The following is a 230,686-nucleotide window of genomic DNA, read 5'->3' as shown; positions in this document are numbered from 1 at the left end:
CATTTCACTTATATCTATACCAGAATAAAGGCTTCCTATATTCATAAATTGAAGTTAACTTAAGTACAAACATGAATACACGCTTATCGGCACTATCATCAAGTATAACATCACCCAATCAACATAAACTTTTTGCCGGGTTTGGCCTTCACCATTCCTTTAAACTCCAGCCCTAAAAGCACCGAGGCTAAAAGGCTTACAGGTACCTGGGCCTTCCAGCTCAGGTTATCCATCTGCTCCTCACCGGATTGTTGTAACACCTGCAGTACCTTCCATTCCTCCTCTGTATAATCGGCAGCATTCAGCTGTGATTTTGCCTTTTGCTTAGCGGCAGCGGCATCTTCCAAATCCCAGTTCAGCAGCTCCACCAGATCCTGGGCACAGGTATAAACAGCCGCCTTGTTGGACTTGATAAGGTAATTGGTGCCTTCCGACACAGGCGAGGTGAGGTTGCCCGGCACCGCCATCACTTCCTTGTCGTAGCTGTGGGCAATGTCGGCGGTGATGAGGGTGCCGCTTTTCAGGGCAGCCTCTACCACCAGTGTGCAGTCCGACATGCCGGCAATAATGCGGTTGCGGGCCGGGAAACGAGGCGCATCGGGTTTGGTGCCAAAGGGGCTTTCCGTCAGCAGGCCGCCCTGCGTCAGCATCCTTTCCGCATACTTGCGGTGCATGGCCGGGTAGATAATGTCGTGGCCGCTGGCCATCACGCCAATGGTTTGCAGGCCGGCCTGCAGTGCTGCCCGGTGTGCCACAATATCCACACCGTAAGCAAGGCCGCTTACAATCATCACCTTATAGGGCTTCAGGTCTTCTACAATGCGCTCCGTTATCGTCTGGCCATAACTGGTTATCTGCCGTGTGCCCACCATGCTGATAATGCGGTGCTGGTTCAGGTTGCCGTTTCCGCGGAAGTATAGGAGCGTGGGCGCATCGGCAAACTGTTTCAGCCGGTCAGGATACTTCTCCGAGGTATAAAACAGCAAAGAAACATCCTGTTCCTGCGCCTGCTTTACAATCTGTTCTGCCTGCAGCAAAGCGCTTTTGGCACCTGCAGTTATACTTTTGATGGTAATGCCGCCTACACCCGGAATCTTCAGCAGTTTGCCTGGTGCTGCCGTAAAAACAGCCTGGGGCGAGCCGCAATAGCTTACCAGCAGGCGCGTGAGCTGCGGCCCCACGCCCGGCAATTTGGTTAAGGCAACTTCGTACAGGTTCTGATCTTCAATCATCCTTGCAGTTTTCAGGCTTTGGTGTTCAGCTGATCTTTGATGCCTACCAGGAAAGCCCTTACTTTCTCCAGCGACTGGATGATTTCGATTTTGTCTTTTGTCTGCACCGACTTGTTTTTGAGCATCTCCCTGGCGCCTTGTATGGTATAGCCGCGCTCCTTCACCAGGTGGTAAACGGTACGCAGCGTTTCAATGTCTTTGGGCGTGTACTGGCGGTTGCCTTTTTTGCTCTTGCGGGGTTTCAGCTGCTCAAACTCCGTCTCCCAAAAGCGGATAAGCGAAGGCGCTACCTCAAACATGGCCGCAACCTCGCCAATGGAGTAATACTGTTTCTCTATTTCTTTTTCTTTATAAGGCATATTCAGCATATCTATGGTCTGGCAGAACACTACTTATTTTCGGATAGGATGCTACGGTTTACGGTTAAAATATGCTACTTTTGCCTCCAATGAGCTTTTCAGAACTCCCGAAAAGAGTATTTTCTGTCAGGCAAAAATTATATATTTTTTGTTCTTAAACAACAAGTATAGACCAAAGTATCTAAATGCTTCATACTCATACATGAATTCAGCTGAGATAAGACAACAGTTTCTGGACTTCTTCGCTTCCAGGCAACACCAGGTTGTGCCGTCGGCGCCGCTGGTGGTGAAAGATGACCCTACCTTGATGTTTATCAACTCGGGTATGGCCCCCTTTAAGGATTACTTCCTGGGGAACAAACCGGCGCCGTACAAGCGCGTGGCCGATACCCAGAAATGCCTGCGCGTAAGCGGCAAGCACAACGACCTGGAAGAAGTAGGCTACGACACCTACCATCATACCATGTTCGAAATGCTGGGCAACTGGTCGTTTGGTAATTACTTTAAGAAGGAAGCGCTGGCCTGGGCCTGGGAACTGCTGACCGAAGTATACCAACTGCCGAAAGACAGGTTGTATGTATCCGTTTTTCAGGGGGATGCTTCTGAAAATTTAGAGAAAGATCAGGATGCTTACGATATCTGGAAAACCATGATTCCGGAAGAGCGGATTCTGATGGGTTCAAAGAAAGATAATTTCTGGGAAATGGGCGATACCGGCCCCTGCGGCCCCTGTTCCGAGATTCATATTGACCTGCGCTCTGAAGAAGAACGTGCCAAAGTGCCGGGTAAAGACCTCGTGAACAACGATCATCCGCAGGTAGTGGAGATCTGGAACAACGTGTTCATGGAGTTCAACCGACTAGCTGATGGATCGCTGGTAAAACTGCCTGCACAGCACGTAGATACAGGCATGGGCTTCGAGCGTTTGTGCATGGCCATACAGGGCAAGCAATCGAACTACGACACGGATGTTTTTCAGCCGCTGATTCAGTTTGTGGCGCAGGAAGCCGGCGTAACCTATGGCGAAAACGAGAAGACGGACATTGCCATCCGCGTCATGTCGGACCACATCCGTGCCATCGCTTTTGCCATTGCCGACGGGCAGCTGCCATCTAACAACAAGGCCGGCTATGTGATTCGCCGCATACTTCGGCGCGCGGTGCGCTATGGCTTCACTTTCCTGGATTTCAAAAAACCTTTCCTGTACAAACTGGCTGCCGTACTGGCCGACCAGATGGAAAACGTGTTCCCGGAACTGAAGCAGCAACTGAGCTTTGTGCAGCGCGTGATTGAGGAAGAGGAAAATGCTTTTCTGCGTACGCTGGATAATGGCTTGAAACGGCTGGATGCTTTAGAAGATAAATTCAGAGAAAACAACAACACCATCGACGGCAGAACGGCCTTTGAATTGTATGATACTTTCGGTTTTCCGCTGGATTTAACGGCCCTGATTGCGCGTGAAAAAGGGTTGCAGGTAGATGAGGCCGGTTTTACAGTGGAGATGGAACAGCAGAAAAACCGCTCCCGCAACGCCTCCGCCACGGAGCAATCCGACTGGGTGATACTGCAGCCGGACGTAGCAAATGAATTTATTGGTTACGACAGCGACACCGCCGTTTCGCACATTGTCCGTTACCGGCAGGTGAAATCCAAGAGCAAAAACGAATACCACCTGGTGCTCGACAAAACGCCTTTTTATGCCGAAAGTGGCGGACAGGTTGGTGATACGGGCTACCTGATTTCTGATACAGAGCAGGTGGAGGTGCTGGATACGAAAAAAGAGAATGATCTGATACTTCATATTACGGCCAAACTGCCGCAGAACGTGGAGGCAGCTTTCCGGAGTAATGTGGATGCGGAGCGACGCAACTTTATTCGTAAGAACCACTCTGCCACGCACTTACTGCATGCTGCTTTACGCAAAGTTTTAGGGGAGCACGTGCAGCAGCGCGGCTCGCTGGTAAATGAAAAGCTGCTGCGCTTCGACTTTTCGCATTTTGCCAAAGTAGAGGAGGCCCAGCTGCGCGAGGTAGAGCATATCGTGAATCAGCGCATCCGCGAAGCTATTCCGCTGGAAGAGCAGCGCAATGTGCCGATTGCGGCGGCGAAAGAAATGGGCGCCATGGCTTTGTTTGGCGAGAAGTATGGCGAGTTTGTGCGCGTAATAGCTTTCGACCGAAATCACTCGGTAGAGCTTTGCGGCGGCATCCATGTGCTGAATACGGGCAATATCGGCTATTTTAAAATTGTGTCAGAAAGCTCGGTTGCGGCCGGTGTGCGCCGCATCGAAGCTGTTACAGCCAAAGTAGCCGAAGATTATGTGCAGCAGCAGCTCAACGAATTGCATGCGGTCCGGGAAGTGCTGGCTACGCAAAGCAATGTATCGGGTGCCGTACAGAAACTGCAGGAAGATAACAAAGCACTGCAAAAGCAACTCGAGCAGCACGAACTAAAGCAACTCACGGGCTTGAAAGACAGCCTGGTGCAGAAAGCCCGGCAACTCGATAGCGGCGTGCATTTCGTGGCGCAGCAAGTGGAGGTGAGTAACGCCGATTATCTCAAAAAGCTGGCTTTCGACATGCGCCAGTCGCTCGATAACCTGGTACTTATACTTGCCGCCGAAATAGACGACAAGCCACAGATTGCCGTGATGCTGTCGGATAATCTGGTGTCGGATAAGCATCTGAATGCCAGCCAAATGGTGCGTGAACTGGCAAAAGAGATTAAAGGTGGCGGGGGTGGACAACCGTTTTATGCTACAGCAGGAGGCAAGGATGTGGCCGGTCTGCAGGCAGTGCCTGCCAAAGCGCTGGAACTTGTTACTTCGTTGCTGAATAAGAATGAATGATTGTATCGCATTAAGTATGAAAATTACCTAATCATACCAAATGCTGCTGTTCTGATTTAACAGGCGATCATCGTACAATTTATACATTATGGATACATCAATCAGAGATAAATACCAGGCCATCATCGGTCTGGAAGTACACGCGCAGCTGCTGACTGAGAGCAAAGCCTACTCCTCGGATTCCACAGAATACGGCATGCTGCCCAACAGCAACCTGAGCGTGATTACACTGGCGCATCCCGGCACCTTGCCGCGTGTAAACAAAAGCGTGGTGGAAATGGCCCTGAAAATGGGACTCGCCACCAACTGCGACATCACGCGCTACAACCTGTATGCCCGCAAAAACTATTTTTACCCTGACCTTCCGAAAGGCTACCAGATTACGCAGGATAAAACGCCTATCTGCACCTTAGGTTACATCAATATCAAAGATGCTGAAGGTAATGACAAGCGCATCGGCATCACCCGCATCCACATGGAGGAAGATGCCGGTAAATCGATGCACCTGCCCGGCGAAACCGAAACGCTGGTGGATTATAACCGTGCCGGGGTGCCACTCATCGAAATTGTATCGGAACCCGACATCCGCGACTCGGTGGAAGCCTACAATTACCTCATGGAAATAAAGCGCCTGGTAAAATACCTGGACATCTGCGACGGCAACATGGAAGAAGGCTCGCTGCGTTGTGACGCCAACATTTCGGTGATGCTGAAAGATGCGCCGCTCTGGGGCACCAAGGTAGAGGTAAAGAACATGAACTCGTTCCGCAACGTGCAGCGCGCCATCGAGCATGAAATAGAGCGCCAGATCATGGTGGTCGAAAATGGCGGCAAAGTAGAAGGCGAAACGCGAAACTTTGATGCGAACACGGGCAGCACCACGGCCATGCGCTCCAAAGAAACACTAAACGATTACCGCTACTTTCCGGAGCCGGATCTGCCGCCGCTCATTATCCACCAGGAGTGGCTGGATGGTATAAAAGCAGCGATGCCAAGCCTGCCGCAGGAGCTGTACAAGCGCTTTGTGGAAGTATACGGATTGCCGGAATACGATGCGGCCGTGCTGACGGATGCCAAAGAAATAGCTTTATACTTTGAGGAGCTCTGCAAACATACCACCAACTACAAAGCTGCCTCTAACTGGATGATGGGCCAGGTGAAATCGTATCTGAACGAACTGCAACTGCACATCAGGGACTTTCCGCTGCAACCGGAACAAATTGCCGGTATAATTGCTTTAGTAGATGAGAACAAAGTAAGCCACTCTGTTGCAGCTAAACAGGTTTTTCCATACTTGCTGGAGCACCCGGAACTGAATGCGCAGCAGGTAGCGGAGCAGCAGAACCTGCTGCAACAATCCGACTCGGGCGAGCTGACACAAATTGTGCAGGCGGTGCTGCAGGAGAATCCGGCCAAAGTGGAGGAATATAAAGCCGGTAAGCAGTCGTTGGTTGGTATGTTTATGGGTGAGATCATGAAGAAAACAAAAGGAAAAGCCGATCCGAAAGTAGCCAACCAGCTGCTTCGCGAAGGTTTAAACGCATAAAAACAAGGTATGAACTATTCAAAGTATGTTATCATGGCTGCTGCAGCGGCACTTCTTGCCGGCTGCCAGACCAACAAATCCACCTCAAACGAGGACGGCTATACCATAGAAGGAAAGCTGCAGAATGCCGAAGCCGGTAGCAAAGTATACCTGCTGGAGCTGGGCGATCAGCAGTTTATTGCCCGCGATACGGCTGAAGTAAGCGCCGACGGTACCTTTACGTTTGAAGGAAGGGTAGAAGAGCCTACCATGTACCGCATCACCCTGGATCAGCGCAACGGCCTGATGCTGGTGCTCGACAACGATAATGTAAAAGTGCAGGCTGATGCCGAAGATATCAACGGTACAGCCAAAGTGGAAGGATCTGAAGATTCGGAGCTGTTCCAGCAACTAAATAAACTGGTAAACGAATCACGCCTGAAGCAGGTGGCGCTGGAAGAGCGTTATCAGCAGGCAATGGAGGCAGGCAATACTGATTCTGTGGCTGTCATTCAGGAAGAGTATGGCGCTTTGCAACAGCAGGTAAAAGACTTTATCGCGCAGCATCCTAAGTCTGTTGTGGCCGCTTTTGGTACAGCTACGTTGGTTGATCCGAACAGTGACTTTGCCTTTGCGGATAGTATGGCAACACTGCTGAACAAAAATATTCCCGACTCCAAGTATACGCTGATGCTGAACGAGCACCTGAAGCCGTTCCGCAACACCGCTATTGGCCAGGTGGCGCCGGATATCACGCTTCCGACACCGGATGGCAGCACCAAGTCATTGTCATCGCTGCGCGGCAAGTATGTGCTGATTGATTTCTGGGCAAGCTGGTGCGGGCCCTGCCGCAAAGAAAACCCGAACGTGGTGAAAATGTATGACAAGTACAAAGACAAGGGTTTCGAAATCTTCGGCGTATCGCTGGATCAATCGAAAGAAAAATGGGAGAAAGCCATTGCCGACGACAACCTGCCCTGGCCGCATGTATCGGATTTACAGGGCTGGCAAAGCAGCGCTGCCCAGCTTTACAACGTAAACGCCATTCCGCAAACTGTTTTAATCGACCCGGAAGGCAAGATTATAGCAAAAGGCCTGCGTGGAGAAGATTTGGAGCAGAAGCTGGCTACATTGCTGCAATAAGCACAGAGCAAAGTATAAAAACAGCAAAGCCTTTCCGGTTCCGGAAAGGCTTTGCTGTTTGGGGTATAAACCACAGCACAGGTAATTAGTTTCAATCGCAGGATCAGGACAAAAACACCTGTTGTAGCGCGTTCCACAGATTCTTTTTATGATTCACGTCCTGCTCCAGCACCGATAATGCCTGCGCAAATACCACCGGAATCCGGCCCAAGTGCACCGGATTATAGAGCGTAAATTTATCGTGCGGCAAATCCGTATCGAGGCGGCTGGCGAAGCTGATGATATAATTTACTTCCAGCTTTTGCTGCAGTTCCTCCAGCCGCGCCACTTTGCCCGAAACATTGTTGACATAGGCCACGTCTGCCTTTTGTAAACCAATGGCATGCAGTATCTTTTGCAGAAACTCCAGTTCCGGCAGCTTCCTGAATTCCTGCTCCGGCAACGTTACCAGCACCACCACGCCCTTTTGGTTTTCCCCTGAGATATCAAATATAGGAGCCGCAGCGGCTTCAGTTTTGGGCAATTTCGGAATGGCCGGGGGAGGCGTAGTCTGCTGGGCGGCGACAGGCGGGGCAGCAGGTTGGGCTGGCTTAGCCGGGGCCATCTCAGTTTCAGAAGCTTCCGGAACAGGCGCAGTCTGATTCACCGGAACAAGGTATAAAGTTTCGGTGATGAAATTTTTTAGGAATTCCATGCTAAGTTCGTCTGCTTCCAGTCCTGCCATAAGGGTAGTGTTTATTCCTGCGGGGTATCAGCTTTGATGTCGAAAATTGATTTCAGTTCATTGGCCTCGCTGGGCTTCATACGGCCGGCCAGCACCAGGCGCAGCTGCCTGCGTCGGAGGGCGCCTTCGTAGAGTTCTATTTCTTCGGGGGTTTCGGGTATGGCGCCCGGCACGTCAATGGGGTTGCCGAGCTGGTCTACGGCCACAAATGTGAAGAAGGCCTGGTTCGACTTTACTTTTTTGCCACTCGGAACATCTTCGGCATACACCACAATGTGTACTTCCATTGATGAGTTGAAAGCCCGCGTTACTTTGGCCTCCAGGGTTACAACGTTGCCCAGTTTTATTCCTTCGGTAAAAGAAACATTGTCAACCGAGGCGGTTACCACAATACGGTTTGAGTGGCGCTGCGCCGCAATAGCCGACACAATGTCCATCCAGTGCATCATGCGGCCCCCCATCAGGTTGTGCAGTGTATTGGTGTCGTTGGGCAACACCAGTTCCGTCATGATAACGTAAGAATCCTGTACTCTTTTTTGTTTAGGCATTAGTTTATGCTGATTAATCTACACAAAGATACGCCCCGGCACGCAAACCGTGAAATATACTTCCAGGTCTTCACTAAAGTATAGCGGCAAAAGAAAGTAGGGCGAAGCACAAGAGAATTGAAGTATAAAATCTCCTGAAATGAAACTTATACTTGCTTCATTATACCTGCTTACATACCTGTATCCCAACCCGACTTGCCGAGCAGGGGTACAAACTTAAAGCTGCTGAATTCCTCTTTGGTAAACTCGTTTTCTTCTACGCGGGTGATGCGCACCATTTTCTGACTTTTTTCGTCGCCGACCGGAATTACCAGGGCACCGCCCACGTGCAGCTGGCGCATGAGGCTTTTGGGTACGCCCGGCGCTCCGGCCGTTACTATTATTTTATGGTAAGGGGCATGCTGCGGCAGCCCTTCGGAACCATCGCCATGGAAAGTATGCGGATGTAGGCCATACTTCTTAAAGAACAGGCGGGCCTTGTCGTACAGCGCGCGATTATACTCTATGGTGTAAACGTAGGGCGTCAGTTGCAGCAGCACCGCACACTGGTAACCGGAACCGGTGCCAATTTCCAATACTTTGTCGGTTGGTTTAACGTCCAGCAGCTCCGTCTGGAAAGCGACCGTATAAGGCTGCGAAATGGTTTGTCCTTCGCCAATCGGGAAAGCCTTGTCTTGGTAAGCTTGCTCCACAAAAGCCTTTTCGAAGAAGAAATGCCGGGGCACCGCATCAATGGCCGCCAGTACGCGTTCGTCGCGGATGTTTTTGTCGCGCAGCAGTTTTACGAGTGCGCGGCGCATGCCTTTGTGTCTGTACGTATCGGTTTGCATGTATACTTAATTTGATGAAAGCTACACCTGCCTGCGGGCTTCTTATAGCTGCTTTAAAGTGTAAATCAGGCCGGTTTAGTTTATGTTCTGCGAAAGTAAGCATAGCAGCGCAAAAATGACAGAATTAGGGAAATACATCCCTGATTCAGGCTGCCTTGTAACTTAAATTTAGGTATAAGCAACAGAAAGCTGTTAAATTAGATCATTCAAACAGGTAACAAACATGTTTACAGGAATTATAGAGGCCGTAGGCCAGGTAACAGCCATCCGCAGCGAAAACACCAACAAGCATTTTACAGTGCTGTCGCCTTTTACGCATGAGCTGCAGATAGACCAGAGCGTGGCGCACAACGGCGTATGCCTGACTGTAGTGGCGTTGGAAGGCGAGGCGTTTACGGTAACAGCCATTGCGGAAACATTGCAAAAAACAAATCTGAACGATTTAAAAGCCGGTGATCTCGTGAACCTGGAGCGCTGCATGCAGGCCAACGGACGCTTCGATGGGCATGTAGTGCAGGGTCATGTAGACCAGACAGGCGTCTGCGAATCAGTGGAAGATGAAAACGGAAGCTGGCTGTTTACTTTCAGCTATGACGCCGGCACGGGCAATGTAACGGTCGAGAAGGGTTCCATCTGCGTCAACGGCATCAGCTTGACAGTAGTCAACTCCAGGGAGAACAGCTTTTCGGTAGCTATTATCCCTTATACATACGAGCACACCAACCTGCAGCACGTAAAGCCGGGCACCCGCGTCAACCTCGAGTTCGACATCATCGGCAAGTATGTGGAAAGGCTGCTGGGGAAGAGGGACTAATTTTGAATAACTGGATTTTGAATGATTGAATTACAGACACAAGTATCCGGATTTTGAATGTTCAGACTTCTTGATGTTGATCTGCCCTTGTTTGATTATTATACTTATAAAAGCTGCGTGTTCTTTATGTTAATTGTTGCGCATATATAATCCTGCATCAGAACAGAATTTATCGAATATACGGAATTCAACAATGCTGTCATCCTGAAAGGATCTTGTGCGTGATACGATGGAAATAAACAAGATCCTTTCAGGATGACAGCATGTGAAATTTTCTTTATTTCATTTGCTCATAGCATCTTGCACGGCCTGCTTATACGCTGCGAAAGCAGCGGCGTTGGCTTCTGAGTCTGTGAAAATCTCCAGGATACCGGCACCGGCCGCCGGTGCAAAAAATGCAGGGAGTGCCTGCTCCAACTCTTCCAGGCTATGTACCGCATGATATGCCATGTCAAAATCACGGGCGGTATTCCCGGCGTTCAGCGCTTGCTTGGTTTCGAAGTATGGCGCTAATTCCGGTTGCTGTTTTGGGCCATCCAGCAGCCGGAAAATGCCGCCGGCGTGGTTGTTGAGCAGGACGATGCGCAGGTTTGGCGGCAGGTAATTATGCCAGAGGCCGTTGCGATCGTAAAAAAAGGCCAAATCGCCGGTGAGCAGTGTGGTGATGCCGGGGCTCGTAAGCGCGCAGCCTACAGCAGTGCTGGTGCTGCCATCTATGCCGCTGGTACCGCGGTTTGCATACACGTGCACCGCCTGGGTGGGCTGCAAAGCCACGATGTTGGCATAGCGCACCGACATACTGTTGGCCAGGTGCAAATTACTTTGCTGCGGCAATTGTGCCAGCACACGCGCCACAACATGCAGTTCGCTGTATGTGGTCTCCGACGTATAGGCTGTCAGAAAGTCTTTTGCTCTGGCGTTCATACTTGTCCAGGCGCCGGCAAAGGCTGCTTCTGTTTTGGTGCTTCCTGGAATATTGACAAAGAAACTCTGAGGTGTGCAGCGGATTATCTTCGTGAGCGCCTGAAAGGTGTCGGCTACGGCGCCGGCGGGCTGCACATGCCAGTGGGCCAGCGGTTTATACTTGCGCAGGTATAATTTCAGACTTTTGGAGATGATGGATTTTCCGAAGGTAAGCAACAGATCCGGCTGCAGCTGTGCCAGCATATCATCGTCAGGGGAGGAGAGGAAGGCATCCTGGTAGCGGACAGCTTCCGGCAATGCGTGCACATTACTGATGATATCACCCACCAGCACAGCGCCCGTAGCTTCTATAAACTGCTGTAAACTCTGAAGCAGCTGCGCATTATACTTATCTTGTCCGGCAACTACCAATATGCGCTTATACTTTTGGATTTGCTGCTGCAATTTCAGCACCTGTGTTTGTGCCAGATCAAAATGCTGTTCCTCTTCCGCAATCACTTTCACCTCCTTGTCGAAAACAATATTTTCGCCTGGGGCAGGATAAAAGGGTTCGCGCAGTGGCACGTTAATATGCACCGGCCCGGCCGGAAAAGCCACGGCCTCATTCAACGCTTCTGACACAATGCGTGCGCTGAACCATGCCGCGTCAGGGTGTGCGAAGTCTGCCGGGAAAGTATAGCTCTGCTTGATGTGGCGGCCATAGATGTTTTGCTGGCGGATGGTCTGGCCGTCGAGTTGATCGATCCATTCGGGCGGGCGATCGGCAGTGAGCACCAGCAGGGGCACCTGCTGAAAGTAAGCTTCGGCGACGGCCGGGGCATAGTTCAGGGCCGCCGTGCCCGAGGTACAGACCAGCACGGTTGGCTTCCCGGTTGTAAGCGCCATGCCCAGCGCAATAAAGGCAGCTGCACGCTCATCACTCACCGTACGCACCGTCAGATCCGGATGGCGGGCAAAGGCGATGGTGAGCGGGGCGCAGCGCGAACCGGGCGAGAGCACCACGTTTTGCACGCCCTTTCTGGCGCAAATCTCTGCTATATTGACAACAGGTTGTATGATCATTCTTAATGTGCTAATGCGTTAATGTGCTGATATGTTAAATGGATTACTGGCTAAGTTGCTGGAGGCTTGTAATTGACACAGACACTCGCGGGAGCTGTGCACACCGCGGAGATTTAAAGATTGAAGGGGGGCTGATAGCTTCATTTTCAAATCTGCACATCTTCGGCTCCGCATTAGCACCTTAAACAATCAGCACATCAATACACGCCAGATAGTCTGCATTTTGTGCTGTGTTTCCTGCCATTCTTTCTGAGGATCGGATTCGGCGGTGATGCCGGCGCCCGCGTAAAGTATGGCCTGGTTTGTTAACAGCTGCATGCAGCGAAGGTTTACGTATAAATGGGTACCTGCTGCGCTGCTTACAGGCCCTAAAAAACCACTGTAATAGCTGCGGTCATACCCTTCATGGGCAAGTATAAAAGCAAGGGCAGGCTCTTTCGGGAGGCCGCAGACAGCGGAGGTAGGGTGCAGCAAGGCCAGCATGTCGGAGCCCAGCGTCGGGAAGTCTGTTTCTCTCAAATCTACCTTAAAATCCGTGCGCAGGTGCATCAGGTTGCCGGCTATGATGGTGCGCGGGCCTACTTCGCTATAATCGCGAAGGCGCAGCCGCTTGAAACAACTCAGGATGTAACGTTCCACCATGGCCTGCTCCTCAATCTCCTTCTGACGCCAGATGGCTGTGGCCGCCAAGGCGTTGGCATCAGCTGGCTGCGTACCGGCCAGCGCTGTTGTTCTGAAGACTTTTTCCTGATCGACGCTCACCAGTATCTCCGGCGAAGCACACAGCCAGGTGCCCACCTCCGGCACCGAAACCAGCGCCACGAACGCGTCCGGGTAAGCTTTCTGCAACTGGGCAAAAGTATCTACAGCGCTGAAGCCATCCGGCAACGGCGCCAGCGTATTCCGCGACAGCACCACCTTTTCCATTTGCCCGGCCTGCATTGCTGCCACAGCTGTTGCCACAGCGCTGGTATAGCCGGCATTCGTTTGCTGCAGCGCCGGTGCCTTGTCAGCGGCGGGTACATGCCAGGCTGCGCTTGTGGGTTGCGCCAGCAAGCTGTAAAACTGTTCCAGCGCCGTAACGGGAGCATCCGGGGCTACCGTCAGCTTGCCTGTTGCGGCCTCAAAGTATACATCTGCTTTGATAAAGATATTCTGATGGACCGTGGTCTGGAAAGGGCAGAAAAGAAAACCAAACGGACTTTCCTCCAGATCCGGCTGCCCCACTGTTAGCTGTTCCTGCAGCGAGAGGCAAAGGTGCACCGCCTCAGTGTGGGGCAGGCGCCAGGCTGCCACCGCCAGGTGGCCGGCTATGGCAGCGTTAAAAATATCTGCTAAAGTATAGCTGCGGGTTGCTTCACCCATGTTATGCTTTTCTCCTGTTACTGCTGTGCCTGTGTATGGCATTGTATTATTTTTTATCGATCACCGCCACCGTCATGCGGCTGATACAAACCAGGCTGCCATCTTCGGATGTAATTCTGGTTTCCCATACCTGCGTGCTGCGGCCAATATGAATAGCTTGTGCCCGTGCAAAAACCCAGCCGGAGCGTACGCTGCGGATATGATTGGCATTTATTTCTAAACCGACACAAGCCTTTTTGTTTAAATCAACCTGCATGGCGGCACCTATACTCGCCAGCGTCTCGGCCAGCGCTACAGAGGCGCCGCCATGCAAAAGGCCCATGGGCTGGTGGGTGCGGTGGTCTACCGGCATTTTTCCGCATAAATAGTCCCCGCCGATTTCTGTGAACTCAATGCCCAGGTGTTGCACCATGGTACCTTTGCGCCACTCATTCAGCGTCTCGAACGTAAAAGAATTTTCAGGCATAGCGGCGGTGTAGATTTCGCGGTGTAATTTAGCGCAAGAAAGCAAAAGTAGAAGAATTTTGAGTATTAAGAAAGTATACCTCATCCGCCACGGGCAAACGGATTTTAACCTGCAGGGCATTGTGCAGGGCAGCGGGATAGATGCTGATTTAAATGCCGAAGGGCGGCGCCAGGCTGCCTTGTTTTTTGAGCAATACAAAGATGTTCCGTTCGATAAAGTTTATACTTCTTCATTGAAGCGCAGCATACAATCTGTGCAGGGCTTTATTGATCTGGGTATTCCGCATGAGCGGCACGCAGAGTTGAACGAGATAAGCTGGGGCACGCGCGAGGGCACGCGCATTACGCCCGAAGAAGATGCCTATTATTTTGACCTGCTGCAGCGGTGGCGCGATGGCGAAACCGGCATACCTATTGAAGGCGGGGAGAGCCCCGAACTGGTAACAGCCCGGCAGCAGCCTTTTATCGACCTGATGCTGCGCCGCACCGAGGAGACTACAATTTTAATTTGTATGCATGGCCGCGCCATGCGTATATTGCTAACGCAGTTACTGCACTACCCGCTGCGCTGCATGGATACGTTCCAACACGAAAACCTGTGCCTTTACCAGCTCGATTTTACGGGCAGCATGTTTGCCGTAAAAAAGTACTGCGACGTGGCTCACCTGCAGGCGGCCGAACTTAAAAATGTGGTAAATTAAGTTGCGGCAACAAATAAGCGCGGTATAGTTTGAATAAAATATTTTTAAATCTAATTTTGGGCAGAATACTCAAGGCCTTCTGAGGCACTATAAAACGACACGATACTTATGGCTGAAGTGATACGAATGCCCAAGATGAGCGACACGATGACAGAGGGGGTGATAGCATCTTGGCTCAAAAAAGTTGGCGACAAGGTTAGCTCCGGTGATGTACTTGCTGAAGTAGAGACCGATAAAGCTACCATGGAACTGGAGTCTTACAACGATGGGACACTTTTGTACATTGGCCCCAAAAAGGGCGACAGTGTACCGGTAGATGCTGTAATTGCCATTATCGGCAAGGAAGGCGACGACATCACCGGGCTGCTGGATGAAGCAAAGCAAGGCAAAACGCCGGCTGCCAAACCACAGGAAGAGCAACCTGAACCAAAAAAAGAAGCTCCTAAGCCTGCAGCCTCCAAGGCTGAAGCACCGGCTGCTAAAACTTCTGTAGATACCTCCAACATCAAAGCTTCCATTATCCGGATGCCAAAGATGAGCGATACCATGACGGAAGGCGTGCTGGTTTCGTGGCTGAAAAAAGTAGGTGATAAAGTTAAATCCGGGGATGTGCTGGCTGAAGTGGAAACCGACAAGGCTACCATGGAACTGGAAGCATACGAAGACGGCACCTTGCTTTATACCGGCGTAAAAGCCGGTGACTCAGTACCGGTAGATGCCGTTATTGCTATTATCGGAGAGGCCGGAGCCGATTACCAGGCGCTGCTTGACAACGCCGCACCCAGCTTACAGGAAAAAACTAAAGAAGGTATAGAAGCCGGCGTAGATGAAGTTACTTCCGAAAAGGTCGAAGACGAGAAAGTACCCGGCCCGGAAGCAACCACCCAAACTGCAGAAAGCAACGGATCAGAAAACGGCCGCATCAAAGCATCACCGCTGGCCAAAAAAGTAGCCAAAGAAAAAGGCTTTAACCTGAGCCAGATAAAAGGTTCCGGCGAAGGTGGCCGCATCGTGCTGCGCGATGTGGAAACCTTTACTCCGTCTGCTGCGCCGCAGCAGGCAGCCAAAACAGCTGCGCCGCAGGCGGCCCCTGCTGTGGCAACAGGCGCACCTGCCGATGCTTACGAAGAGGTTGCCGTATCGCAGATGCGCAAAGTAATTGCACGACGGCTGGCAGAGAGCAAATTCACGGCGCCCCACTTTTACCTGACCATGGAAATAGACATGGACAAGGCCATGGAGGCGCGTGTAAGTATAAATGAAGTGTCGCCGGTAAAGGTGTCGTTTAACGACCTGGTGATCAAGGCCGCGGCCGCAGCCCTGCGTCAGCACCCGGCAGTTAACTCGTCGTGGCTGGGTGATAAGATCCGTTACAATAAGCAGATAAACATTGGTGTGGCCGTGGCAGTAGAAGATGGCCTGCTGGTGCCGGTGGTGCGCAATGCCGATTACAAATCGCTTTCGGCTATAGCGGCCGAGGTAAAAGACCTGGGCGGCAAAGCCAAGAGCAAAAAACTGCAGCCATCCGACTGGGAAGGCAACACGTTTACTATCTCTAACCTGGGCATGTTCGGCATCGAAGAATTTACCGCTATCATTAACCCGCCTGATGCCTGCATCATGGCCGTGGGCGGCATCAAGCAAACGCCGGTGGTACGTAATGGTGAAATCCGCATCGGCAACGTGATGAAAGTGACCTTGTCCTGCGACCACCGCGTGGTTGATGGCGCTGTGGGTTCCGCTTTCCTGCAAACCTTTAAAAATATGCTGGAGAACCCGGTACGGATTCTGGTGTAGTTCGGGCGAGTATAACAAGTATAAAGTAAAAAGCCTCTTCCTAAACGGAGAGGCTTTTTTATTGCTATTTGATTCCTGATTTTGCGGCGCCGGCATTAGTTTTACCCAAGTATGAAGGTTTGCTTAATCAAGCGTATTTGGGTCAATTCCTGCTTGTTTCAGGATACCATGCAATGTTCCTTTCTTTAAATCTTTGGCATGCATGGGCACAACAGTACGCTTCCCTCGCAGGCGATTGACATAGATGTGATGGCTGCCTTTAGTACGCACAAATTCAAAGCCGTGTGCCAGTAAGACCGAAATGATATCTTTGGGCGTATATGACTTCATTCTATCAGGAAGCTACCGTCAGAGAGTATTCCAGGCTCCTGCTGTCGTCCGGAACAGGTTCTCCATCTGCCTCCAGGCTTTCGATGTATAGACTGATAGCTTCTTTTGCCATTTCAATAGCTTCTTCAATCGTTTCACCCTGTGTGAAGCAGCCAGGCAGAGCGGGAACGCTTACGCTGAAGCCGCCTTCATCTTCAGGCGTAAGTAATATGCGGTAAGTGCGCTGTATCATAGATATAAATTTACCCTTTAAAGTATAAACTGCTTTTTATTCCTTTTGTTAATGGTAAAACACAGCAAGGTCATGTTTATCAAGCTAAGTTGCTTATACCTCTTGCAGTTTATATTACAAGTATTATTTCGGACATAAACTGAACAGGCAGTGTACATTTACGGTCTATTAGGGGGTAAGCTGCCTCTGTTTACTGCAGAATAAGCAAAACAGTAGCTGCAGATGTATACCTATACTTTGGCAGCATGCATTCCTGCTTTAGGGGAAATAACAACATTTAGCTTTACTTTCCGGCTGAATATTTCCGGATAAAGGCCCGGCTTTTGATGCCGGATGCTTTCAGGTCTTTGTCTTTCCAGGGGCCGGTAGCGCTGGCAGCCGGCAACAGCACCGAGCAGGTTTCATCTTTATCGGACACAGACCAGGTTATCCAGCTTACTTTATTCTTTTCAGCCCATTCCAGCCATTTTGTCCATTCGTCCATGTTGATCGGGCCATCGCCGGTGGCCTCCATACCCGCTGACTCTGAAATAAAAATCGGAATACCCTTATCCAGGGCATAGTTGCAGCGGTCGCGGAGCGCCTGCTTGTGCGTGGCCGCATAAAAATGGACGGTATACATCAGGTTATCGAAGCCCGTAAGCGGTGCATCGGCCACCAGATGGATGTCCTGATCCCAATGTGGATTTCCGACAAGTATTACATTATCCGGGTCAACCGCTCTAATGGCCTTTATTACTTCTCTGGAATAAGCCTTTACCTCATCCCACGATTCCTGGTCCGGCTCGTTAAAAATCTCATAGATTACGTTGGGTTTGTCGCCATACGTTTGAGCCATTTCCGTGAAAAATGCCTTCGCTTCCTTTAGGTTGATGTTGTGGCTGTGCCAGTCGATGATGACGTACACGTCGTTTTTGATGGCGCCATCCACCACCGCCTTTATCTTTTCTTTAGACCATTCGGGTTTCTCCAGGTAGCCGTTCTTAGGTTCTACACCCATCGCAGCACGCACTACCGAAACACGCCAGTCGTCGCGGAGCCATTTTACAGATTCGGGGTTATAAAAGCGGGGCCAGAAGTTATGCCAGCCATAGCTCATGCCGCGTAAAACAACGGCGTTCCCTTTTTCATCCGTCAGTTGCGTACCCGTAACCGACAACTTGCCGTGCTTTTTAACAGCCTGCGCCAGCGTTGCTGTGGTGCTGCCCAGCAGGAGAAGGGCGGCCAGTATAATTTTTCCTTTCATGAAGTATAATCCTAGTTATGCAAGCCTAAATGTATAGATTCTTGCGATTAGAAATGTAATACTATGAAGCAGAATAGTGATACATAAAAGACACAGAGCAACTATAGTTTTTCTTATCTAGAAAGGCACTTTGAAATCAGAGTATGAGTGCTTCTTCTTATAATGTCTATCTTTTCTTCCCAATACATTTCATGACTATTATATGTGCCAAGTAACAGGTGTTTGCAATGTGGCAGCAATAAAATTACTATCACCCTGCTTAAAGATATGAAGCTTAATTGAAAAGCTACTGACCAATTGCATTCCGTCAGCCACCTTATTGCAAACACACTGTTACCGATTCGTGCTAAATTTATGAAACTACATTGAGTACTTATAATTAATTCTCCGAGATATTTATTTTTTGTTACTTAGGAGGAAAGCCAAATAGAAGACGATATCCAAAAAGTGTCTCATGATACCCATTACTTTTCAAACCAGGTAATGCCATTTTATATGTTCTTGTGAAATGGGTGTCTTGATAAGGCCGAACATTTATTGCATTAAAATCACTACCATGCTTTCTGTGCCCTGTAAGCGATAGTAGGGAACCTAAATCATTTGCTGTTGCTACTCTTGGACCTAAATCAATAAATTGATGCAAATCAGGGTGAATAAACCTCCTCATTATTGTGGCAAGAATAGAGGTATGATCATATATTTCATGAGATACCGTTTTAGCCGGAATATATGGAGAAACAGCTAAAGCAGGCACTCTTGGACCATATCTGGTCAAACCTTCTGCAAGTGGATCCGCATTATTAGGTGGCATTACATGGTCATAGAATCCACCGTGTTCATCATAGGTGACTACTAATAAGGTCTTTTCCCACTGAGGACTTTGTTGCAAGGCTTTAACTACCTTACCTATAAAGGCTTGCCCTTTTCTAATATCAGCAGGAGGATGATCGTCATTACCCGGAGGCACATCTATGTAGTCAGGCTCTATAAAAGTTACAGAAGGCAATTCCCCTTTAGCTGCTAATGCAAAGAAACCATTAGTGGGATTATTGACATTTACTACATTGGCAGTGTCATAGGTGTAATTTGTAAATAGCCTTAAAAAGCTATAGCCATGTTCAAAAACTTTCCAGGATATTTGGCATCGTGTAAGATAATCAAAGATGGTATAGGTCTCACTAGGAGTAAAATTTTCGAATACTATATTGTCCAGTTCGGTATTGCCCTGATCATCCTTATTTAATTTCCCAGTGTAGGTAATAAAGCGATTGGGTAAGGTCTGTCCAGGATGTGCACAAAACCATTTATCGCAGAGTGCAAAATTGTTGGCAATGTAATCGAATGTAGGTAACTCTTCTTTCCCATAATAGCTCATCACATTTTTCCATATATTTCGATTATTCGGATTATCACTTACTGGATATCTTAGGCAAAAATCCTTTACAAAGCCATCCATACTGGTTCCAATCTGATTCATTACACATTCATGAGCGTGGCAAGGATCTTGGTTTATTTGTGTCGTCTCAAGATTGTGAAAAACCTTGTGAACATTCCGTTCAGTATCTACATTCGATTCATTACCTGTTAATCCGTCAACATCCTGCCTACCTTCTTCAACCTTTAAATAACCAAGCATGTGATCAAACGATCTATTTTCCTGCATTAGCACTACAATATGGTCAAACTTAGCAAGGTTATTTATTGGTATAAATTTCTTGGGTATTACTTTTTTAATAGATTCATCCTCAGGTTTAGGCACATAAGTAATGAACATGGCATCTTCCACTTGATAAATATCAATTATTGAATAAACGCCGCCAAGAAGTGCAGCAATTACTCCATTAATATTTTTATTTAGAAGATTAACTATATTATCTCTTACTGCCTGATTAGCTAAATTTCCAATTAATTCATTGATTGGTAAATAAAAATCATCTTTCGAAAAATAGTTGATTCCTAAAGCTTCATCAATTCTATTAGCAACCCAATCATGATTAAGTGTATCTGCTACATGTGTAGGAAGTTTAATATTCTCGCTAAATGCAATCTTAATATCTGGTTTACAATCCAAAAAAACTGTTTTATAAATGTTCTCGACATTATCCTCTTTGTTCCAAACTGTCAACAAAATCTTCGGTTCAACGCTGATAGCTACAATGTCAAACCATTTGTTATAATCAACATTGGGAACATGAATTGATATTTCTTCAGGTGGCCTATTGGTTTCATCCACCTGATTCGTTTCAATGTCAACTGTAATTGAAAAGCCAGGCACATGACTATCTTTTATAGTTGAAAAGAATATTCTTGTGGTATTAATATCATGAGCCCTTATGAATGCAGAATCGGTTAGTTTTATTTTATATTCTTTTACTCCTTCATACTGACTGTTATGGTTGTAAAGCGACGCGATCTCATCTTTCAGAAACAATGTAAGTTTGTTGGAATATTTATGTGGAAGTGTATCTTCATTAACAACCTTAGTTAATATTTCAAATAACACTTGTGTTTGTTGAGAATCTCTATATAGTGTAGACAGTGCTCTGTCTGTACTGTTTTCAAATGCTATTTTTTGAATTGTACTTTTAAAATCTATTCGTGATTTATTTGATATTTCGTCAAGTCGAAGTATTTCAATGTGATTAAATTCATTTGCATACTTAGCCAGCACCCGCGCTTCATGGCTCTCGTATAAAGCAGCAGGTAAATTATAAGATTCAATGTATTGCATTCGTATAGCTAGGCTGCTTCCATCTGCAACATCAGGTATGTTTTTTATTATAGCAAGTATTGCACCTATTGAATATTGATCGACAGTTTTATCATGGTCATAATTTATTCTTAAGCGCTCTATAGGTTTATAACTGTTCCAAAATTCATCAAAAGCTCGTTGCCAGAACGACATCGGAATTCGCTTAGTTTTGATTGGTTGTGTACTCGGATAGGTAATTAAAATTTCATATCGTTGTCCACCCTCAAATTCCTCAAACTCGCTTTCTCTTTCTGGAGTGGTAATATTTTTTATTGTTACAGACCATGAGCTACCTCGGTTTGTTACTACTGCACTTGTTATTTTTTCCCCACTTGATTGGTTGATACTTGTATTTACAGGTTCAGGACCTTCTGCATTTTTAATAGTAATAGTTGAACTGTTAATCAAAGCAAGAGATTTACCCGCTCTATTTCTTTTAGGCCTATATACTAGAACGTCGATTGTTCCGGGTGTTACTTCAGGTAATGGGAAAGTTTTCTCTTGACCAGCTTTTAATGTTATTTCTTCTTTATAGATTTTGAATCTAGCGTACTGTGATTTTCTACGAGCGAGAATAGGTAAAAGCATAATAGTAAGTTTAAAATTTTATAAAAAGGTTGTATTCTAAAAGTTTGATCTACCGAGGCTTTTCACATCATGTCCGCTAACTAGCTGCTTAACATGAACATACGCTTATCTTTACTATATACGATGGTGTTTCTCTTTATGTCAAAGAAAACAAAACCGGATTTTATATTTTGGAATTTTTTAATAAAATATAGTAAAAATACATTTATAATATATATATATAAAGCACTTAAATTATCCTCATTGTCATAGATCTCATATTAGCACCAAAACAGGACCAACAGGCAGATAAGCAGTAAAACGAAATTATATCTCCGATTGCTTCTGATAAATTTCTAATTGGGGCTTGCACCTGTAATTATCCGGATAACATACTTTTTGTGCAGAACAAGGACAATATGGCACATGCGCTGGTTTTGGCTTTTTGTTTGAGGATGCTGTAGCTTTACAGGGCAGCAGGTATAAAGTATAGCTGCCTTCATCAGCATTAAGTATAAAAAATGACAAAGATAAGATCAACCACCGTGTGTGGCATTTACCACAATGGCGAAGTGGCGCTCGGCGCCGACGGACAGGCGACCATGGACAAGCACATCGCCAAGAGCAACGTGAAGAAAATACGCAAGCTGCTGGACGGCAAAATCGTAACAGGCTTTGCCGGTTCTACCGCCGATGCCTTCACGCTGCTGGAGCGTTTCGAGGAGAAGCTGAATGCCTACCAGAGCAACATGAAGCGTGCTGCCATTGAGCTGGCTAAAGACTGGCGCAAAGACCAGTACCTGCGCAAGCTGGAGGCCATGATGGTAGTAGCCAACAAAGAGGAATTGCTCATCATATCGGGCACGGGCGACGTGCTGGAGCCGGACAACCAGATTGCCGCCATTGGCTCGGGCAGCATGTATGCCCATGCCGCAGCGCTGGCGCTGAAAAAGCACGCGCCCCATTTGTCGGCGGAGGAAATGGTGCGCGAGGCCCTGAACATTGCCGCCGACATCTGCATTTATACCAACCACAACCTGATTATCGAGAAACCAACTTCTTAATGGGTACGCGTTGTAAGTTCCGCTATTTATGCTGACAAGTGTGCAGGCAGAGTTGTAAACTCACATAACATTCTGGACGCAGATAACGAATAACTAACAACGAAAAACGAATTTATTTAACTTGCCGAACCAAACTACCCGAACGGGTAGTAACCGGAACAAAACAAATAACTATGCAGGTAACAGATTTTCTAAAGAAACACTACAAGCACTTCAACGCAGCTGCCCTAATAGACGCGGCAGAAGCATATAAAACACACCTGAACGAAGGTGGCAAAATGATGATTACACTGGCGGGCGCCATGTCTACGGCGGAGCTGGGGATTATTCTGGCCGAGATGATCCGCCAGGACAAAGTGCAGGCCATAACGTGCACAGGCGCCAACCTGGAAGAAGATGTCTTTAACCTTGTGGCCCACGACTTTTATGAGCGCGTGCCGCATTACCGGGAGTTATCTGCCGCAGATGAGGAGGCCCTGCTGAACCGCCACATGAACCGCGTAACAGACACCTGCATTCCGGAAGAGGAGGCCATGCGCCGCATTGAGCACACCGTGCTTAAGTTCTGGGAAAAAGCGGATCAGGAAGGCAAAGCCTACTTCCCGCACGAGTTCTTCTACCAGATTTTACTTTCCGGCGATCTGGAGCAGTATTATCAGATAGATCCGAAAAACAGCTGGATGCTGGAAGCGGCTAAAAAGAATTTGCCGATTTTTGTACCAGGCTGGGAAGATTCAACTCTTGGTAACATCTACTCAGGCCATGTGATAACCGGCGATATCAAGAATGTGCATACCATGAAAACCGGTATCCAATACATGATGGAGCTGGCTGATTTTTATACCAATACGGCAACAGAAGAATCTAAGATTGGTTTCTTCCAGATTGGCGGCGGTATTGCCGGCGACTTCCCGATTTGCGTGGTACCCATGCTGCACCAGGACTTGCAGCGCACCAGCGTGCCGCTGTGGGGTTATTTCTGCCAGATTTCGGATTCTACCACCAGCTACGGCTCTTACTCCGGCGCGGTGCCGAACGAGAAGATTACGTGGGGAAAACTGGGCAAAGAAACGCCAAAGTTTGTAGTTGAGTCTGATGCCACCATCGTAGCGCCCCTTATCTTTGCCATTGTGCTGGATATGTAATCTTGTTATTCCATACTAAATAAAAGGGCCTGCAACTAATGCAGGCCCTTTTATTTAGTATGGAATGTTAATCCGCAGACCTCGCGGCGTGCGCAGCTCCCGCGAGTGTATGGAGTGTATTTGCGTTGGCTTCGGAAAACCCGCTGGAGCAGCGCACCGCGCGGTTTGGGCTATACCTGCATACAGGGTCAGATAATAAGCTCCCGGCGCCCAAACCTGAACTCTTCTTCCTTAAGGAAAAAGTCGCCACTCTTTTGCAGGATCGTCAGGTTATGGATTTCGATTTCCCAGTTAAAATTAAACTGGCACAGAAAAGATAAAACCGGCCCCAGCATTTCGGGCGTGGTGTCGCCGAGGGCCAGCGAAATGTGCGGCAGCCACAGGTTGGGATTATAGAATACCCCCATTTCAGAGCTCATTTCTGAAATGTCGCGGTGAAGCTTGGCGTGCAGCTTGTTAACAGGCGGCGTGCGCAGCACGGGGATGTATACCACCGGGCTTTTCCCCGGAAACACGCCCAGGCCTGTGGTGCGCACTTTAAAACTGAGTGTTTCCAGGCATACCTGGTCCAGGTACTGCTTCAGTTCATCCATATCCGGAATCTCGGCGGTCAAAAGCGTCAGGTGCGGATATGGCGTCATTTTAACTCCCGTCAGCCCAAATTTCTCCTCCAGCAGTTCGGTCAGATCAGACACGCGCGCTGAGTGGATTTCGTCTAAAAGCGAAGTAATCGCAATCATATATATTGCTGTGAAGGTACTGTCAGGTAAGATTTAATGCTCAAGTATGCACGCTACTCCAGGTATAAACGGGCGATAGCAGCTTATGTTTAGCACTATGCCGGTGCTTAAAATGATAAAAACCTACTATACCTCAAGCCCCGGCTTTACGGCGTAGTATGGCAAAGGTCGGAACAGGATATAGCCGCACACTGCAAGGTAAATTTAAAATGCCTAATTCCCGAAAGTATAAGCTAAATGTTTCTGTGTGCCGGGTTATGGCATTGCGGCCTAGTCTTTTATCGCTATGGTAAAATTAAGTACCTTTGTGCTTCGTATTTCAAACAGCCTGACATGATTTCCATAAATAACCTTAGTTTCCACTTCGGCAGCCGCCCCATGTATGACGAGGCCAACCTGCACATCAAACCAAAAGATAAGATTGGCCTGATAGGGCTGAACGGAACCGGGAAATCCACGCTGCTGCGCATTATTGTGGGCGAGTATAAACCTGATGGCGGTAGCATACAGATGAGTAAGGAAACGACCATCGGATTTCTGAACCAGGATCTGCTCAGCTACGAAACGCATGAGAGCATCCTGTCGGTAGCCATGCAGGCCTTTGCTGAGGCCATGAGCCTGCAGGGCGAAATTGACAAGGTGCTGCTGGAGTTCGAAAATAATTTCCATGATGACCTGGTAGACAGGCTGGCGAACCTGCAGGAGCGCTTCGAGGCTTTGGGGGGCTATACCATGCAGGCCAATGCCGAAGCCATACTGGAAGGCCTTGGCTTCAGCACCGAAGAACTGCAGCAGCCGCTGGCTTCTTTTTCGGGCGGATGGCGCATGCGCGTAATGCTGGCCAAAATCCTGTTGCAGCAACCTTCGCTGCTCCTGCTCGATGAACCTACCAACCACCTGGACTTGCCTTCTATCAAATGGCTGGAGTCTTACCTGGAGCGCTTTGAGGGAGCAGTGGTCATTGTATCGCACGACCGGGAGTTTCTGGACAGAACAACCAACATGATTGTGGAGGTAGCCAACAGCAAACTGAATGTATACGCGGGCAACTATAGCTTTTATGTAGAGGAAAAGGCGCTGCGCAACGAAATACAAAAAGGCGCTTACGATAACCAGCAGTCGCAGATAAAGCAGGCAGAGCGTTTTATTGAACGTTTCAAGGCCAAAGCATCCAAAGCGAAGCAGGCCCAGAGCCGCCAGAAGCTGCTCGACAAAATGGACAGGGTAGAGGAGGTGGCCCCGGAATCAGCTAAAGTAAATTTCAGCTTTAAATTCAGTACGCAGCCTGGCCGCCACATTTTCCGGCTGGAGCATATGAGCAAGCGCTACGGCGACAAGCTGATTTTCAGAGATACCAACGTGCACATCGAGCGCGGCGACAAAATTGCGCTGGTTGGAGCCAATGGAAAGGGCAAGTCTACGCTGTTGCGCATTATTGCCGGCACCGAGCCCATTCAGGGAAACCGCGAGTTGGGACACAACGTAATTATGTCGTTTTATGCGCAGCACCAGCTCGAATCGCTGAACGTGGAAAATGAGGTTCTGCAGGAACTGCAGCAGGCGGGTTCCAACAAAACGGAGATGGAACTGCGTACAGTTCTGGGTTCTTTTCTTTTTACAGGCGAGGATGCTTTTAAAAAAATAAAAGTACTGTCGGGTGGTGAAAAAAGCCGCGTGGCCCTGGCCAAAACGCTTATCTCGCAGGCCAACTTCCTGATGCTGGACGAACCGACCAACCACCTCGACATGCAGTCGGTCAACATCCTGATTCAGGCGCTGGAGCAGTATGAAGGTACGTTTGTGGTTATCTCGCACGACCGGTTTTTTGTAGAAAATGTAGCTACTAAAATCTGGTACATCGAGGATTATCAGCTAAAAGAATACCCCGGTACTTACCACGAGTATGAGCTGTTTCAGGAGCAGCGCGAGAAGGAGGCCAAAAAAGCCGCCGCTATCCCCGCAGCCAAACAGGAAGAGAAGCAAAAACAGCCCCGCGAAAAAAGCGATTACGCGCAGCTGAGTAACCAGCTAAAGCAGGTGAATAAGCTGGTGCGGGACGTAGAGAAGCAGGTATCGGACCTGGAGCAGGAACAGGCCAGATACGAAACCAAACTTGCAGATCCGAAGGTATATGCCAATGTGAGCCTGTTGGAGGAAACTTCGCTAAAGTTAAAAGCTGTGCAGAAGGAACTGGCTGTGCAGCAACAGAAGTGGGAAGAACTGATGCTGGAGGCGGAGCAATTGGAAGCAAAAATGTAGTGACAAAGCAAAATAACCTGTGTTAAAAAAGAAGCGGTAACTGTATAATATGCAGTTACCGCTTTTTGCTTAAAGGCACAATTCCCTGCATCAGATTAAATCTATTTAAAATTTAAATATTTATGAAATTAGATTAAGCTTAAACAGAATGCTTTTATAATTGTGCCTGTCTTTAGTCATCTCCAATCAAAGTTTCAGAAATAAACTTATTTTAAATTTAATGATTTTAATTTAAAAAAATTGTAATTGTTACTAAACAATATATATTTGCACTACGTAATATAGCAACAACCTAATTGAAAAGCGTGGTTGTAGGTAAGCTTTTATTCGGTGCAGGAAATTGGCGGGTTGCCGGTAGAATAAGGGTAAGTCCGGATACTTAATGGAGAACAATACTTTTACATACGCGAACCCAACATCTGAACCCAATGAAAATACTTTTACTCAAGGCATTTCTTTTCGTTTTCACGCTTGTATTATTTGCCTCCTGTCAGCAACATACCTGTCCGGCATACAGCAATGTAAGTTTCAAACAGGTTAAAAAGGCTACTTTTCTGGCAGACAGATCGCACCGATAAAAGTATATTAAACGGTTGTATCCGTTTAATTAGAAACCCTGACAAGGCATGGGGGTGCCTTGCTCAGGGTTTTGTTTTTGCTATCACTGCGGCTAGTCGTCGTCCCGTTGATTTTTTGAAAATATAGTTCCTGCAATAATTCCCCCGAGGATTGCAGCTCCAGCCAGAATTTTATTGCGGTTCATGCTCAGCCATAGTTCCGGGCTGAAATCTGCGGCATGTTCACCAAAGTTACCATGTGCGCCATGATCGCCGGGGATAGGTTCCCATAAGTTGTTCGGCTTGTTCGGGTCGGCCGGTACATCCGTTTGCTGACCATCAAAACCAGTTTTAGCCAGTACGTAATCAGCAAACCAAGGCGCTATTTTATTACCCACGATAGCTTCCACGGTCGGATAACCAACAAATACTTCACGGCGGCCATCTTCTGCAGCAAACAGGATAGCCCTGGCCGCTACTTCGGGCTGGTAAATTTTCCCCATCGGCCTAGGCTTGTTGGGCAGGCGCGATTTTACAAATCCAAACTGTGTGGTATTCATGGCCGGCAGCTGCACCATACTTAGTTTTATTTTGCTCTTGTCGTGCAGCAGCTCTGTTTTCAGCGAATCAAAGAAACCCTGAACGGCATGTTTGGAGCCGCAATAAGCCGATTGCAGGGGAATGCCTCTATAAGCCAGGGCCGAGCCCACCAGCACAATAGAACCTCTGTTGCGGGGCAGCATTCTTTTAAGCGCAGCCAGGGTGCCGTATACCTGGCCCAGGTAAGTTACCTCGGTTACGCGTTTATATTCTTCGGGCTTCATTTCCTTTACCGGGCTAAAAACGCTGTTCATGGCATTGTTTACCCATACATCAATTTCGCCCAGTTCGAGTTCGGTTGCGGCGGCAGCAGCTTCCACAGCTTCGGCGTCGGCTACATCTACTACAAAATAAACTGCTTTGCGCCCTACAGCTTCCACTTCTCTTTTTGCGCCTTCCAGCCCTTCCAATCCTCTTGCCAGCATTGCCACATCATAGCCGTTTTTAGCGAACTCGCGTACTGTTGCTCGTCCCAACCCGGCTGAAGCGCCTGTTACTACGGCTACGCCGCGTCTTTGTGTTCTTTGTTCAGTGTCCATTATTAATAGTTTTCATAATTTAGTAAAGAATAATCCTTTGTTAATCGTACGCCTTATATTCCTTCCGAGTTTAATAAGCGGCTGCAGGGCACATAAGCTTACCTTCATAAATCCGGCAATTAACTATAGCCGGCACACTGGCGTACATACAAAAACTATAAGCAATCTACTATGGAAAATGAACGCACCCTTATCGACAAAATAAGGACAGAATCGGGTATACCTGCGCATGCCCGCCGGCAGATAGCGGCGCTGGCTGCTCTGGGCCTGGTTGATTTCAGCCTGATTTCGTTGTTTCAGATGGGATACATTAAAGATTTGCCGGACTTGCCGGGCAAATTGTTCGACACCAAAAAAGTAAATACCTCGGAAGATGCAGTTTTGCTCGGTTTGCCAGACGGCGTGATAAGCCTGGGTGGCTATACCGCTACCATTCTGCTGGCCATGGCTGCTACCAGGTATAAAAAGCAGTCGCGCCTGCTGGATATGGCACTGGCAGGAATACTACTCGGCCAGGCCGCGGGCGCAGCGCAGTACCTGGCGAATATGACTTTTGTGCAAAAGAAAATATGCATTTACTGCGTGGCGGGCGCCGCTATAAACTTTGCCGCCCTTAGCCCCTTGCGAAAATTATTAAAATTCAGAGATTAAAGCCGCTGCCAGGCAGTAAAGTATAGAATGGATTTCCCGAAACGGAAATCCATCTTATCCTTTGTTATTTCAATATAGCAGATGCTATCCTTTCAGGAGGCATCCCCGTTATCCTGCAGGTGCACCAGGTAGGAGGTCAGCTTGTCCCACTGAATTTTTTGAACCTGCGCCCAGCCGCCTTCTGCTACCAGCGTGTTCAGCATTGGCCTGTCACCGGCATCCTCTCCCTTGTTATTGATTCCTTCATTTTTTCCGATCTCAGAGCCAATGAGGGTATTGCCCTGCAGCTCTACCCGGAAAGTACTGCTTGCTTCTTTGACAAAGAAATGCTTTACCGCCGCTTTATCTTCTCCGGCCTCTGCCTGTCTATCAGGTTTTTTGCTGGGATGCACCACAAACTCCGCGATGTTTTCCTCCTCTCTGATATCTGTAACCTCTACCCAGTTATCGATGGTGGTGGCGGGCAGCACAATCCCGATAAAATAACCTGTCTCCGGCTTTTTTTTATCTGATTTGTTGCCCTGCCGGTCATATAGCGTAAAAGTTGATGTCAGGCCTTTTAAATTATTCCAGCCATTTACATCGAAAAGCTTTTGCCTGGCCAGTTCGAAATGGTGACGGGCCGTATCCGCATCAGGGTATTCGTTTTTATTGGTATAGGTTTTGTCCTTGGTTTCATCGCCTTTCAGCACTTTCACCTCTTCCTTTACCTTATCTACTATTTTTTTAAGATCCATAGCTTGCTCCTGTTATCAGCGTTGAAGTTCTGCTTACGTTCCGGATACAGGCGATGTTAAGCCATGGATGCTTTATACAAAGCTTTTACAGGATTTGCCCTTAAAGTTATATAATTCACACTTGTTTTGTCCTGTTTCTGGCTGATTCGTATACTTGAGAAGCGCCCCGTTATCTTTTATAGCAATAATACAGAAGATGAGTTAAGCCAGGCATTATGGATCAGAAGAAGCAACAACAGCACCAGGACGGACAGCAAAACAAACATACCGGCATGGGCATGCGGGGCGTAACCAGGCCAATGGCTGAAAAGCAGGTACAGCAGCAGATGCAGGGAAATGGCAATATGCACAACATGACACCAGAGATGCGCCAAAAAATGCTGCATATGCACCACATGCAAACCCTGTGGGTGTACTGGATGATAATACTGTTGGGAGCCTGGATGGTGCTTTCGCCGCTCACCTTTGATAATGGCATCGGTACGGGGCAGCCTTCCGGCGGTCGTGAAGTATGGCTTTCACTGGACAACCGCATCCTGGCTATGAAGTGGAGTGATATCATCAGCGGGGCGTTGCTGCTCTTTTTCGGGTGGCGCGGATTGACGCCTAATCGCCCGATCAGCCTGTGGATCTGCTGCTTTGTGGGTATCTGGCTCACGATGGCACCGCTGCTGTTCTGGTCACCTACGGCAGTTGCCTATCTCAATGATACCTTGGTAGGTGCCCTTATCATTGCCCTGACTATACTTATACCGGGGATGCCGAACATGATCATGTACATGAAGATGGGCCCTGAAACACCCCCGGGCTGGAGCTACAATCCCTCCAGCTGGCCGCAGCGCTGGATCATGATGGTGTTGGGATTCCTCGGCTGGGTGGTGTCACGCTATCTGGCAGCTTACCAGCTGGGTTATATCGATACTGTCTGGGACCCTTTTTTCGGGGGCCAGACGGAGCAGGTGCTGAACTCAGCCATGTCGCATTCGCTGCCGGTATCTGATGCAGGGCTTGGGGCCATTGCTTATACTTTCGAGTTTCTGATGGGCTGGATGGGCGGGCCTTCCCGCTGGCGCACGATGCCCTGGATGGTCGCCATTTTCGGCATCCTGGTGATTCCGTTGGGCTGTGTGCACATCTTCCTGGTGATCAGCCAGCCGGTGATGGTAGGCGCCTGGTGCACGTTCTGCCTGCTGGCCGCAGCCATTATGATACCGATGATACCGCTGGAGGTGGATGAAGTGATTGCCATGGGGCAGTTCATGAAAAAGAAAGTAACCCAGGGCGAGAGCTCCTGGAAGGTGTTCTGGAAAGGCGGCACTATCGGGAGCGATGCCAAAGATGAGGCGCCTGATCTGATGATGTTTCCGCAGCAGCCCGGGGCCGTATATGCCTCTTCTATTTGGGGTATCAGCTTCCCCTGGACACTGGTTGTATCGATGCTGCTGGGTATAGCTTTGGTGGTTGCTCCCGGTCTTTTCGGAGTAGGCATACAGGAAACCGTAGCAGATATTTTCCATCTCAGCGGCTCCCTGATGGTGGTGGTGTCTGTCTTTAGTATGGGTGAGCCGCTGCGCATCGGCCGCTATCTCAATATCCTGTTAGGACTTGTAGTGGCCGCTGTGCCTTGGTTCTTAGAAGACGTGCCTACGGCACTAAGTATAACAGGGCTGGGGCTGGGCTTAGCTGTAGCAGCCCTGGCATTGCCACTGGGTGCTAAAACGCAACGCTATGCCGGTTGGGATGACTACATCAGATAAGCTGCTGCGCCATGTTTTATCTATAAGACCTTGCATTGCACGGTACCGTCCTCTTCCCAGAGGCACAAGGTTTTGCCATTAGCCAGGGTATAAACTTTTGGCCAACTGCCTTTGCCCAACGCCGAGGTAGTGTTCGTGCTTAAGTTCCACAGCTTGATTTGCCCTTTGTCCTGCCATGCCGCACTGGTATGAGCGCCATCCTGCGCCAGCGTGCAACTTCTGCCGGTGCCTATTTTCTGCTCCGGCTGGTTTGCCTGGCAATAGAAGATATCGCCCTTACGCTGCCACACGGAACTTACCTGGCCTTTTTTACCAATTGCTATACCGCCGCCATCCATGGGACAGCCCTCCAGTTTCCAGGTTCCCTCACCAAACTTTTGAGGAGTCGTAAAGGTTTTTCCCTTGTCTGTGGAAGAAGTATAATAGATGTCCCTGGAGCCGTTCAGCCAGTTGCGGAAGGAGATAGTAATTTTATTATCCCTGGTGGCGATATTGGGCTTACAGCATTCGCATACATGCTGGTCAGGAGAGACGTAGACCAGTTTGTTTGCTGCCCAGGAGGTTTTGGCCGGATTGAAGGAAGAAAAGTATACTTTGTTTTTCTTATTTCCCCTGATGTCCAGCCACACGGCATAAAAGGTATCGTTATTGTCAGCTGTCAGCGCCATCAGCCCTTCCGGTGCCGAGCCTTGCAAATCATTGACATTGGCCGCTGCAGTCCATTTGTTGCTGCCGTGGTTTAATTTGTAAGTATGGATATTGCCCGCTTTGTCCATGGCCGTGATGAGGCTGTAGTTTTTGGAGGAGGCAATCTGCGGCCCTCTTGACATGCCCAGGTGCATATCGGGCAGGGTGGCTACTTTATCCGGCTCCGAAAAGCTTCGCCCGTTATCCGTAGAGAACATCGTATATATAACATCATCCTTCCCGAACACGACACGGATGGTGCCTTTGGTATCAATGGCTGCGTTTGGCTGTTCGCCGTCCACTACGCCGTTGCCGGCCAATGCTGTTGCAGCGCTAAACAGGACGGCCCAGCAAAGGAGCAGGCATGTTTTCAGGAGTAGCTTCATGTTGTTTATATCAGGTTAGGTGATGATTCTATAAGTATGGGTATTTGAAAAGGTTAAGTATAGGGACAAAAGAAAGCAGGACAAAGGACAAAAGACCTGAAGTATAAAGTTGACTATACCTTCATCATTTGTACTTGCCTGAGCTCTTTTATACTTATACCTCCTTCTGTACGGTTACTGAAATATCTCAAAGGTATAAAATTTAATAGTTTGGGAAAAGCCGCTTGGGCGGCTCGGTAGAGGTGTAGCCAGGATATCTGGCAAACCGGTGGAATTATTTCACCATACTCTGCAGGAATTCCTGGACGTCTTTGGTGTCGTACTCGGCCATACCTTCCTGCTTCGCTACAATTTTTCCTTCCGGCGAGATGATGAAAGTAGTAGGTATGGCGTTGCTGTAGAACTCCTGCGGGAGCGGCCCGGCCGGCATGTATACCGGAAAAGTAAAGCCTTTCCTGCTGATGAATTTCTGCACCTTGTCCATACCTCCTTCATCTACCGACAGCATCACAAAAGCAATTTTGTCGGAACCCACTTTCTCATACAGCGCCTGAATGTTGGGCATTTCGGCAATACAGGGCGGGCACCAGGTCGCCCACATATTCATGAAAACCACTTTGCCTTTCAGGCTCTCAAATGGCACCGTTTTACCATCAAGGCGCATCATCTGAAAACTGGCACCTGCCACGGGCAATGTTTTTGCTTTTGCAGCGCCTGCCGGTTCAGGCACATCGGCATTCCTGATGCCGGTAGCCAGCAAAATGCGCTGTACCTGCCCGATAACCTCTGTGTGCAGCCCGGTGAAGTATAAAACGCCAAAAACTGCCAGCAGAATGGCCCATCCGGGAATTTGTTTTAAAATATCTTTAATATTCTTCATCTTTCATCTGTTTGATATAGCAACCATGGATAAGCACCGGAAGGCAGCACTACTCCGCATTAAATTATAGAATAATTCCCTTATCTGCCACCAGTTCGATTCATCAGCAAAAGTACAACCGGGCGAATCCTTATTCGGCAGGAGACTTAACCTAATGCGGAAGCCTGTCGCGGATCAGGCCATAGAAGTAAGTTCCTGCGAGGGCACCTGCTATGGCTAACAGGAAGGACAAGTAACCGTATCCTAAATTCACGAACAAGGGACCGGGACAAGCGCCGGTGAGCGCCCAGCCAAGCCCGAAGATGATACCACCAATCAGGTAGCGCGGCACAGACTTTTCTTTTGGAGTGAATACGATTGGATTGCCTTCGTAATCGCGCAGCTTATACTTTTTGATTATAAAAGTAGCTATGGCGCCCAGCACCACGGCCGTACCAATGATGCCGTACATGTGGAACGATTGGAAACGAAACATCTCCTGAATCCTATACCAGGAAATTGCCTCCGACTTCGTCATCACGATGCCGAACAGAACGCCGGTAAGCAGGAATTTTATACCTTTCATACTACAAATAATTGATTGTTAAAATAGCAATGGCAACAGCACAAAAGTTGTAAACAGGCCGCCGATAAAGAAGCCGATGACAGCTATCAGCGAAGGCAGTTGCAGGTTTGATAAACCGCTGATGGCATGCCCCGATGTGCAGCCCCCGGCATAGCGCGTACCAAAGCCAATCATAAAGCCACCTAATAATAGTATAAGAAAGCTCCTGACGCTGAAGAGCGCCTCCAGGCTAAAAATTTCTTCCGGCTGTAAGCCATCCGGGGCCGAGATACCCAGTTGTTGCAGATCCTGAACAGTTGCCTGCGAAATTTGCACCGCCTCACCGGTGGAAAGGAATTCGGAAGAGATGAAACCACCCAGTATGGCTCCCACCAGAAAAAGCAAGTTCCAGGTTTGGGATCGCCAGTCGAAGTCGAAGAAGGGAATGTTTTTGCCGGCCCCGCAGGCCGCACACATAATGCGCAGGTTTGACGAGAAGCCAAACGACTTTCCGAAAAATAGCAGCAGGATCATCACCAGCGCAATAACAGCGCCCGATGTGTACCATGCCCAGGGTTGTCTTATTAACTCTAACATATCTGTTTCATTTATACTTTAATGTTATCTTTTGTTTAATGCCTGCAGGAACCTCAGCGCAAATGTCAAACAGCTCCCGCTTTAATAAGAACTATACTTTATCAGGAGAGAAATATTTCTTTTATAAGGATGTAAATGCCCATCAGGAGCACGAACCAGCCAAAGCCATACTTTAATTTATAGGCGGCAATGCGGTGGGAGAGGGCAGTACCTGCAAAAATACCCGCTACCGAAAGCATAGAAAACAGTATCAGAAATTTCCAGTCGATGCTGTAGTTGAGTATGTCGCCTGCAAACCCGAACAGCGAATTAGCTGAAATGATGAGTAAGGATGTTCCTACAGCCATTTTCATGTCCAGCTTGCTGAACAGCACCAGCGCCGGAATAATTAAAAAACCGCCACCGGCCCCAACTAAACCAGAAATCAGCCCTACCAAAACACCCTGCACCAGTAAAGCCGCCGTGTTGGGCGTATGATTATCCGCTTTTTCATCAGCAGGTTCAGGTTGCCTGCCCTTCCGAATCATGCTGAATGCAGCAAAAATCATCAGTACTGCAAACAGAAGCATCAGCAGCAAATCTTTGGTAATCACCAGCGAGTTGAAAGTGGCAATGTGTTGCGGTATAGCCGGTATCACAAAGCGGCGGGTCAGGAATACGGTTACCAGGGAGGGTATGCCGAAAATAAGCGCTGTGCGGAAACTGACTAAATCTTTTTGATAAAAACGATAGCTGCCCACTAAGCTGGTAGTGCCCACCACAAAAAGCGAATATGCCATAGAAATAACAGGGTTGAGGCGCAGCAGGTACACGAGAATGGGCACCGTGAGAATGGAGCCGCCGCTGCCCGTCAGGCCCAGTGAAAGACCAATCAGTAAAGCTGCTGTATATCCGAGTACTTCCATCTGGTATGATATGTATAGGTTATCCGTTGCAAAAGTACCGGGTAAGTACAGGCGGCACAGTGACTCTTGTCACACACGTATATTTATCGGCAATATTAAAGAATAGCAGGAGCAGGAAAGCGGTTGCCAGGTGCTTTACCCATTATTTTATACTTTGCTGAGATCATGAAGCTGTATGTAGCTGCGGTGCAAAGTAAGCGCTCCTTTTTGTTCCAGTTTTTTCAGCAGCCTGGAGATTACTTCACGCGAGCTATTCAGTTCTTCTGCTATTTGCTGGTGCGACAGCCGTACTTCAGGGCCGATTGCCTGCAGGTGACGTTTCAGGTAAAAAAGCAGGCGCTCGTCCAGGGCTTTAAAGGCAATGCTGTCTAATGTCTGCAACAGTTCCTCGAAGCGCTGCCGGTAAGATGAAATTACAAAACTATGCCAACTTTTATACTTAGCCAACCACAGCTCAGAAAGATGAGAGGGGATAAGTATAAGTTCGGAAGGCAGCACTGCTTTGGCCATTATCTGGCTTTTCTCATTGCGTGCCGTACACATCATCGAAAGAGCGCAGCCGCTGCCAGGTTCCAGGTAATACATCAGAAACTCGTTGCCTTCATCGTCCTCGCGGTAAATTTTAAGCAGGCCGCTGAGCAGCAGCATTGTCGATCGTATAAACTGGCCCGTATGCAGGGCTTCTTCGTCTTCCTGCAGCCGTTTAAGCGTACTTTGCGTCATGATTTCATTCAGCAGCGGCTGCTCCATCTGCGGGAACATTTTTTGGAGCAGGTACTGGTGTGTGGCGTTCATAGGCAAATAGAGTAGTTGCTGTGCAAGTATACGCAGTTTAAGAGCATAAACCAGTGCAGGCATCAGGCGCCTGCGCTGGTTTATGCTCCCGGCTTGTCTTCTGAACCCTATTTAAATGTATTGATAGCTTCGCCCAGGTCGAGCACTTTGGTGTGAGGGAGCGCGGCTTCCACAATGCTGCTGCCTGCTGCCGAACGGTAGCCGCCGGCACAATGTACCAGCACCGGCTTGTCTGCAGGAACCTCTTTTGCCCTTTCACGCAGCTCCGGCAGCGGAATGTTAATAGCGTCTTTAAAGAAGCTTTTTTCCTTTACCTCCGTCCTGTTGCGTACATCCACGATGGTATATTTGCCCTGATTGGCTTTGAAGTCGCTTACATCCAGCGGAGGTGTGCTTTCCGGCGCTTCGCCGCCAAGTATAAATGCTCCTTTGATGTTTGATTCGTAACCTATTTTGGCAGCTTTGGCAATCAGTTCGTCCAGTTCCCGGTTGCTGGCGGCTGCCAGATAGAATTCTTCGCCGGGTCCAACAATACTGCCGAGCCAGGTTTCGAACTTACCGCCGTTCTGTATGTTGATGGCGCCTTTGTAATGGCTTTGCTTGAATATTTTTTCGCTACGGGCATCTACAAGGAGCGCTCCAGGCTTAGGTTTATAGTTCTTTTCCAGTTTTAGAACGGCAGCTATACCTGATTTATAGGCAGCGGCTCCTTTTTTATTCAGATCTACATCGTACCCAAAGTATTTAGGTATAAAAGGCTGATCGGCTGTCAGTATCTCCATAAATGCATCTTCGCTCATATGCTGCAGGGCATAGTTGCTCCTCTTTTCTGCGCCAAGGGTGCTGCTGTTGGCATCACTTAGCGATTTGCCGCAAAGCGTGCCTGCGCCGTGTGCCGGGTACACTATTACCTCATCTTCCAGTTTCATCAGCTTGTCGCGGGTGCTGCGGTACATCTGCCGCGCCAGTTCCTCCCTTTTTGCAGTAATGTTGCCGGCATTTTCCCGTAAATCCGGGCGTCCTACATCCCCGATAAAAAGCGTATCGCCGGTGAAAACAGCTTTGTCCTTACCCTCATGCTCCAGCACAATGCAGATGCTGTCGGGCGAGTGGCCGGGCGTGTGCAGCGATTTCAGCTTTATTTTTCCGAACTGTAATTCAGCCCCTTCATCAAATGCCTCATGCGGATAATCGGCTCCTACCAGGCTATGAGCATAGATTTTTGCCCCCGTTGTCTGGTGTATCTCCAGGTGTGAACTGACAAAGTCGGCATGCTGATGCGTTTCAATAACAGCTACAATTTCAGCGTTATTAGCCGCTGCATAATCATAGTATGGCTGCGGGTTTCGGGCCGGGTCGATAAGCACGATTTTGCCTGCGCATGTGCTTAAGATGGCATAGGAATAGTGGGCCAGGCCCTTGTCTTCAAATTGTTGGATCTTCATGCTATAATAACTTGGATTAGCAGGATGTGTTATACTTAGCCGGACACGTCTGTAGCCGGGAGAAGCCAACATACCTCTGCGGTTTATGCATACAAAGGTAAGGTAGAAATATACTTTCTACAGTGACATTAGTCACACAGAAAAGTGACAGGTTTACGGCAATTTCTGCTACACTGCAAAGTGCTGCAAATATACCAGGATAGGCGGGAAGGCGGTGGAGAGAAGCGACGGAAATAATTTAGCATTATATTAAAATATTAAACTTTTTTATATAATTATTTGTAAATTACTCATCCTTTTCTGGCTTCTATACTCTGCAACGTATTGCTTTGACAGGCTTGCTTTATCCTCAGGAGGCCCAGGAAAGATGTAAATGAAAAAACGATACTTGGTATAACAATCCGGAACAAATCATTCACTTCTAATAACTACTGCATGAGAATTTTTACGCTTAAACTTACCCTCCTGCTGTCTTTCCTGCTGATGGCCACCCTGGGTATGGCGCAGGATATCTTTCCGACTGTAGGCATCATCGGAACAGCCACTACCAAAGGCTGGGACGCTTCTACCCCCATGAAGCTGGCCAATGCCGGCGACCTGCACCAATGGACCCTTACGTTGCAACTGACTCAGGGCGAAGCCAAGTTCCGCGCCAACGATAGCTGGGATGTGAACTGGGGCGGCTCCGAATTTCCGTCAGGAACTGCCAGTCGCAATGGCGCTAACCTTCAGGTGCCCGCGACAAGCTACTACACTGTAACGTTTAATGACGTAACCGGAGCTTACCGCTTCGAGGCCTTTAATCCGGCTGTTTATGCAACGGTAGGTTTAATCGGGGATGCACTGCCAAGCGGCTGGGGTGCTTCTGTGGCAATGGTAAAAGATGCCGCAGATCCGCATCGCTGGACATTGGAAAACGTTTCTCTCAGCCAGGGTGAAGTAAAATTCAGGGCAAATGATAACTGGGCTGTAAGCTGGGGAGGCAGTAGTTTCCCGGCAGGTGCCGCCATCCAGAACGGGCCTAACATTGCTGTAAAAGCCGGTAGCTATACGGTAACCTTTAACGATGTTACAGGCGAATACCTCTTTCAGGATCTGAACCCGGTAGTATATCAAACGATAGGCATCATCGGCACTGCTACGTCCAGGGGGTGGGATGCTTCCACGCCTATGACACTTGTAGCGGCCGGAGATCCGAATAACTGGGTGCTAACAACCTTCCTCCAGGCCGGGGAACTGAAGTTCCGCGCCAACGATAGCTGGGAAGTGAGCTGGGGTGGTTCCGGCTTTCCGGGCGGCACCGGCACATCCAGCGGGTCAAACATCCAGGTAACCGAAAGCGGCTACTATACCATCCGCTTTAATGACCTCACCGCCGCTTATTATTTCGCAAAACTGAATCCCGTCGCTTACGAATCTGTCGGCATTGTGGGGGCTGCTACCGCAGGTGGCTGGGATGCCTCTACGCCTATGGTAAAAGGAGCAGACGGCCATACCTGGACCCTGGCAAACGCCAGCCTGACGAGTGGCGGCGCCAAGTTCAGGGTTAATAACAGCTGGGACGTGAACTGGGGCGGCACTACTTTCCCTGCCGGGGTAGCTGTCCAAAATGGCCCCGACATTCCCGTCGCCGGAGGCACCTACACGATTACCTTCAATGATGTTACGCGCGAATACGGGTTCGACGTGCTAAGTGGTACGACGGATGGCATTGTGGTGCTGAGCCCGGCGCTGCCAACAGCCGACGAGCCTGTAACTATCATTTATGATGCCGGCAAAGGTGTTTCCGGGCTGCAGGGCGCCGGCAAAGTATACCTGCATTCGGGCGTGGTGCTCTCAGGATTTGATGGCACTACCTGGAGCAACGTAGTGGGCAACTGGGGCCAGGATGATGGTGTGGGCGAAATGAGCCCGGTAGCAGGGGAGCCCAACAAGTGGCAGATTACGCTACCCAGTATAAGTGCCTACTATCACGTGCCAGATGGTGCGCCCGTGTTCCGGCTGGGCATGGTATTCCGCAATGCCGACGGCACACAAATCGGTAAATCCGCAACCAATGGCGATATTTTCATTAATGTTGATCCGGGAGATTTTGTGCGCTTTACGGCGCCTGCAACTGCCGAAGTTTTTGGCGTAACTGGCCAGCAGCTTGCACTGCGTGCGGAGGCCTCTTCTGTTGCCGATGCGCTCAGCTTGGAGATAAACGAGGGGAGCGGCTACCAAACCGTGGCACAGGCTTCCAACAGCCAAACCCTTAGCTATAGTTATACTTACGGTACTGCCACCAGCCTGCAAATGCGGGTAACTGCCCGGATTGGGGATAAAACCATTATATCAGAAAAGAGCATTTCCATCCACGTGCGCAAGCCTAACACCATCGCCGCCCTGCCTGCCGGTATGCGCAGCGGCATCAATTACAACCCCGGCGATCCGGGCAAAGCAACACTCGTGCTGCTGGCCCCGCACAAGGAGTTTGTATATGTGGCGGGCGATTTTAACAACTGGCAGATCAGCGATGCTTACCAGATGAACCAGACCCCCGACGGTGAGTACTTCTGGCTGGAGCTAAACAACCTGCAGGCACAAAAAGAATATGTATACCAGTATTGGGTAGAGGGTACGGTTAAAATAGGAGATCCTTATGCCGACAAAGTAGCAGATCCTTTTAATGATGGTAACATACCGGCATCTGTGTATCCAAACCCTGTGGCTTACAGCAGAACCCAGGATGGAATTGCCACGGTGCTGCAAACAGGCCAGCAGGCTTATCAATGGAAGTTTCCGAAGGTAACAGGCGGCCGTCCGGCAAAAGAAGACCTCGTGATCTACGAACTGCTGGTACGCGACTTCCTTGCTTCGCACAGCTACCAGGACCTGGCAGATACCCTGACGTACCTGAAGCGCCTGGGCGTAAATGCCATCGAATTGATGCCCGTGATGGAGTATGAGGGCAACGAAAGCTGGGGCTATAACCCGAGCTACCTGTTTGCACCCGACAAATACTACGGCACTAAAAACGACCTGAAGGCTTTTATTGACAAGGCGCATGAAGAAGGCTTTGTGGTGCTGCTGGACATGGTGCTCAACCACCAGTTTGGCCAAAGCCCGATGGTGCGCATGTATTTCGACGAGGCCAATGCACGTCCTTCGGCCGAAAGCCCCTGGTTTAACCAGGAGCCGACTCACCCTTACAATGTGGGCTATGACTTTAACCACGAAAGCCCCTACACGCAACGCTACGTAGACGATGTGAACCGCTACTGGATAGAGGAGTATAAGTTTGATGGCTATCGCTTTGACCTCACCAAAGGTTTCACGCAAAAGAACAACCCCAATGATGTGGGGGCGTGGAGCGCCTATGACCAGTCCCGTATCAACATCCTGGAGCGCATGGCCGACAAAATATGGGAAACTGACGATAGTGCCTATATAACGATGGAACACCTGGCTGCCAACGACGAAGAAAAGGTGCTGGCCAACTATGGCATTATGCTGTGGGGTAACATGAACCATCCTTATACGGACGTCATCAACGGCAACACGGGCACCGACCTTAACTGGGCGCTTTCCAGCACCCGCGGCTGGGGCCAGAAGAACCTGGTTGCCTACATGGAAAGCCACGACGAAGAGCGCGTGATGGTAGGGGCGCTGAACAATGGTGGCAGCAGCGGCGATTACAATATCAGGCAGCTCGATACTGCCTTGGAGCGCATCAAGCTGGCCTCTGCCTTTTACTTCCCGCTTCCGGGGCCTAAGATGATCTGGGAGTTCGGCGAGCTGGGTTATGATGTTCCGATTGAATACAATGGCAGAACCGGTAATAAGCCCGTGGCCTGGGGCGGCGGGGATGGCCTGAACTACCAGGCGGATGAAGCGCGGGAGAAGCTCTATAAAGCGGAAGCTGCCATCATCAAACTCGTAAACGCGTATAGTAATGTGTTTGAGAAAGGCAATTTCTCCTGGACACCCAGCGGGCAGTTCCGCAGGATCAGTGTGAGCCATCCCGAAATGAATGTAACCATTATCGGTAACTTCGGCCTGTCGGAAGGAACCATGTCGCCCGGTTTTCAACATACGGGTACCTGGTACGACTTTTTCTCCGGGAAGGCCATGGAAGTAGCTTCTACAGCAAGCACCACCACCCTGGCACCCGGCGAATTCCATATTTTTGTAGACAAGCCTGTTGCCTTCCCGGAACCTGGCCTGATCCACATCTATACCCCTATTGTAATCGTGGAGCCCGGCAACCTGACTGCCCAACTGGAAGAACCTTTTTCTATAAAACTTAAGTGGGTAGACAAGGCTACAGGCGAGCAAGGCTACGTGGTGGAGCGGAAAAGCGAAGAGCAGCAGGCCTTCGAGCCTTTGGCTACTTTGAAGGAAAACGCCAGCGAATACGTGGATGCCCTGCTTGTGGATGGGGTAAGCTACCAATATCGTGTGAAAGCCATCAGTACCGTTAAGTCTGATTCAGAATGGAGCGATACGGCCAGCATTGATCTGCCGCTATTGGCCCCGGCAGGTATGGCAGCCGTGGCGGACCTGCATGCTATAGCTTTGCACTGGGAAGACCGCTCGGCGCATGAAACAGCTTACGTGATCGAGAAAGCCACGCAGTACGGTAACAGCCTGACGCCTTTTAGTATGATTGCCGAATTGCCAGCCGATGTAACTGCGTTTACCGATACACTGATCCGGCCGGGTATGCTTTACCACTACCGGGTGGTGGCAAAAGATGCAGATGAAACATCGGTTTATAGCAACGAGGCGAGTGTTCGTCCGGCAGATGATCCGCACAACAGTTTGCAGGATCAATTGGCTCGCAGTATCACCATCTATCCTAACCCAGCTTCCGGGGTGCTGACCATCAGTACAGACAGGCCCTTTTCGGATCCTATAAAATTCCAGCTTGTAAGTATGCAGGGAACAGTGCTCAGAACCTCTGAGCTTACCCCCGGCATGCTGGCAGATGTGCAGATAGATGTCAGCAAGTGGCAACAGGGCGTATATGTTTTGCAGGTTACTTACCGGGATATATCCATACGCCAACTGCTGATGGTGAAACACTAGCAATTTACTTACATGCAAAAGGGGCTGTTCCGGTATTCGGAACAGCCCCTTTTGCTTTTTGATACCGCTGCGCCATAAAAGTATTCAAAAAAATAGCAGCCGTCTTGGCATTATCGCTCTGAAGCCCAAAGAAAAAAAACGTAAGCTACCGCCTATGGCGCAACAGGGTGATAATGATGTTGACAGTTAAGCTGTATCCTTGTGCGCCAGGCTGCACGTGTGGGGCAAGGCCCTGTTTCGTTATCATATCGCATCTATGTCCGTTGATAAGTAAGCCGGAATCTTCCACCGATACGTCCGGCTTTTTGCGTATAGCAAAGTATAAAAGTATGAAGGAACGATTAACAAACATATTTATGGAAGACAAAGTAGAACTCACCTCCATGGTTACCATCCTTAACCAGCTCTACAAAGACGGTTATAAGCATAATTTTAAAGTTTCGGACGATGGGCGGCTTTGCACCCTGGATGGGCAAGAGCAGTTTACGCCGGAGCAGGTACGCATCGTGAATTTTTACCGCTTCGAGGGCGAAACAAATCCGGGCGATGAAGCTATCCTGTATGTGCTGGAGACAAACTCAGGAATAAAAGGTACTGTTTCTAACGCCTATGGCCCGTATGCCGATGAGAAAGTAGAAGCTTTTATGAAGCAGTTAGAGGACTTAGGAAAAGAGCTTGACAAATAACAGCCGGGCAGGGCTGAATAAGAGAAGTATAACAGCGGGCAATCTCATTTTTACCTGCCTCGTTTTGCCATATTTGAAGATTAATTAACCTGCTATCAGAATGTTACGTTGCAAATAGTAGACACACTCGTTTAATTTAAAAGATAACAACATGGAGGATTTATTTGCAGGATTTGGCATTTTCGCGCTTATACTAGGCCTGCTGGTATTGGTTGTTTATTTCTGGAGCATTGTTTGGTCTTACAAAGACGCGGAGCGCAGAGGGAAGCCCGGATGGCTGGTTGCTTTACTGGTGGCATTGCTGTCCTGGCCAATCAGTTTGCTGGTATGGCTGCTGTTCCGGCCAGATACAAAACAGGAGCAGCTATATTAAAGACATCAATAGCGCTTTGCTTTTGAAGCTTGTGATAAACGTATCAATTCTTTCCGGCAAACCCGCCGGAAAGAATTGATACGTTCAGTTTAGCAGCAACCGGAGCCAGGGGTGCAGCAGGCAGATGCCAGGGGTTTGTCGCCATACACCGTTATGCTGAAGATACCGGTATTGCTTTCGCGGAACCGGCGGATGCCTGCTGCATCCAGGTAATCTTTCAGTATTTCGTCCGGCACAAGTATGGCTTTCTCTTTCTGAAGAGTTATGTTTTCAAACCCGGTCTCATGTATAATCTGCAGGTATTCCGCTTTCTGAATGGCGCCGGCTACGCAACCCGCATACATTTCGCCGGCTTTTACGATGTCCTCCGGCAACTCGCCCACCAGCACCACATCCGAAATGCTGAAATGGCCGCCCGGCTTTAGCACTCGGAACATCTCTGAAAATGCTTTCTGCTTATCCGGCACCAGGTTAAGTACACAATTGCTGACAACCACATCGGCATGATTGTCCGGAAGGGGCAGGGCTTCAATCTCACCCAACCGAAATTCAACGTTATTAAAGCCCAGTTTATCAGCATTCCCGCGGGCTTTGGCCAGCATGGCTTCCGTCATGTCCACGCCTATCACTTTGCCGGTTTCTCCTGTTAAGGCGCGTGCCACAAAGCAATCGTTGCCTGCGCCGGAGCCCAGATCCACTACCGTGTCGCCTTTCCTGATCTGCGCAAATTCTGTCGGTAAGCCACAGCCTAAACCCAGGTCAGCGTCGGCATTGTACCCGTCCAGGGAAGTATAGCTATCAGCAAAAATGGCGTAATCTACGGTGCCGCAGCCGGTGGCGCCACAACAAGATGTTTCGTTTTGCTCCCTGGGCTGCAAAGCAATTTCGCTGTACTTGTCTCTAACGATTTTCTTTAATTCTTCTGCATTTTTCATAGGTTTTACACTTTAATTTATCGTAAAATTGCGATGGATAATAATAAAATTTTTAGCAGCAGGAAGTATGGCGTGGCAAATAGCCGGCAAAAAGTCCGCCCAGCACCTGCTGCGCCTGTTGCCATACCTGTGCATCAATGCAGTAGCATACCTTTTTGCCTTCCACATCGCCTTTAATCAATCCCGACTCTTTTAGCTCTTTCAGGTGCTGCGATACAGTAGACTGCGACAGCGGCAGTTCTTCAACAATATCGCCGCAAATGCAGGCCCTGCGCTCCACCAGAATCCGCAGTATGGCAATGCGGGCCGGATGCGCCAGTGCTTTGGCATACTTTGCTGCCGCTATGTCTGCCTGTGTAAAAGCCGCAGTTTTAGTTGTGCCCATCGTTTTTTGTTATCATCGCAAAATTACGATTAAAATTTAAGAAGCTAAGAAAGTAGCTGGTTTTTTTAATGGAAGAACTGCCAGTTAGTCGGAAACGTGATAAGCTGAAAGGCAAAACTCCTGCATGGGCCTCTGTCCGTTTAGGAAGTATAGCTAACGGAAACTATTCCCCGAAAGATGGGTAAAGCGTCATGCCGCCGTCTACGTAAATAGTGGCTCCGGTTACGTAATCGGCCTCATCGGTGGCCAGCCACACGGCTACGTTAGCGATATCTTCCGGATTGCCGATGCGGCCATACGGAATCTGCGACAGCATTTTTTTGCGGCCTTCTTCCAGCTCCCAATCCTGTTGATTTATGTGCGTTTTAATGGCGCCCGGTGAGATGCCGTTTACCCGTATTTTGTATTTGGCCAGTTCCTGCGCCAGGGTTTTCATCAGCATCTGCACACCCCCTTTGGCTGCGGTATAGTTGGCATGGCCTGCCCACGGAATTACATCGTGTACTGAACTGATAAAAATGATGTTTCCGGCTGCTTTGGAGCGTTCCGGCTGCACGCCTTGCTTTACGAACTCCCGTGCGGCAGCCCGTGCACACAAAAAAGGCCCTGTCAGGTTGGTATCTATAACCTTTTGCCACTGTTCCAGCGTCATCTCCAGAAAGGCAGCATCACGTTGTATGCCTGCATTGTTTATCAGAATGTCCAGCCGGCCGAAATGCCCGATGGCAGTATCGATCAACAGCTGCGCGTCTGCTTCCTGTCCGACGTCTGCGCGCAAGGTAACAGCCTGCCCACCTGCTGCTTCTATCAATTGCTTTACTTCTTCAGCAGACTCCTGATGTCCATGATAATTAATAACAACACCGGCGCCTTCGCGGCCCATAGCCAGTGCAATGCCCCGGCCAATTCCGGAGCTTGCCCCCGTAACAACGGCCACTTTGTCCTGCAAACGTTTTTGTTCTTTTTTCATGATAAATCTACAACCGGATGCTTGGTATGTCCTAAATCTTTGCTGAGTTGCTCGGCGGCACTGATAAGTGCCAGGTGCGTAAATGCCTGCGGGAAATTGCCCAGCAATTCGCCCTGGAGGCCGATTTGCTCCGAGAACAGGCCCAGATGGTTGGCATAACCCATCATTTTTTCGAACTGCAGCCTGGCTTTTTCTACCTTACCGGCCTTTGACAGGTTCTCGATATACCAGAAAGAGCAGATGCTGAAGGTGCCTTCCTGGCCCGCCAATCCGTCTACCGCCCCGGCGCCAATATTATAGCGGTACACCAGCGAGTCGGTTACAAGGCTTTTCTCGATAGCTTCCATGGTTGCTTTAAAACGCGGTTCATCCGGGCTGAACATCCGCACCAATGTCATTATCAGTACCGAAGAGTCCAGCACATCGGCGCCTTTGTATTGTACAAAAGACTGTTTTTCCTCGTTCCAGTAGTTTTCGTATACTTCCTTATAGATGTCGTTGCGCGTGTTCATCCATTCTTCCATCGGGGCCGGAAAAGACCTGTCGCGGGCGATGTTGATGGCCCGATCAATAGCCACCCAGGCCATAATTTTAGAGTATAGGAAGTCTTTTTTGCCGGCCCGTACTTCCCAGATGCCATGGTCGTCGTCCTGCCAGTGACGCACCACATAGTTCACAAACAGGGTTACATACTTCCAGAACTCGTACGTAATAGGTCCGCCATGTTTGTTGAAAAGATAAATGGTATCAATCAGTTCTCCGTAAATGTCCAGCTGAAACTGTTTGGAAGCGGCATTGCCAATGCGCACAGGCCTCGAGCATTTATAGCCTTCCAGGTGCCCGAGTATTTCCTCCTGCAGCTGTGTCTGGCCATCTACGGTATACATCAGTTGCAGTTCGTCTGCTTCGTGCAATTCGCGGCAGCGTTCCATAATCCATGCCAGGAAGTGCTGCGCCTCACCTCTAAAGCCGAGGCGCAGGAAAGCATACATGGTAAAGGCGGCATCGCGTATCCAGGTAAAACGATAATCCCAGTTGCGGCCCCCACCAATATGCTCGGGTAGGCCAAAAGTGGCTGCCGCAATTGTAGAGCCATACTCGCGTGAGGTCATCAGCTTAAGGGTAATAGCCGAGCGGATAACGGTTTCGTGCCAGCGCCCCTGGTACGTGCTTTGCTCAACCCAGCTGCGCCAGAAGATAACAGTCTTGTCGAAGGACTTCTCAACAAAATCCAACAGATCCTCACCCATAAAGGAGCCTTCCTGCTGCGGTACTGTTTCTATCACAAAATAAGCTTTATCGCCCTGTTGCAGTTCCCACTCCGCGTTTACATCACCGTCCTGTATATTCACTTCCTGGTTGGTAATTAAGCGGAACTGAACTTTGTGAGGGCCTTTGCCGGTAAAAAGCAGGGCATCGCCTTCGCGTGTCAGTTCATGGGCATCGCGGGCATAGTTAAAGCGCGGCTTTAACGTCATGTTAAATTTAATCTGTCCTTTTATCACCCGGATCATGCGCACCACAGTGCAGTTGCATTCATGTTCTTTCAGGGGCATAAAGTCAGTGAGTTCTGCCATACCGTCGGGTGTAAAGAAACGTGTGAGCAGCACACCGGTATCGGGGAGGTACAGCTGCTTCTGGCGGGTTTCTTTATGCGCCGGGCAGAGTTGCCAGTAGCCTCCTTTGTCTTTGTCGAGCAGCGCTGCAAAAATGGTTGGGGAGTCGAACCGTGTAAAGGGTAGATAATCAATGGAACCGGTCATGGAGACCAGCGCTGTGGTATGTAAGTTACCAATCAGGCCATAGTCAGCAATAGGAAGATATTCTTTCATGCCTTAAGGGTTGTTTATACTCTGCTAACGGGGCAGCTAAAAGACGGTTACGGCCTTACACCTGATAATGCCTGTTTAGTTGCGCTGCGCCGCCCTGTCTTATACTTTATCACACCAACATCCCCATTTGTAAACAAGTTGGAGGCGAAATAGCAGCGCAGGCAGGTAAACAGGCCGGCATTATAGGTTAGGCCATACCCCAGGATCTTTGCCGAATACAGGTATTTACCATGCCAACTCCCCGAAACCCATACAGCAGCCCTCTTTTTCGGTGCCTAAACTGATCTACTAAAAACCGCACACGTATACCAAGTATGACTAGTAAAAGTGGATGAGACAGGTTTCTGCAGTCTTTCATTCTGGTCTTTTTCTGATGATTACTATTTCACCTTCCTTATAATATTTTAACCATACTCAAATCAAAACGACCTGCTATGAAGAAAAACATTTTACTACTCCTGATGTGTCTGCTTTCCGTTTGTCCTCTCTTCGCACAGGACATGATCACTATCAGTGGACAAGTAACGGATTCCACCAGCGGCCAGCCCCTGATAGGAGCGGGTGTTGCTGTGCTGGGTACAAGCAGCGGAACCCAAACTGATGTTAATGGTAATTATACTATTTCTGCGCCGGCAGACGGCACTTTGGTTGTCGATTATTTAGGCTACGAACGCCGGCAGGTACCCATCAACGGGCAAACTACTGTTAATGTGGCGCTGACTATCTCGGCGCAACAACTGGAACAGGTTGTGGTGGTCGGCTATGGCACGCAGGAGAAACGCGATGTAACCGGCTCTATCAGTTCTGTAAAAGGAGAGGAGATAGCCCGCCAGTCTTCCCAGAACGCAGTGAGTGCGCTGCAGGGTAAAGTGGCCGGTGTTTCTATCACCAATTCCGGCGCTCCCGGCGCAGCCCCGCAGATCAGGATACGCGGGGCCGGCTCGGCTCTGGGCAGTTCGGACCCGTTGTATGTAGTGGATGGTACTTTTGTAGACAACCTGAGCTTTCTGAACCCCGCTGATATTGCTTCCATAGAGATTCTGAAGGATGCTTCCAGTGCTGCGATTTACGGTGTACGAGCTGCCAATGGTGTGGTACTGGTAACAACAAAACGCGGGCAGGCAGGAGAGCAACGTATCAACTACAATGGGTATGTGGGCGTGCAGCGTGTTACCAATAAGCTGGAAATGGCCAATGCGCAGCAATATGCCACGCTGATTAATGAAAAAAATGGTTCCGAGCTGATTCGCAGCGACTTTCCTACTACTGACTGGTTCGATCAAATCCTGCAGACAGCCATGATTCACAACCACCAGGTTACAGCGTCCGGCGGCTCGGAAAAAGTAACGTACAGCGCCAGCGCCGGCTACCTGAACCAGGAAGGCATCGTGAAAGGGAATGACTACAAGCGGATTACAGCCAGGCTCCAAACTGACTTTAATATTACGGATAACATCAAGGTGGGCTACAACGGCATTTTCAACAACTACAATTCCACTGATATTCCGGGCGATATTTTTTACCAGGCTTTTGTGGCGCCGCCCATCATTCCTGTGAGGAAAGCGAATGGCAACTATGGCGATTCCTTCGACTTTAATGTAGGCAACTTTGCCAATCCCCAGGCTTCACTCGACTGGTATAACCAGGAATCAAACGGGCAGCAGCTGACAGGCAATGCTTTCGGGGAAGTGAAGTTCCTGAAAGATTTCACCTTCCGGACCAGTTTAGGTATCAACTATGGCATCAACGAATACCGCAACTTCCGTTCGCAGGATTCTCTTACAAGTGTACAATATGCATCCAGAAGTCTTTTAACCCAATCCAGAAGTAAGTTTTCCAGCTGGTTGTGGGAGAATACTCTGACCTATGATAAAACCTTTGGCGATCATGATATAACATTATTGCTGGGTACTTCCTCACAGGAAAATAAATCAGAAGGACTTACCGGTTCCGTAAATGATGTGGAATACCGTTCCGCAGCAAACTTATACTTGGACTTAGGCGATCCAAGCACTTTTAATATCAGTAACGATGCTGACAGGTATACATTCCTCTCATACTTTGGCCGTGTAAACTATTCCTACCAGGACAAATATCTGCTCACGGCTACGCTCCGGTATGATGCCTCTTCTAAGTTCCCGAGCAGCGACAGGTGGGAATACTTTCCTTCCATCGGCCTGGGATGGCGTGTAACAGAAGAAGACTTTATGCAGAACCAATCCATTTTCGATAACCTCAAGGTAAGGGCGAGTTGGGGTAAACTGGGTAACAACAATATACCTTCCAGCATCTTTGTGCTGCCGGTAAGTACAAGTTCCCGCTATGGCGCTATTTTTAACGGCGTATTTTATCCGGGGCGGAACATTACTGAAACGGTGACATCCAGCTTATTCTGGGAAGTGATAAAGGAGACAGATTTAGGTTTAGAGATGGGCTTCCTCAACAACAGGTTAACTGTAGAAGCCGACTGGTACAACAAAAAAACAGAGAATGCCATTTTTGGCCTCACAAACCTGGGTTCGCTGGGGTTAACCGGTGAAATAAGAGGAAACTACGCCACCTTCCAGAACCGCGGGCTTGAGTTGTCTGCCGGTTGGACCAATGATATCTCGGCTGATATAGGTTACAATATCGGATTCAACATGTCCTTCAATAACAATGAGGTAAAAGACATCGAAACGGGTAATAACGCATTCTATAGCGGTAACCTGCCCGTGGGCGGTTATCAGGTTAGCATTACGCGTATAGGTGACCCAATCGGTTCTTTTTATGGTTATGAAGTAGCCGGTATTTTCCAGGACGAACAGGAAGTTGCCGGCTCGGCCCAACCTGCTGCCGCTCCCGGAGATTTCAGGTACAGAGATCTGAATGATGACGGGGTAATTGATCAGCGGGATAAAACCATCATCGGTAATCCTAATCCAGGCTTCGTGTATGGCATTAACACCGGGTTCCGCTACAGAAATTTTGACTTGCAGTTAGACATTCAGGGCGTAGGCGACGTTGATATTTATAATGGCAACAGAAACGTGCGCTACGGTAACGAGAACTTCTCGGTAGATTTCTTTAACAACCGCTGGCATGGCGCCAACACATCCAACGCTTATCCTTCGGCAGATCTGACCGGCAGCAACCTTGATCCGAATGATTTTTATGTGGAGAGCGGCGATTATATACGGATACGTAACCTGCAAATAGGCTATAACCTGCCGACTTCGCTGGTAAACAGCTGGAAGATGCAGAACTTTAGAATATACCTGAATGCCCAGAACCCGGTAACCTGGTTTGATTACAACGGTTTTTCACCTGAAGTAGGAGGTTCGCCGATAAGCCAGGGCATAGACAGGAACGTCTACCCGCTTTCTGCTACCTATAACCTGGGTGTAAATGTTACTTTCTAACCTTACTCAAACGGCTTTATGAAAAAGATACTAACTAATACAAAGCGCAACGCCCTGCTACTTTTCAGTATACTGGCCCTGGCAGGTATAGCTTCCTGTTCTGAGGATTTTCTGAATGTTGACCCGGAGGACGTAGCAGTGGGCGAAGATTTTTATGTAACCGAAGATCAGGCGATACTGGCTGTCAATTCGATGTATGGTAATTTGCGGGAGTTTAATACCATTGCTTTTGGCTGGCTTGCCCTCACTACCATCACCTCAGATAATGCATCGAAAGGCAGTGTGCCCGGTGATGCGGGTTTTCTGGATAACTTTGATAATCTCACCTTTACTGCTACCGAAGGAACCATCAATGCCTATTGGATAGCGCAATACCAGGGCATTAACCTGGCCAACCAGGTACTCACCAATGTGCCACTGATTGATATGGACGAAACGCTGCAAAACCGCCTGCTTGCTGAAGCTAAGTTTTTCAGAGCCTTCCATTACTTCAACCTGGTTAGGGCGTTTGGCGGCGTACCACTGAGAACACAGGTGCCGGTGCCGGGAGAACAGGAAAGTCCCGAAAACCTTAATCCACCCAGGGCTTCCAAAGAAGAAGTATATGAACAGATTGTAGCAGACCTGACCGATGCAGCCCAGGTACTGCCGGTAAGCTATAGTGCTACCGATTTGGGCCGTATTACCAAAGGCGCTGCTCTAACCATGCTGGCAAAAGTACAGTTGTACCAGGAAAACTGGCAGGAGGTACTGGATCTGACGGCGCAGGTAATGGGCATAGGCTATTCCCTTACCCCAAACTACCACGACATCTTTACGATAGCGGGCGAGAACAACAGCGAATCAATTTTTGAGATACAGGCGCAGACCATACCCGGTGACTGTGAAGCATCCAACAGCCAGTGGGCAGAAGTACAGGGTGTACGCGGGCAGTTTGGCTGGGGCTTTGTGGAGCCTACAGAAGATCTGGTAAATGCCTTTGAAGAAGGTGATGAGCGGCTGGATGCCACTATTCTGTTCAGAGGTGAGGTTACACCAGAGGGAGACAAGATTATTGAAACTGCCTCCAATCCGCGTTATAACCAGAAGGCTTATGTGCCGAGCTCTGTAACCAACGAGTGCGGATACGGTAAAGATCAGAACATCAGAATACTGCGCTATGCTGAGGTGTTGCTGATGCATGCCGAGGCAGCCAACGAGCTGGGAATGACACAGGAGGCACTGGATGCGCTAAACCTGGTGCGCAACAGGGCCGATTTACCCGATGTGGAAACAACAGATCAGGCTGAATTGCGAGACATCATCTGGCATGAACGCCGTGTAGAGCTGGCCCTGGAAAATGGAGACCGGTTCTTTGATCTGGTGCGTCAGGGCCGGGCCGGGGAAGTGCTGCGTGCGCAGGGCAAGAATTTCGTAGATGGAAAAAATGAAGTCTTCCCCATTCCGTTGCAGCAGATTACGCTCAGTGGCGGAACCCTGACCCAAAATCCCGGATATTAAAATGACTAACTTCAGGTTGTGGCGCGCAAATAAAAGTGTGGCGCCACAACTTTTTTATACTTGTTTATCCTGTTGATGATGGAGCGGAAACGCTAAACCTATCAAATATAAACTGATGAAAAAACGCTTATACTTACTCCTCGCTATGCCGCTGTGGTTGTATAGTTGTAACAACAAACCGGCTGACACATCTGCTGCCACACCAAAAGCAACTCCGCCGGCTGCAGATACCACCAGATTAAGCGACGAGGAACTACTCACAAAAGTGCAGCAAAATACTTTTCAGTATTTCTGGGATGGGGCAGAGCCTAACTCTGGCGCAGCGGCTGAGCGCATTCACCTTGACAATGATTATCCGCAGAACGATCAGCATGTGGTGACCACGGGTGCTACGGGTTTCGGGGTGATGGCTATTCTGGTCGGCATCGAGCGCGGCTTTATCACCAGAGAACAGGGCTTTGAACGCCTGCAGCAGATAACGAATTTCCTGGAAAAGGCAGACCGCTTTCATGGTGCGTGGCCGCACTGGATGGAAGGGGAGACCGGCAAAGTGAAACCCTTCAGCCAGAACGACAATGGCGGCGATTTGGTGGAAACTGCTTTTCTGGTGCAGGGACTGCTGTGTGTACGCCAGTATTTTGCTGATGGCAACGAAGAGGAAAAAGCCCTGGCCGCGCAAATCGATAAACTATGGCGCGGGGTGGAGTGGGACTGGTACCGCCACGGCCAGAATGTGCTGTACTGGCACTGGTCGCCGGATAAGGCCTGGGCGATGAACTTCCCGGTGCAGGGCTATAACGAGTGCCTGATTATGTATGTGCTGGCAGCGGCATCGCCCACGCATACCATACCGCCTGAAGTATACCACGAAGGCTGGGCACGGAGCGGCGACATCAGAGCAGATGCCACGCCTTACGGCTATAAAATTGCGCTCGAGCATAACGGGCACCATGGCAGTGTCGGTCCGCTTTTCTGGGCGCATTACTCCTACCTCGGACTGGATCCGCGCGGCCTCACAGACCGCTATGCCGATTACTGGACGCATAACCAGAACCATACTTTGGTGAATGTGGCTTACGCCATAGACAACCCGAAAAATTACGAAGGGTATGGTGAAGACTGCTGGGGCCTCACCGCCAGTTACTCCGTAGACGGCTACGCCGGCCACAGTCCCACCCACGATTTAGGTGTGATTTCGCCCACGGCAGCGCTGTCGTCTTACCCATACACGCCCCAGGAATCGATGAAAGTAATACGGCATTTGTATGAGGATCTGGGCGATAAAGTATGGGGAAAGTATGGTTTTTACGATGCCTTCAGCGAAGAAAAAAACTGGTTTCCGCAACGTTACCTTGGCATTGATCAGGGGCCGGAAGTGGTGATGATCGAAAATGGGCGCAGCGGCTTGCTCTGGGATTTGTTTATGAGTTGCCCCGAAGTGCAGGCTGGTTTAAAGAAACTAGATTTCAAAAGTCCAAAACTTAAGTAAAGTATAAATCCTATGAAGAAAATGCGCTACTTGTTCTCTTTCCTGCTGATAACCACGCTCTGCTGCTTTTCCATAGCCCGGGCGCAATCGCCGCAAATGCGCACCTATTGCAATCCCCTGAATATCGATTATACTTACGCCATCTATAATTCCAACGAAGATATTTCGTATCGCTCAGGCGCTGATCCGGCTGTGGTGGAATTCCGCGACGAATACTACATGTTTGTTACCCGCTCTATGGGCTACTGGCATTCCACCGATCTGCTGCACTGGAACTTTATTTCACCGGAGAAATGGTACTTTCAGGGTTCTAATGCCCCGGCAGCACACAATTACAAAGATTCCGTTTTATACATGGCCGGCGATCCTTCCGGCTCCATGAGCATCCTGTACACCGACAATCCGAAGAAAGGCGACTGGAAAGGAGTGCCTTCCATTCTGAATGACTTGCAGGATCCGGACCTGTTTATAGATGATGACGGGCAGGCCTACATGTTCTGGGGCTCCTCCAATGTGTATCCGATACGGGCAAAGAAGCTGAACAGAAACCACCGGTTCAGTCCCTCCGAAAAAACATATGAACTCTTTAACCTGGAGGCTGACAAGCATGGCTGGGAGCGCTTTGGCGAGAACCACAGCGATACAGCCAGAGGCTACATTGAAGGCCCCTGGATGACAAAGCACAACAACAAATATTACCTGCAATATGCCGCGCCGGGCACAGAGTTTAATGTATATGGCGACGGGGTGTATGTGAGCGATTCCCCACTGGGGCCCTATACTTACGCGTCAAACAATCCTATATCTTACAAGCCGGGCGGATTTGCAAACGGAGCAGGTCATGGCAGTACGGTGGTTGGCCCGAACGGGCAATACTGGCATTTTGCATCAATGGCTATTTCCGTGAATGTCAACTGGGAGCGCCGCATCAGCATGTATCCTGCTTACTTTGATGAGGACGAGCTGATGTATGTGAACACCTACTTTGGGGATTACCCGCATTTTGCGCAAACTGTGGCAGGTAAAATGGGCGAATTTGCCGGCTGGATGGTGCTGTCCTACAACAAGCCCGTGAAAGTCTCCTCCACGCTCGAGAACTTCAAGCCCGAAAACCTGGTGGACGAAAACATCAAAACATTCTGGGTTGCAGCAAAAAACGATGAGAAGCAGTGGGTAGAAATAGATTTGCAAAAGCCCGGCAAAGTATATGCCATTCAGTTGAACTACCACGATTACAAATCGGATCTCTACGGCCGGGTGCCGGGGCTCTATCATCAGTATGTGATAGAAGGCTCTACAGATGGTAAAAGCTGGACAACGCTGGTAGACCGCAAAAATAACCTAAAAGATGTACCCAACGATTATGTGGAACTCAGCAATCCGCAAACGGTGCGCTACATCCGTTACAGCAACATACACATTCCGACAACCAACCTGGCCATCTCCGGTTTGCGTGTGTTCGGGTTAGGACAAGGCAAAGCACCAGGCAGGGTAAAAGATTTTACTGTAAAACGGGAGCAGGACCGCCGCAACGCCCGCATCTCCTGGGACAAACAGCCTAAAAGCCAGGGATATAATGTGCTCTGGGGCATTGCGCCGGATAAACTGTATAGTTCCTGGATGGTGTATGGTGAAAATGAGCTGTATCTGAGGAGCCTGGGTGTGGATCAGACCTATTATTTTGCAGTAGAATCCTTTAATGAAAATGGTGTATCTGCAAGATCAAAAGTAGTAAAGGTGGAATAGGAAGATGCAACTTTAGCGAAATACAATCTTAAACCCGCAGGTTGCAATTAATTTATCCGGCAAAGTATGAAATATGGTATACACCTTCTTTTAGTATTACTCATCCATGTTAAAGCGCTGGGGCAGGAAATACCCTATACCCGTGTTTTTTTTGACAACAGCCCGATGCCGAAGAACTATTTCTACAGTTCGGCCGGCTATACTTCGCCAAGCTGGGTGAAGAACAGTACTGGTAAATTACCAGTAACAGGGGAGGTGTCTTTTACGCCCGGAAATGCACTGGAACTGCAATATGTATCGGCACCGGGAGGCAGGTGGCAGGCAGAAGTGCTGTACCACCCGCTGCGGGGTATGGACTTTTTCCAGCCTCAGCAAAAACTGGTGTTCCGGTTGTTTGCCAAGTCGAATACAGCGCCGGCTGCCTTGCCGGCCATCGCCATTGGCATGCGCGAAGCAGAGAAGACATCAGCGTTTCTGCCGCTGCAAAACTATATCAGGAACTATAAACCAGGTGAGTGGGTAACAGTGGAGGTGCCGCTCAGCAGTTTTAAAGATCTGGCATTTCAGAAGCCAGAGCAAGTGGACGTCATCGCTTTCCGGCAGCAGACCGATGATGGTAAGCTGCATGAATTATACCTCGATCAGCTGGAACTGGTGCCCTCAGCGAAAGCAGCAAGTATAAATGTTTTGCCACAATTACTTCAGGCCAATGGCTATGAAAAACATGTGGACATAGTATGGCAAAAAATAACAGACCCGGCAGTGCGCTATATTAAAGTATACCGGTCTTCTGACAATAAGACCTTCAGGCCGGTAGCCATACAGCCGCCGCTCTACAGCCGCTACGCCGATTACGTGGACACGGTCGGGCAGACCTTCTACTACAAAATCAGCCTGCTGGACAACGCCTATAACGAGACATCCACATCAGCTGTTGTGAGCGCTTCCACAAGGCCTATGACGGATGAAGAGCTGCTGACAATGGTGCAGGAAGCCAGCTTCCGTTATTATTGGGAAGGAGCAGAGCCCAACAGCGGGCTGGCGCTGGAGAACATTCCGGGCCGCACCACGATGGTGGCTTCCGGCGCTTCGGGCTTCGGCATCATGGCTATACTTACCGGCATAGAGCGCGGGTGGATTACGCGGGGGCAGGGCGTGGAGCGATTCCGGCAAATAGTGCGTTTTCTGGATAAAGCAGAGAAGTTTCACGGAGCTTTCCCGCATTTTATCAGTGGCAAAACTGGCAAAGTAGAACCTTTCTTCGGACTAAAAGATAATGGCGCTGACTTAGTTGAAACTGCTTTCCTGATGCAGGGCCTGCTGGCTGCCAAAGCTTACTTCACACAAGACAATGAGCAGGAAAAAGAAATACGCAATACCATCACCAAATTATGGCGCGGTGTGGAATGGGACTGGTTCCGGAAAGCCCCGGAAACAGACTTTCTGACCTGGCACTGGTCGCCGGATCAAGCCTGGGTGCTGAGCCACCAACTTATCGGCTGGAACGAAACGATGGTTGTATACCTGCTTGGCATTGCCTCACCCACACATAGTATACCAGCCAGCATGTATTACAGCGGCTGGGCCAGCCAGAGCAGCAAGGCGCAGCAGTACAGAACCGCTTGGGGCCAGACGAGCGAAGGGGCTGCCTATACCAACGGTAACACTTATTTTGGCATTCAGCTGCCTGTGGGTGTCTCAGATGGCGGACCGCTCTTTTTCATACATTATTCGTTTATGGGGCCTGATCCGCATAAAATTGAGGACAAGTATACCAACTATTTCCGGAACAACCGTGCCATTGCCCTTATCAACTACAGGTATTGTGTCGAAAATCCGGAGCATCATGATGGTTATGGTGAACGCAGCTGGGGCCTGACCGCCAGCGACGGTCCCTGGGGCTATTCTGCTGATGAGCCTGTGCCGCATGCAGATCATGGAAAGATAACGCCTACAGGCGCGCTGGCTTCATTCCCGTATACGCCAGAGCAGTCCATGCAGGCACTGAAGAATTATTACCGCAATTATGGCAGCTTTTTGTGGGGCACCTATGGTTTCCGGGACGCCTTCAACCTGGATGAAAACTGGGTGTCACCACTCTACATGGGCTTAAACCAGGCACCTGTTACGGTAATGATCGAGAACTACCGTAGTGGCCTGATTTGGAAGTTATTTATGAGCAACCCGGAAATTCAACAGGCAATCAGAAAAATAAATAAAGAGAAATAAGCAATGAGAAAACCACTTTTACACCTTCTGACGGGGCTGCTTTTAGCCTGCTTTATACTTCCTGCAGCAAAGGCGCAGCAGCAAAATCTACCTTTCTGGAACGAAATACAGCAATTTAAGCAGCAGGACAGCCTCCAAATGCCGCCAAAAAATGCTATCCTGTTTGTAGGCAGCTCTTCCATCAGGATGTGGGACAACCTGCAGCAGGCATTCCCAAAGTATACCGTCATCAACCGTGGCTTCGGCGGCTCCACGCTGCTGGATCTGAAGCGCTATCTCAACGATATTGTTTTTCCATACCAGCCAAAGCAAATTGTAATCTACTCCGGCGAAAACGACATTGCCACCGATACGGTACAGGCGCCGGAAGTATTGGAAAGGTTTAAGGACGTATACCAGTCTATCCGGAAGGAGCTGCCGCGGGTGCCGCTGGTGTTTATTTCCATCAAGCCAAGTCCGTCGCGGAAGCAGTACAATGCTATTGTGCAGGAAGCAAATAACTTAATCCGCGCTTATATCCGGCAGCAGCCCAACATCAAATTTGCCGATGTGTATCCGCGGATGCTGGGCAGCAACAACAAGCCGAAGCCGGAAATCTTCCTGCAGGATAGCCTGCACATGAACAACAACGGGTACCGCATCTGGACGAAAGTAATCACGCCCTACCTCATCAAATAATGTATAAACCTATGAAGCGGTCTATATTTACAGCGCTGGTAATTGCTGCCTGTCTGTCGGGTTGCCAGGCACAGAAACAAACACAGCCGCCGCAGGCTACATCCGTAAACCAGCAGGAGATGAACCAGTTTATAGATCAGCTGATGGCTAAAATGACGCTGGAAGAAAAGGTTGGGCAGCTAAACCTGGTGTCGGTCGGCTTTGACGTGACAGGGCCGGTTGTAAGCGAAAACGTGGATGAGAATATCCGCAAGGGCAATGTGGGCGGCGTGCTAAATACCTTTACGCCCATAGCCGTTCGCAAATTACAGGAGTTGGCTGTGAATAACTCCAGGTTAAAAATTCCGCTGCTCTTTGGCTACGATGTGGTGCACGGGCACCGCACTATTTTCCCGATTCCGTTGGGAGTTGCTTCGAGTTGGGACATGGGCGCTGTGGAGCGGAGTGCACGGATTGCAGCAGATGAAGCCAGCGCCGACGGGCTGAACTGGGTATACTCGCCGATGGTGGACATTGCCCGTGATCCGCGCTGGGGCCGCATTGCCGAAGGTGCGGGTGAAGATACTTACCTGGGCTCACAGGTGGCCAGGGCCATGGTGAACGGCTACCAGGGGAATGACTTGTCAGCCAATAACACGGTGATGGCCTGCGTGAAGCACTTTGCGCTGTACGGCGCTGCCGAAGCCGGTCGCGACTACAACACCGTAGACATGAGCCTGAACCGCATGTTTAATGAATACCTGCCGCCTTATAAAGCCGCTGTAGATGCCGGTGTGGGCAGTGTGATGTCATCGTTTAACGACATAAACGGTGTGCCGGCCACAGCCAACAAATGGCTCATGACGAAAGTGCTGCGGGATATGTGGGGCTTTGACGGGTTTGTAGTAACAGATTATACCGCCATCAACGAGCTGATTCCGCATGGATTGGGCGATGAGGCTCATGTCGGGGCACTGGCGCTGAAAGCCGGAATTGATATGGACATGGTAGGCGAGGTGTTTCTGAAGCATTTGCCGCAACTGGTTAAAGAAGGCATAGTATCGGAGGAAGACGTAAACAAAGCCTGCCGCCGCATCCTGGAGGCTAAGTATAAACTGGGCCTCTTTGAAGATCCCTATCGCTATGTTGATGCAAATCGTTCGCAAAGCACTTTAATGAAGCCGGCCTACCTGGAGGCTGCCCGCGAAATTGCCCGCGAAAGTATGGTGCTGCTCAAAAACGAGCAGCAAACACTACCCCTGAAAAAAACCGGAACCATCGCCCTTATCGGGCCACTCGCCAAAAATCAGCGCGACATGATTGGCAGCTGGAGCGGCGCCGGTGACTGGAAACAGGCAGTATCGCTGGAGCAGGGTATCCGGAATGTAGCCGGAAATAATGTGAAAATAGTGTATGCCAAAGGCGCCAACTTTACCGACGATCAGCAGATGATTGACCGGCTGAATGCCCACGGCGGCGAACTGGAAATCGATAATCGATCATCCGAAGCTATGATTGCCGAGGCGGTGCAGGCAGCGCAGAGTGCGGATGTGATTATAGCGGCAGTAGGAGAGTCGCAGGGCATGACGGGTGAGGCTGCCAGCCGCGCCGACATTGGCCTGCCGGGCAAACAACTGGAACTGCTCAAAGCGCTGAAGAAAACGGGCAAGCCCCTGGTAATCGTGCTGATGAACGGCCGTCCGCTGACGCTGACCTGGGAAGATGCAAATGCCGATGCCATGCTCGAAACCTGGTTCGCCGGTACGCAGGCAGGGAATGCCATTGCCGACGTGCTGTTCGGCAACTATAATCCGTCCGGTAAATTAACGGCCACCTTTCCGCAGGTGGTAGGACAGATTCCGATTTATTACAACCATAAAAATACCGGCCGGCCATACGCCGGCGTGCTGCTGGACAAGTATAAATCCCGTTACCTGGACGTAACCAACGATCCGCTGTATCCCTTCGGCTATGGACTGAGTTATACTACTTTCAGCTATTCGCAGCCGCAACTCAGTAAAACTACCATCAGCCCAACCGAAACGCTGGACGTGAAAGTAGATGTGAAAAATACCGGCAACTACCATGGCGAAGAAGTGGTGCAGCTTTATATTCAGGATGTGGTGGGCTCCATCACCAGACCGGTAAAAGAGCTGAAAGGCTTTCAAAAGATCTTGCTGAAGAAAGGCGAAAGCAAAACCATTGCTTTCCGGATTACGCCCGAAGACCTGAAATTTTACAACAATGATTTAGAATATGTGCTGGAACCCGGCAATTTTAAAGTATATGTCGGCACCAGTTCGCAGGATGTGAAAGCTGCAGACTTTACAGTGGTGCCATAAGTATAAACTCCCGGATGGCAAGTATAAAACCGATGTGATTTTATACTTCCATATGGTTCAGGAATTATGAATGAAACGCTGATACTCAAAATAAAGCCATCCTGATGCAAAGTTGTTTTGTAATTGGCACTATAGTTGAACTTACTGCAGCAGCCTGGGTTTAAAGTATATCCGGTTCAAAAATCTTCATTTACAAAACCAGAACAACACTACATGAAAAAACAACATCTCTTTTTAAGCTATCTGACTTTAGTATTTCTCTTTGCTTTTGGCAGCACCTTTGCAGCAACACCAGGTGAGGATACCGTCAGTTGGCAACATAATTATGATGAAGCAGTGAAACAAGCTAAGGCGGAGCACAAGCCTATCATGATGGTTTTTGGCGGTTCTGATTGGTGCAAACCCTGCATTATGTTACACAAGGAAGTATGGGAATCGGAGGAATTCGCACAATATGCCAAAGACAACCTGGTACTGCTGGAACTGGACTTTCCGAGACTAAAGAAAAACCACTTACCTGCCGAACAGATGAAACACAACGAGGCCTTGGCTGCCAAGTATGACAAAGAAGGTCTGTTTCCACTGGTGGTACTAACGGATGCTGATGGAAATGTGCTGGCTAAAACCGGCTACCTGCCCGGCGGACCCGAAAAGTATGTGGCGCACCTGAAATCGCTTTTGAAATAATTTGCCATATAATGTTCAAACACGAAGCCCACGCTGTAACCATTGCAGCGTGGGCTTCGTGTTGGTATAAACACTAACGCACATGGCCCGCTTTTTTCTGCTCCTACTTTGTTTTATGCTGTTTTCGCCTGTAAGTTGGGCACAACGCCTGCCTGACAAAGAGCCGCATCAGTATAAAAAAGTGCTGTTGCTGATGGGCACCCGCTTTGAGTTTGCGGCTGTTACCAAAGACGAACAGAAAGCATGGGAAGCAATTGAGACGGGCATCAGGGAAACACAACGCATTGAAGCTCTGATTTCGGAGTGGCAACCCACCTCCCAGACCAGTGAAATAAACCGTGCAGCAGGCATCAGGCCAGTGGTCGTTGATGAGGAACTATACGATCTCATCAGCCGTTGCCTCCGCCTGTCACGCCTGACGAACGGCGCTTTTGATATTTCCTTTGCCGCTATTGACAAAGTATGGCATTTTGATGGCACCATGCAAAGCCTGCCAGATTCGCAGGAAGTGGCCGCTTCTGTTTCTAAAATCGGCTACGAAAAGATTATACTTGATCTGGCCAGCCATAGCGTATTTTTAAGTGAGCCGGGCATGAAGATTGGCTTTGGGGCGATAGGCAAAGGCTATGCCGCTAACCGGGCCCGCGACCTGATGCGCAGCATGGGCATACCTGGCGGCGTGGTAAATGCCGCCGGCGATTTGACGACCTGGGGCAAACAGGCAAATGGCGAATCCTGGTATGTGGGCATTGCCGACCCAGCTGAAAAAGACGAGGTTTTCTCGTGGCTCACCGCCGACGAAATAGCCGTGGTGACGTCCGGCAACTATGAGAAGTACGTGGAAATTGGCGGCAAAAGGTACTCCCACATCATAGACCCGCGCACCGGCTACCCCGTATCAGGATTGAAGAGCGTAACCATTGTTTGCCCCAATGCCGAGCTGGCTGATGCGCTGGCTACCGCTGTATCGGTGATGGGAGCGGAGGAAGGATTGGGCCTGATTAACCAGTTAAAAGGCGTGGAATGCCTGCTGATAACGGATAAGGATGAACTGCTGACATCAGATAACCTGCACCTACATTATTATAAGAATCAACCCTTAATGCGAAGAACAGGTAAGAAGGAGGCCAAAGAGAAAGCACAATGAAAGCAAAAATCAATAAAAGACTGCTGCTGGTTGCCTCAGGGCTGTTACTGCTGATGAGCAGCTGCGAAGCCGTAAAGCCTTATCAGAAAGCCTACCTGAACGAGGAAGAAATGCAGTTGAGCATGCGCAAGCCCGAAACCTTTGAAGTAAACTTTGAGTCATACCGCGAAGGAGGTTCCGGCGCCAATGGCGGAAAAGTAGGAGGAGGTTGCGGATGCAACTAAAGTATGTATGGCTACTGGCAGCCTGTAGTATGGCCACGGCAGCAATGGCACAGGGCACCGCCAAAGATCCCAAATTTTTTCAGCAGGTATCTCCGGCAGACGTAAACATATTGGCCAGCTATTATACACAGGACGGCGATCACTCTCCTGTTACCGGCGGCATCGGCACCGAGCAACTGACTGACGTGACGCCCACCATCATTGTAAACGTGCCGCTCGATACCGTAACCAGCCTGCACGTAAACTTTGGGATGGACTTTTATTCTTCCGCTTCAACCGACAACATTGACCCTTTTGAGGTATCTTCAGCCTCCAGCTCCGATACCCGCACACACATCAACATTGGCCTGAGCCGCAACAACAACCTGCATCATGTTATCAGAAGTATAAACATCGGCGCGTCCAAAGAGTATGATTATACTTCCTTTTCGGTAGGAGCCGGCTGGACCAAAGGGTCGCGGGACGGGAACCGGGAGCTGAGCCTGGCCGGGGAGATTTTCATGGATGCCATCAAGGTTATTTACCCGATTGAGCTGCGCGGGCAGGGCGATTTGGTTTCTGCTAACAAGCGCCAGTCTTATAATTTCTCCGCAACGCTGTCGCAGGTTATCAACCAGCGGTTACAGCTGTCTTTTTCTTCAGATTTGGTGTACCAGACAGGGCTGCTTTCCACTACATTTCACCGGGTTTACTTCCAGGATCAGGAGAAACCGCAGGTGGAGCAACTGCCTGCTAATCGCTTTAAATTCCCGTTTGGGCTGCGCCTGAATTATTATGCCGGAGATTACTTAACCGCCCGCCTGTTCTACCGTTTTTATAACGACAGTTGGGGCATATCGTCTCATACGCTGGAGCTGGAAACTCCCATTAAAATAGGACCTTTCTTTTCCATATATCCTTTCTACAGATTCTATACCCAAACGGGCGCAAATTATTTTGCTCCGTATGGCAGGCACCTGCTTTCTGAGGAATTTTATACTTCCGATTACGACTTATCGGATTTAAACAGCCATAAAGCAGGGCTTGGGGTGCGTTATTCCCCGCTTTTCGGCATTTCAAAATTTAATATGCCTATATCAGGCAATAGCACCCTGTTTAAAAGTATAGAACTGCGTGCCGCCCAATACTGGCGCAACGATGGCCTGCATGCCTTCATCATCAGCACCGACTTAGGTTTCTCGATACCTTCCGGGCAGTAAAAAGCCGCTGCGTTAGGCAGCGGCTCCTTTAAAATAAGCTGGTAAGTATAAAGCTACACTTTTTCCGGGATCTGCTTCAGCGTTTCTATCAGGAAGTTCCAGTATTTCTGCACCGAACTGATCTGCACTTTTTCATCCGGAGAATGCGCGCCGCGTATGTTCGGGCCAAAAGAAATCATCTCCATATCCGGATAGTTAGCGCCCAGTATGCCGCATTCCAGGCCGGCATGGCAGGCATTTACGTCCGGCGCTGCACCAAACATATCCTGGTATAAATCACGCATGATACGCACAATGTCAGCATCAGGGCGGGGTGTCCAGCCGGGATAAGAGCCGGTGAGGGTTACCTCGGCACCCATCAGCTCCAAAGCACTGCGGATGGCGGCGGCCAGATCCATTTTCTCAGAATCTACGGAGCTGCGGGTAAGGCACAGGATGGTATACAAGCCCTCCTGCACCTGCGCGCGCGCTACGTTGTTGCTGGTTTGCACCAGGTTTTCTATATCAGGGCTAAGGCGGTAAATGCCATTCGGGCAGGTATAAAGCACACGGAGCAGCTTGTACTGGAAATCAGCAGGCAACACTTCTATGGGTATCTCTGCTGGCTCAAGCAGCACCTGCAGCCCCGGATCTGTCGTAGCGTACTCAGTTTTTAGTATCGCCTCCTGTTCCGAAATGAGCTGCAGGAAAGCCGCTTCCTCTGCGGCCGGAACGGTTACGATGGAAAACGACTCGCGCGGAATGGCGTTGCGCAAGCCACCACCATCTATAGAACTGATGCGTAGATTGATGTTTGCGGCGGCATGGAATAACAGGCGGTTTATGAGTTTATTGGCATTGCCGCGGCCTAGGTGAATGTCCATGCCGGAGTGGCCGCCGGTCAGGCCTTTAATCGTTAGTTTATAGGCTTTGGCCTCCCTGTCCGCCGCTTCTGCGGCATAAGTACCTATAGCGGTTACATCAATGCCGCCAGCGCAGCCGATGGTCAGTTCCCGGTCATCCTCGGTATCCAGGTTCAGCATAATGCCCGCGTCCAGCAGGCCGCCTTTCAGGTTCATCGCGCCTGTCATACCGGTTTCCTCATCTATGGTAAACAAGGCTTCCAGAGCGGGGTGCGCCAAATCCGTAGAAGCAAGCAGCGCCATAATGCTGGCTACGCCAATACCATTGTCTGCGCCCAATGTGGTGCCTTCTGCTTTCACCCAATCACCGTCTACATACATGCGGATACCCTCAGTATTGAAGTCGAAGTTCGTGTCGGCGTTTTTCTGATGTACCATGTCCAGGTGGCTTTGCAGCGCTACAGTTTCACGGTCTTCCATGCCGGGCGTAGCCGGTTTTTTGATGATGACGTTTCCGATTTCATCTACCATCGTCGGCAGGTTTAGTTGCTCGCCAAAATTTTTGATGAATTGAATGACACGTTCTTCTTTTTTGGATGGTCTCGGCACGGCATTCAGGTCAGCAAAATAGTTCCATAGGGCCTTTGGCTCAAGACTTCTTACATTTTCGTTCATAGGTTATGGTGCTTAGAGAAGTATAAATTTATACCTGCGTATACAGAAAAGTTTATTTTGAGCTTATCACCCGGAAACCAATAAAGTGCAAAGGTAACAGATTCTGAGCACAGGCAAGAGCAAGTTTTATCCTGGTCAGGTATCACACACCATTAACGCAGCGGCAGCAGTTGCTTATACTTTGTTTGGGTTATCTTTAAGAAGGCGCTGTGCGTAAGGAAAAGGTAAAAAGCCGATGCACCACATTTATCGTTGGATAGAAGAAGTAACCGGCCTGACGGTTATATTTCAGGAGCACGTATTGCTCACAGTAATTGTGTTGCTCACCCTGCTGTTGTTCAACAGGTTCCTGCTTCGCCTGGTTGTAAAACGCCAGCCCGATATCCGGAAGCAGTACCAATGGCGTAAAACTACCAATTACTTTACCACAGGACTGGGCCTGCTGCTTTTGGTCAACATCTGGTTCGAAGGTCTGCAGTCTATTGCTACCTTCCTGGGCTTGCTTTCTGCCGGCCTGGTGGTGGCACTAAGAGAGCCTTTGCTGAATATGGCCGGCTGGCTGTTTATAGTATGGAAGCGCCCTTTCCGGATTGGTGATCGCATACAGTTCGGTGATCATGTGGGAGACGTAATTGATATCCGGCTGTTTCAGTTTACGCTGAACGAAGTACGGGAATGGGTGCAGGGCGATCAGCCGACAGGCCGGGTGGTGCACATCCCGAATGGCAGGCTGTTTACAACGCCGCAGGCCAACTACAACTATGGCTTCCCTTTTATCTGGCACGAAGTACCCGTGCATATTACTTTTGAAAGCAACTGGCAGAAAGCGCGTGTTATTTTGCTGGAAGTAACCGGCCGGCACTGTGAAAAGCTTTCTGAGGCTACCCTGCAACAAGTTAAGAAGCGTTCGCAGCGGCACCTTATCTTTTTCGATAATTTAGAACCGAAGCTATATGTTAAAGTAGTGGATAACGGCATCCAGCTCACGGTGCGGTATCTGAGCAAAATAGCAGGCAGAAGGAACAGTGAAAACCTGATTTGGGTAGAAGTGCTGACACAGTTTCTGGCAGCACCTGATATTCAGTTTGCTTATCCTACCACCAGGTTTTACCAGACACCGCCCGGAACGCAGTCGCCGCTGCCGCCTGATGGGCTGCTTTAAAAGATGCAGGCGAAGTATAGCACAGCAAGTATAACGTTATACTTGCTGTGCTATACTTCGCCTGAAGTGTGAATGATGCTGCTTTAAGATTCAAAAACAGCCGCATAATCCGGTTGTCTCTTAAAAAGGATAGCCAATGCCGATGTTCAGCACCATGCTGTTTTCGCCGCTAAAGGTTGGGTTAAAGTCACCCAGTACAAAACGCTCGCCTTTGGGCAGGTAAGGCACCTGCACCGGTATACCCAAATCGAGGCGGATAACGAAGAAGCCTACATCAATGCGCAAACCCACACCCGTGCCGATAGCTAGTTCACTCATAAAATCTTTTGCTTCAAATTTGCCGCCTTTACGGTCAGGTTCACCATTAGCATCTACAGATTCGTTGATGAGCCAGATATTACCGGCATCCACAAAAACAGCTCCTTTAAAAAATCCTACAATCGGGAAGCGATACTCTAAATTAGCTTCCAGCTTGATATCTCCCAGCTGGTCGAAGTAGGAGGTAGCCAGAGAATCAGGAATGTTATATGTGCCGGGTCCTACGCTGCGCGCCCGGAATGCCCTGATGCTGTTTGGACCGCCGATAGAAAATTGTTTTACATAAGGCAGGGTCGTCGAGTTACCGTAAGGATATCCCACGCCTACAGCAAGCCTCGTTACCAGCTGGGATTCTTCGGTCAGGTTCAGGTAGTACCGGAAATCATTCTGCACAAGGGTATACTGCGAATACGCCTGCCCAAAGATGGTGCGCGGCAAATCTTCTGTTGGCGCATCCGTGCCTCCAAGCGATTGTGCCGCATTCAGCAGGTTGCCCGATACATCTACAGTCAGGTTGTCGAAGAACTGGTGTGTCCGATTCTCAAACATCTGCGTGCTGTACGTGAGCTGGTAAATGGAACCAATGATAAACTGGTTCTGGAAACTGCGCTCCAGGTATGGCCGCTCCGCTAAAATCGTATTAAACGCCTCCGTTCTGTTCGATAATTGTACATACTGTAAGTTGATGGGCGTAACATCGTGGGTGATGGTTTTCCTGGGACGCCAGTTATAGGCATAAGAGGCGTTGAAAGAGTTCATCTGAAAATACTGCACCCTGTTCAGGAAATCGAAGCCAAGCGCCATCCTGGTTTTAGGAACAAATTCGGTGCGCAGGTTGTGTAATTTGAATGGCGAAACAATCCGTGGAAAAGTTAAGGTAGTCTGTACGCCCACTTCATAAGAGTTCAGGCCGCTCTTGGTGCTTGCATCTTCTCCCTCGGCTGTAGCGCTGGTAACCCGTCCGCCTACCTGGCTTTCAAAATTACCGGTAAATTCTACATTAAGCAGTTCAGAACCTTTAAAGGCATTCCGGTTCCGGAACGATATGGTGAGGCCCGGCCCGGCAAAATTATTCGACTTGCTCACCATCTTTGCTTCTGCCCGCAACGATTTTTTAAAGGCCGGCGTGAGGTAAATAAAAGTATCGAGTTTGTTGTTCTGCGTAGTGTCCTGTTCGTAATTTATATTCACAAACTTATAAGCTGGCAGGCCCATCAGGCGGCTGGTGGTAAGCAGGTGATCCTGGCGGGCATAGAGGCTGTCTTTTTTCAGGAACACGCTTTTCAGCAGATACTTTGCTTTTACATAATTCTCATCCGGGATATAATGATAGCCCCTTACATCTATGGTATCATTGGCGCCCAGGCTGTCGCCGAGGGTGTAGTTGGCAAATATATACACATCATCTATCGTGTATGGCTGCAGGGACTGGGCAGGCGCACTGTTTTTTAAGCGCAGGAGCACATCGGCCTGCCGGTTGCCTATAGTTGTATCAACACTAAAGATTAGCAAATCTGGGCTGAAATAGAAGTAACCTTCTTCCTTCAGTTGCTGATCGATGCGGGTGCGCTCATCCATCATGGTCTGCAAATCATAAGGGTCGCCGGGTAGGAGTAAAGATCCGGGCCGTGTCTGGTTAATGTCGTGTTGTACCGGCAGCGAGTCGTTCAGGGTATACTCGATCTTGCGGATGCGGTAAGGCTCACTCACAAAAGCTGTCCAGTCGATAGTAGCCATTTTGTTCTCTACGGTTGTCTGGCTTGCTACTGTGTTGTTAAAGTACCCTTTGTTTTCCAGGAAAGTGCCCATGGTCGCATTAATACTGCTGGTATCAACGGCCGAGAGCAACACGGGCGGTTCGCCAAATTTTGTTTGTATCCAGTGCTTAATTCCCTTTTCTTTTTCGGTATAAAAGGTGTTGTAAATCCAGAGCTTCGGGCGCAGGCCAAGTATAGAGGCATTGGGCTTGGGGTGAACAATCTCAGTTAAACTGGTTTCCAGTTCTCCCTCTCTGTTGCTGCTGTCTTTCTCTCCTTTTACCTTCACTTTGTAGCCTGCAAACAAGGCATCGCCTTCGGGTACTGTTTTGGTGATATTGCAGCCGGAAAACAGCACCAGCAGCAACACGGGTAACATGGTGTAGCGGGGTAGCAGCAGTTTACGGGGTATGGTGGTCGTCATAAATATAAATGTCTATTCCTGAGATCTAAGTTCTGCTGCTTCTATGCGTTTTTGTTTCTCTTTTGCCATCCTTGCCTCCAGGCTTCGGAAAAGGTCGGAGAAGTTATTGTAGTCACGCACATAGATAAGGGAAACTCCCGTAGTGCGCACATCGGTGGCTTCCAGGATGCCGGCATATTCGTTGCGCTGAAAGCCCTGCACGCGTAGCCTGCCATCTTTCGTAATGGAGTATTCGATTGAAATGTCGCCCCCGAAGCCACCTGCTGCTTTGTTTGCTTCGCCTTGTCCTTCCAGTCCTATGTCGCTGCCTATGCGCACAGTAAGACGGTCATCGAGGAACTGCTGGCGCAGAGCCACATTGAGATCAGTGCGGCCTTGTGCCGAGCCGGAAGAATAATCTTCATAGGAGTTTACGCCCAGTTCGAGGCCTAATCCACCGGCATACTTGTTGGTGAGCTGGTTGAGCTGGTCGGTCATTATCTGGCTTAAACTGTTGCGGGCTGAGGCAGCAAATCCGCCTCCGGAACTTGCCAGCGGATCAGGCGCCATGAAGCGGCCCAGTACCAGCAACGAAAAGACTTGCTTGTTCATTTCCGATTCATCCTGCCTTAAATTTCCCAGACTGGTAGTAACCACAGCCGGCACCTGGCCTCTTTTTTCTTCCGGAATCTCAATATTGAAGCTGATCTCAGGTTTCATAATTTCGCCTTCCACGATCACGAACACCTGGAAAGGAACCTGGTTGCGTAAAGCCGGATCCTGCGTCTCTATTTGGGTAGCAACCAGTTCTAGCGGGGCAGTTTCTACGGTGTAAACGGCCGTTATCTGCAGGTCCGCCTGCAAAGGGTCACCAGTCCAGGCTATGTAGCTGCCCTCCTTAATATCCAGCTCACGGGAAGCCAGATTATAAAAGTCCATACTATACTTGCCGTCTGTAATAACGTAGCGGCCGGTCATGTTTATCTGTCCGCTGGGGGTTATGCCTACAAACAGCGGGTCTGCTGTGCCACGTACCACCAGGTTGTCGCCGGTAGTTGGGTCAATGACAATGGTAATAGGCGTGGCATCCGTAACCGTTACTTCCACTTCTATATCAGCTCCTACAAAACCAGTCTGGGCCGTATCCGCTTCCTGCTGTCCATCGATAATGGCGGTGAGCGATGGATTAAGATTTACAAATTCTACGACGCCTTCCCGTTCCGCAGCGCCGACTTCATCGGCAGGAACCACAGCTGTAAAAGCAGAGCCATCCAGCACCCGTACATTTATTTTCAGCTCCGGACGGGCCAGATCTCCCGTAATGGATGCATCAGCAGCCATAAGTACAGTTCCATAGTATAAATCATTGTCCGCTGCCGTAGAGTTCATGGCCAGGAATTTGTCGGTACTGGCGGTCAGATCAAAACGATAATCTACATAATCCTTCGTCAGGATATTTCCATTCACCACCAGATCGTTGCCCAGCGAATCAGTGAGCGTGAAATCCGGGAAGTTGATGCCCTGCTCGTTAAACACAAGCCGCTCATCCTCCAGCCGGTAAAGTGCGTCGAGCATCGCTACATTAAACTGTGCCTGGTTAAAATTGAGCTGGCCAAGTATGGCAGGGTCATCCAGGGTGCCGGTAATATGCAACCTGCCACTGGCGCTGCCACCCATATCTTTCACCATACCTGCTGTAAAGCCCTGGAAAGAAGCCATGTTCAGGTTTGCCACATTTACATCAAAGTTCAGGAGGCTGGCATTTGGCTGCGATTCATAAAAGCCGTCAACAAGCAACTGGTTGCCATTGCTGGTAAGCGAAGCATCCACGTTGTAGCGGTTAAGACCCTGGCTGCTGGCTTGCAGCGCTATATCACCCACGGGTACGCCCTGGAAGGCAAACTTCGTTACAGATAAATCCGAGGTAAAGCTCATGGTGCCGGCCATCAGGTTATTAATAGTGGCGGTGCCATTAATAGTGCCTGCTGCCAGGCTGTCTTCCCGCTGGAATGTTTCCAGCAGGTAACCAATCTTGAAGTTGCTGAACTGTACATTTAAAGGTGCATTTGGTCCCAGTGGTCCCGTACTATTCAGAGCAATATAGCTGTTGTCATGTTGCAACTGAATGTTGTTGGCATATAGCAGGTTGGTATCATATTGCAGGTAGTTTTCTGCAGGCACTGTCCATCTGTCGCCGTTAATTACAAGCTGGTCGGGGTTAAAGGAAAAGCGGTAGCCGGGCCCTAAGCTGTTGAGCAGGCCGCCAATTACGAACTGCTCGTGTTCGCCGTTACCAGCCACCGCCAGTTTGATTGTCATATCATTATCGCGCGCAGCGCCTGTGAAAGAAACATTATCTACTTTCAGGGATGGTGATATCAATTGTTCGAGGTTGATGCTATAGTTCAGTGCATTCTCGTCGCCACGCACTTGTAACGCAAGGTCTTTTAAAGTATAACCGGTATAAGTAATGGTATTGATGGTGCCATCCAACTGCAGTGCCTGCGTTTCGCCATTATAAGTAGCCGTGATGGGGTTTGCTGCTGCAAGTTTCTCCAGCCCGGGCACAAAAGCGGTAAGTAACTTTGTATCCTTCAGTTGCAGTTGCACTTTAAAATCTTCCAGGTTGGTTTCTGCAGGATATGGTGGGTCAGGCTGCAGGTCGAAGTAATCAGAAAAATGCTTTTGCAGTGCAATGGGCAGCGTAGCCAGTGTATTTTGGAACTGCATATCCGCATTCAGCAACTCCGACTGCAGCAGAATGGCGGCTCCTTCTCCGTTTTGCTGCAGCGTCAATGCCAAAGAGTCAAGGGGATATACATTTTCATTCAGTGTTATTACCAGATCTTCTGCCTCCAGGGTGCCGCTTATGGTGCTGGGCTCCATGCCCGTAAAGCTGCCGGTCATGTTTCCTGTTACGCTCAACTGCTCCGGATAAAAGTTTAGTGCCATCAGGTTGGCTTCGTCCAGATCGAGGTCAAAGGTATATGATGGTTGATCGCTATTGCGCAGGTTAAAATCGCCTTTCAGATCAAAGTCTAGGTTCTTATCTTCTGCAGTGGCCGCAACAGTATACAGGTTGCGGTTGATGTTGGCATTTACATCGATGTTGTTGTAAGTATAATTATTATACTCCAGCGTCTTGATATCGGCTTTCACCTGTGCCCGCATGGTTTCGGGTGTAAGCCCTGTTCCTTTTGCAGTGGCATTGAGCGCAATAATTCCTACGCCCAGGCTGTCGGTAAACAGCTGGCCCAGGTTAAAACGGTTGGTGCTTATGCTGGCTGTAAATGGCTCTGAACCTGCAGGGCCCGGGTCCATGTTTACCACGGCTTTCATGTTGCCGTAACTGCTGCGCAGATCTGCATTGGCATCAAATGCTGTCAGGCTGCCTTTGTAAGTGCCCGTCATGCTGAGCTGTGCCGGTATGCGGATGTTGGTAGGGAGCGTACCCGGAGGCGTCAGCGCCCTGATATCCGTTCGGGTAGTTGCCAACTGGTTAATGCGCAAATCCATGTATAGCTTATTTGGATCAGTTGCGTTCCGGATGTCTCCGGTTACGGCGATCTCGGTGCCCTGCAGGCCGGACATGTTCAGTTGCCGCACATGCAGATTCTCAAGGCTTCCTTCCACCTGCCCGTCCACTTGCAGGTTTGCTTTGGCTATACTTTTAAAGGAAGGGTTCTCAGCCAGGTAAGGGGCAAAGTATAAAGCATCCTGCATCCCAATAACGCTGTTCTGAATATCCAGATCCAGGGTAAGTTGCTCCGGGTTTTCTGCAACAGCATCCAGCGACGGATAGCCAACAGCCAGGTGGCGCTGCAGGTGGCTGTTGCCGGTTACGAGATCAAGATTTGCCAGTTCGGTATGGGTGGAGTCGAATGTTATCGCAGCCTGGAAGTTCTTCACCTGAAAGCCGCTTTTCTCCTGTAGCTTCAACTGGTTCAGATCAACCGTGGTACGGTTAAGGCTATAATAAATATCATTGGCATCTACTGCAATGTTCCGGAACAGCAGGTGATCGTAATCCATGCCCTGCGGTTGTGCGGGGGCATTAAAGTTGTCGAACTTCACATCTAGATCCGATACATCCAGTGCGTCCAGCGTTACAATCCAGTTAGCCGGTTCGCCGCTGGCCTGTTCTACCGCCGAATCAAGTTCCTGCACAGTTTTCTGCGGGTTCACCGCCAGCGAGTCTGTCGGTTTATACTTGTCCTGCTTATAAATTACATCTGTGTTGTGCAACGCAAACTTATCCAGATCTATGCGTGCATTTATCAGGTCAATCTTTTGGGCCTCCAGTTCCGATTGACCTATATTCAAGGCAATGCTTTGCTCAGCAGGCTGGCTGTTATAATTTAGCTTCACATTATCTAAAGCAACACGGTTGATCCCGAATTCCATTTCCAGTGGCTCGGATTCTGTTGTATCAGGCGGCGGCAGCTTGGTTTGTGTATAGCTGAAAGCTGTGTTTTCCAGCTCCACTTCATCCACCAGGTAGCGCTGTGCATCCAAATCCAGTTCCTCCATGGTGGTGAGCAAATGGCCCACATGTCCTTTTATCCAGTTCCCGCCTGGTTCATCCCGGAAGTTTACATGTACGTCTTCCAGGTTTATCACATCCAGGTTAATGGCTAAGGCAGAGGAAGTGGTGTCAACAGGTTGAGCTACCGTGGTATCCGTGGCAAATGCCTCCATAATAAATCCGAAGTTAGAGGAGCTGTCAGGGCGGATGTGTAAGTTGGCGGTGGCGTGCTCCAGGCTGATACGGCCGATGTTTACTTCGCCCTGCAGCAGCGACCACAACATTATGTCAATACCCAGGCGCTGGCTGTACCATAAGGTGTCCTGCTGCTGATCTTCCACATATACATCTTTCAGTACAATAGCATTGCGCCAGTCGGTGGTAAAACCGCCAATCCTGACTTCAGTATCGAGTGTGTCGGAGAGGTAGGAGGCACCTTTGTGTGCCACATAGTTCTGTACCTGCGGAAACTGCAAAGCCACCACTATGAGTACAATCAATCCTATAATAAACAGAAGTATCCAGAGCAGTACCTCCAGTACAACTTTTCCTATATGTTTGGCAGATGCGATGGCTTTTAAATTTAGAGTGCTGTATTGCCATACGTATTTACAGGCAGAAGGATAGAAGGAGGCAGCAGAATATTGCCGGAAACTGGTAGAAAAGGCTTTTTTACCTATGAAAGGATTGGAGATGCCCGGATTTTATACCAGCCGCTGAATTGACTGCTCTGGCGGATTATACTTTGGTGATTGCCAGATACATATACTACAAGGAAATAAATTTCCGGTAAGTTTTTCCCCTTTATACCTATGGAAAGAACAAGATTAACTAACTGGCTTATAAATTTTTTCTGCGTCTGTCAGATTTCCGGAAAGCTGTAGTTGAGTTTTGTAGCTAATGTTACTTTTTTCCTGTCGCGAGTTGCGCCTGCTCCAGCGAAATTAAATCTGCAAGCAACGAAAGGGAAACTGGCCCTGGTTTCCCGTCACCGATTATCATGTCATCTACCTGCACCACAGGAAGTATTCTTTTCGTGGTGCTGGTGAGAAAAGCTTCTTTGGCTGCAAAAACATCGTCCAGGGTAATGGTTCCTTCTTCCGTTTTATACTTGCTGCCGGCCAGCTCCAGCACGTGCTTCCTGGTGATACCCGGCAACACATCCTGTCCGGGCGTGGCCACCGTCTTGTCCTGCTTTATGATAAAAAAATTGCAGCGCGGCAACTCTGTTACAATACCTTCGTGGTGATAAAGGACATCATCTGCTCCTCTTGCCTTTATTTCGTTGATGAGCCGGATACCCATCGTATAGTTGATTGTTTTGGCCTGAGCTAATTCGCGCACGTACGCATGTGTAATTATTTTGATGCCTTTATGAACCAGCGCCTGGTCTGGTAACGAAAGGGGCTGCTGCAGGATAATCAGGTTAGGGGCAGCCGGATTATAGCCATTCGCGGAGTAACCTCCTGTCAGAATCATTTTTATACCTGAAAGGGGCAGGTTATTCTTGAGAATAAGTTCATGTATGGCTGCTTTCAGCGTATGATCGGGTACCGGAACAGACAATCCCATCAGCCTGGCCGATTCGTAAAAGCGGGCCAGGTACTCATTCATAAACAAGGGGTGCCCGTCCTGCACTTTCAGGAAATCAAAAACACCGTAACCTCTCTGAATGGAAAGGTCGCTTACGTGCAGGAAGGCCTCATCTAAGGGTAAGATTTCGCCACGCAGAAAGGCATATAGTTTAGGGATTGATGGCATTGTGCTTTCTTAATATTTGAATAACTTTATCAAGCGGCAGGGATTGTGCTTTGTGCTGTTCTTTTCCTTCCATGGTCTCTGCCATAAACAGCGAGTTGATAATCGCCTCTTCCGTGGCTTCGATGGTGGCCATAAACAACGGCGACATTTCATCATTACGAAGCAAAGTCACGGTTTGTGTTTTGGAGGCGGAAGTATGCGGCACACGTACACCAGGGTGAGAGGAGAAAGCTATAACATAATCGCCGCTGCCGTTCGAGGCAATACCGCCGGTTTTAGCCAGCCCCATGATGGCGCGTTTGGCGATGCGCTCCAGGTTACGGGCATCCACGGGAGCATCTGTGGCCACTACTATCATGCATGAGCCGTCCGCATGGTCTTGCAGGTGCTGGCTCAGGTAAAACTGTTGTAACTCCTCGCCAACCGGCACCCCGCCGATCTGCAACACGCCGCCGAAGTTAGTTTGTACGAGCACCCCGACGCTATAGCCGCCTAGGCTTTCGGGTAGCTGTCGCGAAGACGTTCCGATACCGCCTTTAAAGCCAAAGCACATCGTGCCTGTCCCGGCGCCTACGTTACCTTCGGCCACGGCGCCCCCTTTGGCCTGCGTTATGGCGGCGGTTACGTGCTTTTCGGTTACCTGTCTGTCGCGTATGTCGTTCAGGTAGCCATCGTTTGTTTCTCCTACAACCGCATTTACTGACTGCACGTCTTCGTTGCCAGCCTGCTGCAATATCCAGTCCACCACAGCATTCATGGCCGTTCCGACACTTAGCGTATTGGTAAGGATAACAGGCGTTTCCAGATTGCCTAGTTCCTGCACCTGCGTGCTGCCAGCCAATTTCCCGAAGCCATTGCCAACATATACAGCAGCCGGCACTTTCTGCTGAAAAATATTCCCCTCATGGGGCAGAATCGCTGTAACGCCAGTCCGTGTATGATTTCCATGGATGATGGTAGTATGGCCTACTTTTACGCCACTTACATCGGTAATAGCGTTGTTGTCTCCCGTAGGCAGCACGCCAATATGGATACCATAGTCCCGTGCCCGCCTGTGTTCCTGGCTCCACGTCTGCGATGTTGAAGCAATCATCAAGAGAAATATAAAAACTGATCTCATTTATTTTAATATCTGCCAGAAGTAAATGTATCAGAAAAGTTTCGGTTCATCTTTATGATTCTTGTTTATACCTGGGCTTTAATGACAATGTTCAGGCATGCAAAGTGGGGAGTTGCAAAGAAGACAGTATACTATTTAACTGTTAAGGTATAATTTTGGTACTAAATAATATAGCTATCAGGTTAAAAAGCCAAATAAGTATTTATCATGGCAGCATCATCTTCCATTTGGTAATCCGGCAAAATTTGTATTCTTCTGGAGGAGGAGTATTGTTTGATAAATAAAAAACAATATTTTTCTGATAAATTGTTGTTATCCGAATATTTATGCATAACTTACATAAATGAACAGAAAATATTTAGTTGATAACACAACACGCGAATACCTGTGTGTCGCTTTGCAAAAAGGGCAGGAGTGGGAGCCAAATAACCAGGATTCATTAGCCAGTTTCATGGACTCACGCTCCAACAAGAACACAGATGGCTTTGAACTACTTTCAGGTGAGTATAACGATAACTCTTTCTTCGAGAAATGGATACGGAACGGCACTAATTTCCTCTTCCGCTACTAAAAAGCCAAACATTTACTGCATTACTCTTGAAAAACTTTATCTCTTGAGAGAATGCAGCTAAGCACATTGTAAGGCAGATATTCCTCACCCTTATTTTTTAGCGATGCAGGAGGGGAATCCCTATTTCGGAATATCTCTATAATTCAAAAGCCACTTATCACCCGATAAGTGGCTTTTGAATTATAAGAACTTGCCGGTTCCTCCCGGATAAGCAGCAGCTTATTTGCTCTTATCTGACAAAGACGAAACGTGCGGTTCAGTTATAAAATTTTAGTAGCCTCTGCGTTTGGCCTGTGCCTCAGCTGCTTTTAGCTCATGTTCAGCAGCTTTAAGGCGACTCTTGGCTGCTTTTTCTCGCTGTTCTGCCTCTTCTGTATATCGCTCGGCTTCTTTCACATCTGCTTTGAGTGCTTCTATCCTTTGCTGCTGTGCAGCCACGGCCGGCGAATCGGACAAGTCATTTCCGGAAAATACGGAGCAACCGGACATGATAGGGAAAAGCAGCATAAAGCCTGCTGAAGCGATTTTGCTATATGTGGATGTAGATGTTTTCATTGCTTGTGTCTGTTAATTGCTTGTGTATATTATTTATGCTGTTCTTACGCTTAGGCAGCCAAACTTGTTCCGGATTGGATAAATCCATGCCACCTGACAGGTACCGCTACGCGTAAGTTGTCCTTATTACCTACACAACTTTTAGGGTTGTGCTCCTATAAATGATAATAGCCGCTTATTTTATTAAGCGGCTATTATCTTTATCTGTCTTGGAGCAATATGCCCACAAATTACATTCGGTGCTCTTCATGAGCGGTAGCATTACTCTCAGGGTAAGTATAAAGCAAGCAGTTTTACTTGCTGAACAGAAAACTTACCAAAAGCAGGACTGCATCCCTCATTTTGCTATTACTTCACGCAAAGCATAGTGATACTTATTGCGTAACCAGTAGCTTGGCATACTCTTTTCCCGATTTTGTAACAACGTTTATCAGATATAAACCTGGCTTTAAGGCTTGTTTCAGAGGCAATTGGAAAGAAGTGCCGCCGGAGCTATCGGCCCGGAAGCTGTACCTAAACAATTTACGGCCTGTTACCGGCTCAAAAAGTGTTATTGCGACCTGCTCCTCTTTTGTCAAATTGCCGAGTTCAACCCATATCTGGTTTCCCGTATTTGGATTAGGAAATACGCGTAGACTCGGGTTCTGAGAGGATTTCTCTGTCGCAACCGCTGCTGTAATTTGTGTGGCAGTGAGCGTCTGATTAGCGGGTACAGCAATGACGAGGTAATTCGTCTGAGCACCTCTTGCCGGACTGGCCAGATTACCACCCAGCGTTACCTCTCCTGCTTCAAAGCTCTTGCTGTAGAGGTCCATGCTGCTTATCTGCGAATCATCCACACCTAATCTGTCGCTGAGCTTCTGCCAGCCGCTCAGCCAGCCTGGTAGCGTGGTGCCTCTCGGGTCGTAAGCCACATAGACAACCGCCTGCTCCGACAGCTCAAAAGAGAGCAGCGAAGTGCTCGTGCTTTTTTTATCGTCATTGGCCGGCTGAATCAGCGCTGCATTCTGCAAAAAAGATGGCACAGATGTAATCTGATAAGTACGGTCAGTATACATGAGCTCGCCAGCCTGTGCTTCTGCCAGGCTGTAGCTGCGGCCGCTCGCAGCAGCGACGTTGCTCACCAGCGCAGAAGAGGTGGCCGGAGTGACAGCAGCCAGCGCCAGCACCAGGTAGTTGTTCTCTGCGCCTGCAGCAGGGCTTGCCTTGTTGCCGCCCAGCGTTACTTCTCCTGCTTCAAAGCTCTTGCTGTACAAATCCATGCTGCTGATTTTAGAATCATCTACCCCTAATCTATCCGATAGCTTCTGCCAGCCGCTCAGCCAGGCAGGAAGCGTGGTGCCTCTCGGGTCGTAAGCGATGTAGACAGTCGCTTTCTGTGCCAGGCGGAAACTCAGCAGCGAAGTACTGGTATTCCATTTATCATTGTTGGCCGTCTGAATCAGCGATGCACCAGCAAGAGAAGCAGGCACAGACGTGATTTTGTAAGTACGGTCGGTATACATGAGTTTGCCTGCTGCCACATCTGTGACCGTGTAAGCATTGCCTGTGGTGGCAGACACGTTGCTTATCAGCGGCTGGTTCTCTTCCGGGGCCTGGTCCACCACTGTGAAGCTCACCGTCAGGGTAGTGCCTGCCGTGCCTGCGCCTTTGGCGGCAGTGTAAGGTGTGGCTGTTAAAGTATAGCTTCCCACAGCAGGCGTCCAGGCGTAGTAGTCGCCATGCACGTCATCGCCGAACAGGGCGTAAGGCTTGCCGCTTTCCGTAGCCGTTTTGCTCTGTGTGCCGCTTAAGGTAAACTTTACGCTGCCCACAGTAGCAGGATTGGTGTTGGCCCGGATGTTGAAGCTCCTGGTGGGCAGCGTTGCCAGGTTCAAAGTGCTCCCGTTCACCAGCGCCTGCAGGTCTGCTTCGTTGTCTGCATTCACCAACGTCAGGCTCGACACCTGCTGGCTTACTTCTATAGCTTTCGTAAATCTAAGCACGGTAATAGATGCAGGTTCTACTTGCAAGGAATACTGTGAGGTGCCGGAAGATAGCGATGCCACTGGATCTGATGGTGCGAAAACAGGAGCCGTATCTGAGGTTGATGTGCCCTGATACGTAAACCTTTCGGCCGTGCCTGAGGTGACAAAATCATTTATATTAAGATCGACAGTATGGGCTTGCGTGTCTTTGTTTAACAGAAAGACGTTTAGCCCGGTCGCACTTTTAGATGCATAAGAAACAATACTGGCTGTACTGTTTACTGTAACTAAATCATTCAGCAGGTATTTTCCCCATACTGATAGTGCTAACCCATTCGCCTGCATCTTTCCGGTGCTGCTCAGGGCATCGAATACATTAAATGGTATTTCACGGTTGTCTACATACCTGGTATTCCAGAAGAAAGCCAAATCCAGTTTAGGTACCTGTAAAAGCTTACCGAGCATATCAAAGGCTACCAGGGCATGCCCCACATCGTTGCGATTAAGCCATCCACCTTCTGCCCAGTCAATCGTATTATATTCGGTAGCGATAACTTTAATACGCTGTCTGTCCGTGGTATTGGTTACGTACTTTGTAATAGCATTAGAGGCCACGTTTATACTACTGGTAAAGTTAGGAGAGGTAGTGCGGTAATGATCATAACCCGTAGACCAGTTATAAATTGGATATACACTTACGCCGAGGTAATCTATCAAACCTGCGGCAGTAGAGTTGCTTAGAATAGTTTCCCACCAGCTGTCTGACAAGCCATTTACTACGATCTTAATACTGGGATCTTCAGCTTTCATGGCCTGCGCAAAGTCGATGAGATCGTTCAGGTAATCATTGGCTGAAACAGCGCCGTCATAAGCCGCGCTGTGATAGGATTCGTTGCCTATCATCCAATATTTGATGTTATATTTCTTCACAACGTTAGCATATTTTACCCACTGCCTAGCTGCCATTAGCAGACTGTCGCGGGAGGGTACGCCGCCGCAGGTGCCGCCATTGTTGTGAAATCCGTCGCCATTTACCACAATCAAGGGTTCAGTTCCTGTCTCTTTCACCATGACCATAAACTCATCAAAGTCAAGGGTAGTTGGCTTCAGGTTCTTGTGATCGTCCAGCACAAACCTGGGGTCTTCGTTTGGCCAGTGGCAGGCTCCTGATAATGCAAGGGTAGGGTTAGCCGAGGTATATGGATATTGTCCCCAGATATAGTTATCAGATTTTTCGCCGCCCGGAAACCGCAAAAATTTGACGCCCATTTCCTGCAGGGCACTTGTAGTACTCGTTTCTGGCTGAAGATAAGTATCGTCATCCATCAGGTAATCCACATTAATACCTACCGGATGATGCGACACATCTTTGATAACAGTGTTTGCCTGAACAGTAATACTTTCCTGAGCGAATGCAAGCCTAGAAAAGATGAACAAGAATAGCACTAAGTAATACTTTTTCATAAAGTGTGTTTAGGTTGAAAGTGTATAAATAAGTAAATCAAAAATGTAAAACGTTAATATACTATATTTGTTTATATATTTATACATATTACAATGTTTATTATGAAATTACATGTATTTTAAAACAGGATAAGTATGTTAAAGCAGCCTTTATAAAATTTTAAATGTGAGGTAAAGTACCCTGAGAGACAGTAGGATGGCTCTGCAGAAAAGTTTTTCAGGGCTTTATGAGAAAGGTAAAATTTATGTTTCTTTCTGAAAGTATTTTATCCTGACTTGCAGATTTGCAGTAAGTGTTTAGAGTAAAAGAGTTGCCTGTTTATAAAATTATAAAACGCCTGACAGTCGATCCTCTTTATACATGCTTACGCACAACTTATCCGTTGGAAGCCGCGCAGTATACAGCCTTGGAAAGGTCAGGTATATACGGCATTATTCTCTGCACAGCCGGGGAAGCGAGGCTGGCTGCACGTCGTGACCTTTGGCACACGTCAGAAAGGAAAATATTTAAAGTAAATGAAGCTGCTTTTAATCTAATCTGAGGTTTATTAATTTAAAAGACATCCTTATTTCCAGCAACTGGCAGCGCCCAGCAATGCAGCCTCTTCGGAAAGTATAGCCTTACATAGTGGCACATGTATGCCCCGCATTGCCAACACGCTTTTTGTCTCAGGCAGGAACAGGTTAAGCGCCTTTGCAATATTTCCGCCTATAACTACTGCCTCAGGATTATCCATTTGAATAAAGTTAGCCAGGAAAGTGCCCAGGTTACGGCCGTATTCGCCGAATAGCTTTTGTACTTCGCTGTCGATGTCAGCCTGTTCTGCTAATTCGCGCGCGCCACTCACTGTTTTACCGGTAAGCTCTTTGTAGCGCTTCACAAACCAGCGTGTTACCAGGTAATCTTCAGCTATACTATCCAGAAAAGGCATGCTCCACAGGGCCGCATCTTCTGCGGTGCCGGCATGATAACGTGCAGAGCCGAGTCCTGTACCAAGCGTAAGGCCGATTACGCGGGAGTACCCCTGCGCTGCGCCGCCAAAAACCTCTCCCTGCAGAAAACAGGCCGCATCGTTCAGCAGCCTGATGTTGCAGGCCTCAATGCCCAGCCGCTGTGCCAGCAGGGTTTTAATATTCAGATTGTAAAGCGCGTCATACTTATCCTGGTGCTGTATCTTGCTCACACCGTTTTCATAATCAAAGGGGCCGGGCATGGCTATACCTATGCAGGGGCTGCTTATCTTGAGGCAATCCACTGACTTCTTGATTGCACCCGACCACACCGCCAGAATATCGTTGGCAGTGCCGTGGGCGTTAACAGGAACCCGTACAAGGGTGTCAGGCAAAATGCTGCGTGTTATCAGATCTATAAAGGCTGCTGTGATGTGAGAACCACCAATATCTGCCCCAAGCACAAGTCTTTTCTCCATTTTGCTTTAAAATATTCAGACCCTAAAATTACAAGGTTATGGGATAATCCAAAAGTTTACCTTTATTTAGGGCCTCCGGGTATAGATATTCAGGAGCTCGGGTATAGATATTTTACTTTTTTATAAACACTAAACGAGATATTTACGTTGGCAGGACTTGTGCTAAAAAGAGTAAATCATTTTTAATAAATATATTGGGCGCTGTATAACAACGGCAGCCTTCAGCCGCAAATAAGAGAATAGTATGATGACACAGTATAACAGGTGGTCGCACCCACACGACATTGATGAACGGTACAGCAAGCGCGTAGCTTACTTCAGCATGGAGTTTGCCATTCACCAGGCTTTAAAAATTTATTCGGGGGGGTTGGGTTTTCTGGCAGGCTCACACATGCGCAGCGCTTTTGATTTGCGACAAAACATGATAGGCATTGGTATGCTGTGGGAGTATGGCTACTACGATCAGGGCCGGAACGAGGATCAGACAATGCGGGTGCAGTTTTTGCAAAAGTTTTATACTTACCTCGAAGACAGCGGCATTACGGTGACAGTGCAGGTTGACGAGCACCCGGTGCTGGTAAAAGCGATGGTACTTAAGCCCGAAACGTTTGGCACAGTGCCCATGTATTTCCTGACCACGGACGTGCCGGGCAACGATCACCTGGCGCGTACCATCACGCACATGCTCTACGATCCCGAAGCATCTACACGCATTGCACAGGGCATAGTGCTCGGTATAGGCGGTGCTAAAGTGGTGGAGGCACTGGGCGGCGCCGAAATATATCACATGAACGAAGGACATGCGCTGCCGCTCACATTTCATTTGTACGACAAGTTTCAGGACTTAAGCGAGTTGCGCAAGCATGTCGTGTTTACCACCCACACCCCCGAAAAAGCAGGAAATGAGGAGCATGATATTCACTTTCTGGATCGCATGGGCTTCTTTAATAATATGCAACTGGATGAAGTGCGCGAAATTACGGGAATGCACGGGCAAATGTTTAACCATACTTTAGCGGCCCTGCGCCTCTCGAAAGTGGCCAATGGTGTGTCGCAACTGCATGGCGAGGTTGCCCGCGACATGTGGTATGATAACGAGGGTGTTTGCGAGATAAAAGCGATTACGAATGCCCAGAATGTCCCTTTCTGGATGGATACAGAATTGAATCAGGCTTTGCAGGAAGATGATAATGCCGCTTTGGTGCGCCGGAAGGCAGAAATGAAACAGCATCTCTTTGAAGTGGTGGCTGACCAGACAGGCAAACTCTTTCAGCCGGATGTGCTCACCATTGTGTGGGCCCGCCGATTTGCCGCTTATAAACGTGCCGATCTGTTGCTGCGCGACCTGGATCGCTTTTTCGCGCTGATCAGCCGCGAAGAACAACCTGTGCAGGTAATATGGGCCGGCAAGCCTTACCCTTACGACAGCGGCGCAATAAATACTTTCGACAAGCTCGTGAAGTTATCCTACAAGCGCAAAAACTTTGCCGTGCTCACGGGCTATGAACTGGACCTGTCGCGTAAACTGAAACACGGCGCCGATATCTGGCTGAATACGCCCCGCCGCCCCCGTGAAGCTTCCGGCACCAGCGGTATGACAGCGGCCATGAATGGTGCAATCAATTTTTCGATCCAGGATGGATGGATTCCGGAGTTTGCCCGCCATGGCGAAAACAGCTTCATTATTCCCGTTGCTGATACCACACTGCCGGCAGAGATGCAGGACGAGGCTGATTATAAAAGTATGATGCACATTCTGGAGAATGAAATTGTGCCTGCCTACTACCTGAAGCGCGACAAATGGATGAACATCATGAAGCAAAGCATGCGCGATATTACGCCGGAATTTACCGCCGCACGCATGGCCGCCGATTACTACAATATCATGTATAATTATTAGTGTTCAGGTTCCGGGTTTGGAATAGCTGCGATTAGGATACATTTTATATCTGCTTCAAGTTTCCAACTTAGAGCTTGTCATGAGGCCAGCTTTCAATTGGCGGAGCTATAATACAATAGCTTCCGTCAGTTGAAAACTGGCCTTATTTATACTTCAGGTTTTCAAATGAAAGTAGGGAAACATTTAAAAGATGCTTTTTATACTTATGTCCTAACCGCAGCTTTTTCCAAACGCGTAATTCTTACTTCGTATTTAAATAGAGTGCACCATCCTTCATTACAAGCCGCACCTGCCTGATCTGGCTGATATTGGCAGCCGGATCTCCTTCTACTGCTACCAGGTCGGCCAATAGGCCGGGTTTAATGCTGCCTACTTTGTCGCTGATGCCGAAGACAGTGGCATTTACGGCTGTTGCTGCACGCAGCACATCCAGCGGCTTCATGCCATAGGCTGCCATCATTTCCATCTCCCGGGCATTGTCGCCATGCGGAAAAACACCCACATCGCCGCCCATGCAAATAGTTACGCCCGCTTTCATGGCTTCTGCAAAGCTCCGGCGTTTTTCCTGCAGGCGCACCGGCTCCGGCTGTGTACCTTTCTGCCACCCGCCATACTGCGCAATGGCATCGCCCGCGGCCAGGGTAGGGCAGAAGGCAACATTCTTTTTCTTCATCAGCCTGAAAATTTCCGGTGTCGCAGCATCGCCATGTTCTATGGTGGATACCCCTGCCATAATGGCCCGCCGCATACCTTCTGCCGTTGAAGCGTGTGCCACCACAGGGCGGCCGCTGCTGTTGGCAACCGCCACAATGGTTTTAAATTCCTCCTCTGTAAAAGTCGGGCGCGCCTCGCCATTTGATCCCCAGCGGTAATCGGCGTATACTTTGATGATATCGGCGCCTTTGCCGATTTGCGTGCGTACTTCCTTAATAAGAGCATCATAACCATCTGCCTCTGCTGCACCTAAAACCGGTGCATCCAGATCTGCGCTAAATACTTTGGGGCCATAGCTTCCTGTAGCTACTATGGCTTTGGTGGCAACCAGCATTCTGGGCCCGGGTACAACACCTTTGTTAATAGCCTGCTTCAGACCTGCATCGTCGTAAGCGGCGCCTTCAGTACCCAAATCCCGCACCGTGGTAAAGCCTGCCAGCAGCGTTTTCTCGGCATGTACAACAGCGCGTGCCGTGCGCTCCGCCCTAGATTCTTTGAGTACCTGATCGTTCCAACTTGTTTCGTTGTAAGGGTGCAGAAACAAATGACTGTGGCCTTCAATCAGCCCGGGCAGCAGCGTCATACCTGTCAGGTCGATGGCTGTTGCCGTAGCCGGTGCCTGTATGTTGGGGCCCGCCGCCTCAATTTTATTGCCATGTACCAGCACCTGCCACCCCTCGTGCATTTGCGCTCCGTCAAAAACACGGTCAGGCTTCAGCAGATAATATACTTCAGGCGCATTGGCCCGGGCCGGCAGGTGCTGCAGGGGCAACAAGGCCAGCAAAAGAAGGTATAGGTGCTTCATTATTTTATTTTATTATTTTTGAGGAAAATTATAATCAGGCAAATCTGTACTGATAATGCAGTTAAATATAACCTTATCAAATAAAAAACCCTCTGCAAGTTTATACTTACAAAGGGTTTGTTAATAAGTGTAGCGGGGAGCAGAATCGAACTGCCGACCTCAGGGTTATGAATCCTGCGCTCTAACCATCTGAGCTACCCCGCCGAATCGGGTGCAAATATAACGCAATGTTAAGCCAATAAACAAGTATAGACGCGAAAAAAAATATTTTATTTTTAAGATATTTATACAACCAAAAATAAATACTATACTTACTCAGACACTTACCATACCTATTATGACGAAAGTTACCAAAGTAAAGTTTGTCCGGGAGTTTCCTATCAATGCTTCCGCTAAACTGCTTTACCCATACCTGAGCACAGCCAGCGGGCTGTCGCAGTGGTTTTGCGACAACGTGGTGATAAACGAAGACAAGATCTTTAACTTTATCTGGGACGGGCGCAGCCATTATGCCGAAATGACCGGTCATCGTACCAACCGCTCCGTTCGCTTTATTTTCCTGGACGAAGATAAAAAGCAAACGGTTGATGCACCTTTTATCGATTTTTCCATCGAATCAAGCGAACTGACGGAAGAGCAGTTTCTGAAAGTGATGGACTACTCGGATGAAGATGACCTGGAGGAGTTGGAGGAATTATGGGAGCACCTGATGCAAAAGCTGCGTGAAATAGTAGGAGGGTAGTTTACAATCTGCCTGGTCTGCTTATCTTTGCACGATTTTTGGTTACTGCTTGTTATTCAAAACAAGATAACAAGAACCCTACGTTGCCGCACAGGCCCACATGAAGAAATTAGACAAGCTTATTTTCCGGTCATTTATCGGCCCCTTTATACTTACGTTTGCTGTTGTTGAGTTCATCCTGCTCACGCAGTACATTCTCAAATACCTCGACGAACTGGTTGGCAAGGATCTGGGAGCGGCTGTTTTCGGGGAGCTGATCTTTTACTTCAGCATGAACATGGCGCCTGTGGCAATGCCCCTGGCCGTGTTGCTGTCTGCGCTCATGACGTTTGGCACCATGGGAGAACACCATGAGCTGACAGCCATTAAATCAGCAGGTATTGCCCTGCCCCGTATTCTGCGTCCTGTTTTTATTTTTGTGTTCATCCTTTCTATAGGCGCTTTTTTCTTCAACAACCTGGTGGTGCCCAAGGCAAACCTCAAAGCCTATAGCCTGCTCTGGGACATACGCCAGAAAAAACCGACCATGAACTTCAAGGAAGGCGCTTTTTACAATGGGCTGCCCGGTTACAGCATCAAAATAAACAAGAAACTGGCCGACGGCAAATCGCTGCGCGATGTGATGATTTATGATCACACAGATGGAGGCTCCAATACCAAAGTTATTCTGGCTGACTCCGGCCGCATGTATACTGAGCACAACGACAGCTACCTGGTGCTGGAGCTTTTTGATGGTAACATGTACATCGACAGGGGTGGCCCCGTGAGTTACCGGAACAACAACGACCAGTTTACCCGCCAGAAATTTGACGAGAGCAAGATTGTAATGAGCCTGGCTTCCTTTGACCTGGACCGCACCAAGGAGGAATATTTTTCAGACAACAAGATGATGAAGAATATCGACCAGCTCAAGCAGGTAACAGACTCGCTCAGGCTCAGCAATGTAAAAGACCAGAATAAGTATGCTCCAAACATTGATCCCTATTACATGTATTTTAAAGCAGATACCGGACAGGTTAAAAATGGGCTGAAGCTTGTCGGGCATAAGGTAAAGCGTAAGCTGGATGCCCCCCAGATAGTTATGCTGGAAACGGCAACAAACAAAGCCCGCAACATCAAAACCTTTACAGCCGATTACCTGGAGCGCATCACGGCCACCAAACGCGAAGCCAATAACTATGAAATTGAAATATGGCGTAAGTATACCCAGTCTGCGGCCATACTTGTCATGTTCCTGATCGGCGCGCCGCTGGGTGCCATCATCAAAAAAGGGGGACTGGGCGTACCGGTGCTTATCTCCATCATGTTTTTTATACTATTATATGTGATGACCATACTTGGAGAGAAGTGGGGCCGCGAAGGGCTGATACCCGTTGGACTGGGTATGTGGGGGGCCAATGCCATTCTGCTGCCCATAGGTCTTTTCTTTTTGTACCAGGCCCGCAACGACTCCAGCCTGCTGGAGATAGATTTCTGGCGTAAGTTTTTGGCACGCCTGCGCCGCAATAAAATTTAGATTATAGTATAAAAAGATATTAGGCGGTAATTTTTAAGTTTAATTAAAATCCTTATCTTTGCGGCTTATACAGCATATTTTGCCAGGAAAAACAGATTGATATTTATACGCAATGAAATTAACTACTGAAGCGAAACAAGAAATTTTTGAAAAGCACGGCTTTACTAAATCTACCACAGATACAGGTTCTGCCGAGTCTCAAATCGCCCTTTTCACCACCCGCATTGCTGACCTCACGGAGCATCTGAAAATCCATAAGAAGGATTTCAGCACCCGTTTAGGTCTCCTGAAACTGGTTGGTAAGCGAAGAAGATTGCTGAACTACCTGCAGAAGAACGATATCGAACGATACAGAGCTATCATCAGTGAGCTTGGTATCCGAAAATAAGCTATTGGGTTTAGGGAATTCTTACAAGGGATTCCCTAAACTTTTTTAGGCCTTCCCCTTTCATTTTGCCAGTACCCCGACAGTGGATGCAATGGGTGCCCTGTCTTTTTGATGTTTAAACAATTGAAGATGTCTCAGAACGCAATAACTAAAACTATACTTCTTCCGGATGGCCGGGAGATAACCATTGAAACCGGGAAACTAGCCAAGCAGGCTGACGGCTCTGTCGTTGTAAAACTGGGTAATGCCATGTTGCTGGCAGCGGTGGTTTCCAACAAAGAGGCCCGTGAGGGCGTGGATTTTTTGCCTTTATCTGTTGATTACCAGGAGAAATTTGCTTCTGCCGGTAAAATTCCCGGTGGTTTCCTGCGCAGAGAAGCCCGCTTGTCTGACTATGAAATACTTGTTTCGCGCCTGGTAGACCGTGTGCTGCGCCCGCTGTTCCCGTCTGATTACCATGCTGAAACCCAGATGACCATCAACCTGATCTCTGCCGATCCGGAAGTTGCGCCTGATGCTCTGGCCGCCCTGGCTGCTTCTGCTGCCCTGGCTGTATCGGATATCCCTTTCAACGGCCCTATCTCTGAAGTGCGCGTAGCCCGCATTGATGGCAAACTGATAATCAACCCGAACATCTCTGATCTGCAGCGCGCAGACATCGACCTGATGGTGGGTGCTTCTATCGACAGCGTGGTGATGGTAGAGGGTGAAATGAGCGAAGTATCTGAGGAGGAAATGCTGGAAGCTATTCAGTACGCCCACGAAGCTGTTAAAGTACAGTGTCAGGCACAATTGGATTTGGCTGAAATGGTTGGGTCCCAGCAAAAACGTACTTTCTCTCACGAGACACACGATGAAGAGCTGCGCCAGAAAGTATACGACGCCACTTACGCGGGTGCTTACGAAGTAGCTAAAAAAGGCGATACCAGTAAGACCGGCCGCAAAGAAGGCTTTGCTGCGGTGCTGAACGAATTTGTGGCCAGCCTGCCCGAAGATCACGGCTACGACATGGGCCTAATAAAAACATACTTCCACGATGTAGAGAAAGAAGCCGTTCGCAACATGGTGCTCAACGATCGCATACGTCTGGATGGCCGCCAACTGAATCAAATCCGCCCTATCTGGTCGGAGGTGAACTACCTGCCGGCTACGCATGGCTCTGCAATCTTTACCCGCGGCGAAACACAATCGCTGACAACCGTAACCCTGGGTACCAAACTGGACGAGCAGATGATCGACAGTGCCATGGTGTCTGGTACAAATAAATTCTTGCTGCACTATAACTTCCCTGCTTTCTCTACCGGCGAGGTAAAACCTAACCGCGGTCCTGGCCGTCGCGAAGTTGGGCATGGCAACCTGGCGCTGCGTGCCCTCAAAAAAGTGCTTCCGCCGGAAGATGCTAATCCCTATACTATCCGTATCGTTTCCGATATTTTAGAATCGAATGGTTCATCATCTATGGCAACCGTTTGTGCGGGCAGCCTGGCGCTGATGGATGCCGGTGTGCCGATAAAGAATGCTGTTTCGGGTATTGCTATGGGCCTTATTACAGATGAGCAAACAGGCAAATTTGCTGTCCTTTCTGATATTCTGGGCGATGAAGATCACCTGGGAGATATGGATTTTAAAGTGACAGGCACCAAAAATGGTATCACGGCCTGCCAGATGGACATCAAGGTGAAAGGTTTGTCTTATGACGTGCTAAGCCAAGCATTAGCCCAGGCAAAAGAAGGCCGTGCGCACATCCTCGGCGAGATGAACAAAACCATTGCTGCGCCAAATCCGGATTACAAGCCGCATACGCCGCGTTCGTTCAACATCGTAATTGATAAAGAATTTATCGGAGCCGTTATCGGGCCGGGCGGGAAAGTTATACAGCAAATCCAAAAGGATACTGGTGCTACAATTATCATCGAAGAGAAAAATGAGCGTGGACATGTAAACATTTTTGCCAGCAACCAGGAAGCCATGGACAGTGCGGTTTCCAAAATTAAGGGCATTGTGGCGCAGCCGGAGATTGGCGACGAGTACATTGGCAAGGTGAAATCCATCCAGCCTTACGGCGCTTTTGTGGAGTTTATGCCCGGTAAAGACGGCTTGTTGCACATCTCAGAGATTAAACACGAACGCCTTGAAAACATGGATGGCGTGCTGGAGATCGGAGAAGATGTGAAAGTGAAGCTTATCGATATTGATAAAAAAACAGGAAAATTCAAACTTTCGCGTAAGGCAATTCTGCCAAAGCCAGAGGCAAATCAGAAGTAACAACTTATTATATAAGCTCCTGGCGCTCATTAAGTATGCGCCGGGAGCTTTATATATAGCCATTGTACTTCTGGAATCACATGTTTAATTAAAGAACAGCAGAACTTTTGCCCTGCTTTCTGGTGTTACCAATCCGAGCATAGATAAAGATTTTTACTTTTTTGATAATATTGTATTCTAATGAGACAACTCAAGATAAGCAAACAGATTACTAACCGCGAAAGCCAGTCGCTCGATAAGTATTTACAGGAGATTGGCAAGGTAGATTTGCTTACGCCCGATGAGGAGGTTACGTTAGCTCAAAGAATAAGGGAAGGAGATCAGTTTGCGCTTGAGAAATTAACAAAAGCCAACCTGCGTTTCGTCGTATCAGTTGCCAAGCAGTACCAGAATCAGGGATTGTCGTTGGGCGATTTGATCAACGAGGGCAACTTAGGTCTGATTAAGGCAGCCAAACGCTTCGACGAAACAAGAGGTTTTAAGTTCATCTCTTACGCCGTATGGTGGATTCGCCAATCGATCCTGCAGGCGCTGGCTGAGCAGTCGCGCATTGTGCGCCTGCCACTCAACCGTGTGGGTTCCCTTAACAAAATTTCCAAGTCCTTTTCTGAACTGGAACAAAAATTTGAGCGGGAGCCTTCTCCTGAAGAAATTGCTGAGGTTTTAGAGCTGACTACCGCCGAAGTGGTGGATACGCTTAAAATATCCGGCCGCCACGTATCTGTGGATGCCCCTTTTGTGCAGGGTGAAGAAAACCGCCTGCTCGACGTACTGGAGAACGAGGACGAAGAATCGCCTGATACCGGCCTGATGAATGACTCGCTGCGCAAAGAAGTACAGCGTGCTCTTTCTACTTTAACCAAGCGTGAAGCTGATGTAATTACTTTATACTTTGGCCTCAACGGTGAGCATTCACTGACGCTGGAAGAAATAGGTGAAAAATTTAACCTGACCCGCGAGCGTGTACGCCAGATCAAAGAGAAAGCTATTCGCAGGCTCCGCCATACTTCCCGCAGCAAAGCCCTGAAGCCATACTTGGGTTAAGCAGGTATAAACAAGAAAACAACCCCGGCCGCAAAGCCGGGGTTTTGTTTTTATGAAAAGCATACATCCGAATTGATGCTTTCAATGAATCCTGTTAAACTGAATGATAAAAGTTCCACTCAGACTTTGCGGTGTCTTCCGGACCTGCGAGCGTCTTGCCTGCTACAACGCAAAACCAGACACTCACAAGAGCTTTGCACGCTGTGAGGACTTTAGAGTGATCCTGCGGCAAATGCTCAGAAAGTTTGTATATTTGCATCCTGATTTATGCACCCAGTTTATATGGAAATAGAGAGAGTGAAATGTCTCATTATCGGTTCCGGGCCTGCCGGCTATACGGCAGCTGTCTATGCCTCCCGCGCCGGTCTTGAACCAGTTCTATACCAAGGCCTGCAACCCGGCGGCCAATTGACAATCACAAACGACGTAGAAAATTATCCTGGTTATCCTCAGGGGGTTAATGGCCCACAGATGATGGAGGACTTTAAGCAGCAGGCAGAGCGCTTCGGCACTGATGTGCGCTATGGCATTGCAACTTCCGTTGACTTTTCGTCACAGCCGCACAAGGTAGTTATAGATGATCAGAAGGTAATTGAAGCCCATACCGTAATTATTTCAACCGGCGCTTCGGCCAAATGGCTGGGCCTGGAGTCGGAAGCAAAATTCAATGGCATCGGTGTATCGGCCTGCGCAGTGTGCGATGGTTTTTTTTACAGGGGTCAGGATGTCGCCATTGTGGGGGCAGGGGATACGGCCGCTGAAGAAGCAACCTATCTGGCTAACTTGTGCAGCAAAGTATACATGATTGTGCGCCGTGAAGAAATGCGCGCCTCGCTCATAATGCAGGAACGTGTAAAAAAGACCAGGAACATAGAGATCCTCTGGAACACCATGACGGATGAGATACTGGGCACTGATGGTGTGGAAGCCGTACGCGTGAAAAACACCATAACAGGCGAACTGCGCGAGATTCCGGTAAAAGGATTCTTTGTTGCTATCGGCCACAAGCCCAACTCTGATATTTTTGCCGGTTACCTGAACCTGGATGAGAATGGTTACATCAAAACCATTCCTGGTACATCCAAAACCAATATTGACGGTGTTTTTGCCTGCGGCGATGTGCAGGACTTTACTTACCGCCAGGCTGTAACTGCTGCAGGATCAGGTTGTATGGCTGCCCTGGACGCCGAACGTTACCTGGCTGCACGCGATTTGCATTAATAAAAGTTGTATTCCGTTACATACCTGTTGGTATTTTGCATAGCCGCATCTGGCTGGATACAATAAAAGAGCTTTTTCAGAGTTATTCAAGGCGTAAATTACATGCCCGATAGCTTTAGAAAGCTAAAATAAATGTTAAATGTTAATAAAAAAAGCACCGGTATCTGTTGTACTTTTTTTACTGAGTCTGTTTGTCTGCACGTCTGAGGCAGATGCCCAGACCAAAGTGAAAGACCTCTTTAAGGTGAAAACGCCTAAGATTCAGTACGTACGGCCGGATACAACCATTCTGATTAAGTATGAGGAGTTCCCGGATGAAAATTCAGACGCGGATAAGTCGCTGTATTTCAATCCTAAAAAAGAACTTTCCATTGTAAGTGAAGATACGTCTGAGCTAGATTTAGGCGAGCAGCATATTGTAGAAGTATCAGAGGAGGTTTTGATAGACTCGACCTGGATTAAGATTGCCGGCTATTATTCTATCTGGGACACGCACAACATCAATCCCTATCGCATGGATGGACGGGAGCTGAAAGATACCATAGATATTAAACTCTACGAGCCGGCCCTGAACCGCAACTATAAAATGCCTCTTGCCGAAACGCCGGTTACCAGCCATTTTGCTTACCGGGGTTATCGCTGGCACTATGGCACAGACCTGGATTTGGATACCGGGGACACCATCCGCGCAGCATTCGACGGCGTGGTCCGCATCAATAAATGGGACGGCGGCGGCTATGGCAACTACATTGTAGTGCGCCATTACAACGGCCTGGAAACACTTTACGGCCATATGAGCAAGCCCATTGCCAAAGTAGGCGAGTTTCTGAAGGCGGGTGATGTAATCGGCCTCGGTGGCAGCACAGGCCGCAGTTCCGGACCACACCTGCATTATGAAGTGCGCTACGAAGGCAACCCGATTGATCCGGAGAACCTGTACGATTTCCCCGATTACCTGTTGAAGGGCAAGAATTTTCAGATTACCTCAGCTTTGTTTGATTACTACAACAAAGCGAAAGCCAAGAAAAGCACAGCCCGCAGGTCTTCGTACCATACTATTCGCAGCGGTGATACCTTATCGGGTATTGCTAAGAAGTATGGCGTAAAGGTAAGCCAGCTAACCAGGCTGAACGGCATCAGTACCCGTACTACGCTGCGCGTTGGTAAAAAGCTGCGTATCAGATAATTATAGCAGAACACACATGAAACTTGATATTCTTGCTTTTGCCTCGCATCCAGATGATGTAGAGCTTGGCTGCGCCGGCACCCTGATTGCGCACATTGCAGCCGGGAAAAAAGTGGGCATTGTTGATTTAACATTGGGGGAGTTGGGCACACGCGGCACTGCCGAAACAAGGGCTGCCGAGGCGGAGGCTTCCGCCAAAGTGATGGGACTGCAGGTGCGGGATAATCTGGGCTTTGCCGATGGCTTCTTCATAAACGACAAGGCGCATCAACTTAAAATAATTGAGAAGCTGCGCCAGTACCAACCGGAAATCGTGCTGATGAACGCCATACATGACCGGCATCCGGATCATGGGCGCGGTTCAGAACTTGTATCGGAAGCCTGTTTTAAATCCGGCCTCAGAATGATTGAAACAACGGATGCACAAGGACAGCAACAGGAGGTATGGCGGCCCAAAGTAGTATATCATTATATTCAGGATCGGCTGATAACTCCTGATGTGGTGGTGGATATTACACCTTACTGGGAACAGAAGATGGAAACCATCCGCGCTTTTAAATCCCAGTTTTACAACCCCGACGACAGCTCACCCAACACCTATATCTCTTCGCCGGAGTTTTTGCTGTTTATCGAAGCGCGCGCGCTCGAACTGGGCCATGCCATTGGCGCTAAGTATGGCGAGGGCTTCACAAAGGAGCGCCTGATAGGTGTGCGCAGCCTGTTTGATTTGGTGTAAGTATAGCATTGACTTCGCAGGAGCTGCGCACGCTGCGAGGGCTTTCAGCACTTGGTAATTACAAATCCGAAAGAGCAGGTGCATAAAGTATAAATATAGAAGAGCCACTAAGTATAAAGGCGCTGCAGTAAACTACAGCGCCTTTATACTTAGTGGCTCTTGTAAACGGGGCCTATTTTAAGCGGTTTTTGCGCCAGCCGGAAACAGCAGGAACTGAAGACGCGATAGTTGCCGTAGCACTATCTGGCTTGCGCGCATTCAGGAGTACGGCAGCCAATACAGCTGCAACCTCATCTGCGGCCTCATCTTCTTTGGCCCTTAAGGCCTCCGGCGTAAAATACCGCTCAATAAACTTGGTATCAAAATGACCGCTTACGAATGCCGGATGCTGCAGCACATACCTGCCGAAGGAGAGCGTCGTTTCTATACCCGTTATCTGGTATTCATCAATGGCGCGCAGCATTTTGTCTATGGCTTCCTGGCGGTCTTTGCCGAAGGTTACCAGTTTGGCAATCATAGGATCATAGTAAATCGGGATATCCATACCTTGTTCAAAGCCATCATCCACGCGCACGCCAGGGCCTTGCGGGCGCTTGTACGTCTCAAGTCGGCCAATGTCCGGGAGGAAGTTGTTAGCCGGATCTTCGGCATACACGCGTAGCTCCAGGGCATGGCCGTTGATGTGTAAATCTTCCTGCGCGAAACCCAGCGGCTGGCCTTCTGCAATCAGGATCTGCTCTTTCACCAGGTCCAGGCCTGTGATCTGCTCTGTTACCGGATGCTCTACCTGCAGGCGGGTGTTCATCTCCAGGAAGTAAAAGTTCATGTTTTCATCCAGCAGAAACTCCACCGTGCCGGCACCCACATAATCACAGGCTTTGGCTACGTTCACGGCGCAGCGGCCCATTTCCTCCCGAAGCGCGGGTGTCAGTATAGCAGAAGGCGCTTCTTCAATTACTTTCTGGTGGCGGCGCTGTATGGAGCATTCGCGCTCAAACAAGCTTACGGTATGACCGTGTGTATCGCCCAGCACCTGTATTTCGATGTGGCGCGGCGAACCGATATACTTCTCGATAAACACCGAGCCGTCGCCGAAAGCTGAAGTTGCCTCGCTTACGGCCAGCTGCATTTGCTCCTCAAAATCAGCAACGCGCTCCACCACGCGCATGCCTTTGCCGCCGCCGCCCGCGCTTGCCTTGATAAGTATAGGAAAGCCTACCTGCTGCGCAATCAGTTTGGCTGCCTCTACATCCGTAATTGCCTCTTCGGTGCCGGGCACCATCGGAATATTATATTTGGCTACGGCAGCTTTTGCGGCCAGCTTACTGCCCATCAATTCGATAGCTTCGGGAGAAGGGCCAATAAAGATGATGCCGGCTGCCGCAGCCATTTTCGCAAAACCGGCATTCTCTGACAAAAAGCCGTAGCCCGGATGAATGGCATCAACTTGCAGCTGCCGGCACACTTCAATGATCTTATCGCCGCGCAGGTATGATTCACTGGATTTGGGGCCTCCCACACATACGGCTTCATCGGCAAAGCGCACGTGCAGGGCATTGCGGTCGGCTTCGCTGAAGATGGCTACCGTTTTTATGCCCATTTCACGGGCTGTGCGCATCACCCGCAGGGCAATTTCACCGCGGTTGGCTACCAGTATTTTATTTATTTTTCTCATGAAGCATTTTTTAATCACCATCAAAGAAAAGAGATTGAGGCCATACTTAAAAGCGGGCCTACGAAAAAGGTGTTCCCGCGGCCGGATATCAATTGTTTATGAAGCATATAAAACATAAATTTGTGGCGCTGCGATGGCTGAATTCGTTTGAAATCGCAGCGCGAATGCTAAAATTCAAAATATCCCGATAACTTAATCATTACACAAGTGGATTTATTCGAAAAGTTGTTGACCAACAGAGGTCCTTTAGGCAGCCACTCACATTATGCGCATGGCTATTTCACGTTTCCGAAACTGGAGGGAGACATTGCTCCGCGTATGAAGTTCAGGGGGAAAGAGGTGCTGACGTGGAGCCTTAACAACTATCTGGGATTGGCCAACCACCCCGAAGTGCGTAAAGCTGATGCTGAAGCTGCTGCCGAATGGGGAATGGCTACGCCAATGGGTGCCCGTATTATGTCGGGTAACTCTAACGTGCACGAGCAGTTAGAGTCTGAACTGGCGGATTTTGTAAAGAAGCCGGATGCCATGTTGCTCAATTTCGGATACCAGGGGGTTGTGTCTATTATAGATGCGCTGGTTGATCGCCACGATGTGATTGTGTATGATGCTGAATCGCATGCCTGTATCATCGACGGCGTGCGCCTGCACCAGGGCAAGCGTTTTGTGTACTCACACAATGATATGGAAAGCCTGGAAAAACAGCTGGAGCGCGCCACGCGCTGGGCTGAGAACACGGGCGGCGCTATTCTGGTAATTACGGAAGGCGTATTTGGAATGTCCGGCAACCTGGGCAGCCTGGATAAAATAGTTGCGCTGAAAGAGAAATTCAGCTTCCGCCTGTTTGTAGACGATGCACACGGCTTCGGCACGATGGGCGCGACAGGCGCCGGCACGGGAGAGTACCTGAACGCCCAGGATGGCATTGATGTATATTTCTCTACGTTTGCCAAATCAATGGCCAGCATCGGGGCTTTTGTAGCCTCCAACGAGCAGGTGATAGAGTACCTGCGCTACAACATGCGTTCGCAGATTTTCGCCAAGTCGTTGCCGATGCCGGTTACGGCAGGAGCCCTGAAGCGCCTGGAACTGTTGCGTGCCAATCCTGAACTGAAGGATAAACTTTGGGAAGTGGTAAATGCGCTGCAAAGCGGCCTGCGTGAAAAAGGCTTCAACATTGGCACCACAGAGTCACCTGTAACGCCTGTATTCCTGAACGGCCAGATTTCGGATGCTACCCAGCTGACGCTTGACCTGCGCGAAAACTATAATATCTTCTGTTCTATTGTGGTGTACCCGGTAGTGCCTAAAGACGTGATTATGCTGCGCCTTATCCCGACTGCCATTCATACCCTGCAGGATGTGGAAGAAACAATTGCAGCTTTCGAAAAAATATCACAAAAACTGGATAAGGGTTTGTATTCAAGTCCGGCAGTAACGGCCTAGTTTGATTCAAGGGCCTATATTATAAATCCTTAATTTTTGCTTGTTATCATTTATTGTGTATATTAGAGCAGTTAAACCTATTATTTCACCTTAATCAATAACACAGATGAGCAACAACTTCAACAAACTCAAGGATCTTGTAATGTCTTTAGAATCTGATTTCGAAAAGTTCTACGAGAAAAACAACGCAGCTGCCGGTACACGTGTACGTAAAGGTATGCAGGACCTGAAAAACATGGCCCAGGATATCCGCAAGGAAGTGCAGGATGCAAAAAACTCCAGCACAGAAAAGAAATAAGTTTAAGCCCGCAGGCTTAACACAAAAAAGGCGTCCAATTTGGGCGCCTTTTTTGTGTTAAATGGTTTATAATAAGCTACTTTACTGTAATAAGGTAGTAGTTCTTCTTTCCTTTCTGCACCACCAGGTACTTTTGCTGCAACAGATCAAAGGCCACGGCATCGTCGGGGTTAAGCACTTTTTCGCGGTTGATGCTCACGCCGCCATTCTTGATCATGCGCTTGGCCTCGCCCTTAGATTCGAAAACCTGTCCGCCGGTTACATCCGACAGCAAATCGCTGACGGTGCCTGTTTGCTCATAAGCCGTTGCTGCCACCTCTATCTGCGGCACACCTTCGAACACCGACAGCAAAACATCCTCTTTCAGGCCCTTTAACGTAGCCAAATCACCTTTTCCGAATAAAATTTCTGATGCTTCCACAGCCGCCATGTATGCTTCTTCGGAGTGCACGCGAATTGTAACATCCTTAGCCAGGGCTTTCTGTAGCGCACGCAGATGCGGAGCCGATTTGTGCTCTTCGTATATGCTTTCTATCTCCTGTTCTGAGAGCAGTGTATACACCTTTATCAGTTTCTGTGCTTCCTCATCGGAGAGGTTCAGCCAGAACTGGTAAAACTTGTAAGGCGAAGTCAGTTCGGGATCAAGCCATACGTTGCCGCCTTCCGATTTACCGAACTTGGTGCCGTCTGCTTTGGTAACGAGCTTGCCCACCAGCGCAAAGGCTTTGCCACCGTCGATGCGGCGTATCAGTTCGGTACCGGTGGTGATGTTGCCCCACTGGTCAGAAGCACCCATCTGCAGGCGCACGTTTTTATACTTGTAGAGGTGGTAAAAGTCATAGCCCTGTATCAGCTGGTACGAGAACTCGGTAAACGACAGGCCCTCGGCACGGTCGCCTTCCTCATCGGCGCTGATGCGTTTCTTCACCGAATCTTTCGCCATCATGTAATTTACCGTCAGGTGCTTGCCCACTTCGCGCAAAAAGCCCAAAAAGCTGAACTCTTTAAACCAGTCGTAGTTGTTCACGATTTCGGCAGAATTGGCGCCGCTGTTAAAATCCAGGAACTTCTCGAGCTGCGCTTTTATACCTTGCTGGTTGGCTTGCAGCGTTGCTTCGTCCAGCAGGTTGCGTTCCGCCGATTTGCCGGAAGGGTCACCGATCATACCTGTAGCGCCGCCTACCAGCGCAATGGGTTTGTGGCCCGCGCGCTGCAGGTGCACCAGCAGCATAATGGTAGCCAGGTTGCCGATGTGCAGGGATGTAGCGGTTGGGTCGAAGCCGATGTAACCGGACGTCATGCCGCTGGCCAGTTGCTCTTCGGTACCTGGCATGAAATCATGGAGCATGCCTCTCCAACGCAATTCTTCTATCAAATTCATGTATGCCTGTTTCGTCTGTTCGGGGCAAAGATAAAAAAGAGTTGTGAGATTGGGATTGCACCGGTAGAATATAGCTATACTTTATACTTATTTTGCTATATTGGATGATGATAATGGAGATGAGGAAGTTACCAACTCTATACATAATGCAGATAGCAGGAGTAGTTCCTGTTATCAAATAGTTGGGAAAAAGCACTAAGCTATGAAATTATCAAAGTTTCAGTTTCTGAATAAACTTATAGCCATCATTGATAGCTGCCAGGCAGACTGTACTATTACACTAAATTCTACTTGGACTGAAGAAGAATATAACCCTGAAAAAAGTCTAAGAGCAAAAAAGCTTCTTCCTTTTGTAAATTCTGAATGGCAGATTACTTTAACTGAAAAGAATAAGGCTGAAATAATAGATGTTCTTGCTGATTACTTTAGCGACGCAGATTTTTACCATGCCTTCTTTAGAGTCGGAGGTAAATTAATTGGCGAGTCTTATGACCACAGCGATTATGTGATTCTAAACCCTGATTACTTCAAACTAACAGAGGAACACTTTAAAGTTTTGGTTGATAGTGAGGTGAAGTTAACAGACGATATAAAAGAGTAGTGAAAGAAAGCCTTTTCCCAACACGGCACAGGCTCCATCCTCGGCTACGCCTCGTTCGCAGCCTGTACTAAACGTTACTTGCAACTAGAATATGAATTCAATTAAATACATAATTATAATAGTAGGGGTTTTATTTTTATACTCATGCAGCAAGGGCATTATAACTAATATGAGTAGCGGCAGCAAAGCTGAAACGAATAAGTATGAAAAAATAATCGAAGAGTATCTGGAGCAGAAGCGAATTGAGCCAACTGTTACTGTAAACAACATCAGTCAGGAGCGAATTAGCTTCCTTGATGTAGAACTAATATGGGAGCATACCCCAGAAGGGGGACTTGAATTTATTATTAATGGAAATAAAGTAAACACTAGCAAAGCTGTAACCCTCAACGACGTCTGGGATACAGACAAAGACAGTGTGAATTTTGTCAACTATCTTCAACAGGTCAAGTACTACAACTTTGGGGAGTACGAGCTGTTGGGGCTACTACTGACTTCCTCTCCATGTACTGGACTAGGGTGTGGTGTCAACTATCAGCTCATTTATGATATTACAAACAAGAAGACAAACTACTTCGGCAGATTTGGGACAGGGTATGATTTAGACCTATACCGCTTTTCTAACTCAGATGAAGTAGACTATCTAAGCAAGACTTTCCATGGGAGAAATGAAATGCTGGTTGATACCACAGAATTTGTAATCTACAGAAGGCAAGACAACGGACAATTTAAGTTGGTAAGGAACAGCAGGGGCAATAAGTACTATTTCAGACACATTTATTCGTGGGAGACTGATACTATACCAGATAGGTTTGAAGAAGACTGGATTGAGAAAATAAATAACAGCAGGTAACAAAGTTCAGCCTTTATGCTCGGCTACGCCTCGCCCACCGGCTGCACCAGCACGTTATACGCAAACCTAAAAGTCAATTGATGTGTCAGTTTCATTTATTTGAACATATAATATGTAACCCTTGATCCTTAGTCACAGAATGGATAACCGGTATTTAGCGGGACTTGGATTCCGCTTGGACTCTGTTCTGGCATTTAGAAAAGGTATGTCTATTAATGCGTCTCTAGAGGATTTTCAAAATTTTTCTAATGAACAGGCCATCAGCGCGATTGATTGCTCATAAGATTTTAACCTCAGGAAGCACCGATAAAATTTATGAAGCTGTTGCTTCACGAAAATTTGCCAAAGAAGTCAAAATTAGATTTTCCTAAGTATGAAGTTTAAACTGTATTGGATAAGAGATCGAATAGCAAAAAGAACATAGAATTGTTAATGCTGATGCTGTAGGAGGCTTTTGATGCATTATATACATTTTACAAGAATTTACAATTCCAGCAGAATTTCAAATATATCCCATTGCAGTAATTATATTAAATGCCGAGGCTAACTCCCATCCGACTCTACATGAGCTTGTTCCTCAAGTCAGAAAGATAATAAATAAATCACTACCAGCCGGACCGATGGAAATAAAGGGCAACGTATAATAAACCATTAGGCAACATGCCATAAAAAGAAAAAGTATAAAGGACACGAACTTAAAATATTAAACTTGATACAAAGAATTTGTCATGAATATTCAAGCAGAAAAATTAAAGCTTATAGAATGGCTTGCCGGACTGACAGACCAAACGCTGATCGAAAGAGTAAAACTTTTAAAAGAAACGCAGTCGACCCAAACTGATTGGTGGGAAGAAATATCTCCGGCAGAAAGGGATGCCATTGATCAGGGTTTGGAAGATGCACGGAATGGCAAAGTTACGGCGCATGAAGAGGTAAGAAAGAGATATGAAAAATGGCTATAAAATAGTCTGGACAAATCTAGCTTTATCAAACCTTGATAACATCATTGAATACCTGACCAATAACTGGACAGAGACTGAGATATCAAAATTCTTCAGAAAGATTGACCGCAGAATCAGTCTTATTTCCCAACGTCCCCTTCTTTATCCCCTGACCAGCAACAGGGAAAATGTCAGGCGCTCGGTTCTGTCCTCTCAAATCACTATCTACTATAGAATAAACAAGCAGTCTGTTGAAATTCTAACCCTTTTCGACAATAGGCAGAATCCTTCCAAATTAGCTGTATGAAAATCGAATTACCAGCGGAACCCGCCTGTTGTAAAGGGTTCTGCTGGTAAGGCCTTCTATAAACAGAGCTATGAGAGCAGCGGCAATTGCCAGCAAATTCCCGCTGCTCTCATAGCTCTGTTTATCACCTATTATACTTTTTATTTTCAAACATTCCCTTCATCTTGCTCTAGGAAGGTTTAAATTTGTAGGAGAGGAGCCGCGGCAGGTATAAACTGCTCCCTTATACTTACACCCACAACAATGCCCTGCCTGCAATTTATACTTTAACTTTAGCAGCTATACCTTAAATTTGCAGGAGCGGTGCGCAACTGCCGCTTTATACTTACATCCCCTACAACCACTATGGCGCATACACCCGAAAGCATTCTGGAGCAGCTGAAAAACCGGGCTTTTGCGCCGGTATACTTTCTGCAGGGCGAAGAACCGTACTACATTGATCTGATTTCAGATTACATTGAGGCGCACGCCTTACAGGAACATGAGAAAGGCTTTAACCAGGTAGTGCTGTATGGCAAAGACGTAGACGTGCCCACCGTGCTGCTGCAGGCCAAACGCTTCCCGATGATGTCGGATCGCTCGGTGGTGATTGTAAAGGAGGCGCAAAGTATGGCCGACCTGGAGAAGGAGGAAGGCATGAAGCAACTGGAGGCCTATCTGAAAAATCCGCTGCCTTCTACCATCCTTGTTTTCTGCCACAAGTATAAGTCGCTGGATGGGCGCAAGGCATTGGGCAAAGCTATCGGCAAGCACGCGGTGCTGCTTACCACCAAAAAGCTGTACGACAACCAGGTGCCTGCCTGGGTAAACCATTACCTGAAAAGCAAAGGCATAAAAGGCACACAACAAGCGGTTTTGATGCTGAGCGAGTATATCGGTGCAGACCTGTTGCGACTGGCCAACGAGATAGACAAACTGCTGCTGAACCTGAAACCCGGTGCGACGCTGGACGAGCAGGCCGTGCAGGAAAACGTGGGCATCAGCAAAGAGTATAACATTTTTGAACTGCAGTCGGCGCTGATTGCGCGCGATGCGCTGAAGGCAAACCGCATCATCCATTACTTTGAGGCCAATCCAAAAAATAACCCGCTGATTCCCAATTTGTCATTGCTGTTTTCTTTTTTTACCAGAATCCTGACACTGCACCTGCAGCCGGATAAATCGGAGGCCGGGCTTAAGAAAAGCCTTGGCAACCAGGCCTGGAAAGTAAAGGATTATGTGCAGGCCATGCGTGTGTTTCCGCCGCAGCGCTGCATCGATATCATCCACTACCTGCGCGTGGCCGATTTGCAGGTAAAAGGTATTACGGGTGGCAATATGGGCGAGGCTGATATCCTGCGGGAGCTTGTTTTCAAGATGCTGCACCCCATACCGCGGGTGCTTGCCGGCTAAGCTGGCATCAAGTTTTCCACAGCAGACAATATTCTGCAGGTTTGTTCCATTGTATAAGTATCATACCGGCGGCGCCGGAAGAATATAGTCGCAAAAGGAGGCTGCCGCTTTCTAAATTTTACTAACTTTGAACACAACTTGCCCTGGCGGAACAGATGCCGGGGCAGTTGAAACAGGATTTTATACTTCCTCTCATTACAGTACAATTTTGCCTTTGCGGGCAGGTGAAGAAACATATGAAGATAGCTTACAAAGTAGCGCTTGCGTCGGTACTGGCGGGCGGCTCGCACATAGCGGCGGCGCAGCATACGCAGGTTTTTGCCTCCAATGAGAAGTATTTCCACGAAGGGGTGGAGCTGTTTGACCGGGCCAAGTATGGCGCGGCGCAGGAAGCATTCAAAAAGTACATCGAGCTAATTGGCGACGATGCCAAAACAGCGGATGCGCAGTATTACTATGCCCTCAGCGGTTTATACCTGTTGCACCCCGATGCCGAGCAGCTCATCCTCAACTTCGTGCACAAATACCCGACGCATCCTAAAACAGCGCTGGCAAACTATGAACTCGGCCTATACTACTTCGAGCAGAAGGATTATAAAAAGGCTATTGAGCTTTTAAAAGATGCGCCGCTACACCTGCTCAGTATCAAACAAACCAAGGAACTGGAGTTCAAACTGGGCTACTCTTATTTCGCCACCAAAGATTTCGATAACGCTAAAATCTGGTTCGATAAAAATAAAACCACCGGCTTCCGCGAGGACGAGCACCGCTTTGCTTATGCCTCTAACTACTATGCCGGCTATATTGCCTACCGTAATGGCGACTATGCCGCCGCCAGGGCCGATTTACAGATAGCGGAAAAGAACGAGGCGTACGCCAACATCGTGCCTTACATGATTTCCGAAATCCTGTACAAGCAAAACAATATGGCGGAGCTGATTCGCTATGGCGAAGCGGCTCTGGCCAGGACACCGCCGGTGCAGCAGGCCGATGAAATTGCGTTGCTGGTGGGTGATGCCTATTATCAGAAAGCCGATTATAAAACAGCTGAAAAGTATTTCAGTCAGTTTGCAGAGGGCAAGCGCAAACTGGAGCCAGTGGTGCAGTATAAAATTGCGCTGACAGATTACAAGAACAACAACTATAAAAACGCCATCGCCAACTTTAAGGAAGTGGCGCTGCAGAAAGATTCATTAGGCCAGAATGCGGCTTATTACCTGGGGCTGAGTTATCTGAAAGATGATAACAAGCAGTTTGCCCTCACCGCATTTGACCAGGCCCGGAAAAATGACAAGGACAAGGAAGTAACAGAGGCGGCCACCATCAAGTATGCGCAGGTGAATTATGAGCTGGGCAACTTCCGGGAGGTGATTAATGCGCTGGCAAATTTCAACGAAAACTATCCTGACTCCGAGCAGGCTGAGGAAGCTGACAGGCTGCTAAGCGAATCCTACTTCGGGTCTAACGACTATGCGGCGGCCATGCGCCACATCGAGAGCCTGCCAAAGAAAAGCTGGCGTATTTTGCAGACGTATCAGCGTGTAGCTTACTATTATGGGGTGGATTTGTTTAATAACGCCAAGTTCCCGCAGGCAGTGCAAACGCTTGACAAGTCGCTGCAGTATCCGTACGACAAAGAAGTAACCGCTGCCAGCCATTTCTTAAAAGGCGAGGCATACTCCATCGGGCAACGCTACAACGATGCCATCAACAGCTATGCAGCGGTGTTCCGCACAGCACCCAATCCCAAAGAAGACTATTATATCAAGTCGCGCTACGGCATTGGCTACGCCTATTTCAACACCAAGCAGTACGACAAGGCCATGACGCATTTCAAGGCTTACCTGGATGCGATAAAGCCAAGCAACCCGAACTATAACGACGCTACCGTACGCCTGGCCGATACCTACTACGTCAACAAAAACTACAACGAAGCCCTGAACCTGTACGAGCGCGTGATTTCGACCAGCTCGCCGGACAGGGATTATGCCCTGTTTCAGAAAGGCGTTATACTGAGTATTATCGATAAAAACGACAGAGCCAAAAATGCTTTACAGGAGCTGATAAACAAGTATCCGAAGTCGCGTTACCTGGATGATGCGCAATACCAGCTGGCCGTGATTGATTATGAGTCCGGCAACTATGAAGCGGCAGTATCGTCCTTCACCAAGCTCATCCAGAACATGCCCGACAGCAAACTGGTACCGAATGCCCTGCAGAAACGCGGCACGGCCTATGCCAACCTGCACCAGTACGACAAGTCCATCGCTGACCAGAAGCGGGTGCTCGACGAATACCCGGCCTCTAAGGTAGCCAGCGGGGCTTTGTATAGCCTGCAGGAAGTGCTGGGCTCCGAAAACCGCAGCAACGAATTAGATGAATATCTGAACAAGTATAAAACGGCCAACCCGGAAAGCACGGCGCTGGAAACCATTGAATTTGAAGCTGCTAAGACATTATACTTCAACGAGAAGTATGACCAGGCAGCGCCTAAGTTCGAAGCTTATATTAAGTCTTACCCGAAGAGCTCATTTGTGCCGGATGCCCGATATTATATGGCAGATTCGTACCTGCGCCAGAACAACATAGCAAAGGGAAAAGAGCTCCTGAAAGAAGTAATCGCCGAAAACCGTTCGGGCTATGTGAACCGTGCCGTGCAGAAAGTGGCGGATTTGGAGTTTGAAGCACAGAATTATCCGGAAGCGATTAAATACTACAGCCGCCTGCGCGATCTGGCTACCAACCGCAAAGAGCAGCAGACAGCCCTGACCGGCCTGATGCAAAGCTATTTCCGCACGAACGATTATGAATCGACCAAACGGGTAGCCAACGAGTTAATCAGCCAGGGCAATGCCTCCCTGAATGCTTACAATTTAGGGCTATTGTTCCGTGGCAAGGCAAGCTACGCACAGGGCAACCTGGATCAGGCACTCACGGAATTCCAGGAAGCTGCAAAATCAGCTTCGGACATAAATGGTGCAGAAGCACAATACCTGATAGCAGAAATTTTATACAAACAGAAGAAGTATAAAGAGTCGCTGGAAGCTGCTTATGCCTTTAACAACAAGTTTTCGAACTATGAGAAATGGCTGGGCAAGTCGTTCCTGATCATCGCAGACAACTATGCAGCCCAGAAAGAGCTTTTCCAGGCCCGTGCCACGCTCAACTCCATCATCGAAAACTCGCCCGACAAAGCTATAGTAGCAGAAGCGAAGCAGAAGCTGGCGAAGCTGGATGGCAAGCAGCCGCAGGATGTGCAGCAGTTGCAGGATGTGCAGCAGTTGCAGGATGTGCAGCAGTTGCAGCCGGCGCTGGATTCGGTGCCTGCCGCAGCTGCAGACTCGATCCAACTGGAGATGGTGCCCACGCCTGATTCTACACAGCAACGGCAACCACAATCCCAGGAAGAGCAGAAGTAGTCAGTCAGAATTAGCAGAACAGAATCATTACCATGAAAAATAAAGTCAGAATTGCCTCGCTTGCCATTGTCCTGAGTGTTGGCTACAGCTACCTGAACAGCGCGCACGCGCAGACCAACACCGGCTGGAATGAAGGGGCCAAACTGGAGGATGCCGAGGTGGTGGTGGAGAAGAACCGCGTGATAGAGCTGCCGCAGGCCGCCCGTAACTACGAGAAATTCCGCATTGAACCGCCTGCCGTCACTGACCGCAACGTGCTGTACCGTTTCAGCGATTACCGCCTGCCGTCGCAGGACATTGAGCTGCAGATGAAGGTGCTCACCATTAAACAGGATGAACTGAGTAAGCTGTACGGCAATTACCTGAAAGCGGGCATCGGCAACTATGCCACGCTTTATCTGAAAGGATACTTTCACAACAAGCGCAGCAAAGACGCCGATTATGGCGCGGAAGTGAGCCACGTGGCCTCAGGCCGCGGCCCCGTTGATCAGGGCAATTCTGCTGTGTCCAACAGCGCCATCAGCGTGCATGGCGAGCGTTACCTGCAGGGACTGACTGTAGGCGGCAGGCTGCACTATGGGCGCGACAAGTATAATTTTTATGGCTACGATCCTGATTTGGAAAGCGAGGTAGACAAGGATACGATAAAACAGGTGTTCAACCGTTTTGCAGCCGAGGCTTTCCTGCACAACAAATCTTCTGATGTCCCTTTTCTGTTCAAAACAGATATCAGGTTCAATTACCTGAACAACCGCTACGACATGAGCGAGAGCAACCTGGCACTACGGCTGCGCAGCGAGTATGCCATCGATGACATGTCGGCCTTTAAAGTAGACGGGGATATCTCTTTTATATCTTATCAGGATTCTGCCACTGTAACCCGTACTTTATTTAAACTTAACCCTACGTATGAGCGCCAGCTGAATGCTTTCCGCCTGGCCATTGGTGCCAATGTAGCCTATACCAGCGATGAAGTAAATGATGCACGCAAGCTGAATGTCTACCCGACAGTACGTATTTCGGCTGAGCCTATAAAAGATAACCTGCTGATATATGCAGGCTTGGGAGGCGATGTGCAAAGAGTTACTTTATTCGAGCTGACGCAGGAAAACCCATGGCTGGCGCCCGGCGTGCAGGTAGCTGATATTAACAAAGGACTGGAAATTTACGGCGGTTTTGATGCCAATATCTACAACTACGTGCACCTGGTAGGGCGTGTGGCATACCAGAACTTCCGGAATCTATACTTTTACAACAACTCCCGCGCAGATTCTACAAAATTTGACCTCGTGTATGACGATGGCGTAACCAATGTTTTAAACTTTTTTGCGGATGCATCTTTCAATTATTCTGATGAAGTCCGACTGGGTTTAAAGCTTGATTATAACAAGTATAACACCGCCAGCTTAGAGAAAGCGTTTCACCGCCCCGAGATGATGGCAAGCGTTTACGGCACCTATAACTTCTACGACAAGATTCTCTTTAATTCAGAACTTTATTATATTGGGAGCTCGTATGGCAGGATTTACCGGCCAGACGGAACCTCGGTGTTGCGCGAGACAGATACCATTGTGGATCTGAACCTTAAAGCGGACTACAGATTCACGAATAACTTTACGATTTTCGTGATGGCCAACAACCTGCTTGGCAACAAGTATGAAAGGTTCGTGAATTACCCGGTTAAAAGTTTAAACCTGATAGGAGGCATAACCTACTCATTTTAAAGCCTATGGTTGAAAAGCACATCAGAACTTTGCTCTATGACCATGATTGTGTCATTATCCCGGATTTTGGAGGATTAATCGCCCGGTATGCTTCAGCCCGTATTAATCCGGCGAAGCATACGTTTTCGCCGCCCTCCAAAAAGATTGCCTTTAACGAAAAGCTCACGCTGAACGATGGCCTGCTCATCAGCACCATTGCACACCACAAAGACATCTCAAAGGAGGAGGCACAGCAACTGGTTACAGATTTTGTACACCAGGCCAGGTATAAACTGGATGCGGAGCAGCGTTTCGAACTGCAGCATATCGGCATTTTCCGCTACAATGCAGAGCGCCACCTGGAGTTTGAATATGTGGAAGGCGATAACCTGCTAGAGGAAAGCTTTGGCCTGCCCGAGGTGATGGCGCGGCCCATCCGCACGGAAGAACCCGCTGTGCTGCGCACACTCATCAAAGAACGCGAGCCGGTACAGGAAAACGTTAAACAGCCATTCCGTAAAAAAATCTGGCGCCTGTCCCGTGTGGCGGCCGGGCTTGCTGTTGGCGGTATTGCAGTTTCAGCCTTATACTTCCTGTCGCAGCAGCCGGATTATAACCTGAGCAGCCTTAATCCTATCAGTTCATTTACAGGCCATTATACGCCCGGCAACACGAACTTTGCTGTGCGCTATACTTCTGATTATGTGCCTGTTTCTGCTGACGAACGGCAGGCTGCTTATGCGGCTATACTTAATGTAGCAGCACCAACAACATCTGACAACACGCCTGAGGCCTGGACATCAGTACGCGAGATGGCTACAACGCCAACAATTGCTTTAGCTGATACAGTTGAAACAGCTATAAATGAGCAGATTAGCGCAGCCCCGCCAGTTGTTGAAGAAGTGGTTGAGGAAAAGCAGCCGGAGCTGACGGTCAGCGAGAGAACTGGCCGCTACTATGTAATAGTTGGCGGCTATTCCCGCTTTGAGAATGCCAGAACAGGCCGCGACGCCATCAGCAAAAGAGAGGAGCAGGCCAAGGTTTTACTGCCGGAGCAGGGCAGCAAGTGGTACCGCGTATCGGTAGCAGATTATGATAACCCGGCAGAAGCACAGGCAGCGCTGATGAATTACAGAAAGAAATACGGAGAAACACTTTGGGTACTTAATTACTAACATGACATCACTCTTATTACAAATTACGACTACGGCCACGGCCGATACCGCAGCACTGGCCGACGGAGCACAAACTACTGCCAACAACACTGTTTCCCTGATTGATCTGGCCTTAGCGGGCGGCTGGGCCATGATTCCGTTGTTACTCTTATCGCTGGCCGCTGTTTACATTTTTGTGGAGCGCTACCTGACCTTAATGAAAGCCTCTAAAAATCCGGACGGTTTTAATGAGCGCATCAAGAGCCTGGTGCTGGCAGGAGACATCAACGGCGCCAAAATGCTTTGCGCCCAAACTAACACACCAATTTCCAGAATGATTGGAAAGGGCCTGACACGCATCGGTAACCCGCTAAAAAATATTGAGACTTCTATTGAAAACCAGGGCAAAATTGAGATAAGCCGCCTGGAGCGTTACCTGCCTGGCCTTGCTACCATTGCCGGAGCCGCCCCGATGCTGGGTTTCCTGGGCACCGTAACAGGTATGATTGAGGCCTTTATTGCTATTGCGCAGGCGGAGGGCAATGTAAGCCCCAAGCTACTTTCCAGCGGTATCTACCAGGCCATGGTTACCACGGCAGCCGGCCTTATTATTGGTCTTCCGGCGTACGTAGCGTATAACTACCTGGTATCTAAAATCGATAACATCGTGCACTCTATGGAATATTCCTCTATCGAGTTCCTTGATTTGTTACAAGAACCACAACTGTAAGTATGGATTTACGATCTAAGAACAGGATCAATGCCGAGTTCAGCATGTCGTCGATGACGGATATTATCTTCCTGTTGCTCATCTTCTTTATGCTTACCTCCAACTTCGTTACACCCTCCGGTCTGCCCGTCAGCCTGCCGAGCAGCAAGAGCTCCGACATTGTCATGCAGAAAATAAGCGTGACCATCACTTCGGATTTACAGTACTTCGTGAACGATAAGCCTGTTTCTTCGGAGGAGATTGAACCGCAACTGACTGCCCTGTTGCAGGGAACAGAAGACGGAGCGGTGGTGTTACATGTAGACAAGAGCGTGCCGGTGGAATACCTGGTAAAGGTAGCCGGTATCGCTAAAAGCATGAATGCAAGTGTTACGCTGGCCACTGTGCCAACTGAATAAGATTTAACTATGGCAAACATTGCCCTGACACAACAGGAAGAAAAACATAAGCGGATCGCAGCCGGCGTGAGCGTGGCCGTGCATGCCCTTATCCTGCTTCTCCTGTTTTACCTGCTGGCCTGGCGTGCGCCTGATCCGCCTGCCGAAGTGGATGGCATTGAACTGAACTTTGGTATGGATGCAGTCGGCAGCGGCGACTTGCAGACCACTGCTGCAGCCAATATATCTGAAAATGTGGAAGACAGCAAACCGGCGCCAACACAGCCGGACCCGCTGCCGGAACCGGAACCTGTGGTAACGCCCTCACCGCCCAAGCCCGTAGAAACGCCTAAAGTGGTGACCACAACCGCTGAAGCGCCTGTTTCGGTGAAAGAGGAGGTGAAACCACAACCAAAACCACAGCCCAAAGAGGTGGTGGTAAAAAAAGAACCTGAAAAGCCGAAGTCGTTATACCCGGGAAAGCCCACAACCAGTACTGGCAATGGCAAGAGCGGCACTTCAGATGCAGCCACCGGCAACAACAACGGCGATGATGAAGGCAAGGTAGGTGACAAAGGGAGTCCCGAAGGGAAGCTGGATGCCAAAGCACTTTACGGCAAATCCGGCGGCGGGGCCGGTGGCTCGCTGGATATGCCCGGCTGGCGCTACGACATCGAACCGAAAAGAGACCCCTACAACAACGAAACCGGTATTATCAGATTCCGCATTAAAATAGACGGAGATGGTAACTTTATGGGTGCGGAGGTTTTAGAAAGCAACGTTTCGCCCCAGGTGGTGGCCTGGTACCGCACGCAGTTGCAGAAAACAACATTTAGCCGCACAGGTGGAGGCGGAGAATCGTCGGGTGCCACCGGAATAGTAACCATCAGAATTACCTCCCGCTAAATTTATACTTCCGTAAATGACCTATCAGGAGTGCCTTGATTATTTATACCAGCAATTGCCGATGTTTCACCGCATCGGCAATGCTGCTTTTAAGAAGAGCCTCGACAACATTATCGCGCTTTGCGATGCATTGGGGCAACCGCAGCAGCAGTTTAAAACAGTGCATGTGGCCGGCACCAATGGCAAAGGCAGCAGTTCGCACATGCTGGCGGCGGTGTTGCAGCAGGCAGGCTACAAAACAGGGCTTTATACTTCGCCGCACCTCAAATCTTTTACCGAGCGTGTGCGGGTAAACGGACAGGAGCTGCCGCAGGATTACCTGGTTGATTTTGTGACGCAGCACAAGCCGCTGTTTGAAAGTATAAAGCCTTCTTTTTTTGAAATGACGGTGGCGCTGGCCTTCCGGTATTTTGCTGATGAGCGCGTAGATGTAGCCGTAATAGAAGTAGGGCTGGGCGGCCGCCTCGATTCTACCAACATCATCACGCCCGAGGTTTCCCTCATTACCAATATCAGTTTAGATCACCAGACATTGTTAGGCGATACCATTCCGGCTATAGCCAGGGAGAAAGCAGGCATCATCAAACCCGGCATACCGGCCGTAATCAGCACCGGGCAGGAGGAGACAGCGGAAGTTTTCAGAGCAAAAGCGGCTGAAGTAGGCGCACCTGTATACTTTGCTGGTGATGAGTTCAGGATAGAACCTACTGTTGCAGATCTGGCGCGGCAGGTATTCCGGGTATACCGCAATGGATCAGTATACCTTGATGAGGTAGAACTTGACCTGACTGGCTTCTACCAAAGGTATAACCTGCCGGGCGTGCTACAGACACTGGCTATACTTCAGGAGCAGCGGGGTTTCAGCATCTCAGAACAAGCCCTGCGCAGCGGACTGGCACAAACCAAAACACTCACAGGCCTCAAGGGCCGATGGCAGGTACTGCAACAGCAGCCGCTGATGATTTGCGATACCGGCCATAACGAAGATGGCATGCGCCAGGTGATAGCACAACTGGCGGCCCTGCAGCCAAAGCGTATACATTTTGTATTTGGGGCTGTTAACGACAAGGATGTCTCGAGCATCCTGCAGCTGCTGCCGAAAGACTATACCTATTATTTTTGTCAGGCTGCCATACCGCGCGCGCTGCCCATAGCAGAACTTCAGGCAAAAGCAGAGGCCGCAGGCCTGAAAGGTACAGCGTATGCAACTGTGCCGGCAGCCATTGCAGCGGCAAGAACAAAAGCTGCGCCGGATGAGGTTATTTTTATCGGAGGCAGTACTTTTGTGGTTGCAGAAATAGAAGAGCTATAAGTATGACACGATCCAAGCTGGCAAAATTTGCCGCTGTAGCAGAACGCGATAATGTAATTCAGGATGGCGATGCCCTTTATGGCAGAATGGCCGGCCAATGGCGCCAAATCCGGTTTGAAAATGATAATCCACTTGTATTAGAGATAGGCTGCGGCCGCGGCGAGTATACCGTAGGTATGGCGCAGCTGTTTCCGGATAAAAATTTTATTGGCATCGACATCAAAGGCGAACGCCTGTGGAAAGGGAGTACCAGGGCACTGGAACTGGATCTGAATAATGTAGCTTTCCTGCGGGTGTTTGTGGAGCAACTGGCAGATCATTTTGCGCCAGGCGAGGCAGATGAAATATGGATTACTTTTCCGGACCCGAGGCCCAAAGATCGCGATATTAAACGGCGGCTTACTTCACCGCGCTTCCTTAATATATACAGGCAAATTTTAAAGCCCGGTGGCCTCATACACCTGAAAACAGATAACCAGGATCTCTATGCCTATACCCTGGAAGTGCTGCAGGAGCGCCATGCAAAGCAACTGCTTTACACAGAAGATTTATACAAGTCAGGCCTGCGTGAGCATACCCATGGCATTTATACAACGTACGAGCAGCGCTACATGGCCGAGGGCATCCCGATTAAATATATCCAGTTTCAGGTATAAAGTCGCAGATTTGCTTCTGTTTACCAGAACAAATAAATGTAGCATACAATCAAGCAAAAAGCCCGGGTGTATGATGATACACCCGGGCTTTTGCTTTGATTCAGATCTCAAATAAATCTTTTGCTATTTGCCTAAAAAGTCATTGCTGCGAAGCCAGTTCAGGCAGCTTTCAAACCAATCGTCGGCGGTGGTGCTGTTGTGCATCCCGAAACCATGGCCTCCATTCTGGTAAATGTGCATTTCAGCCGGAATCTTATTCTTTACAAGGGCCTGGTAAAATACGATGCTGTTCTCTACCGGCACAACATTGTCGTCGGAGGCATGTATCAGAAAGGTGGGAGGCGTTTGTGGTGTTACCTGCAATTCGTTAGAGAACAACCGAAGCTGTTCGGCCGAAGGATTTTCTCCGAGCAAGCGCTGAAAAGAGCCCAAGTGCGCTATGTTTTTGTCGCTGCTGATAACCGGATAAATCAACAGCATAAAATCCGGGCGCAGATTGGCTTCGGGCTTTCCACCATTAACGTAGGACTTCTGGAAATGCGTTCCGGCTGTAGCAGCCAGGTGGCCGCCGGCTGAAAAGCCCATAATGCCGACTTTATCCGGATTTATATGCCATTTGTCCGCATTTTCCCGGATCAGCTTAAGGCCCTGCTGGGCATCCTGCAGCGGAGCAATAGCCGGTTGCGAAGAAACTTTGGCGTCAGGCAGCCTATACTTTAAAACAAAGGCAGCAATGCCTTGCTTAGCAAAACGCTCGGCTACTTCGTATCCTTCGTGGCCTGCTGCTTCCATGGCGTAACCGCCTCCGGGACAAATAAGCACAGCTGTGCCATTCGCTTTATCTTTAGCGGGCAAAAAAACAGTAAGTGTGGGTTTACGCACATTCGTAATATGCGCCTTTTCAAAATTATACCGGCTGTCGATGCTTTTATCCACCTTTTCTTCGTCCGGGCCGGGAACCTCATTGGGTATCTTACCCTTATAAAGCGGAATTACCTGCCTGCTCTGCTGACCGCATACTTCCGATAAACTCATACACAACAGGAGTAACGGAAGCAGAAAATATTTAAACTTCGGATGAATTGCCATAAGCCCTGCATTTAAGTTAAGGTTGTTTTTGCGTTGCCATATCCGGCAACAGTATAAATTAAGCAAAAATAAAGTCTTTGTCTAATATTTAGTGTCCTGATACTTGGATCCTTTTACTTACAACTCTTCTATCTCTTCAAAAATATCCTGCAGTTCATCAAAGTCCTTTAAGCCGGGCTTTATTTCATGCCCGCCCTGCAGGCCTATGCCAACAGGCTTAATGCGCTTCAGCGCCTGGCTGATGTTGTTTTTATGCAGCCCGAAGCCAAGATATATCGGAAACCTGGACGCCAGCTCCCGCAAAAACTTGGTGTTGGTATCATCCACAGCTTCGAAATCAGAAGAGTAAATCATAAAAGCGTGTACAAAAGGGCTGTAGAGTTCCATCATTTCCAGCAGTTCGCTTTCAACGGTATCCTTATTGATGAATACTTTCTGTATCACCGGCCGGTTGATTTCCTCTATTTCATCTATCAAATAGGGGATGTCCAGTTGGATCAGGTGCAGGCCGTAAGTGTCTGCCATCTCGTTGATGATCTCCGGCTTTGCCCGTTCAAATTCACCGGCCAGTTGCACGCCGGCAACCCACCCGGCAATTTCTTTTACGATATCAGGCTGCATGCGATCCGGATTATCCAGTTTCAGGTTAAACCCGATGACATCTACGCCCATTCCTGCGCAGTAGCGCGCATCACTTAAGTTGTTTATGCCATTTACTATCACAGAGGTACGTAAAGCCATTGTAATTTATACTTTAATATTTAAGGTGTAATTTTATTTCTGATAACCAAAGTAAAGGCCTTCCGCTATAGTATGCCACTATTTTGCACTTTTTTTTATCTGCCCGAAACCTGACTGTCCTTGTGCGGTTGTAATATTTGCTGTACTGAATCTTTATAACTGCACCGATGTTGCTATCTTTGTAGCAGAATTAAATTGATTTGTACTTTCATTTTTAAGGATAGATGAGTAAGTCAGGAAGGGTTTTAGTAGCCATGAGCGGCGGCATAGACAGTTCGGTAGCTGCCGTGATGCTGCACGAACAAGGATATGAGGTTGTCGGCATGACCATGAAAACATGGGATTACGCCTCCAGTGGCGGCAACAAGAAAGAGACGGGCTGCTGTAGCCTCGACTCTATCAACGATGCCCGCAACATTGCCGTGCAGCTTGGTTTCCCGCATTATATTATTGACATCCGCGAGGAGTTTGGAGATTTTGTGATCAACCATTTTACGGATGAATACCTGGCCGGCCGCACGCCAAACCCCTGCGTGCTTTGTAACACGCATATCAAATGGGATGCTTTGCTGCGCCGCGCCGACCAGTTGGGCTGTGACTTTATTGCCACCGGCCATTATGCCAACATACGCGAGGAGAATGGCCGCTACGTGATTTCGAAAGGACTGGATGAGCACAAAGACCAGTCTTATGCTTTGTGGGGTATTTCGCAGGAAAGCCTGGCGCGTACTATTTTTCCGCTGGGCAAACTCCGTAAATCAGAAATACGCCAGATGGCCACAGATCGGGGTTTCACGGAACTGGTAAACAAGCCGGAGTCGTATGAAATCTGCTTTATTCCGGACAACGACTACCGCAGCTTTCTGAAGCGGCGCGTGGATGGCCTGGAAGAGCAAGTGGCCGGCGGCGAATTTGTGCTGGAAGACGGCACCGTGGTAGGCAGGCACGAAGGCTACCCGTTTTATACCATCGGCCAGCGCAAAGGGCTGGGCATCGCGCTTGGATTTCCGGCTTACGTAACGCGTATCGAAAAGGAGCAAAACCGGGTAATACTGGGCAACTACGAAGAACTGTCTAAAAACGCTATGACGGTAGGCAAGCTCAACATGGGCAAGTATAGCAACCTGCTCGATCAGGCTATACCTACAGTTACAAAAGTGCGGTATAACGATGCTGGTACTGAAGCCATTATAGAACAGGTAGGCGATAAGATGAAAGTGCATTTCCTGCGCAGCGTGCACGCCATTGCCCCCGGCCAGGCAGCGGTATTTTACGAAGGCGACGATGTTGTAGGCGGCGGCTGGATAGAATCGAACTATAACCTGGATTATACGCTGGACGTGCTTCAATAATGAGCGGGAAAAAGTTGCTGCTGCCGGTTTTGCTGTCTGCCTGTATAGCGGGCTGCACGACTACGTATGTAGAGCCGGACCCGCATGCTTTCGGGTATAATTACTATCCTGTGGCTGTTGGGGATTACCGCATTTACAACGTAACAGACATCAACTTTAAAAACAATGTGGGGGATACCACGCGCTACCAGATGCGCGAAGTAATGGATACCTCTTTTGTAGACCAGACCAACACCCTGAACTATAAAATTGTACGGGCGACACGCCAGGATGAAAATGCTGCCTGGGCAGAGGATTCGGTGATGGTGGTGGCAAAATCTACTACGAGCGTTATACTTACCAGGGATAATACCAGGTATGTGAAACTGGTATTTCCGGTTCAGGAAGGGAAAGTATGGCTCGGCGATGCTTTTAACAACCATGTGATCAATAAGCTGGCTGAAGACCCTTATGATCGCAAGGAACCTTATACGTACAGTCAGGTAGGGGAGCCCTTCCGCTTTGATGAAGGTGCCCTGGCAGAATCTGCTGATGGCTTGATACAATTTGCGCCGACAATAACGGTTATACAAGGTACTCATACTCCCAATATGGTGCAACTGGATGATCGGAAGGAAGTATATGCTGAAGGGATTGGCCGTGTTTACCGGCTGTTTAACAGGGTGGTGATTGCGCCCTGCAGCCCTGATCAGTGTGAGTTCGGAGAAAATTATAAGGTGAATGGTCATGAGCGCCACGAAGTATTAATCGCTTACGGCCACCAGTAAAAGTATGAAACAACTGCTCCTATACCTGCTCCTCCTGCTGTATGCCCCGGCTCTTGTGGCACAGCAAACGCCGGGAGCAGATACAGCGGAGCAGAAGCACCTGGTATACTTCACTGATAAAAAAGAGACACCTTTCAGCATAGATCAACCGCAGGCATTTCTGTCGGCTAAAGCCATTGCTCGGCGGCAGCGGCAGCATATACCGGTTATGACTAGAGATCTTCCAGTTGATCCGGCTTATGTTGATGCCATGAAGCAGCAGGGTATAGAAGTATGGTATACGTCGCGCTGGTTTAATGCTGCCGTGGTACAATGCAGCGACGAGCAGCTTGCGCAGTTGCAGGCTTTGCCTTTCGTGAAGAGCACCTATACCCTGAACAAAATCGCACAGCCACATCAGGCACAGGTGCAGCGGCAGGCGGCAGAAAGATTGCCTCTGGCCGTGCAGGTACCCGCGCCGGCCAGCGTTAAAGCGTACGGCCCAGCTTATCATCAGGCAAATATGCTGGGAGCATTAGACTTACATATGGCTGGTTTCCGCGGCCAGGGCATGACCATTGCCGTGCTGGATGCCGGTTTTCCGGGTGTAAACACAATTGCTGCTTTTTCGCATCTTTTCGGGAATGAGCAGTTAAAGGGTACTTTTGATTTTGTGCTGAAAGAAGAAAATGTATTTGGCGCCAATGCCCACGGCACTTCCGTACTGAGCACCATGGCAGCTTATGCGCCCGGAACAATGCTGGGCACCGCTTACGAAGCCAATTACCTGCTGTTGCGCACCGAGGATGCCGCCACCGAGCACCCCATAGAAGAAATTAACTGGCTGCTGGCCGCGGAATATGCCGACAGTGCCGGTACAGATGTCATCAACTCTTCCCTCGGGTATACTACATTTGATGCGCCTTCCGAAAGTTATACTTATGCAGACATGGATGGCAATACCACCCTCATCAGCAGGGCTGCAGATATAGCAGCCGCTACCGGCATACTGGTGGTGGTAAGTGCCGGCAACGATGGAGATAAAGACTGGCATTATATTTCGGCTCCGGCTGATGCAGATTCGGTGCTGGCTGTTGGCGCTGTGGATTCTTTGGGCCTAAGAGCGCCATTCAGTTCTTTTGGCCCAACACCCGACGGGCGGATAAAACCCGATGTAGTGGCGCTGGGGCAAAATGCCTATGTGCTCAGTTCTGCCGGCCATCTGGGCCAAAGCAGCGGCACCTCTTTTGCCGGACCCATTATGGCAGGCTTTGCTGCCTGTCTCTGGCAAGCCACGCCCGGCAAGACCAGCTATGAGATGATACAACTGCTGCACCGGTTAGGCAGCAACGCCAGCTCACCGGATGATTCTACCGGTTACGGCATTCCCAACTATACCCGCCTGGTAACAGCCTTGCCTGAATTATCAATAGAGACAGCAGCATTTATCACCAACCCGGTTCTGCAGGAAGAAGTAGCGCTGAGCTTTGGAGAAGTATGGGCGCCCGGGCCTGTTTCGGTGAGCATATATGATATGACCGGCAAAAGAGTATACCACGAAACACTTAAAGCCATCAAAACCCGGCATGTGCTGGGGCTGCAAGGGCATCAGCTAAAGCAAGGCCTCTACATTTGCCGCCTGCGCGCTGGTAGCCGCAGCGCAGCGCTGCGCTTTGTGAAGCTGTAAAATGAGCTCAATGTGGCAGAAGCAAATGACTTTGCACCCAAATAAGCATCGTTTCTGATTCCTCAATTAAAAAACTACCTTTGCTGGTATGAAACCACTTATTGCGCCTTCTATACTTGCCGCTGATTTTGCCAACCTGCAGGCAGAGGTAGAGCTGCTGAACCGCAGCGAAGCCGACTGGATCCATGTGGATATCATGGATGGGCGCTTTGTCCCGAATATCTCCTTTGGCTTTCCGGTGATGGAGGCCATAAACCGCTACGCGCAGAAGCCACTGGATGTGCACCTGATGATTGTAGAACCGGAGCAGTATATTGAGCGCTTCAGGGCAGCCGGGGCAGATAGCATTACCGTACATGCGGAAGCAACCAATCACCTGCACCGCGCCATCCAGCAGATTAAGGCCAGCGGCGCCAAAGCAAGTGTAGCCATCAACCCGCATACTCCTGTGCTGTTGCTGGAGGATATTATTGCGGATGTAGACATGGTGCTGGTGATGTCAGTGAATCCGGGATTTGGCGGCCAGAAATTTATCGAAAATACCTATCGCAAGATAGAGACGCTGAAAAGCCTGATTCATGCCCGCAATTCCAGGGCTTTGATAGAAGTGGATGGCGGCGTAAATGAGCAAAACGCCCCGCTGCTGCTGGCCAGCGGCGCTGACGTGCTGGTGGCGGGCAGTTTCGTTTTCTCTTCCGATGATCCGCTGCAGACCATTGCCGAACTCAAAAAAGCTTCTTCAAAATAAATCCTGTACGTGCTGATGCTGAAATACCTGCCGGTGTGGTTGCTGATACTGCTGCCCTTGTGTGTTTCAGCACAGCAGGCGACAATAGCCGGCAAGGTACTGAACCCTGATCGCCAGCCGCTGGAACTTGCAACTGTCGGCATAAAAGGCACTACCACAGGTACTCATACAAATGCCGGAGGCGCATTTCAGCTTACCGTTCCTGCTAACCGGGAACTCGTGCTGCAGGTTCGGTATATCGGGTATAAAGTGCAGGAGAAGACGGTTGAATTAAGCCCCGGCCAGCGCCTGATCCTTGATTTCATACTTGAAGCAGACCCGCAGCAGCTCCACATGCTGGATGTGCGGGGCAAAGATGAAAACGAGACGCGGGAGCAGGCAAGTATGACAAAGCTCGATCCGCGGCTTACAAAAAATCTTCCTTCCGCTTTCGGCGATTTCAGCAAAATACTCGTTACGCTGCCCGGCGTTTCCAGCAACAACGAGCTTTCTTCAACTTACTCCGTCCGGGGCGGCAACTACGACGAGAACCTGGTATATGTAAATGGCATCGAAATTTACCGGCCCTTTCTGGTAACAGCGGCGCAGCAGGAAGGCCTCAGTTTTGTGAATCCCGACCTGGTAGGCAGCATCGCTTTTTCTTCCGGAGGGTGGCAGGCTAAGTATGGCGACAAGCTCTCATCCGTGCTGGACATCAGGTATAAGGAGCCTGAAAAGTTTGCCGCTTCCGTAACCGCAAGCCTGACTGGCGGCGCATTGCACGTAGAAGCAGCCTCTAAAAACAAACGTGTGTCTTACCTCTTTGGTACCCGATATAAAAACAGCCGGTATATCCTGCAGGGTTTGCAGGTAGATGGCGAATATCAGCCCAGTTTTTCTGATGCGCAGGGGTATGTACACATTGACTTGTCGAAAGATACCACGCAACCCGGACGTACCACGCTTGGTTTGCTGGGGAGCTATGCACAGAACGAATACCTGGTCATTCCGGAAAGCAGGGCAACGACCTTTGGCACCCAGGCGGCGCCGCTACGCCTGTATGTAGGATTCGACGGACGCGAAACAATGACGTATCGCTCGTATCAGCTGGGGCTTAACCTGGCGCATCATTTTACGGATAACTTCACTTCAGAATTTATACTTTCGGGGGTGCAGTCGCGGGAACGGGAGTTCCGGGATTTGGAAGCCGGCTACCGCCTGAGTGATGTAAGTATAAATGCCAATAAGCTGGGCGAGGATGAAAAAAACCGCGGAGTCGGGAGCCAGTTTGATCATGCCCGCAATTCGCTTCTGGCTAATATCCTGACAGCGGAAAACCGCAACAGCTGGCGCCTCAGCGCGCGCAGCCAGGTTCAGTTCGGCGCTAAAATCGGCTTGGAAAGGATCAGTGACCAGCTTTCGGAGTATGGCTTTACGGATTCGGCTGATTACGTGACACCTGCTTATACTTTGCAGGCCGACCTGGCCCTGAACAGCCTGCGCTACAATGGCTATGTGCAGCATACGTACGAACTCGATTCGCTTAAAACGATTACTTACGGACTACGGGCCAGCTACTGGGACTATAACCACGAGCTGACCCTTACGCCCCGCCTGCAGTACGCTTTTATCACACGGCATAACCCAAACCTTTCCTTTAAAGCTTCTGTCGGATTATACTACCAGCCACCCTTTTACCGCGAACTGCGCAATTTTGAAGGCGAACTCAATCCGGACCTCAAAGCCCAACGTTCCTTGCATGCCATCATCGGTTCCGATTACCTGTTTAAGTCCTGGGGGCGCGATTTTAAGCTGACGGCAGAAGCATACTACAAGCACATGACCCGGGTGGTGCCCTATGATGCAGACAACGTGCGCCTGCGCTATTATGCACAAAACAATGCCAAAGCCTATGCAGCAGGATTTGATGTGCGCGTAAACGGAGAGTTTATTCAGGGAGCCGAGTCGTGGCTGAGCCTGGGGCTCCTGACGACAAAGGAAAATGTGAAGGGAGACTCCGTGACATTTTACCGGGATGGCAAAGCTGCCGGGCGGCAGGAGCAGGGTTATATCCGCAGGCCGACGGATCAGTTAGTAAACATCGGCGTCTTTTTCCAGGATCATTTGCCGGACAACCCCACGGTGCGCGTCTACCTGAACATGGTGTATGGCAGCGGACTGCCTTTTGGACCACCACGCCAATCCGATTACCGCAACGCCTTCAGCGGCAAATCCTATAAGCGCGTAGATATTGGTTTTTCGAAAGTGTTGGTGCTGGAAAGTGATCTGGTAGAGCGTAAAAAAATTGCTCTGCAAAGCCTCTGGATTGGCCTCGAAGTGCTCAACCTCATAGATGCCCGGAACAGTATATCTTATACGTATGTAACTGATGTAAATAACCTGACTTACGCTATACCCAATTACCTGACGGGCCGCCGCCTGAACCTGCGCCTGGTAGCACGGTTTTAAGTATATAGTAGCGAACAAACAATTTCCATTTGCTGCTATTTTGTAAGGAGCCTGATGTTAAAATTCGGGTAACTCACAAGATCCTTCCAGCATGACAGCATCAGAGGATGGCAAATGCAGCTCACATGTACGTCAGGAAAAAGTAATCAGAGCTTACGCTTTTTCCATGCGTTGTAGGCCCCTTCTATTTCTTTAGCGTATGTTTTATAGCTGTCCGGCTCTGCATTGCCCAGTTGCATTGCTTTGGCTGTAAGTGAGGCAGCTACTTCAAATTCCTTGTTCTGCGCATAAAGCCTGGCTTTAACCCAGTTGTTGTAAAAATTATCTTTAATGGCGATGGATTTGTTTATCCATTCCAGCGCTTTCTGGTGCTGCTCTTTGTGTGGCAGCATGTACTCGGCACATTGTGCCCATACATACCAGTCGTCAGGTGCGGCTTTCGCCAGGGCAGCGTTAATGTTGGCGAGGGCTTTTTTCTCAACTTCTGTTTCTATCGGCACCGAGATGCTGGTGTTTTCCCATGCCAGGTTCAGTTGTGCATTGTTTGTGCCAATATTGGAGAATGAGAACTGCATCGTTTCGGTAAAAGTATGCTCCTTCGGGGTGATGGTAAAGTATGCCACATCGTTCAGCTCGTTATAGCCTTCCAGCCCCCACAGCGTGGTGTCTTTGTTCAGGACAATATTCCAGGACTTCTCATTTTCAGGAATGATAAAGAAAGAATAGGTACCGGCCGGCACCCGCTCATGGTTAAAGAAAAGGTCATCCTGGAAAGTAATAAGTGTAGCCTCGTTTGCGCCCGCCCGCCAGATTTGTCCGTAAGGCACCAGCGAACCGAATACTTTACGCCCTCTTACACTGGGGGCATGGTAGCGGATAATTACATCAGTCAGGCCAATCGTTTGCTTAATTACTGCCTTGGGACTGGGTTGAGGTAAAATAACCTGCGCTGAAGCCAGGTGTCCCGAAAAGCAGAAGCTCAGAAGCATACACAAACCTGCCAAATAAGTTTTCATAGTGCGATAAAATCTATAGTTGTTAAAGCCAGTCAACTGAAAAAATTGTGCCAGAGAACCGCAGGCGCTCTTAGCAGCTGCAAATTAGCTGATTCTGCACAAAAAAAAGAAAAATATACATTGTTGTAAGTAGGATAATACGGCTTCTGATCATCCGGTACCTAAACACTGCCGGTTTGCTGCAACAAGCTGCCTCTGAGGGACTGAAAACAGGTACAGTTATAGCCAATAAAGTTGCAACAAAGCTGGTTATTCTGATAAAAATCAAAAATATGCGGCAGGATGTAGCTTAAGTATAAAACTTAAACTACATTTGCAAAGCAGCATGAGCACGAAAACGGCATATAGCATCCTTTCTTTTCCGGCAACATCCGTTGCCACGCCTGTGCATTTCCATCACTTCCATCATTCCTCGTAAGAGGAATAACAGAAACATACCGCCCCATTCTGGGTTATGATACCCGATGTATACTTTGCCCTGAGACAAAGCGGTTATACTTTGTTATCTTTCCATCAAGACCTTAATTATACTTTATGCTTCGTTTAGCAATTCAGAAATCCGGCAGGCTCAGTGAAGATTCGCTTGAGCTTATCCGCGAGTGTGGCATTTCTTTTATCAGCAGTTCCCTGAAACTCAAAACCGAATCAACCAATTTCCCGCTGGAAATCCTTTTTCTGCGCGATGACGACATTCCGGGCTACGTGGCCGACGGCGTGGCCGACATTGGCATCGTAGGTGAAAATGTGCTGGTAGAGGAAGGCAAAGCGCACTTGGCCGTTGAAAAGCTTGGTTTCTCTAAATGCCGTTTGTCGCTGGCTGTACCCAAAGGAGCTGTTTATACTTCTGTTCAGGATTTGAATGGCAAAAACATCGCAACCTCTTACCCGAACTTATTGCAGGCTTATTTGCAGGAGCGTGGCGTGGAGGCGCAAATACATACCATCAGCGGCTCTGTAGAGATTGCCCCAAGTATAGGTTTGGCCGAAGCCATTTGCGATATTGTGAGTTCCGGCAGCACCCTGATAAGCAACGGACTACGCGAGGTGGAGCGTGTTTTTAAATCGGAGGCGGTGCTGATTGCGCATGACAGCCTGAGTGCAGAAAAGCAGCAGATACTTGAGAAGCTGCTGTTCCGGATTCATGCGGTGCAGCGCGCAAGCAAGGCAAAGTATATATTACTGAATGCTCCAAACGAAAGTATAGCAACGATCAGCGCTTTATTGCCCGGCACCAAGTCTCCTTCTATTTTGCCGTTGGCCGAAGAAGGCTGGAGTTCGCTGCACTCCGTGGTGAACGAAGATGATTTCTGGGAGGTAATCGAGAAAATAAAAGATGCCGGCGCTCAGGGGATTTTAGTTGTACCCATCGAAAAGATGATCATCTAGTTATGCAAAGAATACTTAACCCAGCTAAAGATAAATGGCCGGAGTTGGTGAAGCGGCCTGTTAAGAACCAGGAAGAACTGGAGCCAGGCATTCTCGCAACCTTTAAGCTGGTGCAGGAGCAGGGTGATGCTGCCCTGCTAACACTGGCTGAAAAGTATGACGGCGTAAAGCTGCAAAGCCTGCTTGTTACCTCTGCCGAGATTGCTGCTGCTGAACATAACGTTTCTGTTGATTTAAAGGCGGCTATACTTCAGGCCCGCAATAATATACAGCTATTTCACACCCAGCAGGCAGAGCCGGTAAAGGTGGTGGAAACCATGAATGGCGTAAGCTGCTGGCGCAAAAATGTGGCGGTAGAAAAAGTGGGTTTATACATACCAGGCGGCACCGCGCCACTCTTTTCTACGTTGCTGATGCTGGGTGTACCGGCGCGGATTGCCGGATGTAAGGAGATTGTACTTTGCACGCCGCCGGCAAAAGATGGCAGCGTGCACCCTGCTATACTTTACACGGCTTCGCTGCTCGGCATTACGCGCATCTTAAAAGCAGGTGGCGCACAGGCTATTGCGGCCATGGCTTTTGGTACGGAAAGCGTACCTGCTGTGTATAAGATTTTCGGGCCGGGTAACCAGTACGTTACAGTGGCCAAGCAATTGGTGAGCAAGGCAGGAATAGCCATTGATTTGCCCGCAGGCCCCTCAGAAGTGCTGGTGATGGCCGATGAAAGTGCCCACCCCGCCTTTGTGGCTGCCGATCTGCTCTCGCAGGCGGAACACGGGCCCGATTCGCAGGTAGTGCTGCTTACTACTTCTGAAGACTTTTTAGGCAACGTTGAAAAAGAGCTACAGGCGCAGTTGCAGGCATTGCCCCGCGCCGCCTTTGCAGCCCGCGCCCTGGAAAACAGTTTAGGCATTGTGCTGTCCGGTGTGGAAGAGATGCTGGCTTTTTCGAATCTGTATGCGCCCGAGCACCTCATTCTGTCTATTTCAGATTTTGCCAGCGTGCTGGATGAAATTACCAATGCCGGTTCCGTATTCCTGGGCAATTACAGCCCTGAGTCGGCGGGAGATTATGCTTCCGGCACCAACCATACGTTGCCCACCAATGGCTACGCACGGTCTTATAGTGGCGTTTCGCTGGACAGCTTTGTAAAGAAAATCACTTTCCAGCACATCAGCCCTGCGGGTTTGCAAAGTATAGGCAAAACCATCGAAACCATGGCAGAAGCTGAGGGCCTGCAGGCGCACAGGCATGCTGTAAGTATCAGGCTTAAAGAACTAAGCAGTGAGCAAATTAAACCTATACTATAAAAATATCATACTTCGATAATCTGCACATTTACTATAACCGTGTTTAGCTTAGAAAAGATCATCCGACCCAACGTGCTGAAGATGAAGGCATATTCTTCGGCGCGTGACGAGTTTAAAGGCGCTGCCAGCGTGTTTCTGGATGCCAACGAAAACAGTCTTGGCAGCCTGGCCGGCGACAATTACAACCGCTACCCGGACCCGCACCAGAAGCAGCTGAAAAAAAGAATAGCTGAACTGAAAGGCGTTCGCCCGGAACAGATTTTCCTGGGCAACGGCAGCGACGAAGCCATTGATTTGCTTTTCAGGATGGTTTGCCGCCCCGGCCAGGACACGATGCTGCATTTGCCGCCTACGTATGGCATGTACGAAGTGTCGGCCAACCTCAACGACGTGGCGCTGGAAGCTGTGCAGCTTACCCCTGATTTCCAGATTCCGGTAGAGGAGGTGCTGCTCAGTATAAGGCCAACTACCAAGCTCATTTTTATCTGTTCGCCCAACAACCCGACCGGAAACCTGATAGAAGCAGGAAGTATAGAAACCATACTCCGCAGCTTTGATGGGCTGGCTGTGATTGACGAAGCATATGCTGATTTTGCCGATAACCCCAGCTGGACAACGCGCCTGCACGAGTTTCCGAATCTGGTAGTGCTGCAGACTTTCTCCAAAGCCTGGGGAATGGCCGGTTTGCGTCTGGGGCTTGCTTTCGCCGCAGCAGAAATAATCGCTGTAATGGACAAAATAAAGCCGCCATACAACATCAACCAGGCTACGCAAGACTTAGCCCTGCAGGCGCTGGCACATACCGAGGCGCTGCAGGACATGCTGGAAGAAATCAGGCAGGAGCGCGATTTACTGCTGCACGCATTGCCGCAACTGGATACTGTTGTAAAAGTATATCCTTCACAAGCCAACTTTATACTTGTTAAAGTGAAAGATGCAAATGGCCTGTATAATTACCTGCTGGATAAAGGGATAGTAGTGCGCAACCGTTCTTCCCTTGCAGGATGCGAAGGCTGCCTGCGCATCACTATCGGTACGCTGGAAGAAAACCAGAAGCTGCTGCAGGCGATAGGAGAATTTTAAAATACGTAGCACGACACACGTATCAAGTAGCACGAATATACTTTTAAATTGTGCTACTTGATACGTGATACGAATATCGAAAAAAATGAAAAAAGCATTATTTATAGATCGGGACGGCACCATCCTCGTAGAGCCGAAAACAGATTTCCAGGTAGATTCTTTTGAGAAGTTTGCCTTTGTGCCAAAGGTTATTTTTAACCTGGTAAAAATATACCAAGAGTTGGACTACGAATTTGTGCTCGTAACCAACCAGGACGGCCTCGGAACTGATTCCTACCCGGAACATACTTTCTGGCCTTACCAGAACAAGATGCTGGAGATTCTGGAAAGCGAGGGCATTGTATTTGACGATATCCTCATCGACCGCAGCTTTGAGCACGAAGGCCTGGAAACACGCAAACCCGGCACCGGCATGATGAAGAAGTACCTGGCCGGGGAGTATGATCTGGCAGCAAGCTACGTAATCGGTGACCGGCTAACGGATATAAAACTGGCGCAGAACCTCGGCGCCAAAGCTATCTTTATAGGAGAACAAGCCGCTGAAGGAGCTGCTTTGAGTACCGATAACTGGAACGAAATTTATACTTTCCTGAAGCTGCCGCAACGCACTGCCAGCATCCGCCGCCAGACTTCCGAAACAGATATCCGCATAGATCTGAACCTGGATGGAACCGGCAAAATGGATATTCATACCGGCCTCGGGTTTTTTGACCATATGCTGGAGCAACTCGCCAAGCATGGTAAAGTGGATTTAAGCATTCAGGTAAAAGGCGATTTGCACATCGATGAACATCATACCATAGAAGATACAGGCCTTGCGCTGGGCGAAGCATTTCTGCAGGCTTTGGGCGACAAAAAAGGAATCAGTCGCTATGGTTTTCTGCTGCCGATGGATGATGTGCTGGCGCAGGCAGCCATAGATTTCGGCGGCAGGCCCTGGATAGTATGGGAGGCCGAATTTAAGCGCGAAAAAGTAGGAGATATGCCCACAGAGATGTTTTTCCACTTCTTTAAATCGTTCAGTGATGCGTCTAAGTCAAACCTGAACATTAAGGCGGAAGGGCAAAACGATCATCATAAAATTGAAGCGATTTTCAAGGCTTTTGCCCGCGCCATCCGGATGGCGGTGCAGCGGAACCCGCAGGATACCAGTATTCCAAGCACCAAGGGCACACTTTAACCTGCGCGGCAGGCAGGAAAAATTAAATCACACAATGCATACCCTGAAAATGAGGTATGAAATGCCCGTGAAATCCTGATAGGTATGTTCTGAAAGTATGTTTTTTATATCTGCTGCAGGGGCGCATGCTTGCTGCGCTTTCTGCAGCTACTTTACGTTTATATTTTGAAGGTGTGGAGCCAGTCCGCTGCTAAATCTATATCATCAAAAGTTTTAATATAGTCAGCTTTTGCAATGTGTTTCAGGGTTTTATCTGTAGATAAGCGGCTGAGCATGCTGGGTGAATAGACCCAGGCAAAGTGTTGCAATCCTGCTTCCCGAAGCGCCGGAAACCATACTTCCCCAACCCATTTAGATGCGCCGGACCACATCCCTTCCACATGGGTGTTATCGTTCAGAATATCCAGAATTTGCCGTTCTTTAACGCAGTGCAGCATTTCTCCGCAGCCTGCCACCACATCGTGGTGCGTCACAATGCCACGCCAGTTCACAAACATCCAGTCATTCTCATGATCGAATTCAACAGCAATAAAATTATTTCTATATAGAATTTCGTTCCGGTTTGTTTTCATTGATGTTTTGTTTAAAAGAACAGTGGGCAAAAGTAAACAGCATTTCGTCCGAAAAAAATATTATAGAATAAAACATTGGCTCGCATATAATTTTATTAGGATTAAAGCTTTCGTACCCTTTATGCTGCAATCGACGAAATCAAAGGCTAATACGTTAGCTGCTATGTTATAACTGAATACAGGTAAAAGCAACATGCCCCTACAACCCACCCGATTATCATATGGCTACCTTCGCCCTGATTAGATACGTGGGGGCATACCTGTAAGGATTGATGGGAATCTAATAAAGTATGAGGCACGGCAAAAAAATAAAAATAATTTTGGAGTTGTCGTTTTAGCGCTTACATTTGTGACGTAGAGGATAAATTTATACTTCTTCTGAAGCAATACAAAGACATTATGATTCAGCATCTTCAAATGGCATGGTGGTGGCACGTAACAGAAAGTTCCGTGAACAGCACTGCTATGTACTAAATGAAATGAAGATATAGCAAATAACCAAAGGCCTTAAAGCCCGCTGTTCCAGTTGAACAGCGGGCTTTTGTTTTACCATCCATCACCCAAACCGATGAACAAGTATAAAATCAACACCACTTATAAACGCCTGCTGGCGGACATCCTGACGCCCGTAAGCGTGTACCTGAAGCTGCGCGACCGCTACCCGAACAGTATTCTGCTGGAAAGCTCCGACTACCACGGCGCCGAGAACAGCTTCTCCTACATTTGCTGCAGCCCCCTGGCAAGTATAAAAGCAGAGAATGAGGTGCTGACGGAGACTTTTCCGGATGGGACAGTACAAAACACGCCGATTACGAAAGAGGTAAACGTGCCGTCGCAACTGGCCGCTTTTGCACAGCATTTCGGAATGGTGGAGCAGCAGAAATTCAACTTCATCCATAGTGGACTGTTTGGCTATATGAGCTATGATGCGGTGCGCTATTATGAGGATCTGGATCTGAACCTGCGCCCCGACCGCCTGCAGATCCCGGATTTATACTATGCTGTATATCGTTTCATTATCGCCATCAATCATTTTACCAACGAAGCTTATATTTTCTCGCACAACTATAACCAGCAGGACGACGGCATTGCACAGCTGGAGGCGCTGCTGAACAGCCGCAACATCCCAAGCTATACTTTTAAAACGACCGGCGAAGAAGAGCACAACATCAGCAGCGAAGGCTTTTTGAAGAACATTGAGAAGGCAAAGCAGCATTGTTTCCGGGGCGATGTCTTTCAGCTGGTGCTTTCCAGAAGGTTTGCACAGGCGTTTCAGGGAGATGAGTTTAACGTGTACCGCGCACTGCGGTCCATCAACCCGTCGCCCTACTTGTTTTACTTCGACTACGGCAGCTTTAAAATCTTCGGATCTTCGCCGGAAGCGCAGCTGGTTATTAAAAACCAGAAGGCCAGCATTTTTCCGATTGCGGGTACTTTCCGGAGAACGGGCGATGATGCCGCCGATGCTGCCCTGGCCGAAAAACTGCTGGCTGATCCCAAAGAAAATGCTGAACACGTGATGCTGGTAGATCTGGCCAGAAACGATTTAAGCCGCAACGGCTCGGAAGTGAAAGTTGAAACTTTCCGCGAAATTCAGTATTACTCGCACGTCATTCACCTCGTTTCAAAAGTGTCCGGCAAGCTGCACAGCCAGGAAGATTCGCTGCAAATGGTGGCGAGCACTTTTCCGGCGGGCACCCTTTCGGGCGCGCCCAAACACATGGCTATGCAGCTGATAGATAAGTATGAAACCACCAACCGTGCCTTTTACGGCGGCTGCATCGGCTGCATCGACTTTAACGGCAACTTCAATAGCGCCATCATGATCCGCTCTTTTCTGAGCAAAGATTATAAACTATACTACCAGGCTGGCGCCGGTCTGGTGGCGGCCTCCAATCCTGAAAGTGAATTACAGGAAGTGGACAATAAACTGATGGCGCTCCGAAAAGCCTTACAATTAGCTCAAGAAATAAACTGATATGGATGTTCTGGTTATAGACAATTACGATTCTTTTACCTACAACCTGGTACACCTGATGCAGGAACTGGGAGCTACGGTAACGGTGCGCCGCAACGACAAAACCACGCTGGAAGAAGTGAGCGGCTTTCAGAAAATCATGCTTTCGCCGGGCCCCGGCATTCCGGATGAGGCTGGCATGCTGAAAGAAATCATTCGCACCTTTGGGCCGGAAAAAAGCCTGCTGGGCGTTTGCCTCGGCCATCAGGCGATTGGCGAAGTATACGGCGGCAAACTGTTTAACAGCAACGAAGTATGGCACGGTGTGGCCATGCCGGTGCAGATAACGTGCGGGCAGGAGCCTCTTTTCAGAAACGTGCCGCAGCAGTTTAACACAGGCCGCTATCATTCCTGGTTAGTAGAAAAAGAGTTGCCGGAATGCCTGGAAGCCACTGCCGTAGATGAAGCCGGCAACATTATGGCGATCCGCCACCGCACACACGATGTGCGCGGCGTGCAGTTCCACCCGGAATCTGTGCTGACGGAGCACGGCCGGGAAATCATCAAGAACTGGCTGGAAAATTAGGAAATTGGACAATGGACTTATTGACAAAGGATAAAAGATGCCTTTGTAATGCTGTAAGAGTCCTATATCTTTTGTCAAAAAATCATTTGTCAAACAAAAATGAAAGAGATACTCAACCACTTATTTGAACATAAAACACTGACCAAGGCGGAGGCCCGAGAGGTGCTGGCAAATATTACGGCCGGCAGGTACAACCAGCACCAGATAGCCAGTTTCCTGACTGTGTTCATGATGCGCAGCATTACTGTAGACGAACTGGAAGGCTTCCGAAATGCTTTGCTCGACCTGTGCCACCGTGTAGATTTAGATGCTTATGATCCCATCGATCTTTGCGGCACCGGCGGCGATGGAAAAGACACCTTTAATATTTCCACGCTGTCGTCTTTTGTGGTAGCGGCAACCGGTACGCATGTGGCCAAGCACGGTAATTACGGCGTTTCGTCGTCATGCGGTTCCTCTAACGTGCTGGAGGCGCTGGGCATTAAATTTACCACCGATACCAATGCGCTGGAGCGTAGTATCGACAAGTATCACATCTGCTTTCTGCATGCGCCCTTATTCCATCCGGCCATGAAAAGTGTCGGCCCGATCCGGAAAGATCTGGGCGTGAAAACTTTCTTTAACATGCTGGGCCCGATGGTGAACCCGGCTTTCCCGAAGCGCCAGATGGTGGGTGTATTCAGCCTGGAACTGGCCCGCATGTATGGCTATCTGTACCAGCAAACGGACACCCGCTACAGCATCATTCATACCCTGGATGGCTATGATGAGATTTCCCTGACTAGCCCTTTTAAAGTTATTTCTGATAACAAAGAAGCGCTTTATGATGCACAAACGCTGGGCCTGCCCACATTGCAGCACGAGCAGATACAAGGCGGCGGAAGTATAGATAAGGCTGCCAGAATATTTGTAGATGTGCTGAAAGGCTCCGGAACTGCAGCCCAAACCGCCGTAGTAGCTGCAAACGCCGGAATGGCCCTGCAATGCGCCAGACCGGAACTCAGCCCGATGGACGCCGTGGCGCTGGCGAAAGAAACACTGGAATCCGGCAGGGCTTATACTTTGTTTAACAGGCTGGTACAGGATGATAAAATGGTGGCCGCTGTATAGATATACATGTACCAGCCATAGCCTAGGGCACAAATGGTGTAAGTTTTCAAGTTACAAAAGGTAAACGCATCAGCACATTATAAAATCAGCACATTAACACCATGAACATACTCGACGAAATTATCGCCCATAAATACAAGGAAGTAGCCAGCCGCAAGGAACTGTACCCGGTGAAGTTGCTGGAGAAAAGCTTATACTTCGAAACACCCTGTCTGTCGCTGGAGCATTACCTGCTGCGCCCGGACAAGAGCGGCATTATTGCCGAAATCAAGCGCAAATCTCCTTCCCGCGGCGACATCAACCCTTATGTGTCCATTGAGCGCACGTCTATCGGGTACATGCAGGCAGGCGCTTCGGCTTTGTCCATCCTCACAGACACCAACTATTTCGGCGGGAAAAATGAGGATTTGATGACTGCCCGCAAGTATAATTACTGCCCTATTCTGCGCAAGGATTTTATGGTGGATGAATACCAGGTTGTAGAAGCAAAATCTATTGGCGCCGACGCCATCTTACTGATTGCTGCTGCTCTGGAACCCGGCCGCCTGAAAGAACTGGCAGCTTTTGCCCGTTCGCTGGGCCTGGAAGTGCTGCTGGAAGTACACAACAAAGAAGAACTGGATGCTGCCCTGAACGAATACGTGACGGTAGTTGGCGTAAACAACCGCAACCTGAAGGATTTTAAAACAGAAATCGGCACTTCGTTCGAATTGGCTAATTACATTCCGAAAGGCACAACCAAAATTTCGGAGAGCGGCATTACGAATGCGCGGGTGATGGTGGAGTTGAAAGAGGCCGGCTTTAACGGCTTCCTGATTGGCGAACGCTTCATGTATAACGCTCGTCCGGAACGTGCGGCGATGGAGTTTATCAAAGAATTCAGAGCCTTGCAGGCACAGACACAAAAGGTAGCATAATGAAAGTAAAAGTATGCGGCATGCGGGAGCCGGCTAACATCCGGCAGGTAGCAGCGCTGCAGCCGGACTTTATGGGTTTTATCTTTTACGACAAATCCAGCCGCTTTGCCGACAGCAGCATTACGCCCGAACTGCTGGCGGAGCTTCCGGCAGGTATCAAAAAGATTGGTGTTTTTGTGAATGAAAGCACGGACGCTATACTTGCCACCGTGCAGAAGTATAACCTGGATCTGGTACAATTGCATGGCCACGAAACACCCAGGCAGTGTCAGGAACTGAAGGAAGCAGGCCTCAGCATAATCAAAGCTTTTTCAGTAGATGACAGCTTTGCTTTTGAAAGTATGCTGCTGTACGAGCGCCACTGCGACTATTTTCTGTTCGATACGCGGGGCAGGCACTATGGTGGTAACGGCGTAACCTTCGATTGGGAGCTGCTAAAGGGCTATTTATCCGACAAACCATACTTCCTGAGTGGTGGCCTGACGCTGGGCAACCTGCAAACAGAAGCCTTTGAAAAGCTCAGACCCAAGCCCTTTGCTGTGGATGTGAATAGCGGTTTTGAGCAGGAGCCAGGCCTGAAAAAGGTGGAAGATTTGAAAAGGCTTATCAGCCAGTTAAGAATTAAGAGTTAAAAGTTATACCTCACCCTGATACTCTTCTAAAAACAGGAGAGGGGGATTACATTTACAGAAATTCCCCTACAGGGAGTTGGGATTTTTTTCCTGTTAAGATAAGGGGTAGGTCTTGTGTCTAATATCTAACGTCTTGTGTCCAAAAAATAAGAATATGAAATACGCTGTTGACGAGAATGGCTTCTACGGTAAATTCGGCGGGGCTTATATCCCTGAAATGCTTTACCCCAATGTGGAGGAATTGCGCCAGAATTACCTGAAAATCATGCAGGAACCTGATTTTCAGGCGGAGCTGCAGATGCTTTTAAAGGACTATGTAGGCCGGCCTACGCCCTTATACTTTGCCAAACGTCTTTCTGAAAAGTATAACACCAACATCTACCTCAAGCGGGAAGATCTGAACCATACCGGCGCGCACAAGATCAACAACACGGTAGGACAGGTGCTGATGGCGAAGCGGCTGGGCAAAAAACGCATCATCGCCGAAACAGGGGCAGGCCAGCATGGTGTAGCCACTGCTACCGTTTGTGCGCTAATGGATCTGGAATGCATCGTATACATGGGCGAAGTGGATATTGAGCGGCAGGCGCCGAATGTGGCCCGTATGAAAATGCTTGGGGCCACTGTAGTACCAGCCACCAGCGGCAGCAAAACGCTCAAAGACGCCACCAACGAAGCCATCCGCGACTGGATTAACAACCCGGAGGATACGTATTACATCATCGGCTCTGTGGTGGGCCCGCATCCATATCCCGATATGGTGGCTCGTTTTCAGTCGGTGATTTCAGAGGAAATGATGGCGCAGTTGTCAGAGAAAACCGGTCGCGATTACCCGGATTATGTGGTGGCTTGTGTGGGTGGTGGCAGCAACGCCGCCGGCGCTTTTTACCATTACCTCGACAGGCCCGAAGTGAAACTGGTGGCCGTAGAAGCAGCCGGATTGGGAATAGATTCAGGTGAGTCGGCGGCTACGTCGGTACTGGGCAAAGAAGGCATCATCCACGGTAGCCGTACCTTGCTCATGCAAACCGAAGACGGGCAGGTAACTGAACCATACTCAATCTCAGCAGGTCTGGATTACCCGGGTGTAGGGCCGATGCATGCACACCTTTTTGAATCAAAACGCGCCATTTTCAAAAACATAACCGACGAGGAGGCGCTGCAGGCGGTGCTGGAACTTACCAGGCTCGAGGGCATTATTCCGGCACTGGAAAGCGCCCATGCACTGGCAGCTTTAGGCAGAATCGGCGCTGGTCCCGACGAGGTCGTGGTGGTGAACCTTTCCGGCCGCGGCGACAAAGATTTAGCAACTTACCTGGACAGATTTCAACTCAATGGAAAATAGAATCAATACCCTCTTCTCCGAAAAGCAGCAGGGACTGCTGTCGGTATACTTTACGGCCGGTTACCCGAACCTGAATGACACGGTGGACATCATCCTGGAACTGGAAAAAAACGGCGTAGATCTGATTGAGGTTGGTATGCCTTTTTCTGACCCACTGGCTGATGGCCCTACCATTCAGCAGAGCAGCGACATCGCCATCCGCAACGGCATGACCATACCAAAACTGTTTGAACAGCTAAAAGATATCCGTCAGAAAACGCAGATACCATTGATATTGATGGGCTACCTGAACCCGGTAATGCAGTATGGTGTGGAGCGCTTCTGCCGAAAATGCAGCGAAGTTGGGATCGACGGCATCATTCTGCCCGACCTGCCGCTGGCGGATTATGTGCGGGAGTACAAGCAGCTTTTCGAGGAGAACAACCTGAGCAAGGTTTTCCTGGTAACGCCGCAAACACCCGAGCAGCGCATCCGCGAAATCGACAGCCATACCAACGGCTTTGTATACATGGTGTCGTCGGCTTCAACGACAGGCAGTACCAATGGCAAAGCAGTCGTTAATACGGATTATTTTGGGCGGGTGGCAGGTATGAAATTGCGCAATCCCGGCATGATTGGCTTTGGCATCCACGACAATCATACCTTTACGCAGGCCTGCAATCATGCCAGAGGCGCCATCATCGGCAGCGCTTTTATCAAGGCGCTGGCGCAGGAGGGAAGCCTGCAGCAAAATATTGCATCTTTTATTCAACGTATAAGAAATTAAGCCATGATCATACAATTACAGCAGGGTATACCTGCTGACGTAAAGCAAAACATCCTGGATCAGGTGCATAAAATCGGCTACCAGGCCAACGAAGTAAAAACGCAGGAAGGACATTACCTGATAGCCATTGGCAAGAAAGACTTTGACATCCGCACCATCGGGCAGCTGCCCGGCGTGGCCGACCTGCACCGGGTATCGGATGAATATAAACTTATTTCACGTAAGTGGAGAGTAGAACCTACCCGCATTGACCTGGGAGATGGTGTAGTTATCGGCGAAGGTAGTTTCAGCATCATGGCCGGCCCTTGTTCTATCGAGGACGAGCGCCAGATTGAACTGGTGGTGGAGCACCTGAAGGAAAACAACGTAAAGATTATGCGTGGTGGCGTGTTTAAGCCGCGCAGTTCGCCCTATGCTTTCCGGGGTTTGGGCCTGGAAGGCTTGCAGATGTTCCACCGCATCTGCCGCGAAAATGGCATCAAAATCATTACCGAAGTGATGCAGGTATCGCAGATTGAGGACATGATTGATTTTGTAGACGTGTTCCAGGTAGGCGCGCGCAACAGCCAGAACTTTAATTTGCTGGATGCCCTGGGCGAGGCGCAGAAGCCGGTGCTGCTGAAGCGCGGTATTTCTGGAACCATAGAAGAACTGCTGCAGGCGGCAGAGTATATTTTCTCCAACGGAAACGAAAAAATCATGCTGTGCGAGCGCGGCATCCGCGGTTACGAAAAAGCGTACCGTAACATACTTGACCTGAATGCGGTGCCGGTTCTGAAAGAGAAAACGCACCTGCCCGTCATTGTTGACCCGTCGCATGGCATTGGGCTACGCGATTATGTGGCTGACATGGCCCTGGCTGCTGTGATGGCCGGCGCTGACGGCGTGATTTACGAGACGCACCAAAAGCCGGAGAAGGCTTTCTCGGACGGGCAGCAAACCCTGGATTTCAAAGAATCAGAGCGCCTGATTCGCCGTATGCGGCAAACGTATGAGCTGCGCGAAAGCTTTTAGCAAAGTATAACTTAGCTGCTGAAATTTGAAGTATAAATTGTAATTTGCGTCCGTGAAAAAAGGACCGGCATTTTGGCATATACCCTCGGGTAGTAAACCGGACAACATCCGGGGCCAAGTGCTTTTGTGATTATAGTATAAATCAGAAACAAAAGAGCCTGACTCCGACTTTGGGGCAGGCTCTTTTGTGTATCGCAGGAAAACGCTGATGCCTGAAATATAACCGTTGCACGTGCTGCACTATCTTTACAAGCTGTTTATCTTACAAACAAGTCATGACGCCACTGATAGCAGATCTGAATTTTAGCGACCTGAAGGCGCAGCACCCCAGCGATATAGCGGAAGTGCTGGGAGATCTGAACGAGAAAGAACGCCTGCTCGCTTTCCTGCTTTTACCGGGAGAACTGAAGTCGGAAGTGTTTACTTATTTCAGTTATTCCACGCAGGAGGAGGTGCTGAAAAAGCTCGGCTCTACAGACACCGCCGAAATGCTGGAGAACATGGCCCCGGACGACCGTACCGAGATCTTCGAGAATTTCCCGGACCTGCTCATCAAGGAATCTATCAACCTGCTGTCGCCGGAGGAAAAGCGCATTGCCCTGAACCTGCTGGGCTACCCCGAAAAGAGCATCGCCCGCCTGATGACGCCATACTACATTCAGGCCAAAAAAGGATGGACGGTAAAACAAACACTCGCCAACATCAGGCGCTACGGAAAAAAAGCGGAGACCCTGAACCATATTTATGTGGTGGACAAAGACAACAAGCTGATTGATGACATCCGCACCGGTAAGTTGCTGATGGTGGAAGAAGATCAAACGATAGAATCACTGATGGATTACCAGTTCGTGAGCCTCACCACCACCATGAACCGCGACGAGGCCATTGAGCAGTTTAACAAGTATGACAGGGCGGTGATGCCGGTGGTATCGGAAAAAGGAGTGCTGGTGGGCATTGTGACCTTCGATGACATTTTTGATGAAATTGAGCGCCGCGACACAGAAGACATTCAGAAGTTTGGGGGTCTGGAAGCCCTGGACCTGTCTTATACCGAAACGCCGTTGCTCACGCTGGTGCGCAAGCGGGCGAGCGTGCTGCTTATCCTGTTCCTGGGCGAAATGCTTACCGCCTCAGCCATGGGCTTTTTTGAGGACGAATTGAACAGCGCCGTCGTGCTGGCCTTGTTTATTCCGCTCATTATCAGCAGCGGTGGCAACTCCGGCTCGCAGGCCGCTACGCTTATTGTGCGTGCCATGGCCATCAGCGAACTTAAAATATCAGACTGGTGGTACGTCATGCGGAAAGAGGTGCTGTCGGGCCTGTTGCTCGGGCTGATACTGGGTGCTATTGGCTTGCTGCGCATCGTCACGTGGCAGTATGTCGGGATATACAACTATGGCGAACACTTTATGCTGGTGGGCCTAACGGTAGGTTTTTCGCTGATAGGCATTGTGTTATGGGGAACGCTATCGGGTTCTATGATTCCTTTTCTGCTTCAGAAACTCAACCTCGATCCTGCCACTTCCTCGGCGCCTTTTGTGGCTACGCTGGTAGATGTAACCGGGCTGGTGATATACTTTTCCATAGCTGCCTCGCTGCTGAGCGGAACGCTGTTGTAGCCGCTGCTTAAAGTTTTTCAGATTTAACTATACTTTAAACCGCCGATAGCTTATATTTGCTCATATGAAAGGCACATTGGCTCATAAGCACCATCATCCTGCACGAAGCAACAGTTTCGGAGCCGATTGCCTATGGATTTGCTAAAAGCATAAACTTATATATCCAAAAGCCTGACTCCGAACAGAGTCAGGCTTTTTTGTTATTTGTCTGAATCAGGATTTACAGGATGATAGGATACATAGGATTAGATTGTCGCTTCAATGTTGCTTCTTTGAAGTTTGCGAAATAATGTAGCAGACTTCTCCGGGTAAACATGGGCCATGTCGATAAACTTGTTCTGATAGTATTCTGTCTAGTATCTAGAATCTAACGTCTAAAAAATGAACCTCGTTATAGTTGATTACAAGGCGGGCAATGTGCAGTCGGTGCGGTTTGCGCTGGAGCGGCTGGGCGTTCAAGCCACGTTAAGCAGCGACTTTGAAACCATAAAAGCGGCGGATAAAGTTATTTTTCCGGGTGTGGGTGAGGCTTCGTCTGCGATGGCGCAGCTTAAAGCCCGTAACCTCGACAAACTGCTGCCCACGCTGGAGCAACCTTTTTTCGGCGTTTGCCTGGGCATGCAGTTGCTTTGCCGCCACTCCGAAGAAGGCGATACTGATTTGTTGGGCATCATTCCGCTGGAAGTAGAGCGTTTCCGGACAGAACTGAAAGTACCCCATATGGGCTGGAACCAGCTGGAAAACATGGCTTCGCCGCTCTTCCAAAGTATACAGGAGCAGGAATACGTATATTATGTGCACAGCTATTATGTGCCGCTATCGGAGTATACTATTGCCCGGACAGCCTATGCAGAGCCATTCTCAGCTGCTTTGCAGTATAAAAATTTCTATGCCGCGCAGTTTCACCCCGAAAAAAGTAGTGCGGCCGGGGCGCAAATCCTTAAAAACTTTTTAGCCTTATGATGGAGATTATCCCGGCCATAGACATTATCGGCGGTCAGTGTGTGCGCCTGACAGAAGGTGACTTTGCACAGCAAACCACTTACGACAGCAACCCGCTGGAAGTAGCCAAACGCTTTGAAGACCATGGCATCAAACGCCTGCACCTGGTCGATTTAGATGGTGCCAGAGCCAAAAAGCCTGTAAACCTGGCAGTGCTCGAAAGTATAGCTACCAATACACGTTTAAGTATAGATTTTGGCGGCGGCCTGCAGTCGGAGGAGGCGCTCACACAGGCATTTGATGCAGGAGCCAGCCAGATTACAGCAGGAAGTATAGCCTTGCGGGAGCCTGAAACCGTAAAAAGCTGGCTGCAGAAATATGGGGCAGATAAGATTATCATCGGAGCCGATTATAAAGGTGCTAATATCGCCATCAGCGCCTGGACGGAAGAGAGCTCATATCCGGTGCAGGATTTTATTTCGGATTACGTGGAAACTGGTGCAAAACTGTTTATCTGCACTGACGTGAGCAAAGATGGCAAACTGCAGGGACCGTCACTGGACACGTACCGCCACCTGAAACTGACCTTGCCCGATGCTGAAATCATTGCCAGCGGCGGCGTAACCACAATAAATGACTTGGAAGTGCTGCAGGAAATCGGCATGAAAGGAGCCATTATCGGCAAAGCCATTTATGAAGGCACTATTCAACTTAAAGACTTAGCGCGATTCGTATGCTGACCAAACGTATTATTCCCTGCCTCGATATCAAAAACGGACGCTGCGTAAAGGGTGTGCAGTTCGAAAGTATCCGCGATGCCGGCGACCCGGTGGAACTGGCCAAATGGTATGCCCGGCAGGGGGCCGATGAACTGGTTTTTCTGGATATTACGGCCACCAACGAAGAACGTAAAACTTTTGCCGCCCTCGTGCGCGACATTGCCCGCCACATTGATATTCCGTTTACGGTAGGGGGCGGCATTGGCGCTGTAGCTGATGTGGAGGTGCTGCTGCAAAACGGCGCCGATAAAGTCTCCATCAATTCCGCCGCTATCCGCAACCCAGGGCTGGTAGAAGAGCTGGCGAAACATTTCGGCAGCCAGTGCGTGACCGTGGCCATCGACACCAGGTATACAGCAGCAACAGGCTGGAAAGTATACGCCCGGGCCGGCACCGTAGAAACAGCACATGCCACGGTGGACTGGGCCCGGCAGGTAGCAGACCTTGGTGCCGGCGAAATTCTGCTGACAAGTATGAACAACGACGGCACCAAAGCAGGCTTTGCGCTGGACATTACCGGAGGAATTGCCCGTGCCGTTAGTATACCCGTAATTGCTTCCGGTGGCGCAGGCACCATGCAACATTTTACCGATGCATTTCAGCAGGCAAATGCCGATGCTGCTTTAGCAGCTAGTCTTTTTCACTTCAGGGAACTGGAAATTCCGGATTTGAAAATTTATTTAAAAGAACAGGGTATCGCCGTACGTATTTGATTAAAGCGTGTTCACGCATGATCACAAGGCTGCACCTCATTCATAATTCCTAATTATTAATTCATAATTAAAAAAGGTGAACTTAGATTTCGATAAAACAGACGGCTTAATTCCCGCCATTATACAGGATAATACAACAGGCCAGGTGCTGATGCTGGGCTACATGAACCGGGAAGCACTGAACAAAACGCAGCAGGAAAAGCTGGTTACATTCTTTTCCCGTTCTAAAAACCGCCTCTGGACAAAAGGCGAAACCTCCGGCAACACCCTGAAAGTGGTAAGTATAACCGAAGACTGCGATAACGATGCACTGCTGATAAAAGTGAATCCGAACGGCCCGACCTGCCACACCGGCAGCACGAGCTGCTTTGGAGAAGAAACGGCAGCTAACCGCATCAAAGCAATCCGGTTTTTAGCGCAGCTGGAAAATGTGATTCAGGAGCGGAAGACTCATCCTGCCGAAGGCTCCTATACTAATTTCATGTTTGAGAAAGGTGTAAACAAAATTGCCCAGAAAGTAGGAGAAGAGGCAGTAGAAACAGTGATAGACGCCGTAGCCGGTAAGCTGGATACCATGAAAGGCGAAGCCGCCGACCTGCTTTACCACCTGCTGGTGCTGCTGGCTGCGACAGGCCTGGAGCTGAAAGATGTAGTAGCTGTTTTGCAGGAGCGGCACAAGAAATAACAGGTTGAATATTTATGTAAAGTATAGCGAGCTTTAGCTTTATTCGTATAGACGCAATATTATGCGTCTATACTGTCCAAGTGTCTTATTCCTGAATAAAATCCTTTATTGCCGCTGTTACTTCGCTGCCCCGCTCTTCCTGCAGAAAATGCCCGGCTTTGAACCTAACGACGCGTGCCTCAGGGAATGCCTGTTGCCATGTATCTAAGAAATGCAACGGCAGGAGTTTGTCTTTTTCTCCCCAAAGTAAAAGTATAGGGATGCGATGCAGTTTGTCGCGCTGCGCCCACAGTTGTGCAAAGTATAGGTTCGCCTCATGCAAAGCCACAGCAAAGCGCCAGGTGCCCAGCCGGCTGGCTGAGGAGGATAAAGGCTTGTGATAATGGCGCTGGATATCTTTGGTCAGGTGCTTGTGCTGGTAATAACCTTGCGGCAGCAGTATGCGGGGCGAAAAGGCCATTTGCAGGTATAAAAACCGGCCAATACTGCTGCGCATAAAACGGCTTACCTGCCTGATCCTTTTCTCTTCTTCCAGGCTCCACATCCAGGTATTCAGTAGCACGATTCGTTTCACATTATCCGGGTGGCGTAAGGCATAATGCAGGCCAATCGGGCCGCCGAAATCGTGTACCACCAGTATGATGTTTTTGAGCTGCAGGCGCGTTATTAATTGCTCCAGGTTGCTGGCATGTGCTTCCGGGGTATAGCTGAAATCCTTTGGTTTATCCGATAAGCCGAAACCGAGGTGATCAGGCGCAATACAGCGGAACTCCCGGCAAAGCGATTTTATCTGCTGCCGCCATAAAAAGGACCAGGTAGGTGTGCCGTGCACAAAAACAACGGGTTCTCCCTTACCTTCATCTACATAATGCATTTGCCCACTATCCAATTGCAGCGTATGATGCGCGAAAGGGTAGAGGATGCGGTCGAGCCATTTGGGAGAGTTCATTATTTCGTATTTCGATTGCCGTTTTCATAACTGGTTTTACGAGATCCAGGCTATAGCGTCCTCATTCAGCCATTCAGAAAGTAGCTTCCCTGTCAATTGGATTATTGTCGTAAAGCAGGAAGTGGTGCGTCATGCTGCAGCAGAGAGGCAGAAATATATTTCTGATCCAGCTATATATTCGTTGTCTTAATCAGCAGCTTTCTATACTTGGTGAAGATACTCGATTTGGAAACAAAGCCCAGGTATACTTCTCCTTCCAGTACAGGCAGGTTCCAGGCGCCGGTTTCATCAAATTTCTTCATTACAACGGCCATGCTGTCATCATGCTGCACCACGTCGGGCGGGCGCACCATCAGTTCTTTTGCTTTAACGGTGTCGTACCGTTCGGTTTTAAACATAATCTCGCGAATATCCTCCAGCAGTATAATGCCCTCCAACTTGCCCTTTGCGCTGACCACCGGGAAAATGTTTCTTTTGGAATGCGCTATCACCTCTACCAGTTCACGGAGCGAGGCATCGGGCGATACCAGCTGAAACTCTGACTCGATGAGGGGACGGATTTTCATGATCTGCAGCACGGTGTTGTCTTTGTTGCTGGTGAGCAGCTGCCCTTTCTGCGCCAGCTTTTTGGCTTCTAGCGAGTAAGGCTCAAAATATTTCACTACCGCATAAGATGTCGCCGACACCACCATCAGCGGAATCATCAAAGTATAGCCGCCCGTAATTTCAGCTATCAGGAAGATACCCATCAGCGGGGCATGCATCACGCCACTCAGGATACCGGCCATGCCCACCATGGTAAAACTGCTTACCGGCACATGGCTAACCTGGAGCAGGTTGGTGAGTTTGGCAAAGAAAAATCCGGCATAGGCGCCCACAAACATTGACGGCCCGAAATTGCCGCCTTTGCCGCCTGCTTCTATGGTTAAGGTGGATGCAACAACTTTTACCAGTGCCAGCGCTCCCGTAAAGCATAGTACCACCCACTCGTTCGTACCGAAAAACGATAGCCAGCTGCCTTTCAGCAGCAACTCCGCCTTGTCCTGCTGAAGCAGTTTTACCGTTTCGTAGCCCTGACCAAAAAGTGGCGGGAACAGCATGATGAGCAAACCCAGGCACAAACCGCCAACCAGGGCGCGCTTGTATACTTTGTTGGCAAGCGGCTCAAAAGCTTCCTCAATCCGATGCACGGTGCGGGTATAATAAACGGATATAAGGCCGGTGAGTGCGCCCAGCAACATATAAAACGGAATATTGGCAGCTTTGAAGGGTACAATCATACCTACAAAAAACAGCAGGTCTTCTTCTAAAATAAGCTTGGAGCATAAGGTGCCGACTACTGCCGAAACTATCAATGGGATAAAGGCAGAGATGCTGATGTCGGTGAGCAGTACTTCAATGGCAAACAGCACGCCGGCTACAGGTGCATTAAAAACGGCCGCTATGCCCGCTGCCGCACCACAGGCCAGTAACAGGGTACGTTCGCGGTAATTGAGGTGGTAGGAGCGGCCATAGTTAGAGCCGATAGCAGAGCCTGTTACCACAATTGGCGACTCCAGGCCCGCAGAGCCGCCAAACCCGATGGTAATCCCGCTTGTGATAACATACGAGTACATTTTGCTGCGGCGTATAATACTGGATTTCTGAGAGATGCTGAAAAGAATACCGGCGGTGCCTCCTTCCACTTTGCCCCTGAAAAACGTCTGAACCACCAGCACCGTGAGCAGGATACCGATAATAGGTAAAGCAACGAGCCAGCCGGGCCTGTCGAGCAGGTGCCCGCTGTAGGCCAGCAATAGGTAAATGTAATGGACAATTGTTTTAAGTATAACAGCTGCCATGCCTGCCGTAAACCCGACCAAAACACTGGACAGAAGTATAAATTCACGGCTGGAAGTATGACGGCGCAGCCAGAGAAGCGGAATTTTATATCTTTTATAGTAGGACATGCTCATGTACAACCTCGGACGGGTTTGGTCGCAGCCTGTAAAATTAGTGATACAGTGCCCCCTATTCAACCTTTATCTGGTATACTTTTGGATAACAGCTATAAAAAACCAAGCTAAGCCTAACCAGGCGTTGCATTTACCTGTTATAGCAAAAGACGCTTTTTATAACGCGCAGGTTCTAAGAGTATACCCATGATAAGTGAAACCGAAAAACAGTGGCATTATCACGACGTGAAGCAGGAGCAAGGCCCCTTTCACCTGATCGGGGATGTACACGGCTGCCTGGACGAGTTGCTTGCTTTGCTGCGCAAGTTAGGTTATGAGGTGTATTTCGAGCACGCACAACAGCGCTATGCAGTAATTCCCCCGGAAGGGTATAAAGCCATTTTTCTGGGTGATTTGACAGATCGCGGCCCGAACTCCCCGGAAGTGCTGCGCCTGGTGATGGACATGGTGGCGCAGGGACTCGCTTATTGTGTTACCGGCAACCACGATGATAAATTATACCGCTTGCTGCTGGGCCACCAGGTGCAGGTGCGCCACGGACTGGAACTGACAGTAGCCCAATTATCTGCTTACGATACAGCTTTCCGTGAACGGGTGAAAGCCTTTTTTGGCAGCCTGCCCCACCACCTGATACTGGACGAAGGACGCCTGGTAGTAGCCCATGCAGGCCTGGAGGAGCGCCTGCACGGGCGCAACTCAAAAGGCGTGCGGGCGCTGTGCCTGTATGGGCCTGTGAATGGTGACAAAGACGAAAAGGGCCTGCCGGTGCGTCTCGACTGGGCAGCAGACTATTGCGGCAAGGCCATTGTGGTATACGGGCATACGCCTGTGCTGTCACCCCGCTGGCGCAACAATACCATTAACCTGGATACCGGCTGCGTTTTTGGCGGCCGTCTCACAGCACTTTCTTATCCTTATCAGGAACTAACTTCTGTGGATGCCCTGGCCACGTATGCTGAACCTGCCAGGCCGTTTATACAACATCCGCACCCCAGTCATACCTCATAGCAGTGCATTTACCGCGTTGTGCATGCTTCTCTGTAATACACGATTAGTTATTCGCTGAAGCATTTTTTCAGCTTCAGCAAAAATCATGTAGGATAGAATACAGGAAACGGGCGAAATTGCAAAGGTAAAGGGACAATTACCGTATTATGCTTAGAGCTGTTTTTTGCTTCTGACATAAACAAATTGCCTGAACCGAAACCTATACGATGAATACACTGAACCGACTGATGGTAGGCCTCGACCTGACCGAAATGGATGACACCCTGATACCGTATGCCGCTTTTATCTGCCGGCAGTTGGGCGTCTCGAAAGTATACTTTATACATGTAGAAAAAAGCCTGGAACTGCCCGAAGAACTGCTGCAGGGGCTGGAGCCGGTGGCGCCTGCAGACGAAATAATGAAGCGGCGGATAAACGAAAAAGTGCAGCATGCTTTCCAGGGAAGTACAGGTACCGAAGTTGAGATTCTGGTAAAAGAGGGCAAGCCCCTGAAGGAACTTTTACACTGGTCGCAGATAAAGCAGATAGATCTGATGCTCGTTGGCCGCAAACTGCGCCTGCACGGCAGCGGGGTACTTGCCCATAAACTGCTCCGAAGCGGCCGTATATCCATACTCTTCGTACCTGAAATGTTTGCCCCCGGCCTGCGCCGCATTGTCATCAGCACAGATTTTTCTGACTATAGCAACCTGGCGCTGGAAAGGCTGCTGGAATCGGTGGTGAAGCCTTCCGGCGCAGAACTGGTATGCCTGCATGTATATGAGGTGCCCACCGGCTACCGCACGCTGGGCATGAGTTATGAGGCATTCGATGAGCGGATGCGCGGCTTTGCAGAAGAGAAGTATGAAAAGCTGGTACTGCAGTTTCCGGAGTTGCGGGAGATAGCCACGCTCAGGCTGGTGCGGCAGGAGCATGATGCTGGTATTGGTGAACTGATTGTGCTGGAGGCCAAGCGGGTAGGAGCGGATATGCTGGTAATAGGCGCCAAAGGCATGACGGCAGCCGCATTTTTTGTACTCGGCAGCGTAACCGAAAAGGTGCTGCGCCACGACATGGACATTCCATTGACTGTGTTCAGGCAGAAGGATGAAGAAATCGGTTTCCTGGATGCCCTGCTCGCGCCATAATTTCAACAGAGGAGCGGGGCTGCATTGCCGTCAATGTTTAGAACAGGCGAGTGCAGCATAAATCATAAATTTGCCGGAGATAAATAAGATAATGGAACAATACAATTTGCTGGATGTGCCGCACCTGATTTATGTAATGGACCCTATGTGTTCATGGTGCTATGGTTTTGCACCGCAATTACAAAAATTAAAACAGGCGCAAGAGGATAAGCTAAAATTCAAGCTGGTGATGGGCGGTCTGCGCCCCGGCACTACCAAACCGATGGATACAGGCATGCGCGACAGCATCCGGCATCACTGGCAGGAAGTTGAAAAGGCGACAGAGCAGCCCTTCAATTATACCCTGCTGGAGCGCAACGACTTTGTGTATGATACGGAACCTGCCTGCCGTGCAGTAATAACCATGCGCTACCTGAAACCAGAAGCCGAACTGGAGATGGCCGAGGCAATCCAAAACGCTTTTTACGCCCAGGGCAGCGATGTAACGCAACCCGCTATTCTGGCTGCCATTGCTACGCAGTTTGATGTAACAGAGGAAGAATTTCTGGAAATGTTTAACTCCGAACTGATGCTGGAAAAAACGCAGCAGGATTTCCTGATTGCCCGCCACTTGCAGGCGAACGCTTTCCCGAGCTTATACTTACTTAATGGCCACCAGGTGAGCCTGCTGAGCCGCGGCTACCGCCTCTTTGAGGCCCTGAACAGCCGCCTGCAGGAGGCGCTGCGGAATTATACATCCTGAAGCAAGGTCTCCCTGCTTATACTTCACGCATGGGTTCCGGCAAGTATAAGGCCAGCGGATCGGCACCAGCCCAGGTTCCGGCGCTGCCGACAAGTTTAAAGCGGGCAAAAAGTTCTTCACTGTACCAGTTTTCGGAGCGGGTGCGCCGCATTACTTCCTGATGCATTGTGTTGCGGTAGGCGTACTGCTTCATGGCCTCCTCCGATTCCCATATGCTAAACGTCGCCTGCCTGAAGAAAGGAAGCTCGCCCAAACCGATAGAGCAAATCAGCCCTGAGGCTGCATCAAGCGCTTTGCTGGCGCGTGGCACAAAGCGCCAGAAGCCCGGAAGCGAGCGCCAGTTTATACTTGCCCGCGTCAGCACGGCAACCGGGCCGCTGCTGTACTTTTCCGCCAGCACTGGTGCGAACGGCTCCTGCCCGTCCCATTGCCCATGTGCCTGGTAAGGCAGCAGCTTCACTGTCCAGATTTCGTCGGTATGGCGGCGGTACGTTTGCATCAGCTCAGACGAACTCAGAAATACATCCGCAGCATTTTCATTGTCCCAGGTGCAGAGCAGGCCATAGCGCCGGAAATTTGGTTTGATGCTGAAACCTTTGCCCTGTCCGCTTCCGAGTAATTTAAAGAAAAGGAGACCCGGCACCTGGCGCAGGTGCGGCACCGAAGTACCCATCTGTGCCAGGCCCCAGCGGATATGTCCGCTCCGGATTCCGAAAAGGGTAAGCGTAGTAAGCCGGGCAGGTACTAAAGTATGTGGCAAAGTATAAGAATTTTTCTGATGATGAAGATAGGCAGCAAATCACACAAAAACACCTGCCGGGGCAAATTGTTCAGCAGGTATTTTATACTTCAGCAATAATTGTAATCCTGCCGATAGGCAGCGACAGAACATATCTGAAAATGAAGTATAAATAACCCATTCCTGTCCCTCCTTGAAAAAAGGAGTGGCATTTGATTTGTATTCTTTGCCGGAGCGTTCCCGACAAGTTGTGCCGTCATCTGCATTATGATGCCGAAGCAGTGTTATAACCGAAACGCGCTCTGATGAAAACAGCGCCTGCCCTACATTCTTGCAGAGCAGGCGCCGTTTTGTTTGCCCTCATACCTGGCTGAATTTCAAACAATTATAAATTAATTTTCTTGTTTTCGCCCGCGTCCGGCCGCTCACCTGTCAGGGCGGCCTTGGCCATACCATACAATTGCACCATGGTGCTGCTCGGTGCATCCCAGTACTCTGCTTTGTTGATGGTAACTTTAATCAGGCCGATATTCGGATCATCTTTGCCCTTGGGAAACCACGCTTTCATAGCCGGAGTCCAGAGTTCTTCAATTTTAGCTTTGTCTTTAGACAGGGTTGCCCTGCCGGATACCGACACGTACAGGTTGTCGTCAGGGCTGGCATAGCTGAGGTTTACATGGGCATCATTCTCCAGTTCGTGTGTCTTATCTGAGGCATAGCCTGTAAAAAACCATATCAGGCCATCTGCTTTCGTCTGCTGCGTTTGCATGGGCCTGCTGCGGATGCTGCCATCCGCGTCGATGGTGCTCATCATAGCAATGTCAATATCTTTAATAAAGCCTATTAGCTTCTCCAGGTTTTCCTGCGTACTTTGGTCGTTATTCATAGTTTTATTTCTTGTGTATAGTTTTGATTACGGCGGCGGCAAACGCAGGGTTCATACTGCGGCAAGAGCAGCCGGAGCCTCATTTTTATGTCAAAACATATCGCGGAACTTGTTTGTTTACACTTCTAATCTTCCTTTAACAAGTGAGATAAATTAAAACGACATACTTCCATTTAGCAAAGCCCGGCACACCGGTGCTTCATTTTCAAATTTATACATCGTCAATTTTCAAATCTACTTATCTTGAATTTCCTGGCTCATGCGTTTTTATCCGGCGAAGCCGAAGACCTGCTGTTCGGCAATTTTATAGCCGATGCAGTGAAAGGAAAGCAGTTAGAACTTTACTCCGCAGGCATCGCCAAAGGCATCCGGCTGCACCGCCTCATCGACACTTATACCGACACGCATGCGGTTGTGGCGCAAACCAATGCAAGGCTGCGGCCAAAGTATAAAAAGTATGCGCCCGTTGTTTCTGATATCTTTTTCGACCATTTCCTGGCCAGCCGGTTCGAGCAGTATGCGCCGGAATCCCTGGAAGCCTATACACGACGTATTTATGGCCTTATCAACCGCCGCTTCGATTTGCTGCCGCCGCGGGTGCAGGCCTTTTTCCCGCACATGGTGCAGTACAACTGGCTGCTTTCTTATGCGGCCATCGAAGGCATAGAAAAGGCTTTGGTCGGGTTGAGCCGGCGTACAACATTTGTCTCGGGTATGGAGACAGGAGCGGAAGAGCTCCGTGAAAACTATGACTTGTATGCTGCCGACTTTGCTGCTTTTTTCCCGGAACTGCAGCTTTATGTGGAGCAGGCAAAGCTGACACTCTGACTGGCGCTGAAGCTGTAAGTCTTACAATTTACTTCTTATACTTACTGGTGGGGTTCTGCCGGCTGCCGCTTTACCCGTGTGATTACCTGCTGCGCTATTTTGGCAAGTATGAGCGGCAGCAGAATGGCCGCCAGTCCGATGGCTATTACCCGGCGCAGGCCCAACCGCAGAATCAGGCTGGCAACAACCTGGCCACGCAACTCCGTCAGCAAAAATCTGCCGGCTTTAGTCATGGGTTTACCTTTCAGCACCTGCTCAATGGCAGCCCAGTCGCCGCGCGCTGCCTGCCGTTTTATAAAATCTGTTACAGCATCTCTGGTAACAAGTATAGCCTCGCGCAACTGGTCCTGCCGTAGCCGGCTCCAGCCTTGCAGCGCCTGTAGTTTAAGGTGCGGTTCTTGTGGAAGAAAAGTACGTATCTGCATCATGGAAAATCGGTTAAGTATATGGGATTTAAATTGCGGCAGCCAGCACCAGCGTTTTAAAATAATGATGCTAACTTTACGCTGCCTGCTTTTTGAACAAAGCCGCTTATACTTTAGTTAATTAAACAATAGCTTCTGCTGACGTTTTATGAATAAAATTTATTGCCCCAGCCTTACCGAATATATACGCAGGAAAACGCGCGTGGTAAATATTGGCGGTGTGCCCGTAGGCGGCGATTATCCGATCCGGGTGCAGTCCATGACCACCGTGGACACCATGGATACCATGGGTTCGGTGGCGCAATGTATCCGCATGATTGAAGCTGGCTGTGAGTATATCCGGATTACGGCACCAAGTATAAAAGAGGCTGAAAACCTGAAAAATATAAAAGAAGAGCTGGCGCGCCGCGGCTATAAAGTTCCCCTCATTGCCGATATCCATTTTACGCCGAATGCAGCCGAAGTAGCCGCACGCATTGTAGAGAAAGTACGCGTTAACCCGGGCAATTACGCCGATAAAAAGAAGTTTCAGGTTATTGAATATGATGATGCTTCGTACCAGGCGGAGTTGGATCGTATACGGGAGCGCTTTGTGCCGCTGGTGCGCATCTGTAAGGAGTATGGCACTGCTATGCGTATCGGTACCAATCACGGCTCTTTGTCAGACCGCATCCTGAGCCGCTACGGCGACACGCCGCTGGGTATGGTAGAAAGTGCGCTGGAGTTCCTGCGTATTTGCGAGGAAGAGCAGTATTATGATATTGTGATTTCGATGAAAGCCTCTAACACACAGGTGATGGTGCAGGCATACCGGTTGCTGGTGCAGCAACTCGACGAAGAAGGCCTGCAGCCTTATCCGCTGCACCTGGGTGTAACAGAGGCGGGCGAGGCTGAAGACGGACGCATCAAATCGGCTGTAGGCATCGGCACCTTGCTCGAAGATGGGCTGGGCGATACTGTGCGCGTATCGCTGACCGAAGCGCCGGAAGCAGAGGCGCCTGTAGCGCAGGCACTGATCGACCGCTATACACACCGGGCTGAAAAGGCAATGCCAATCGAACCTGTCTGCCATATTCCCATCAATCCCTTTCAGTACCATCGCCGCGAAACGACAGAGACAGAGAACCTGGGCGGACAGAATGTGCCACGTGTAATAGCCGATTTAAGCCGCCTGACAGTCGTGAAGTATGCCGATTTGAAATGTGTGGGCCACCTGTACTCCATGCTGCTTGATAAATTCAGTATGAATGATCTGGGCGCCGATTACATCTATACCGGCGCCAACCCGATAAGTTTTATGCTGCCCAACGGCCTGAAAGAAATCGTGGACTACAAAGCGTGGCAAGGCGCCGCAGACCGCAATAACCGTCTTCCGCTTTTGAATGCAGCGCAATATATGGCCACCACAGAACTGCATCCGACGCTGAATTTTGTAGTGCTTGGTATACATGATATGGATGCTGCTTTGATGGAGCGCCTGAAGCAGGACACCACAGCGGTATTGCTGCTGCAGACCCAAAACGAGCATGCGATGCCGGAACTGCGCAAATGCTTTTTCCGGCTGATGAACAATGGCGTGCAGAATCCCTGCGTTATTACGCGCGCATACGGCCAGCTTACACCCGATGAAATGCAATTGTATGCAGCCACCGATGTAGGCGGCTTGCTGATAGACGGCCTCGGAGACGGGATTATGTTAAGCACCGGACTGCTGCCGGATCAGGAAAAAGCAGAATGGCTGCAAACCATCGGTAAATTCAATGACCTGAGTTTCGGCATCTTGCAGGCAGCCCGCACCCGCATGAGCAAAACGGAGTACATCAGCTGCCCCAGCTGTGGCCGCACCTTGTTTGATCTGCAGGAGACTACCGCCATGATCCGCAAGCGGACCGACCACCTGAAAGGCGTGAAGATTGGTATCATGGGTTGCATCGTAAACGGTCCGGGCGAAATGGCAGATGCTGATTATGGCTATGTGGGAGTAGGCAAAGACAAAATAGCCCTTTACCGCGGCCAGAATGTAGTAAAGAAAGCCGTGCCTGCCGATCGTGCTGTAGACGAACTTATCAACCTGATACGTGAGGATGCTAGGTGGATTGAACCGCTGCAGCCTGCAGAGTAGCTTGAGGAAGTATGGCCTGCTTTATTTTCTGAAGGTTATTGTATAACTTGAGCTTATGACGCATGACATCCGCTGGCAGCAGCGATTTAAGAACTTCAGTAAAGCTTTTGCCCAGCTCGAAAAAGCTGTTAAGCTGGGATCATATTCAGATTTGGAAAGAGAAGGGCTTATCCAACGTTTTGAATATACCTATGAACTTGCCTGGAAGACCTTGCAGGATTTTTTAGAATACATTGGGTATGTAGATGTTAAAGGGCCGCGCCCGGTAATTGAACAGGCTTTTAAAAATGGCATCATTGAAGATGGGAATGGCTGGATGGCTATGAAAAAAAGCCGCGAGCTTACTTCCCATACCTATGATGAAGATACAGCCAGAGACATTGCAGCAGCTATACTTAGCCGTTATTATCCGCTATTAAAATCGCTTACTATTAAATTAGAAGCAAAAACCGGTAATGGGCCAGGGGCGATCTCCTGATATTTTGATATTCGCATGTTATTCGGACTTGAACAAGAGCAGGTTAAAGGTATACAGCAAGTGCTTGCTTCTTTTCCGGAAGTAGAAGAAGCCATTATATTCGGCTCCCGTGCCAAAGGCAATTTTAAAACAGGTTCTGATATCGATCTTGCTTTAAAAGGCACTCCGTTGGAGCTTGATGAACTTTTAAGTTTATACAATAAGCTGGAGCTGCTGGAATTACCTTATACTTTTGATCTTGTAAACTATGCATCCATTAAAGTGCCGGATTTAACCATGCATATTAATCGGGTTGGTAAAGTTTTTTACAGCAAGATCAGTGACAAACAAAGTACTGTATAAGTAAATCTTTTCCGGATTCCGGATGTTTAAAGTATAAGCAGCGCCTAAACTTCCTTTCTTAAAGTATAAGCGCTCCTGTTAGATAAAAACGATATAGAACATGAAGGGACTATTTGATTTCTCAGAGGTTGCTACTTACTTTTTCCGTAAGAACGACCCGAACCGCAAAACAAATTTCAACCTGCGCACCATGCATAAAATCAACAAAATATCTATGTTGATGTTTCTGGCAGGTGTTGTTTACTTTATTATCACACATCTTTAAATTCAGGCAGGTAAGGTGTTCCAGACCTGCTTATTTTTCCTGTTTGCTACCCGCCTGAGAAAGGCCAGGCAATGTATGGCGGATTACTGAAGCCAGGCTTGTTCAGCATAACCGATGCTGCTGCTTTTTTGCTGCCATGCTGCAAAAGCAGCGGCATTTTTATCTTTGTTCTATACTATAGGCCTGTACTAAAAGGGTTTGAAGTATAAACTGATGCTGTCATTTTGGATAAACCTAGTTGGCAGGTATAAAGCTTGCTGACAAGATTCCCCGCAACAAGTGCGGGATTTACATTTGCAGGATCACAAGTAAGGGAAGTTAGTTCTGCCCGGATAATTCTGCCTCGCTTTTAAGCAACATTTCAGCCTTCTTAAGACATTCGTGCGCCTGATAAACAATGGCATCAGCTTTTGCAGCAAAAATGAAAAGTATTGCGACATTGGGTTATCAAAAAAAAATGACTATTATTGACTAAACTCACCTCGGACATAGTATGGAGCTAGAGCATGAAATAGGACTGTCTTCTTTCCGCAACGATTGGCAGAAAGCCAGTATCAGCATCCTGTATACCTATGGTTTTATAAGCAATGGGCATGAGCAATTCTTTAAGAAGCATGGCCTTACCTCGCAGCAATACAATGTACTGCGTATTTTGCATGACCAGTATCCTACGCCGGTTTCCACATCGTTTTTACGCGAAAAAATGCTCGATAAAATGTCGGATGCTTCGCGGCTGGTGAACAGATTAAATGCAAAGGGACTGGTGAAGGTAGCGCAGAATGCATCAGATAAACGGCTGGTTAACATTACCATCTCCCAGGAAGGAAAGAAATTGTTTGACAGCATTGATGGCGATTTGCCAAACCTTGATGCCCTGATGCAGGGATTAACGCAGTCGGAAGCACAGCAACTAACGACTTTGCTTGAAAAAGTCCGGGATTCAATAAAGAGCGCTGATGAGAGAATAGCGCCGGCAGGTGAGTGATTTTTAAGTAATCCCATAGATAAAAGAATTAAAAGCGCTGAGGCCCGGAACATGATATTCCGGGCCTCAGCGCTTTTAATTTGAGTAAGAATAATTACACTATCACGATTACACCACCACGTTGATGATTTTATTAGGCACGATAATAATTTTCTTCGGTGGTTTCCCTTCGAAGAATTTCGTTACCTGTTCATCCTGTACCACGGCTTTCTCCATGGCATCGCGCGGCGCATCCAGGGCAAAAGTTATTTTTGCACGCATCTTGCCGTTCACCGAAACTGGATATTCAAATGTATCTTCGGTCAGGTATTCTTCTTTCCATTCCGGGAAGGTAGCATTGCTTATACTTTCCTGATGCCCGAGTTGCTGCCATATTTCTTCCGTAATATGCGGCGCATATGGTGCAAGTATAATCGTGAGCGGCTCCAGAACCGCGCGCTTGTTTGTCTTGAGCTGTGTGAGTTCGTTCACGCAAATCATGAAGGTTGACACGGAAGTATTAAAAGAGAAACGCTCGATATCTTCCTCTACTTTTTTGATGGTTTTGTGCAGCGATTTGAGTTCTGCGGCTGTGGGCGCTTCGTCTGAAACAGCAAAGTTGCCGTTTTCGTCGTGGAAAAGCCGCCAGAATTTTTTCAGGAACTTGTTCACGCCGTCCATGCCGTTGGTATTCCATGGTTTAAACTGCTCCAGTGGCCCCAAAAACATCTCATACATGCGCAGCGTGTCGGCGCCCATGCGCTCCACCAGATCATCCGGGTTCACCACATTATACTTCGATTTCGACATTTTCTCGATCTCGACGCCGCAGATATACTTGCCGTCTTCAAGTATAAACTCCGCATCCGCATTCTCCGGTCGCCAGCTTTTAAAAGCTTCAATATCCAGTATATCATTCTCAACGATATTCACATCTACATGCAACGCTGTGGTTTCATACTTGTCTTTCAGGCCAGATGACACATATGTATTACTATCTTTAACCCGATACACAAAGTTCGATCGGCCCTGAATCATCCCCTGGTTGATGAGCTTTTTGAATGGCTCCTGCTCTGGCACCAGGCCTAAATCATACATAAACTTATTCCAGAAGCGCGAGTAAAGCAGGTGGCCGGTTGCGTGTTCGGAGCCGCCAATGTATAAATCCACGTTGCGCCAGTAGTTTACGATGTCCTGATCTGCAAAAGCCTCGTCGTTCTTTGGGTCCATGTAGCGGTACCAGTACCAGCTGGAGCCGGCCCAGCCCGGCATCGTGCTCAGTTCATACTCATACTGCCCTTTATACTTCCAGTCCACGGCGCGGCCCAGCGGCGGCTCGCCGGTTTCAGTGGGCAGGTAAGCATCAATCTTCGGCAGTTCCAGTGGCAATTCACTTTCCTCTATCAGATGCGGAATGCCATCCTTAAAGTATACCGGCACCGGCTCACCCCAGTAGCGCTGGCGGCTGAACACGGCATCGCGCATGCGGTAGTTTACTTTGCCTTTACCAACACCCAGTTCTTCGGCTTTGGCGATACCTGCTTTGATGGCTTCTTTTACTTCCAAGCCGTTCAGGAAGCCGGAATTGATGATTTTACCTTCTTTGGCAGCATGCGCTTCTTCGGCTACGTTGCCGCCTTCCACTACCTGCGGAATCGGCAAATTAAAATGTCTGGCGAAAGCGTAGTCGCGGGTATCGTGGGCCGGAACAGCCATAACGGCGCCGGTGCCATAGCCTGCCAGCACATAATCCGCAATCCAGACAGGCGCGCGCTCACCGGAAATAGGGTTAATGGCATAAGCGCCCGTAAACACGCCGCTTACCGTTTTTACGTCCGTCATGCGCTCTCGCTCTGAACGGTTTTTGGCTACGCCCACATATTCCTCCACAGCCGCACGCTGATCTGCTGTTGTAATCTGTTCTACGAGTTCATGCTCCGGCGCCAGCACCACGAAGGAAGCACCAAAGATGGTATCAATGCGGGTGGTGAAAACCTCGATCTTTTTATCAGAATCAGCTACGGCAAATACGAGCTCAGCACCAATGGATTTGCCAATCCAGTTGCGCTGCATTTCCTTAATTGGCTCCAGCCAGTCAATGTCTTCTAATCCTTGCAACAGCCGCTCGGCATAGGCCGTGATGCGCATCATCCACTGCCGCATCCGCTTGCGCTCTACCGGATAGCCGCCGCGCTCCGACAAACCATCTTTTACCTCATCGTTTGCCAGCACCGTTCCCAGTGCCGGGCACCAGTTCACGACAGCCTCGGCCACGTAAGTCAGCCTGTATCGGAGCAGCATTTCGGTCTGCTCTTTTTCGTTCATCTGTTTCCATTCCTGCGCCGAAAAAGCAGGCGTATCTTCGTCGCAGGCGGCATTTACGTTGGTGTTGCCATTCTGTTCAAATTCCTTTACCAGCGCCTCAACAGGTTCAGCCTTATCCGTGTTGTAGTTGTAGTAACTGTTGAACAGCTGCATGAAAATCCACTGCGTCCATTTATAATAGCCGGGATCGGAAGTACGCACTTCGCGTTCCCAGTCGAAGGAAAAGCCCAGATTTTTCAGTTGTTCGATGTAACGCTGGATGTTCTGTTCGGTGGTGATGGCCGGGTGTTGGCCGGTCTGGATGGCATACTGTTCTGCCGGTAATCCAAAGGCATCGAAGCCCATGGGGTGCAGCACATTAAAACCCTTGGAGCGCTTGTAACGGCTCACTATATCAGAGGCAATGTAGCCGAGCGGATGCCCTACGTGCAGCCCGGCCCCGGACGGGTACGGGAACATATCGAGGGCGTAGTATTTGGGTTTGGTGTCGTTTGCTTTGGCTTTAAACGTCTGGTGTTGTTCCCAGTACTGCTGCCATTTTTTCTCTATCTGATTAAAATCGTATATTGACATTTGTTTATACTTCTAGGCGCTTCTTCTTGGTCAAGCTGCTAAGATAATTGTTAATTGTCGGATTGTTGAAAGGCAGCCAGCTTAAATTGCTGATGATGTTATTGGCTGAACCTTTAGTTTGATCTGTTTGAGAGATTTTTCAAACTTTATACTGATATGGCTTTATGTATGATTCCTGTTTCTGGAGTCTTGCATGGCGCAAGTGTCCGCTTGTGCCAAAGGTGCTGCTTTCTGAAAATAGCCCTGAAATGGAAGCCCAAAAGGCACAAGCGGACGCTTGCGCCAGAGAAGAAAAGAAAGCTCTAAACAGCTACGAAGTTAAGGCTGTCTGGCTGCATCCATTAAAAGCCTGGATAAATCACCCGAACCATCAGAATCAATGGTCCAGACTACGGCATCAGCCCGAGTTCGCGCCATTCCTGCAGCGGCAGGGGCAAGTCCTTGATACGGCCGCTGGTGAGTTCCAGCACCCAGCCATGCACCGACGGAAAAACGCCCGACTGGTAGGCCCTGTTCATGGCCGATGTTTTACAGATGTTCTCCACCTGCGCAATCACGTTATACTCCGACAGCCGGTTCAGGCGTTCCTGTTCTGTAGGCAGGGCATCCAGTTCGTGGCGGTTTTTTAAGTATAACTCGCGGATGGGGTTTACCCAGTTGCCCACAGCGCCACGGGCATTGCCCTTGTAAGCTGCCTCTACGCCGCCGCAGCCGTGATGGCCGCAAATGACGATGTGCTGTACCTGCAGGACTTCTACGGCGTACTCCAGCACAGCCAGCAGGTTCATATCGGTTAGCGATACCTGGTTGGCTACGTTGCGGTGAATAAACAGCTCCCCGGGCCCGGTTTTGGTAAAGCTGTTGAGCGGCATACGGCTGTCGGAGCAGCCGATGAACAGAAAAGGCGGTTTCTGGCCCCGGGCGAGTTTCTCGAAATAAGCTTTATCTTCCGCCAGCTTTTCCTGGATCCAGATAAGGTTGTTTTCAATGAGATCTTGGTAGTCGTGGTAGTGCATGTCCGGGGTTGCTGGGCGTATCCCCAAATATATAAAAAATCAGTCAAAAACAGCTTTCCTGATGGCAGCAGTAGCACTGACCGATGGAGGAGCTTTTACACCGTGACTACTTCTTTTCTGATGTAACGGGAATTCATGATGCTGAGTGCGCCCATATAGCGGAGGTTGAAATGCAGCACATCGCCTACTTTATACTTGCTGGTGTTTTCACCTAGCTCCACCACCAGCATATCGGAACTGGCGCCTATTACGATCAGGCTTTCATCCTGCGGCAGTAAAAATTTTGGATTGATGTCGAGCAGGCCTATGTCCAGGATGGCGCGGTGCGATGTTTTGCCGTAAAGGCTTTCATCTATTTCAAAGCTTTCGCCGCTCGGGTTTACGGCCAGCACACCGCTGGGCATCATCGGCTTTTCCGTCAGTTCGATAATCTCTGTTTCCAGTTCAAAAACATCATCGTACATGCCTTCGAGGGTTTCGCCGGTAAACAGGTTCAGTCCAAAAAACAAAGCTTCGCCGATACGGAAATGGTTAACGCCTTTGGGCAACTGGTGTGTGAACAGGAGCGGAAGCGTAACGGAGGTGCCACCCGATACCCACGGAATTTTTTTCTGAAATTTGGCTTCTATGATCTGGGTATAAAGGCTTAGCTGGATGAGCTTATCCTGTGAAGGCATCACACCGTGCAGGCAATTGAAGTTGGCGCCAAGGCCGATTACCGAGATATTTGGCAGTTCAAACACCTGCTCATAAAAGCTAACCAGATCATCGCCCATTACGCCTTCGCGCAAATCGCCCATCTCTATCATAATAATGATCTTGTGCTGCTTTTTCTGCCGGACTGCCTCCTCCGACATCAGCCGGATAATATCAAGCTCTGTCTGGAAGCTCACATCGGCACAGCTTACAATATCCGGAATGCTTTGCTTGGGAGCGGGCTTGATGTAAACCGTTTGCACCCCGGGTGCCATACTTTTAATGGCCTTCAGGTTAGTTACCCTTGAATCATGAATCTCTTTAACGCCCAGCGCCAGCACTTCTTTCAGAAACAACTCGTTGCCACACAGAAGCTTTGTAACAACTCCCCATTCTATGCCATGCGCTGCTAAAGCATTGTCGAGGTAGTTGTAGTTGTGTTGTAACTTATCTTTACACAGTTTCAGAACTGCCATTTTATCTTATTAATCGGTATTCTAAATATTTGTTCGTGAAGCCCATCTTCTCGTATAGATGCCGTGCCGGGTTTTGCGGCTCCACATGCAGGGCTATACTGCCGGTGGTATTGTCGGCGGCCAGTTGCACCAGCCTTTTGCCTACGCCCTTGCCGCGCTGGCTGTTGTGAACGGCTACATAAACAAGTATATTTTCAGGTATAAATCCGCTCATACCAGTGTTGTTCAGTATCAATGCGCCTACTATAGCACCGTTTTCACGGGCTACCAGCACCGAACCACCTTTACCTTCTGCTTCAGACAGGGCGTAGTCCATGCACTTGGCTATATCCGTACGCTGGTCACCATACTCATCCAGGTGCTCGAACAGGAAATCTATCACCTCGTCGCGGTTAAGTCCCTGTTGGTTGGTTGGAGTGTAGATGTCGTAATGGACGCTGTTGTTTTCTGCCATGTCTTGTTCTTTATTTTGATATGGTATCTTTAACGTAGTATACGGAAGAAAGGAAGCCGCCTAGTCCGGCAAACAGGCTGGTATTAACAGGACAGTTGCTGCAACTTGCGAAGCTATTGCAGCAGTGCGAACCAGACAGCAATGACACCCTTCTGCTGAAAGTATAATCCGGCGATGAAACAACCTGGAAGTGACTTGATAATATTAGGAAAGTATAAATCTTCCAAATCGCTTAATACAGGGCCATACCCGAAGGTAGCTGAAATTTTCTTTACCTGAAGTCTTCTGCAGCCATATGCGGCCCTGAAGCCGTATTTATGACATAAAGCGGGGGATGATCCTGCTATACCTGGCAGTCTGCAACCGGTACATCTTTATGGGTTTCAGGCAGCGCCTGGTATGGTTTATCAGCAGAATGCTATTTGGCCTGCCGGATGGCCCTAACTGGCTGCACGCGAAGAAACAGGTATAGCCGCTCCCGTTTCTGCTTAAGCTGATGCTGGTCTTAAACAACAGCACATCCGGAAAATTTTATTGTATCTTACAGGCGTTTAAATGAGATATTATGTGGTGGATATATGCTTTGCTTTCAGCTTTTTTTGCGGCCCTAACCGCCATCTTCGCCAAGATTGGTGTGTCGAATGTGAACTCTGATCTGGCGACTGCTATCCGCACGGTAGTGATTCTGGTGGTGGCCTGGGGGATAGCGCTGGCGAGGGGAGAAGTAAAGGGCATTCATACCATATCAAAGTATAGCCTGTGGTTTCTGATTCTATCGGGTTTGGCAACGGGTCTCTCGTGGATATTTTACTACAAAGCACTAAAGCTTGGAAAAGTATCGCAGGTGGCGCCGGTCGATAAACTGAGCGTGGCGCTGACGATTTTGCTGTCTGTCGTTATCCTGAAAGAAACCCTCACGATCAAAACGTTTGCCGGCGCGCTGCTGATTATTGCAGGCACCCTGGTGCTGATTTTCTGAAATCGGGTGCAGAAAAAGCACCCAGCAAATTTTTTTATTTTTTATAGGTTAACCAATCTGCAAAACAACTATATTCGCCTTCCGGAAATGGTGTCTTCCATTTTACAAACCGCTGCAAAGCTAATGACACCTACAATTTAACATGCGCAGGAGAGGGCCTTCTGTGGTATAACTGAATTGTAGGTGGACGCAACAATCTCTTCTTTTTCTTTATTTTCCACTGCTGATAAGCAGGGCCTTTGCCAGCGCACCTTTGCTTTCTGTTCAGAAGAAAAGGACTATAATCACTTCTTATGCTTTCTTTTATACCGCAGCAAACAGCAATTGCTGTGCTGCATGTCTAAATCAGATGTTTCTTTATACTTCTATTTTGTAAGATGCCAACGAAAAGAATCCCTTTAGAGCATTATTCCATCATAAAGCACCTGTTTCGCTGGATGCTGCTGGTTATACCTGTTGCCGTGGTAATCGGTAGTATGGTGGCGCTGTTTCTGTGGCTGTTGCACAGTGCCATACATTACCGCTTCCGGCATCCCTGGCTGCTCTACCTGCTGCCAGTCGCCGGCTTGCTGATTCATTTCATCTATCAATCGATTGGCAAGTCCTCCGAAAAAGGCAACAACCTCATTATGGATGAGATTCATGCGCCAGGCGGCGGCATACCCAAACAAATGGCTCCAATTATTCTTATCACCACCGTTATCACGCATCTTTTTGGCGGCTCGGCAGGCCGGGAGGGCACAGCTGTGCAGATAGGCGGGAGCATTGCCAATATGTTTGGCAGCTGGTTCAAACTCCGGGGCGTGGACATGCGCATGATGCTGACAGCCGGCGTAGCTGCCGGCTTTGGGGCCGTGTTCGGCACGCCGCTCACCGGTGCCATTTTTGCCATGGAAGTGCTCACCATAGGGCGCATCCAGTATGATGCGCTGTTGCCGGCGCTCATAGCCAGCATTATCGGCGATGTAGCTGTGTCTGCCTGGGGCGTCCAGCATACAGCCTATCATATCGATATGCTGCCGCAACTGCCTTACTTTCTGTCAGAATACCTGCCGATGGATTTGCTGCTGCTCGTGAAAGTAATTGTGGCCGCTGCCGCTTTTGGCCTGGCCAGCTACCTGTTTGCGGGTATGGTGCACGAAATCAAAACATTCCTGCTAAAGCTATTTAAGTATAAATGGATGATCCCGGTGCTGGGCGGATTGGTGATTGTCGGATTAACATTTATACTCGGCAGGCCGGATTACCTGAGCCTGGGTGTAGATCCGGAATACCCGGGAGCTGTCACGGTATCATCGGCTTTTGAGGCTGGGGGAGCGGATACATGGAGCTGGCTCTGGAAAACAATTTATACAAGTATAACCCTTGCCACCGGCTTTAAAGGAGGCGAGGTAACGCCTTTGTTTTACATCGGCGCCACGTTGGGCAACACGCTCTCGTTGCTGTTGGATGCGCCAGTGAGCCTTTTTGCGGCGCTGGGCTTTATTGCCGTGTTCGCCGGGGCTACCAACACACCGCTGGCCTGCACTGTAATGGGCGTGGAGCTTTTTGGGGGTGAGCATGTGCTGTTGTTTGCAGTTGCCTGCTTCACAGCCTATTTTTTCAGCGGCCATTCCGGCATTTACAGCTCCCAGCGTATTGCCGTTCCCAAGATTTTTGATGCTTATTTTTCCGGTGAAGCCTCATTATCCGAAGCCAGCAGAAGGCGTGGCTATATGCATCAGAAACTAGCTAAGTATAAGCTCCCTTTTAAATACCGAAGACAAAAGGATGAATAATACACTTGAGATTATAAAGTATGCATGGGGCAAGCTTTGTAATCTCATGGGCGGTGCGGCCTCACAAAACTGCTGATGGGAAGTATAAACGGAGACGTGATCCGGCACGCTCCTGTTCCTGCACTGGTCATGCCGTTGCAGAAGAGCAGGGGGGAAGCGGCAGGGCCAAAAACAGGAAGCCGCTCGCGATTTTTTTAATCATGATAGCATCCGTAACACAACTCAAATCAGCCAATAAAGGCCCTGTTTCTGTTTATTCCGGGCGCCAGCAAGTTTATCCGGTGAGTATACGCGGGGCTTAATCCTTATCAGCTGAATTTCAGGGCCTACAGATTTTTTTTGTGAAGATTTCTACGTATATTAGGTAGCGTTATGCCGGTATTATACTCCCCTGATTTATGCTGCTACCTGGTTTTCTATCGTTGCTTTGCTTTTGGCTCCTTTTGTTGCCGTCCGCCAGCGCGCAGCAGCCCGCAGCCCGGCACGACACCGTTTATTTTACTTCCGGCCGGAGAAGCATACGCCTGCCTTTCAAGCTGGTGCACAACCTTATTGTTATTCCGGTTAAAATCAATAATTCCAATTCCCTCAACTTTATACTGGATACAGGCGTGCGCAGCACACTCATCACGCGCCTCTATTATTCTGATTCGCTGGAATTAAATCAGACAAACCGCACCCAAATCCGTGGCTTAGGCTCCGGCTATACCATAGAAGCTATTATTTCCAAGGGAAACAGCCTCAGATTACCTCATATTAAAGGCGAAAACCAGGAAATCTATGTGCTGATGGAAGATGTCTTTAATCTGTCTACCCGCATGGGCATGCCCATACATGGTATTATCGGGTATGACATCTTCAAGAATTTTATTGTGAAAGTAAATTACAGCAGCAAAACGCTTACACTATACCGCCCGGATGTGCGGCTCAAAAAGAAACGCAAGGCCGAAGAATACCCTTTGCACATCGAAAACGACAAAGCTTACATTTATGCCAATGTCAGGCAGCATAACGGCGATACACTGCAGGTAAAGCTGGTGGTAGATACAGGCGCCAGCCATACCTTGTCGCTTTACCTGCCCACAGACGAGCGGCTGGAACTGCCGCCCAAAACGATGGAGGCTTTCCTGGGCCGCGGGCTGAGCGGCGACATCAACGGTAAAATCGGCCGCCTTGCCGGTTTTAGCATGGGCCGTTACGAGTTGCAAAACCTGCCTGCCTCTTATCCGGATGAGGAGTCAATTAGAGCCGCGCTGAATATCGCCAACCGCAACGGCAACCTGGGCTCCGACATCCTGAAGCGTTTTACCGTGGTGTTCGATTATCCGCACAAGCGCCTGCTGCTGCTGCCCAACAACAAGTATAAAGAGCCGTTTCACTTCAACATGTCGGGCTTTGAGGTAAGCACGCCCTTGCCAGGTGTTAATTTTTATGAGGTAACGAATGTGGTGCCCAACTCGCCGGCTACAGCGGCGGGCGTGCAGAATGGCGATGAACTGATCTCCATCAACGGTAAAAGTTGTTTCGACCTGAACCTGAACGATGTATTGGATACACTGGAGAGCAAGCCCGGCCGCAAGTTGCGCCTGAGATTGCGCCGCAATGGCGAAGAAATTGACGTAAACCTGGTGCTGGAAAGCCGGATTTAATTCTACTTCGCGGCGCCTGTTCCAACAAAATCTATATAAGCCTGCAGAAACAGAAGCAGCACGGCCAGGACAATCAGAAATATAGCTGCATAAATACGCGCCCTGGGGATGGGTTTGGTGTATACGTTTCCGTGTTCGTCCACACCATTAAACCGCAGATCTGAAAGTATAAGCCCATTGCCAAAGCTCAGCCATGTTGCCGAAATAAGTGCCTGCTGCGACAGAAACAGGGAAACAAGCCCGATAGCGGAGAAAAGTATGCCAATATATACGCGGACAGATATGTTTTTCATGTGTTTTGATACGTTGGCGGCTGCGGAGCGCCTTAACCTGATGCCGCAAGTTAAGCTTTTGCTGCAAAACCGGAAAGCAAAGTATAAAGGCTAAAAAACATTAAAATTGTAAATTTATAAAACACAAATATAAATTTTAACAGGAATTACAACAATAGCTTGTATGTTTCGGAATTTAAATGAAACATTTGTGTTATAAACAGGTACAAAAACCTGTATTATTAATTACTGCAATGCAAAAAAAACCATTTTTATCATCCGCTGTGATAAAACATCCTTCTGCAAAGGGTGCGCGTTTTTCTATCCTTTTAGGCAGGATAGTTTATAGGCAGGCCCTGCCTTCTCCGCAACTCAGGCCCTAGGCCGGTTCGACACGGCTGCCTTTCGTAGCCATTCTTTTACACATTCTTCCTGATTCACGGAACACGAAATACAGCTTTTATGGCTGTGTTTGTTTCCTGCTGTTTCATTTTTCTATTATTATTTTTTAAGCGGTGCCGCGCAGGCATATTATTATTTTTTATGAGCAACCAACCTGCATTTAACGTCATGGTTGCCAGTGGGCAACATGTTATCTATGCCTTGCAAATCTGCAACGAGATGGAAGCCTCTGCCAAAGCCAGAGGCACCGGCATCGCCAGACGATCTCCGGATTATGTGGCGCAGAAAATGCTGGAGGGCAAGGCCGTTATCGCTTTGCACGCTGATGGAAGCTGGGCCGGCTTCTGTTATATCGAAACCTGGGGGCACGGCAAGTATGTAGCCAATTCAGGCTTGATTGTATCGCCAGAACTGCGCAAAAGCGGGCTGGCCCGGCTCATCAAGCAGCAGGCTTTTAAGCTCTCTCGCACCAAGTACCCGGATGCGAAGATCTTCGGCCTGACGACTGCATTGGCCGTCATGAAAATCAACTCCGATCTGGGTTACCGGCCGGTTACGTATTCCGAGCTGACAGATGATGAGTCTTTCTGGGCGGGTTGCAAAAGCTGCGTGAACTACGACATACTGATGGCCAAAGGGCGCAGCAACTGCCTTTGTACGGCCATGCTTTACGATCCGGCACAGGAGAAAAAACAGGAAAACCACATCATTACCTCACTCGATTACCTTACGCCGCCGAATACAAGCGAATCCGGATATGAAAACAAAGTAAGGAAGTAGCTTCCGGAGTCTAGCAGCATAACAGTAACTTCAGGTTTAAACGGGTGCGGCATGGCACCTGCCATACTTTAACTGATATCCTGATTTTTTAGCGCTTTTGTACTTGATTTAGCATAATATAGCATTAACAGATGAAGAACAACAAAGTAGTTTTAGCTTTTAGCGGCGGCCTTGATACCTCTTATTGTGTAAAGTACCTCCAGCAGGAAATGGGGCTCGAGGTTTACGCTGCCCTGGTAAACACCGGCGGCTTTACAGAGGAGGAATTGCAGGAGACAGAAAGCCGCGCCTACAGCCTGGGTGTGAAGGAATACCAGATGCTGGACGAAACAGACTATTACTACCAACGCAGTATCAAATACCTGATTTTTGGCAATGTGCTGAAGAACAGTACCTATCCACTGTCGGTAAGTGCCGAACGGGTAACGCAGGCTTTGGCCATTGCCAGGTATGCCAAAGCTGTTGGAGCGGCTTATGTAGCGCATGGCAGCACAGGCGCCGGCAACGACCAGGTGCGCTTCGACATGATTTTCCAGAGTATGATTCCGGATGTTCAGATTCTGACACCCATCCGTGATAACAAGCTGTCGCGCGAGCAGGAAATAGCTTACTTACAGCAGCACGGCGTATCGGTGGATTATCAGAAAGCACAATATTCGATTAACAAAGGTATCTGGGGCACATCGGTGGGCGGCAAAGAAACGCTTACGTCGCACCTGCCGCTGCCGGAAGAGGCTTACCCGACTGCTGTTACCAAACAGGAACCGGAACGCGTAACACTTATCTTTGAGAAGGGCGAGCTAAAGGGAATAGATGATGTGCCATACGAAAACCCGGTGCAGGCCATCCAGGCCTTGCAGGCGCAGGCGGCCCCCTTCGGCATCGGCCGCGATATCCATGTTGGCGATACCATCATCGGCATCAAAGGCCGCGTAGGGTTTGAGGCAGCCGCCCCAATGGTAATTATTAAAGCGCATCATACTTTAGAAAAACATGTGCTCACCAAATGGCAACTGTACTGGAAAGATCAGCTGGCTACTTTTTATGGTAACTGGTTGCACGAAGGCCAGCTGATGGACCCGGTGATGCGCAACATTGAGGCGTTTCTGGAGGATACCCAGCAAAACGTAACCGGCAAAGTACACGTGCTGCTTGCGCCATACAGGTTGCAGATAGAAGGAATAGAGTCGGATCATGACCTGATGTCTTCTAAGTTTGGCAGCTACGGCGAGATGAACAATGCCTGGAGCGGCGATGATGTAAAAGGCTTTGCCAGAATTTTCGGAAACCAGACGATGATGTATCACAAAATAAACGGAACGGAGTTTTAAGATGGCAGCAAGTATAAAAGCAGGTGTTATAGGCGCGGCGGGCTATGCCGGTGGCGAATTGCTGCGCCTGCTGTTGCAGCACCCGCAGGCAGAACTTGCATTTGCGCAAAGCGGCAGTCAGGCCGGCAAGCCCCTGGCAAGCGTGCATACCGATTTGCTCGGCGAAACAGAACTGGCTTTTGTAGCTGATAGCAATGATGAAGTGGATGTGCTGTTTCTTTGCGCCGGGCATGGCAAAGCTGCTGAATACCTGAAAAACAACAGCATACCTGCCGCAACCAGCATTATAGATTTAAGTCAGGATTTCCGCTGGAACGGAGCAAAAACCGGCACAATCGTAAGCGCGGGAGGACGTGAGTTTGTGTATGGCCTGCCGGAGCTTCAGCGGGAAGTCATCCAAAATGCCTCGAATATAGCCAACCCCGGGTGCTTTGCCACTGCTATCCAATTGGCCTTGTTACCGCTGGCGCAGCAGCATTTACTTCCGGTAGCGGTGCACGTAAGCGGCATAACGGGCAGCACCGGGGCAGGCCAGGGACTAAGCCCTACATCGCACTTTAGCTGGCGTACCGAAAATGTTTCAACCTATAAAGTGATGGAGCACCAGCACCTGCGCGAGGTTGGCAAAACGCTGCAGCAGCTGCAACCCGAAACACAGCCGGACATCCATTTTATACCTTACCGCGGACCTTTTGCGCGAGGCATTTTCATAACTGCTTACCTGGAAACAGACCTGACATTGGAGCAGGCGCAGGACATTTACCGGCAATATTACAGCAGCCATCCTTTTGTAGTGATGAGCGCACAAACACCGGATTTGAAGCAGGTAGTGAATACCAGTAAATGCGTGCTGCACCTGCAGAAACACGGGCAGCAACTGGTTATCACAAGTATAATCGACAACTTACTGAAAGGAGCTGCCGGACAGGCCGTACAGAACATGAACCTGCTCTTTGGCTTCGACGAAACTGCTGGTCTGAAACTGAAGGCAGGCGGGTTCTGAACCGGGATAAGTATGATTTACTTCCGTGATATTACAGCCCCGGAAGCGGATTGCATTTGAAATAAACCATTTAACAATAAACAATTAAGTTTATGTATGTCAAGTACTTCATTTATTGTTTAACTTCTTACATCTAGTATCTGAAACTATGAACCTGTTTGATGTATACCCGCTCTTCGACATTACCCCGGTACGCGCCCAGGGCATGTACGTATGGGACGACAAAGGCACCCGCTACCTCGACCTCTATGGGGGACATGCCGTAATTTCCATTGGACACAGTCATCCGCATTATGTAAAACGGCTGGCGCGGCAACTCTACGATATTGGCTTTTACTCCAACTCCGTGCAAATGCCGCTGCAGCAGGAGCTGGCGCAAAAGCTCGGCGAAATAAGCGGTTATCCTGATTACAATCTTTTTTTGTGCAACTCCGGGGCCGAAGCAAACGAGAATGCCCTGAAGCTGGCCTCTTTCCACACCGGGCGCAAAAAAGTAATCACGTTCAAAGCAGGGTTTCATGGCCGTACCTCGGCAGCAGTAGCCGTTACAGACAACCCCAGTATCATTGCGCCAATCAATGAAACAGAGAATGTCATTTTCCTGCCCCTGAATGACTTACAGGCTTTTGCTGATGCGCTGCAGGAGCATGGCCCGCAACTGGCGGCCGTTATCGTAGAAGGTATACAAGGTGTGGGTGGCGTGCATCTGCCGGAACCCTCTTTTCTGAAGGCGCTTGCCGCAGGCTGTGAAAACGTCGGCGCTTTGCTGATCCTGGATGAGGTACAGTCAGGATATGGCCGTTCAGGTAAATTCTTTGCGCACCAGTATGCCGGCATACAACCCCATCTGATTACAGTGGCCAAGGGCATGGGCAATGGTTTCCCGATAGGCGGTGTACTGATCCATCCTGACATAGAAGCAAAGCACGGCCTGCTGGGTACTACTTTTGGCGGCAACTACCTGGCCTGTGCAGCGGGGTTGGCGGTGCTGGAAGTAATGGATCAGGAAAAACTGATACAAAACGCACAGGATTCAGGCGGCTGGCTCATAGAAGAATTACGAAAAATGCCGGGGGTGCGTGCGGTACGTGGCAAAGGACTGATGATTGGCGTTGAACTGGAAGAGCCTTGTGCGCCGGTGCGTCAGCAGCTCCTCAAAACATACAAAATCTTTACAGGTACCTCCTCCGACAAAAACACTTTGCGCCTGTTGCCCCCGCTGTGTATCGGAACCGAAGAAGCAAAGAAATTTATCTCCGCCTTCGAGGCAGTTATGTGCAAAACCCAACTACAGGAAATATGACAAATTATACTTCCGTGCATGATGTCACGGATTTGGATGCCCTGGTAAAGGAGGCATTGCACCTGAAGCAAAATCCTTACAAGTATAAGCACTTAGGTGAAAACAGAACGCTTGGCCTGATTTTCCTGAACCCCAGCCTGCGCACGCGCATGAGCACCCAGAAAGCTGCTGTGAACCTGGGCATGAACGTGATGGTGATGAACATCGACAAGGAAGGCTGGGCGCTGGAAACGCAGGAGGGCGCTGTGATGAACGGCACCACTGTTGAACACATCAAAGACGCAGCCGCTGTGATGGGGCAATATTGCGACATCCTCGGCCTCCGCTCGTTTCCAAAACTGCAAAACCGCGAAGAGGATTACAGCGAAAATCTGCTGCAGAGCTTTATCAGGTACAGCAAAGTGCCTGTCATCAGCCTCGAGTCGGCGACGCGGCACCCGCTGCAGAGCCTGGCGGATCTCATTACCATCACAGAAAATACACCTGCCGGCAAGCGCCCCAAAGTAGTGCTTACCTGGGCGCCTCACATAAAAGCGCTGCCGCAGTGCGTGGCCAATTCTTTTGCCGAATGGATGGGCCGGGCAGCGGTAGATCTGGTGATTACGCAGCCACAGGGATTTGAACTGGCGGAAACGTTTACCCGCGGCGCTGCCATCACGCACAACCAGCAGGAAGCCCTGCAGGATGCCGATTTTGTATATGTCAAGAACTGGTCGGCTTACGAGGACTACGGCAAAGTATTGCCCGATGCACAGGATTGGATGCTGACGAATGAAAAGCTGCAGGTGAGTAACAATGCCAAGGTAATGCACTGCCTGCCCGTACGTCGTAACGTAGAGCTGAGCGACCAAATTCTGGATGGCCCCAATTCGCTGGTGCTGGAGCAGGCCAACAACCGTACTTATGCTGCGCAGGCAGTATTAAAAACACTGCTCAATAATTACGAAGTATAGGTAGTATAAGTATAGGTCATTATACCTAAAGGATTAACCATCACTATATTGTTCCGATGCTTATCAGAAGTATAAGAAAACATAGATGAAGCATATACAGCATGACATGCAGGAACTGCACATCATCAAAACGGGAGGGAACATACTGGACGATGCCCACCGGCTTGACCGCTTTCTGGCTGACTTCGCGGCTTTGCAAGGGTTAAAAATACTGGTGCATGGCGGTGGAAAAATTGCATCCGCCATCGGGCAGCGGCTGGGTATTACGCCACACATGGTAGACGGCCGCAGGATTACGGATGCTGCCACCCTCGATCTGGTAACGATGGTGTATGGCGGCCTGATAAACAAGCAGGTGGTTGCACAACTACAGGCACAGGGCTGCAATGCTATAGGCCTGACGGGCGCCGACGGCAACCTGATACTGGCCCAAAAGCGCCCGGCAGGCAAAATCGATTATGGCTTTGCCGGCGATGTGGCCGGGCCAGAAAGTATAAATGCAACAGCGCTGTCGGCCCTGCTGGCGCAGGGATTTGTACCTGTTTTTGCACCTTTAACGCATAACGGGAAAGGCAGCCTTTTAAATACCAATGCTGATACCATCGCTTCTGTGCTGGCAACAGCGCTCGCACCCATGTACCGGGTAAAGCTGATTTATTGCTTCGAAAAGAAAGGCGTGTTGCAGGATGCCGCAGACGATACCTCCGTCATCAATGAAATAAATGAAGCCAGGTATAAAGAACTGAAAGATGCCGGCATTATTACCCAGGGAATGATACCAAAGCTGGATAATGCCTTTGCTGCCCTAGCGCAGGGTGTAAGCGCCGTGCAGATTGGAGATGCTGACGATATAATCCATATGGTTAACGGCGCCAGAGCGGGTACACTGCTCATACTATAGATAGAATAATTTAAATTATCAAATTATACCTTCGCTAAGGAAAAGTAAGTGAAAAAAGGGTGCTTAACAGCAATCGTGATATTGGTTGGACTTATAGGTCTTTTTATTTACAGTCTATCAACAGCTTTTGACACAGAGTACGACAAAGCAGAAATAAAACAAAAAGTTGGTGGGACACTAATTTGTAATTCCGTTTACAATGCAGACCATCATTCTTGGCAGTACGATATTTCTTATAAGTATAAACCCAATAATGACAGCATTATTGACATTGGTAGCGGAACATACTATGGGAGAGAATGGAACAAGGACGAGCAGCTATTACGATATAAGAACTGGTTGATTTTAAAAACAGGAGGCTGGATTGGCACAGACAAAATTATTGTTGGGAATTTGAAAAATGGAAAATGGAATGAGTTTGAGTTTACACCCGAGAGCATCGAAAAAGAAGGTCTTTGGCAGCAAGCAAATATTCAGTCGCTTACCAGCTTCTGCTGTTCGGAGGCATTCATTGAAAATATTAACAACGGACAAATTGTACTAAACTATAAATATAGAACAAGTGAGATGCCAGTTAATAACTATGGGCAAAGTAAAGTCTATTATATCATTAATGACTCAACTGGAATACCAGAAATGATAAAGGTAAAGTAAAAAACGTCTGCGAACATTGTGTAAGCATCAACGGCCGCCGCTTACACGAAGCCAATATAATCAATCAGGTATAAACCACAGGTAGAGCATAATATAATTGTAGCATACTTTCCGTCCGTCATTTCCTTTGTCATCCTGTAAAGGATCCTGGTTGAAGGGAGGTTAAGCCGAAGCCAAGGGCCCTACAAACAACCTACAGTAGAATAACGATACCTATGCCGCTCTACCCTTTAAAGGATAGAAAAGCTTTAGAAAAACTAACATGAGCTCAGAAAAGAAAAAAGTAGCCATCCTGGGAGGTGGCAACATGGGAATAGCTTTAGCCAAAGGTATGGTGGCGGCAGGTAAGTATAGAGCGGAGGATATTACCCTCACCCGCCGGAATGTGAAGTTGCTGGAAGGCATGAGCAGCCAGGGCTTCCAGGTTACAAGCGACAATGCGGGTGCTGTAGCCGGTGCAGATCTTATCATCCTGAGCATCCTGCCGCAGCAACTTGATGCTGTGCTCGACACTGTTGCCGGAAATACTGATCCGCAGCGCCACCTTTTTGTTTCCATTGTAACAGGCGTAACGGTAGCAGATATTGTGCAGCGCATTGGCAAGCAGGTGGAGGTGATACGCGCCATGCCTAACACGGCTATCGCCCTCCGTGAATCGATGACGTGCATTGCCGGCAAAGAAGCTTCCACAGAGAACATGGCCCTGGTGAAAGAGATTTTTGAGGCAGTAGGAGAAACCATCGAGATAGAAGAAGAACTGATGACTTCGGCCACCGCCCTCTGCGCCTGCGGCATTGCCTTTTTCCTGCGTTCCATCCGTGCGGCAACCCAGGGAGGCACCGAAATCGGATTTCACGCGGCAGATGCGCTGCGTATGGCCGCGCAAACAGCAAAAGGAGCCGCCTCTTTGCTGCTGCACTTCAACAGCCATCCCGAAAATGAGATTGACAAGGTAACTTCACCGAAAGGATGCACGATTGCGGGTCTGAACGAAATGGAGCACAATGGCTTCAGCTCGGCCATGATCAAAGGAATCAGAACCTCCTCAGTAAAAGCCGAAGAGCTCTATCGGAAAGAAAAATAAACAGCGCGCAGCTTTTCGGGTTAACCCACGAATACGCATTTCCCAGCATATTATCGCATGAAGTATAAAACTTTGACCAACAGGTATAAAGATGACCGCTCTCCTAAAGCTGGTGTGCCGGTAACTGCACCTTTAAATCTGCAACCATGATGCAACAGCAATTATACCATAAAGCTGTAGAACTGCTGAAACAACTTATTCAGATTCCGTCTTTCAGCAGGGAAGAAGCCGGTACAGCTGATGTGATTTATACTTTCCTGCAGCAACATGGCATGCAGGCTCATCGGAAGCAAAACAATGTATGGGCCTTTAACAGGCATTTTAACCCCGATTTACCCACGCTGCTCCTCAACTCGCACCACGACACAGTGAAACCAAACCCAGGCTGGACGTTGGACCCGTTTAAGCCAGCTGTAGAAGAGGGCAAATTGTACGGCTTGGGCAGCAACGACGCCGGCGGCTGCCTGGTAGCGCTTATAGCTACTTTTTTGTATTTCTATGAGCAGGAAGATCTGAAGTATAACCTTGTGCTGGCTGCCACTGCCGAGGAAGAGATATCCGGTAGAAATGGACTGGAATTGATTCTACCGGAACTTGGCCAGCTGGAAGCTGCCATTGTGGGGGAGCCAACGGAAATGCAGCTCGCTGTAGCCGAAAAAGGGCTGCTGGTGCTGGATTGCACAGCAAAGGGTAAAGCAGGGCATGCCGCCCGCGAGGAGGGCATCAATGCCATTTATGAAGCGCTGCCGGACATCAAATGGTTTCAGGAGTATAAATTTGCGAAAGAATCTGAGCACCTGGGGCCTGTAAAAATGAGCATAACCATGGTGCAGGCAGGCTCGCAGCATAACGTTGTGCCCGATACCTGTCACTTTACCGTAGATGTGCGCCTGACGGATGCCTATACTATGGAAGAAGTGCTGGACGTGATCAGGCAACACGTAAAAGCGACAGTAACACCCCGATCTATGCGGCTGAAGCCTTCGTCCATTCCGATGGCGCATCCGCTGGTGCAGGCCGGCATAGCGCTGGGCCGCGCCACCTACGGCTCGCCTACCACTTCCGACCAGGCGCTGCTGCCTATCCCTTCGCTTAAGATGGGGCCCGGCTTTTCGGGACGTTCGCACATGGCAGACGAGTTCATATACCTGCACGAACTCGAAGAGGGCATTGGGCTATATATTCAGCTGCTGAAGCGGGTGGTAGGTTAGGCACAACAATTCAGGTATACATTTTAAATCAACACACCAGCACATTAAAAAATTAGCACCATACTCTATGAAACTCTGGCAGAAAGACACCCATACAGCAAAAGAAATCGAACGGTTTACGGTAGGCAAAGATCCGGAACTCGACATGGAACTGGCAGCATTTGATGTGCTGGGCTCGCTGGCGCACACGCGTATGTTGCAAAGTATAGGGCTGTTGTCTGCAGAAGAACTGGAACTTTTGCAGGCCGAGTTAAGGGATATCTACGGGCAAATTGAAGCAGGTGCTTTTGCTATAGAGCCAGGCATGGAAGATATTCATTCGCAGGTAGAGCTGGAACTGACACGGCGGATAGGGGAGGCTGGCAAGAAAATCCATAGCGGCCGCTCCCGCAACGATCAGGTGCTGCTGGATTTAAAGTTATACTTCAGGAGCCAGTTGCAAAACATTGTTGAGCAAGTTAATGCGCTATTCAAAGAGCTTCAGCAACTGAGTGAGCGGCACAAGGATGTGCTGCTGCCGGGTTATACGCACCTGCAGGTAGCCATGCCCTCTTCTTTTGGCCTGTGGTTCGGAGCCTATGCTGAAAGTCTGACGGATGACATGCAACTGTTACTGGCGGCTTACAAAATCGCGGACAAAAATCCGCTGGGTTCCGCTGCCGGCTATGGCTCCTCGTTTCCGCTCAACCGCCAACTTACCACGGATCTGCTGGGTTTTGCAACGATGAACTACAACGTGGTATACGCCCAGATGGGCCGTGGCAAAACCGAGAAAATAGTGAGTATCGGCCTAGGCTCTGTGGCGGCAACGCTGGCTAAAATGGCCATGGACCTGTGCCTGTACATGAGTCAGAACTTTGGTTTTGTGAGTCTGCCTGACACCCTGACCACCGGCTCCAGCATTATGCCGCACAAAAAGAACCCCGATGTGCTGGAACTGGTGCGTGGCAAGTGCAACCGGCTGCAGGCACTGCCCACTGAAATAGCGATGCTGCTCGTGAACCTGCCTTCCGGTTATCACCGCGATCTGCAGGTGCTCAAAGAATCGCTTTTCCCTGCTTTCCGGGAGCTGCAGGATTGTCTTGGCATCCTGACCTATGTGCTGCCGCAGCTGCAAATAAGGCAAGACATTTTAAAAGAAGAGAAGTATAAATACCTGTTCAGCGTGGACGCGGTAAACGCGCTTGTTTTGGATGGCGCAGCCTTTCGGGATGCCTACAAAGCAGTTGGCCAAAGTATAGAAGCAGGTACTTTTGCGGTGCCCGCTTCTGTAACGCACACGCACGAGGGGAGCATCGGCAACCTGTGCAACGGGCAGGTTGCCGCACAAATGGACAAGCTGCTGCAGGAATTTAACTTTGAACGCGTGGAAGAAGCCTATCGCCTGTTGCTGAATCGGTAAGTATAAACTAATTTCACGCCATTCTGAATCGTCAGCGGAAATCATACCTGCGCAGAAAGATACTACATATAACGGGCGTATAATCTCAATCACGATTCAGCAAATGGAGCATAGGTTCAGGCAAAAGGCATCCGGGTGCTTTTCCCGCTGGTCTGCGAAAGGCCTGTGTGCACTTAGCTGCATTTTACTTTCCGGCAAAGTATAAAACTTATACTTCCGGCCACGTATAACAGGCACATTGGTTCTTTTACGAAGATAAAGCTGCCAGCCCGTGATTCCGATAAAGATACATACCCAGCCCGACGATTCTACCTGCGGCCCCACCAGTCTGCACGCCGTATACCGGTATTTCAAAGATCCTATTTCGCTCGGGGAGGTCATCAAAGAAGTGCCTTACCTGGACGAAGGCGGCACGCTGGAAGTGCTGCTGGCCTGCCATGCGCTGCGGCGCGGTTACAGGGCCACCATTTATACTTACAATTTACATGTTTTCGACCCCACCTGGATTGGGTTGAGCAACGAAGAGGTAATCCACAGACTGGAACAGCAGGCGGAGGTAAAAAAAGGGAGGAAACTGCTACGCGCCACACAGGCTTACATTGATTTCCTGCGGCTGGGCGGCGAAATAAAGTGCCGCGACCTGACCAAAGCGCTGCTGCGCGAGTACCTGGAGCGCGGCATTCCGCTGCTTACGGGGCTTAGCGCTACTTATTTATATCTAAGCGCCCGCGAAACAACGGATGAGAACGGCAACTCGGTTTATGACGATGTAAGCGGTTTGCCGGTGGGGCATTTCGTGGTGCTGTGCGGCTTCGGAGAAGATCAGAAAAAGATAATTGTTGCTGATCCGTACCGTGAAAATCCTTACTCCAAAGACAATTATTATGAAGTAAGCGCTTCGCACCTGATAAATGCCATCATGCTGGGCCTGGCCACCTTCGATGCGAACCTGCTGGCCATACAACCGCTTACAAAAGAACCTCAGCAAGTATAAACATGCGCAAAATTGTTGTAGTGGACAACCTCCGCGACTGGGAGGTGCCACTGGAAGAGGTAGAGGTGGTGGCGGCACAAAAATACCTGACAGATACCGCTTATACTGACATCAAAAACGCCCGGATATTTAACCTTTGCCGCTCTTACCGTTACCAAAGCGCCGGCTATTATGTATCGCTGCTGGCAGAAGCGCGGGGCCACAAAGCCATCCCCAGCGTAACCACCATGCAGGATCTGAAAAGTCCTACCATCGTGCGGGCGATTACAGTAGAGATAGATGAACTGATCCAGAAAAGCCTGGGCAGCCTGCGTTCCGGAACTTTCACCTTAAGTATATACTTCGGGCAGAACCTGGCTAAAAAGTATGAGAAGCTCAGCAAACAGCTGCACGATTTATTTCAGGCTCCCTTGCTGCGCGCGCAGTTTGTGTACAAAGATGCCTGGGTGCTGCAGAGCATTTCGCCTATACCGGTAAACGAAGTGCCGGAAGATCACCGCAGCTACATGATCGATTTTGCCAGGTCATACTTTGCGCGCCACCGTTTTGCCGGGGTCAGGCTTACGCGCAAAATCTATGATCTGGCCATCCTGGTAGATCCGATGGAAAAAGCGCCGCCTTCCAACGAGAGAGCTATTCAGCATTTTGTAGAGGCTGCCGAGAGTATGGGCTTTTATACCGAGCTTATCACCAAAGACGATTACCGCCGCCTGGCTGAGTTCGATGCACTGTTTATTCGCGAAACGACGGCCGTAAACCATCATACCTATCGCTTTTCGCGCAAAGCCTTTGCCGAGGGGCTGGTGGTGATAGACGATCCGGTTTCTATATTGCGCTGCACCAACAAAGTATACTTGGCCGAGCTGCTGGCCAAAGCGAAAGTGCCCGTCCCCAAAACCATGATCATCCACAAAGATAACCGGAATCAGGTGGAGGCAGAACTGGGATTACCCTGCGTACTGAAGAAGCCGGACAGCTCCTTTTCGATGGGCGTTGTGAAAGCCAAAGACAACGCGAGCCTGCACCAGGAACTGGACAGGATGCTCGAAGATTCCGAACTCATCATCGGGCAGGAGTACACACCCACCGATTATGACTGGCGCATCGGCATACTGGACAGGCAACCGCTTTATGCCTGCAAGTATTTTATGGCAAAAGGCCACTGGCAGATCTATAACTGGAATGGTAAAAAGAAGCAGGACGAGGAAGGGGCAGGCGAAACAGTAGCCTTTGAACAAGTGCCGTTTCATGTGCTGCATACGGCCCTGAAAGCCGCTAACCTGATTGGAGATGGCTTATATGGCGTGGATTTGAAAGACATCAATGGCAAAGCTTACGTCATCGAGATAAACGACAATCCAAGTATAGATGCCGGGTGCGAAGACAAAATTCTGAAAAAAGATCTGTATACGGCCATTATCAAGTCCATCAAGCGCCGCATCGACAACCATAAACAAGCCCGACCCGAATGAATAATCCATCAAAGCCCCTGCACCTCTTCGAAGGATATGGCGTGGAGCTGGAATACATGATCGTACACGCGGATACGCTGCAGGTAGCGCCCCTTGCCGATAAGCTGATTTATGACGAAGCAGGTGCGTACGTATCAGACGTGGAATTTGGCGACATTGCCTGGAGCAATGAGTTGGTGCTGCACGTGGTGGAACTTAAAACGCAGGGGCCGGTAAAATCGCTGGCAGGACTGTACCTCCGGTTTCAGGAGCATGTGCGCAAAATAAACCGGATGCTAGCAAAGTATAACGCTTGTCTGCTGCCCTCGGGCGCGCACCCGCTCATGAATCCCTTTACTGAAACCAGGCTGTGGCCACATGAGCACAACGCCGTATATGAAGCGTACAATCGCGTATTCGATTGCCGGGGGCATGGCTGGGCTAATCTGCAGAGCACGCACCTGAACCTGCCTTTCAGCGGAGATGAGGAGTTTGAAAAGCTGCACGCTGCCATCCGGCTCGTCTTGCCCCTTATTCCGGCCCTTAGTGCCTCGTCGCCAATCCTGGACGGCAATATCAGCGGTTACCAGGATACTCGGCTGGAAGTATACCGCCATAATCAGGATAAAATACCGCGTGTGGCCGGCAAAATCATTCCGGAGGCGGTTTTCAGCAGGCAGGCTTACGAACAGCAGATTCTGCAGCCCATCTACAACGACATGGCGCCTTATGATCCGGAGGGTATTCTGCAGGACGAATTCCTCAACTCGCGCGGCGCGATTGCCCGTTTCAGCCGCAATGCCATTGAAATACGCCTGTTGGATATTCAGGAATGTCCGCTGGCGGATATAGCGGTATTGCAACTGGTCGTGGCCGTAATACAAGCCCTGGCAGCGGAGCGATGGGTTAGTATAGATGAACTAAAGCAATGGGACGAGAACAGGCTGGCCACGGTGTTGCTCGGTGTGATAAAGGATGGCCAGGAAACGGTGCTCACAGACAAAGAATTTGTAAGATGCTTTGGCTTCAGCGATAATGCACATACTACGGCGGGTACGCTATGGAATCATTTAGCGGCGCAGCTGCCGGATTTGAACGGGCAACCGGAGGTGGCGCAGGCGCTGGATACTATACTTACCAGGGGCAACCTCTCGAAGCGCATTTTAGAGGCAGTGGGCACAAACCCTTCGGAAGCAGCTATCAGGCAAGTATACAGACAGCTTGCCGTCTGCCTCAGCGAAGGTAAAATGTTTATACCTGAAAAAGTATGCTGAACCTCCTGCTGACATGTGAGCATGGCGGCAACCACGTGCCGGCTGCTTTCCGTGTTTTATTTGAGGGACAGGAGCAGGTGCTGGCCTCGCATCTGGGCTACGACATCGGCGCTTTAACGCTTTTTCATGATCTGCAGGATATGGCAAAAGCCAGCTTTTTCTCTGAAACGTCGCGCCTTCTGGTAGATTTGAACCGGTCGCTGCATCACAGGAATATTTTTTCTGCGTTTACAAAAGCGCTGCCTCAGGCGGAGAAGGAATTTATACTTCAGCAATACTACTATCCTTATCGGAACAGCGTGCTGCAAACGGTGGAGCAACTCGTGCAGGCAGGCGGGCAGGTGCTGCATCTTGCCGTACATACCTTTACGCCGGTACTGAACGGAGAACAGCGCCACGCTGATATCGGTTTGCTGTTTGACCCAAAGCGAAAAGACGAAAAAAACTTCTGTAAAAACTGGAAAGCGCAACTGCTGAAACAGGATACCGGCTTGCAGGTACGTTTCAATTATCCTTACCTGGGCGTAGCGGATGGATTGCCGGCGTACCTGCGCCGGAAGTTTACGGATGATCAATACCTGGGGATTGAGCTGGAAGTAAACCAGTGTTTTCCTGAATGCGATCAATCCCGCTGGGAAAGCATCAGGCTTCAGCTAAAAACAGCTTTGCAACCGGGACTAGTGCAAACCGGCGCTGCACCCGGTACTAACAAATGAAATCCATATATAACGTTTTAAAAGTAAAATTCACAACAAAATCAGACTTTAAAGAGTATTCAATCAAGAATGACTATGCTTGGCATTGTACAGATTCACCTTAAATTATTTATTAACTTAATCCTTAAAACTATGAAACTGAAAAGTTTACTGAACCTGGCTATGGTCCTGATTATGGGGCAATTGCTGTTTGCATGTAACTCAGCTAAATATTATGAATATGCACCCAGCAAGACGGAAGCTTATAACCAGGTGAAGCAAAAGCCTGCTCCGGCAGAAGTTGCAGCGCCTACCTTAGCTGAAGTAGCCCTGGCTGCCGCCCAGGAAAAGGATGCTGCCACAGCAGAAGAGCCTGTGTTGCAGGCCAGTACCGCGGCCGCTCCGGTAGCAGTACCACAAAAAACCATTGCACCAGCCAAAGCTCCGGTTGCAGCCGCAACGGTAGCACCTAAAGCAGAGGTAAAAACAGTTACAGAAGCGGAGGCATTGGCTATGGCCAAAGAAAAGCTGGCTTCTATGACGAAGGCTGAAAAAAGAGAGCTGAAAAAAGAAGTGAAAGAAGCTATGTACCAGGGCGCGAACAGTACCTCTATTATAGAAATTATCCTGGCCATTCTGCTGCCGCCGCTGGCTGTGTTCCTGCACGACGGCATCGATACTTCCTTCTGGATCAGCATCATCCTGTGGCTGCTGTTCATAATACCGGGCATTATTTATGCCTTATTGGTGGTAACCGATACCATATAAATTTAGCTGCACAATAAGTAACAAAAAAGCACCGGAGAGCCCGGTGCTTTTTTGTTTTAGGATGAGGATGTAAACCTCTAAATTTCAACATCCGTTAAATATCAGAAGGAAGTCATTTATACTTACGCAAAATAAAATCTAACAATAGCATGGACTATAAAGACTATTACAAAGTTTTGGGCGTAGAGAAATCTGCCTCTCAAGCTGATATCAAGAAAGCATACCGTGCATTGGCAAAAAAATATCACCCTGATAAAAACAAAAACGATAAAGGCGCAGAAGAAAAGTTTAAAGACATTAGTGAGGCCTACGAGGTGCTGGGCGACGAAGAAAAACGCAAACAGTACGATCAGCTCGGCTCCAACTGGCGTCAGTTTCAGAATGCAGGCGGAGGCCAGTACCAGCGGCAGCCGGGCGGCTATGCGCAGGGGGATTATGGTGATATGTTTGGGGGCGCAGGCGGCGGTTTCTCCGACTTTTTTGAACAGTTTTTTGGCGGCGGGGGACGTGCTGCAGGGTTCGGAGGCCACCACACCGGCAGAGCCGCGCAGGGGCAGGACTATCAGGCAGAGATGGACATATCGCTGCAGGAAGCCTATGAAGGTACAGCCCGCTTACTGAACGTAAATGGCCAGCAGCTACGCATTAAAACCAAACCCGGCGTAACCGACGGGCAGACGTTGCGCATCAATGGAAAGGGCGGCCCGTCTGCGGGCGGAGGCGCCAGCGGCGATTTATACATCAACATCCGGGTGCATCCGGACCCGCGCTTTGAGCGCAAAGGAGATGATTTGTACACCTCGCTTACTGTAGACATGTTTACGGCTATACTTGGTGGCAATGCGCAGGTAAATACGCTGAGTGGCCAGCTGAAGCTCAAAATTCCGGCCGGTACCCAAAATGGCAAAACCCTCCGGCTGCGCGGAAAAGGAATGCCGCATTATGGCAAAACCGACAAGCACGGCGATTTGTACGTAAAAATAGAAGTGGCTCTGCCGACAAACCTGACGGACGAAGAGAAAAACCTGCTGCAGCAGCTACGCGACATGCAGGCTGCCCGCACAGCCCAGGTGTAAAGGATGAACAAGTATAAAATATGAGATTGAGAAGAAGTTAAGCATTTTACCAGCTATGATAGTTTCCTTAGAGCGTTCGGGGTACCACAGCCCCATAGATGATTTTGTTGACAGCCTGGCCGACAGAAACCTTACCTTTTATGCCAGCGATATGTTAAGCCGGAAGGGTTGCGAAAGTATGGAAGATCTGCTCCAGGCCCTAAAACGGGCCACAGAAGTGTGCACCTCCATGCACCTGCCGCTACGTGAGAACATCAAAGTCGTGTTCCGATCCAGGGGAGGAGAAGTAGTGCAGGACTGGCGCTTATCGCCAATGGCTTACCTGCTGATGGTAATCAATGCGGATTATCACAATGATCTGGTGGCGCACATGCAGGTAGAAATGGCAAAACGGGCGCTTCATCAGTATTAAACGGTACCGGCTGCGGCAACTCACTTTGCTGTAGCAACACATCGCCCCAGCCAAAATGCCGGCAAAGGCGGCGCATGTTGTCCGGAAACTGCGCTTTTATACTTACAGGCCGGCCCGTGTAAGGGTGCTCAAAAACCAATTGGGCTGCATGCAGCAGCAGGGCAGGGCTGTGCAATTCCTCCAGAAACATGCGGTTGTGCCGCCAGTCGCCATGCCGTTTATCCCCGATAACATAATGCCGGATGTGCGCAAAGTGTTTTCGTATCTGGTGCATCCGGCCCGTTTCGGGCTTCACTTTTACGAGGCTGTACCGGGCAGTAGCATAGCGGCCCACAGGTATGGGCAACTCAACGGTAGCCAGGCGGGTATAGTGTGTTACGGCATCCTGCGGTGCTTTTGCTTTATGATCTTTATCCGGCCGGATAGGGCTGTCTATAGTATCCTCAAGCGGTGAATAACCCCGCACAACAGCAAAATATACTTTGTCTGTTTCCCGTAGTTTAAAAGCATTCACCAGGGGTACGGCAGCATCAGCGCTCTTAGCGAACAACAGCACGCCGGAGGTGCCGCGGTCCAGCCGGTGAACAGGATAAAGGTGATAACCAAGTTGATCGCGAAGCAGCTGCAGTGCAAATTCTTTCTTCTCTTCGGCAATGCGGGTACGGTGCACCAATAGTCCATTCGGCTTGTTGATGGCCACATATTGCGCATCTTCATATATGATCTCTAACATACCTGATCAAAGTTTATCATCCCGTCTGCATGCATAAAGTATAACAAAGTATAAGTAATCCCAAACCCATCATCCTCACTTATATTCTACCTGCTTCACCTTTGCTTTTATACGGCGGCATGTAAAATTAACCATAAATGCCTTTGGCTATACTTTGTTCTTGTATAAAGATAAAATTGAATGTAAAGGCAATTAGCCTGCAGCCAATTAAAGCGGCAGCAAGCAGTATAAGTCAAGTATACTACAATGCCGCTACTTCAGTCCTGGATGTTAATTATCAGCATGTAAGTACAGGCGCCATGCAGCTTGTGCTGGCACATGCAAAAGGACACGTTATTCTCAACCACCAATCTACGCTGGCTGATACGGCCGGCAGGCTTACCATTCCGGTGCAGCCCCTGACAGCCGGACTATACGTCGTAAAAGCGGCGGCGGGGCATACTTCATTCTCTGGTAAATTCGTGCAGTAGAAGTACTGATAAAAATAAAGCCCGGCTGCAGGTTTACAGCCGGGCTTTATTTTTTGTAACTGTGCCGCATGAATCAAGTATGAACAGGTGACGGACGCAAGTATACATTTGCTCATGAAAATCATTTTCCTGATCCGCCATCTTGTATTTTTAGTTTATTTTGCCGGTACATATAGCCAGCGTCAGAACTTATCGGAAATAAATAATAAGCCATCCTTAACCGCTCCTCAAAAGCGGGGAATCTGGTTACTATTCTTTGCTGATTTTTCCGGCAAGTTGTGCCTCCATCTGTACCTTGATTTATACTTAATACCGCATCATGCCACTATCGATTGACAACCTGCGCAAAGGCAAAAAGTACCGGCTGCGCAACTATGGAGAGGAATTTGAGTTTCAGGTGATAGATATGCCTGAAGATCAGGTGTACCGCGTAAAGGATTTAACCACGCTGGATATTTATTACCTGCACGATCTCATCAAGTATGGCAAAGGCAAAGATTTTGACCTGGAAGATCTGGAATCCTAATTTCCGCGGCTGACTTTCCCCTTTAATTCCCAATGGCTTCTGGCAATGCCTGAGCTGTTGGCTTCCCTTATAATACGGCGCACATAGCGTTCTCCTGCTATACTGCCGTCCTGTTGCCGCCTGCCAATAAAAAGCGTAACCGGCTCGCCAGATTCATTGGTGATGTAGGTGATGTCTTTATCCGAAAATTTGCTATCGAAGCGCTCCTGCGGTGCATACGTTTTTTCCAGCAGTTTCTGTAATTTAGGGTTAAGAGGCATTCTTTTATACTTTGGTTCCGTTGTCTTTACGATACTTCTGCCCGGAATTGCCGATGTCTGATGTCTCCTGCCATTAATTAACGAGAACTCGATAATTATCGGGAATATAAATAGCTATACCTCAGCTTTATACTTCAGAGAAGTAATATGGAGAGTTTTCCGGCACCGTGAGAGGGCAGCGTTACTGATTCTGACGTAAAGAGGGAACTTTCATGTTCTGCTGGGTTCCTATGCGAAGTCCGACAGCATTCGCAAGGTTCGCTGCTGACGTAACGCGGTCTAACAGCGCTTGTTTGTACGGCGGAGGATCACCCGGGTTAATGACTGCCTTGCCCATGTTTACGGCTATATGTTTTTGATCTATCTCACTTACTACGCGCTTGCAGCGCTTTATATCTTCATTATAGGCTTCATTCATTTCCAACTCAACAGCCATTATGCCCAGTTCGGCTTCTTGTTCGTAGCCAAGCGCCAGAAGTTCGCTGATTGGCCTTGGTGGTGGAGGGGGTGACAGTGATGGGTCGCCTGCATAAGCATATAAAACGCTAACCTTGCCATAAAACACACCATTGCCACCCTGGTTAGTCACCTCCAATGCAGAGCCTGTTGCGTTATATGAAAGCAAACCTGGCCCGCCAGTATAATAAGATGCCAGAGCATCCTGCGGGGGGCCGGCATAGATATCCACCGGCTCGTAAACAACAGAGATGCTGCCCTGGCCTGCAGTTAGTGGAGTATCGTCTAAAAACCAGCGTACTGAGGTAGGGAGTTCCCCGACAGTGTTCTTCAATTCAAACTTAGTGGTAGTTACAAGCTTAAAAGCATGTGCCCAATACAATTTGTAATCGAACCAGCAAACCCGCAACCAAAGGCCTAAATCTTTGTCAACCGTACGCTCTACCTTTGTTACTGTAGATATCAGACTCGCCACATGTACCCGGGCCCCGATAGCGAAACCTTTTGCAGTATAATCTGCTTCGTCATCCGTAAATGATAAAGAAAAGGTTGACGTATTTGTAAGCTCGTCTCCCAGAAATACTGCCGCGTCTACTCCAAGCATATCATCAGGATCAAATAGTTCGTCAAGACCTGCCTCATCAGTAATGGCATCTTTTATACTATTGATAATTTCTTCTTTTACTTTATTAGTAATTGCTTTAACGGCATTCTTTCTGCCTGCAGCATCACGGAGCCTGGACAGGCGCCAGGGTAGCGACGGGCCTTCTGCCGGCAGCTGCGTGGCGTTGCCATTTGCATCTTTCGAAAGTGCCTCATCAAAACCTCCATTAATCAGGTTGGTAATTTCCGTAGATAAGGCAGGGCCAAACAACTCATTAAATTTTTTGTGCCCAGCCTCTGCAGTTCCCGGATCAAAGTTGTCTTTCTCCCACAACAGGCTCACAATGCCAGCAATGCCAGGAAACCAGCCGGCAAGGGGCAACAGCGCAGGCTTGAGGCGGAACGAGCGTGTGCCGAGAGCAGCAGGAATAGGAATCGGATTTGTTGGATCAGCGCCAACAGATTCATCAGGACCAAGCAGGTTAGGGAAAGCAGGAACGCCCTGAAATACTTTTACACCGAAATTCGGTAAGATAGAATTAGATCCCGGAAGTGGAGGACCAATTGTTTCGGCATCCACTTTAAACCCTAATATCCACATGTATGGCTCATCGCCGCCACTATCTTCCGGGGTATTGCAGGTGAGATTATAAAGCGTTAACGTGACATCAAGTTCTGCCGGCCTCATGGTAATGTGCTCCTTTCATATAGTTATTTTAATATATTAAATTATAAACATATAGCAAGAGTAAAAATCAGGCTTAACCGAAGTTTAAAACCGAAGAAATACGATCATTCCAGCCCAATGCAGAAAGGTGAGGAACCGGATTGTTTGGTCCAAGCACAAGTTTGGAGCCTTCCAGGTTAACATGCTCGCAGTATATGCAGGATGTATTGGTAGAGGCGAGGGAGGAAATCGCATCGTTCCAGTCGCCCCCAAACCAGCCGCCGCGGCTCACCCTTGTCAGATCTGTCCACATAAAGTCTTTAGCCAGCCAGAACCAGTTCCCCTCATAATCCGCATCATCAAACATCTGCACCTGACCCCAATTAACGGGTGGGGCAGGCTCGTGGTGCTGAGGCGGCGGCTGTGAGGGTGGCTGAGATTGACCACATGGAATGCCTGTGATACCTCCGCAACCGACGCCAATATTAATGGGAGGTGGATCATTGGGATTGCTTGTTCCCGGAGGTTGCCCGGGAGGAGTAGGATTCGATACACCAGGAAGTGTGAAATCAGCTGGATAGAGGATGGTTGCTATCTGCCGCACCTGGAAGTAGCCTGCCAAAACTGAGCTGGTTTCATCGTGGAAGAGCTGTAGCCATTTGCTTCCGTCTGCTGCCACAATAGGCATAAACAGCAATGCCTGCCCATTAAATCTATTTATATCTGTCGGGTCATAGGTTACACCGTCAAGGATAAAAGGCACCTCAGGCGTTCGGTGAACGATGTTGCGGGCAATCTCTTGTGGTGTGCGCTTGCCCAGTAGTGAGAAGTCTCCTTGGTGAGGTTCGTTCCGCTGGATTTCAATGTCCTTTCTGAGCCGCATCAGCATATGCTCTGCAATACCTTCCAGGTCAAAAATCCCGTCATCATGGAATGCCTTAACCAGTGCCTCTTTGGTTAGCGTGTCGATACGCTCCTTATGCAAGGCCTGTAAGACATTGTTTACTCCTTTATTTTCCATTGCTTTCTGTTCTCACGCTAACGTTTAGCTAGTAGCTACTGATCCGTAATCAAGTTATCCAGCTATCGATAGTGCCGACAGTAACAAAGGTGTCTGTTGTTCAAGTATTGTACGAGTCTGATAAAGAAAAGTATTATAGTAAGATGGCAAAAATCATACTACTATTCTCCCTGAGCAACAACTACTATGGCTGAGATTAAACGCAGTGCCTGCAAAGCCGTATATGCCCAAAAGAGCTCAGCCATGCAATCACCACAACAGGGAGAATATTTTGTGTACATCCTGGGCAGTCAGCCACAAACAGATGTACAAATTGGTTTGGCCAGCGATCTGCAGCAGCAGATACGCAACATCGGCCATCATCACCCGGTAGCGCAGACTGATGCTCCGAACCTTCACCTCGTCTATTATGAGCATTATAAAGCAGAGGAGGCAGCTCTTAACCGAATACGCCAGCTAAAGTCAAACAGCCTGGATGCAACTTATAACCTGATTGCCTCTATGAATCCCCACTGGCTGGATTTAAGCGATACCCTGAACAGCTGACACGCCATATCGTTTCTTAATCGGGTGCAGCCGGCACGAACAGTAAAATTTCGGATGCGGGATAAATTAGGTTGAGCTTGGCAGCGGTTTGTGGTAACTTTGCCCTTCCAAAGCGAAGTGTAAAGGCATGACCAACCAATCTTTAAAGAAACAATCTGAAGGCGTACGGCTGCAGGTGCTCGTTGTGGTGGTGGGCGTTTTGTTGCTGATAGCCAAGTTCGTAGCCTTCTTCCTGACCAACTCCAATGCCATTCTCACTGATGCCCTCGAATCTATTATAAATGTAGTGGCCGGTGCTTTCTCGCTGTATAGCCTTATTTTGTCGGCGCAGCCGCGCGATGAGAATCATCCCTATGGTCATGGCAAAATAGAATTTATTGCTTCTACCCTCGAAGGTTCCATGATTATGGTAGCCGGCGGCGTAATCATCATCAAGTCTGTGCTGAACCTTTTTGCGCCCGTGCCGCTGCACCAGCTGGACCTGGGCATACTCCTGGTTGCCATTTCCGGTGCTGTAAACTATGGCATCGGTATGCTCACAGAGCGTAAAGGGCGTGCAAACAACTCGCTGGTGCTGATAGCAGGAGGGAAGCACCTGAAATCCGATGCTTACTCCACAGTGGGCATTCTGCTGGGGCTGCTGCTGATTTATCTCACCGGCCTGGTATGGCTCGACAGCGCCGTAGCTATCCTGTTTGGCGCTATTATCGGATTTACCGGCTATAAGATTCTGCGCAGCTCGGTGGCAGGCATTATGGATGAAGCTGATTATGAGTTGCTGAAACATATTGTGCAGGTTCTAAACGAAAACAGGCGCGTTAACTGGATCGACATCCATAACCTGCGCGTGATAAAGTATGGCTCCACGCTGCACATCGACTGCCACCTGACGGTGCCCTGGTACCTGAACGTGCTGGAAGCCCACGACGAGGTAGAAGCGGTAGGCAAACTGATCCGCAGTAAAATAGACCCGGATATCGAGCTTTTTATACATACAGATCCCTGTATTGCGCCATCCTGTGCCATCTGCTCTAATAAAGCCTGCGATGTGCGGCTCCACCCGTTTAAAGAGCGCGTAAACTGGGACCTCGAAAAAGTAATTGCCGACAGAAAGCATAGCCTCTATTAAGTATAAGTTAACCCAAGTCCTGTCGGAAAGCATTAACAAAATGCCGATGCCAAAATCTGGCTTCAGATTTAAAAAGAAAGTACAGGCGCTATCAGTATGGTGACCGCTTGTTTTATACTTATCAGAAGCCGGGCGCTGTAGGTGGCAGGAGATTTTAGCTGTTATCTGCGGAAAGTTAAAACCCAATCCGCTTTCCAGTTGTTGCCGTAGTATAGATTATACTAAATTCTAAACTATGGCGAACCGCTTATATTCTTTTTTGCTGCCTCTGCTGGTGCTTTTAAATGTGTCCTGCTCTGAGGCAAACAGCAATGCCTCCGGATCAGAAGATGATGAAAGCATCCAGACGCTTGCCAATACTGATACTACCGGCCTGGCTGTTGCTACTTTTTCGGGCGGCTGTTTCTGGTGCACAGAAGCTTTTTTTGAAAGGCTGCAAGGCGTAAAAGCCGTTATATCGGGTTATGCCGGAGGCACCGGTAAAAATCCGACCTATCAACAAGTAAGCGCCGGAAATACAAATTATGCCGAGTCGGTGCAGGTGTTTTATGATCCGGCGCAGATAACGTATCAGCAACTGCTGGAGGTTTTCTTTGCCACCCACGACCCCACCACTATCGATCGCCAGGGCAACGACATCGGCCACCAGTATCGCTCCATCGTCTTTTACAAAACGCCGGAAGAACGGCAGGTGATAGAAGATTATATCAAAGAACTGAACGAGTCAGGTACCTTCCGCAACAAAATTGTAACGGAAGTAAAACCTTTCGACAAGTTCTGGGAAGCCGAAAAATACCACCAGGATTACTACAGGCGCAACCCCGACGATCCATACGTGCAGGCAGTGGCCATACCCAAAGTGCAAAAATTTGTAGCCCACTTCGGTAACCTCCTGAAACCGGAATACAGGACAGAGTAGGGGAGTACGGCCCGGCAGCACCATCTATTTATGGTTGTACCCGTATGAAGAACTCTAAGTACAACCTAAATTAAAAACTATGGACTATATTATTAACTTATTAGTTAGCGCGGGGGTGATATTAGTGCTCTCGTACATGATGCCAAGCGTTCATGTTAAAAGCTTTTGGACGGCGCTTTGGGTAGCTTTCCTGATTGGTATTTTTAACGCGACGATTGGCCTTTTGCTCGGCTTTGTGTTTAATCTGGTTACACTGTTCCTGTTGCGGATTATCATTAACCTGATTGTAACAGCGCTGATGATCAAGCTGGTAGATGCCCTGGTTGGCAACTTTAAGGTAGACGGATTTTTGCCTGCCCTCATTATTGCTGTGGTTACAGCGCTGGCGCTTGCCGCCGTAGGCTGGATGCAGGGTGATGCTGACAATGACGAATATACCAGGCTTGACCAACCGGCGCAAACCGAGCAACTGATGAGCTACTACAGCTAACAGTACATTTTCATAAAACAAATTATAGCCTGCACTGCTTTTTATAGCGGTGCAGGCTATAATTTTAAATACCGGCGCCATTTAACTTATACTAAAAGCAGCTGGCCGGCTGGTTTTACTGCAACGCATCGATGCCGGCCTGCGCCACCTGGTGATCGTTTTCTACTGTGCTGCCCGATACGCCAATAGCGCCAATCACTTCTCCGTTGTTATCCTTTACAGGTATTCCGCCCGGAAACGTAATCAGGCCGCCATTGGAGTGCTCGATGTTGTATAGCGGGCCCCCCGGCTGCGACAATTGGCCCAAATCGCCGGTGGGCATATCAAAAAAGCGTGCTGTTCTGGCTTTGCGGATGGCAATGTCTACAGAGCCCAGCCAGGCACCGTCCATGCGTGCAAAGGCAACAAGGTTAGCACCGGCATCCACCACGGCGATGTTCATCTTCAGGTTTAATGCTGTTGCCTTTTGTTTGGCGGCATGTATGGCTGCCTCGGCTTGTTCTAATGTAATTTGCATTTGTTTCCTTATTGATTAAAGTTCTATACTATTCATGCATACCGCTGGCGGAGCCTCAGGGTTCGGTTATCATGGGCCTACTTATCTTTTCTTCTGAATGTGCTATACATCTTTTCCGGGCAGCACGAGACATAACAACATGGCACTTGGCGCGTAAAAATTATTATACACTATGTTCAACATTAAAAAACTAACTATGGAAATGAAAAAAATCAGCATCACAGGAAGCCTTATGTGTTTAGCCGCAGCCGGCCTGCTGGCCTGTTCCGACAAAACCACTGAAAACGCTATGGAAGACGAAAACACCGGCAATGCAGTGGCCACTGAAGAAGCTATGGACGATCCGGTTGTAGTAAGAGAAGTACGCGCTGTGGACCTGGATCATGACGGACTATACTCAACGTTGGTTACCACCACGTATTATGAAGACTTTGACGTAAATGGAGATAAGGTTCTCGATGAGAATGAGTTCAATAGCAGTATGTACAATACCTGGGATACCAATAAAGATAAAAGTCTGGACGAAAACGAGTTTAACACGGGCATTAAGGACTACAACATGCCCAACGAAACCTGGGCTGCCTGGGACACCAACAACGATGGCAAGCTGTCTGAAGAAGAACACCGCGCTGGCATTGCCCGCAGCGATTGGTTTAATAAATGGGACACAGACAAGGATAAAAAACTGACTGAACGCGAGTATGTGGATGGAGTTTTCGTGCTCTGGGACCGTAATAATGACGGTAAGCTGGATAGCTTGGAATATTTGGACATTGTAAACCGCAATTATAAGAAGTAGGTTAGCTACATCACTTAAACAGAGGCCTGAGCAGCTATGCAAAGGCTTTAGCAAAAAGGCCGATTTATTCGGCCTTTTGTTTTAGCTGCATTACTTATAATCCGGTTTACTTTTTCCCGGACAAGCTTTCATCCCTACATATTTACTTAACATAAAGTATATTATAAGTGACACTTTATAAGGTATGATTTTATCGTATATTATAAGTCTTATAATTTATATTATGTTAAGTATTAAATTATATAATAGCTTTCCCCTTCGCTGAGCTATCTTCTGCTAGAGCTTTTGCTTTCAATTGCTTCAAAAACCCTTTGTCCTTGTTCAAAACTTCTTTCAATAAAAAAGGAGAAACCTGGTGAGGTTTCTCCTTTTTTATTGCTGCTATTATTAGATCTTATTGCTTCACCATTTTGCTGATGCGGTCAGCGTCTGCTTTGCGGCCTATGCGGGTATACACGCGCACCAGGTTCTGCATAGTGCTTTGATCGTCAGGCTGGATTTCCAGCGCTCTTTCAAAGTATGGCAGCGATGCTGCAAAATGTTCCTTTGCCTCCGCTTCCAGCGCCTTGCCTTTTTTCTGGTATGTAGCATAATCCATTTTGGCAGCTTTGTTGTTAATCTCGCTAGCCCTGTTATACTCCAGTACGCCCAGATTGTAATAAGCATCAAAGTTATTGTTATCGAGCTCTATCGCCTTTTTGTAATTAGCGGTGGCAGCATCCAGGTTGCCTTTGCGCTCCTGCAGGTTGCCCAGCACTGCGTACAGGCTGGCATTGTTCGGATCAGCTTTGATGGCACTTTCGAGCTTGGCCATGGCCTCATCGCCGCGGTCATTTTTCAGGTAATATTTCAGCTCTTCCTGCATCAGGTAGGTACTGTTCGGATGTTCTTTCAGGCCATTCGCCAGTGTCTTCATCACTTCCTCGTCGGGCGCTTCTATCTGCTGCTGCAACTGAACTTTTGCCTTATAAACATCTTCTGTCTTATGGCCCATGTCAATCAGCTTATCATAATACTTGATAGCGCCGGCATAATCCTGGTTGGCTGTAGATGCATATGCCGCGTAAAGCACAGCGGTAGTATCTGTCGGGTTTATTTTGGAAGCCAGATCATACTTGCTGATGGCTTCTTTCCATTGCTGCTTGTTGTGGAACTCCACTGCCTGGTTCAGCACCTGGCCATACAGCAACTCTTTGCGTGCAGGCACCTGCTTGGCAAACTCACCGTCTTTACCATCAAGTTCTACAGCTTTATCATAAGACTCCAGTACCAGTATAGGCGTATTTTCGTCTGCTAATTTGCCATAGATTGGGTTGCCAATCATATCCTGATAAATAACGCCGCGGTAAAACCATGTTTTGGCGTCGTCTTTGGTCTTTTTATGTTCAATGGCTTTATCGATATCAGCCTTCGCTTTATCCAGTGTTCCGTTCTTGTGGTTCAGGATAGCGCTGTTTACAGCTGAGTTCTGCGCGGTCGCAACCGAGATGCTCGCGGCTGCCAGGGCTGTCAAAAGAACTTTTCTCATATTTGTTAAAATTGGTTTGTGTTTGTTAGTCTAAACGTTTAATCAGTGAAATATAATTCCCTTTTATTTATACTTATTCAACTTCGGGCTCATCCTCTTCCGCTACGGGGTCTATCATATCATCGGGTTGCAACGAGTCTTCGGGTGTAAGTTCCGACTGATCCAGCACCGCCTCTACAACTTCCTCCTCATTGTCCATTTCTACTTTGGCTACCGATGATATCTGATCTCCTTCGTTAAGTTTAATCAGGCGTACGCCTTGTGTGGCACGTCCGATTACGCGGATATCAGCCACGCGCAGGCGAATCGTAATACCGGACCGGTTAATGATCATGAGGTCATCGGTGTCCACTACGCCTTTGATAGCTACCAGTTTGCCGGTTTTTTCCGTCACGTTCAGGGTTTTAACGCCCTTGCCGCCACGGTTCGTAATCCGGTATTCATCCAGCAGCGAGCGCTTGCCGAAGCCGTTTTCAGATACTACCAGGAGCTCTGTGTTTTCGCTCTGTACACAAACCATACCAACAACTTTGTCATCAGGGCCAGCCAAGGTTACGCCGCGCACACCTGCCGCGTTGCGCCCCATGGTGCGCACCTGGCTCTCGTTAAAGCGAATGGCCCTGCCCGATTCCAGCGCAATCACAATTTCGCTGTTGCCGTTGGTAAGCTGCACATCCAGCAGGCGATCGCCATCGTTGATGGTGATGGCGTTGATGCCGTTGGTTCTGGGGCGTGAGTATGCCTCCAGCACAGTCTTTTTGATGGTGCCCTGTTCGGTACAGAAGAACAGGTTATGGTTAAGGATATAATCCTGGTTATCAAGGTTGTGCACGTTCAACACGGCACGTACACGGTCTTCTTTTTCTATCTGGATGATGTTCTGGATGGCCCTTCCCTTGGTGGTCTTCCCTCCTTCCGGAATCTCGTATACTTTCAGCCAGAACACGCGGCCGAGCTCCGTAAAGAAAAGCATGTAATTATGAGTGCTGGCCACAAACAGGTGCTCGGTAAAATCGCTTTCTTTGGAAGCTGCCACGCCCCTGGAGCCAACGCCACCACGGCTCTGGCTGCGGTACTCGCTCAGGGAAGTGCGTTTGATATAACCTTCGTTCGAGATGGTGATCACCATGTTCTCCTCCGGAATCATATCCTCATAGGAGATGTCGCCTGTCGAAGCCTCGATGCTGGTACGGCGTTCATCGCCATAGCGGCCTTTTATTTCCAGGAGTTCGTCCTTGATTATCTGCATGCGCAGCCCTTCGTCATTCAGCACGCTTACCAGGTGATCAATTAACTTCATGATTTCCTGATATTCCTGCTGGATCTTGTCGCGCTCCAGGCCGGTGAGGCGCTGCAAACGCATGTCCAGTATGGCGCGGGCCTGTATTTCAGACAAACCAAAACGTTCCATCAGGCCATTGCGGGCTATTTCCGGATCGCGCGAAGCCCGGATAAGGTTAATCACCTCGTCCAGATTGTCCAGCGCTATCAGCAGGCCTTCCAGGATGTGGGCGCGTTTCCGTGCTTCCTCCAGTTCATACTGCGTGCGGCGGATAACAACCTCGTGGCGGTGCTCTACAAAGTAATGTATCAGTTCCTTCAGGTTCAGCGTCAGCGGGCGGCCTTTTACCAGGGCCACGTTGTTCACGCCAAACGACGACTGCAGCGCCGTATACTTGTAAAGGTTATTAAGCACCACATTCGGAATCGCATCGCGCTTCAGGTCGTACACAATGCGCAGGCCATCGCGGTCAGACTCGTCCCGCAGGTCCGAAATGCCTTCTATTTTTTTGTCGTTCACCAAAGCTGCTGTTTTCTCGATCAGCGAAGCTTTGTTGACCATGTATGGTATCTCTGTGACAATAATCTGCTCTTTGCCCGAAGGAGTTGTTTCGAAGATGGCACGGCCACGCATGAGCACGCGCCCGCGACCCGTTTCAAAAGCAGCTTTCACGCCATCGTAACCATAAATAATACCGCCTGTCGGGAAATCCGGCGCTGTGATGTACTGCATCAGCTCGGCAATGGTAATATCGTGGTTGTCGATATAGGCAATTACGCCATTTATTACCTCAGTGAGGTTATGGGGCGCCATGTTAGTGGCCATACCTACCGCAATACCGGAAGTGCCGTTTACCAGCAGGTTCGGGAATTTGGCCGGCATAACGCTCGGCTCTTTCAGCGAGTCATCGAAGTTAGGTACAAAGTCAACCGTGTTCTTATCCAGATCCGCCAGCAGTTCATCAGCAATACGCTTGAGGCGCGCTTCGGTATAACGCATGGCCGCCGGTGAGTCTCCGTCTATGGAGCCGAAGTTCCCCTGGCCGTCAACCAGCATGTAGCGCAGCGACCATGGCTGGGCCATACGCACCATGGTATCATATACAGAGGCGTCGCCATGCGGGTGGTATTTGCCCAGCACTTCGCCCACAATACGGGCAGATTTTTTATAGGCTTTGTTGTAGGTTACACCCAGTTCGGACATTCCGTAGAGAACGCGGCGATGCACCGGTTTCAATCCGTCCCGAACGTCAGGCAAGGCTCTGGAAATGATAACAGACATTGAGTAGTCGATATACGCACCGCGCATCTCATCTTCAATGTTGATCGGTATGATTCTTTCGCCTTCAGTCATGTTTGAGGTCAAGTTATTTTTATGTATTTAATCAGCTAATTTATGTACAAATGCTTAAGACGCAAACTCAGTTCTTATTCCGGCTTTTGTTGTTGCGGCTGCTTGTATTTTCCTGTGAGGGTTTGGGCAGTTTTTCTCCGATCCGGGGATTTTGTTTTTTCCAGATAGGCTGCCCTCTGAATTCATCTTCGCCATGCCGGTGCACCATCCGCACCTGGCAGGCGGCTATAGGGCAGGCGGGCTTACAGGAAGTTGCCGTAGCTGCCAGCAGGGCAAAAATCAGCAGCAGGCAAAGTTGGTTTCTGGCCATGTAATTAAGGTTTGGAATAGCTCCGGAATCTGTCCGGAACATACGTTTCCACATCATACAAAAGTAAGCATTTTTTGCTTCAAAAGCCACTCTTTTCAACACACTTTTACGTAGCGCAGGCGCGTATTTATACTTAGACTCAGGCCGGGTGAAAACCGTTGATGGTGAAGCCGCCATCTACGGCCAGCGTCTGCCCAGTAATATAGGCAGCGGCAGGCATACAGAGGAATGCTACGGCGGCAGCTACTTCGGCAGGCTCGCCTACACGCTGCATGGGCGTGCGGCTGATAACGGCATCGTAAAATTCTTTTTTCTGCAGCACCGTTTGCGCAAGCGGCGTGCTGATGTACCAGGGTGCTACTGCATTCACGCGGATGTTGTTCCCGGCCCATTCGGCAGCGAGGTTGCGCGTAAGCTGGTTTAGGGCTGCTTTGGTCATGCCATAGATGCTGCCGGTACGCACATGCATAAGCCCGGCCACCGATGTGACGTGCACCACATTGCCCTGCTCCGAAGCCTGCAGCAGCGGAAATAAAGCACGGTTTAGCTCAAAAGCAGAGCGCAGGTTTGTATTCATAATAAAGTCAAACTCATCAGCTGTATAGTCAACCGAAGGTTTGCGGATGTTGGTGCCTGCATTGTTTACAAGTATATCCAGCTGGCCCCAGGTTTCCTGCACCTGGCTTACCAGGCTGGCGCGGCCTTCCGGTTTGCTTACATCGGCGGCTAATACGGAGAGCTTACCAGTGGCATTCGCTTGCAGGATATCTAAATCCTCCTGTTTGCGGGCAACAGCCAGCACTTCGGCCCCCAGCTCCAGAAACTCTTTTACTACTGCTTCGCCTATACCTTTGGAGCCGCCTGTTACTACGGCTTTTTTACCTGTTAACAGCCATTTATTCTGCATCATTCTTATCCTGTTAGTTAGGAGCCCAATAACGTAAATTATACTTAACCGGCCAAAGCCCGGCGGGCCATCCTCCTCCCTGAAGTTTATTTTAGAAGGAACGGGAATTGATTACGGAACTATTATTTGCTATATTATGCCCCGATGCTGCCATTATACTTTGAATATCCTGTTACACCATTCAACTGCTTGTTTATGAAAAAGCTTACACTTGTGAGCCTGCTTGTTTTTACCGCTCCGCTGGCTATGGCGCAAACGATACCCGTGGGCAATGCCGCGCAGCAAAATCTGAACGAGCTGGGCGATGCAACCAATATATCCGGTATGGTGATGACGTATGATCGGCGCTACGAGGGCGTGAAAGGCAGCCCGTTTTTCTTAGATAAGTGGGGAAAGGCCACCATTCACATTCCGGATAATCTCATTTTTGACAATGTACCTGTTAAGTATAACGTGTATGAAAATGTAGTCCAGTTTCAGAAAGGAGACGGCAAAACTTACCTGCTGCCGCCAAATAAGATAGACTATTTTGTACTCAAAGACACGCTCGGCGCCAGGAGCTATACCTTCAGGAAAGTCCCGGAAATATCCCGCATGCTCAAGAGCCCTACCGACAGATTTGCCATTGTGTTGCATGAAGGTAAAAAATCGACTATGGTGCTTTTACCGGGTAAATCACTGGTGAAAGCTGATTTTAAAGGCGGCTATTCTGCCGGAAGAACTTTTGATGAGCTTGTTACAGAAAACGATTATTACCTGATAAAGCAGGGGGAGGAACCGCAAAAGGTAAAGCTCAGCAAACGCAGCCTGCTCAAAGCGCTGCAGGATAAGCAACAGCAGGTAGAAGATTTTATCAGCAAGCAGAATATTGACGCGGATACGGAAGAAGGCTGGATGGAAACGCTGGCTTTTTATGACAGCCTATAGCCCCTTCGCTCTATGAGCTAAGCCCCCGCGAAACACACGTTCAGTACGGCATAGCACTATGTAAGCAACCTGCTTTGCACGCAACAGGTATAAAAGAAAGTTTTCTTCTACCTGTTGCGACCTTAAACTGAATGAACCTGCTCCTCTTCTTTCCGGGCTTACTGATCATGCTGCTGACAATATTCGATCTGATTTACACCATCTTTGCGCCGCGTGGCTCTGGTTTTATCAGCGGTCAAATCACTTCCCTGGTTTCCTTCTTCTTCAGGGTACTTTACCGAATCCGTAAAAGCAAAAATGTCTACAACAGCCAGGGCGTTGTTATTGTTGTAAGCATCGTGCTGGTTTGGGTTATGCTGCTGTGGCTATCCAATATGATGGTTGTTATGTCTGACCCCGAAGCGGTGATAAACAGCTCTTCTTACCTGCCGGCTACCCCCCTAGAGCGATTTTATTATACCGGCTACCTGCTCACAACCCTTGGCGTCGGCGACTTTATAGGCGGCACCGATTTATGGAAAATTTATGCTGCGTTCGTCTCCTTTACGGGCCTGCTTGTGATAACGCTGAGCATCACGTATATGGTGCCTGTGCTCTCGGCAGTAACGGAAAGGCGGTCGCTGAGTATACGCATAGCTGCCATTGGCCACAGCCCGCAGGCAATGCTGGTTAATAACTGGAATGGCCAGGATTTCAGCATGCTGAACGCACAGTTACAGGAGCTGGCGCAAAGTATAGCCAAACAGGGACAGCTGCATTTCTCCTATCCCGTACTGCACTTTTTTCATCAAAGCCGGAAAGAAACCGCGCTGCTGCCCAACCTGGTAGCTTTCGATGAGGCCCTGAGCCTGCTGCTGTTGTATGTGCCAAAAGAACTCAGGCCCGGCGAGCAGTACATTTTTCCTGTACGGTGCGCCATCAGTTCCTTCCTTGAAACGCTTACAGCCACTTTCATAAAGCCTGCCGAGACCGAACCTCCCGCTTTTCGGCTCGACAGCATCCGCAAACTTCATTTCACATTGCATATGCCATCACAGGACAGAATCGGTGAGCTTGCTTTAAGGCGCCGCATCCTGAAGTCGATGATGGAAAATGGTGGCTGGCACTGGGAGGACCTTGATGGACCTGTATTTAATACAAAACTTGACCTTTCTCCGACAGATTAATTTATGATTGGCATACGCTTAAACTCTTTTGTTCTGTCGAACAAAAAGCGGTAAGAGTGATATGTTTTGTAGATACGGCCACCCACCTGCACGGCCACATTCATCATTTTCGGGTTAAAGTCGCCAATCCAGTTCATCTGAAACTCCGTGTAGGGTATAGAAGAATTGTTCTGGATAACTTTGGAACTGGCCACCACCATGGCAGTTTCCACACCTTTGCGTTGATGTTCCGGTACCACCCCGAAGGCGACACCAAACATGCCCTTGCAATCCCCTTTCCAGCGGTGGTAAACGAATTTAAGCTTGCCCCACCAATCTAGTTTGCCATTGTTATACTTGAAGAGCTGGTTCAGTTCCGGCAGGCTGATAAAAAAGCTGACAGGCTCATTTTTGTAATATCCGAACCAGATGATGCGTTCGTCCAATACAGGTTTCAGCTGGTTCATAATGCTCATGGCCTGCGCCTCCGTCATGCCTTTTACGCCTTCGTGTTTGGTCCAGGCTTTGTTGTATATTGTCCTGAAATCCTCGGCATACTTTTTCAGATCATCTTTGCTCATGTGCCGGAAGTGGTAATCCGGGTTTTCCAGGATAGTTGTAGCTTTGCGGTATATTTCAGGTTCCAGCTTTTCTTCTACGGTACGGTAGTAAACATATTGCTTAAAGTATACCTGAAAGCCATAGTTCTCGAACAGCTGCTGATAATATGGAGCGTTGTAGTTCATGCAGTAAGTCGGGGCATGAAACCCTTCAACCAGCAGTCCCCACCAGCGGTCTCTGTCGCCCAGGTTGACGGGCCCGTCCACTGCTTCCATACCCCGAACTTTGAGCCAGTCCACAGAAGCATCGAACAAGGTGTTGGCCGCCTGCTGGTCGTCTATGCAATCAAAAAAGCCAAGCCCGCCCGTCGGTTGCTCGTACGTATTAGCAATCTTTTTATTGATGAAGGCTGCAACGCGTCCTATAGTTTCACCTTTGTCGTCGCGCAGTACCCAGCGGATAGCTTCTCCGTTGCGGAGCAGCTTGTTTTTTTTAGGGTCAAAAACTTGCTCGATGTCTTTGTCGAGCGGCCGGATGTAGTTAGGGTCTTTCTTGTATAGCTTCACGGGCAGCAGCAGAAATTCCTGTGCCAGTTCGGGAGTATTTACCTCTGTTAGTTGCATAGCTTTAGAAAACGAAACTCAAATTAAAGTATAATCTGAAATAAAACATAGCTTTAGCATACTGAAGCGGTTGCGGAAGGATAAGTCTGAATGCCCTGAAAACAAAAAACCTTCAGTTTTATCTGAAGGTTTTTTGTTTGGGAGAGCCCCCTGCCGGGATCGAACCAGCGACCTACTGATTACAAGTCAGTTGCTCTACCAGCTGAGCTAAGGAGGCATTCTGATTTGAATATTTGGAAATTTGAAGATGAGAAAGTCACCTCCAAATTATACGTTGTAATTCCCAAATTTACAAACCAATCAATTTACAAATCTAAAAAAGAGCCCCCTGCCGGGATCGAACCAGCGACCTACTGATTACAAGTCAGTTGCTCTACCAGCTGAGCTAAGGAGGCCTGCCCTTTTACGATGCTTTATCGTTCTAAAGCGATGCAAAGGTATAGTATTGTTTTTTATCTGCAAGTGCTCACCTCAACTTTTTTTGCCTGTTGCAGATAAGCTTTTGAATGTCAGGTTAAAATCCTTAGCTTCTGAACGCCGCCAGCTGTAGTTGCAGCTTATCGATGCGTTTTTGCGACTCGCTGATGCGGCCCTCATACTCCTCCCGAAGCTTTGCTGCGTTTTTAGAACGTGAAAAGAACTCGATATTGGTGCGAAGCGTCTGTATGTCGTTTTGCAGTTGCGTAACTTCCCGGCGAATAGCATGCTCCCGCTGCTGCAGTTTGTGGGCTGCATCCGGGCTGTGTTTGATGCGCTCTACCTGCAGTTTTACCAGCATTTCTGTTCTGTCCTCATAGGTCAGTTCCGGCACACGCTCCAGGTACTTTTCGATAAGCGCCAGGAACTTTTCTTCTGCTTTAGGACTACTGCGCCTGTTATTGTTGTCCAGTGCACGCCATTGGGTTACAAAAGAATCAAACTCTTCCAGCGATGCCGGTGCATTCGGCTGAGAAAGCTTTTCAGCTATCCTGTCGCACAACTCCAGCTTTTCGGAAGAGAGCCGCTCTTGTGCTGCGGTCTGTTGCTGCTCCTGGCTTTGTTTGCGATCAAAAAAAGCGTTGCAGGCTGTACGGAACCGCTGCCATATTTTATCAGAATATTTATCTGGCACACGGCCAATGGTTTTCCACTTCTTCTGCAGCTGAATCAGCTTTTCCTTTGTTGCATTCCAGTCGGTACTGTCTTTCAGGCTCTCTGCTTCTTCACATAGTTCTGTTTTAAGCCGCAGGTTGTTCATTTTCTGCTCATCTAGGCTTTTGAAGAACTGATTTTTGTGCTGAAAGAAAGCTTTATAGTTGCTCCAGAAATCTTTGTTAACCTCTTCTGCATATTCTTTTGGAACCAGCCCGGCAGCATCCCATTCTTCCTTCAGTTTCTGAATATCGGCTGTTCTGTCGCGCCACTCGTTGATGCGGTCGGTTTGTATGTTCTGGAAACTGTGCAGGCGCTCCAGCAAGGCACGTTTTTTTACCAGGTTTTCCATTTCCTGGGTATGGCGTGTTTCCTGGTAACTGCGCCGGCGCGTATGTACCTTTTCGGATGCTGCAATAAAGCGATCCCAGATAGCATCTCGCTGATCGTTGGGCACAGGGCCTATATTTTTCCACTCCTCATGCAGATGGCGCAGTTCCTGAAGGGCTTTGTTGATTGACTCCTCCTGTTCAAGCGCTTCTGCCCTATCAACCAGCGCCAGTTTTGCATCAAGGTTGCGTTTACGGTCAAGCTCCTTCAGCTCGAAGAAAATGCTGCGATTGTTATAGAAAATATCGAGCAGGGCGTGGTAGGAGTCCCAGAGCTCCTGCGCTTCTCCGGCCGGCACAGGTCCGGTGGCTTTCCATTCGGCCTGCAAACGCTTCAGTTCTTCGTTGCTGCTCTTGGTTTCAGCAGATTCTACGAGTTGCCGCAACTGGTTCAGAATTTCCTGTTTACGCGTTAAGCTATGCTGGCGCTGCACTTCGGCCGACTGGCGCTCCTGGTGGCGGGCATCCCGGTAAGCTGTCAGCAGTTTTTCCAGATCTTGGTGCTCGGCAGAGGCATGATAGGCAAAATCCTCTTCGCTGCTTCCCTCCTGCTTAAAGCGCTCCAAGGCTTCGTTGCGCTCAGCCTGGAACTTCAGATCATAATGGCGCTGCAACTCATTTATAAGTTTGTGCTTGCGGCGTACATCACCGCTCCTGAGCAGGGACTGCAAAGTATGGCGCAACTCTTCCAGCGGTAGGGCGCTGTAATCAGTCTGCGTTTCCTCCTCCTCGTCTTCCTCTTCGTGCGCGGCAGCATCCGCTGCAGGTGCGCTCTCTGCAGGTGGCGTTGCGGCACCAGTAACAGCATCATCATCTGCTTTGGCCGGCGCCTCTGCTGCAGCCGCGGCAAAAGCTTCCGTTTTCTCTTCTGATACGGCCGCCTCCTGTGGCGTTTTCAGATCTGGCGCTATCTCGGGTTGCTCCTCTTTTGGCACGCCTGGGGCTGCATCAAATTCGCTTTGCCGGTTTATCTCTGCAGATGCTAAAGTTGGTGCGGCGTTATCATCGGGCACGATGGCGTCCTGCTGACCTTGCTGCGCCGCATGCTGGTTCTCAGGTTTGTTAGCCTCTGCTCCGGTAGTGTCCATATCTTCTCTATTAAGTGTCATTTTCAGTAGTTTTATCCTAAGGTTTAGTTCAGGCGCGGATCAACCGGGTAGTTCGACAGCACCTTATACTTGCCGCCCATGTCGCGCAGGATATTGCGCCAGAGCGAATCTGCCTCTAAATTAAATAATTTATCCGCAGCAATGTTATTTACTATCCAAACATTTCTGTCTATCTCCTCCTGCAGCTGTCCGGGCGTCCATCCCGAATATCCTAAAAAGAACCTGATAGCGGTAACAGGCACGCGCCCGGAACCAATCAGGGTGCGTAAAGTTTCAAAGTCTCCACCCCAATACAGGTTCTCACTCAGCTGCACCGCATCCGGCAGATCCGGCATATTATGTATGTAATGCAGCGTGTTGGCCTGCACAGGCCCGCCAATGCCCAGTTCTGCTTCAAAGGATTCGCTGTATACGTCAACTACATCCGTAAGCTTTAGGTTTGATATGCGGTTAAGCACCAGGCCAAATGTACCTTCCTCCTCGCTATGGTTGCACAACAATACTACGCTGCGTTCAAAGTTAGGATCTCCCTGGTAAGGTTCGGAGATGAGCAGGCTTCCGCTCTGTGGTTTTATCGAACTTGTTTCTGCCATCTGTCTTCTGTGAATTTATATGTTAAACATTTCACCGCTATACTTGCCAACGGCAATACTGCTGCATAGTTTGCCGGTATTCTTCTTTACGCAAAGAGCGTAAGATGGTAACAATGGGTTTAACTTCCCGGGTTTCATACCCCGAGATGCTTTTTAGCTTCCTGTGCGCCTGTAACCTGCGGATTACGGACAAATAAGTTTAGCGGCAGCCGATAATTTTATAATTTTGGGAAAACAACACGAGCTATGTCCTTAACACATAATATAGCATCTATACGTCAGAATTATACTAAAAAGGATTTATTGGAATCATCTGTAGCTGCCCACCCCATGGATCAGTTCAGCCAATGGCTGGATGAAGCCATACAGGGCGAGGCCACGGAGGCAACAGCCCTGGTGCTTTCTACTGTGAGTGCGGCGGGTAAACCTTCTGCCCGCGTGGTGCTGCTCAAAGGTGTGTCTAAAACCGGTTTTACTTTTTTTACGAATTATAACAGCCGCAAGGGGCAGGAACTGGCAGAAAACCCGAACGCAGCTATTACGTTCTTCTGGCCGGCTTTGGAGCGGCAGGTGCGTATAGAAGGGAAAGTGGTGAAAGTTGATCCGCAAATATCGGATGATTACTTTCACAGCCGCCCCCAGGGCAGCCAGATTGGCGCCTGGGCATCGCCGCAAAGCCAGCCTATCGCCAGCCGGGAAGCGCTCGAAGAAGCAGACAAGGCTTATACAGATAAATTTACAGCGGCAGCAGAAATTCCGCGCCCCGCGTTCTGGGGTGGCTACCAGTTGCAGCCCGCACGCATAGAGTTCTGGCAGGGCCGTCCCAACCGCCTGCACGATCGCATTGTGTACGAATTGCAGGAAGACAACTGGAAGATCTCACGCCTGGCGCCCTGATAGGCTCCTGCACCACAATTATACTTTGAAAACAACTAAATGGCAGAGATACTCCCCTTGCGCCCCTGGCGCTACCGCGACAGCGCCGATTATACGATAGATGAACTGACCAGCCCGTTATTTGACGTGGTTTCTGTAAAGCAGCGCGAGGCTTTGTACTGCAATCCGTACAATAGTATTCATCTGTCTGTACCGCGGGGTGCACAACCGGCAGAAGAGGCGGCAACGCTGCTGCAGGCCTGGAAAGATCAGGGTATACTGCAGCAGGATCCTTTGCCGGGCATCTATGTATACTACCAGTATTTCCGATTGCCCGGAGACGAGAAAACGTATTGCCGCAAAGGCTTTATCTGCCACATCAAGGCTTACGACTGGCCGGAAGGCGTTTTGCTGCGCCACGAGAACACGATTCCTAGCGCCGTAAACGACCGCATTGATTTGCTCGATAAAACAGAACTCAATACCAGTCCCACACACGGGCTTTATACTGATCCCGGTTTTATATTGGAGCCCTATATGGATGAAAGTATACAATCGCCCATTTACGAAACAGAAGATTACCAGGGCGCGCGCGATGTGCTGGCCGTGATACAGGATCATGATGTTATCGAACTATTTATACATACGCTCCGCGACAAACAGATACTGCTGGCAGATGGGCATCACCGGTACGAAGGTTCACTGGAGTACCGCAAAAAAATGACAGCTCTGAACCCGGAACATACCGGCTTTGAGGCTTATAATTACCACCTCATGTTCCTGACTAACTCTGAGCACGACGACCTGCGCATCCTGCCCACGCACCGCGTGCTGCTAAGTATGGAAATGACGGATGAGGAGTTTCTCGACAAGCTGAAATTATACTTTGAGATATTCCCAAAAGAAGATCCGTACGAACTGAACGAGGTGATAGCCGGCAAACGCTGGGCCTTTGGCTTATACCTGAGCGGAAATGCTTACAAACTGCGGCTCAAACCCGAGGTGCACAACCAGATAACATGGAACTTTCCGGATGAAGTGAAAGACCTGGATTTGACTATTATGCATTATTTTATTTTTGAGAAGATACTGGGCATTTACCGGCAGGCGCAGCGTACTTACGCCGCGCTGAGCTATGAGCGAAACTTTACTGCCTGCATCCGCAAGGTAGACACCGGGGAGGCGCGCCTGGCGCTTATAACCAATGCGGTGTCGATGGAGCAGGTAAAGCGCGTGTGTCACAGTGGGGCCATCATGCCCCAGAAATCAACCTTTTTTTATCCGAAAGTTATCTGCGGATTTTTATTTAGCTCAATCAAAGAAGATGAATTTGTTACATCCGCTGCTGCTTGCCTCTAATTCACCGCGCCGCAAAGAATTGCTGGCCGGTCTGGGGCTGCCCTTCGATGTGCGTGTAAAAGAGGTAAGGGAAGATTTTCCGGAGCACCTGAAACGGGCTGCTGTCGCTGAGTTTTTAGCCTCGCACAAAGCCGACGCTTATGCAGCAGATATAGAAACAGAAGCACTTATCACGGCAGATACGATTGTTTGCCTCGGTGATAAAATCCTGAACAAGCCACAGCATGACGAGGAAGCATTTGCGATGCTGCGCGCTTTGTCCGGCACCTCGCACGAGGTTATTACCGGCGTTTGCATCCTGACAAAGCAGCAGAAAACCGTTTTTCATGATGTAACCAAAGTATACTTCAAACAACTCTCTGATGCTGAAATAGATTATTATATCACCCACTACAAGCCCTATGATAAGGCGGGCGCATACGGCATACAGGAGTGGATTGGCATGGCGGGCATCGAGCGCATTGAAGGTTCCTATTATAATGTGGTTGGTTTGCCGGTGCAAAAGCTTTATCAGCAGTTGGTAGAACTTAAGGTGCTGACTCTTTAACGTGCTAACGGAACAGGGCAGGATTATTCAAATTATTGATGTATAAGTAATTTGCACGCTTATAAAATTTGAATCAACTACCTTTGCTGCTTTGGAGTACTGTAGCCATTATACCAAATAAAGGGACAAACCTATTTTAAGTATACTCCTTCTCTTTGTCATCCTGAAAGTATAAATTCCGCACTTGTTGCGGGTTTCTTGTTGGCGAGCCGCAAAAACTTATCTATACATAGCAACAGCTTAACCTCCCTTCAACCAGGATCCTTCCAGGATGACAAAAAGAGAGATGTATGTATTTGAACCTTTATACTTATTAGCACCTTAGCACATCAATCAATAAGCACATTAAACCATGTCTTTTATAAAATTATACTTAGCGCCCGGAAAAGAGCATTCACTAAAACGCCGGCATCCCTGGGTTTTTTCCGGTGCTATCCGCAAAGCTGATGGCGAACCTGCCGAAGGCGATGTGGTGGAAGTATACTCCAGCCAGCGGGAGTTCCTGGGCATGGGGCATTTTGCGCCGGGCTCTATTGCTGTCCGCATCTTTTCGTTTGAGCAGGTAGAACCTGATTACGCTTTCTGGAAAGGAATCGTGCAGAAAGCCTATGACTACCGCCAGCACCTGGGCTTAACAGACAATGCCCACACGAATGTATATCGCCTTATTTATGCCGAAGGCGATGGCGTGTCTGGGTTGATTGTGGATGTATACAATGGTACGGCGGTAGTGCAGACGCACACCGTCGGGATGTATAACGCCCGGGAAATGGTGGCGAAAGCGTTGCAGGAAGTATACGGCGGTAGCCTGAATGCCATCTATGATAAAAGTGCAGAATCCCTGCCACCGAAAGCACCGGTTCAAGCCGAAAATGGATACCTTTTTGGAGAATCGGCTGGCGGCGTGATTGTAACAGAAAACGACAATAATTTTTTCATAGACTGGGAAACAGGTCAGAAAACCGGTTTCTTTATCGATCAGCGCGAAAACCGTGATTTGCTGGCACGCTATGTAAAGGGCAAAACGGTGCTTAATACGTTCTGCTATACCGGCGGTTTCTCGGTATATGCACTCAACGCCGGCGCCAGCGAAGTGCATTCGGTAGATGTATCCAAAAAAGCGATTGAACTGACGGTGAAAAATGCCGGGCTGAGCCAGGCACCAGAACGCCATGAAGCTTTTGCGATGGATACGTTCGAGTTTCTGAAGGGCAAGGAAAACCTGTATGATGTAATTGTGCTCGATCCGCCTGCCTTTGCCAAAAGCCAGAAGGTACGTCACAATGCGCTGATGGGCTACAAACGCCTGAATGCGGAGGCCATGAAAAAGATAAAACCGGGCGGTATGCTGTTCACTTTTTCCTGCTCACAGGTGGTGGACAAATACCTGTTCAACAACACCATTATGGCCGCAGCTATCGAAGCAGGTCGCAATATTAAAGTGATGCACCACCTCTCCCAGCCTGCCGATCATCCCATCTCAATCTTTCATCCGGAAGGCGAATACCTGAAAGGACTGGTGCTGTTTGTGGAATAATATTTTTGCCTGGAAGTAAGACCAATAATACCCGCGCCTCTGGCGTATGTAAGATATAATATATTCTACATACGCCAGAGGCGCGGGTATTACTGGTATTTATTAGAAGCTTTCTGCTGCTTTTAATCGCTGCTACACGACTTAGACAGACACTTCTACAAGGTTATGCATTGGCAACCCAATGATTAGTTGCTGATTAATATTTTCTTCGTCTGGATCTGCTCACCATATTTTATGCGCAGTATATAGGAGCCGGGCAGTAACTGGTTAACTGGCAGGCCTAAGGTATTTTCCCCTTTCTGGAGTTCTTTCCGGCTACTTGCCAGCTGTTCACCAAACAAATTTAGTATTACAATATCTGCTTCCGTTGCTTTATCAGCATGCAGCGCTATATGCAACAAATCCTGTCTGCGCACAGGGTTTGGATATACACTCAAACCCGATTGCGCTGCCGCCTGCGTAGCCAGAGCAGCGTCTGTAATTGTTAGGTTATCAAGGTTCAGCCAATTAGAATTATGGCTTACTAAAATCGTACTGGTGCCAACAGGAAAGTTGTACGTAAAACTGGCGGTGGAAAATACGTTCCATCCGCTTGTACCGGCAAAATTCACGACTATTTCGGGAGAGCCGTTTACCGAAATTTTTCGGGAGGCATTGCCAGCAGCGGCAGCATACCGGAGCGTAACCGTTTTATTGCCGCCAGTGCTATTGTTAACAGTAAATTTAACGTACTGGTCATAGTTGTTCCAGCCTCCCACAAAGCCCCAGCCCGTGTAGCCAGGTTGGTTGTTCTCCAACAAGATGCTTTTAATGGTAGCATTCTCTGTTTCGTACTACCCTTCCGGTACATCAGGAGCAGGATAAGGGCCGCTTTGCTTCGCGAAAAGGCTCATAGCTAACGCTGCCGCGTTTTGGGTCCGATCGTTACAGGCATCTGACGAAGTTGGGCCTGTCCAGTCAACACCAACAGAGTTTTCACTGTTTCGGGCAAGGTTCCAAAGAGCATCTACGCTCCCTTTCAGTACACTTAGATAAACATTTTTCTTTCTATCCTTCAAATACAGTTGCATCAGGTATTTGTATCCCGGTGCTTTAAACTGCCAGCAATCACCAGAGCACTGGCTGCTGTTGCCATCTGATAATACTGGTCCGTATGCTGTTGCCACTGTTTCATTACTAACCATGAAATCAGCTATATTCCGGGCATTAAACAGGTAAGAAACTTTCTCATGCACATTGTACATTTCCAGGCTTGCACCAATCATCAATCCTTCGTTGTAAGTAAATTTCCACCATACTTTTGTACCATCTGTATTCATGTGGTCGCATACCTGGTAGGTTGTTTTATCAACCATGTTTTCCCACCAGAAATCATACACCTTTGTGGCAAAATCCCGATACGCCTTATTTTTGGTTCGTTTGAAAAGTTGCAGTCCTGAAATTACCGCTCCTGCATTGGCTGCGGTTGCCTTCTGTGTTTTGGCCTTGTTCCACCACAGGCCGCCGGTCGTTTCTCCGCAACAGGAATTATCCCAGGCATTCCCCATAATGTCGTTATAAACTTCTTCCGCCTTGTCCAGGTATTTTTTTTCACCTGTTACATCATAGGCGTGGATGAGGGTGAGCACGAACCAGTTTTCATCGTCGTAGTAGTCGTTCAGCCAACCGTGCCTTCTATCCTGCGCTTCGTAGAAGGTCTCAATCAGACCATAGTATTTTTGCTTGCCTGTACGCTCTGCACCGTCAATAACGGCATCCATGCCGTGAATGTACGTCCACTCCCCCGTGTTGCGGATATAGTTGCCATCCCAATATTTAAGCAGGTAGTTTTCTAGTAGAACATCTGCCCGCTTATGATAGTCGGCCGCAGTTTGAGCGTAACCCAGGTTCGGCTGTAGGATTCCTAAAAGAAAAAGGGCAAGTACCCAAATGTAATTAAAGGCTGTTTTCGGTTTTAGTAAGAGTCTTTGCATAGGAATTAAAATTTAGTTGTTAAAGGACTATTTTATGTTTTATGGAAATTACTGGCCCAAACCGAATTACTTTGAAGTGAATTCAACCTTAAAATGTAACCTTTTCCTCTCTTCCCTTTGTCAAAGTAAATGCAGTTGCCGCTTTTGTCATTTACCCAAACGGCATCATATCACTACAAAACATTCCCTGTTTTCATGACATGCATGCCCTGCTTCGCTTTAATTTTTGCGGATAAAGTATGAGGCAATACCACTCATCCATTCAGATTACAAGTTCTACATCTCTGCTTCAACAATAAGTCTGTTAATCCCAATATGATTCTCAAAACCTTTGCTAAATCCTTTTAGCTTAAACCCAAAAAATATAAATTCTTATACTTCCAACATGCTAGCTTTCATTTGCCTAACCCACAATATCTATCTGAAGCCTGCTCACTGGAATTTCAAATTTCGTCGCTCACCAAATATAGGACAATATACATCATTAAGCAAGTACTCACTACTTTAAGTTTATTCCCTTTACTTCCTAAGAATGATATACTTAAAGCTGATACGCTAAACCCTTCCTTTTTACGCTCTGAAGCTGGTCCAAGAAAGCTCATTTATTTCCGGTTTAAGCTAACCTGCTCCCTACAAGATTTTGTTGTAAGGCAGCAGCACCTGGTGGTGATAAAACCAGCTCGTCAGAACTCTTTGTGTGGCTTATTTTCTGGAAAAAGGAGAATGCACATGCTTTCGCTATACTTTAAACTGATTGAGAGAAAACAAACTACGTGCGGTTAATTCCTGCGGCAGCTCCATCCGGATGCGCCACTCTTTAGGGTAGTAGTTGTTGATGCGGTTGCCCATCTGCTTTGCCCAGCCGAGCGGAACGCCTGAATATTGCAGCAACAGCCAGTTGTTGCCGCCCAGGTTTAGCTGAATATCCTCTTTGCGGAGATACCGTAACGCCTGCCCCAAATCCAATTCTGCTGCTTTAAATGCATCTCTGTTCAGTTGCTGCGACAGGGCAAGCGCATGCATCGGCTTTAGTTTTTTGCCGTTTACTTCGGCTACGTCTGTGCCGGCATACACCACAAACAATTTCTGGTATATTTCATCAGCCGCCTCGAACAAACCGGCCGGAATTGCAGAGATGATTTCGTTGTGTTGCAGCCATTCGTATTGCTCCGGGCGCTGCAGCCAATCATAAACCAATGCTTTTTCTTTTTTGCCTGCTATCGTTAATTTATACTTCTTTTTTTTGCTGCTGCCGTAATCTTTGGCAGCCTCACCGGTCTTGCGTAATACAGCCATAAAGAAGCCTTCGCCTTGTACCAGGTGAGGATAAAAGCGGTAGCCTCTTACACCATTCAACTGTGTCGGCACAATGTTCCATTCCAGTGGCAGAGTCAGGTTTATACTTTCAGCCTGTTGCTGCATGGTCAGCCAGGCCATGTTCTCCTCGTTTTCAGTCTCGTTCCAGGTGCAGGTGCTGTAGATGAGTACGCCTCCGGGCTTCAGCGCCTCCCATACTTCTGTCAGTATACGCTGCTGCCGCTGGGCACAAAGCTTCACGTTCTCTTCCGACCACTCCTGCACGGCATGCGCATCTTTCCGGAACATGCCTTCGCCACTACACGGTGCGTCTACCACCATCACATCAAAAAAGCCGGACAGCCTCTTAAAATCCCGCGGATCGTTGTTGGTTACCAGCACGTTGCCGCTCCCCCATTTGGTAATATTTTCGGCGAGTATGGAAGCCCTGCTGCGGATAACCTCATTTGAAACCAGCAAACTATCCGGTGAGATCAGGCTGGCCAGCTGCGTGGACTTGCCTCCGGGCGCACCGCAAAGGTCCAGTACCCGGAGCGGCTGCAACAGGTCTGCAGCCTGCTGCAGGGCCTGCTCCAGAAACATGGAACTAGCCTCCTGCACGTAGTAAGTGCCGGCATGCAGCAGCGGATCAAGGGTAAAAAGCGGCCGTTCGGGCAAGTAATATCCCTGGCTGGCCCAAGGCACGTGCGGCAAATTAATACCGGCTATACTTGCAGAAGAGGTTTTTGCCGGGTTCAGGCGGATGCTGACCGGCGGATCCTGCTGGAGGGCAGCTTTAAAGCGGGTATAATCTTCGCCCAGCATGCGCTGCATCCGGCCTGTAAATGCGATAGGTAAATCCATAATAGGATAAAGATACGGCAAAATCAGGCAAGTGGAAAGTTACTTATTGCGGTGCAGCGTTCCTGAGGCGCAGGTATTCGGCTACTATGGGCTTATCTGCTGCGCACCAGTTATACATCGCCAGCTCATTTAATGCTGCCCACTGATAGGCACGGTGCTCTGACAGCTGAATTGCCCCGCCTTCGTAGCTACAGATAAATGGAATTAGTTCTATCTGAACATCCCCATACTGGTGGTGCACAGGCGACAGTTGCTGGCGTGGTAAAATATCCAATTGCAGTTCTTCTTTAAGCTCGCGCACCAATGCGGCTTCTGCTGTTTCAGCTGCTTCCAGTTTCCCACCCGGGAATTCCCATTGTAACGGTTGCGACATTTGCTGGCTTCTTTGTGTTACCAGTACGCGCTCATGCTGTTCCAGAATGGCACAGGTTACTTTTACCATCATATAAGTTAAATACAAAACTGCAATATACGCAATTCCTTTGATATAGATAAAAATTATCCTAAATCTGTAGCTTGCAAAAGTAAAGCATCCTCTAAGCCGGAAAAGCAGTAGAGTATAGTGGATGACCTGAATGTATGCGAATGAGTTTGAATTATAGATTTATGCTTAAGCTGGGTGGTACCGTGGCGCTGCTGAACATGCTGCTGAATGCGGGCATAGCCTGGCTGGTACTGCACAGCCTGGAGACAGTGCCGCTCTGGGGCCCGGCCAGCATAGCTTCTTTTATGTTGTGTAGCGGGGGCCTGGCAGGTTTTATTTTCGGCTACATAGCCACCAGGGCTACCTGGTTTGCCCTCCGTAGTTCCCAGGCTCTCCCCCTGCACTGGCATCTCAAAAGTCAGACATTAATTGACAGGCTGCCTGGCGGCACTTTTAACCGTTCTTTTATATTGGGCTTGTGCGGTATACTTTTTACTTACCTTACCCTGCTGTTGCTGGAGGTGCAGGACAGGCCGGGATTGCTGCTGCACGAGTTTATGGTGCTTATTTGTATTCAGGCGGCATTAGCAGGCGCTGGTGTTACGGCGATGGCCTTTTACAGAGCCCTAGGCGACCGTAAAATTGCTAAAACAAAGATGGCAGCTTTCCAAAAGTCAAATTTCAGCTGAATAAGCAGGAAGAAACCAGTTTAAAGTATAGATAGCATCAGGTGAAGGGATACGCCGCCTCTTCTTAATTTATACCTATTGTACGCTGGACACCTTAGCTGAAGTATAAACTGCTTTGTCGTTACATAAAGCAGCAATGTATACTTTAATTGTTCTCCTCAGAATTAAAAACCTGAGGATCGATGATAATCACCAAAATTCTGATTCTTAGATTTCTGATATTTTTTATTTAAGCTTTTCTTTCAGAATTTCAAACTCTACAGCCGGGGAAATGCGCTCGTAAAGTATAAGGTATACGGCTTTGGTGATTGGCATATCAACCTGCAGCTTTTTGTTTAATTCATAGATGCTTTGCACGGCATAATAACCCTCTGCCACCATGTTCATTTCAATCTGAGCGGACTTAACAGTATAACCGTGGCCAATCATGTTGCCAAATGTGCGGTTGCGGCTGAACTGGGAATAAGCTGTAACTAATAAATCGCCAAGATAGGCGGAGCCACTCAACGCGCGGTGCTGGGGCATAATGGCATCCAGGAAGCGTTCGATCTCGAACATGGCATTTGAGACCAGCACTGCCTGAAAGTTGTCGCCGAAATTAAGGCCGCGGGCAATGCCACAGGCAAGGGCGATGATGTTCTTCATCACTGCACAGTATTCTATGCCATCCAGGTCATCAAGCGGATTGGCTTTTACATAACGATTACGCAGAAGCTGACAAAACTGCTCCGCTGTTTCCGGCTCATGCGAGCCAATGGTCAGATAAGATTGTTTTTCCAGGGCTACTTCCTCGGCATGGCAGGGGCCGGCAATCACCAGCAGGTGCGAATTGGGTACCAGAAACCGGCTTTCCATATAATCGGTGATGAGCATATTCTGTCCCGGCACCATTCCTTTGATGGCCGAGACCACCACTTTCCCGGCAAAGGTATCCTGCGGCAAGTTGCTGAGTGCCTGCTCCACAAAGGCAGCAGGCACCGCAAGTATAACCCATCCGGCAGCAGCTATTACAGCCTGCATATCCGTATCTGGCTTCACATAATCTAAATCAAAGGATACCTGGCTGAGGTAGCGCGGATTATGCCGGTAAGTGCGCAGGTGTTGCACATCCTGCTCGCTGCGCATCCACCAGTGTATTTCAGATTTATTCTCAGAAAGGATTTTAACCAGGGCTGTCGCCCAGCTCCCTCCTCCTATTACGGCTACTTTTTCCAAATCCGCTTTTCCTTATTCCTCCTCCTGTGTGTCGTCTGCTGCTATGGCAGATTTATCTAATGTGTTGGCATCTTTAACCGTAACCAGTGCGCCATCAGTTAAGGTTTTAGACACCGCCCGGAACGGACCGGCCACCACTTTCTGGCCTGGCTTGATGCCACTTAATATTTCTATATTTTCAAAATCACTGATACCGGTTTCTACTTTTACTGCTTCCACTTTATTGGTGGCACTGTCGTACACAAATACCACTTCCTCTACCTGAACCGGCGGCGCTGCAGGAGCATTTTCATCCACATCATCAGGGTTTTCATCTTCGCTGGCTAGTGTGGCAGCAGCTTTATTGTCGGCAGCATCAGCTGCACGCGTAGTTACGGCCGACAAAGGCACAGACAGCGCATTGCTCTTTTGCTCCGTGATAATATCAACAGAAGCAGTCATACCCGGACGGAAAGGAAACCTCATTGTTTGAGCCAGCTTATCGTACGAATCATTGAGCAGCCGGATACGAACTTCAAATTCCGTTACAGCCTCCAGGGTTGCCGCATCTTTGGCGGTGTTGGCGATGGCTGTTACCACACCTTTAAATTTTTTGTCCTGGCTGGCATAGGAATCCACTTCTACGATAACGGAGTCGCCGAGGGCGACGCGGATGATGTCGTTCTCGTTCACGTTCACCCGCACTTCCATGTCGTTGAGGTTGGCAATGCGCATAATTTCAGTACCTGCCATCTGCGAAGTTCCAACCACACGCTCACCGCGCTCTACGTTCAGCTTGGACACGATACCGCTTACGGGGGCATAAATGGTGGTTTTGTTCAGGTTTTCACGGGCTTCCTTCAGCGAGGCCTGGGCATTCTGCACGTTAAATTCTGAGGCGCGGATGCTCTGGCGCAGCGAGGCTACTTCCTGCCTGCTGGACTCGTAGGTAGCTTTGGCCTGCTGAAAGTCTGCTTCGGAAATTACTTTTTTATCGTACAGCAGTTTGTTGCGGTTAAAGTTCTGCTCTGCCTGTGTAAAATTGGCCTGTGCCTGTGCCAGGCGGGCTCTTGCCTGCGCCAGGTTGGCGCGCGCAGCATTCACCGAAGCCTGCTGGGCATCTACGAACGACTGGTAGTTATCAGGCTTGATACGCAGCAACAGCTGGCCTTTCACCACCGAATCGCCCTCCTCCACGTTCAGTTCTATGATTTCGCCTGAAACATCGGGGCTTATTTTTACCTCTGTTTCGGGCTGCACTTTACCGGATGCGCTTACTTTTTCTACAATCGTCGTTCTTTTTGCTTCAGCAAGTATTACTTCTGTTCCCTTCTCTTTTCCAATCCAGCCGGCTTTTTTTGCAATAATCAGAAAGGCACCTATCAGCACCAATGCAACAATAAGAATAGGAATGAGCTTTGATTTTTTCTTAGCCATATTTTTTTAGAAAGAAAGGTCTTTGCCTTGGTAAAAGTCTAATACTTTTTGTTTGAAGGTATACTCATACTTTGCCTGCAGCAGGTTAGACTGCGCCGCACGGAAGGTGTTGGCAATAACATTGAATTCTACCGTATTGATTACGCCGTTGTTCAGTCTTATTTCTGCGTTGCGGTAGTTTTTTTCTGCGGCCCTGAGCTGCTCCTTGGCTGCTGCATACTTGCGCTGGGCAGCCACGGCATCTACATAAGCCTGCTCTATGGTTTGGCGCAGGTTGTTGCGGGCAATATTGGCATTCATCTGCGCATTTAGCTGCATGAGCTTTGCGCGCTGCACACCAGTCCGTACCTGCAGGCCGTTCAGGATGGGAATAGAGAATCCGAGACTGGCCTGCTTGTAGATGTTATCCTGAAGCTGATTGAGAAAAGAATAATCGCCATAAACCGGATTCACAGAAACATCCGGAACATAAACAATTATAGGCTCTGTGCCTTCAGCATCGTAAAACCCTATTTGCTGCGGCTGAAGGCCATTGTCAATCGTCTCACGGCTAAGTAAATACCTGTCGATGCTTGAATAATTAGTACTAATGCCGGCATTCAGGCTTATCCTCGGGTAATAGGCGCCGCGGGCGATATCCAGTGCCTTTGCCGCGCTTAGCACACGCAAATCAGCAGCTTTAATAGCTGGCAGCGTTTGTAAAGCTATTTCATATACATGATCTCCGTCCACCAGAATCGGGCTCTGATCCGGCTCCGGTATTTCGGGCACTTCTATCTGAAAATCCTGAGAAGTAGGCAAATCAAGCAATTGCATCAACGAAAGCCGCGCAATGTCGCGTTGGTTCTGCGCATTGATGAGGGCAAGTTCGTCTGATGCCAATTGCGATTCGAGCTCGAGCACAGCATTCTCAGCTATGCTGCCTGCGTTGTACAATATCCTGTTCCGTTCCAGCTGCTGGTTGGTAAGGTCCCGTTGCTGGGCGGTTGTTTTGATTAGCTCGTCGGCAAAAAGTATGTTCAGGTAAGACGTTACCAGCTGTATGATAACATCATTCTGCGCTGATAGCACATCCTGTTCGCTTGCCTGCAGTTCTAACTGGTTCTGCTTGATAATATTGGTCTGCTGAAAGCCCATAAACAGCGGCAGCGAAGCATTGCCGCTAAAGCCGCTTGTCTGGGAACTGGATGTTACCCGGCTGTAGTCAATGGGGCTCTGGTAAGATCCGGAGTTAAAACTGTAGCTACCATTGGCACTTATACTTGGCAGGCGCTGGAACTTCGATTGCTTGAGGTCTGCTTCGTTCAAATCCCTGGTTATCCTGCTCTGCTGCACCTGCAGGTTGTTCTGGCGCGCATAATTCACGGCTTCTTCCAGCGTCCAGATACCATCCCCGCTGGGCTCCTGCTGTGTTTGCGCCATCGTAGTTCCGCCCAGCGAGAGCGCCAGGGCCAGCAGAACATACTTGGGTGTTTTCTTCATAGTATAATTTTTATAGATCGATGTTGGGGATGTATATTACCTGCTTGATCCAGCTCAGTTGCTTCATATATTCGAGTGTTACCGGTTTTACGCCTGAATCCATCTCGATAAACTGGCGCGCCAGCTCGTTGCGGCCTTTGCGCGATACGCTCATGGTGGCGATGTTGCACTCGTCGTGCGCCAGCACTGAGGCAATAAAAGCAATGCTGCCTTTTTTATCGTCGGCATCAATAATAAGCGTGTGCAGCGTGGCCGAAAAATTAGAAGAAAAGCCATCTACTTCCACGATACTTATCACACCGCCGCCCCTGCTCTGCCCTACTACTTCCACCTCCCGGTTGTCGGCTTTCAGGTTAAGCTTGATGGTATTGGGGTGCATGGTAGAGGCATTGCCCACCGATTTAAAAGTATACTTCAGCCCACGCTCCCTGGCAAAATCAAAAGCTTCCTTGATGCGCTTGTCATCCGTCTTGAAATCCAGCAGCCCTGCTATAATGGCCCTATCGCTGCCGTGTCCCTCGTAAGTCCGGGCAAAGGAATTATAGAAAGTGATAATGGCTTCTTGGGGAACAGCGCCCAAAACCCGAATGGCCGCACGCGCAATGCGTACAACTCCCGCTGTGTGTGAGCTGGAAGGCCCAATCATAACGGGGCCAATCATATCAAAAACGCTGCTTTTCTCTGCCATTTGGGATTATGCTCCAAATAATATTGTAGAAATCAAATTTAGCAATTTGGCAGGAGTTTTATAGTATAAAGTGCTTAAATCGGGTTTATTTCTACCAATGCCCCATTTATCTCTACTAAACTGATTCCTGTCTCCACCAGGCGTTATGCCTCAGGCCGGGTTTCTTTGTTTAAGGATTGCCGCTTAGTTATTTTCTGTTCCGGCAGTTTTAATCATCTTAATTAATACATCGGAGCCGCAAAGATGCGTAAAAGTATAGAAAGCATTTACAACAAATGATGACACCTGCTTAAAATGCGTTACTTCTCACCGTGTTAAAGTATAAAGTACTATGCATAAATATAACACACTTATAGTTAGAGGGTTAATGCAAGACATTATAAGCAATCGGAACAAACATAAAGGGTATACAAAACCGCTCCTAGCAGTTACACCTTATACTTTTACCCGTTTTTGCATTTCCTTTTATCAAACTATTTATACCTTCACGCTCTGATAAAAGCCTGTCATGCCGCACACCTTTAAACCCGAAGTATTAGAACAACTCAAGCAGCTGGAGAAAAAATACGTGCCCCTCGGCCAGGATCTGGCTGCCTACCTCGAAGGTCTTTACCACACCGAATTTCTCAATTACTGGGATTACATTCACCTCGATACGCTGCTGAGCCTGCAAAACCCACGCACCTCCCTTCCAGACGAGAAGATTTTTATCATGTACCACCAGATAACGGAGCTATACTTTAAACTCTGCCTGGAAGAGTACAGACAAATAGCTGACGATAAACAACTTACGGCCGAATGGCTGATGCGGCGCCTGAAGCGCATAAACCGCTACTTCGATAACCTGATAAACTCTTTTGAGGTGATGGTGGATGGCATGGACCCGCAGCAGTTTCTGCACTTCCGGATGGCGCTGATGCCGGCCAGCGGCTTCCAGTCGGTACAATACCGCCTGATAGAAATTGCCTCTACCGACCTGCGTAACCTGGTTGACAAAGCCAAACGTGCGGCATTGGGCCTGCAAAGTACGCATGAGGAAATGATGGGCTGCATATACTGGAAAGAAGGCGCCACCGAAGTGGCTTCCGGGGCTAAAACGCTTACGCTGCTGCGCTTTGAGGAAAAGTATACGCAGCAACTGATTCAGTTTGCCAAAGAATATCAGGATAAAAATGTGTGGGCCGTGTACAAGCGCCTTCCGGAAACAGATAGACAAAACCCGAGGCTCATAAAGCTGCTGCGCGAACTCGATATTAACGTGAATGTAAACTGGCCGCTGATGCATTATAAATCAGCAGTGCGCTACCTGCAGCATGATCCGGAGGTGCTGGCTGCCACCGGCGGTACCAACTGGCAAAAATACCTGCCGCCCCGCTTCCAGAAACGTATTTTTTACCCTGAACTATGGTCGGAACAGGAAGTGGCAGAATGGGGTAAAGGCTGGGTACATAAAGTGCTGGATGAGCTGGAATGATGTGCTGATTAATTTTGAAAGAGTGAATGAGTGAATTAATCCGGGCATTGACAAATCAAGCATAAACAGCAACCGTTTGCCTCTACCCTAGTCTTTATGGGGATATGAGCTATCATACTTTAGAGCGTCAACCCAGCTTGCTAATAAGACCTCGTAGTGTGCGCAGCTCCTGCGAGCGTCTGCGCCAAAAACTTCTGCAGCACAATAGGTAAAGTATGGGCATGTTATATTTTATGTATGAGGAATTTGTCCTGCCGTTGAGCTGTTCTATCCCATGTTGAAGCAACGCTGCAAAAGCATTTTAGCAATTTAACCATTCAACTAATTTAAAAATCAATAACGAATAATCATCAATTATTAGTTTAAGGTTAACTACCTTACCTGCTATACATGAGAAAGAAAGAACTTGATCTGGTGCTTGCACCGGAAGTGGCCTTTGATGCCAATCTTCTAGAGAAAGAGATTTTAAAGAGCGCCAATTTAAAGCCGGAGGATGTAAAATTCATCCATCGCCTGAAGCGCTCTATTGATGCCCGCGGCCGCCAGGTAGTTACCAAAGTCCGGGCTGATGTGTACCTTGATTCCCCGCCTGCCAATATCCTGAACCCGGTTTATACTTATCCTGACATCTCCGGTAAAGCACAGGTTATTATTGTGGGTGCTGGTCCGGCGGGTTTATTTGCCGCTCTGCGCTGCATTGAGCTAGGTCTAAAACCGGTGGTATTGGAGCGTGGCAAAGATGTGCGCAGCCGCCGCCGCGATTTGGCGGCCATCAACAAGGAGCATAGCGTAAATCCTGACTCTAACTACTGCTTTGGCGAAGGTGGCGCCGGCACTTATTCTGATGGCAAATTGTATACCCGCTCTAAAAAACGCGGCGACCTGCAGCGCATCCTCCAAATCCTAGTGCAGCACGGGGCTACCCCGGATATCCTTTTTGATGCACATCCACACATTGGCACCAACAAACTGCCTAAAATCATTGAAGCAATTCGTGAAACCATTTGCCAGGCTGGTGGCGAAGTGCTTTTCGACAAGCGTGTAGTCGAATTCATACTTGCAGGCAATACGATGCGCGGTGTGGTAACGCAGGACGGGCAGGAATATATTGGAGAATCCGTGATTCTGGCTACCGGCCACAGCGCCCGCGACATTTTTGAACTGCTGCACCGGCAAAACATCACCATCGAGGCCAAACCTTTTGCCATGGGCGTGCGCATAGAGCATCAGCAAAGCCTTATCGACAGCATTCAGTACCGGTGCGAAGACCGCGGACCCTACCTGCCGGCTTCCTCTTATGCGCTCGTACACCAGACATTTTATAACAACCGTCAGCGCGGCATCTTTTCGTTTTGCATGTGCCCCGGCGGCTTTATTGTTCCGTCGGCCACGGCTCCAGGCGAGGTCGTGGTGAACGGTATGTCGCCCAGCCGCCGCGACTCCCGGTTTTCAAATTCAGGTATTGTGGTGGCCATAGAGCTGGAAGACATGGAACTGGCAAAGTATGGCGCCCTGGCGGGCTTGCGCATGCAGCAGGAATTGGAGCAAAAAGCCTGTGCAATGGCAGGCGGCACACAGGCAGCACCCGCACAACTGCTGCAGGATTTTACTAAAGGAAAAGCAGGCGGCAGTTTGCTGGAGACTTCCTACCAGCCTGGCCTGGTGACGGCAGATATGAATGCGCTTTTTTCAGAAGATATGGCCTACCGGTTGCGCGAAGGTTTTAAGGCATTTGGCGGTAAAATGCGCGGCTATCTTACAAACGAGGCACAGATTGTTGGTGTGGAAAGCCGCACTTCCTCTCCAGTGCGTGTACCGCGTGATAAGGAGACGCTGGAGCACGTGCAAATCAGCAACCTGTATCCGTGTGGCGAGGGCGCCGGCTATGCCGGTGGGATTGTATCAGCAGCCATGGACGGGGAACGTTGTGCAGAGAAAATCGCAGCTAAAGTAAAGCGCGTAGTGTAATTTATACCTGTATTCAGTACAACTTGTCTGTATAAAGGCTGTTAAAGTATAAGTAAACCCATACTTTGCTTGTGCGGACTTCTAAGTTTGTACTTGTATTTAGCACATAGCTTTTTGTCATAAAACCCATGAGCGGATTTTAATGTTATAGTAAAATAATGTTCTGGAATTATAAGACTATAGATATGAAAAAGACAGTAGTATTAGGAGCGACAGATAACCCTTCGCGCTATGCTTACCGGGCAGTGCACAAGCTGCAACAGCACGGGCATGAAGTTGTGCCTGTCGGTATTCGCAGGGGCGAAGTAGGCGGAAAGAAAATCATCAATGATAAAAAAGAGGAGGTGACGGATGTAGACACGGTTACACTGTACGTGGGGCCGCAAAACCAGCCGGACTGGTATGATTACATTTTGTCGCTGAAACCCAAGCGCATTATTTTTAATCCGGGTACCGAAAATCCTGAACTGGAGCGGAAAGCGGCGCAGCAAAATATAGAAACACTGCACCACTGTACCCTCGTAATGCTCGCCTCCGATAATTATTAAAAAAATATTCAACAGGTATAACTTCTTACAATATTTGCCGTATATAAGTTTAATTAAGCAGATGGCATAGTTGTCTATGCTTGTAAAAAAGGGGCCTACAAGGGTCCCTTTTTTATCAGCAGGAAATTAAAAAGCAGCTGCCAGGCCCTGGCAGCTGCTTTTTAATTTCCTGCTGATGCTTTCAGCTTACTACTCTTCATACGTGTTCTCTTCTTCCATCATGCGTCGCATGTTAGCGGCGGCAGCCGTATCAGGCATAAGATTAGAGGCCTCGACCTGTACCTTGTTCATCAGCCCTGAAATAATGCGTGTTTCGCCACTCATTAATGCTTTATAGCCATCCAGAGCCACATCCTCCGGCTCCGACAGCGGGCCATTGGCCGCGCGGGTGTGGGCAGCGCCAGCCCGCAAAAAGAACATGGTATTGCTGGCACCCGGGCATAAGGCTGTAACTGTAATATTGGTGTCCTTCAGCTCGTTGGCCAGTCCTTCCGAAAAAGAAAGTATAAATGCTTTGGTCGCTGCATAAATCGTCATGAGCGGCGATGGCATAAAAGAAACGACTGAAGCCAGATTCAGAATTTTACCTTCGTTGCGCAGCCGCATGTCCTGCAGGAATAATTTGGTGAGGTGCACCGTGGTATTCATGTTGAGCTGCATAATGCCCAGTTCATTTTCCAAATCTGTTTCGGCAAACTCGCCATACACGCCTGCACCGGCATTGTTCACCAGCACATCTACTTCGATGCCGCTTTGCTTTACCTGATCATACACTTCCTGCGGGGCTTCCGGTTTGCTTAGATCCGCCGTAACGATGCATACATGCGCCAGTTGATGTTCGTCCTGCAACTCGTAGCCCAGCTGCCGCAGGCGTTCGGTGCTGCGCGCCACCAGCACCAGGTTAAAACCATCTGCAGCAAACAGTTTGGCGAATTCCATTCCAAAACCATTTGATGCACCCGTAATCAGCACTGTCTTCCCTCTGTGTTCCTGTTTCATAGCTCTTATAGGTTGTCGTTTGTTATGTCTGCGCAGTAAGTCCGGGCAGGTATACTAATGTACCACCATTGCTATACCAGGGTTGCCTGTTGTTAATTTTTGAATTTTGAATAACAGAATAATTGAATGCTGAATAAATAAATATTCTATCATTCAGTTATTCAAAATTCATAATTATCACGCTGCTTCGCGGCGGAGTACTTCCAGCGGCGGACGGTTCAGGATGCCGCGGCTGTTAAGCATGCCGATGGCCACTGTCAGCGCCGTAATCCCCAGGAAAACCGGCAGCAGCGGCGCGAAATCAGGCACGAAATCCACTTCAAAACTAAATACTGCCAGTGCCCAGCTGGCTGCTACCGACAAAAGTATGCCGGTTCCTGCCGCCAGCGCGCCCAGCAAAAGATACTCGAACGCATTGATAGACAGAATCTGCCTGCGGCTTGCCCCCAGTGTGCGGAGCAGCACACTCTCCTGCACCCGCTGAAACTTGCTGATGTTAACTGAACCGATGAGGACCAGCAGGCCGGTGCTGATACTGAACAAGGCCATAAAGCGGATAACGAACGAAATTTTACTTAGTATATCATCCAGCGTTTGCAGTATAAGCCCCAGATCGATGGCCGAAATATTAGGGAAACGCTGCACCAGCGCGCGCTGAAAACCGGCGGATTGCACATCAGTAGCCGTATGCGTCATCAGCACATGAAACTGCGGAGCTTCTTCCAGCACGCCCTTCGGAAAGAGCACCAGGAAATTAGTCTGCACGCGGTTCCACTCCACTTCGCGCAGGTGCTGCACCACCGTTGGTACAATAGCGCCCTGCACGTTAAAAATCATAGTATCACCTAATTCTACCTTCAGGCGTTCGGCATATTTTTCCTCCAGCGAAATAGGCACAGGTTTGTCCGGATCTGTTACGGTGCCGGTCCAGGTGCCGGCCGCGGTTTTTTCAGAATCTATTAAGGTGTCGCGGTAGGTTACACGGTATTCGCGGGTAAAAGCCCAGTCTGGTATGCCGAGCGTGGTGTCGCGGCGCACGTCGGCCGCCGTCAACCCGTTCATCTCTTCCATCCGCATGGTCACCACCGGCACCAGTTGCAGCACCGGCATTCCCTGCTGGCGCACCATGTTGGCCACCTGCTCCTTTTGTGCGCTCTGGATATCAAATAAAACCAAATTCGGCTGGTTTTTGCTTCCGGAAATAGCCACCTCGCTCAGCAACAGGCGCTGCATCAGGAAGAGTGTGGCGATAAGTGCCGTACCCAGTCCTATAGAGACCGTCAAGAGCAGCGTCTGGTTGTTGGGCCGATATAAGTTTGCCAAACTCTGCCGCCATACGTATCCCCAACTCACCGGAAAGAAGCGGCGTACTGCCCACATCATGCCCCGCGCAATAAGCGCCAGCACCACAAAAGCCACGATAACGCCGGCCGTAAACGACAGCGCCCGCAGCCAGGTACCCAGCTGGAAGTAGGCAAAAACAAAGATAAAGGCAAGTATAAGCGTATAAACCGCCCAGCGCACCGGGTCTTTCTGAGACGTGAGATGCTCTACACTGCCACGCAGCGTAATCAGCGGCGATACATCCCGGATAGAGAGCAGCGGCAGCAGCGCAAAAAGCACGGAAATAGCGAGGCCAATGGCAATGCCTTGCAAAATGGCCAGCCACGATACAGCCACCGTTACTTCTACCGGCAGAAAAGACTGGAACAACTGCGGCAGGTATAACTGAATCAGGCTGCCGATAACAGCGCCTACCACAGAGCCGATGAGACCCATGGCCATCACCTGGAACAGGTAAATCAGGAAAGCCTGTTTGCCACTCACGCCTAAGCAGCGAAGCACGCCAATGGTGCTCAGCTTTTCACGGATGTATACGTGCACGGCGCTGGCCACGCCCACACAACCCAGCAGTAAGGCCACAAAGCCTACCAGCGCCAGGAAATTGGCTAAGTCGGCATAAGCTTCGCCAGTGCTCTCTTTGCGGCTGTTTACGGTGTCGTAGCCAAATCCGGCTTCTTCCAGCCGCGGCTCCAGCTTTTTCACCAGCGCATCAGCATCGGTGCCGGGCGCCAGTTTGTAATAAAAGTAGTAGCTGATACGGCTGCCTTTCTGCAATAATTTCGTGCTGTCGAGGTACTGGCGCGGAATGTATACGGCGGGCGCAATGGTAGCTGTGATGGCCGTCTGCCCCGGAATCTTGTTGAGAGCGCCAACTATTTCAAATGTCAGATCACCTACTTTGATAGAATCGCCGGGTTTGGCGTTGAACTGCAAAAGCAAGGTATGGTCAACCAGTGCCTTTAGGCCTCCCTGCCGGAAAGTGCGGCTGGCATTTGCCGGTTCCGATTCGATGGCGCCATAGTATGGGAAGCCGCCTTCCAACGCACGCACCTGCACTAACCGCGTGCCCTGCGAGGACGGGAAGTATACCATTGAGGCAAAACGCACCTCATCCGATCGTTGCCCGCCAATAGCCAGCGAATCAATAAGCTTTTGCATATCCGCATCCAGCTCTTTGTTGCTCATTACCACCAGGTCAGCCCCTATCAGGGATTTGGCCTGTTTGTCGATGTCGGTCTTCAGGTTATCGCTGAACGAGTTAATAGCCACCAGTGCCGCAATGCCCAGCACGATAGACGAGATAAACAGCGCCAGCTTGCCCCTGTTGCGGCGGCTGTCGCGCCATGCCATTTGCAGGAGCCAGCGCAGGTTCAGGCTTCTCTTAACCTCCGGATGTATAATAATATCGGACACAGGCTTTTATTTAATTGTGTGAGTGATTGAGCGAATGAGTGAAAGTATAATCTGGATTTATATAACCCGAATAACTGAATGCCTGGAATATATTCCTGTGAAAGGGGGACAAACAATAAAGTTTGCACCTGCACTGTTTATTGCTCTTCTTTCCGAAGCGATATGGATTCCGTTTCGCCGGTGTCGGATACAAGGGTGCCGCCTTTGATGCGGATGATGCGCTGTGTTTTTTCAGCTAATTCCAGGTCGTGTGTTACCAGCACCAGCGTAGTGCCCGCCTCCTGGTTCAAATCAAAAAGCAGCTTCTCTACACGTTCGCCGGTTTCTTCGTCCAGGTTGCCCGTGGGCTCGTCGGCAAAAAGGATCGTGGGTCTGTTAGAGAAAGCCCTGGCCAGCGACACCCGCTGCTGCTCGCCGCCCGACAATTGTGTCGGATAATGATCATGGCGCGCGGCCAGTCCCACGCGCTCCAGTAGTTCCCGCGCCTGCCGCTGCACATTGCGCTCACCACGCAATTCCAGCGGTACCATCACGTTTTCCAAAGCCGTGAGGGTGGGTATCAGCTGAAAATTTTGGAAAATAAAGCCGACGTATTGGTTACGCACCTGCGCCCGCTCATCCTCTGAAAGATTATCGAGTTGTACGCCGTTCAGTATAACCGAGCCGGTGGAGGCGCGGTCAAGCCCGGCGCAAAGGCCAAGCAGCGTGGTTTTGCCGCTCCCCGACGGCCCCACAATAGAGCAGGTGTCGCCGGCCTGCAACGAAAAGTTTATACCTTGCAGTACCGTCAGGTGCCGGTCGCCGCTGTTGTAGGTTTTGCTCAGATTTTGTATATCAAGTATAGTGGACACGCGGTATGTTATTTAAAAAGACAAAAGAAAGTATGACAAAGGACTAAAATATAAATTTCGTTCGGCAGGTATACTTTATACTTATCGGGCGGCTTTTTATACTTGCTGAATTCGTTCCTTTAATTAAATCATTGACGATGTATAAGAGAAACCCACCCCTGACCCCTCCAGGGAGAGGAATTCCTGAAAGAGTAATCTAAATTCCCCTCCCTGGAGGGGTCAGGGGTGGGTAAATACCTTTGAAGATATCCTCATGTAAGTAAATCGAATTAGAGTTAATTTAAACCTTCAAAACAGCAAGGCTACATTGTAAAGCTTTTCAGGTATAAAACCTTTTATAGAGCTCCTGCAGCAAGTTTCTACCAGCTTTATACTTCTAAAGCACAAAACGCCCGAATATTGTATGTAAAACTATTCCAACATCAAATAACTATCAGCCTGCGTTATATGTTTTGATAGTGGCATATAAATAAGAAACAATACATATGATAACGTTAAAAAGAAACCTGATGGTTCTGCTGCTGGCAGTGCTTCCGTTCCTGGCTGGCTGCGGCGAGGCAGCGAAAACTGATCAGCTGGAGACCCAACAGGCAGCAGCCGGCGAAGAAACTTCAACGCAAAAAACAGCACACACCCAAACTATTCTCTTTTTCGGAAACAGCCTGACAGCAGGTTACGGCCTGGAGCCGGACCAAGCTTTCCCGGCCCTGATTCAGGAGCGCATCGACTCGCTGGGCCTGCCTTATAAGGTGATAAATGCGGGTGTAAGCGGCGAAACTACAGCAGGCGGCAAAAGCCGCATCGACTGGCTGCTGAAACAACCGATAGATATTTTTGTGCTGGAACTAGGCGCCAACGACGGTCTGCGCGGTATTAACCTGACGGAAACCTATCAAAATCTTCTCTCCATCATCGGAAAAGTAAGGGCAAAATATCCGGATGTAAAAATCGTGCTGGCTGGCATGCAGATTCCGCCCAACATGGGTAAAACGTATGCACAGGAATTCCGGAGCATTTATACCCGGCTGGAGAAAGAAGAAAACATCGTGCTCATCCCTTTCCTGCTTGAAAATGTGGCAGGCATCCCGGAACTGAACCAGGCGGATGGCGTGCATCCAACAGTGGAAGGGCAAAAGATTGTGGCAGAGAATGTATGGGAGGTATTGGAGCCCCTGGTTACCAGCAAAGATGAAGCCTGAAGCTATCCATACATGCTTAAGCAAAAAAATATTTAAATATTTTCGATGTTAGCACAACCTTTTCATTCTGATATAGTATATTAGTATGGCTAAAAGTTGAAACTCGTTTCAATATTCGGTGAAGGCTCCTGCGTTATGTGGGAGCCTTTGCTGTTTTTAGGCATTTTGTTGTGCTTATTCCGTGAGCTTATATACTTCTGCTTTCAGCTTTGGCAAATGATTGATGATAACGGCCCAGATATTTTCATCTGAAATATTATCATACGCGTGAATAATTTGGTTTCGTAAACCCACTATCCTTCTTGCATTTTCAATCGGGAAATCAGGATCTCTTACCAGGATGCGGTTCATAGCTTCACCAATAATCTCCAGATTTCTTTCTATTGCCCGGCGAAGAATAATATTTGCCTGGAACGAATGAAAAGATTTGGGATAGAGATCAAAGTATTGTTCTATCTCGTCCATAGCAGCTTTCATATCAAGCAGCCACTTTCCTATCCATTCATCCATATAGTAGCTTTTTATTTTTGTCTATTGACCTCTTTAAAATAGGGTTCTTAACAGTCTGTTCTTCTACTAAATCGATCGGCCGCTGTAACAGTTTTTCCAATGATTCCTTAAACTCCATGTAATTGTCGAAATGGTGGTAGAGACTAATTTTACTACCAAACTTAACGAGGAAATCAATATCACTTTCTTCATGAAATTCATCAGTTAAAACAGACCCAAAAACAAATAAACGATCAACTTTATGTAGCTGACACAGCTCTGTAATTGAGGTTATATTCTGTTCCACTACGTTCATAAAGTAATATAATTATTTAATATCTAGTGTCTATATTTACTAAAAGGTTGCTTGGCATTCCTGCTACCTGTCTGGTGTAAACGCAATGTTGGCAGATGTTTTGATTATAATAAATCAATCATGCCTTCATCATCCCCTTTCATTGGTTTGGCTCCAACAAGCTGCCCATTCTTTTTAAATTCTAATCTAGTAATCTTATAGATTTTACTCCCTTCAGGTATATTTCCTTGTTCGTCAATCACTTCAAATATAATTCCGGCATGAATATATATTGAATTATCTACTATTGTTCCTTCGTTTTCCAAATCTTCTATACTTGGCATTGCAATTTTCAAATTAGCAATGATAGCCTGTTTTGGTGGTATAACAATAGGTCCAAAGTCTTCACTACTTAATCTACCTCCTCCATCGTTCAAATTTCCTGCATAAATAAATTTTCCTGAATACAAGGTTTCATAAGATTTTCCTGTGTTTACAATTAAAATATCGCAAAAAAGGGAATCAGCTATAGGATCTATCTTTATTACAGAAGCTTTTAACCTATGTTGATTCATGAAATTATTATCTAAGAAAGTATAGCCTGACATCAAAAAAGCCATCAAAGAAATAGCCAATGCCAAATAATCTTTGTATTTCATTTTAGAGTATGTTTTGAATTGGAAAAAAGCGGGAATCGGCCTAAACTAGAGGTGACCAAACCAATAAGTTTATGGAAGCC

199 protein-coding genes, 3 tRNA genes, 1 pseudogene and 1 riboswitch (1 of these 204 cut by a window edge) are annotated in these 230,686 nt (G+C 48.9%); of the genes and pseudogenes, 121 read left to right on the top strand and 82 right to left on the bottom strand.

Translation table 11 applies throughout. The features are described from left to right. The 3 genes from I2I11_RS10610 to I2I11_RS10600 form a co-directional block, all read right to left on the bottom strand. Window positions 1-45 carry the 5' portion of a hypothetical protein gene (locus I2I11_RS10610; protein WP_196267681.1) on the bottom strand. It extends 819 nt beyond the left edge of the window, so only the first 45 of its 864 coding nucleotides appear in the window; its start codon is at window positions 43-45; its stop codon lies beyond the left edge, outside the window. A 65-nt stretch (window positions 46-110) separates the two neighbouring features. Continuing rightward, window positions 111-1,232, bottom strand: a complete 1,122-nt coding sequence (gene dprA, locus I2I11_RS10605) for a DNA-processing protein DprA (RefSeq protein ID WP_196267680.1) — start codon at window positions 1,230-1,232, stop codon at window positions 111-113. A gap of 11 nt (window positions 1,233-1,243) precedes the next feature. After that, window positions 1,244-1,591 (bottom strand): MerR family transcriptional regulator, encoded by a 348-nt coding sequence (locus I2I11_RS10600; RefSeq protein WP_196267679.1) that lies wholly within the window; start codon window positions 1,589-1,591, stop codon window positions 1,244-1,246. A 202-nt stretch (window positions 1,592-1,793) separates the two neighbouring features. On the opposite strand from I2I11_RS10600, the gene alaS reads away from it, so the two are divergent. From alaS to I2I11_RS10585, 3 genes are all read left to right on the top strand, one after another. Further along, complete coding sequence (gene alaS, locus I2I11_RS10595; protein WP_196267678.1) at window positions 1,794-4,439, top strand: alanine--tRNA ligase; 2,646 nt, start codon at window positions 1,794-1,796, stop codon at window positions 4,437-4,439. Window positions 4,440-4,527: 88 nt separating this feature from the next. Continuing rightward, window positions 4,528-5,985, top strand: a complete 1,458-nt coding sequence (gene gatB, locus I2I11_RS10590) for an Asp-tRNA(Asn)/Glu-tRNA(Gln) amidotransferase subunit GatB (protein WP_196267677.1) — start codon at window positions 4,528-4,530, stop codon at window positions 5,983-5,985. A 9-nt stretch (window positions 5,986-5,994) separates the two neighbouring features. Beyond that, on the top strand, window positions 5,995-7,107 hold the full coding sequence (locus I2I11_RS10585; RefSeq protein ID WP_196267676.1) for a TlpA disulfide reductase family protein: 1,113 nt from the start codon (window positions 5,995-5,997) through the stop codon (window positions 7,105-7,107). A 103-nt stretch (window positions 7,108-7,210) separates the two neighbouring features. Here I2I11_RS10585 and I2I11_RS10580 read toward each other — a convergent pair whose 3' ends face one another. From I2I11_RS10580 to I2I11_RS10570, 3 genes are all read right to left on the bottom strand, one after another. Continuing rightward, a complete protein-coding gene (locus I2I11_RS10580; RefSeq protein ID WP_196267675.1) occupies window positions 7,211-7,831 on the bottom strand; it encodes a DNA polymerase III subunit psi in 621 nt (206 codons plus the stop codon). An 11-nt stretch (window positions 7,832-7,842) separates the two neighbouring features. Next, a complete protein-coding gene (locus I2I11_RS10575; RefSeq protein ID WP_196267674.1) occupies window positions 7,843-8,379 on the bottom strand; it encodes an acyl-CoA thioesterase in 537 nt (178 codons plus the stop codon). Window positions 8,380-8,549: 170 nt separating this feature from the next. Then, window positions 8,550-9,209, bottom strand: a complete 660-nt coding sequence (locus I2I11_RS10570; protein ID WP_196267673.1) for a protein-L-isoaspartate(D-aspartate) O-methyltransferase — start codon at window positions 9,207-9,209, stop codon at window positions 8,550-8,552. Window positions 9,210-9,432: 223 nt separating this feature from the next. Here I2I11_RS10570 and I2I11_RS10565 point away from each other — a divergent pair, with 223 nt between their 5' ends. Next, the gene (locus tag I2I11_RS10565; RefSeq protein ID WP_196267672.1) at window positions 9,433-10,023 is read left to right on the top strand and encodes a riboflavin synthase; all 591 of its coding nucleotides are present in this window, start codon (window positions 9,433-9,435) and stop codon (window positions 10,021-10,023) included. Window positions 10,024-10,305: 282 nt separating this feature from the next. Here I2I11_RS10565 and menD read toward each other — a convergent pair whose 3' ends face one another. The 3 genes from menD to I2I11_RS10550 form a co-directional block, all read right to left on the bottom strand. After that, window positions 10,306-12,009 carry a 2-succinyl-5-enolpyruvyl-6-hydroxy-3-cyclohexene-1-carboxylic-acid synthase gene (menD, locus tag I2I11_RS10560; protein WP_196267671.1) on the bottom strand — a complete coding sequence of 568 codons (1,704 nt, stop codon included), beginning with the start codon at window positions 12,007-12,009 and terminating at the stop codon, window positions 10,306-10,308. Window positions 12,010-12,198: 189 nt separating this feature from the next. Beyond that, the gene (locus tag I2I11_RS10555) at window positions 12,199-13,416 is read right to left on the bottom strand and encodes a chorismate-binding protein (protein WP_230680057.1); all 1,218 of its coding nucleotides are present in this window, start codon (window positions 13,414-13,416) and stop codon (window positions 12,199-12,201) included. Between the two features lie 4 nt (window positions 13,417-13,420). Next, window positions 13,421-13,840 (bottom strand): hotdog fold thioesterase, encoded by a 420-nt coding sequence (locus tag I2I11_RS10550; RefSeq protein ID WP_196267670.1) that lies wholly within the window; start codon window positions 13,838-13,840, stop codon window positions 13,421-13,423. A gap of 58 nt (window positions 13,841-13,898) precedes the next feature. On the opposite strand from I2I11_RS10550, the gene I2I11_RS10545 reads away from it, so the two are divergent. Beyond that, entirely contained in the window at window positions 13,899-14,540 is a 642-nt protein-coding gene (locus I2I11_RS10545; RefSeq protein ID WP_196267669.1) for a histidine phosphatase family protein, read from the top strand. Between the two features lie 108 nt (window positions 14,541-14,648). Further along, entirely contained in the window at window positions 14,649-16,337 is a 1,689-nt protein-coding gene (locus I2I11_RS10540) for a pyruvate dehydrogenase complex dihydrolipoamide acetyltransferase (RefSeq protein ID WP_196267668.1), read from the top strand. Between the two features lie 123 nt (window positions 16,338-16,460). Here I2I11_RS10540 and I2I11_RS10535 read toward each other — a convergent pair whose 3' ends face one another. The 4 genes from I2I11_RS10535 to I2I11_RS10520 form a co-directional block, all read right to left on the bottom strand. Continuing rightward, window positions 16,461-16,667 (bottom strand): type II toxin-antitoxin system HicA family toxin, encoded by a 207-nt coding sequence (locus tag I2I11_RS10535; protein WP_196267667.1) that lies wholly within the window; start codon window positions 16,665-16,667, stop codon window positions 16,461-16,463. 4 nt (window positions 16,668-16,671) lie between these two features. Continuing rightward, complete coding sequence (locus I2I11_RS10530) at window positions 16,672-16,899, bottom strand: type II toxin-antitoxin system HicB family antitoxin (protein ID WP_196267666.1); 228 nt, start codon at window positions 16,897-16,899, stop codon at window positions 16,672-16,674. A 283-nt stretch (window positions 16,900-17,182) separates the two neighbouring features. Further along, window positions 17,183-18,145, bottom strand: a complete 963-nt coding sequence (locus I2I11_RS10525; protein WP_196267665.1) for a glycoside hydrolase family 5 protein — start codon at window positions 18,143-18,145, stop codon at window positions 17,183-17,185. Between the two features lie 406 nt (window positions 18,146-18,551). Further along, window positions 18,552-21,485, bottom strand: coding sequence for an alkaline phosphatase family protein (locus tag I2I11_RS10520; protein ID WP_196267664.1), 2,934 nt, complete (start codon window positions 21,483-21,485; stop codon window positions 18,552-18,554). A gap of 500 nt (window positions 21,486-21,985) precedes the next feature. On the opposite strand from I2I11_RS10520, the gene hslV reads away from it, so the two are divergent. Together hslV and I2I11_RS10510 are read left to right on the top strand one after the other, a co-directional pair. Beyond that, entirely contained in the window at window positions 21,986-22,528 is a 543-nt protein-coding gene (gene hslV, locus I2I11_RS10515) for an ATP-dependent protease subunit HslV (RefSeq protein WP_196267663.1), read from the top strand. Window positions 22,529-22,701: 173 nt separating this feature from the next. Next, window positions 22,702-23,673: a deoxyhypusine synthase family protein gene (locus I2I11_RS10510; RefSeq protein ID WP_196267662.1), complete on the top strand. Its 972-nt coding sequence runs from the start codon at window positions 22,702-22,704 to the stop codon at window positions 23,671-23,673. A 188-nt stretch (window positions 23,674-23,861) separates the two neighbouring features. Here I2I11_RS10510 and I2I11_RS10505 read toward each other — a convergent pair whose 3' ends face one another. Then, window positions 23,862-24,413: a 2'-5' RNA ligase family protein gene (locus tag I2I11_RS10505; protein WP_196267661.1), complete on the bottom strand. Its 552-nt coding sequence runs from the start codon at window positions 24,411-24,413 to the stop codon at window positions 23,862-23,864. 333 nt (window positions 24,414-24,746) lie between these two features. Here I2I11_RS10505 and I2I11_RS10500 point away from each other — a divergent pair, with 333 nt between their 5' ends. Then, on the top strand, window positions 24,747-26,672 hold the full coding sequence (locus I2I11_RS10500; RefSeq protein WP_196267660.1) for an ATP-binding cassette domain-containing protein: 1,926 nt from the start codon (window positions 24,747-24,749) through the stop codon (window positions 26,670-26,672). 670 nt (window positions 26,673-27,342) lie between these two features. Here the strand turns inward: I2I11_RS10500 and I2I11_RS10495 are convergent. Further along, window positions 27,343-28,368: an SDR family oxidoreductase gene (locus I2I11_RS10495; protein WP_196267659.1), complete on the bottom strand. Its 1,026-nt coding sequence runs from the start codon at window positions 28,366-28,368 to the stop codon at window positions 27,343-27,345. A gap of 171 nt (window positions 28,369-28,539) precedes the next feature. Between I2I11_RS10495 and I2I11_RS10490 the strand changes: the two genes are divergently transcribed. After that, window positions 28,540-29,019, top strand: coding sequence for a vitamin K epoxide reductase family protein (locus I2I11_RS10490; protein WP_196267658.1), 480 nt, complete (start codon window positions 28,540-28,542; stop codon window positions 29,017-29,019). Window positions 29,020-29,111: 92 nt separating this feature from the next. On the opposite strand, the gene I2I11_RS10485 is transcribed toward I2I11_RS10490, so the two are convergent. Beyond that, window positions 29,112-29,756, bottom strand: coding sequence for a hypothetical protein (locus tag I2I11_RS10485; RefSeq protein WP_196267657.1), 645 nt, complete (start codon window positions 29,754-29,756; stop codon window positions 29,112-29,114). Between the two features lie 215 nt (window positions 29,757-29,971). Between I2I11_RS10485 and I2I11_RS10480 the strand changes: the two genes are divergently transcribed. Beyond that, window positions 29,972-31,513: a vitamin K epoxide reductase family protein gene (locus I2I11_RS10480; protein ID WP_196267656.1), complete on the top strand. Its 1,542-nt coding sequence runs from the start codon at window positions 29,972-29,974 to the stop codon at window positions 31,511-31,513. Between the two features lie 20 nt (window positions 31,514-31,533). Here I2I11_RS10480 and I2I11_RS10475 read toward each other — a convergent pair whose 3' ends face one another. From I2I11_RS10475 to I2I11_RS10445, 7 genes are all read right to left on the bottom strand, one after another. Continuing rightward, entirely contained in the window at window positions 31,534-32,586 is a 1,053-nt protein-coding gene (locus I2I11_RS10475; RefSeq protein ID WP_230680055.1) for a hypothetical protein, read from the bottom strand. A 274-nt stretch (window positions 32,587-32,860) separates the two neighbouring features. Next, window positions 32,861-33,466, bottom strand: a complete 606-nt coding sequence (locus I2I11_RS10470; protein WP_196267655.1) for a TlpA family protein disulfide reductase — start codon at window positions 33,464-33,466, stop codon at window positions 32,861-32,863. Between the two features lie 151 nt (window positions 33,467-33,617). Then, window positions 33,618-34,031, bottom strand: a complete 414-nt coding sequence (locus I2I11_RS10465; RefSeq protein ID WP_196267654.1) for a DUF6691 family protein — start codon at window positions 34,029-34,031, stop codon at window positions 33,618-33,620. Between the two features lie 18 nt (window positions 34,032-34,049). Beyond that, window positions 34,050-34,607: a YeeE/YedE family protein gene (locus I2I11_RS10460; RefSeq protein ID WP_196267653.1), complete on the bottom strand. Its 558-nt coding sequence runs from the start codon at window positions 34,605-34,607 to the stop codon at window positions 34,050-34,052. A gap of 101 nt (window positions 34,608-34,708) precedes the next feature. Beyond that, window positions 34,709-35,512 (bottom strand): sulfite exporter TauE/SafE family protein, encoded by an 804-nt coding sequence (locus I2I11_RS10455; protein ID WP_196267652.1) that lies wholly within the window; start codon window positions 35,510-35,512, stop codon window positions 34,709-34,711. Between the two features lie 147 nt (window positions 35,513-35,659). Beyond that, a complete protein-coding gene (locus tag I2I11_RS10450) occupies window positions 35,660-36,307 on the bottom strand; it encodes a Crp/Fnr family transcriptional regulator (protein WP_196267651.1) in 648 nt (215 codons plus the stop codon). Window positions 36,308-36,414: 107 nt separating this feature from the next. After that, a complete protein-coding gene (locus I2I11_RS10445) occupies window positions 36,415-37,752 on the bottom strand; it encodes an MBL fold metallo-hydrolase (RefSeq protein WP_196267650.1) in 1,338 nt (445 codons plus the stop codon). Window positions 37,753-38,187: 435 nt separating this feature from the next. Here I2I11_RS10445 and I2I11_RS10440 point away from each other — a divergent pair, with 435 nt between their 5' ends. From I2I11_RS10440 to I2I11_RS10430, 3 genes are all read left to right on the top strand, one after another. Next, the gene (locus I2I11_RS10440; protein ID WP_196267649.1) at window positions 38,188-42,822 is read left to right on the top strand and encodes an alpha-amylase family glycosyl hydrolase; all 4,635 of its coding nucleotides are present in this window, start codon (window positions 38,188-38,190) and stop codon (window positions 42,820-42,822) included. Between the two features lie 356 nt (window positions 42,823-43,178). Further along, a complete protein-coding gene (locus I2I11_RS10435) occupies window positions 43,179-43,508 on the top strand; it encodes a hypothetical protein (RefSeq protein ID WP_196267648.1) in 330 nt (109 codons plus the stop codon). 151 nt (window positions 43,509-43,659) lie between these two features. Beyond that, entirely contained in the window at window positions 43,660-43,881 is a 222-nt protein-coding gene (locus I2I11_RS10430) for a hypothetical protein (protein ID WP_196267647.1), read from the top strand. A gap of 89 nt (window positions 43,882-43,970) precedes the next feature. Here I2I11_RS10430 and I2I11_RS10425 read toward each other — a convergent pair whose 3' ends face one another. The 4 genes from I2I11_RS10425 to I2I11_RS10410 form a co-directional block, all read right to left on the bottom strand. After that, window positions 43,971-44,816 carry an arsenite methyltransferase gene (locus I2I11_RS10425; protein ID WP_196267646.1) on the bottom strand — a complete coding sequence of 282 codons (846 nt, stop codon included), beginning with the start codon at window positions 44,814-44,816 and terminating at the stop codon, window positions 43,971-43,973. A 52-nt stretch (window positions 44,817-44,868) separates the two neighbouring features. Next, window positions 44,869-45,201, bottom strand: a complete 333-nt coding sequence (locus I2I11_RS10420) for an ArsR/SmtB family transcription factor (protein ID WP_196267645.1) — start codon at window positions 45,199-45,201, stop codon at window positions 44,869-44,871. A gap of 163 nt (window positions 45,202-45,364) precedes the next feature. Beyond that, window positions 45,365-46,171, bottom strand: coding sequence for an SDR family oxidoreductase (locus tag I2I11_RS10415; protein ID WP_196267644.1), 807 nt, complete (start codon window positions 46,169-46,171; stop codon window positions 45,365-45,367). Continuing rightward, a complete protein-coding gene (locus I2I11_RS10410) occupies window positions 46,168-48,003 on the bottom strand; it encodes a glycoside hydrolase family 15 protein (RefSeq protein ID WP_196267643.1) in 1,836 nt (611 codons plus the stop codon). The genes I2I11_RS10415 and I2I11_RS10410 overlap by 4 nt, the downstream gene beginning before the upstream one ends. A 434-nt stretch (window positions 48,004-48,437) precedes the next feature. Between I2I11_RS10410 and I2I11_RS10405 the strand changes: the two genes are divergently transcribed. The 11 genes from I2I11_RS10405 to I2I11_RS10355 all read left to right on the top strand — a co-directional run bounded on the left by I2I11_RS10405 (window position 48,438) and on the right by I2I11_RS10355 (window position 64,624). Continuing rightward, a complete protein-coding gene (locus tag I2I11_RS10405) occupies window positions 48,438-51,404 on the top strand; it encodes a SusC/RagA family TonB-linked outer membrane protein (RefSeq protein WP_196267642.1) in 2,967 nt (988 codons plus the stop codon). Window positions 51,405-51,422: 18 nt separating this feature from the next. Next, the gene (locus I2I11_RS10400; RefSeq protein ID WP_196267641.1) at window positions 51,423-52,904 is read left to right on the top strand and encodes a RagB/SusD family nutrient uptake outer membrane protein; all 1,482 of its coding nucleotides are present in this window, start codon (window positions 51,423-51,425) and stop codon (window positions 52,902-52,904) included. Between the two features lie 115 nt (window positions 52,905-53,019). Then, window positions 53,020-54,393: a glucoamylase family protein gene (locus I2I11_RS10395; protein ID WP_196267640.1), complete on the top strand. Its 1,374-nt coding sequence runs from the start codon at window positions 53,020-53,022 to the stop codon at window positions 54,391-54,393. A 12-nt stretch (window positions 54,394-54,405) separates the two neighbouring features. Next, a complete protein-coding gene (locus I2I11_RS10390) occupies window positions 54,406-56,139 on the top strand; it encodes a family 43 glycosylhydrolase (protein ID WP_230680053.1) in 1,734 nt (577 codons plus the stop codon). A 66-nt stretch (window positions 56,140-56,205) separates the two neighbouring features. After that, window positions 56,206-58,368, top strand: coding sequence for a glucoamylase family protein (locus I2I11_RS10385; RefSeq protein ID WP_196267639.1), 2,163 nt, complete (start codon window positions 56,206-56,208; stop codon window positions 58,366-58,368). Window positions 58,369-58,371: 3 nt separating this feature from the next. Beyond that, window positions 58,372-59,046, top strand: a complete 675-nt coding sequence (locus tag I2I11_RS10380; RefSeq protein ID WP_196267638.1) for a GDSL-type esterase/lipase family protein — start codon at window positions 58,372-58,374, stop codon at window positions 59,044-59,046. Between the two features lie 11 nt (window positions 59,047-59,057). After that, window positions 59,058-61,367: a beta-glucosidase BglX gene (gene bglX / locus I2I11_RS10375; RefSeq protein WP_230680052.1), complete on the top strand. Its 2,310-nt coding sequence runs from the start codon at window positions 59,058-59,060 to the stop codon at window positions 61,365-61,367. 213 nt (window positions 61,368-61,580) lie between these two features. Then, window positions 61,581-62,054, top strand: a complete 474-nt coding sequence (locus tag I2I11_RS10370) for a thioredoxin family protein (RefSeq protein WP_196267636.1) — start codon at window positions 61,581-61,583, stop codon at window positions 62,052-62,054. 82 nt (window positions 62,055-62,136) lie between these two features. Beyond that, entirely contained in the window at window positions 62,137-63,201 is a 1,065-nt protein-coding gene (locus tag I2I11_RS10365; protein WP_196267635.1) for an FAD:protein FMN transferase, read from the top strand. Beyond that, window positions 63,198-63,425, top strand: a complete 228-nt coding sequence (locus I2I11_RS10360) for a DUF4266 domain-containing protein (RefSeq protein ID WP_196267634.1) — start codon at window positions 63,198-63,200, stop codon at window positions 63,423-63,425. Before I2I11_RS10365 ends, I2I11_RS10360 begins: the two co-directional genes overlap by 4 nt. Beyond that, entirely contained in the window at window positions 63,416-64,624 is a 1,209-nt protein-coding gene (locus I2I11_RS10355; protein WP_196267633.1) for a DUF3570 domain-containing protein, read from the top strand. The genes I2I11_RS10360 and I2I11_RS10355 overlap by 10 nt, the downstream gene beginning before the upstream one ends. A 53-nt stretch (window positions 64,625-64,677) precedes the next feature. Here the strand turns inward: I2I11_RS10355 and I2I11_RS10350 are convergent, their stop codons facing one another. Next, window positions 64,678-66,141: an aminoacyl-histidine dipeptidase gene (locus tag I2I11_RS10350; RefSeq protein ID WP_196267632.1), complete on the bottom strand. Its 1,464-nt coding sequence runs from the start codon at window positions 66,139-66,141 to the stop codon at window positions 64,678-64,680. A 235-nt stretch (window positions 66,142-66,376) separates the two neighbouring features. On the opposite strand from I2I11_RS10350, the gene I2I11_RS10345 reads away from it, so the two are divergent. Further along, entirely contained in the window at window positions 66,377-67,303 is a 927-nt protein-coding gene (locus I2I11_RS10345) for a mechanosensitive ion channel family protein (protein WP_196267631.1), read from the top strand. A 120-nt stretch (window positions 67,304-67,423) separates the two neighbouring features. Here the strand turns inward: I2I11_RS10345 and tamL are convergent, their stop codons facing one another. The 4 genes from tamL to I2I11_RS10325 form a co-directional block, all read right to left on the bottom strand. After that, window positions 67,424-69,802: a translocation and assembly module lipoprotein TamL gene (tamL, locus tag I2I11_RS10340; RefSeq protein ID WP_196267630.1), complete on the bottom strand. Its 2,379-nt coding sequence runs from the start codon at window positions 69,800-69,802 to the stop codon at window positions 67,424-67,426. 12 nt (window positions 69,803-69,814) lie between these two features. Further along, window positions 69,815-74,806, bottom strand: a complete 4,992-nt coding sequence (locus tag I2I11_RS10335) for a translocation/assembly module TamB domain-containing protein (RefSeq protein ID WP_196267629.1) — start codon at window positions 74,804-74,806, stop codon at window positions 69,815-69,817. Between the two features lie 403 nt (window positions 74,807-75,209). Then, window positions 75,210-76,067, bottom strand: a complete 858-nt coding sequence (locus tag I2I11_RS10330; RefSeq protein WP_196267628.1) for an aminotransferase class IV — start codon at window positions 76,065-76,067, stop codon at window positions 75,210-75,212. Continuing rightward, entirely contained in the window at window positions 76,051-77,160 is a 1,110-nt protein-coding gene (locus I2I11_RS10325) for a DmpA family aminopeptidase (RefSeq protein ID WP_230680050.1), read from the bottom strand. The genes I2I11_RS10330 and I2I11_RS10325 overlap by 17 nt, the downstream gene beginning before the upstream one ends. A gap of 370 nt (window positions 77,161-77,530) precedes the next feature. Here I2I11_RS10325 and I2I11_RS10320 point away from each other — a divergent pair, with 370 nt between their 5' ends. Then, window positions 77,531-77,758 (top strand): hypothetical protein, encoded by a 228-nt coding sequence (locus I2I11_RS10320; RefSeq protein WP_196267626.1) that lies wholly within the window; start codon window positions 77,531-77,533, stop codon window positions 77,756-77,758. Between the two features lie 270 nt (window positions 77,759-78,028). On the opposite strand, the gene I2I11_RS10315 is transcribed toward I2I11_RS10320, so the two are convergent. The 3 genes from I2I11_RS10315 to I2I11_RS10305 form a co-directional block, all read right to left on the bottom strand. Continuing rightward, a complete protein-coding gene (locus I2I11_RS10315) occupies window positions 78,029-78,313 on the bottom strand; it encodes a hypothetical protein (RefSeq protein ID WP_196267625.1) in 285 nt (94 codons plus the stop codon). Between the two features lie 374 nt (window positions 78,314-78,687). Continuing rightward, window positions 78,688-81,744 carry a hypothetical protein gene (locus tag I2I11_RS10310; RefSeq protein WP_196267624.1) on the bottom strand — a complete coding sequence of 1,019 codons (3,057 nt, stop codon included), beginning with the start codon at window positions 81,742-81,744 and terminating at the stop codon, window positions 78,688-78,690. Window positions 81,745-82,310: 566 nt separating this feature from the next. Next, entirely contained in the window at window positions 82,311-83,174 is an 864-nt protein-coding gene (locus I2I11_RS10305; protein ID WP_196267623.1) for an ROK family protein, read from the bottom strand. Between the two features lie 244 nt (window positions 83,175-83,418). On the opposite strand from I2I11_RS10305, the gene glgP reads away from it, so the two are divergent. Then, on the top strand, window positions 83,419-85,074 hold the full coding sequence (glgP, locus tag I2I11_RS10300; protein WP_370582963.1) for an alpha-glucan family phosphorylase: 1,656 nt from the start codon (window positions 83,419-83,421) through the stop codon (window positions 85,072-85,074). Between the two features lie 241 nt (window positions 85,075-85,315). Here glgP and I2I11_RS10295 read toward each other — a convergent pair whose 3' ends face one another. Both I2I11_RS10295 and I2I11_RS10290 read right to left on the bottom strand, forming a co-directional pair. Continuing rightward, complete coding sequence (locus tag I2I11_RS10295; protein ID WP_196267622.1) at window positions 85,316-86,593, bottom strand: metal-dependent hydrolase family protein; 1,278 nt, start codon at window positions 86,591-86,593, stop codon at window positions 85,316-85,318. Window positions 86,594-86,723: 130 nt separating this feature from the next. Continuing rightward, a tRNA-Met gene (locus I2I11_RS10290) sits at window positions 86,724-86,797 on the bottom strand. 133 nt (window positions 86,798-86,930) lie between these two features. On the opposite strand from I2I11_RS10290, the gene I2I11_RS10285 reads away from it, so the two are divergent. The 8 genes from I2I11_RS10285 to bshB1 all read left to right on the top strand — a co-directional run bounded on the left by I2I11_RS10285 (window position 86,931) and on the right by bshB1 (window position 95,691). Beyond that, the gene (locus tag I2I11_RS10285) at window positions 86,931-87,335 is read left to right on the top strand and encodes an START-like domain-containing protein (RefSeq protein WP_196267621.1); all 405 of its coding nucleotides are present in this window, start codon (window positions 86,931-86,933) and stop codon (window positions 87,333-87,335) included. 100 nt (window positions 87,336-87,435) lie between these two features. Continuing rightward, window positions 87,436-88,851: an LptF/LptG family permease gene (locus tag I2I11_RS10280; protein ID WP_196267620.1), complete on the top strand. Its 1,416-nt coding sequence runs from the start codon at window positions 87,436-87,438 to the stop codon at window positions 88,849-88,851. A 112-nt stretch (window positions 88,852-88,963) separates the two neighbouring features. Then, entirely contained in the window at window positions 88,964-89,239 is a 276-nt protein-coding gene (gene rpsO, locus I2I11_RS10275) for a 30S ribosomal protein S15 (RefSeq protein WP_196267619.1), read from the top strand. Between the two features lie 129 nt (window positions 89,240-89,368). Next, on the top strand, window positions 89,369-91,504 hold the full coding sequence (gene pnp, locus I2I11_RS10270) for a polyribonucleotide nucleotidyltransferase (protein ID WP_196267618.1): 2,136 nt from the start codon (window positions 89,369-89,371) through the stop codon (window positions 91,502-91,504). A gap of 180 nt (window positions 91,505-91,684) precedes the next feature. After that, window positions 91,685-92,548 (top strand): sigma-70 family RNA polymerase sigma factor, encoded by an 864-nt coding sequence (locus I2I11_RS10265; RefSeq protein WP_048920485.1) that lies wholly within the window; start codon window positions 91,685-91,687, stop codon window positions 92,546-92,548. Between the two features lie 282 nt (window positions 92,549-92,830). After that, a complete protein-coding gene (gene trxB / locus I2I11_RS10260; protein WP_196267617.1) occupies window positions 92,831-93,769 on the top strand; it encodes a thioredoxin-disulfide reductase in 939 nt (312 codons plus the stop codon). Window positions 93,770-93,908: 139 nt separating this feature from the next. Beyond that, the gene (locus tag I2I11_RS10255; protein WP_196267616.1) at window positions 93,909-94,955 is read left to right on the top strand and encodes a M23 family metallopeptidase; all 1,047 of its coding nucleotides are present in this window, start codon (window positions 93,909-93,911) and stop codon (window positions 94,953-94,955) included. A 16-nt stretch (window positions 94,956-94,971) separates the two neighbouring features. Next, on the top strand, window positions 94,972-95,691 hold the full coding sequence (bshB1, locus tag I2I11_RS10250; protein ID WP_196267615.1) for a bacillithiol biosynthesis deacetylase BshB1: 720 nt from the start codon (window positions 94,972-94,974) through the stop codon (window positions 95,689-95,691). A gap of 172 nt (window positions 95,692-95,863) precedes the next feature. Here the strand turns inward: bshB1 and I2I11_RS10245 are convergent, their stop codons facing one another. Continuing rightward, entirely contained in the window at window positions 95,864-97,366 is a 1,503-nt protein-coding gene (locus I2I11_RS10245) for an acetyl-CoA carboxylase biotin carboxylase subunit (protein ID WP_196267614.1), read from the bottom strand. A 207-nt stretch (window positions 97,367-97,573) separates the two neighbouring features. Between I2I11_RS10245 and I2I11_RS10240 the strand changes: the two genes are divergently transcribed. Together I2I11_RS10240 and I2I11_RS10235 are read left to right on the top strand one after the other, a co-directional pair. Next, window positions 97,574-98,812, top strand: coding sequence for an aminotransferase class I/II-fold pyridoxal phosphate-dependent enzyme (locus I2I11_RS10240; RefSeq protein ID WP_196267613.1), 1,239 nt, complete (start codon window positions 97,574-97,576; stop codon window positions 98,810-98,812). Window positions 98,813-98,918: 106 nt separating this feature from the next. Beyond that, window positions 98,919-99,110 (top strand): histone H1, encoded by a 192-nt coding sequence (locus I2I11_RS10235; RefSeq protein ID WP_196267612.1) that lies wholly within the window; start codon window positions 98,919-98,921, stop codon window positions 99,108-99,110. A gap of 76 nt (window positions 99,111-99,186) precedes the next feature. Here the strand turns inward: I2I11_RS10235 and tyrS are convergent, their stop codons facing one another. Continuing rightward, on the bottom strand, window positions 99,187-100,491 hold the full coding sequence (gene tyrS / locus I2I11_RS10230; RefSeq protein ID WP_196267611.1) for a tyrosine--tRNA ligase: 1,305 nt from the start codon (window positions 100,489-100,491) through the stop codon (window positions 99,187-99,189). A 202-nt stretch (window positions 100,492-100,693) separates the two neighbouring features. On the opposite strand from tyrS, the gene I2I11_RS10225 reads away from it, so the two are divergent. The 13 genes from I2I11_RS10225 to trmB all read left to right on the top strand — a co-directional run bounded on the left by I2I11_RS10225 (window position 100,694) and on the right by trmB (window position 114,842). Further along, window positions 100,694-101,092: a hypothetical protein gene (locus I2I11_RS10225; RefSeq protein ID WP_196267610.1), complete on the top strand. Its 399-nt coding sequence runs from the start codon at window positions 100,694-100,696 to the stop codon at window positions 101,090-101,092. Between the two features lie 91 nt (window positions 101,093-101,183). Beyond that, window positions 101,184-101,945 carry a hypothetical protein gene (locus I2I11_RS10220; RefSeq protein WP_196267609.1) on the top strand — a complete coding sequence of 254 codons (762 nt, stop codon included), beginning with the start codon at window positions 101,184-101,186 and terminating at the stop codon, window positions 101,943-101,945. A gap of 728 nt (window positions 101,946-102,673) precedes the next feature. Continuing rightward, window positions 102,674-102,907, top strand: a complete 234-nt coding sequence (locus I2I11_RS10215) for a hypothetical protein (protein WP_196267608.1) — start codon at window positions 102,674-102,676, stop codon at window positions 102,905-102,907. After that, on the top strand, window positions 102,891-103,193 hold the full coding sequence (locus I2I11_RS21560; protein WP_196267607.1) for a type II toxin-antitoxin system RelE/ParE family toxin: 303 nt from the start codon (window positions 102,891-102,893) through the stop codon (window positions 103,191-103,193). The genes I2I11_RS10215 and I2I11_RS21560 overlap by 17 nt, the downstream gene beginning before the upstream one ends. 345 nt (window positions 103,194-103,538) lie before the next feature. Beyond that, complete coding sequence (gene holA, locus I2I11_RS10205; protein ID WP_196267606.1) at window positions 103,539-104,585, top strand: DNA polymerase III subunit delta; 1,047 nt, start codon at window positions 103,539-103,541, stop codon at window positions 104,583-104,585. A 236-nt stretch (window positions 104,586-104,821) separates the two neighbouring features. Beyond that, entirely contained in the window at window positions 104,822-108,004 is a 3,183-nt protein-coding gene (locus I2I11_RS10200; protein WP_196267605.1) for a tetratricopeptide repeat protein, read from the top strand. 32 nt (window positions 108,005-108,036) lie between these two features. Beyond that, window positions 108,037-109,728 (top strand): TonB-dependent receptor, encoded by a 1,692-nt coding sequence (locus I2I11_RS10195; RefSeq protein WP_196267604.1) that lies wholly within the window; start codon window positions 108,037-108,039, stop codon window positions 109,726-109,728. Between the two features lie 5 nt (window positions 109,729-109,733). Next, the gene (locus I2I11_RS10190; protein WP_196267603.1) at window positions 109,734-110,882 is read left to right on the top strand and encodes an HU domain-containing protein; all 1,149 of its coding nucleotides are present in this window, start codon (window positions 109,734-109,736) and stop codon (window positions 110,880-110,882) included. Window position 110,883: 1 nt separating this feature from the next. After that, complete coding sequence (locus I2I11_RS10185) at window positions 110,884-111,591, top strand: MotA/TolQ/ExbB proton channel family protein (protein ID WP_196267602.1); 708 nt, start codon at window positions 110,884-110,886, stop codon at window positions 111,589-111,591. 2 nt (window positions 111,592-111,593) lie between these two features. Next, window positions 111,594-111,989 carry an ExbD/TolR family protein gene (locus I2I11_RS10180; RefSeq protein WP_196267601.1) on the top strand — a complete coding sequence of 132 codons (396 nt, stop codon included), beginning with the start codon at window positions 111,594-111,596 and terminating at the stop codon, window positions 111,987-111,989. Between the two features lie 9 nt (window positions 111,990-111,998). Continuing rightward, window positions 111,999-112,874: a hypothetical protein gene (locus I2I11_RS10175; RefSeq protein ID WP_196267600.1), complete on the top strand. Its 876-nt coding sequence runs from the start codon at window positions 111,999-112,001 to the stop codon at window positions 112,872-112,874. A 16-nt stretch (window positions 112,875-112,890) separates the two neighbouring features. Then, window positions 112,891-114,186: a bifunctional folylpolyglutamate synthase/dihydrofolate synthase gene (locus I2I11_RS10170; protein WP_196267599.1), complete on the top strand. Its 1,296-nt coding sequence runs from the start codon at window positions 112,891-112,893 to the stop codon at window positions 114,184-114,186. A 2-nt stretch (window positions 114,187-114,188) separates the two neighbouring features. Continuing rightward, entirely contained in the window at window positions 114,189-114,842 is a 654-nt protein-coding gene (gene trmB, locus I2I11_RS10165) for a tRNA (guanosine(46)-N7)-methyltransferase TrmB (RefSeq protein ID WP_196267598.1), read from the top strand. A 123-nt stretch (window positions 114,843-114,965) separates the two neighbouring features. On the opposite strand, the gene I2I11_RS10160 is transcribed toward trmB, so the two are convergent. Then, complete coding sequence (locus I2I11_RS10160; protein ID WP_196267597.1) at window positions 114,966-115,931, bottom strand: alpha/beta hydrolase; 966 nt, start codon at window positions 115,929-115,931, stop codon at window positions 114,966-114,968. A 117-nt stretch (window positions 115,932-116,048) separates the two neighbouring features. Continuing rightward, on the bottom strand, window positions 116,049-116,672 hold the full coding sequence (trpF, locus tag I2I11_RS10155; RefSeq protein ID WP_196267596.1) for a phosphoribosylanthranilate isomerase: 624 nt from the start codon (window positions 116,670-116,672) through the stop codon (window positions 116,049-116,051). 224 nt (window positions 116,673-116,896) lie between these two features. On the opposite strand from trpF, the gene mnmA reads away from it, so the two are divergent. The 5 genes from mnmA (at window position 116,897) to I2I11_RS10130 (ending at window position 123,653) form a co-directional block, all read left to right on the top strand. Next, on the top strand, window positions 116,897-118,024 hold the full coding sequence (mnmA, locus tag I2I11_RS10150; protein ID WP_196267595.1) for a tRNA 2-thiouridine(34) synthase MnmA: 1,128 nt from the start codon (window positions 116,897-116,899) through the stop codon (window positions 118,022-118,024). Continuing rightward, the gene (locus tag I2I11_RS10145) at window positions 118,024-118,791 is read left to right on the top strand and encodes a hypothetical protein (RefSeq protein WP_196267594.1); all 768 of its coding nucleotides are present in this window, start codon (window positions 118,024-118,026) and stop codon (window positions 118,789-118,791) included. Before mnmA ends, I2I11_RS10145 begins: the two co-directional genes overlap by 1 nt. A 4-nt stretch (window positions 118,792-118,795) precedes the next feature. Beyond that, on the top strand, window positions 118,796-120,457 hold the full coding sequence (locus I2I11_RS10140) for a S8 family serine peptidase (RefSeq protein ID WP_196267593.1): 1,662 nt from the start codon (window positions 118,796-118,798) through the stop codon (window positions 120,455-120,457). Window positions 120,458-120,545: 88 nt separating this feature from the next. Further along, window positions 120,546-121,205 (top strand): ribulose-phosphate 3-epimerase, encoded by a 660-nt coding sequence (rpe, locus tag I2I11_RS10135; protein ID WP_196267592.1) that lies wholly within the window; start codon window positions 120,546-120,548, stop codon window positions 121,203-121,205. Between the two features lie 15 nt (window positions 121,206-121,220). Continuing rightward, window positions 121,221-123,653 carry a TonB-dependent receptor gene (locus tag I2I11_RS10130; protein ID WP_196267786.1) on the top strand — a complete coding sequence of 811 codons (2,433 nt, stop codon included), beginning with the start codon at window positions 121,221-121,223 and terminating at the stop codon, window positions 123,651-123,653. Window positions 123,654-123,799: 146 nt separating this feature from the next. On the opposite strand, the gene I2I11_RS10125 is transcribed toward I2I11_RS10130, so the two are convergent. Then, window positions 123,800-124,669, bottom strand: a complete 870-nt coding sequence (locus I2I11_RS10125; protein ID WP_196267591.1) for a DUF2911 domain-containing protein — start codon at window positions 124,667-124,669, stop codon at window positions 123,800-123,802. A gap of 534 nt (window positions 124,670-125,203) precedes the next feature. Here I2I11_RS10125 and hisG point away from each other — a divergent pair. The 4 genes from hisG to hisB all read left to right on the top strand — a co-directional run bounded on the left by hisG (window position 125,204) and on the right by hisB (window position 129,628). Then, window positions 125,204-126,055: an ATP phosphoribosyltransferase gene (gene hisG / locus I2I11_RS10120; protein ID WP_196267590.1), complete on the top strand. Its 852-nt coding sequence runs from the start codon at window positions 125,204-125,206 to the stop codon at window positions 126,053-126,055. Window positions 126,056-126,057: 2 nt separating this feature from the next. Continuing rightward, on the top strand, window positions 126,058-127,365 hold the full coding sequence (gene hisD, locus I2I11_RS10115) for a histidinol dehydrogenase (protein ID WP_196267589.1): 1,308 nt from the start codon (window positions 126,058-126,060) through the stop codon (window positions 127,363-127,365). 39 nt (window positions 127,366-127,404) lie between these two features. Further along, window positions 127,405-128,448, top strand: a complete 1,044-nt coding sequence (gene hisC, locus I2I11_RS10110; RefSeq protein ID WP_196267588.1) for a histidinol-phosphate transaminase — start codon at window positions 127,405-127,407, stop codon at window positions 128,446-128,448. Window positions 128,449-128,533: 85 nt separating this feature from the next. Next, complete coding sequence (gene hisB, locus I2I11_RS10105; protein ID WP_196267587.1) at window positions 128,534-129,628, top strand: bifunctional histidinol-phosphatase/imidazoleglycerol-phosphate dehydratase HisB; 1,095 nt, start codon at window positions 128,534-128,536, stop codon at window positions 129,626-129,628. A 158-nt stretch (window positions 129,629-129,786) separates the two neighbouring features. Here hisB and I2I11_RS10100 read toward each other — a convergent pair whose 3' ends face one another. Next, window positions 129,787-130,200, bottom strand: a complete 414-nt coding sequence (locus I2I11_RS10100; protein WP_196267586.1) for a hypothetical protein — start codon at window positions 130,198-130,200, stop codon at window positions 129,787-129,789. A gap of 568 nt (window positions 130,201-130,768) precedes the next feature. Here I2I11_RS10100 and I2I11_RS10095 point away from each other — a divergent pair. From I2I11_RS10095 to hisIE, 13 genes are all read left to right on the top strand, one after another. After that, window positions 130,769-132,178: an anthranilate synthase component I family protein gene (locus I2I11_RS10095; protein ID WP_196267585.1), complete on the top strand. Its 1,410-nt coding sequence runs from the start codon at window positions 130,769-130,771 to the stop codon at window positions 132,176-132,178. A gap of 1 nt (window position 132,179) precedes the next feature. Further along, complete coding sequence (locus I2I11_RS10090; protein ID WP_196267584.1) at window positions 132,180-132,743, top strand: anthranilate synthase component II; 564 nt, start codon at window positions 132,180-132,182, stop codon at window positions 132,741-132,743. Between the two features lie 99 nt (window positions 132,744-132,842). Next, the gene (trpD, locus tag I2I11_RS10085) at window positions 132,843-133,853 is read left to right on the top strand and encodes an anthranilate phosphoribosyltransferase (RefSeq protein WP_196267583.1); all 1,011 of its coding nucleotides are present in this window, start codon (window positions 132,843-132,845) and stop codon (window positions 133,851-133,853) included. A 101-nt stretch (window positions 133,854-133,954) separates the two neighbouring features. Next, entirely contained in the window at window positions 133,955-134,770 is an 816-nt protein-coding gene (gene trpC / locus I2I11_RS10080; RefSeq protein WP_196267582.1) for an indole-3-glycerol phosphate synthase TrpC, read from the top strand. Then, entirely contained in the window at window positions 134,770-135,402 is a 633-nt protein-coding gene (locus I2I11_RS10075; protein WP_196267581.1) for a phosphoribosylanthranilate isomerase, read from the top strand. Before trpC ends, I2I11_RS10075 begins: the two co-directional genes overlap by 1 nt. Window positions 135,403-135,556: 154 nt before the next feature. After that, complete coding sequence (gene trpB / locus I2I11_RS10070) at window positions 135,557-136,747, top strand: tryptophan synthase subunit beta (RefSeq protein WP_196267580.1); 1,191 nt, start codon at window positions 135,557-135,559, stop codon at window positions 136,745-136,747. Beyond that, entirely contained in the window at window positions 136,737-137,513 is a 777-nt protein-coding gene (gene trpA / locus I2I11_RS10065; RefSeq protein ID WP_196267579.1) for a tryptophan synthase subunit alpha, read from the top strand. The genes trpB and trpA overlap by 11 nt, the downstream gene beginning before the upstream one ends. 3 nt (window positions 137,514-137,516) lie before the next feature. Then, complete coding sequence (locus I2I11_RS10060; protein WP_196267578.1) at window positions 137,517-138,527, top strand: bifunctional 3-deoxy-7-phosphoheptulonate synthase/chorismate mutase; 1,011 nt, start codon at window positions 137,517-137,519, stop codon at window positions 138,525-138,527. A gap of 275 nt (window positions 138,528-138,802) precedes the next feature. Then, complete coding sequence (gene mgtE / locus I2I11_RS10055; protein ID WP_196267577.1) at window positions 138,803-140,146, top strand: magnesium transporter; 1,344 nt, start codon at window positions 138,803-138,805, stop codon at window positions 140,144-140,146. Window positions 140,147-140,527: 381 nt separating this feature from the next. Then, on the top strand, window positions 140,528-141,109 hold the full coding sequence (gene hisH, locus I2I11_RS10050; protein WP_196267576.1) for an imidazole glycerol phosphate synthase subunit HisH: 582 nt from the start codon (window positions 140,528-140,530) through the stop codon (window positions 141,107-141,109). Continuing rightward, on the top strand, window positions 141,106-141,828 hold the full coding sequence (hisA, locus tag I2I11_RS10045; RefSeq protein ID WP_196267575.1) for a 1-(5-phosphoribosyl)-5-[(5-phosphoribosylamino)methylideneamino]imidazole-4-carboxamide isomerase: 723 nt from the start codon (window positions 141,106-141,108) through the stop codon (window positions 141,826-141,828). Before hisH ends, hisA begins: the two co-directional genes overlap by 4 nt. Beyond that, entirely contained in the window at window positions 141,822-142,580 is a 759-nt protein-coding gene (hisF, locus tag I2I11_RS10040; RefSeq protein WP_196267574.1) for an imidazole glycerol phosphate synthase subunit HisF, read from the top strand. Before hisA ends, hisF begins: the two co-directional genes overlap by 7 nt. 76 nt (window positions 142,581-142,656) lie before the next feature. After that, window positions 142,657-143,265, top strand: coding sequence for a bifunctional phosphoribosyl-AMP cyclohydrolase/phosphoribosyl-ATP diphosphatase HisIE (gene hisIE / locus I2I11_RS10035; protein ID WP_196267573.1), 609 nt, complete (start codon window positions 142,657-142,659; stop codon window positions 143,263-143,265). An 85-nt stretch (window positions 143,266-143,350) separates the two neighbouring features. Here hisIE and I2I11_RS10030 read toward each other — a convergent pair whose 3' ends face one another. Then, window positions 143,351-144,214, bottom strand: coding sequence for an alpha/beta fold hydrolase (locus I2I11_RS10030; protein WP_196267572.1), 864 nt, complete (start codon window positions 144,212-144,214; stop codon window positions 143,351-143,353). A gap of 170 nt (window positions 144,215-144,384) precedes the next feature. Next, complete coding sequence (locus I2I11_RS10025; protein ID WP_230680048.1) at window positions 144,385-146,169, bottom strand: chloride channel protein; 1,785 nt, start codon at window positions 146,167-146,169, stop codon at window positions 144,385-144,387. A gap of 186 nt (window positions 146,170-146,355) precedes the next feature. Here I2I11_RS10025 and prpE point away from each other — a divergent pair, with 186 nt between their 5' ends. The 3 genes from prpE (at window position 146,356) to I2I11_RS10010 (ending at window position 149,046) form a co-directional block, all read left to right on the top strand. Continuing rightward, window positions 146,356-147,177, top strand: a complete 822-nt coding sequence (gene prpE, locus I2I11_RS10020) for a bis(5'-nucleosyl)-tetraphosphatase PrpE (RefSeq protein ID WP_196267571.1) — start codon at window positions 146,356-146,358, stop codon at window positions 147,175-147,177. 206 nt (window positions 147,178-147,383) lie between these two features. Further along, window positions 147,384-148,304 (top strand): universal stress protein, encoded by a 921-nt coding sequence (locus tag I2I11_RS10015; RefSeq protein ID WP_196267570.1) that lies wholly within the window; start codon window positions 147,384-147,386, stop codon window positions 148,302-148,304. Between the two features lie 91 nt (window positions 148,305-148,395). Beyond that, the gene (locus I2I11_RS10010; RefSeq protein WP_196267569.1) at window positions 148,396-149,046 is read left to right on the top strand and encodes a DsbA family protein; all 651 of its coding nucleotides are present in this window, start codon (window positions 148,396-148,398) and stop codon (window positions 149,044-149,046) included. A gap of 16 nt (window positions 149,047-149,062) precedes the next feature. Here the strand turns inward: I2I11_RS10010 and I2I11_RS10005 are convergent, their stop codons facing one another. Beyond that, window positions 149,063-149,806 carry a spheroidene monooxygenase gene (locus I2I11_RS10005; RefSeq protein WP_196267568.1) on the bottom strand — a complete coding sequence of 248 codons (744 nt, stop codon included), beginning with the start codon at window positions 149,804-149,806 and terminating at the stop codon, window positions 149,063-149,065. A gap of 364 nt (window positions 149,807-150,170) precedes the next feature. Then, window positions 150,171-150,671, bottom strand: a complete 501-nt coding sequence (locus I2I11_RS10000) for a pyridoxamine 5'-phosphate oxidase family protein (RefSeq protein ID WP_196267567.1) — start codon at window positions 150,669-150,671, stop codon at window positions 150,171-150,173. A gap of 243 nt (window positions 150,672-150,914) precedes the next feature. On the opposite strand from I2I11_RS10000, the gene I2I11_RS09995 reads away from it, so the two are divergent. Continuing rightward, window positions 150,915-151,499, top strand: a complete 585-nt coding sequence (locus I2I11_RS09995; protein WP_196267566.1) for an acyl carrier protein phosphodiesterase — start codon at window positions 150,915-150,917, stop codon at window positions 151,497-151,499. A 41-nt stretch (window positions 151,500-151,540) separates the two neighbouring features. On the opposite strand, the gene I2I11_RS09990 is transcribed toward I2I11_RS09995, so the two are convergent. Continuing rightward, a complete protein-coding gene (locus tag I2I11_RS09990; RefSeq protein ID WP_196267565.1) occupies window positions 151,541-151,927 on the bottom strand; it encodes a hypothetical protein in 387 nt (128 codons plus the stop codon). Between the two features lie 145 nt (window positions 151,928-152,072). Between I2I11_RS09990 and ispG the strand changes: the two genes are divergently transcribed. The 5 genes from ispG (at window position 152,073) to I2I11_RS09965 (ending at window position 156,116) form a co-directional block, all read left to right on the top strand. Then, the gene (gene ispG, locus I2I11_RS09985; RefSeq protein WP_196267564.1) at window positions 152,073-154,046 is read left to right on the top strand and encodes a (E)-4-hydroxy-3-methylbut-2-enyl-diphosphate synthase; all 1,974 of its coding nucleotides are present in this window, start codon (window positions 152,073-152,075) and stop codon (window positions 154,044-154,046) included. Window positions 154,047-154,101: 55 nt separating this feature from the next. Continuing rightward, window positions 154,102-154,524: a nucleotidyltransferase substrate binding protein gene (locus I2I11_RS09980; protein WP_196267563.1), complete on the top strand. Its 423-nt coding sequence runs from the start codon at window positions 154,102-154,104 to the stop codon at window positions 154,522-154,524. Window positions 154,525-154,539: 15 nt separating this feature from the next. Then, on the top strand, window positions 154,540-154,866 hold the full coding sequence (locus I2I11_RS09975; RefSeq protein WP_196267562.1) for a nucleotidyltransferase domain-containing protein: 327 nt from the start codon (window positions 154,540-154,542) through the stop codon (window positions 154,864-154,866). A 100-nt stretch (window positions 154,867-154,966) separates the two neighbouring features. Continuing rightward, complete coding sequence (locus I2I11_RS09970) at window positions 154,967-155,131, top strand: DUF6728 family protein (protein WP_196267561.1); 165 nt, start codon at window positions 154,967-154,969, stop codon at window positions 155,129-155,131. A gap of 493 nt (window positions 155,132-155,624) precedes the next feature. Next, window positions 155,625-156,116: a MarR family winged helix-turn-helix transcriptional regulator gene (locus tag I2I11_RS09965; protein WP_196267560.1), complete on the top strand. Its 492-nt coding sequence runs from the start codon at window positions 155,625-155,627 to the stop codon at window positions 156,114-156,116. Between the two features lie 108 nt (window positions 156,117-156,224). On the opposite strand, the gene leuS is transcribed toward I2I11_RS09965, so the two are convergent. The 4 genes from leuS to I2I11_RS09945 all read right to left on the bottom strand — a co-directional run bounded on the left by leuS (window position 156,225) and on the right by I2I11_RS09945 (window position 161,635). Beyond that, window positions 156,225-158,993 carry a leucine--tRNA ligase gene (leuS, locus tag I2I11_RS09960; protein WP_196267559.1) on the bottom strand — a complete coding sequence of 923 codons (2,769 nt, stop codon included), beginning with the start codon at window positions 158,991-158,993 and terminating at the stop codon, window positions 156,225-156,227. A 389-nt stretch (window positions 158,994-159,382) separates the two neighbouring features. Continuing rightward, a complete protein-coding gene (locus tag I2I11_RS09955) occupies window positions 159,383-160,009 on the bottom strand; it encodes a carbonic anhydrase (RefSeq protein ID WP_196267558.1) in 627 nt (208 codons plus the stop codon). Between the two features lie 95 nt (window positions 160,010-160,104). Continuing rightward, complete coding sequence (locus I2I11_RS09950) at window positions 160,105-161,181, bottom strand: alanine racemase (protein ID WP_196267557.1); 1,077 nt, start codon at window positions 161,179-161,181, stop codon at window positions 160,105-160,107. 1 nt (window position 161,182) lies between these two features. Then, window positions 161,183-161,635: a GNAT family N-acetyltransferase gene (locus I2I11_RS09945; protein ID WP_196267556.1), complete on the bottom strand. Its 453-nt coding sequence runs from the start codon at window positions 161,633-161,635 to the stop codon at window positions 161,183-161,185. Between the two features lie 334 nt (window positions 161,636-161,969). Between I2I11_RS09945 and I2I11_RS09940 the strand changes: the two genes are divergently transcribed. The 4 genes from I2I11_RS09940 (at window position 161,970) to I2I11_RS09925 (ending at window position 166,041) form a co-directional block, all read left to right on the top strand. Beyond that, window positions 161,970-162,107, top strand: a complete 138-nt coding sequence (locus I2I11_RS09940) for a hypothetical protein (RefSeq protein WP_196267555.1) — start codon at window positions 161,970-161,972, stop codon at window positions 162,105-162,107. A 93-nt stretch (window positions 162,108-162,200) separates the two neighbouring features. Continuing rightward, on the top strand, window positions 162,201-162,614 hold the full coding sequence (locus I2I11_RS09935; protein ID WP_196267554.1) for an EamA family transporter: 414 nt from the start codon (window positions 162,201-162,203) through the stop codon (window positions 162,612-162,614). Between the two features lie 74 nt (window positions 162,615-162,688). Continuing rightward, a riboswitch (Fluoride riboswitch) is annotated at window positions 162,689-162,754 on the top strand. A gap of 237 nt (window positions 162,755-162,991) precedes the next feature. Next, window positions 162,992-164,392 (top strand): voltage-gated chloride channel family protein, encoded by a 1,401-nt coding sequence (locus tag I2I11_RS09930; RefSeq protein ID WP_196267553.1) that lies wholly within the window; start codon window positions 162,992-162,994, stop codon window positions 164,390-164,392. A 398-nt stretch (window positions 164,393-164,790) separates the two neighbouring features. Next, window positions 164,791-166,041 (top strand): aspartyl protease family protein, encoded by a 1,251-nt coding sequence (locus I2I11_RS09925; RefSeq protein ID WP_196267552.1) that lies wholly within the window; start codon window positions 164,791-164,793, stop codon window positions 166,039-166,041. Window positions 166,042-166,043: 2 nt separating this feature from the next. Here the strand turns inward: I2I11_RS09925 and I2I11_RS09920 are convergent, their stop codons facing one another. Further along, window positions 166,044-166,334, bottom strand: a complete 291-nt coding sequence (locus I2I11_RS09920; RefSeq protein WP_196267551.1) for a hypothetical protein — start codon at window positions 166,332-166,334, stop codon at window positions 166,044-166,046. 522 nt (window positions 166,335-166,856) lie between these two features. Here I2I11_RS09920 and I2I11_RS09915 point away from each other — a divergent pair. The 17 genes from I2I11_RS09915 to I2I11_RS09835 all read left to right on the top strand — a co-directional run bounded on the left by I2I11_RS09915 (window position 166,857) and on the right by I2I11_RS09835 (window position 184,007). After that, the gene (locus I2I11_RS09915; protein WP_196267550.1) at window positions 166,857-167,495 is read left to right on the top strand and encodes a GNAT family N-acetyltransferase; all 639 of its coding nucleotides are present in this window, start codon (window positions 166,857-166,859) and stop codon (window positions 167,493-167,495) included. Window positions 167,496-167,626: 131 nt separating this feature from the next. Then, window positions 167,627-168,826: an argininosuccinate synthase gene (locus I2I11_RS09910; protein WP_196267549.1), complete on the top strand. Its 1,200-nt coding sequence runs from the start codon at window positions 167,627-167,629 to the stop codon at window positions 168,824-168,826. A 1-nt stretch (window position 168,827) separates the two neighbouring features. Further along, complete coding sequence (gene argC, locus I2I11_RS09905; protein WP_196267548.1) at window positions 168,828-169,829, top strand: N-acetyl-gamma-glutamyl-phosphate reductase; 1,002 nt, start codon at window positions 168,828-168,830, stop codon at window positions 169,827-169,829. Between the two features lie 148 nt (window positions 169,830-169,977). Beyond that, window positions 169,978-171,132: an aspartate aminotransferase family protein gene (locus I2I11_RS09900; protein WP_196267547.1), complete on the top strand. Its 1,155-nt coding sequence runs from the start codon at window positions 169,978-169,980 to the stop codon at window positions 171,130-171,132. Beyond that, entirely contained in the window at window positions 171,129-172,085 is a 957-nt protein-coding gene (locus I2I11_RS09895; protein ID WP_196267546.1) for an N-acetylornithine carbamoyltransferase, read from the top strand. Before I2I11_RS09900 ends, I2I11_RS09895 begins: the two co-directional genes overlap by 4 nt. Before the next feature lie 85 nt (window positions 172,086-172,170). Beyond that, entirely contained in the window at window positions 172,171-172,986 is an 816-nt protein-coding gene (gene argB, locus I2I11_RS09890) for an acetylglutamate kinase (protein ID WP_230680046.1), read from the top strand. A 48-nt stretch (window positions 172,987-173,034) separates the two neighbouring features. Then, window positions 173,035-173,640 (top strand): hypothetical protein, encoded by a 606-nt coding sequence (locus tag I2I11_RS09885; RefSeq protein WP_196267545.1) that lies wholly within the window; start codon window positions 173,035-173,037, stop codon window positions 173,638-173,640. Between the two features lie 262 nt (window positions 173,641-173,902). Then, window positions 173,903-174,724, top strand: a complete 822-nt coding sequence (gene proC, locus I2I11_RS09880) for a pyrroline-5-carboxylate reductase (protein ID WP_196267544.1) — start codon at window positions 173,903-173,905, stop codon at window positions 174,722-174,724. Window positions 174,725-174,870: 146 nt separating this feature from the next. Beyond that, entirely contained in the window at window positions 174,871-175,935 is a 1,065-nt protein-coding gene (locus I2I11_RS09875; RefSeq protein ID WP_196267543.1) for a M20 family metallo-hydrolase, read from the top strand. A gap of 67 nt (window positions 175,936-176,002) precedes the next feature. Further along, window positions 176,003-177,337 (top strand): argininosuccinate lyase, encoded by a 1,335-nt coding sequence (gene argH, locus I2I11_RS09870; RefSeq protein ID WP_196267542.1) that lies wholly within the window; start codon window positions 176,003-176,005, stop codon window positions 177,335-177,337. Between the two features lie 271 nt (window positions 177,338-177,608). Beyond that, window positions 177,609-178,331: a peptidase-C39 like family protein gene (locus I2I11_RS09865; RefSeq protein WP_196267541.1), complete on the top strand. Its 723-nt coding sequence runs from the start codon at window positions 177,609-177,611 to the stop codon at window positions 178,329-178,331. Window positions 178,332-178,333: 2 nt separating this feature from the next. Beyond that, window positions 178,334-179,803 carry a RimK family protein gene (locus I2I11_RS09860; RefSeq protein WP_196267540.1) on the top strand — a complete coding sequence of 490 codons (1,470 nt, stop codon included), beginning with the start codon at window positions 178,334-178,336 and terminating at the stop codon, window positions 179,801-179,803. Then, window positions 179,800-181,056 carry a carboxylate-amine ligase gene (locus I2I11_RS09855; protein WP_196267539.1) on the top strand — a complete coding sequence of 419 codons (1,257 nt, stop codon included), beginning with the start codon at window positions 179,800-179,802 and terminating at the stop codon, window positions 181,054-181,056. Before I2I11_RS09860 ends, I2I11_RS09855 begins: the two co-directional genes overlap by 4 nt. Continuing rightward, entirely contained in the window at window positions 181,050-181,772 is a 723-nt protein-coding gene (locus tag I2I11_RS09850; protein ID WP_196267538.1) for an N-formylglutamate amidohydrolase, read from the top strand. The genes I2I11_RS09855 and I2I11_RS09850 overlap by 7 nt, the downstream gene beginning before the upstream one ends. A gap of 132 nt (window positions 181,773-181,904) precedes the next feature. Beyond that, the gene (locus I2I11_RS21270; protein ID WP_230680044.1) at window positions 181,905-182,519 is read left to right on the top strand and encodes a YqaE/Pmp3 family membrane protein; all 615 of its coding nucleotides are present in this window, start codon (window positions 181,905-181,907) and stop codon (window positions 182,517-182,519) included. A 149-nt stretch (window positions 182,520-182,668) separates the two neighbouring features. Further along, window positions 182,669-183,595 (top strand): DnaJ C-terminal domain-containing protein, encoded by a 927-nt coding sequence (locus I2I11_RS09840; RefSeq protein WP_196267537.1) that lies wholly within the window; start codon window positions 182,669-182,671, stop codon window positions 183,593-183,595. A 55-nt stretch (window positions 183,596-183,650) separates the two neighbouring features. Continuing rightward, window positions 183,651-184,007, top strand: coding sequence for a hypothetical protein (locus I2I11_RS09835; protein ID WP_196267536.1), 357 nt, complete (start codon window positions 183,651-183,653; stop codon window positions 184,005-184,007). Here I2I11_RS09835 and I2I11_RS09830 read toward each other — a convergent pair. Next, window positions 183,931-184,740 carry a pseudouridine synthase gene (locus I2I11_RS09830; protein WP_196267535.1) on the bottom strand — a complete coding sequence of 270 codons (810 nt, stop codon included), beginning with the start codon at window positions 184,738-184,740 and terminating at the stop codon, window positions 183,931-183,933. The genes I2I11_RS09835 and I2I11_RS09830 overlap by 77 nt on opposite strands. A 176-nt stretch (window positions 184,741-184,916) precedes the next feature. Here I2I11_RS09830 and I2I11_RS09825 point away from each other — a divergent pair, with 176 nt between their 5' ends. Both I2I11_RS09825 and I2I11_RS09820 read left to right on the top strand, forming a co-directional pair. Then, window positions 184,917-185,210, top strand: a complete 294-nt coding sequence (locus tag I2I11_RS09825) for a hypothetical protein (protein ID WP_196267534.1) — start codon at window positions 184,917-184,919, stop codon at window positions 185,208-185,210. A 319-nt stretch (window positions 185,211-185,529) separates the two neighbouring features. Beyond that, window positions 185,530-185,736, top strand: coding sequence for a hypothetical protein (locus I2I11_RS09820; RefSeq protein WP_196267533.1), 207 nt, complete (start codon window positions 185,530-185,532; stop codon window positions 185,734-185,736). On the opposite strand, the gene I2I11_RS09815 is transcribed toward I2I11_RS09820, so the two are convergent. From I2I11_RS09815 to I2I11_RS09805, 3 genes are all read right to left on the bottom strand, one after another. Then, entirely contained in the window at window positions 185,733-185,996 is a 264-nt protein-coding gene (locus I2I11_RS09815; protein ID WP_196267532.1) for a hypothetical protein, read from the bottom strand. The genes I2I11_RS09820 and I2I11_RS09815 overlap by 4 nt on opposite strands. 181 nt (window positions 185,997-186,177) lie before the next feature. After that, window positions 186,178-187,743 (bottom strand): hypothetical protein, encoded by a 1,566-nt coding sequence (locus tag I2I11_RS09810; RefSeq protein WP_196267531.1) that lies wholly within the window; start codon window positions 187,741-187,743, stop codon window positions 186,178-186,180. Window positions 187,744-187,816: 73 nt separating this feature from the next. Beyond that, a complete protein-coding gene (locus tag I2I11_RS09805; RefSeq protein ID WP_196267530.1) occupies window positions 187,817-188,605 on the bottom strand; it encodes a hypothetical protein in 789 nt (262 codons plus the stop codon). A gap of 324 nt (window positions 188,606-188,929) precedes the next feature. Between I2I11_RS09805 and I2I11_RS09800 the strand changes: the two genes are divergently transcribed. From I2I11_RS09800 to I2I11_RS09785, 4 genes are all read left to right on the top strand, one after another. Beyond that, entirely contained in the window at window positions 188,930-189,289 is a 360-nt protein-coding gene (locus tag I2I11_RS09800) for a GIY-YIG nuclease family protein (protein ID WP_230680041.1), read from the top strand. Between the two features lie 127 nt (window positions 189,290-189,416). Beyond that, window positions 189,417-190,418 (top strand): cation diffusion facilitator family transporter, encoded by a 1,002-nt coding sequence (locus I2I11_RS09795; protein ID WP_196267529.1) that lies wholly within the window; start codon window positions 189,417-189,419, stop codon window positions 190,416-190,418. 235 nt (window positions 190,419-190,653) lie between these two features. Beyond that, entirely contained in the window at window positions 190,654-191,337 is a 684-nt protein-coding gene (msrA, locus tag I2I11_RS09790; RefSeq protein ID WP_196267528.1) for a peptide-methionine (S)-S-oxide reductase MsrA, read from the top strand. A gap of 79 nt (window positions 191,338-191,416) precedes the next feature. After that, entirely contained in the window at window positions 191,417-191,827 is a 411-nt protein-coding gene (locus I2I11_RS09785) for a phage holin family protein (RefSeq protein ID WP_196267527.1), read from the top strand. A gap of 115 nt (window positions 191,828-191,942) precedes the next feature. On the opposite strand, the gene I2I11_RS09780 is transcribed toward I2I11_RS09785, so the two are convergent. Further along, window positions 191,943-192,344, bottom strand: coding sequence for a GlcG/HbpS family heme-binding protein (locus tag I2I11_RS09780; protein WP_196267526.1), 402 nt, complete (start codon window positions 192,342-192,344; stop codon window positions 191,943-191,945). 196 nt (window positions 192,345-192,540) lie between these two features. On the opposite strand from I2I11_RS09780, the gene I2I11_RS09775 reads away from it, so the two are divergent. Then, window positions 192,541-193,143 carry an EF-hand domain-containing protein gene (locus I2I11_RS09775; RefSeq protein ID WP_196267525.1) on the top strand — a complete coding sequence of 201 codons (603 nt, stop codon included), beginning with the start codon at window positions 192,541-192,543 and terminating at the stop codon, window positions 193,141-193,143. A 394-nt stretch (window positions 193,144-193,537) separates the two neighbouring features. On the opposite strand, the gene I2I11_RS09770 is transcribed toward I2I11_RS09775, so the two are convergent. The 4 genes from I2I11_RS09770 to I2I11_RS09755 form a co-directional block, all read right to left on the bottom strand. Beyond that, complete coding sequence (locus I2I11_RS09770; protein ID WP_196267524.1) at window positions 193,538-194,671, bottom strand: tetratricopeptide repeat protein; 1,134 nt, start codon at window positions 194,669-194,671, stop codon at window positions 193,538-193,540. Window positions 194,672-194,744: 73 nt separating this feature from the next. Next, on the bottom strand, window positions 194,745-197,306 hold the full coding sequence (gene gyrA / locus I2I11_RS09765; RefSeq protein ID WP_196267523.1) for a DNA gyrase subunit A: 2,562 nt from the start codon (window positions 197,304-197,306) through the stop codon (window positions 194,745-194,747). A gap of 67 nt (window positions 197,307-197,373) precedes the next feature. Next, on the bottom strand, window positions 197,374-197,673 hold the full coding sequence (locus I2I11_RS09760) for a hypothetical protein (protein ID WP_196267522.1): 300 nt from the start codon (window positions 197,671-197,673) through the stop codon (window positions 197,374-197,376). Between the two features lie 82 nt (window positions 197,674-197,755). Further along, window positions 197,756-198,526 carry an SDR family oxidoreductase gene (locus tag I2I11_RS09755; RefSeq protein WP_196267521.1) on the bottom strand — a complete coding sequence of 257 codons (771 nt, stop codon included), beginning with the start codon at window positions 198,524-198,526 and terminating at the stop codon, window positions 197,756-197,758. 192 nt (window positions 198,527-198,718) lie between these two features. Here I2I11_RS09755 and I2I11_RS09750 point away from each other — a divergent pair, with 192 nt between their 5' ends. Continuing rightward, window positions 198,719-199,450, top strand: coding sequence for a hypothetical protein (locus I2I11_RS09750; protein WP_196267520.1), 732 nt, complete (start codon window positions 198,719-198,721; stop codon window positions 199,448-199,450). Window positions 199,451-199,581: 131 nt separating this feature from the next. Continuing rightward, on the top strand, window positions 199,582-200,616 hold the full coding sequence (locus I2I11_RS09745) for a potassium channel family protein (RefSeq protein WP_196267519.1): 1,035 nt from the start codon (window positions 199,582-199,584) through the stop codon (window positions 200,614-200,616). Here I2I11_RS09745 and I2I11_RS09740 read toward each other — a convergent pair. From I2I11_RS09740 to I2I11_RS09720, 5 genes are all read right to left on the bottom strand, one after another. Beyond that, window positions 200,613-201,779, bottom strand: a complete 1,167-nt coding sequence (locus tag I2I11_RS09740; protein ID WP_196267518.1) for a hypothetical protein — start codon at window positions 201,777-201,779, stop codon at window positions 200,613-200,615. The two genes, I2I11_RS09745 and I2I11_RS09740, sit on opposite strands and share 4 nt — an antisense overlap. A gap of 144 nt (window positions 201,780-201,923) precedes the next feature. Next, a tRNA-Thr gene (locus tag I2I11_RS09735) sits at window positions 201,924-201,996 on the bottom strand. 105 nt (window positions 201,997-202,101) lie between these two features. Beyond that, window positions 202,102-202,174, bottom strand: a tRNA-Thr gene (locus I2I11_RS09730). A gap of 128 nt (window positions 202,175-202,302) precedes the next feature. After that, on the bottom strand, window positions 202,303-204,387 hold the full coding sequence (locus I2I11_RS09725) for a DUF349 domain-containing protein (RefSeq protein ID WP_230680039.1): 2,085 nt from the start codon (window positions 204,385-204,387) through the stop codon (window positions 202,303-202,305). A 44-nt stretch (window positions 204,388-204,431) separates the two neighbouring features. After that, window positions 204,432-205,001: a YqgE/AlgH family protein gene (locus I2I11_RS09720; protein ID WP_196267516.1), complete on the bottom strand. Its 570-nt coding sequence runs from the start codon at window positions 204,999-205,001 to the stop codon at window positions 204,432-204,434. A 246-nt stretch (window positions 205,002-205,247) separates the two neighbouring features. Here I2I11_RS09720 and pdxH point away from each other — a divergent pair, with 246 nt between their 5' ends. The 4 genes from pdxH (at window position 205,248) to I2I11_RS09700 (ending at window position 209,320) form a co-directional block, all read left to right on the top strand. Next, a complete protein-coding gene (gene pdxH, locus I2I11_RS09715; RefSeq protein ID WP_196267515.1) occupies window positions 205,248-205,898 on the top strand; it encodes a pyridoxamine 5'-phosphate oxidase in 651 nt (216 codons plus the stop codon). A gap of 39 nt (window positions 205,899-205,937) precedes the next feature. Next, window positions 205,938-207,236 carry a DUF1015 domain-containing protein gene (locus tag I2I11_RS09710; RefSeq protein ID WP_196267514.1) on the top strand — a complete coding sequence of 433 codons (1,299 nt, stop codon included), beginning with the start codon at window positions 205,938-205,940 and terminating at the stop codon, window positions 207,234-207,236. Further along, window positions 207,202-207,783, top strand: a complete 582-nt coding sequence (locus I2I11_RS09705; RefSeq protein ID WP_196267513.1) for a Maf-like protein — start codon at window positions 207,202-207,204, stop codon at window positions 207,781-207,783. Before I2I11_RS09710 ends, I2I11_RS09705 begins: the two co-directional genes overlap by 35 nt. A 352-nt stretch (window positions 207,784-208,135) precedes the next feature. Beyond that, window positions 208,136-209,320 carry a class I SAM-dependent rRNA methyltransferase gene (locus I2I11_RS09700; protein ID WP_196267512.1) on the top strand — a complete coding sequence of 395 codons (1,185 nt, stop codon included), beginning with the start codon at window positions 208,136-208,138 and terminating at the stop codon, window positions 209,318-209,320. Between the two features lie 185 nt (window positions 209,321-209,505). Here I2I11_RS09700 and I2I11_RS21480 read toward each other — a convergent pair whose 3' ends face one another. From I2I11_RS21480 to I2I11_RS09680, 5 genes and pseudogenes are all read right to left on the bottom strand, one after another. Beyond that, complete coding sequence (locus I2I11_RS21480) at window positions 209,506-209,757, bottom strand: T9SS type A sorting domain-containing protein (protein WP_304608362.1); 252 nt, start codon at window positions 209,755-209,757, stop codon at window positions 209,506-209,508. Window positions 209,758-209,811: 54 nt separating this feature from the next. Beyond that, window positions 209,812-210,141 (bottom strand): annotated as a pseudogene (locus I2I11_RS21475) (carbohydrate-binding protein); the annotation flags it as partial. A gap of 12 nt (window positions 210,142-210,153) precedes the next feature. Next, window positions 210,154-211,293, bottom strand: coding sequence for a glycoside hydrolase family 76 protein (locus tag I2I11_RS09690; protein WP_196267510.1), 1,140 nt, complete (start codon window positions 211,291-211,293; stop codon window positions 210,154-210,156). 738 nt (window positions 211,294-212,031) lie between these two features. After that, a complete protein-coding gene (locus tag I2I11_RS09685; protein ID WP_196267509.1) occupies window positions 212,032-213,453 on the bottom strand; it encodes a methyltransferase RsmF C-terminal domain-like protein in 1,422 nt (473 codons plus the stop codon). A 43-nt stretch (window positions 213,454-213,496) separates the two neighbouring features. After that, complete coding sequence (locus I2I11_RS09680; protein ID WP_196267508.1) at window positions 213,497-213,898, bottom strand: (deoxy)nucleoside triphosphate pyrophosphohydrolase; 402 nt, start codon at window positions 213,896-213,898, stop codon at window positions 213,497-213,499. Between the two features lie 146 nt (window positions 213,899-214,044). Between I2I11_RS09680 and I2I11_RS09675 the strand changes: the two genes are divergently transcribed. Then, on the top strand, window positions 214,045-214,566 hold the full coding sequence (locus I2I11_RS09675) for a hypothetical protein (RefSeq protein ID WP_196267507.1): 522 nt from the start codon (window positions 214,045-214,047) through the stop codon (window positions 214,564-214,566). Window positions 214,567-214,791: 225 nt separating this feature from the next. Here the strand turns inward: I2I11_RS09675 and I2I11_RS09670 are convergent, their stop codons facing one another. Genes I2I11_RS09670 through sdaAB form a run of 4 tightly spaced genes read right to left on the bottom strand, consistent with a single transcriptional unit; the run spans window position 214,792 to window position 219,367 of the window. After that, window positions 214,792-215,781, bottom strand: a complete 990-nt coding sequence (locus I2I11_RS09670) for an NAD(P)H-dependent glycerol-3-phosphate dehydrogenase (protein WP_196267506.1) — start codon at window positions 215,779-215,781, stop codon at window positions 214,792-214,794. Between the two features lie 12 nt (window positions 215,782-215,793). Further along, window positions 215,794-217,197: an efflux RND transporter periplasmic adaptor subunit gene (locus tag I2I11_RS09665; RefSeq protein WP_196267505.1), complete on the bottom strand. Its 1,404-nt coding sequence runs from the start codon at window positions 217,195-217,197 to the stop codon at window positions 215,794-215,796. 6 nt (window positions 217,198-217,203) lie between these two features. Further along, window positions 217,204-218,679: a TolC family protein gene (locus I2I11_RS09660; protein WP_196267504.1), complete on the bottom strand. Its 1,476-nt coding sequence runs from the start codon at window positions 218,677-218,679 to the stop codon at window positions 217,204-217,206. A 10-nt stretch (window positions 218,680-218,689) separates the two neighbouring features. Then, window positions 218,690-219,367 carry an L-serine ammonia-lyase, iron-sulfur-dependent subunit beta gene (sdaAB, locus tag I2I11_RS09655; protein ID WP_196267503.1) on the bottom strand — a complete coding sequence of 226 codons (678 nt, stop codon included), beginning with the start codon at window positions 219,365-219,367 and terminating at the stop codon, window positions 218,690-218,692. Window positions 219,368-219,875: 508 nt separating this feature from the next. On the opposite strand from sdaAB, the gene I2I11_RS09650 reads away from it, so the two are divergent. From I2I11_RS09650 to I2I11_RS09640, 3 genes are all read left to right on the top strand, one after another. Then, the gene (locus I2I11_RS09650) at window positions 219,876-220,841 is read left to right on the top strand and encodes a tryptophan 2,3-dioxygenase family protein (protein WP_196267502.1); all 966 of its coding nucleotides are present in this window, start codon (window positions 219,876-219,878) and stop codon (window positions 220,839-220,841) included. Window positions 220,842-221,231: 390 nt separating this feature from the next. After that, window positions 221,232-222,809 carry an NAD(P)/FAD-dependent oxidoreductase gene (locus I2I11_RS09645; RefSeq protein WP_196267501.1) on the top strand — a complete coding sequence of 526 codons (1,578 nt, stop codon included), beginning with the start codon at window positions 221,232-221,234 and terminating at the stop codon, window positions 222,807-222,809. A 185-nt stretch (window positions 222,810-222,994) separates the two neighbouring features. Continuing rightward, entirely contained in the window at window positions 222,995-223,357 is a 363-nt protein-coding gene (locus I2I11_RS09640; RefSeq protein ID WP_196267500.1) for a CoA-binding protein, read from the top strand. 189 nt (window positions 223,358-223,546) lie between these two features. Here the strand turns inward: I2I11_RS09640 and I2I11_RS09635 are convergent, their stop codons facing one another. From I2I11_RS09635 to I2I11_RS09625, 3 genes are all read right to left on the bottom strand, one after another. After that, window positions 223,547-224,356, bottom strand: a complete 810-nt coding sequence (locus I2I11_RS09635) for an SDR family NAD(P)-dependent oxidoreductase (RefSeq protein ID WP_196267499.1) — start codon at window positions 224,354-224,356, stop codon at window positions 223,547-223,549. Window positions 224,357-224,533: 177 nt separating this feature from the next. Continuing rightward, a complete protein-coding gene (locus I2I11_RS09630; RefSeq protein ID WP_370582958.1) occupies window positions 224,534-227,113 on the bottom strand; it encodes an ABC transporter permease in 2,580 nt (859 codons plus the stop codon). 137 nt (window positions 227,114-227,250) lie between these two features. Next, window positions 227,251-227,964, bottom strand: coding sequence for an ABC transporter ATP-binding protein (locus tag I2I11_RS09625; protein ID WP_196267498.1), 714 nt, complete (start codon window positions 227,962-227,964; stop codon window positions 227,251-227,253). 485 nt (window positions 227,965-228,449) lie between these two features. Here I2I11_RS09625 and I2I11_RS09620 point away from each other — a divergent pair, with 485 nt between their 5' ends. Continuing rightward, entirely contained in the window at window positions 228,450-229,163 is a 714-nt protein-coding gene (locus I2I11_RS09620) for an arylesterase (protein WP_196267497.1), read from the top strand. 174 nt (window positions 229,164-229,337) lie between these two features. On the opposite strand, the gene I2I11_RS09615 is transcribed toward I2I11_RS09620, so the two are convergent. The 3 genes from I2I11_RS09615 to I2I11_RS09605 all read right to left on the bottom strand — a co-directional run bounded on the left by I2I11_RS09615 (window position 229,338) and on the right by I2I11_RS09605 (window position 230,606). Further along, window positions 229,338-229,673, bottom strand: coding sequence for a HepT-like ribonuclease domain-containing protein (locus I2I11_RS09615; protein WP_196267496.1), 336 nt, complete (start codon window positions 229,671-229,673; stop codon window positions 229,338-229,340). Further along, window positions 229,666-229,968, bottom strand: coding sequence for a nucleotidyltransferase family protein (locus I2I11_RS09610; RefSeq protein WP_196267495.1), 303 nt, complete (start codon window positions 229,966-229,968; stop codon window positions 229,666-229,668). Before I2I11_RS09610 ends, I2I11_RS09615 begins: the two co-directional genes overlap by 8 nt. A gap of 104 nt (window positions 229,969-230,072) precedes the next feature. Next, window positions 230,073-230,606 carry a hypothetical protein gene (locus I2I11_RS09605; RefSeq protein WP_196267494.1) on the bottom strand — a complete coding sequence of 178 codons (534 nt, stop codon included), beginning with the start codon at window positions 230,604-230,606 and terminating at the stop codon, window positions 230,073-230,075. Window positions 230,607-230,686: the final 80 nt, after the last annotated feature.

This window comes from Pontibacter rufus (assembly GCF_015694705.1).
GTDB classification, from domain to species: Bacteria; Bacteroidota; Bacteroidia; order Cytophagales; family Hymenobacteraceae; genus Pontibacter; species Pontibacter rufus.
This window is presented reverse-complemented; position numbering and strand designations above follow the sequence as displayed.

What these genes read in the sequence shown, in the direction of transcription:
- hisD (WP_196267589.1), top strand. Translation starts at nt 126,058, where the DNA reads ATGCAAAGAATACTTAACCCAGCTAAAGATAAATGGCCGGAGTTGGTG.
- I2I11_RS10350 (WP_196267632.1), bottom strand. Translation starts at nt 66,141, where the DNA reads ATGAACGAAAATGTAAGAAGTCTTGAGCCAAAGGCCCTATGGAACTAT.
- I2I11_RS10030 (WP_196267572.1), bottom strand. Translation starts at nt 144,214, where the DNA reads ATGAACTCTCCCAAATGGCTCGACCGCATCCTCTACCCTTTCGCGCAT.
- I2I11_RS09775 (WP_196267525.1), top strand. Translation starts at nt 192,541, where the DNA reads ATGGAAATGAAAAAAATCAGCATCACAGGAAGCCTTATGTGTTTAGCC.
- I2I11_RS10225 (WP_196267610.1), top strand. Translation starts at nt 100,694, where the DNA reads ATGAAATTATCAAAGTTTCAGTTTCTGAATAAACTTATAGCCATCATT.
- I2I11_RS10395 (WP_196267640.1), top strand. Translation starts at nt 53,020, where the DNA reads ATGAAAAAACGCTTATACTTACTCCTCGCTATGCCGCTGTGGTTGTAT.
- I2I11_RS09690 (WP_196267510.1), bottom strand. Translation starts at nt 211,293, where the DNA reads ATGCAAAGACTCTTACTAAAACCGAAAACAGCCTTTAATTACATTTGG.
- I2I11_RS10190 (WP_196267603.1), top strand. Translation starts at nt 109,734, where the DNA reads ATGGTTGAAAAGCACATCAGAACTTTGCTCTATGACCATGATTGTGTC.
- argH (WP_196267542.1), top strand. Translation starts at nt 176,003, where the DNA reads ATGAAACTCTGGCAGAAAGACACCCATACAGCAAAAGAAATCGAACGG.
- I2I11_RS10460 (WP_196267653.1), bottom strand. Translation starts at nt 34,607, where the DNA reads ATGTTAGAGTTAATAAGACAACCCTGGGCATGGTACACATCGGGCGCT.
- I2I11_RS10530 (WP_196267666.1), bottom strand. Translation starts at nt 16,899, where the DNA reads ATGATACAGCGCACTTACCGCATATTACTTACGCCTGAAGATGAAGGC.
- I2I11_RS10495 (WP_196267659.1), bottom strand. Translation starts at nt 28,368, where the DNA reads ATGGACACTGAACAAAGAACACAAAGACGCGGCGTAGCCGTAGTAACA.
- I2I11_RS10390 (WP_230680053.1), top strand. Translation starts at nt 54,406, where the DNA reads ATGAAGAAAATGCGCTACTTGTTCTCTTTCCTGCTGATAACCACGCTC.
- I2I11_RS10075 (WP_196267581.1), top strand. Translation starts at nt 134,770, where the DNA reads ATGAAAGTAAAAGTATGCGGCATGCGGGAGCCGGCTAACATCCGGCAG.
- I2I11_RS09840 (WP_196267537.1), top strand. Translation starts at nt 182,669, where the DNA reads ATGGACTATAAAGACTATTACAAAGTTTTGGGCGTAGAGAAATCTGCC.
- I2I11_RS09650 (WP_196267502.1), top strand. Translation starts at nt 219,876, where the DNA reads ATGCCGCACACCTTTAAACCCGAAGTATTAGAACAACTCAAGCAGCTG.
- I2I11_RS09770 (WP_196267524.1), bottom strand. Translation starts at nt 194,671, where the DNA reads ATGAGAAAAGTTCTTTTGACAGCCCTGGCAGCCGCGAGCATCTCGGTT.
- I2I11_RS10365 (WP_196267635.1), top strand. Translation starts at nt 62,137, where the DNA reads ATGGCCCGCTTTTTTCTGCTCCTACTTTGTTTTATGCTGTTTTCGCCT.
- I2I11_RS09745 (WP_196267519.1), top strand. Translation starts at nt 199,582, where the DNA reads ATGAACCTGCTCCTCTTCTTTCCGGGCTTACTGATCATGCTGCTGACA.
- I2I11_RS10505 (WP_196267661.1), bottom strand. Translation starts at nt 24,413, where the DNA reads ATGATTGCGATTACTTCGCTTTTAGACGAAATCCACTCAGCGCGCGTG.
- I2I11_RS10550 (WP_196267670.1), bottom strand. Translation starts at nt 13,840, where the DNA reads ATGCCTGAAAATTCTTTTACGTTCGAGACGCTGAATGAGTGGCGCAAA.
- I2I11_RS10160 (WP_196267597.1), bottom strand. Translation starts at nt 115,931, where the DNA reads ATGGCAATTCATCCGAAGTTTAAATATTTTCTGCTTCCGTTACTCCTG.
- I2I11_RS10130 (WP_196267786.1), top strand. Translation starts at nt 121,221, where the DNA reads ATGCTGAAATACCTGCCGGTGTGGTTGCTGATACTGCTGCCCTTGTGT.
- I2I11_RS10510 (WP_196267662.1), top strand. Translation starts at nt 22,702, where the DNA reads ATGCAGGTAACAGATTTTCTAAAGAAACACTACAAGCACTTCAACGCA.
- I2I11_RS10220 (WP_196267609.1), top strand. Translation starts at nt 101,184, where the DNA reads ATGAATTCAATTAAATACATAATTATAATAGTAGGGGTTTTATTTTTA.
- I2I11_RS09835 (WP_196267536.1), top strand. Translation starts at nt 183,651, where the DNA reads ATGATAGTTTCCTTAGAGCGTTCGGGGTACCACAGCCCCATAGATGAT.
- I2I11_RS09615 (WP_196267496.1), bottom strand. Translation starts at nt 229,673, where the DNA reads ATGGATGAATGGATAGGAAAGTGGCTGCTTGATATGAAAGCTGCTATG.
- I2I11_RS09920 (WP_196267551.1), bottom strand. Translation starts at nt 166,334, where the DNA reads ATGAAAAACATATCTGTCCGCGTATATATTGGCATACTTTTCTCCGCT.
- argB (WP_230680046.1), top strand. Translation starts at nt 172,171, where the DNA reads ATGAAGCATATACAGCATGACATGCAGGAACTGCACATCATCAAAACG.
- trpB (WP_196267580.1), top strand. Translation starts at nt 135,557, where the DNA reads ATGAAATACGCTGTTGACGAGAATGGCTTCTACGGTAAATTCGGCGGG.
- I2I11_RS09780 (WP_196267526.1), bottom strand. Translation starts at nt 192,344, where the DNA reads ATGCAAATTACATTAGAACAAGCCGAGGCAGCCATACATGCCGCCAAA.
- I2I11_RS10520 (WP_196267664.1), bottom strand. Translation starts at nt 21,485, where the DNA reads ATGCTTTTACCTATTCTCGCTCGTAGAAAATCACAGTACGCTAGATTC.
- gatB (WP_196267677.1), top strand. Translation starts at nt 4,528, where the DNA reads ATGGATACATCAATCAGAGATAAATACCAGGCCATCATCGGTCTGGAA.
- I2I11_RS09665 (WP_196267505.1), bottom strand. Translation starts at nt 217,197, where the DNA reads ATGGCTAAGAAAAAATCAAAGCTCATTCCTATTCTTATTGTTGCATTG.
- I2I11_RS09935 (WP_196267554.1), top strand. Translation starts at nt 162,201, where the DNA reads ATGTGGTGGATATATGCTTTGCTTTCAGCTTTTTTTGCGGCCCTAACC.
- bshB1 (WP_196267615.1), top strand. Translation starts at nt 94,972, where the DNA reads ATGAAACTTGATATTCTTGCTTTTGCCTCGCATCCAGATGATGTAGAG.
- dprA (WP_196267680.1), bottom strand. Translation starts at nt 1,232, where the DNA reads ATGATTGAAGATCAGAACCTGTACGAAGTTGCCTTAACCAAATTGCCG.
- I2I11_RS09680 (WP_196267508.1), bottom strand. Translation starts at nt 213,898, where the DNA reads ATGATGGTAAAAGTAACCTGTGCCATTCTGGAACAGCATGAGCGCGTA.
- I2I11_RS09720 (WP_196267516.1), bottom strand. Translation starts at nt 205,001, where the DNA reads ATGGCAGAAACAAGTTCGATAAAACCACAGAGCGGAAGCCTGCTCATC.
- I2I11_RS10425 (WP_196267646.1), bottom strand. Translation starts at nt 44,816, where the DNA reads ATGAAAAATGCAGAAGAATTAAAGAAAATCGTTAGAGACAAGTACAGC.
- I2I11_RS09925 (WP_196267552.1), top strand. Translation starts at nt 164,791, where the DNA reads ATGCTGCTACCTGGTTTTCTATCGTTGCTTTGCTTTTGGCTCCTTTTG.
- I2I11_RS10465 (WP_196267654.1), bottom strand. Translation starts at nt 34,031, where the DNA reads ATGAAAGGTATAAAATTCCTGCTTACCGGCGTTCTGTTCGGCATCGTG.
- alaS (WP_196267678.1), top strand. Translation starts at nt 1,794, where the DNA reads ATGAATTCAGCTGAGATAAGACAACAGTTTCTGGACTTCTTCGCTTCC.
- I2I11_RS10140 (WP_196267593.1), top strand. Translation starts at nt 118,796, where the DNA reads ATGAAACAACTGCTCCTATACCTGCTCCTCCTGCTGTATGCCCCGGCT.
- I2I11_RS10415 (WP_196267644.1), bottom strand. Translation starts at nt 46,171, where the DNA reads ATGAAAAAAGAACAAAAACGTTTGCAGGACAAAGTGGCCGTTGTTACG.
- I2I11_RS09795 (WP_196267529.1), top strand. Translation starts at nt 189,417, where the DNA reads ATGACCAACCAATCTTTAAAGAAACAATCTGAAGGCGTACGGCTGCAG.
- I2I11_RS09860 (WP_196267540.1), top strand. Translation starts at nt 178,334, where the DNA reads ATGCGCAAAATTGTTGTAGTGGACAACCTCCGCGACTGGGAGGTGCCA.
- I2I11_RS09810 (WP_196267531.1), bottom strand. Translation starts at nt 187,743, where the DNA reads ATGAGGCCGGCAGAACTTGATGTCACGTTAACGCTTTATAATCTCACC.
- I2I11_RS10345 (WP_196267631.1), top strand. Translation starts at nt 66,377, where the DNA reads ATGCACCACATTTATCGTTGGATAGAAGAAGTAACCGGCCTGACGGTT.
- I2I11_RS09980 (WP_196267563.1), top strand. Translation starts at nt 154,102, where the DNA reads ATGACGCATGACATCCGCTGGCAGCAGCGATTTAAGAACTTCAGTAAA.
- I2I11_RS09970 (WP_196267561.1), top strand. Translation starts at nt 154,967, where the DNA reads ATGAAGGGACTATTTGATTTCTCAGAGGTTGCTACTTACTTTTTCCGT.
- I2I11_RS10010 (WP_196267569.1), top strand. Translation starts at nt 148,396, where the DNA reads ATGGAACAATACAATTTGCTGGATGTGCCGCACCTGATTTATGTAATG.
- I2I11_RS10580 (WP_196267675.1), bottom strand. Translation starts at nt 7,831, where the DNA reads ATGGCAGGACTGGAAGCAGACGAACTTAGCATGGAATTCCTAAAAAAT.
- I2I11_RS10095 (WP_196267585.1), top strand. Translation starts at nt 130,769, where the DNA reads ATGAACAAGTATAAAATCAACACCACTTATAAACGCCTGCTGGCGGAC.
- I2I11_RS10360 (WP_196267634.1), top strand. Translation starts at nt 63,198, where the DNA reads ATGAAAGCAAAAATCAATAAAAGACTGCTGCTGGTTGCCTCAGGGCTG.
- argC (WP_196267548.1), top strand. Translation starts at nt 168,828, where the DNA reads ATGGCAGCAAGTATAAAAGCAGGTGTTATAGGCGCGGCGGGCTATGCC.
- I2I11_RS09895 (WP_196267546.1), top strand. Translation starts at nt 171,129, where the DNA reads ATGACAAATTATACTTCCGTGCATGATGTCACGGATTTGGATGCCCTG.
- I2I11_RS10500 (WP_196267660.1), top strand. Translation starts at nt 24,747, where the DNA reads ATGATTTCCATAAATAACCTTAGTTTCCACTTCGGCAGCCGCCCCATG.
- gyrA (WP_196267523.1), bottom strand. Translation starts at nt 197,306, where the DNA reads ATGACTGAAGGCGAAAGAATCATACCGATCAACATTGAAGATGAGATG.
- I2I11_RS10420 (WP_196267645.1), bottom strand. Translation starts at nt 45,201, where the DNA reads ATGGGCACAACTAAAACTGCGGCTTTTACACAGGCAGACATAGCGGCA.
- trpF (WP_196267596.1), bottom strand. Translation starts at nt 116,672, where the DNA reads ATGGCTTTACGTACCTCTGTGATAGTAAATGGCATAAACAACTTAAGT.
- hisF (WP_196267574.1), top strand. Translation starts at nt 141,822, where the DNA reads ATGCTGACCAAACGTATTATTCCCTGCCTCGATATCAAAAACGGACGC.
- I2I11_RS10325 (WP_230680050.1), bottom strand. Translation starts at nt 77,160, where the DNA reads ATGATTGCTTCAACATCGCAGACGTGGAGCCAGGAACACAGGCGGGCA.
- I2I11_RS09875 (WP_196267543.1), top strand. Translation starts at nt 174,871, where the DNA reads ATGATGCAACAGCAATTATACCATAAAGCTGTAGAACTGCTGAAACAA.
- hisG (WP_196267590.1), top strand. Translation starts at nt 125,204, where the DNA reads ATGCTTCGTTTAGCAATTCAGAAATCCGGCAGGCTCAGTGAAGATTCG.
- I2I11_RS09760 (WP_196267522.1), bottom strand. Translation starts at nt 197,673, where the DNA reads ATGATGTGGAAACGTATGTTCCGGACAGATTCCGGAGCTATTCCAAAC.
- I2I11_RS09850 (WP_196267538.1), top strand. Translation starts at nt 181,050, where the DNA reads ATGCTGAACCTCCTGCTGACATGTGAGCATGGCGGCAACCACGTGCCG.
- glgP (WP_370582963.1), top strand. Translation starts at nt 83,419, where the DNA reads ATGATGACACAGTATAACAGGTGGTCGCACCCACACGACATTGATGAA.
- I2I11_RS10185 (WP_196267602.1), top strand. Translation starts at nt 110,884, where the DNA reads ATGACATCACTCTTATTACAAATTACGACTACGGCCACGGCCGATACC.
- ispG (WP_196267564.1), top strand. Translation starts at nt 152,073, where the DNA reads ATGAATAAAATTTATTGCCCCAGCCTTACCGAATATATACGCAGGAAA.
- I2I11_RS09640 (WP_196267500.1), top strand. Translation starts at nt 222,995, where the DNA reads ATGAAAAAGACAGTAGTATTAGGAGCGACAGATAACCCTTCGCGCTAT.
- I2I11_RS10585 (WP_196267676.1), top strand. Translation starts at nt 5,995, where the DNA reads ATGAACTATTCAAAGTATGTTATCATGGCTGCTGCAGCGGCACTTCTT.
- I2I11_RS10265 (WP_048920485.1), top strand. Translation starts at nt 91,685, where the DNA reads ATGAGACAACTCAAGATAAGCAAACAGATTACTAACCGCGAAAGCCAG.
- I2I11_RS10575 (WP_196267674.1), bottom strand. Translation starts at nt 8,379, where the DNA reads ATGCCTAAACAAAAAAGAGTACAGGATTCTTACGTTATCATGACGGAA.
- I2I11_RS09910 (WP_196267549.1), top strand. Translation starts at nt 167,627, where the DNA reads ATGAAGAACAACAAAGTAGTTTTAGCTTTTAGCGGCGGCCTTGATACC.
- sdaAB (WP_196267503.1), bottom strand. Translation starts at nt 219,367, where the DNA reads ATGGCAGAGAAAAGCAGCGTTTTTGATATGATTGGCCCCGTTATGATT.
- I2I11_RS10370 (WP_196267636.1), top strand. Translation starts at nt 61,581, where the DNA reads ATGAAAAAACAACATCTCTTTTTAAGCTATCTGACTTTAGTATTTCTC.
- I2I11_RS10480 (WP_196267656.1), top strand. Translation starts at nt 29,972, where the DNA reads ATGGATCAGAAGAAGCAACAACAGCACCAGGACGGACAGCAAAACAAA.
- I2I11_RS09830 (WP_196267535.1), bottom strand. Translation starts at nt 184,740, where the DNA reads ATGTTAGAGATCATATATGAAGATGCGCAATATGTGGCCATCAACAAG.
- rpsO (WP_196267619.1), top strand. Translation starts at nt 88,964, where the DNA reads ATGAAATTAACTACTGAAGCGAAACAAGAAATTTTTGAAAAGCACGGC.
- I2I11_RS09700 (WP_196267512.1), top strand. Translation starts at nt 208,136, where the DNA reads ATGTCTTTTATAAAATTATACTTAGCGCCCGGAAAAGAGCATTCACTA.
- I2I11_RS09685 (WP_196267509.1), bottom strand. Translation starts at nt 213,453, where the DNA reads ATGGATTTACCTATCGCATTTACAGGCCGGATGCAGCGCATGCTGGGC.
- trmB (WP_196267598.1), top strand. Translation starts at nt 114,189, where the DNA reads ATGACACGATCCAAGCTGGCAAAATTTGCCGCTGTAGCAGAACGCGAT.
- I2I11_RS10445 (WP_196267650.1), bottom strand. Translation starts at nt 37,752, where the DNA reads ATGAAGATCCAACAATTTGAAGACAAGGGCCTGGCCCACTATTCCTAT.
- I2I11_RS21270 (WP_230680044.1), top strand. Translation starts at nt 181,905, where the DNA reads ATGAAACTGAAAAGTTTACTGAACCTGGCTATGGTCCTGATTATGGGG.
- I2I11_RS09815 (WP_196267532.1), bottom strand. Translation starts at nt 185,996, where the DNA reads ATGCCTCTTAACCCTAAATTACAGAAACTGCTGGAAAAAACGTATGCA.
- I2I11_RS10145 (WP_196267594.1), top strand. Translation starts at nt 118,024, where the DNA reads ATGAGCGGGAAAAAGTTGCTGCTGCCGGTTTTGCTGTCTGCCTGTATA.
- I2I11_RS10400 (WP_196267641.1), top strand. Translation starts at nt 51,423, where the DNA reads ATGAAAAAGATACTAACTAATACAAAGCGCAACGCCCTGCTACTTTTC.
- I2I11_RS10255 (WP_196267616.1), top strand. Translation starts at nt 93,909, where the DNA reads ATGTTAATAAAAAAAGCACCGGTATCTGTTGTACTTTTTTTACTGAGT.
- pdxH (WP_196267515.1), top strand. Translation starts at nt 205,248, where the DNA reads ATGTCCTTAACACATAATATAGCATCTATACGTCAGAATTATACTAAA.
- I2I11_RS10450 (WP_196267651.1), bottom strand. Translation starts at nt 36,307, where the DNA reads ATGAACGCCACACACCAGTACCTGCTCCAAAAAATGTTCCCGCAGATG.
- I2I11_RS09725 (WP_230680039.1), bottom strand. Translation starts at nt 204,387, where the DNA reads ATGGACACTACCGGAGCAGAGGCTAACAAACCTGAGAACCAGCATGCG.
- I2I11_RS09955 (WP_196267558.1), bottom strand. Translation starts at nt 160,009, where the DNA reads ATGCACTACCACGACTACCAAGATCTCATTGAAAACAACCTTATCTGG.
- I2I11_RS10025 (WP_230680048.1), bottom strand. Translation starts at nt 146,169, where the DNA reads ATGAGCATGTCCTACTATAAAAGATATAAAATTCCGCTTCTCTGGCTG.
- hisH (WP_196267576.1), top strand. Translation starts at nt 140,528, where the DNA reads ATGAACCTCGTTATAGTTGATTACAAGGCGGGCAATGTGCAGTCGGTG.
- I2I11_RS10235 (WP_196267612.1), top strand. Translation starts at nt 98,919, where the DNA reads ATGAGCAACAACTTCAACAAACTCAAGGATCTTGTAATGTCTTTAGAA.
- I2I11_RS09660 (WP_196267504.1), bottom strand. Translation starts at nt 218,679, where the DNA reads ATGAAGAAAACACCCAAGTATGTTCTGCTGGCCCTGGCGCTCTCGCTG.
- hisA (WP_196267575.1), top strand. Translation starts at nt 141,106, where the DNA reads ATGATGGAGATTATCCCGGCCATAGACATTATCGGCGGTCAGTGTGTG.
- I2I11_RS10565 (WP_196267672.1), top strand. Translation starts at nt 9,433, where the DNA reads ATGTTTACAGGAATTATAGAGGCCGTAGGCCAGGTAACAGCCATCCGC.
- I2I11_RS09950 (WP_196267557.1), bottom strand. Translation starts at nt 161,181, where the DNA reads ATGGCAGTTCTGAAACTGTGTAAAGATAAGTTACAACACAACTACAAC.
- I2I11_RS10000 (WP_196267567.1), bottom strand. Translation starts at nt 150,671, where the DNA reads ATGAATAACGACCAAAGTACGCAGGAAAACCTGGAGAAGCTAATAGGC.
- prpE (WP_196267571.1), top strand. Translation starts at nt 146,356, where the DNA reads ATGATAAGTGAAACCGAAAAACAGTGGCATTATCACGACGTGAAGCAG.
- I2I11_RS09800 (WP_230680041.1), top strand. Translation starts at nt 188,930, where the DNA reads ATGGCTGAGATTAAACGCAGTGCCTGCAAAGCCGTATATGCCCAAAAG.
- I2I11_RS10570 (WP_196267673.1), bottom strand. Translation starts at nt 9,209, where the DNA reads ATGCAAACCGATACGTACAGACACAAAGGCATGCGCCGCGCACTCGTA.
- I2I11_RS10295 (WP_196267622.1), bottom strand. Translation starts at nt 86,593, where the DNA reads ATGAAGCACCTATACCTTCTTTTGCTGGCCTTGTTGCCCCTGCAGCAC.
- I2I11_RS09755 (WP_196267521.1), bottom strand. Translation starts at nt 198,526, where the DNA reads ATGATGCAGAATAAATGGCTGTTAACAGGTAAAAAAGCCGTAGTAACA.
- I2I11_RS10435 (WP_196267648.1), top strand. Translation starts at nt 43,179, where the DNA reads ATGGAAGACAAAGTAGAACTCACCTCCATGGTTACCATCCTTAACCAG.
- I2I11_RS09915 (WP_196267550.1), top strand. Translation starts at nt 166,857, where the DNA reads ATGAGCAACCAACCTGCATTTAACGTCATGGTTGCCAGTGGGCAACAT.
- I2I11_RS09930 (WP_196267553.1), top strand. Translation starts at nt 162,992, where the DNA reads ATGCCAACGAAAAGAATCCCTTTAGAGCATTATTCCATCATAAAGCAC.
- I2I11_RS10410 (WP_196267643.1), bottom strand. Translation starts at nt 48,003, where the DNA reads ATGAAAGAATATCTTCCTATTGCTGACTATGGCCTGATTGGTAACTTA.
- menD (WP_196267671.1), bottom strand. Translation starts at nt 12,009, where the DNA reads ATGATCATACAACCTGTTGTCAATATAGCAGAGATTTGCGCCAGAAAG.
- trpD (WP_196267583.1), top strand. Translation starts at nt 132,843, where the DNA reads ATGAAAGAGATACTCAACCACTTATTTGAACATAAAACACTGACCAAG.
- I2I11_RS10245 (WP_196267614.1), bottom strand. Translation starts at nt 97,366, where the DNA reads ATGAGAAAAATAAATAAAATACTGGTAGCCAACCGCGGTGAAATTGCC.
- mnmA (WP_196267595.1), top strand. Translation starts at nt 116,897, where the DNA reads ATGAGTAAGTCAGGAAGGGTTTTAGTAGCCATGAGCGGCGGCATAGAC.
- I2I11_RS10015 (WP_196267570.1), top strand. Translation starts at nt 147,384, where the DNA reads ATGAATACACTGAACCGACTGATGGTAGGCCTCGACCTGACCGAAATG.
- hisB (WP_196267587.1), top strand. Translation starts at nt 128,534, where the DNA reads ATGAAAAAAGCATTATTTATAGATCGGGACGGCACCATCCTCGTAGAG.
- I2I11_RS10320 (WP_196267626.1), top strand. Translation starts at nt 77,531, where the DNA reads ATGAACAGAAAATATTTAGTTGATAACACAACACGCGAATACCTGTGT.
- msrA (WP_196267528.1), top strand. Translation starts at nt 190,654, where the DNA reads ATGGCGAACCGCTTATATTCTTTTTTGCTGCCTCTGCTGGTGCTTTTA.
- I2I11_RS09645 (WP_196267501.1), top strand. Translation starts at nt 221,232, where the DNA reads ATGAGAAAGAAAGAACTTGATCTGGTGCTTGCACCGGAAGTGGCCTTT.
- I2I11_RS10525 (WP_196267665.1), bottom strand. Translation starts at nt 18,145, where the DNA reads ATGAAAGGAAAAATTATACTGGCCGCCCTTCTCCTGCTGGGCAGCACC.
- I2I11_RS10355 (WP_196267633.1), top strand. Translation starts at nt 63,416, where the DNA reads ATGCAACTAAAGTATGTATGGCTACTGGCAGCCTGTAGTATGGCCACG.
- I2I11_RS09965 (WP_196267560.1), top strand. Translation starts at nt 155,625, where the DNA reads ATGGAGCTAGAGCATGAAATAGGACTGTCTTCTTTCCGCAACGATTGG.
- I2I11_RS10200 (WP_196267605.1), top strand. Translation starts at nt 104,822, where the DNA reads ATGAAGATAGCTTACAAAGTAGCGCTTGCGTCGGTACTGGCGGGCGGC.
- I2I11_RS10315 (WP_196267625.1), bottom strand. Translation starts at nt 78,313, where the DNA reads ATGAAAACATCTACATCCACATATAGCAAAATCGCTTCAGCAGGCTTT.
- I2I11_RS10540 (WP_196267668.1), top strand. Translation starts at nt 14,649, where the DNA reads ATGGCTGAAGTGATACGAATGCCCAAGATGAGCGACACGATGACAGAG.
- proC (WP_196267544.1), top strand. Translation starts at nt 173,903, where the DNA reads ATGAGCTCAGAAAAGAAAAAAGTAGCCATCCTGGGAGGTGGCAACATG.
- I2I11_RS09805 (WP_196267530.1), bottom strand. Translation starts at nt 188,605, where the DNA reads ATGCGGCTCAGAAAGGACATTGAAATCCAGCGGAACGAACCTCACCAA.
- I2I11_RS21560 (WP_196267607.1), top strand. Translation starts at nt 102,891, where the DNA reads ATGAAAAATGGCTATAAAATAGTCTGGACAAATCTAGCTTTATCAAAC.
- I2I11_RS10535 (WP_196267667.1), bottom strand. Translation starts at nt 16,667, where the DNA reads ATGAAGTCATATACGCCCAAAGATATCATTTCGGTCTTACTGGCACAC.
- I2I11_RS10405 (WP_196267642.1), top strand. Translation starts at nt 48,438, where the DNA reads ATGAAGAAAAACATTTTACTACTCCTGATGTGTCTGCTTTCCGTTTGT.
- I2I11_RS10470 (WP_196267655.1), bottom strand. Translation starts at nt 33,466, where the DNA reads ATGAAGAATATTAAAGATATTTTAAAACAAATTCCCGGATGGGCCATT.
- tamL (WP_196267630.1), bottom strand. Translation starts at nt 69,802, where the DNA reads ATGACGACCACCATACCCCGTAAACTGCTGCTACCCCGCTACACCATG.
- I2I11_RS09635 (WP_196267499.1), bottom strand. Translation starts at nt 224,356, where the DNA reads ATGAAACAGGAACACAGAGGGAAGACAGTGCTGATTACGGGTGCATCA.
- I2I11_RS10195 (WP_196267604.1), top strand. Translation starts at nt 108,037, where the DNA reads ATGAAAAATAAAGTCAGAATTGCCTCGCTTGCCATTGTCCTGAGTGTT.
- trxB (WP_196267617.1), top strand. Translation starts at nt 92,831, where the DNA reads ATGGAAATAGAGAGAGTGAAATGTCTCATTATCGGTTCCGGGCCTGCC.
- I2I11_RS09710 (WP_196267514.1), top strand. Translation starts at nt 205,938, where the DNA reads ATGGCAGAGATACTCCCCTTGCGCCCCTGGCGCTACCGCGACAGCGCC.
- I2I11_RS10310 (WP_196267624.1), bottom strand. Translation starts at nt 81,744, where the DNA reads ATGAAAAAGTATTACTTAGTGCTATTCTTGTTCATCTTTTCTAGGCTT.
- I2I11_RS10455 (WP_196267652.1), bottom strand. Translation starts at nt 35,512, where the DNA reads ATGGAAGTACTCGGATATACAGCAGCTTTACTGATTGGTCTTTCACTG.
- I2I11_RS10385 (WP_196267639.1), top strand. Translation starts at nt 56,206, where the DNA reads ATGAAATATGGTATACACCTTCTTTTAGTATTACTCATCCATGTTAAA.
- I2I11_RS09750 (WP_196267520.1), top strand. Translation starts at nt 198,719, where the DNA reads ATGAAAAAGCTTACACTTGTGAGCCTGCTTGTTTTTACCGCTCCGCTG.
- I2I11_RS09705 (WP_196267513.1), top strand. Translation starts at nt 207,202, where the DNA reads ATGAATTTGTTACATCCGCTGCTGCTTGCCTCTAATTCACCGCGCCGC.
- I2I11_RS10175 (WP_196267600.1), top strand. Translation starts at nt 111,999, where the DNA reads ATGGCAAACATTGCCCTGACACAACAGGAAGAAAAACATAAGCGGATC.
- hslV (WP_196267663.1), top strand. Translation starts at nt 21,986, where the DNA reads ATGACAAAGATAAGATCAACCACCGTGTGTGGCATTTACCACAATGGC.
- I2I11_RS09785 (WP_196267527.1), top strand. Translation starts at nt 191,417, where the DNA reads ATGGACTATATTATTAACTTATTAGTTAGCGCGGGGGTGATATTAGTG.
- I2I11_RS10215 (WP_196267608.1), top strand. Translation starts at nt 102,674, where the DNA reads ATGAATATTCAAGCAGAAAAATTAAAGCTTATAGAATGGCTTGCCGGA.
- rpe (WP_196267592.1), top strand. Translation starts at nt 120,546, where the DNA reads ATGAAACCACTTATTGCGCCTTCTATACTTGCCGCTGATTTTGCCAAC.
- I2I11_RS10285 (WP_196267621.1), top strand. Translation starts at nt 86,931, where the DNA reads ATGACGAAAGTTACCAAAGTAAAGTTTGTCCGGGAGTTTCCTATCAAT.
- leuS (WP_196267559.1), bottom strand. Translation starts at nt 158,993, where the DNA reads ATGTCAATATACGATTTTAATCAGATAGAGAAAAAATGGCAGCAGTAC.
- I2I11_RS09975 (WP_196267562.1), top strand. Translation starts at nt 154,540, where the DNA reads ATGTTATTCGGACTTGAACAAGAGCAGGTTAAAGGTATACAGCAAGTG.
- I2I11_RS10380 (WP_196267638.1), top strand. Translation starts at nt 58,372, where the DNA reads ATGAGAAAACCACTTTTACACCTTCTGACGGGGCTGCTTTTAGCCTGC.
- I2I11_RS09620 (WP_196267497.1), top strand. Translation starts at nt 228,450, where the DNA reads ATGATAACGTTAAAAAGAAACCTGATGGTTCTGCTGCTGGCAGTGCTT.
- I2I11_RS09940 (WP_196267555.1), top strand. Translation starts at nt 161,970, where the DNA reads ATGATCCTGCTATACCTGGCAGTCTGCAACCGGTACATCTTTATGGGT.
- I2I11_RS10330 (WP_196267628.1), bottom strand. Translation starts at nt 76,067, where the DNA reads ATGCCATCAATCCCTAAACTATATGCCTTTCTGCGTGGCGAAATCTTA.
- bglX (WP_230680052.1), top strand. Translation starts at nt 59,058, where the DNA reads ATGAAGCGGTCTATATTTACAGCGCTGGTAATTGCTGCCTGTCTGTCG.
- tyrS (WP_196267611.1), bottom strand. Translation starts at nt 100,491, where the DNA reads ATGAATTTGATAGAAGAATTGCGTTGGAGAGGCATGCTCCATGATTTC.
- I2I11_RS10170 (WP_196267599.1), top strand. Translation starts at nt 112,891, where the DNA reads ATGACCTATCAGGAGTGCCTTGATTATTTATACCAGCAATTGCCGATG.
- I2I11_RS10475 (WP_230680055.1), bottom strand. Translation starts at nt 32,586, where the DNA reads ATGAAGCTACTCCTGAAAACATGCCTGCTCCTTTGCTGGGCCGTCCTG.
- holA (WP_196267606.1), top strand. Translation starts at nt 103,539, where the DNA reads ATGGCGCATACACCCGAAAGCATTCTGGAGCAGCTGAAAAACCGGGCT.
- I2I11_RS10280 (WP_196267620.1), top strand. Translation starts at nt 87,436, where the DNA reads ATGAAGAAATTAGACAAGCTTATTTTCCGGTCATTTATCGGCCCCTTT.
- I2I11_RS10305 (WP_196267623.1), bottom strand. Translation starts at nt 83,174, where the DNA reads ATGGAGAAAAGACTTGTGCTTGGGGCAGATATTGGTGGTTCTCACATC.
- I2I11_RS10180 (WP_196267601.1), top strand. Translation starts at nt 111,594, where the DNA reads ATGGATTTACGATCTAAGAACAGGATCAATGCCGAGTTCAGCATGTCG.
- I2I11_RS10600 (WP_196267679.1), bottom strand. Translation starts at nt 1,591, where the DNA reads ATGCCTTATAAAGAAAAAGAAATAGAGAAACAGTATTACTCCATTGGC.
- trpC (WP_196267582.1), top strand. Translation starts at nt 133,955, where the DNA reads ATGAACATACTCGACGAAATTATCGCCCATAAATACAAGGAAGTAGCC.
- I2I11_RS09855 (WP_196267539.1), top strand. Translation starts at nt 179,800, where the DNA reads ATGAATAATCCATCAAAGCCCCTGCACCTCTTCGAAGGATATGGCGTG.
- I2I11_RS09820 (WP_196267533.1), top strand. Translation starts at nt 185,530, where the DNA reads ATGCCACTATCGATTGACAACCTGCGCAAAGGCAAAAAGTACCGGCTG.
- mgtE (WP_196267577.1), top strand. Translation starts at nt 138,803, where the DNA reads ATGACGCCACTGATAGCAGATCTGAATTTTAGCGACCTGAAGGCGCAG.
- I2I11_RS09740 (WP_196267518.1), bottom strand. Translation starts at nt 201,779, where the DNA reads ATGCAACTAACAGAGGTAAATACTCCCGAACTGGCACAGGAATTTCTG.
- I2I11_RS09990 (WP_196267565.1), bottom strand. Translation starts at nt 151,927, where the DNA reads ATGATGCAGATACGTACTTTTCTTCCACAAGAACCGCACCTTAAACTA.
- I2I11_RS10555 (WP_230680057.1), bottom strand. Translation starts at nt 13,416, where the DNA reads ATGCCATACACAGGCACAGCAGTAACAGGAGAAAAGCATAACATGGGT.
- pnp (WP_196267618.1), top strand. Translation starts at nt 89,369, where the DNA reads ATGTCTCAGAACGCAATAACTAAAACTATACTTCTTCCGGATGGCCGG.
- I2I11_RS09610 (WP_196267495.1), bottom strand. Translation starts at nt 229,968, where the DNA reads ATGAACGTAGTGGAACAGAATATAACCTCAATTACAGAGCTGTGTCAG.
- I2I11_RS10060 (WP_196267578.1), top strand. Translation starts at nt 137,517, where the DNA reads ATGATCATACAATTACAGCAGGGTATACCTGCTGACGTAAAGCAAAAC.
- trpA (WP_196267579.1), top strand. Translation starts at nt 136,737, where the DNA reads ATGGAAAATAGAATCAATACCCTCTTCTCCGAAAAGCAGCAGGGACTG.
- I2I11_RS10490 (WP_196267658.1), top strand. Translation starts at nt 28,540, where the DNA reads ATGGAAAATGAACGCACCCTTATCGACAAAATAAGGACAGAATCGGGT.
- I2I11_RS10090 (WP_196267584.1), top strand. Translation starts at nt 132,180, where the DNA reads ATGGATGTTCTGGTTATAGACAATTACGATTCTTTTACCTACAACCTG.
- I2I11_RS09605 (WP_196267494.1), bottom strand. Translation starts at nt 230,606, where the DNA reads ATGAAATACAAAGATTATTTGGCATTGGCTATTTCTTTGATGGCTTTT.
- I2I11_RS10485 (WP_196267657.1), bottom strand. Translation starts at nt 29,756, where the DNA reads ATGGATCTTAAAAAAATAGTAGATAAGGTAAAGGAAGAGGTGAAAGTG.
- I2I11_RS10430 (WP_196267647.1), top strand. Translation starts at nt 43,660, where the DNA reads ATGGAGGATTTATTTGCAGGATTTGGCATTTTCGCGCTTATACTAGGC.
- I2I11_RS09900 (WP_196267547.1), top strand. Translation starts at nt 169,978, where the DNA reads ATGAACCTGTTTGATGTATACCCGCTCTTCGACATTACCCCGGTACGC.
- I2I11_RS10440 (WP_196267649.1), top strand. Translation starts at nt 38,188, where the DNA reads ATGAGAATTTTTACGCTTAAACTTACCCTCCTGCTGTCTTTCCTGCTG.
- I2I11_RS10100 (WP_196267586.1), bottom strand. Translation starts at nt 130,200, where the DNA reads ATGAAAACAAACCGGAACGAAATTCTATATAGAAATAATTTTATTGCT.
- I2I11_RS10125 (WP_196267591.1), bottom strand. Translation starts at nt 124,669, where the DNA reads ATGAAAACTTATTTGGCAGGTTTGTGTATGCTTCTGAGCTTCTGCTTT.
- I2I11_RS09945 (WP_196267556.1), bottom strand. Translation starts at nt 161,635, where the DNA reads ATGGCAGAAAACAACAGCGTCCATTACGACATCTACACTCCAACCAAC.